Consider the following 189,553-nt stretch of genomic DNA (forward strand, 5'->3'; position numbering starts at 1 on the left):
GCGCGGCTTCTTTTGATTTGTGCGCGGCTTCTCCTCTTTTGCCGGGGCTGCCAGCTTTGCGCGTGCAATCGACCTGGTTTCGTGCGGATCCGCAAACTTTGTGCGCGAATATAACTCGTTTACGCGCGATTGTTCATCAGCACGCTCTTCATCCACATAAAAAAAGGCAAGCATCCGCTGCTTGCCTTTTTTCGTTATTGCCCTTTATATTGGCCGTTATTTTTTGGTGCTTTTTCTTTTTTGGCTTTATCTTTATGAATTTTGTTTGTTTCCGCGCTGCCGAATTCATGTGAGAATTCAGAATCGATAACAGCGGAATCGAAGCCTTTTTTATTTTTTTGCTGAGGATCGTTTTTCTTTGTTCTTTTAGCCACAAGCCTAACCCCCTTTTTCATCTTCTTTGTTATTTTGAAGTGAATGTGAGGGCTTTATGCATTAACTCCATTACCAATGATTTCTGGCTGCGTTACTTATTCCAATATTTATATAATGCTTGTGTGCCGCTGTTTTCTTCGCCTTCTTCAGCAAGCTGAGCATACATTTTTTTCGCAAGTGCGAGGCCTGGTGTCAACATGCCCATTGCTTCCGCTTCTTGCAGGGCAATGTTCATATCTTTGATAAAGTGTTTTATATAAAAGCCCGGTTCAAAGTTGCCATCTATCATTCTTGGCGCAAGGTTTGATAATGACCAGCTGCCAGCTGCTCCCGAAGATATGCTCTGCAGAACGTTTTTTGGATCTAAACCGGCTTTTTCAGCGTAAACGATCGCTTCACAGACTCCTATCATATTTGACGCAATCGCGATTTGGTTGCACATTTTTGTATGCTGCCCGGAGCCAGCTTTACCTTGATATACAATATTTGTTCCAAGGAGATTGAAAATTGGTTCGACTGCCAGGAAGGCTTCCCTGTCTCCGCCAACCATAACCGAAAGTTTGGCTTCTTTAGCTCCAATATCCCCGCCTGAAACAGGAGCGTCCAAAGCTTGCATACCTTTTTTGGCAGCTTCCTCAGATAATCTTTTAGCAAGCGTTGGTGTTGAGGTCGTCATGTCTATTACATATGTATTTTCTTTGCCATTCGTTATAATGCCATTTTCCCCAAGGTACACTTCCTCCACGTCAGCAGGATAACCGACAATGGTAATGATAACATTTGCTTTTTGCGCAACCTCCAGTGGTGTTTCTGCCCATTCAGCCCCGCTCTCTAATAGATCTGATGCCTTTTCTTTGGTTCTGGTATAAACAACTAATGGATATCCAGCCTTTAAAAGATGACCCGCCATGCTTTTGCCCATTACTCCTGTTCCAATAAAGCCGACAACTGTATTCTCTGGTGAAATCATTTATTGACCCCTCTCCTCTTTAAAGTATCTGAATTTTTACTATTAATTCTAGCACTTCTTCTGCCCTATTAAAATAAAAAAGGTCTCGACACGACAAAAGACCAGGCAAATGCCTGGTCCATCTCCAATTTTATGCGCGTACTTTATAATACCCAAAATTGGCCAAAATAAACGCTTTTTTATAAATATGCTATAGAAGTTTTTAAATTTTTTTATGATCAGCCCTCTATAACTGGGAAGAAAAGTTATTTAAGAATGCTCGTGCGATTACTTCATCATCATTAATGATTTCCACCGAAACGGCATCTTCATTAACAATCATGTCTTCTATTTCAAATACATGCAAGTCTTCATTCAGGGGAATTGGATTCATAAAAATAAAATTTCCCTTTTCATTGTTTACTTCAATGTATTCACCGTCAATGATGGTGTCTTCCCCATAAACGACTTCATCCGTGCCCAGTGCTGCTGCCAGTTTTTCATTATGTATCGATACTTTAACTTTGTATAACTCTTCTTCCGAAAGGATTTTATCATTAATTTTAAAACGGAATTGCAGCTCATTGTTTTTAGTCAGCAAGGCTTCAGCGTGGCTGTTGACTATCGACCGCTGTGAGTCCTGTATGCATCCTGCAAGCGTAAATGTCAACAAAGCGGTTAGAAGCAAAGTCAAACTCTTTTTTTTCATGTAAGATTCCTCCTTTTTTCATTACCTTTTCCTTTCGGCCCTGACAATAAACCCCAATTCCAAAAAACTATTTTAAGGCTTTGCAAAAAATAAATAAAAAAAGCCCTAGCTTGGGCTTTTTAATGAAGTACACGGCTTAAAAAGGACCTTTGTTTTTCATATAACTCATTAGTCTGCTTCTCCTTCATGCTTATATATCGATCATGAAACAGAAAGCTGATTATTATCGTAATCATTTTCCATCTCTCCTTTTACAAGTAATAACTTAATTATAGGGGAGTTTTAAAGGATGGATAACAATCATTAGAAGTGAATACTTTCATTCTTAAGTCTGGTCTTCTGCTTCATCCCGAGAACGATAAAAAATAAACCGGCCTTTGCCAGGCCGGCTTAAAAAGGGGGGAAAATGAGAATGATCAGCTTACTTAAGTCTTACCTAAGTGCTTACTTCTTATTTACCCGGGAAACCTTATTTAAAACTTATATTTTTATTTCAATTTGATGACAATTTTGTTGCTTCTTTTACAGCTTGTACTACTTCTTTGGCTGTATTCATGAGAAGCGCTTTTTCTGCTAGTGCTTCCATGTCCTTTTTGTTAAGGTGGCTGATTTGGGAACGAGCCTTCAATATTGAAGTAGCGCTCATTGAGAACTCATCAAGCCCCAATCCTAAAAGCAATGGGATCGCTGTTTCGTCCCCAGCCATTTCTCCGCACATGCCAGCCCATTTTCCTTCTTTATGAGCTGCGTCGATTACCATTTTAACCAATCGCAAAATCGCTGGGTTATACGGCTGGTAAAGGTAAGATACACGCTCATTCATCCGGTCTGCAGCCATTGTGTATTGAATCAAGTCATTTGTTCCTACACTGAAGAAATCGACTTCTTTTGCAAATTGCTCAGCCATAACTGCAGTTGAAGGAATTTCAACCATAATCCCAATTTCAATATGGTCTGCAACCTTTATTCCTTCGCTTACAAGCTTTTGCTTTTCTTCTTCTAGGATTGCTTTGCCTTGGCGGAATTCATCAAGTGTAGCAATCATCGGGAACATGATTTTCAGGTTTCCATAGGAACTGGCTCTTAACAAAGCTCTTAATTGAGTCCGGAAAATATTCTGTTCTTCAAGACATAAGCGGATTGCACGGAAACCAAGGAATGGGTTCATTTCCTTTGGAAGATTTAAATATGGAAGCTCTTTGTCCCCGCCAATGTCCAATGTGCGGACAACAACCGGTTTTCCTTCCATGCCTTCAAGGACAGCTTTATAGGATTCGAACTGCTCCTCTTCAGTCGGAAGCTGGTCTCTTCCCATATATAAAAATTCGGTACGGTAAAGGCCGATGCCTTCGCCGCCATTTTCAATTACACCTTTAAGATCTTTAGGAGTACCAATGTTTGCAGCCAATTCAACATGGTGGCCATCAGCAGAAACTGATTTTTCGTTAACAAGCTTGGCCCACTCAGCCTTTTGCTCCTCAAACTTGCGGTGTTCTTCTTCATACTCGGCTACTGCCTCTGGGGTAGGATTAATATGTACAAGGCCTTTTAATCCATCCACAATGACTAGGTCGCCATTTTTAATTTGCTTCGTTGATTCCTTTGTGCCCACAACAGCTGGGATTTCCATGGAACGAGCCATGATGGCAGAGTGCGAAGTTCTGCCGCCAATATCAGTTGTAAACCCTTTAACAAATTGGCGGTTTAACTGAGCCGTATCGGAAGGAGTCAAGTCTTCAGCAATGATGATCACTTCTTCAGCAATCATGCTTGGATTAGCAATTTGAACGCCAAGCAAATGGGAAAGTACACGTTTGGTTACGTCACGGATATCCGCAGCACGTTCTTTCATGTATTCATTGTCCATTTGTTCAAACATTGTAATGAACATATCTGCTGTTTCTTTTAAAGCAGATTCAGCATTGACTTTATCAGTCTTAATTTTATCTTCAATAGGCGAGATTAATTCCGGATCGCTTAGAACCAGCAGGTGAGCATCGAAAATAGCCGCTTTATCGGCGCCAAGCTCTTTATGGGCATTATCGCGGATTACTTCTAATTCACCTTTAGATGCAGTTAGGGCAGCCTGGAAGCGTTCAACCTCCTGTGCAGCATCTTCTACTGTCTTTTTGCCAAAAGAAAGATCCGGCTCAACCAAACGGTATGCTTTAGCTATTGCGATACCGCTTGATGCCGCAATTCCATTTAAAAAGCTCATTATTCAGCCAAACCTTCTTTTTTCAATGTTTCTTCAAGGCTATTAAGAGCATCCTGCTCATCGTTGCCTTCAGCAATGATCGTGATATCTGCACCTTGTCCAACGCCTAAAGACATAACACCCATGATTGATTTCAAGTTTACTTTCTTTTCTTTGTACTCCAGGTGGATTTCAGAATCGAACTTGCTTGCTGCTTGTACAAGCATTGTAGCTGGACGAGCGTGAATTCCTGTTTCTGCAGTTACTTTGAATTGTTTTTGAACCATATTGGATCAATCCCCTTCTTATAAAATAAATTTAAATTAAGTTAAGATGTGCAAGGCGTTGCCCCACTAACTTAAAAAAGCGCGGAACCAGAAAAAAATTTGCGATAACAGCAGCAGGAAGAAATTATTAAAATCATGCCGGGAGCTTTCTGTCCTATATGCTGTTTTATTTTTTCCAATGGCCATTTATTCATGTATTGTAATCGGGAAATTTTCCCGGCAAATATTTAAGTCATCAGACAACTTACATCTCAGACAAAAGAATAGCATTTCAGATACATTTAGACAATGAAAAAACCATAATTTTTCGGGTTTGTTCACACTTTTTTCAGTTAAACGCTTTCATTTTCCAATCATTTCATTTCTTTTAGCACATACCAGGATTCGTTAATTCCTATTCAGTTTTTTTCACTATAATGGGACGATACTTATTCCGCTTTCGCAAAGTTTTTGCTTTTTCTTTATAGTGCAAAATGTTGTAGCTTATTCTCATTTTTGAAATGGTGCCTTTCAGGGCTGTTGCATGGTCTTCTTCTTTGCCGGTATAAATATTAACAAGGTCGGCAACCGAGCGTGCCAGCATTTCGATTACATTCTTTAAGTCTTCCGGATTATAAGCAATATTATCTTCCATTAACTGCTCCAATATATCATCCGATAGGCATTTCACTCTGTTCGCTCTGTCTTTTTCCAAATTCATTTTTCATCCCGCCTTTATTTATTGATGCTTAAAATATATGCGGGGGAAAAGAGTGAAATGCTGCAAGTGAGGTGGTCCACCCCTTTAATGTTAATTTCCTTCAGGCAAAAATTGCGCATCTTTATTAAAGAAGGTTTTATAAGCCAAAAGAATAAAGATAATCACGGATAACCCAACACTTCCAAGAATGCCAAGCAAGATGACAATTTGATATTCAATAGCCAATAACGGACTCACCCCTGAAAGGATTTGCCCCGTCATCATTCCCGGCAAAAAGATAATGCCCATCCCAAGCATGTTATTGATTGTCGGCAAAATAGCTGAATCAAAGGCATGGTTAACATATGGCTTTACCGCTGCTTTCGGATCAGCACCGAGCATTAACGCACCTTCGATCATATCTCTTTGTGTTTTAAATGCTTGCAGTAGTTCCTTAACACTCAGTGTAATCCCGGTCATCGAATTTCCGATGATCATCCCGGCAATTGGAATAAAGTACCGGGGGTCATACCACGGTTCAAAGTTTATAACGACAAAATTAAAAAATAGCAGGCAAAACATTGTACCTGTAATCATGGAAATGGCGATTGTTTTTTTCAGGCTTCCTGGAAGCGGGATACCTGCCTGCTTAAAAATGGTATGGATCGCAAAGCTCTCCATAATAATGATAACAACCAAGGTTAATGCCGGATTTGAAAATTCGAACAGATAGGTTAAAACATAGCCTGCAATCGCAAGCTGCAGCGTCATTCTGAAGGTAGCAATCATGAGTTTTTTTTCGCGTGCTATCCCTCTCATTCTAAAAATAAAAATGAGCAAAAGGACGAAGACATAAGCTGATATAAGCCTCCAAAGTTCTATATCTATGATTCCGCTGTTCTCCATAGCTGCACCCCCTGGTTTAAAATTTCACATTCTCCTGCAGCTCGAGCAAATCGATTATTTCCTCCCCAAAATGATCGATTGCTTTTTTTGAATGAGTAATCATAATAATAGAAGCCTGCTTTTTTTTGGCTTCGGTAATGAAGTTATCCAAAACATTTAATTCTGTTTCTTCATCCAGTGCGGAAGTAGGCTCATCCAGCAGATAAACTTCAGTTTCCATCAGCAGAACCCTTGCCAATGCCAATCGCTGTCTCTCCCCGCCTGAAAGATTGCCGGAATCATCATTCAGTTCCTTTTCCAGTTGCATTTTATGTATAGCCTGCTCAAGAGCCATATCCTCCACGGGATCTTTTTTCGTCAGCTTAAATCCCATATGCAGATTTTCCTTGATCGTGCCGGGAAAAATTAATGGAGTTTGCGATAGCATGATTACCTTTCTTCTAAGCTGGATGGAATCTATATCTTCCAATGAGGTATCTTTGTAATAAATCTCACCTGTATCCGGGGAAAGCATTTTGTTCATCATTTTTAGCAATGTGGATTTTCCTGCACCGCTTTCTCCCATAATACAAGTTACCTTCCCTGCCTTAATCTCAATGTAAGGTACGTTAAGAATGTCTTTATAGCGAAGGTTCCTTATGGCAAATAAAGAAAGTCTATTCATAGGCATCTCCTTTTCAACTCCCCTTTACCCAGTATGATATCCACTTAATCACAAAAGCTATGTGTATGCTTCCTATCAATAGAAAAGCAAAACCCTTTCCCATGTTGGAAAAAGGCTTTACTACATACTATCTTTTTCAAATATTTTTTAAGAGAAGCTGCTTTTTTGTTTGGCACGCTCCTCTTTGACAACTTTTTTCTTTATTTCTTTGAGTTCATTTTTCTTTTTCTCGACTTCCTGCTTAAACTCATTGAAATTGCCGTTATCTTCAGGAGTGCTGTAACGGACCTTCTCATAAACAGTTATTATCTTGTCACAGTCCTTTAACCCAATTCGCCCCATCCATTCAGATAAGCTTTCAAACTCATACCGGCCAAGCTGAAGCTTCTCCGCAAACTTCTCCAAATGATAAATTTCCTTGCGAATCCGATTTTCCGGTAATCTATTTTTAAACCTGCGCAATGGCAAAATTCCTCCATCAGCAGCCTGCTTGCTCATGCTATAGGAGGTGGAATCTGTCTCCTTGCGTTCCGATCTGACAAGCTTATTTTTTTTATAAATATAAAAAAACAAATATACTAACACCGCAATAAAAAGACCCGTTAATAACATAACAGGATCAAAAAAGTGCTCACTTTCTCGAAGTTCAACAGCTTCCTCAGGTAGCTCTGTTTTTTCCTCGTTTTCATTTTCAGCAAAGAGTTTCATTTCTTCTGTCCAGTCTTGCTTTTCTGCCCAATTAAAGAATGGGGATGCAGTTAATGCAGCTGCTGAAGCAATTATTTTTAGAACACCAAAAAATAGCGTCTTAAAAAGATTCATGCCAGAAGCAAACAATAACCCGGCAGCTCCGATAAGGCAGGACAAGGAAATAAAATACAGTAAGAATTTTTTCTTTTCCTCTTTTTCAGCATCTGAATCAAGAAGACGCTTAATAAAACCGCCTGCAATAAGGAAAAACAGCTCAAGAAGCATCAACCCAACAATCTCGCCTGTATAAATCCCTGATAAGATTGCTGAAAAAATAAGCAGAAATGTGCCAGTGAAAATTGTTAGCAGGGTCCATTTACCCTCTAATTGCGTGTCATATTCATTAAAGTTAGCAAGCGTTCTCCAAAATACAAAAAAAACAAGCAGCAGATTAAATAGGACTGAAAAAGAGAGAAGGTTCCCCGTGACAAATATATATGGCATTACCATTACAAAAAATAGAATCCTTGCCTTTTCCTTATATCTGTTAAGAAGGAAAGTAAACATTAATGCTGCCGGGAAAACAAGAATAAAATACTTTAATAAAGGAACTTCTGTCTCTTTGGCCATATAAATAGGAAATAGAAGCAGCGCCCCAAAAATGATTTCTATCCCAAGAAGGTAGGTAACTTCAAACAGCTTTTTCATCGTCCTGCCACTTCTTTCATCTTAATTTGGAGCGGCTGGATCACGGCATCTTTGCCAGACAGGTGCAATTCATATAGTAATGTCCCATCTTGGCTAATCAAATTTAGCATATTAACAGTACTGGGTTTGCTGTACCCAGCATGCATAAAATAAGGCTGAGTGGCTAAATGCGTTTTATAATATGAAAGCATTTTTTCATATGGGTACAAAGAAGAATGGTTATCAACAAGCGCCAAGGTTTCAAGCACCTTTTGCAGATGCTTATTACCTGAACCTGCAGGAATAAAATAAAAAGGAGTACTGCCGGCAACACGAATATTTACACACAGTGAAATAGGAACTTCTTGCTTCATCCAGTAATAAGCCATATCTGCTGCACTGCTGATCAATTCTTCAAGCTGGCCGGAGATCGAATGCCCTGCCGAAACGTTCAAAGAGATATTCCAGCCTATCTCTGCAACCCTATCAAAAATTTTTGTCTGCAAAGTTTGTTTTCTTGCACTGGCCTTCCAATGAATCCTATTAAAGCTGTCAGTCGAAACATACTGCCTGGTTCCTGCGGGGGAAAGCCGGTCCTCAAAAAGTGAATAGGCGGTCTGGGAGGTACCCTGGCGATCTTTAAAGAATGACAGTTTATTATTAACAGGGAGTCGAACCGGGTACACCAGTGCTTCTTGCTTTATAGGTGTTCTGTATTCAAGAATTGTCTCACCAAATCCAAAAAAGTGGGGTACATGCAATTCCAGCTTTCTAATTTTGGCAACTCCCCTTTTTCTCGCAGCAAAGGGGATGGTCACTATTTTTTGTTCATTATAATTTAAGGAGAATGGTATATTTAATTCGTATCTTCCGAACCTTTCTGCCAATTCATAATTTAGCGGTGCGACACTATCATCAAAAAAGACCTTAAGCTCGCCACTTAAGATGGGCAGCCCTTTGTTTTCAAACTCCAAGGTCCAATTCCCCTCTTCATCCGGAAAAAATTTATGTCTTTTTTTAGGATTCTGCATAACAAGTTTTTTCCCCAAATTCTTCATATAAAATGAATTAGCAAATATCAGAAGAAGAAATATAACTGCAGCCAGGAAAACCTGCCAGGATTTAAAATAAAAGCTTGCAAGTAATAAAAAGATGCCTAATATACCTGTCAGAGACAATGAATTGTCTTCTACACTATATTTTTTCCACTCCATTCTAGAGAGCACCTGACTCTACGGGAACCGGAACAGACTCTAACACATCCTGGAGAATGGACTCTGAGGTTTTTGTCATGGATGCTTCGGTTGAGAGAAAAATCCTGTGGCCAAGCACATGCGGTACCATAAATTTAATATCATTTGGCACTACATAATTTCTGCCTTCCACAAACGCCTTCCCCTGAGAGGCTTTCATCAAAGCCAGCGTTCCTCTTGGACTTACGCCCAATTCAATATCGGCATGCTCACGCGTTTTTCGGACTAGTTCAAGCAGATAGGACTCGACCGTCTCATTCATTCCAACCTTGCCGGCAGCTTCTTTCAGTTTGTCTATTTCATCGGCCGTTAGAACTGCCTTGACCTCACGGGATGCTGTCCCTGTTTTATACATTTTCAGCATATTTCTTTCCTCAGTGAGACTAGGATAATCAATTGCCAGCTTCATAAAAAATCGATCAAGCTGTGCGATGGGAAGAGGAAATGTTCCCTGTTGAGATTCCACCGGGTTCTGGGTTGCAATTACCATAAATGGATTGCTAAGGAAGATAGTATGGCCATCAATGGTTACCTGGCGCTCCTCCATCACTTCGAGAAGACTAGACTGTGTTCTGGGGGTTGCACGATTGATTTCATCTGCCAAAACAATATTAGCAACAATCGGCCCCAGGTGGAATTCAAATTCCTGCTTTTTGGGATTAAAGAATTGGATGCCAGTCACATCACTTGGCAGAACGTCCGGTGTAAACTGGATGCGCGAATATTTTCCATTAATGGCCTGGGCAAAGGATTTGGCAAGCATCGTTTTGCCTGTTCCGGGAACGCTTTCCAATAAAATATGCCCATTAAAAAGCAATGAAATAGCCAGCAGCTCTGCCTCATGTTCCTTTCCTGCTATTACTTTATTAATTTCTGTTTTAAGCTTGTCCAAATATTCCATTTTAGCCCCCCTGTAATCTATCTTTACTAATTGTTTCAAAAGCTTTTTTTAATTGCATTTTTTCTCTCAAGTGGTATGATTTTACTAAATAATTACTCCTATTACAATAATTACATAATTTGAAACAAGGTGATACTAATGAGATATAAAAGGGAAGAAGCCTTCCGGTTTCAATTTCGGACTCCGCTGGAAGCTACAGTAAAAATTATCCATTTGAATAGAAAGAAACAAGAAACCCCTAGCTTTCCTGCAGCCATTATGGATATCAGCCCAAACGGAACCAAGTTTAAATCTCCTATGGACATTGCCATTGATGAAAACCAATACCTAATGGAAATTAGTTTCAACTTAGATGAAAAATCAATCAGAATGCTTGGTGAACCAGTCTGGAAAAAGTCTGTCGGCTCCCATTCTATTTATGGCTTTAACGGCCTTGAAGATGAACAAACCCGCTGTGAAATTATCCAGGCATTGAAAGAATACTCAAAAAAGTTATACCACGATTTAAAAACGAAACAGTAAAAAGCCCCCCGGACTGAATATCTTCTAAAACAAAGTCTCTGTTATACTTGCCTGCTGATTTCCGCTCCAGGGACTCAGCGAACCGCGGGCGGTCTGGGAGCCTCCTCGGCGCATTTGGGCCTGTGGGGTCTCCCTTCGACGCGCTCTTCCCGCTGGACGTTGATTAAACATCCCCGAATTAATACCGCACGAAGGAAATGCGAATGCATTTTCGAGGATCTCGCCTCTTCCACTCCAACCAACAGGGTGCCAAAGACATGCTTTAACACAGCCAGAACAAAAAATACGCCCGGCTTATCCGCCCGGGCATATTTTTTTATCTTCTATGGAGCTTTTAAATTCTTCAGGATGTTCCAAACAAATACGAAGATTCCAACAGCCGTAATTGTAGCTCCAATAGCAGTTCCCGGCAGAAATGTATTATTCTCTGTTACAAGGACCATTGCAAGTGAAAGCATCATAATTGGAAGCCCGATATTATGGAGCCAAAAATGCCATTTCCCTGCATTCTTTTCAGCCAAAGACGGAAACAAATAATAAAGGATCCCTGCTAGAGTCAGTGATGTCCAGCCAAGTAAATTAATATGGACATGGACAGGCGCTAATAAATATGAATGAGTACTCGACATATAATACCCCAGCAGGACACCAGCCGCGAAATACACAGTTGAAATCTTAATCATTGTAATCCCCATGCGACCCCTCCCTCATTTAAATGCTCTAAAGCAATAATAGAATATGAGCAAAAAGAACCATTTAGAACAGGGTGCTTGTTACTATTTTCATCATATTAATATTTATTCACGATATCTTTACACCAGATTTATAGCCTCTTAAAAAAGTTTGTTTACTCTTGTTAAAAAGGCAGGAGGAGAGCAGATGTTTTTTCAAATTCTTTTATGCATTCTTTTTATTGGTGCGGTTTTTCTACTAAATATTGTCTTGCTGCGCAAGTAACCCTGCTCAATGTTCATAAATCATTTTTTTCGTCATTCCCCCATCGACCGTAATATTTTCTCCTGTGATAAAATCATTTTCTGGATCAGCCAGAAATAAACAGGTTCTGGCTATGTCTGCTGGCTTCCCTACTCTATTGGCTAGATGCTGCTTATGGTCAATCTCCCTAAGCCCTTCATAATCCTCTGTTTCAATCCATCCGGGACTAATACAGTTTACCCGGATTCCTTTTTCTGCAAGCGTTCTTGCCAAAGCATGGGTAATCGCCAATATTCCACCTTTTGCTGCAGAATAGGCTTCTGTATTGCTTTCTGACATCTCTGCTCTTGTGGAAGAAATATTGATAATGCATGAGCCGGCTTTCATTGTTTTTGCCGCTTCCCTGCTGCACAGAAAGACGCTTCTAAGATTTGTATTGATTACTTCATCCCAAATCTCGACTGTCATATCAAAAAAAGAATAAAACTTCGAAATTCCAGCATTATTTATCAGGACATCAATCGAACCAAAAGCTTCATGCGATTTAGCCATCAACCTGGATATTTCGGTTTCCTCTTTTAAATCAGCTTTAATGAAAAGGCTGGAATACCCCTGCCGCTTCAAACTTGCCTCAAGCTGTTTTCCTTTCTCTTCATCGATATCTGCGATAACGACATTCGCCTCTTTAACAGCGAAGCCTTCGGCAATCCCTTTGCCGATTCCATTTGCAGCCCCAGTCACAATGACGGTTTTCCCTTTAAAGTTGCTCATTTTGCCACTTCCCCTTCATGTTCATTTATATTGCTTTTATACCCAAAACAAATAACCCTCTATTCCTTTATCAATGAAGGTATAAATTAAAGGCACTTGAGACGCTCAAGTGCCTTTTTAGTAAAGTTTTTATTTAGCAAACCTATGCTTGCCAATAACGGTCGTTACTTCTCGGGATAAAATCCATTTGCTTGTACTTGTTTGAGGATTGTAAAAAAATAAGGATCCTTTTCCTTTCCCTCTGAAAGCGAGCGCCTCATTCACAGCTTTCATGGCTTCACTGTCAGCTGGGCGGTTGATTTCTCCGTTAGCTACCGGTGTAAAAGCATAATAGCCATTTGAAATCTGGTAGATTACTTCTTTAATAGAGTTAGGAAAATCAGGTGAATCTACTCTGTTTAACACAACTGTTGCAACAGCCACCTTGCCTGCATACGGCTCTCCTTTTGCTTCAGCATGCACAAGCTGTGCCAGCAGATTTTTTTCAGCCTGTGTGATTGTTGCCGGAAGCTTAATAGACTGGCCGGGATAAATCAAATGGGAATTCAGCTTGTTAAGCATCATTACTTCAGAAATTGGCACACCATATTGGCTGCTTATTTTCCATAAAGTATCTCCTTTATTTACGTTATGTACACTTGCAAAAGCCTCTCCCTGGAATGCAAATAGACTTGTGCCCACCAACAATGCAGCGGCCGCTTTTTTTAACTGTGTCTTCATATGTAGTCCTCCTGATAGAATTCTATACTATCAGGCTACCAGCTAAAGAATCCTATATCATCAGGTAATTAATGGTCCAGTTTGCAGAACCTTCAAACATCTGGATAAATATATTCATTTCCCGATTTAAAACACAGCTAAACATAAAGTTAACTGCGAGGAGATTTCAAATAATGGTATATTGCGTGGCCGCCTCTTTGGGCTATTCCGCGGAAATGCTTGAAATCCTCGCGCTTTACAAGCACACTCCGAAATGGAAGAAAATCCTCTTTGGAAACATAGTACTCTGAAATGATCCCTTCTTTTAATTGATCTAAAACTTCCTGTATATGTTCCTCTTTCATGACATTAACTCCTTCTGTCTATCCCTATTTTTATATCATATATAATTTGCTTTCATTTTTAAAGGGTGGAACCATAGTAACTCGATGACTTATTTTTTCTGAATATTTAATAATTTTAATGTACAAAAATTATTAATCTGGTATAATATTACCAACCTGATACCTAAATTTTTTTATTCAGAAAATAATACACCAAATAAATTCAAAATTCTTTACGCTTTTTACGATATAGTGCAAACTGTTATTAAACAGCTAAAGAAATTGACAAAAAAAGGAGAGATGATTTTTGAAGAAAGCAGATGTTGGCAATATTATTGAATTTCGTGATGGATTACAGGGAATTGTGGAGAAAGTAAACGAAAATTCCGTTATAGTAGACTTAACTTATATGGACAACTACCGTGATCTGGAATTAGATCAAAGAACGGTTGTAAATCATAAGAACTATAGGGTAGTAAAGGAATCTGCAGTATAAAAAACAAAAAATGAAAGCGCATTCTTTAAGAAGCGCATTCAAAAAAAGCAGCTGGCTTTGCTGCTTTTTATTTTTGCATTGAACCTGATTCAAGTATATGTATTCCCTTTACCTCTTTTTGGGCAAGAGAAGCCATCACCTTGGCTACCTTCTGTGCTTCAATTGGTTTATATTTCAACATTTTCCCCCTTAGAAAAGGATTCAACGGCATAAAAATCAACTCTGCCATTTTTTCACCAAAACGAAATTCTTCCCGGTCACCTATTAATAAAGAAGGCCTAAATATGTATATTGAGGGAATAGGCAATGATTTAACGTCTTCCTCCAGGTTTCCCTTTACCCTATTGTAGAAAAAGGAAGAATCCTTATCAGCTCCCATAGCTGAAACAAGAAAGTATTTCTTCCCCCCTTCCCTGGCAGTCATTTGTGCTGCTGACAGGGGATACTCATAATCCACTCTTCGGAAAGCTTCTTTACTGCCGGCTTTCTTTCTGGTAGTGCCGAGACAGCAAAATACATCTTTGTCTTTAAATTCATTGAAATGATCTTCCATTCTGTTAAAGTCAATGATTTTTGTTTTAACTCTCGGATGATCATGATCTGTTTTTCTTCTTGCCAGCAGTATGATTTCCTTATATTCCCCGTTTTCAATTAACTGATTGACAAGATGTGAGCCAATTAGTCCAGTGGCGCCCAGTATTAATGCTTTCTTTTCCATATTGTTTCCCCTCCGCCTCTCTGTTACTTTCCATATTACCAAGGTGCAGCCTGACAGTTCTACTATTAAGGGGCGGAACTTCCAATCGGCAAAAGCCCCCCAATGCGGGAGGCCTTGAATGACTATTCCTTTTCCCCTGAAAGTTCTTTCAATGATTTCACTTTTCCATGCGGATGCTGATCCTGTTTTCTCACAGTCCAAGCACGCTCTTTCTCTCTTTTAGATTTCGTCATTTTGTGTTACCCCCTTTCTCATAACCATAGGATAAGCATTTCAAGGTCATTTTATATTTACATGTTCAAAGAAATCATTTCCTTACTTTTTATTAATTTTTTTTGTTAAAATAGGGTTTGGCTATTTTTTTTGAAAGGGGTTATAACATTGAAAAATATTGCCGCAGATGTTCGTTTTATAGGCGGGTTGTTTATAGCGCATCTGCTTATGTATTTTACATTTCAGGATAAATCTATATTTTGGTATATATTTTCTGCTGCCCTTTTATTTCTTATCAGCTATTCGATTATAATGGAAGAAGTGGAAGATAAGGCTTCATTTGGAACTTTTATTGCATATGGAGCTCTTTCAGGTGTTCTTTTGTACGGAGTTTTTTGGCTTGGTTACAGCTTAATTAATTTGCTTAATTTGCCCTTTTTAGATCAGGTTGACAAGCTCTATGGACGTTTTTCACCTTCACTTCTTTGGCATTATATTGTGCTGATATTGATCATTATTCCCGGTGAAGAAATTTTTTGGAGAGGGTTTGTACAAAAAAGATTAATGAAACATGCGAATGTTACACTCTCAATTGTTCTTTCCTCTATCCTCTATGCTTCCGTCCATTTATATTCGGGCTATTGGATGCTCGCTTTCGCCGCATTCATTGCAGGTCTATTTTGGGGATGGCTATTTGCCTGGAAGAGAAGCATTCCGCTTGTGATTGTATCCCATCTTATTTTTGACTTATTTATGTTTGTCATTTTGCCATTTAAATAAATATATTTCTCTTTTGGACAACCCATTTAGCGGGTTGTTTTTTAATGAATTAGCTCTTGTTAAGTCTTGTCGATACTTAGCAGAAATGGTAATGTACTAATTAATAGGAATATTTATGTAACCCTTTAATTCCCTTTACGTCTAATTATGTAGAAGTGCTTCAAGTGAACAATGGGAGGAACACAAAATGAAAATCATGGTTAAATTTATGTTAATTTTGGGATTTATTGCGGCTATTCTTGCTGGCTGCGGTACTAACCAAAATGCCAAGGATGAATCTGCCAATGGAGCTGAACCTGTTCAAAATGAGGAAAAAGCAACGGATGGGCAGGATCAAGCTGAAGAAGAGGATGCAACAGAAGAAGAAACCTCTGAAAAAGGGGATAGCGTAATTAGGATTCTCGAACAGAATATGAGCTATACAGTCAATGGTGAAACAAAGGAAGATACAGCCTTCCTTAAGCATAGCGACAATCAGAACTATTCTATGTATGTTCTTCCTGGATATGAACTGACAGCAGAGGAGCCAAATAAAGATGTCCTTTTCTTTACGGAAAATGATCAAGTGTTCATGCGTATTGAGCTCCTGCCTGAAGATGCTGACTGGAGCATGATTGAAGAAAATACTAAAGCACAATTAGATGCTGTTAGCGAAGACGTGCAAAGTGCTGAAGCGCCCGCCGATGATTTTTTTAAAGATGCAACTGTGATGAAGGCAGAACAAAATGGCGAAAAGGTTTCAGCTTATCTTGTTAAAAAGGATGACCTTTCCCTTAAGCTGACTCTTTTCACCAAGGAAGATGCTGACCATGAAGAAGCATTCCTTCAAATGGCAAAGACAATTTTGAAAGAAGAACCGATCAAATAATAAACAGACCTAGAGATCCGGGCAAAGCCGGATCTCTTTTTAGTTTAGCTGTGTTAAAGCTCATTGCTGATTTTGGCACCATGTTCGATTGGAGTGACAGGCGCGACTCCTAGAAAATACCTTCGCATTTCCTTCATGCGGTGTTTATTCAAGGATGCTGGTTCAATGTCCTCCGGGAAAAGCCGGCCAGAAGGAGCCACCGCAGGCGCAAGGCGCCCAGGAGCGTCGGACCGCCCTAGGGTTCACTGAGCTTCTTGTCGGACAAGTTTAGCAGAGCTTTAATTTAAACCTTTTTAGTATTTTCATCTCCATCAAAAGGCTTCATCCATAAAAGAATAATGAAGGTTAAGCTGACATAACCGAAAATAGGATATAAGTAAGAAAGCAATGTTCCATAATTAATCAGGCTTATAAAATAGCAAATAACAAAAATGGCGCTGACAATTACAATACTCGGCAAAGATATATACTTTTTGATCTGTCTCTCGATCCCGAAGACATTGCCAATAACGGATGTAAAAATTTCACCATAAATCACAAAAACAAATATCCAATAAATAGATGATGCCAATGTTTTTACAATAGCAGCCATCGGGATATCATAAGCTTCGATATTCGGGAGCATAACAAGAGTTAAATGGCTTGAAATAAGGATAATGGTTAACGCTGCTCCCCCTAGATATCCGCCCCATTTAATCGTTCGGTCATCATTTATTTCCGAAGCGACAGGTACTAAAACAGCCTGGGCCAATGTCAGGTTTAAAGCCGTATAAGAAAACGGAGCGACAACCGCTTTCCATCCATCTTCAGCAAAAGGAATAAACATGACCTGTTCCGAAAAATTGGGAAGACTTATACTGATAAACATCAAAATAAAACTAAATGCGATCATCATCGGAACAACAAATGTGTTCACAGCGAATAATCCGCGTATACCTACTATCATTGTAATGATCGTTAGCCCTATTGTAATGAAAAGGCCTGCCATTTTGCTGATCCCAATCTGCTCTTCAAAAACTGCTCCAGCTCCAGACAGCATCACTGCACAAACACCCAAAAGCATAAATAACATCAATATATTAATGGCAGAACCAAAAAACCTGCCAAAAAGGTATTCATTCAATTCCTGGTATGACGCAGCCTTTATACGGGCGGAGATTCGCATTAATTTTGATCCCAGAAAAATAAAAATATAGCCGCTCATTAAGATGCCTACTAAGCCGATAAAACCAAATCGGGAAAAAAACTCCACAATCTCTCTTCCAGTTGCAAAGCCCGCTCCCACCACGGTTCCCACATAAACGGCAGCGATCTGAAAAGCCGCCCCCCAGTTTGTTCTCACTCAATCTCCTCCTTCACTTCCAATATATGAAGGCCAGGACAAACAAAGACGAGCTTTTTCCAATAAATGCTGAAAACCTCGTTTAGGAAGGGAAAAATAAATTACAAACTACTAAAAAATACCAGTAAAAAATTCTTGAAAGTCAAAAAAGGTCAAACTATAATAAGTTTATAAGGTCAAAGATAGTCAAAGTCAGACCAATAAAAGATGGAGGTATGCTAAATGCTTTGTCAAAAATGTCAAACAAAAAAAGCTAATGTACAATTGAAACTTAACGTAAATGGAAATGAGCGCAATTTAAATCTTTGCCACAGCTGTTACCAAACCGAGAAGCAAAAAAGCCTTACTTCCTTTGGACCGGCTCTGAATGGCTTTTCAGGTTTTGGCCAAATGCCTTTAGAGGATTTCTTTAAAAAGATGTCTTCCGCTCAAGGAAATGAAAACTTTTCACCTTTTCCATTAAAAGAAGCACCTAACCAAACCCATGGAAATGGCGGATTCATAGACCAATTTGGAAGAAATCTAACTCAGCTTGCAAAAGCTGGCTTAATTGATCCAGTCATAGGAAGAGATGAAGAAGTTAATCGTGTTATTGAAATATTAAATAGAAGAAGCAAGAACAATCCTGTATTAATCGGGGAGCCCGGGGTGGGTAAAACTGCTATCGCTGAAGGACTTGCAACAAAAATTTCTGAAGGCAGCGCGCCAAAAAAGCTTCTTAATAAGGAAGTCTATTTGCTTGATGTTGCATCTCTTGTTGCAAACACAGGAATCCGCGGCCAATTTGAAGAACGCATGAAGCAATTAATCTCTGAACTGCAGACACGCAAGAATGTTATTCTCTTTATCGATGAAATTCATTTGCTTGTCGGGGCTGGCTCAGCGGAAGGATCAATGGATGCAGGCAATATTTTAAAACCCGCTCTTGCAAGAGGGGAGCTTCAAGTTGTCGGTGCTACCACTTTAAAAGAATACCGCCAAATTGAAAAAGACCCTGCACTAGAGCGCAGATTCCAGCCGGTTCATGTACAAGAGCCAACAACTGATGAAGCGATTGAAATCCTAATGGGACTTAAGAAAAAATATGAAGATTACCATGAAGTTTCTTTTACTGATGAAGCTATTAAGGCTTGTGTGCAATTATCAAGCCGCTATATTCAGGATCGATTCCTTCCTGACAAAGCAATCGATTTAATGGATGAAGCAGGTTCCAAAAGGAATCTTGAATCTGGCTATACGCCAGCTGAAGACATTGAAAAGCGCCTGGAAGAAATCAGCAAACAGAAACAGCTTGTCTTGAAAGAAGAAAAATATGAAGAGGCTGCAAAACTTCGTGAAGAAGAATTAAAACTTCAAAAGGCATTAAATGGAGATAATAAGGCTGAACGTCCAGCTATTGAAGTAAGCCATATTCAGGAGATCATCGAAAAGAAAACCGGCATTCCTGTCGGCAAGCTTGTAAAAGATGAGCAGGAAAAAATGCAAAACCTTGAAGCGAGCCTTGCTGAAAAGGTAATTGGCCAACAAGTAGCTGTGCAAAAAGTTTCTAAAGCCATTCGCCGAAGCCGTGCAGGACTGAAATCTAAGCATCGTCCAATTGGTTCTTTTCTCTTCGTAGGACCAACAGGGGTTGGCAAAACAGAATTAACCAAAACGCTTGCTGAGGAATTATTCGGTTCCAAAGAAAATATGATTAGGCTCGATATGAGTGAATATATGGAAAAACACAGCATAGCCAAGATCATCGGTTCACCTCCTGGATATGTCGGACATGACGAAGCAGGACAGCTGACAGAAAAGGTCCGGAGAAACCCATACAGCATTATTTTGCTGGATGAGATTGAAAAAGCCCACCCTGATGTCCAGCACATGTTCCTGCAGATCCTTGAAGATGGACGCCTGACAGACAGCCAGGGCAGAACTGTAAGCTTTAAGGATACCGTCATTATCATGACGAGCAACGCCGGAGTAGGCCATAAAGAAATACACGTAGGCTTCGGGACTACTGATGCAGTAAAAGAATCAAGCATTCTCGACTCACTTGGAAGTTTCTTCAAATCTGAATTCCTGAATCGTTTTGATAGCATTATTGAATTCAAAGCATTAGAAAAAGAACATCTATTGAAAATTGTCGACTTAATGCTAAATGACCTTCAGGAAACATTAGAAGAACAAGAAATTGAGCTGACTGTAACACCGGAAGCCAAGGAGAAATTGGCCGAAGATGGATACCACCCTGCTTTTGGTGCACGCCCATTAAGAAGGGTTATCCAGGATGAGCTTGAAGACAAAATAGCTGATTTCATCATTGACCATGGCGGCAGCAACAAACTTCAAGCTATGCTAGAAAACGAGAAAATCATCATTAAAACGATCAGCTAATTGTGAATTAGAAAGAGCCGGAATTAATTTCCGGCTCTTTTTTTAAGGCTGTTTTCTCATAGATTATTGTTTACCTTGTAAATGATGCCCGTTGATTTCCGTTGCGGGCACGCAGCGAACCCGCGGGGAGGAATGAGAGCCTCCTCGGCTTCGCCTGTGGGGTCTCTAACCCCCTCTCCTCCCGCAGGACATTGAATAAACATCCAAGAATATACACCGCACGAAGGAAATGCGAATGCATTTTCGAGGAGCTCTTTTCTAGTTATAAGCTCTTGTCATCCACTGAGTTCAGCCAATTTTCTATTTCCCCTATAACGGACTCGACACAGCCAGCTTCAAATGGGGAAATCAGGCTGGCTTCTTTTACAAGCCCTGTAAATGGCTTGCTTCCTCCAAGCTGGCATAGTTTTAAATAGTCATTCCATGCCTCTTCCTGATTCTCTCTGGAACGCTTCCAGAATTGGAATGCACAAATTTGTGCAATTGTATAATCGATATAATAAAACGGTGAATTATAGATATGGCCCTGGCGCTGCCAGAAACCGCCATTTTCCAAATACGCGTTGCCATCATAATCTTTGTGCGGCAGGTATTTCTTTTCGATTTCTCTCCAAGCCTGTTTTCTTTCCTGTGGTGTTGCTTCCGGATTTTCATAAACCCGATGCTGGAATTCGTCAACAGAGACTCCATATGGCAAAAATAATAAACCGCCGCTTAAATGAGAAAATTTATATTTCTCCGTATCTTCCTTAAAGAAACCATCCATCCATGGCCAAGTGAAAAACTCCATGCTCATTGAATGAATCTCGGCAGCTTCGTAGGTTGGCCAATTGTATTCAGGTATCTCAAAATGGCTGCTTGAATAAACCTGGAAAGCATGTCCTGCTTCATGCGTAAGAACATCAATATCTCCTGAAGTACCATTGAAGTTAGAAAAAATGAACGGAGATTTATAGTTTTCAATATAGGTGCAATAGCCGCCACCCGCTTTGCCCTTCTTGGCAACCAGGTCCATGAGATTATTTTCTCTCATATAGGTGAAAAATTCGCTTGTCTCCTTGGATAGCTCATCATACATTTTTTGTCCGTTTTCAATGATCCAATCAGGATCTCCCTTCGGTACAGCATTGCCTGTTTTGAATTCAAAACCTTCATCATAGTATTTAAGTTTATCAACACCGATGCGTTCCCTCTGGCGCTCTTTCAGCTTGGTGGCAATTGGAACAATAAATTCTTCCACCTGCTTGCGGAATTTGGCAACCATCTCAGCATTATAATCAGTACGGTACATACGGAAATAAGCTAGCTCAACAAAGTTTTTATAGCCAAGTTTAAGTGCGATTTCTGTTCTGACTTTAACCAGTTCGTCATAAATGCGATCCAGCTCGCTCTCGTTATCTGCTAAAAATCCAAAACGGGCCTCGCTGGCTTTTTTCCGCATTTCGCGATCAGTGGATTCAGTAAATGGCTCCAATTGGGCTAGAGTGCGCTCTTCACCCTCGAAATCGATTTTTGCTGAGGCAATTAATTTTGTATATTCGGATGAAAGCTTATTTTCCTTTTGCAAGAAAGGAACAATTTCAGGAGAGAAAACCTTTAGCTGCGCCTCAGCAAGCGCAAATAGCTGATTCCCCCATTTTGCTTCAAGCTCAGCCCGAAACTTGGAATTAACCAATGCTTGATAATACTTTGTAACAAACCCTTCCACTTCCGGCTGAATTTCATCCATATAATCCTGCTCAGCCTTATAAAACTCATCATTTGTATCGACAGAATGACGGATATAGCAAAGATTAAACATCGTGCCGATATCATTGCGAATATCATTAATTTCTTTCATTGCAGTGTTTTGCTCTTCTGCAGTAGCCGCACTTTCAAACTTCTCAAGCGCTGCTTCGAATTGTCCCTTAACTTTCTCTAAATCCGGCCGAACATATGTATATTCTTCGAACCTCATTTTTATTGCCCCCCTTGTATGTAATAACCATTTCAAAAACCACTAAACTATTTCGACAATATTTGGTTAATTCCTTCTGAAATTAAATATTCCGCGGTTATTAAAAATAAGGCTATGTTAAACTTCCCTGATGATTTCCGCACCAATCAACAATTGGCTTTAGCATAGCCAAAACAAAAAACAGCCAATTAAGGCTGTTTTGGTTATTCGCCGGCTTCTGTTTTTTTCTCATTGGAAATCGATAAGCCAAGTTTCTTTAATAATTCGATGGCAGTGTCTTTTTCCTTTTCAGTGAGCTCGGACATCAATGAATGGATATGTTTTTCGTGATCAGGAAAAATATCTTCAATAAACGCTTTTCCTTCTTCAGTTATTTGCGCAAAAGTAACCCTTCTATCATTCGGACAGGCTACCCTTTTCAAAAAACCTTTTTGTTCAAGCTTGTCCACTACATAAGTGATGCTTCCGCTTGCTAAGAGGATTTTCCCCCCAATTTGCTGTAAGGGCTGGTCTCCTTTATGGTACAGGAGCTCCAAAACAGCAAACTCAGTCGGGTTTAACCCGTAGGTTTGTATCAGTTTATTTACATTTTCATTTATTGCCCTGTAAGCTCTAGAGAGGACAATAAATAACTTCAACGATTGGTCAATCTTTTCAGAACCCATTATATCCAATCCCTTTACCATTAAATTAGTAGCGATTTCATCATTATAGTTCTAAATTATTATAGGTAACAGGAAGAAAGCTGTCAATTTGCCAGCTGCTATGTGTCACTCCCCCGCTAGCACTCTCCAGTTATGATTTAATGACGGTGTTATTTCTTTCTTTTCTAAAAAATAGTTGGCAAGCAGTTCTGCCATATCCGTTTGGATTTCTTTAACTACCGGTTTATCCTTGAACATCGTATAGCCACCTCCTCCGGCAGCCCGGTAATTATTCATGACTACCTCATACTGCGTATCTTCTTCAACTGGGCGGCCTTTATACTGAAGTTCTCTGACCCGGTCACCTGCCGTCCGTGTGACATCAATTACGTATTGAATTCCTTCCCACATATCGTAATTATAATGCTGTGGCTTAGGAAATGAAAAGTCAGGGTTCACGATAATTTGCCCGTCATCATCCAACTCAAAATAGGAAGCTGAACGCTCCAAAGCATCTTTAATGTCCTTTCCGGAAACTCTGAGGACACTCAAAGAGTTGGGATAAATATAGTTGGAAACAATCTCCCTCATCGTTACATGATGGCTGAGCCCAGGTGCACCTTCATGAAACAAAGCAGTACACGAAATATCCGCTCCTGCCGCTTCCATTTGCACCTTGTTAATAAACTCTATAAGCGGATGCTCCTTTAATCGGGCTTCGAATATATCATTAATAAGCATATCCCCATCAATTTCTCCGATTACTGTATCCAGCCATTTTTGCGTTTTGGATTCAAAGTAACCGGCTATATGGAGAATCTCCTCATCTGCCGCAGCCTCTTTTGCGGAAATCAAAGTTGAGCGTTTCTCATCAATAAGCCAGTCATTGTGTTTCTTTTTGAATTTAACGGTAACCTTTGCAAGCGCCTGGCCATTAAATCCAGGCTGGACAACTGCCACTCCGTTAATCTTTATCCCTTCAAGAAAACGGTGCTGATGCCCAGTGATCAGCACATCGATCCCCGGCACTTCTGTACAAATCCTGTACGCTTCATTTTCCCCTGTTTGCTCTTCCGTTTTTTCGCCAGTGCTTAGATCCCTTTCAAATCCTCCATGATAAGATACGATGATCAGGTCAGGCTTTTCTTCCTCTTGAACATATGGAATCCATCTTTTTAAACTGGACACAGCAGATTCAAAGGCTATATTTTCAATATGCTGCTTTTTCTCCCAATTTGGTATATATTGGGTTGTTACCCCAATAACTGCAGCTTTTAAGCCGTTCCCAAATGTTTTTATTTTATAAGGAAGTCCGAAATAGGTTTCCTTTGTGGAGCTAAATAAAATATTGGCTGCAAGCCAGGGAAAGTTGGATTCACTGACTGCTCTTGCTAGTATGCTCTTGCCATAATTAAATTCATGGTTGCCCACGACAGCTGCATCATATTCCAGCTTATTTAATATTTGAATCATAGGGTTTTTTTGGCTGCTTAAGTAGCGGGAATAATAATAAGTTAAAGGCGTGCCCTGGATTAGGTCTCCATTATCTATAAGGATTGAAATCTCCGCCTGTTCCCTTTCTTTCTTTATAAGTGCTGCAAGCTTGCCTAATCCATGCTCTGCATTCTCTCCCGTACCATACAAATAAGGGAAGATATGGCCATGAATATCGCTTGTAGCTAAAATGGACAGCATAATTTCAGCTTTCATTAAACCCCTCCTTACTTATTAAAATATCATTGCGGAGACAGAAATAAACCTCTATCGGCACAAAATGGTATAATATTGATATTGCAGGATAGATGCGGACAAATCAACCTTAAAACTTTGGAGTTAATAAAATGAACAGTCGATACGGAAATTTATTTTTATATGTAATTGTTGTTATTATCCCCACATTAATCGGCAGCTTTTTTTTCTATATGGACGCTGTGAAGCAAAATGATGAAGATAGGCTTGAAGAAGCAAAATGGATTGGCTCCATTCATCAGAGGAGCTGGGACCAGTTTATTTCCGAGACAGTCACTACACTTGAGATGTTATCGTTGACTGCAGGGACTGTAAATACTGAATTTGAAAAGCTGGAGCCTCTCTTGCGGCAGGCCCATCAAATGGATCCTCGCTATGGAGGGATCTACCTTTTAAATACCAACGGAAAAGTGTTAACAGGTTCAAATCAATTTTTGACGGACTCTTATTTATCTGATAAAGAATATATAAAAGAGGTTTCAAGAACGAAGGACATTATTATTTCAAACAGCCAGGAAACCTTAGCAAATGGACAAACAGTCATTGGCATCGGAAAGCCGGTAGTGAATGAAGACGGTGAGCTTTTATCTATTATTGTCGCACATATGAGGGTAGACTACGTCCAAAATATCATGAGGCTGCTTACACCTGATGCAAAATTATCGGTACTAAATTCTGATAGGAAAACCATTATGGATATCAATATGGATGGAGACTCCTCTTTTTCCGACCATAACAGTATTTCCATTCCAATAGATAGGCTTCCCTGGAGTGTAAATGTTGAATTGCCAGCTAGAGATGTTTGGGAAATTATTAAGGGTGCAGCCCAATTTATACTGGTTATGTTAATAATCAGCCATATCCTGTTTCTCTTTATAAAATATTTAAAGCTGAAAAAGCAGGCTCAGAATGAAAAAAAAGAAAATGAGCTTCAAAAGCTTGAGCTGGTAGGCACATTGGCAGCCAGCACAGCCCATGAAATCAGAAATCCGTTAACCGGCATAAAAGGGCTTATCCAGCTCTTAAGTGAGAAATACACGAACACGCAGGACCAGTATTATTTTTCAGTTATTAACGATGAAATCAGCAGAATCAATGAAATTGTCAGTGAATTTTTAATCCTCGGGAAACCGACAGCCCAAAAAACAGAAACACTTGACCTTAGGAATATCATTAAGGATTTAGTACCTTTGATCATCTCTGAAGCAAATTTACACAATGTTCATTTCCAATCTTCTTTGCCGGATGAGCCTGTGATGGTAAATTGTACGAAGGACCAAATGAAACAGGTCATACTGAATATAACAAAAAATGCTTTTGAATCAATGGAAAACGGCGGAGAATTGACCATAAAACTGAACAGGCTTCCAACCAAGTGCCAGCTGAAGATTATCGACACTGGTTCCGGAATACCGGAGAGTGAGATGGAAAAAATATTTAATCCGTTTTATACCTCGAAGGATACGGGAACCGGACTCGGGCTCGTTGTCTGCAGGCGAATCCTCCAGTCTTCTGGCGGGGAAATCTTTATAACAAGCAAGGAGAACAAGGGTACACAAGTGGATATCTTCTTGCCCCTCAACGGAAATAAAGGATAATATATAGGATTTTAGAAAAGGTGCCTTCACAAATGTGATTGGCACCTTTTTATATCTGACTTAATAGATTGATTCTTTCCTTTCAATCCTATTCTTTATTTGCTTAAGCATCAGCAAAAGATTTTGGTCTCTGTCTTCTGGTGCTATTTTCTTATAAAGAACTGAATAAAGTGTCACATCTCTTAATCTCAAAAATAAAGGCAGTTGGATTTCCCAATCCTTGGGAAGAGGGTTTTTCTCCTGATAGCCTTTTAAAAAAGAATCTAGAAACAACTTTCCAAAAGCTGACCTTTCATCCGCATTCGCTTCTTTGCAGCGGTATAAAAGGGCGTAATACAAAGGGATGGCAATATCAGAAGCGAGCCAATGATAACAGCAATCATCAAAATCAAAAATATGTATATCACTGCCATCATAAAAAAAGTTCCCTGAATGGATATCTGTGTGAATAAGGCCAAAGGTGTCCTTGTTTTTCGGAAGTGACTGCAGCTGCTTAAGGAGTTCCTTAGTATTTATTATAACCAATTTATCTGCTTCAGGGACATATTTTTCAACATTCAGAAGTTCCTCCTCATCCCATTGCATACGGTGGGCTAAACTAAACGGGGGCGTATAAGCTTTTGTTTCTTTATGCATTTTTCCTATAGCCCTTCCCCAGGCTTCAAAAAGTTTCTCATTAAATTCAGGTGCGGTGACTTTGATTGACTTACCTGGCGCTTTTGAAAAAACGCTGGCATAAAAAAAGGAACCATCCTCTGCAGATACCGACTCTACAATCTTTCCATGATCTGATTGAAAAACCTCCGGAACTTTTACGCCCTGCTGATTTAAGTAATTTACCCAGTCTACTTCTGCTAAAATCTCCTCATGCTTGCGGTGGGAAGAGTGGGTAATCCTCAAAATATATGATTCTTCATTTCTATAAACCTCGTACACATAGTTTTCAAAATCACCAAGTTTTTTGTAATCTTTTTTATCCATTGAATAGACTAGAAGAAACTCGCTAAGAATATTCACCGTCATTAAAGCCTCGACAGCTTTTTCCATCTATACCCCTGCTTTCTATTTTCAACTATAGAGATTTCTAAATAATCCCAATTATATATTATTAGAGATAAAATCAAAATAGCTATTTTTAAAGATTAAAGAATAAGGTACACTATATTTAGCTTCACGAAACTTTCTGCATTTATAAAAATATAGGCTCTGTTAAATTTGCCTGTTGATTTCCGCTCTAGTCACTCAGCGAACCACGGGCGGTCCGACGCTCCTCCCGCAGTACATTGAATAAGCATCCTTGAATAAACACCGCACGAAGAAAATGCGAATGCTTTTTGGGGGGTCTCGCGCCTTCCGCTACAATCAACAGAGTCAAAAAATCAACAATGAGCTTTAACACAGCCTAAATATAAAGGAGTCCTGTATTATGAGTACGACCGCTGTTTCAGCCCGTCCCTCTTCTCAGCCGCAGCAGGAAACGGCATATCGAATTCTTTTTATCATCGGGCTTTGCCACCTACTAAATGACTCGATCCAATCCGTTATTCCCGCCATGTTTCCAATACTGGAAAAATCAATGGGACTAACATTTTCCCAGCTGGGAATGATTGCCTTTTCCTTAAATATAGTATCCTCCATTATGCAGCCGGTTATAGGAATGGCTACAGACAAAAAACCTGTGCCCTTTGCTTTGCCGATCGGATTAACCTTTACTTTATTTGGAGTTTTAGGTTTGGCATTTGCACCTAAATATGAATGGGTTGTTGTTTCTGTCCTGTTCATTGGATTGGGATCAGCTGTCTTTCACCCTGAGGGATCAAGAGTAGCTTATATGGCAGCCGGTCCACGCAGAGGCCTTGCCCAATCCATCTATCAGGTCGGAGGAAACACCGGACAGGCTCTGGCACCTGTTATAACAGCGCTCATCCTTGTTCCTCTTGGCCAAGTGGGAGCTGCCTGGTTTACCGTCGTTGCAGCCATTGCGGTAGGATTATTAATTTATATTGCATTCTGGTATACTGGGCGCCTTCAGCTTGAGCTATCAACATTGAGCAAGAAAAACCAATCAGCTGCCAATTCAAACAAGAAGATCTCTAAAGCCGTATGGGGAGCGTTGGTCCTCATTCTCTTTTTGATATTTGCCCGATCCTGGTATATTTCCGGGATGACAAATTTCTATGCCTTTTATGCGATTGAAAAATATTCGTTTTCCATTGGGCAATCGCAGCTCTTTTTATTCGCATTTTTAGTTTCAGGAGCGCTGGGAACCTTTTTCGGAGGTCCGCTTGCAGATCGATTCGGCAAGAAGACAGTCATCTTTTTATCCATGATTCTCACTGTACCGCTCTCAATCCTGATTCCTTTTGTTCCATCTGCTGTTGCATTTATTTTACTGATACTCGGCGGATTCGTTTTAATGTCCAGCTTTTCTGTCACGGTAGTCTATGCACAGGAATTGATCCCCGGCAAAATAGGCACCATGGCAGGCTTGACAGTTGGCCTGGCATTTGGAATGGGTGCAATCGGCTCCATTGTTCTAGGATATATAGCAGACACTTTTGGGCTCACAAGTATGATCATATTCACCGGCTTTCTGCCTGTTCTGGGAATATTGACTTTATTGCTTCCTTCAGACAAAATCGTTTCTGAATGGAACTCATAAAATGTAAAAGGAGGGAACGTGTCCCTCCTTTTTATATTTCTTTTATTCTTTTGTATAACTCTTCTTTTTCCTCTTCTGATAGAAGATTTTCGGCCATAGGGAACAGAACATTTTCTTCCTTGGCAAAGTGCTGTGTCAGGGTATAGTATGCATTCTTAATCAGTCCTGCATTATAAGCCATTTCTTGTTCAGTCAGGTTTTCACATTTTTCTGCAGCTGCCATGTAAGCTTTTATATAACCTTTAGCCTGGTCATGCTCATATTCCATAACAGCTATAGGGCCAGTTCCTTTCCCGAGGTACTGCTCCATCATACGGAAGAGCACTCCTTCTTCCCTTTCTGAATGAGGTTCAAGCTCTTGTGTAAAAGTTTGTACTTTTACAATCAACTCTTTAAAAAGCCCCTTGTCAGGTACTTCTTCAATTTTTAAGGAGAGCTGAAGCAATTCCTCAAGCATATTTAGCAGTGGAGGATGCTCCTCTTTTAACTGTTTTAAACCTTTACTAAGAATAACAGGACCGTTTCCCATCATTGCGCTCATACAGCCTTCCATTCTAAAAACCCCTCCTAAGTTTGATACATACAGTATAAAAGGCAATGAAAGTTTATGTTGTGATAGCCATCACAGGGGACAAAACATCTGTTTGTTAGTTTTCAAAAAATTTTAACAATTTAGGTGCAATATTTTACTTTGATGCCATATAATAAAAATAAGATATTAATTGTAACAGGTCTCATACTTAGCTATAGACTTTCGTTGATCAAAGAGAAAATTACTTAAACGGAAGCTAAACACCCTTAAATAATTGATAAACAAATCGTTAGGAGGGATTTTATATGTATCAGCCAAACTATATTGATTTTTACCAAAAATCGCTTATTCCAGCCGAATCATCTGACCCATCCCTTTCTGCTGGCCATACCCATTGGCTTATCGCGCTTGAAGGTCAGCTGAAGGAACAAGAAAAAGAATTCTACTGCTGGAAGGTTTCAGTCTATCCATCCAATTCCGAAGGCAGTTTTTCCTGGAACCAGGAACTATATGCTTCACCGCTGTACGAATGCATCCATCAAGCATTCGATCATGCCAAAGAACTCGAGAATAATGTTAAAGACGCACAGCTAGGTTTTTTAAAAAGAAAAGAGAAAATTAGCTAACCTCTAAATTAACTCCCCTTATGTTTTACCTTTTTTACCTTCAAATGTGAAATAACATACATATAGGTATTAACTACCTCTTCAATAAAAATTTATCCGACTGACAAATAATATAATAATGACGATTGATTGATAATGTGGGCAGGAGTGCTAATCATTAGATTAACTGCAAATTTTCATGTGTAGCGGGCAGTGTTGGAGGCTATTCCCTTCGATTAACTACCATTCTTGAACTGTGTGAAAGGTTTGGGCGTTATTCTATTCGTTATTTTTTTAACAAAAAAGCTCTGTTAAACTTGTATGTTGATTTACGTTCCAATCAACAGAGTGCCAGAACCAACAATGAGCCTTAACATAGCCAACAAAAAAAGAGCCTAGATTGTCTCTAAGCTCTCAAGATTATAGGGGGTCAACTGTAAAAGTTCGACCATCTTTAGTTTAACAGGTTCTAATTAAAAAATTAAGATACTAAAGCACTATTACTTAAAAGCTTTAACGCGGTAACCCAAATCACACCCTTTTACGAAAGCATCGCCACTTCCATATAATCAGCGGCTGGACTCCCGAACTGCTCAGCTTCTTTAGCTAATCTGGCGCCATAGTGACTAAAACCCCATGCTGAAAGCTATTTCTTCATTCGTTTTCAACTAGCATTAGTACCCTTATATAAATTAAATAGTGAATTTCAAAGCTTTAATAGTTTAGATATAACTTGTTAACATTTTGTTAATAAATTTTGGCTACAATAAACATGTACCGAAAAAAAAGCCCTTTTCATTTACCCCCCTTTTCAAAACCGACCATTATGAATGGGTCGGTTTTTTATATTTCTTATAAAACAAACTATTCCATAGAGGAAAAAAGAAAAGACGATGCTTTTTAGAGCATCATCTTTAATCCGATTATACAATTATTTTAATGGATTACACTTTGTAAAAGTTTGAACCATAAACCTATGCAAGCCTAAACACAATTCCATGCCCGCCTTTTGGATATTCCCATTTGATATTCTGGTATGGGCATCCGATTCGGCAGCTTCCGCATTCATGGCAGCCTTCGTATCCGACCTGCATTCTTAGGCCTTCCCATTTGTAAACTTCTGCAGGACAGAATATTGTGCATATCTTGTCTGGGCATTTTGTCATGCAGATATCATGGTCTAATACAGTAAGATGTGATTTTGTATCTGCTTTAAAACGGATCAAATACTGTTTTTCTTCGATCGTTTTTGTTGACATTATTTCACCGCCTTCCAGGCTCTATACATGTCTTGCAGCACGCGGATGGTACCGCGTTCGCTTGTGATGCTCTTCATGATTTCTTTCTGCTTATCTCTCTTAGGTGTTCCATCTACTGTAAAGAACTTGCTGGCCGCCCTATTCATCATTGGGACGTATTCTTTGAAGTATTGTGGGTAGTGCTCAAAGGTGTGTGCAGCATCTTTGTATTTTTCCAGGTCTTTTATAATGAAACTTTGATAAAGTTTTTCCCTGTATTGATTTAAGCTGGCTTCGCTAAAGTCGTCTCGTTTATTTGCTTCAATAATCGTTTCAGCTGCCATTTTTCCTGAAGCCATTGCCATATTGGAGCCCTCTCTGTGTATCGCATTGACGAGTTGTGCAGCATCACCAACCAGGAGAACACCATCTCCAGCCACCTTTGGCACGGAATGGTAGCCACCTTCCGGAATTAAATGTGCGAGATACTCAGCCGATTCTCCCCCCTCAATCAATGGCCTCACCATTGGATGGGTCTTTAAATAATCAAGGAGATCGTAAGGCTTCAGCTTTGCCTTTATCATACTTGAAAGCGTTGTTCCCACACCAATATTGACACTTTCCTTATTGGTATAGATAAAAGCAGTTCCGAGGTTCCCTTTAGTAGAGTCACCGAAAATCTCTATCGTGCAGCCTTGGTTATCTTCAAGGTTAAAGCGATCATTAATTTTATCTTTCGAGAGATTGATTACTTCCATAACCGTCAGTGCTACTTCATCGGGACGGAATTCTTTATGATAGCCCAGTTGTTTGGCAAGCAGGGAATTTACGCCGTCAGCAAGCACAACGACATCTGCATAAACATCTCCACCAGGCCGGTCCGTTCTGACACCAACCACTTTTCCGTTTTCTGTAAGACATTCCAATACCACTGTTTCGTTTATTAACAGGACGCCTTGTTCGACACCTTTTTTGGCAAACCATTGGTCAAATGGTGCTCGAAGCACAGTGAAATTATTGTATGGCTCTTTCCCCCATTCAAGCCCCTTATACCCAAAGCTTACGGACGACTCTTTATCCATCATCCAGAAGCGTTGCTCAATGACAGGACGCTCTAACGGAGCCTCTTTCCAGAATTCAGGAATGATTTCTTCCATTTGCTTACGATATAAAACGCCGCCCATTACATTCTTGCTGCCAGGATATTCTCCTCTTTCAATCTGCAAAACTTTTAATCCATTTTTGGCACAAGTATATGCACACGAGGTCCCTGCAGGTCCTGCTCCGACTACTATTACATCAAATTTCTCAGACATAGCTTATTTCACCGCCTCTTTCGCGCGCTTCTTTAAATTGCTTTATTAATTTTGGCACGATTTCCATAGCATCACCAACGATGCCATATGTGGCCACATCGAAAATAGGAGCTTCCGGATCTTTGTTAATTGCTATGATAAACTCGGAATTCTTCATGCCTACTATATGCTGAATGGCTCCCGATATTCCGATGGCAAAATAAATTTTCGGTGTAATGGTTTCGCCTGTCTGTCCGATTTGCTGTTCATGCGGAAGCCACCCTGCCTCAACTACGTCCCTTGTTCCACCGACTGTAGCTCCTATAGTGTCTGCAAGCTCATGGATCAGCTGGAATCCCTGCAAATCGCCCATGCCTTTCCCGCCTGCAACAACTACATGCGCGTCAGCTAAATTCACTTTTTTTGTGACATCTTTCACAATTTTAAGTACTTTTGTGCGCATGTCTTCTTCTTTTAATGTGATGGGCTCTTCTATTACCTCACCCTGTCTGCGGGGATCAGGCTCTAGGGCTTTCATTACTTTTGGACGGACAGTGGCCATCTGCGGCCGGTGCTTCTTACAAAGAATGGTTGCCATAATGTTTCCACCGAAAGCAGGCCGGCTTGCCTCCAGCAATCTTTTCTCCAATTCGACATCCAGCATAGTAGTATCCGCAGTCAATCCAGTGCTTAAATCTGTTGCAACTGCACTTGCAAGATCTTTTCCATTTGCTGTAGCGCCATAAAGGAAAATTTCAGGTTTGTATTTTTCGGCAAGATTGATGACTGCCTGCATATAAGATTCTGTCCGGTAATCTTTCATAACTTCATGGTCTATAACATACACTTGGTCTGCTCCATATGAAATAACCTCCTGGCTTAATGGCTTTACTTTATAGCCTAAAAGAACGCCAGAAAGAGGCACTTCCAGTTTGTCTGCCAGCTTTCTTCCGGCACCGAGCAATTCCAGGGAAACACCTTCAATTTTCCCATCATTTTGTTCTATGAATACCCATACTCCCCGGTATTCCTCCATCATGAGGATCCCCCCTTATCTTTTCTGTTACTGTGGAGCAAATAATTCTTTTTTGTCGCTTAATAGTTCCATGAGCTGCTTAACCTGCTCATCTGCATTCCCTTCCAGCCTTTTTCCTCCTTCAGGTTTGGGAGGAGTAAACATTTTCCCGACAATCGTAGGAGAACCTTTAAGTCCAAGCTGTGTACGGTCCACATCTTCCAAATCATTTACAGACCAAATGACAGGTTCATATCTGGCAGCCTTAATCATATTTGGCATAGGGGAATATTCAATGCTATTAATCTCTTTTTCAACCGTCAGCAGGCACGGGACTTGGGCCTGTATCAATTCATATCCGCTGGTAATTTTCCTTTTTAGAAGGACTGTACTTTCACTTTCATTCAGTTCTGAGACTTCTATAACGTTCGTTACAGGGGGAATATCCAGCCTGCGTGCAATCCCAGGTCCTACCTGCCCGGTATCCCCGTCAATTGCATGTTTTCCACAAATAATTAGATCTACAGGATTTTCCTTCGAAATGCGCTCTAATGCTTTAGAAAGTGCATAGCTCGTTGCCAGTGTATCTGCACCGGCAAATGCGCGGTCTGAAATTAAAAATCCCCGGTCGGCGCCAATTTCAATGCTTTTTTTAATAACAGCAGTTGCCTGGGGAGGTCCCATGGATAATACAGAAATAATCCCTTTTCCCAGCATCTTTTTGATTTTCACAGCTTCCTGGACCGCATGGGCGTCATAAGGGTTTAAAATGGCAGGAGCGCTTCGGCGGTCAAGAGTGTTGGTTTTTGGGTTAATTTTAATGATCTTTGTATCAGGCACTTGCTTGACACAGACGACAATGTGCATTAACAACTTTCCCTCCTCATAACTTAAAGCTAGATAGAAAGCGCTTGCTTTAAGTTTTATATAAATTGCTATGTATTACGATATATGATTCGCAATACAGGCATAGTACTAACAATAAAAAGAATTCATGAGAATTGTGCCTCTTGCTGCGGAAAATTTTTGTTCGGCATGTTGAATTTTTTAGGCGGACTTCTCTTTAGCCTTGCAATAATGTGAATATGTTTGCAGATAACAAAGAAGTGGAAGTATGGAAGAATATATGAACTCTTGTATTTATAGAATTCATTAATTTATACTATAAGGAATATTCAGATTTGCACAATGACATAAATCACAGTTTCACATACAAGTGGATTTACTGTTTATTTTTTTAATCGGGCTTTTTTTAAGAGATAAGTGAGGGAATTAATTATGACAGAGGTATTTATCGGCAGTGTGCTATCCGCCTTATCAACAGGATTGGGCGCATTGCTTATTCTATTTATGAAAGGCTCGGTTACTCATAGATGGCGTGATACATTACTTGCTTTTACAGCGGGGATTATGATGGCTGCATCGACTATGGGGCTTATACCCGAGGCGCTTAGTATAGGAGGCTTTATTCCGCTTGCTACGGGAATTTTTTTGGGCGTTTTGGCTCTCACTATTTTAGAAGAAAACATCCCCCATCTTGATCTGCAGCATTCCAGTAAAGGAATTGAGTTTGATGAGAAAGCCATGCTAATCATTGCTGCAATTACCCTCAATAATATTCCGGAAGGGCTTTCAGTCGGTGTCAGTTATGCTTCCAGTTCACAGGATACAGGGAATTTAATTGCATTTGCAATCGGGCTCCAAAATGCCCCGGAAGGTCTTCTGGTAGCATTATTTTTAATTAACCAGAAAATCAGCAAGCTAAAGGCATTTATAATTGCCACATTAACAGGAGCAATTGAAATTGTTATGTCTCTCCTCGGCTTCTATTTGACTTCTTATATTGAGTTTCTTGTTCCCTACGGTTTGGCCTTCGCTGCAGGGGCTATGCTGTTTATTATTTATAAGGAGTTAATTCCGGAAAGCCATGGAGATGGGAATGAACGTACATCCACCTACTCGTTTATAATCGGACTTTTATTTATGATTTTCCTTATCGAGATATTCTAATTTTAAAAGGATCCTCACGGGATCCTTTTAAAATTGCTTTGCAATATTCCTATTAAAGTTCTTTGCCTTCCTTATTATATATATTTGCTGTTATCTTCAAACAACAGCCTTCTTCCATAAAAGAATCATTTGTCTGATTGAAATTTTCATTCTTTTCTTATGTTCTTCCTCTTTTTTAATGGCACATTGATATTCATAAATTAATTGATCAAGCTCCTGGCTGCAGCGTATTGTTTCTTCGCTGGCTAGTCCATTTTTCTTTGCCGTTTCTATCATTTTTTCTCTCTTTTGCTGAATTTCAGCCAGCATAACTGTTCTTTTATGGCGCAACTTCTTTTCCTCCTACTCCTATCCCTTTATCCATTTAAATAAATGAAAATATGGCTACTTGAAGCATTATTACAAGAATTTCTATAAATGTAAATAGATTCGCAATATTAGACAATCTTTTTCCAAAAGAATTTAAATCGACAGTAATTTTACCTTTTCCTTCTTGCTTTTCGACATAACAAGCCAACATTATCCAGTGTTTTCGACGATGTTTTAGTTGGAATTTCCGGATGTTTATTTGTAAAAAATAACCATTCGTTATTGTGGAAAAATGAAAGACAAAAATCCCTTTGCCGCTTGGCAAAGGGATTTCATTTTAATTATGAACCTCTTCCTTTTCATAGATTGGGACCCAGCCCTCTGTAGTCACAAAAATACGGATAGCAACAACCTTCCGATCTTCCTGCAAAGTAAAATAATGGCGGATGTTTTCAGGTACAGAAATTAAGTCTCCGGGATTCAGAAAAACCTCAAAGAATTCTTCATTTTTTCCTTGGATGATAAAAACTCCATGACCGCTGACAATAAATCTTACTTCATCATCTGTATGATGGTGTTCCTGCTGGAAATTCTGAAGAAGCTGATCCAAGTTTGGCGTATTCTCTGAAAGGGAAATAACGTCTTGGGCCTGATAGCCTCTTCTCTCGGAAATATCTTTAATTTCTTCAGAAAATGTATCCAGAATCACTTGCTTTTCTTCATCAGAAAGCAGATATTTCTCCTGAAGGTTTTCAGGAAGCTTATCAATTGCCCATTGTTCATAAATAACTTCCTGCTTTTCAAGGAAAGCTGCAACCTCTTCCTGGTTTCTGATTTCTTGTTTTGTGCTTTGTAATACGATGTGTGCCAAAGTCACCAATCCTTCCATTTGTAAATTATCATTTTCCAATCTGTTAAACTTGAGTGTTGATTTCCGCTGCAGGCACTCAGCGAACCGCGGGCTACCGGGAGCCTCCTCGGCGATATGCGCCTGTGGGGTCTCCCTGGGTACGCTTCTCCCGCAGGACTTTGAAAAAGCTTCTTCGATTTAACATCGCACAAAGGAAATGCGGATGCATTTTCGAGGATCTCGTGCCCTCCACTCCAATCAACACGGTGCTAAATAAGCGATTAGCAATATCACAACATACTTTAAATAATCCAACTAAAGGCAACATGCACTATTATTAAAGTTAATTACACGACTTTAAATAACTGATAAGGCTTATGTTCCAGCAGCCTTAACTGATAACGAAATAAAAACTCAGAAGCTTCGAGTACTTTTTTTGCTTCAAAAGATGTTTTTCCCCAAACGGTAATTCCATGGTTTCTAATTAAAACAGCACCTGCATCTTCACTTATATGGGAGGAAAAACATTTGGCGAGCGTAGGAATATGCGCATGATTCGGAATAATCGGAATCCGAAGAACAGCATCCTCCTCCCATTTATCAAATGCCTTAATGAGTTCTTGTCCTTTGAATGTGACTGCCTCCTGGTCGCCATAAATTTCCGATATGACATTATTGTCAATAGTATGGACGTGAAGGCTGCACCCTGCTTTCGTTTTCCGGTAAATCTCCACATGTAATAGCGTTTCCGCAGAAGGCTTTAGATGGGTCTCCTCAACAGGGCGCCCAATTTCATCAACAAGGAGGAAATCCTCCTTTGTCCGTTTCCTTTTATCCTTCCCGCTTGCTGTTACAAGGAATTGAAGGGGGCTGTCGGAGACCTTGATCGCCAAATTGCCGCTAGTCCCCATAAACCAGTCTCTTTCAGCCAATTCATCTTTTATATCAGCAAGCTCTTTCCATTTTTCTTCCGCTAAGCTCATAAGCTCACCCCATTTACATTTTTCAAAATATCAATGCATTCATAAAACGTTTCAAATTCGTGATAATTAAGATTCATTTCTTTGCTTTTCTCTATCAGCAAGTCTCTTGCAATAACTAAATCTGCCTGTTTTGCAGCCTCCAGATCGGTAACAGAATCCCCTATGACAATTTTATAGGTATCTCCAGCCTCAAGCTTTCTCATAATAGAAGGCTTGCAGCAGCCGCAACTGTTTTCACATTCATCATCACAGCTATGGGGCCATAAAATTTTGATTGTTTCGCCGCTAAAATCTGAACCATTGCAATAAACAGCTTCAAATGGGCCATATTTCTCTAAAACTGGCTGCACAAAAAAGTCAATTCCTCCACTGACAATATAAAGCGGTATATTTTCTTTTTTCAAATAATCCACAAATTCCTGAAAACCGGTTCTTATCTTGCCATTGTCCAATGTGAATTTTATAATGTCTTCCTTAAGGCTGCATGGAAGGAGGGAAAACATCTTCCCTACTCCTTCCTGAATTGAAATTTGCTGGGACAATATTTTATTCTTTATCTCTTCCCATTCAGGCGGGGCAAATTCTTTCATAATGTTAATGATGTTATCTTTTTCCGTAATGGTTCCGTCAAAATCACAAAAAACAGCTATATTAGGCATTCTTAGCTTTCACCTCTGTATGTCCCCATAAATCTATCGCCTTTTTTAGTTCTGGATAATCTGAAAGAGATTCAGATAATGAATTTCCATTTAAAGTTAAATCAATCGCTTGGCGGAAGGCTAAGCCGCCGCCTTTTGCTCCATCCGGATGCCCATGTACTCCCCCGCCCGCATTAATCACACTGTCTGTTCCAAAGTCATGGTAAAGCAGCGGCACTAGGCCTGGATGAATACCTGCTGATGGTACCGGAAACGTCTTTTTGCAGAAATCTTCGGATGTTAATGATTGCCCTATCGAAATCGCCTGCTCCTTTTCTAGTGCCACTGAACCATATGGTGAAGGGAAAAGCGATAAATCCGCTCCTGCATACCTGAGAAGCTTGCCCAGAAGCAGTGAGTAAGAAATTCCATAGATGCTTGAAGCAGACAGGGCACCGCTGACAGCAGGGTGTGCCATAATCGGCAGCCCAATCCCGTCATCTTCTCTTAACTCCTGCAGAACATCCAGTCCATATGCAAAGACATTAAACAGGAGAAGGTCCGCACCAAGGCTTGCTGCTTTTCTGGCTTTCGCTTTCAAATCAAAGGTCCTGCCTGTTAAATTCACTGCATAAAGTGTGCGGTGACCGGTTTCTTCAAAAACCTGGCCAAGCACCTTTTTACCTTCCGTAATCCTTTCTTCAAAAGGGGTGAGTTCATTTTCAAATAAAATTTCATCATCTTTCACAATGTCGATGCCGCCATGTGCTTGTTCCCTCAACTGTGAAGTTAAAAAATTCATATCCTTGCCGAGAACACCTTTAAAAATGCTCATCAGCAGCGGCCTGCTGCGGACATTCAACTTTTCTCTTAAACCTTCAATCCCAAACCGAGGGCCAGGGAAAAAGCTTTTGATCTCATTGGAAAACTGTAAATCTATTAACTTAATCTTCCCGTCCAGTGATAGCTTTCCAAAAACTGTTGTTAAAATAGCTGGCAAATCCGGACTGAAATTAGCAGTTGGATAGGCGATTTTAATGATGGCGGCCGTTTCCTTGCTGCCTTCTGCTGTTAAAAGGACTTCAACCGAAACAACTCTGCCTTTATGCTTACGAAGCTGATTTTTTTCCAGTACAGGTAAATGAGTCCATGAACCGACCGTTAGGCCTAATGCGATTTCCTCTGCTTTTTTCTCAGGATTATGTTTTGCATCATGAATTAGATATGTTGCGATAATTTCACTCATATATTTTCTTCCTTTCATTTCGGCAAGTCCGGGCAATAAAAAAACCTCTTCAAATAAGAAGAGGTTAGCAGATTAAACTAACATCTTCTTATCTATCAGCTTTAATAAGCTGCAAGAATTAGCACCGTGCTTACTGGTAAGTCGGTTGCCGGGCTTCATAGGGCTAGTCCCTCCGCCTGCTCTTGATAAGAAAACGAAAATTAGTATTTAGTTAATTTCGAATTAAAATTTAATTAGGATTATGACAGGGTTAAACCTGTTTGTCAATTGTTTATATGAAAAATTTTAAAATAAATTTAACTTCCTAATTCGCTCCACTGCTTCTTTAAGTCTCTCCTCTGAGGTGAGCAGGCCTACACGCACATATCCTTCCCCATATTTTCCAAACCCGATGCCAGGCGCAACGGCAATATGGGCTTTTTCGAGCAAATGATCAGCAAATTCTTCGGATGAACAACCTTCTGGTACCTTTAACCAAGCAAAGAAAGACCCTTCAGGTGCTTTGACATCCCATCCTATTTCCTGAAGGCCTGAAATGAATGCATTCCGCCTGCTTTCGTATAGGGCATTCAGTTCTTTGACACATTCCTGTGATTCAGTAAGTGCAGCTGCAGCAGCTTCCTGGACAGCCCCAAACAAGCTTACATATAGATGATCCTGCAAAAGGTTCAAGGCAGAAATAACACTCGCATTTCCAACCGCAAAACCGATTCTCCAGCCTGCCATATTATATGTTTTTGAAAGAGTATAAATTTCAATTCCTGCTTCTTTTGCTCCCTTTGCTTGTAGAAAGCTGACCGGCTTCTTGCCGTCAAAGCCAATGCCGCCATAAGCAAAGTCGTGAATAATGCAAATTCCATGTTTTTTGCCGAGCTCAACTGTTTCCTGGAAAAATTTTTCACTGGCCACGGCTCCAGTGGGATTGTTTGGATAATTGAGGAACATAAGTTTAGCAGCATTAAGCTGTTCATCTGTAAGCTGGCTGTAAAGAGGCAAAAAGCCGTTTTCCTCTTTTAACGGCATTGTCGCCATTTCTGCTTTTGCCAGCGCTACACCTGACCAATAATCTGGATAACCGGGATCTGGCACAAGAACAGTATCGCCAGGGTTTAACAAGCATTGAGGAATTTCAACCAGGCCAGCCTTTCCTCCAAACAATATGGCGACTTCGGTTTCCGGATCTACATCTACATCATATTCCCTTTTATAAAAATCAGCAGCCGCCTTTTTCAGATACGGAAATCCCTGAAACGGAGAGTATCTGTGATTTACTGGCTTTTCGGCTGCGCTTTGGAGCTTTTTAACAATATGGACGGGAGTGGGCTGATCGGGATTTCCTTGCCCAAGATTGATCACATCATGGCCTTGTTCAAGTTGTTTCCCAACCTTCGATACTAAAGATGCGAAAAATTGCTTCGGCAAACTTTTCAGCAAATCTGAATGTGGATAATTAATCAAAGTTTTTCACCTGCTTTAAATATTTAGTACGTGTTTAAAAAGGTGGACAAAAAGATCCAAGGAGGTAAAGGAGCGGAGCGCTAGCTTGCAGCTGCTTCAGCAAAAACCAGATTTGACCGTTATTTTTCCCGGACTTTTTGAACTTCATTTTAAAAAAAGATTGAAAATATAGTCACAAATGATATAACGTAAATGATAAGTTGTAAAGTTAAATTTTGAATATTGTTATCTATCGGACTAATTTTAACATAAGTAAAAGAGAATAGAATGAATGCGGGGGATTTTCATGAAATTAAAGATTACTTGTTTGCAGATGGATATTATGTTTGGCAAACCAAAAAAGAATTATGAAGCAGCCGATGCAATGATTGAAAAGGCGCTAACATCAAACCCTGATGTTATCGTACTTCCAGAGCTTTGGACGACAGGCTATGATTTAACCAGATTGGATGATATAGCAGATCAGGGTGCCGCTGCAGCCCTCGCCTTTTTAAAAGGGATTGCGAAAAACAATCATGTTCATCTGGTGGGTGGATCTGTTGCAAATAAAACTGCCGATGGCGTTTACAATACTCTTTTAGTCGTGGATAAAAATGGAGAACCTATCCACCAGTACAGCAAGCTGCATTTATTCAAGCTCATGAATGAGCATCTCTATTTAACTGGGGGTAAAGCGAAGGGTGCATTTTCATTGGAAAATAGACTGTTTGCAGGGATGATTTGCTATGATATCCGTTTTCCGGAGTGGATACGGGCCCATACAGCGGAAGGGGCAGAAGCCTTATTTGTTGTAGCTGAATGGCCATTGGCCAGACTGGCCCATTGGCGTGCACTTTTAATTGCACGAGCCATTGAAAACCAATGCTATGTGATTGCCTGCAATCGGGCAGGGTCTGACCCTGAGAATGTATTTGCCGGTCATTCCATGATCATTGATCCTTGGGGAGAAGTTCTAGCCGAAGGTTCAGAGGATAAAGAAATCGTGGAGGCTGAAATTGACCTTGACAAGGTGAAGGAAGTCCGTACAATGATTCCTATTTTCACGGACCGCAGGCCTGAATTTTATCAATAAAATACGCAGGGCCCTTGCTTTTAAAGGGGCCTGCCGTTTGCCGTTTACCCTTCAATCTTCGCCCACATTTCCGGCGGATTTAACTCGTAAATTCCATTTTCCCTGTACATATAATGATTGATGATGAATTCCCTGCGTATCGTGGCGTAATCTTCATGGAACTGTTTAATATATTCATTGAGTTCTTTTTCTTCGTATTTTTTCCCCATTTTCAGCCCTTTTATAAGATGCTCAAAAACCATTAGCTTCTTCTTTCTCTGGGCTGGAATATTTTTCAGCTTTCCGTCGCTTGTAAAGAAATTATCGATAACCTTCTGATTCTCGATATTCAATTCTTCCATCTTTTTCACTTCCTCCTTATCTGCCAGTTTGGCAAGTACACTTGACTGCTGTTTCAGCACAGATTCATTCAGATAAAAATAGACAGTATTTTTATCTCTGCGCTGGTAAACCAGGTTTATATCACGCAATTTGTTTAAATGATGTGTAATAGTTGGCGGTGTCAAGCCCAGTTTCCCCGCTATTGCCTGCCCATGCAAAGGTCCTTTAGCCAAGAGAAACACAATCCGGATTCTTGTGGGATCACCCATTGTTTTATAAAAAGATACTAAACGATTTAATTGCATTTAATGTAATTGCCTCCTTTTTTTCGATAAGCACCTAATTAGATATATATCAAATTCATTTGTTTTCGTCAACTTTACAAGCAGTGTTTAAAAATAAAAAATCACCCGAAAGGTGATTTTAAAGTAAATATATTTAACTCTTAAACCTTGCCCCTTCCAGGAATAGCAGCTTCTCTTTAATATCTGTCCGCGTTCCGGCATATCCTGTGAGAGACTTATTTTTGCCGATTACTCGATGGCATGGAATAATAATGGGCAAACGATTTGCTTTGTTTGCCTGACCAATGGCCCGGACCGCTTTTTCTTTTCCAATTTTCAAAGCTATATCCTGATAGCTTCTCGTTTCACCAAAAGGAATAAGAGAAAGCTCCTTCCACACAGATCTCTGAAAAATGGTACCCTGGGGGTCTACTGGGAGATTAAATTCCTTCCTCTCGCCTTTAAAATATTCATCAAGCTGAAGTTTGCATTTCTTAAGCAATGGGTTTGAAGGATCAAACTTCAATTGAAATTCTTCTTCCCCAACAAGAAAATCTTCTTCACCAATGTATACTGCCGAAAGCAGCTGCTCTTCAATGACAATATAAATCTCGCCTATTGGCGTTTCCGTTCTCGAATAAATTCTGCTGTTCATTGTTCTCCCGCCTTTTTAATATATGGCAAATAAATGTGAAACACGGTTCCTTTTCCGAGTTTGCTTTCCACTTCAATCGTTCCTTTGTGCTCCTCAATAATTTTATATGTAACCATTAGCCCCAGTCCAGTGCCTCTTTCCTTTGTGGTATAAAAAGGTTCACCCAGCTTTTTTATTTTATGGCCTGGTATTCCGGATCCTTCATCCCGGATGGATACCTTGACTTTATTATCTCCGCAGGCCTGAAGTGAAACCGTTATATATCCGCCTTTGGGCATGACCTCAATCGCATTTTTTATGATATTGATAAATACCTTTTTCATCTGATTGGGCTCACAGAAAACAAGTGGCAGTTCCTTTTCGTAATAAATCCTAAATTGGACATTATGCAGTACCGCCTGAGCACTTAGAAGTTCAACCGTCTCTTTCATGATTTGGGCGATATCTTTTTGGACAAACTTGACCGCCTGAGGTTTAGCAAGAATGAGGAATTCATTAATAATTGAATCAATTCTGCTCAGCTCTGTGGTTATCACATTAAAATACATGGAGTGGTCTTCCTCAATGCTATCTTCTAACAACTGGATAAACCCTTTCAGGGCTGTCATAGGGTTTCTGATTTCGTGGGCAATCCCTGCTGCGAGCTCCCCAATGACATTTAAAGTGTCTGATTTTCGAAGCTGTTCTTCCATTTCCAGCTTCTCTGTTATGTCTTTAAATGTAGTCATGCTTAAGTTTGAAAAAACGTTATGCTTATTTGAAAACTCAAAATATTTTTTTCTGCCTGACTTTAAGGTAATGGAGAGGCTGCCATCAGATTGCCCATCGTTTTTTATGCTATTAATCTGCTGGTTCAACTCATCATTTGTAATATTGCAATCATTCAAGATACTATGTAATGAAACTCCAATAAGTTCATCTTTTGACATCTGCAGCATTCTCTGGCCGGATTGGTTAATATCCACGATTTGAAATTGATCATTCCAGAGGAGAATGCCTTCCAGCGCTCCCTCAAAAATGCGGCGGAATTTCAGTTCACTTTCCCGCAATTCCTTTTCCATGCGGTGGCGTTCACTTACATTCCTGAAAATAGTCATATGGTAGCCTTCAACAGAGTTTAATTTAACTGTAAATTCCAGGGATTTTATTTGGCCGTTTGGCATGAGAAAGAAGAGTTCATCCCGAATGCCGCCCTTGTCGAACAGATTTTTGACTATACGCTTGTACCTTTCATTTTTTTCGTAAACAAAATCATCCAATCGTTTCTGAAGCAGCTCATCGTGGGTGCACTCAAAAATCCTGCATGCCGATTCATTGGCATCAATAATCTTCCCGCTGCCTCGCCAAAAGATGATGCCATCCAAGGCCTCGATAAAAAGGTCTGTATACAGCTCTTCATTTTTTTTTACTTTCTTTTCTAAGAGTCGCTTATCGGTTACATCTCTTAACACACTCATATAATACCCGCTCTTATTAAGCGTACTGGTCGTAAAATCAAATTCCACGATTTTTTTGCCGCTATGTATCGGAAGAATGCCTCTTACACTATCCTTCATCTTTAAAAGTTCCCTCTGTTTGTCCAGTTTGAATTGTTTATTCACCGGGACAATATCCGCCAGATGCCTGCCGATCAATTCAGTTCTATCAAGGTTTATAATCTCGCAAAACGAAGGATTTACATCAATTATTTTATCATTATCATCAAAAATGAGGATTCCGTCCTTTGAACGGGCAAATATATTTTTACTTGGGGCATCATCCCCAATACTTTCAGCCAGCGCTTTATTTTCCTTTTCCAGTGACTCAATCTTGGCATAGAGCTGCTTGATCTCCTGATTCATAATAACCACTCTATTTCCTCCTATTGGGATATCCGATTAATAGATATTTCTACAAAATTTGACGAAAACCCTTTAAATAGAAGTGAAAACTGAATGTTTATACTGAATGAGTCATATATCCTATTGGATAATTTTCATAACTCCCTAAAGAAGAAGCTCTGTTATACTTGCCTGTTGATTTCCGCTCAATAAGCTCAGGAAATAAGAAGGCATTTTCGAAGGAGCCCTCGCCTTCCGCTCCAATCAGCATCGTGCAAAATCAACATTATATTCTTTAATATAGCCAAAGAAGAAAAAGGCGTACCCATAAGGTACGCCTAAATGCTAAAGCTTAAACTTAGCAATCATACTGTTTAATTGTTCAGCCAGTTCCGATAAAGACTGGGCATTGTCGGATATTTCCTCCATTGAATGGTTGGTCTGGGCCATCGAGGCACTTGTCTGTTCAATGCCTGCGGCAGATTCTTCGGAAACTGCTGCAATGCTCCCAATTGATTGATTCATATGATAAGAACTTACTGAAACCTGTTCAAGGCTGTTTGAAATATTACTAACATTTTTAGACATTAAATTAACAGCTTCATAGATCTTCTGGAAGGTTTCTCCCGTCAATTGGATCTGCTCTGTTCCCTTTTCGACCTGTATATAGCCGGATTGCAAGGATCCAGTTACACGATTGGACTCGGTTTGAATGCCCTCCACAATTTTTGTGATATCAGAAACAGAAAATGATACTTGTTCTGCCAGCTTTCTTACTTCATCTGCAACCACCGCAAACCCTCTTCCATGTTCACCGGCCCTGGCGGCTTCTATGGCTGCATTTAAAGCAAGGAGATTGGTCTGGTCTGCAATTTCCTGAATGACCTTAACAAGCCTTGAAATTCGCTTCGTCTGTTCATCTAGTCCATTAACCTTGTCGACTGATGTTTTCATAATCTTATTAATTAATCCCATTTGGTGCTGTGACTCCTTCATGACCTTATCCCCATTTTTAGTGAGTGACAGTACCTCGTTGGAAGCATTCTTAATTTCCATTCCGCTATTTGCGGCTTCTTCCACTTTTTCCATATACTCATCCATCATGGCCGATAACCTGGCTGCTGAGCTTGCCTGATCCTCCGCCCCTCCGGAGAGCTCCTGCATTGTTGAAGCAACCTGCTGGCTTGCCGCTCTTACTTCATTTGCAGAAATATTGAGTTCCCCGCTTCTTTCTGTTACATAGCCTGAAACGGAATTTATCTCCTGAATCATTGTTTGGAGTTTTTCTTTCATGGAGTTAATGGCACGGCTAAGCTCAGCTACTTCATCATCTCCATCATACTCTACTGATTCCACATTCAAATTTCCAGATGCAATTTCATTGGAAACGTGGACAATCTGGTTTAGCTTTCTTGAAATAATACGCCCGATGAATAAGATACTCGCAATCCCAAGGATGCCAGAAATAATGATGGATATACCAAGGACAATTAAAGTTAGAACCAGTCCGGACTTAGCTGAAGAAACAGCTTTTTTCTGCTCCTCCTTCAACATGCTGCTTAGTGTATTTAATTTTTCTACAGTCTCTGAAATGATGTTGTCAGCCTGCAGCTTCGCAAGTCTGTATTCTCTTACATGCTGAAGCTTCACTTTAGGCTCAATAACATCATGGAATATGCTGGTTATTTTTTGATCATTTACGTCAATCTGTGTAAACAGCTCTTTCGTTTCAGAAGCAGTAAGTGCAGGATTGATTTCCTTTTTTAATGTGTTAAAATCCTCTGCTAGCTGGTCAAATGTTTTTAAATGCTTGGGATTGGAGTCGATGATAAAGTTTCCGATCGTACTGCCTTTATGATGAAAAATCGATGCAGATTCAGTAATCATAATCGCTTGATCTCCGGAATCCTTCACAGTATCCATTTTGGAATTGGCAATCATCAGCAGAAAAAAAGTAAGTACGGTAGATACAGTAAAAAGCCCGATTGTTACAAAAAGGGCTACACCATATTTTTGGCCAAGCTTAAGTTTTTTCCACCATCTTATGTTAGCCAATTTATCTAGTAATTTTGTTTGATACCGTGCACGATTTGCCTTTTTAATCCTTTTAAACTTAGTTGCCCCTTTCATCCTTTATCCTCCTTCGTGATTAAACAGGATGTGAACCATTAGAACTATCATCACGTCATTTATGTATATCCTTTTTACTATTCAATCACTTCATTATAATAGAATAAAAAATACATTTAAAGATTATTTTTCCATTTGGCCATTTTATAGGATAAAAAAAGGCAAAGTACACGCGGTACTTTGCCTTTTGCCATTATAGTGATGGGTGTTCGTGCTTGGCTTTGATTCGCTGCCATCGATACTCAATTTCTTCTTCCAATTCACTGAGAAGCATCTTGTTTTCATCCTTCAGCAAATGCTTTGTTTTGCCCATATATTTAAGCCACTCAGGTAGCTGAACTCTTTTATTTTTTTCTTCCGGATTATAAGTAATGGTTGTAATCCCTTCCTCTACTTCATAAAGAGGGAAAAAACAAGAGTTTACAGCAGCCTCAAGAATCTTTTCACCATATCGTTCTTCAGACTTCCAGTTCAGCGGGCAGGTTATTAAAATCTTTCCATATACAGTTCCTACGTTTTGCGCAAACCATTGCGCTTTTGCCGCCTTTTTAATTAGATCCTGCGGAAAAGCTTCACTGCCGGTAAATACGTAAGGTATATTCGTGGACGCCATAATTTGTGCTGTATCCTTATGGTGGAAGCTCTTCCCTTTTTGAGTGCGGCCAACATTGCTTGTACTTGTCATATGGCCTTTCGGTGTTGAATAGGACAACTGCGAACCTGTATTCATATAGCCTTCGTTGTCATATTCAAGCATAATTAACTTATGGTTGCGAAGAGCAGTGCCAATGGCTGAGCCCATTCCGATGTCCATGCCTCCATCACCGGTCACCATCACAAACGTGGCATCATCTGACACTTCTATTTCACCGCGCTCTTTTAATTCCAAAATGGCTTCCAGTGTTCCAGATAAGGTAGCTGCCCCGTTTTGGAAGAGATTATGAATCATCGTTTGCTTATGAGATGAATAAGGGTAGGATGTAGTCGTTACATAAGCACATCCCGTTTGGAACAAGACAACTATATCCCCTTCAATCCCTTTAAAGAACAATTCCAATCCTGTAAAAATTCCGCACCCTGGGCAAGCTCCATGTCCTGAAGCAATTCGCTTCGGTTTTGAAGCAAGCACACGGAGGGGTGGTATTTTAACTTTTAATTTATTGGTTTCAGGGTCTTTTTCCGTTTTAATCAATCCAGTATTATATACTTCTCCATGCTGCGGAGTGATTACTGGCAGCAGCATTTGCTCTTTCTTGCCGGGAATATGGCCATAATAATCAAATGCTTTTTCGGCATAGCCCTGTTCTTTGGCCTCAATTGCAGCTGAGAAAAACGCCTCTGCATCATCAGCATAGAAATCTTTTCCCCCAAGGCCAAAGACTCTGCTTAACACAATGGTTTGATTTTCAGGGTCTTCCTGCAAAGCTGATTTTACTTCGTGTGTAAGATTTGGTCCATGGCCGCCATATGAATCAGCACGCTCCCCAATCAAAAGGGCTTTTACATTCTTTAAAGCCTTGCGGATTTCCTCCGACGGGAATGGACGGATAATATTGGGGCTGATTACGCCTGCTTTAATACCTTGCTTGCCCAAGCTATCAACTGTATCCTTTGCTGTCTCTGCAGCTGAATTTAGCAGGAACAGGGCAACCTCTGCATCTTCCATCCCATATAAATCCAGTACAGGATAGTCACGCCCGGACAGTTTGGCGTATTCCTCCGACACTTCTTTAAACACTTCTCCAGCCGCATACATTGCTTCTGACTGCTGGTAATGATTGTTGATTAAATCGTCCCCATTCATGTGGGCACCGATTGTAACAGGCTTTTTAGGATCTCTGGCAAAGTTGTAATCTGTCGGGCATTCACCTACAAACTTCTGTACAATTTTGCGGTCTTTAAAATAATTTACTTTCCTTTTTTGATGGGAGGTGAAAAAGCCATCATAAGCAACAATTACAGGCAGGCGAACTTTTGAATGCTCAGCGATTTTAAGCGCCAATATGTTCATATCGTACACTGCCTGAGGGGTTTTGGCCGTTAAAATAACCCAGCCCGCATTCAGTGCGAAATACAAATCGGAATGATCCCCTCTAATGTCCAACGGACCGCTGATTGAACGGGTTACAAGGTTCATAACCATTGGAAAGCGGGTTCCTGATTGAACGGGAAGCTGTTCAAGCATGTACATTAAACCATTGGCACTTGTCGCATTAAAAACACGTGCACCTGTGACTGCAGCCCCATAGCAAATCCCTGCAGAGCCATGCTCGCCATCTGCGGGAATCAGTTTAATATCATGTTCCCCTCTTGCCTTCATCTGATCAAGGTATTGAGCAACTTCAGTTGAAGGAGTGATGGGAAAATAGCCCATAATGTGATAATTGATCTGTGCTGCTGCCATTGCAGCCATTTCATTTCCCGATTCAAAAGTCGTCAGCTGTTCAGCTGCTTTCATTGTTTTCAGGTTATCTTCTAAAATTGCCATTACAACATCCCCCCTGCTGCTAAAGAAAAGTTTTGCTTTACCCTATGGGCATCCGCAAATCCCATTGTTTCCCGCATGTCACTAAGAGCACTAGTTGGGCAAGCCTCGACACATTTCAAGCAGCCTTTACAGTACTGATAGTCGATACCCTGCAGGAACATTTGCTTCCTGCCTTTTTTGTCTTCCCCCTCCTTCCAAACAAAGCAAAAGTCCGGGCAAACTGTATCGCAGGCTGCACAGTTGATGCATTGCTCCTGCTCAAATTGCGGCAGAAACCCCTGTCTTGAACCGCTTAGATCTTTCAGAATACTATTTGCCTGTGCAGTGATCACTCCTCCGATTTCCTGGGTTTCAAAGCCCAGTTGAGGTGCTGCTCTATGAAACTCTTTCCCCTCTGCATTATCAGGAGTTTCATAGGTTTTGAACTTTACTTCATTAAATCCTCTATCGAAGGTACGGATATTGGGTTCCACAAGGTGCGGATATTTTTTCTCAAAGGTTTTGCGGATAACCATTTTCATTGACTCCGGATCAAGGAAATCGCAAATTCTGAAAAGTGCTCCGAGCATCGCAGTATTTACTTTTGTTTTTTCTTCTACTGCTATCTGCAGGGCATCCACAATGGCAAGTGTTCCATATTCCAGTTTCAAATCTTGCTTTATATCATCAAACTCCCTGGCAGAATTAACAAGCAGAATTCCTTCAGGCTCCATGCCACTGACAACATTCACCATTTTATATAATGCTTCGTGGAAAACGCCGATAACGTGAGGCTGCTCAATTGGGCTATGTGCCCGTATTTCGGTATCAGCTTCGCAAAATCTCACAAACCCTTTGACTGGAGAGCCTTTTTTTTCAGAGCCGTAAGACGAAAAATTGGATCCATTCAGTCCAAGCCCCAGAACACCAGCCTCCGCGAGCATTTTGCCTGCAAGATTGGCGCCAAGGCCGCCAATCGACTCCAGCCTTATTTCATAAAATCCCAATTCATTTGTTTTAGGTAAGATTGACATATTCTCCCTCCCTCATATGGTAAACGGCTTAAAACACCGTAAAATTTTCCCCTAAGGCAATTCTAAAAGAACTAATTCCATTTATCTGTGACAAATGTTATATTTCAGAGAAAAAAATTGAAACAGATTTAAGAAATTTAAATGGAGCGTTATAATATATGAGGTGATCCCGCTTACATAATTATATAACAGAGGAAATATTGTATTATAACACTTTAGATCACCCGTTTTTATTTTACTTTATATGTAAATTACACCTTCTATTTACACGAGAAAAGGAGTTTGCTTCATGTTAAAGTGGGTAAAGAAAGAGAGAGTTTTTGGGGGTCTTTAATAGAGGAGGATTTATGAAACAACGTGATTATTATTTCGACAATGCCAAGTTTATTTTAATCTTCTTTGTCGTATTCGGGCATTTGCTCCGCTCTTTTATTGAAGATAATGAAACGATTTACACCTTATACAAGGTTATTTACACCTTTCATATGCCGGCATTTATATTAGTATCTGGTTTTTTTGCAAAAGGCTTTTACAAAAAAGGCTATATAAAGAAAATCGCAAAAAAACTCATACTGCCGTATATCATATTTCAGGTCATTTATTCCGTTTTCTATTACTTTTTATATAATAAAGGAACGTTTGAAATGGATCCGTTTAACCCGCATTGGTCTTTATGGTTCCTGATCAGCATGTTCTGCTGGAATATTATGCTGCTTTTCTTTGCCAAGCATAAAGCAGTTTATTCATTGACAGCCGCACTGCTGATTGGCCTTGCCGTCGGGTATGCCGACTGGATCTCAAACTATTTAAGTTTATCAAGGACTTTTGTTTTCTTTCCTTTATTTTTATTGGGGTATTATTTAAAGAAAGAGCATTTTTATGCCCTATTTAAACCGAAGTTCAGAATTAGTGCATTAATTGTGTTTGCAGTTGTCTTTACCGGTTTCTACTTTTATCCGGATATAGATTATAAATGGCTCCTTGGTTCCAAGCCATATACAGATATGGGTGCAGCTTCTATTGGAGCAGTATTTACAAGACTGGGATTCTATATCCTTAGCTTAATCATGGTATTTAGCTTTTACTCAATCGTTCCCCAAAAGCAGTACTTCTTTACAAACCTGGGGAAAAATACGCTTTACGTCTACCTGCTGCACGGTTTCTTTGTCCGTGTATTCAGGGAAAGCGATGTGCAAAACTACTTTAACAAACCGGAAACCTTCCTGCTGCTTGCTGGTATTTCGTTATTGCTGACTCTGCTTTTATCAAGCAAACTGATTACATCATTTGCTCAGCCTATAATTGAACTTAAAACCTCACAACTAAAGAAGTTAAAAGATAGAACAAGGGCATATGTCCGGTTTTATCGTAAAAAGCTTACAAACTAAAAGACGAATCGGCCATTAAAAGTGGCCGGTTCTTTCTTTTGCATATCCATTGACCAAAACTGATAAAGGCATTATAATAAGTAACTGTGTCACATAAGTTCATTTAATTCAAGTCCCAGTAGTTCAGCTAAGCGTAGACATCTATGAGTTGCATCTGTGTAGCTTTGTTTCGACGCATTCACTCCCCTGATTAACTCGTAGAGGAAGAAACAGGATTAAAGCCATACTGAATGTAATTACAAACTGTATATTAATAATAACTTGTCTCAGTAGCTCAGCTGGATAGAGCGACAGCCTCCTAAGCTGTAGGTCGTGAGTTCGAATCTCGCCTGGGACGTCACCTGAAAAAGCGCCAATCTTAACAAAGTTTGGCGTTTTTAATATTGTCCTCCCTTTTTTACGAAAGTTAAATAATTCTTTACAAGCTTTTACTACTATTATAAAACTTGCATGCTATCTTGGAAGCAGTGGGGATAGCATGTGTGGCTATCATCGCACTTGGCGAAGGAGGAGCCAAGTGCTTTTGTTTTTTCTGATTATCCACTATGTTAAACCACCGAAATTATGCCAAATCGCAGATAATAAATCACTCCTTAGAAAAGATTATCCCTAGCTGCTGTTATCGAAACTAATTGCAGCAGAACCACCAAAACCGCATTTAAAAAGGGTGTGCTGATCCCTTTCTCAGCACACCCTTTCACCTTTTACAAATCTTCAATAACAATATATGCTGCTTTGACTGGTCCATGGACACCGACGACGAGGTTCATTTCAATATCGGCAGAGTTGCTTGGCCCTGTTATAAAATTGATGCAAGATGCTACCTGTTCTCCTAACTCTACTCTTTCACGGATCATCCTTGCCGCTTGTGTCATGCGGGGAACCAGTGAGCTTTTAGGGATAAGGATTACTGATGCAGCAGGCAGAAAGCTGACAGTGCGGCCTCGATTCTTGCCGCTGAACAGGACAGCTGTGCCAGATTCAGCCAGTGTAATATCGCTGATCGTGATTCCGATATTTGCATGCTCGGCATACCCTATATTTCTTTTTTCCAAGGAATAATCCCATTCGTGTATTTCCACATTTTCTTTCGGCCAGATTTCCTTGAACAGCGGTGTAAGCCCGAATTGTCCAAAGCGGTCGTCCTTCCAGGCTACGACTGGACCTCCGCCATATTCGGAAACAATTTCTTTCACTGTTTCCGGTAAATGGTTTGCGTCCGTTACAAGCAAATCCGTGTGTATTTTCGTACACTGGGTTTTTAAGGCTTCGAGCAATTCATCTGCATTCGCTTCTTTTAAAACCGCATCCTGGGGGTTATAACTCCACTTTGGCCGCTCGACTTCTGAGGCTCTTTTTTCTCTGCCTAAGCGGCTTGCAACTTTGCTGAGAAAAGTGTCTCTGTTCTGAATTGTTCCTCTCATTGCTGTCCGCCTCCTTTTGGCCGGTTTATGAACCAATCCCGGAATCTTTCTTTATTTGGTGCCGGAAAATCGCGGATCTCCGTCCAGGCTTTTAAAGGTCCTGGCCCCTTTGTTATTTTATCGCCTGCTGTAAACGGGTTCATCGCTGTTGGAGCTAGTTTTGACCCCAGCTTATAGAGCGATGGCGAAGCTGCTCCAAGTCCAAAAGCCTTCATAGCCATTTTTTCTGATATTGGAGCCCTTCCCTCTTTTTCCACAATAACCTGGCGGTGCTTATGAAGGAGTTCATGGAGCGGTATTTTAACCGGGCATGCTTCCGTGCAGGCTCCGCATAAAGTTGAGGCATACGGCAGTTCCTTATAATCATCATAGCCACCCAGCAATGGCGAAAGGACCGCTCCGATCGGACCGGAGTATATGGAACCGTATGAATGCCCGCCTACATGCCTGTATACCGGACATACATTGACACAGGCAGCACAGCGAATGCATTGCAGGATGGATTGGAACTCTCCTCCCAAAATACCTGATCGCCCATTATCAACAATGACCAAATGGAAGTCTTCCGGACCATCAACATCGAGCCTTTCTTTGGGTCCTGTCAGCACTGTAATATAGCTGGTAAGTTTTTGGCCGACTGCGCTTCTTGTCAGCATGCTGACTAGTATCTCCATTTCTTCATAGGTAGGAACAAGCCTTTCCATACCCATTACAGTAATTTGGGTCTTTGGCAAAGCCGTCACCAGATCTGCATTGCCTTCATTTGTTACCAGCGTTATGGAACCTGTTTCCGCAACGGCAAAATTGCAGCCTGTTATGCCAACGTCTGCGGTTAAATACTCCTGGCGAAGCATTTCTCTTGCATGCCAGGCCAGCTCTTCCGGCTTCTCAGTATTCTGATAATTCAACTTTTCCGCAAACACGTCACGAATCTGTTCTTTATTTTTATGAAGGGCCGGTGCTACGATATGGGATGGGGGATCATGGTCGTCCACCTGCAGGATGTATTCTCCCAAATCCGTTTCAATGACTTCACACCCTGCCTCTTCCAAACAGGCATTCAAATGGATTTCTTCCGTAACCATTGATTTTGACTTAACTACTTTTTTGGCCTTTTTCTTTTCAATAACTTCCCTTATATAACTTGATGCTTCTTCTGCAGTTTCAGCAAAATAAACGTGGCCGCCCCTTTCCGCCACATTTTCGCTTAATTGATATAAGTAGTAATCAAGATTCTCAAGGACATGCTTGCGTATTTCTTCAGCAAGAGACCGCCATTCTTCCCAATTCCCTAACTCGGCAGCAGCATCGAGCCTTCTTGTCTGAAGCCTTTCCTGCGCTCCTGAAACAGCCCCTCTCATAAAGCTGTTGTTTATGCCGGCATTTACACGCTCTTTAAAATCGTCCGTGCCGATTTTCATAGCCATCTCCTATTCCCCCCAACAAAAATCATGTATGTTCAGCGGCTATTTAATACTTCTGCGATATGCAGTACCTTAATCTGCTTGCCCTGCCGCCCAATTCTTCCGCCGATATTCATTAAACAACCTGCGTCAGCGCCTATCAGGAATTCCGATCCAGTCTCTTCAACATGATGGACCTTTTCATCTACCATTTGTTCAGATATCTGTGCCATTTTGACTGAGAACGTTCCGCCAAAACCACAGCATTGCTCTTTCCCTGGAAGCTCGGTAAATTCGAGGCCTTTAACATTCCCTAATAATTTTATTGGTGCTTCCTTTACCCCAAGAAGCCTGGTCATATGGCAGGACGTATGATAGGTGGCTTTCCCATCAAGTCTCGCGCCAACATCCTCTACCTTTAAAATATCCACGATAAATTGCGTGAGTTCATATGTTTTTTCTGCCAGTCTTTTGGCTTTCGGTTCCCAAACTGGATCGCCTTTAAAAATTTGCAGATACTCATGAAACATATAAGAGCATGAACCAGAAGGAGAAACAACATACTCTGAATGTTCAAATGCTTCGATCATCCTTTTCATTGCTTCCTTTGATTCTTTTACATAACCGCTATTAAATGCAGGCTGCCCGCAGCAAACCTGTGATTCCGGAAAATCTATTATACATCCAAGCCTTTCAAGCAATTCGACTGTTGCTTTGCCGGCGTTTCCCTGAAACATATCTACCAGGCATGTTGCAAAAAGGCTTACCTTCATTCTTTCCCTCTCCCTAAGCTATAAAATTTTTATATCTTACATTTTACTATATTTCTAACAAGCTTTGGCGTTGTTTTAATAATATTCAAATAATTATCAGCGATTGCTGCCTCTGAACTGACAATGTTTTACTTCATTTAATTCCGTTAAAAATATGATACAATTATATGATGTTTAAGTTGGCTAATAAAGGGAGTTTAAAATAGATGAAAGTAATTGCAAGTACGTTGAATGCCAAATATATTCATACAAATATAGCGATTCGCTATTTGAAGGCATATGCCGAGCCAGATTTCAATGTAGAAATAGCTGAATACACGATTAAAGACCCTGTAATGAATATTGTTACAGATCTTATCAGCAAAAAGCCATCTGTGATCGGCTTCAGCTGCTATATCTGGAATATTGAAGAAACGATTAAGGTTATTAAAATGATTAGAAAGATTGATCCCTCCATTCATATTGTAGCTGGAGGACCTGAGGTAACGTATGATGTTGCTGAATGGATGGAGAATGTTAAAGAGTTTGATTATATCGTTATTGGCGAGGGTGAAGAGACCTTTAAGCAGCTATTAACAGAATTGGATGGCGGCTTGAATATGGAGAACGTGCACGGCCTAGCTTTCAGAAAAAACGGCCAGGTGCATACGAACCCTCAGCGAAACAAACTTGACTTGCGCGAGCTGCCTTCTCCATTCCGATTTGAAGAAGATATTCCACATCTATCCAAGCGTGTTACCTATATAGAAACAAGCCGGGGCTGTCCCTTCAGCTGCCAGTTCTGCCTTTCGTCAATCGAAGTCGGCGTACGCTATTTTGACAGAGAAAAGATTAAGGAAGACATCAGATATTTAATGAAGAACGGTGCGAAAACCATTAAATTTGTAGACCGGACTTTCAATATCAGCCGTAGCTATGCTCTTGAAATGTTCCAATTTTTAATTGACGAGCATCTGCCTGGAACCGTATTTCAGTTTGAAATCACTGCTGATATCATGCGGCCGGAAGTGATAGAGTTTTTAAACAAGGAAGCGCCTTCAGGACTGTTCCGTTTTGAAATTGGCGTGCAGTCAACCAATGACTATACAAACGAACTAGTAATGAGGAAGCAGAACTTTGATAAGCTATGCCGTACTGTTACGATGGTTAAAGATGGAGGAAAAATTGACCAGCATCTTGATTTAATTGCAGGCTTGCCTGAGGAAGATTATCATTCATTCAAGAAAACGTTCAATGATGTTTTTGCGATGCGCCCGGAAGAACTGCAGCTTGGATTTTTAAAAATGCTCCGGGGCACAGGGTTAAGGCTAAGAGCCGAGGAACATCAATATATCTATATGGACCATTCACCATACGAAATACTAGGGAATAATGTTTTATCTTTTGATGACATTATCCGTATTAAACAGGTTGAGGATGTACTAGAGAAATACTGGAATGACCACAGGATGGATGCCACCATCGAATATTTGGTTACAAAAGTCTTCCCAACGCCATTCGATTTCTTCCAGGAGTTTGGCAGCTATTGGGAGCTAAAAGGCTGGTCCAGAATCGGACATCAGCTAGAGGATCTTTTCAGACGCCTGTTTGAATTCCTGCAGTCAAAAGATATAGCGGACCTGGATATGGTTGAAGGTCTAATGAAGTATGACTATATTTCCAAGCAAAAGTACAAGCCAAGAAAGCCATGGTGGCAGGCTAGCTTTGAAAGGGCGGAAAGGTCAAAGATTTATCAGCACCTGCTGGAACATCCAGCACAGCTTGGAGAAGATTTTTCCAGCCTTAAGCTGAATGAAAAGGAAATATATAAACACACATTGCTCGAAAGATTGTCTTTTAATTTAGAGAAATATTTAGTCGAAGGAAAACTTGAAAGGATGGAAACTGCCTTTCTTGCCTATTTTGATTCGAGTTCAGAAAAGGTATCCATCTTTTCTAGTTCTCTTAAATTATAGGTTCTGTTAACCTTGAGTGTTGACTTCCGCTGCAGGCACTCAGAGAACCGCGGGCTTCCGGGAGCCTCCTCGGCGTTTTACGCCTGCGGGGTCCCCCTTGGGTAGCTGCACCCGCAGGACTTTGGAAAAGCTTCTTTGAATAAACACCGCACGAAGGAAATGCGAATGGAATTTCGAGGATTCTCGCGCCTTTCGCTCCAATCAACACGTGCTAAATCAACATTTAGCTTTAAACATAGCCAAATTATAAGATCAGCAAAAAACCGGCCACTTTCGCCGGTTTTTTTTAGCACTTATCATCATTCTTCTTTTTATTTTTTTCACGGTTCATAAATGGAAGTTCATATAATTTATTTGCATTTATATCGCCAAACTCCATGCCAAATTCAACATTAGAAGAATTGCTTTGTTTGGCGTCATTTTGCTCCTTTTTTTCCACTAGGCTCTTCCCTCTGTCCCATGTTTGGAGTTGCGGTTTGCGTTTTTCATTGGGTTTTCACCCTGGCTGAATTCAGCCGAAAACTCTGATTCCTGTAAGTTTTTCTTAGGTGTTTTGCTATATTTCTCAACCGCATTATATTCAGCTTTGCGTTTAGCCATCCTAATCTCCTCCTGAAAAGAAAATTTACTTTTTTATTTTCCGTAAAAAAACGGGTTTCATTCCTGAATTCAGTTTCCTTATTTTACTGCTGAAAACAATCAATAAAATAACACACTCAGTAAAAAATAAGTAAAAAAGGAATGAGCCGCTTTGACAAATAAGAACAGTAAAAACAAGAAGAACTTCGGTATTGATGAGACACTTCCACACCAAATTGAGGCACCAAGCTTTAAGGATACTGGAATGGAGCTGCAGCCGCCGTTTGAGAATTCGTTCGGCGTTACGATTGGGGACAGTTTTTACTCCTCAGACAACTCACCCCTGGAAAAATGGAGCGATGAAACAGATCCTGCAGTAATGGCTGGCGATGAATGGGTTCATCCGACCAATGATATTGGCTGGAACACAACTGAAAACAAAGAATTGCTTGAAAGCAAGAAACCGCCTCAGGGGTATCCTTTCATGCACCCGACAAAGGATGTCAGCCGCGGAACTGATTAAGACAATAAATGTAAAAAAGCAGTCCGGAAGCTCTTCCGGGCTGCTCTTTTAGCCAATAATAACTCGTTCTTTTGGATAATGAAAATTAGGCTGCTTTTCTTTCCCGCCAATAATATATAAGAATGAAGTCAACCCAATCCTTCCAATAAACATTAATGCCATAATAATGCATTTTCCAATATTCGATAATTCTGGGGTTATCCCCATTGATAAGCCTGTTGTTCCGAAAGCAGAACAAACCTCAAATATTATCTCTATAATATGGTGTTCTTGTTCAGTAATGCTGAGAGTGACAACGGAGATAAAGCACATCCCTACCGCAAGCAAGGTGATTGCCAACGATTTCAGAATATCATCCTCGTGAATTTCTCTCTTAAAAACCTTAATATCACGATTCCCCTTGGCAAAATGGTAGATGAAGAGGATATTTACTGCAAATGTAGTCGTTCTTATTCCTCCTCCGACCGAACTTGGGGAAGCTCCGATAAACATCAAAATACTCATTACCAGAAGCGTAGGCATAGTAAATTCGCTCACATCCATAGTTGCTAGGCCTCCGCTTCTTGTCGTAGCTGATTGAAAAAACGCGTAAAAAAAACTTTCATGCCAGCTCATACCCTTAAAGTAATGGCCATATTCAAACAAAAGCAGGATAACAGTACCGATTACTAAAAGAACAGCATACGTAACAGTTGTCAGCTTAGCAAATAAGGAAAAACGGAACGGCTGTTCATTATCCCATTTATTTCTGAACAAATAAGCCTTTGTTTCAATAAGAACCGGGAATCCGATAGCCCCTAATGTAATTAGAATGATATGAATGAGCTGGACAAAGTAATCGCCAGCATAAGGCTGCAGAGATGCTCCTGTAATATCCATCCCTCCGTTAGTTGTAGCACTTACAGAGGCAAATAGAGCATGGAGAAAGGCTTCCTCCCATGTGGAATAATATTTTAGAAAATGAAAGCCAAGTATTAGCGCTCCCAAAGCCTCGATTACAAGGATGATTTTAATAATTTCCCTTATTAAGTTAACAAGTCCGGATAAAGCATACTGATTATGGTCCACCATAATCAGGCGGCGCCCCCTCAATCCGATTTTACGGCCAAGCAATAGCCAAAAGAAGGTGCCCAAGGCCATAATTCCTATTCCGCCAAACTGCAGAATAAACATGATAACAAAATAGCCGAAAACGCTGTATGTTTCAGAAATATTAACCACTGTCAGGCCCGTTACACTGACAGCACTGACTGCAGTAAAAATTGTGTCGATAAATGCGACCTCAACACCTGGTTTATGTACACCAGGTATTCTTAATAAAAGAACTGATACAGAAACTGCCAATAAATAATATCCTGATATTACTTGGGCAGGTGTTAGTTTATCCAGCCAGAGTCTTAAGTCTTTCCACATATTGTACCTGTCCCTTTCGAAATTTTTCCTAACCCTTATCATAATGAATATACCCTGTTTTTTAAAGTGATATAAGATAATTCGCAGGAAGTTTTTTATTTTTATATAATGAAAACAAAATAAATCAGGAGGTATTACATGTTATTGCCTGATCTTGCTGAGAAAATTATTGCTGAAGTACGCAAATTCCTTCATGAAGATATCATTGTTGCCAATACATCAGGGGTGATTATTGCAAGTACGGATCCAAGCAGAATCGGCACCTTTCACGAGGGTGCATTCATTACGGTGAAAAATAAAGATAAGATCATCATTACAAATGAAGACCAATTAAGGCTGCAGGGAGTAAAAGCAGGAATTAACCTGCCGATCTTTTTTAAAGGAGAAACTGCAGGAGTTATAGGAATTACTGGGGACCCTGTAAGGGTTTCTTCATTCGGGGAGATCATCCGTAAAATGACAGAGTTATTTATAAGCGAGAGCTATTATGCAGAACAGCTGGATTGGCAGGCCAGAGCACTGGAAGGTTTTATGTTTGACTGGCTGCAGACAAAAGAATGGGATCCTTCATTCAGAGAACGGGCTCATTTGCTTAAAATCAACCTTACGATAGACAGGCAAGTCTCCATTGCTGAATTTAAGCAAAATCATTTATTGATGCATAGGGATCTCTGGAATTCAATCCTTTCCTGGAAGGAAGCCAGGCAGCAGGATTTAATCATTCGCTGGGGAAATGACAGAATTGTATTATTATCTGGAATCTCTTCTTCAAATAATGATATATCTTCAAAAGATAAGGTGCTCCGATTCCATCGCTTTCTGGAGAGCCTGCTATCTGTACAGGTTTGCATAGGGACTGGTAAGCGGATGTCCCCTTCCAATTTGCCGGATGCATTCAGACAGGCAGAACGGGCTTTAAAAATAGCAAAAGAACGGGGCAAAGTAATATTCGACGAAGATTTGACTATGGAAATGATATTTGATGATCTTTCAGCAGAAACAAAAAATGATTTTATAGATCGAACGGTTGGCTCTATTATTCATGAACAGGATTTAATGTTAACACTTAAGGAATTATTTAAACAAAATCACTCTTTGAAAAATACAGCTGAGGCGCTTCATATACATATTAATACACTTCATTATAGACTTAAGAGAATCTATGAGTTATCCGGGTTACATACATCAAATATTGAGGATTTAATCAAATTGTTTTTAGCTATAAGACTTTTAGAGGAATATACAAAAAACAGCTGACTTCGTTATCATTTTTCATGCATTTATCCATAGCAGGGGTTCCCTGCTTTTTTTTATACTGAAATTATAAATAGGCTTGCTCTGTTAAACTTGCCTGTTGATTTCCACTTCAGGCACTCAGCAAACCGCGGGCGGTCCGGCGATCCTCGGCTACTTGCGCCTGTGGGGTCTCCCTTTGACTCGCTTCTCCCGCTGGACATTGAATAAGCATCCGTGAATAAACACTGCAGGAAGGGAGGTGCTCGCGCCTTCCGCCCCAATCAGCAGGGTGCCAATATCAACAATGAGCTTCAACAGAACCATAGGCTTAAGAAAAATAGTACCTCCGAACACAAAAAATTCTAAGGGAGAGATACATGAATGATTGAAAGTCAGATCAAAGATAGATTAACAGCCATTGTTGGCGCTGAAAACTATGATGACTCTAAAGCAGGGCGCCTTGTTTATTCATATGATGCCACCCCAAACTTTCAAGCAATGCCTGATGCAGTCGTCAGTCCCCGAGACGCACAGGAAATAGCTGGGATCATAAAAATCTGCAATAGCAGCAATATACCAATCGTGCCAAGGGGTTCAGGTACTAACCTTTGTGCAGGAACTTGTCCGACAGAAGGGGGAATTGTTCTCCTTTTCAGGCATATGAACAGAGTCCTTGAAATAGATGAAGAAAACCTTACAGTAACCGTGCAGCCAGGTGCTATTACACTGGATATGATTAACCAGGTTGAAGCAAGAGGGCTTTTTTACCCTCCTGACCCGAGCTCAATGAAAATAAGCACCATCGGCGGAAACATCAACGAAAATTCAGGCGGGCTGCGCGGCTTAAAATATGGTGTAACCAGGGATTATGTGATTGGGCTTGAGGCTGTCCTGGCTAACGGAGACATCATCAAAACTGGCGGAAAGCTTGCAAAGGATGTGGCAGGCTATGACTTTACCCGTTTATTTGTCGGGTCTGAAGGGACTCTGGGAATTATTACGGAAGCAACTTTAAAATTAATACCGCTGCCTGAAACAAAAAAGACCATGCTTGCACTCTACCAGGACTTAGAGGCTGCTGCCAAGTCAGTATCTAAAATCATTTCACAAAAAATCATTCCTGCAACACTGGAATTTTTAGATCAGCCTACATTAAAAGTAGTGGAGGACTTTGCTCAAATTGGATTGCCAACAGATGTTCAGGCAGTCCTCCTGATTGAACAGGATGGTCCCCTTGAAGTTGTAGAAAGAGATATGCAGAAAATGGCTGAAATCTGCAAAGTGAAAGGAGCCATTTCAGTTCAGGTGGCCCAATCCGAAGCGGAAGCGGAAGCGTTGAGAACTGCACGCCGTGCTGCTTTATCAGCCCTTGCCCGCTTAAAACCGACAACGATCCTCGAAGACGCAACAGTCCCAAGATCAGAAATCGCAAAAATGGTTAAAGCCATAAATGAAATATCACATAAATATGGCCTTTCTATTTGCACTTTCGGCCACGCAGGCGATGGGAACCTCCATCCTACATGCCCTGCAGATGCCAGAGACCATGATGAAATGGAACGAGTAGAAAAAGCATTTGAAGAGATTTTCATTAAGGCTATTGAACTTGGCGGTACGATCACTGGCGAACATGGAGTGGGCGTCATGAAAGCCCCTTATCTTGAGCTAAAGCTTGGCCAAGAAGGGATTGCGGCCATGAAGGCTGTAAAAAACGCCCTTGACCCAAATAATATTTTGAATCCCGGTAAGGTATTTGCCAAGGATAGCAGAAAACGAGTGGTGGTTACAAAATGACGACAAAAGAACAAAGAATTATTCAGGAAGAATTTAAGAACCGCATGAATGAGGATGAGTTATTAAATTGTATGCGCTGCGGTTTTTGCCTTCCTTCCTGCCCCACTTATGTCGAGTCGGGTTTTAAAGAAACGCATTCCCCGAGAGGCCGAATTGCCTTGATGAAGGCTGTAGCAGATGGACTTATTGAACCTGATGCAGATGTTGAGCGCTCACTGGACCTTTGTCTTGGCTGCCGTGCCTGTGAACCTGTATGTCCATCGGGTGTGAAATATGGCCACCTGCTGGAGGAAGCCAGAGATATTATTAATCAGAATAAAAAACATTCACTCTCCGCAAAAACTGTCCGAAATCTGGTTTTTAATGAGCTCTTCCCCCATCAGAAACGGATAAGGGCGGCAACCGGGCTTTTGGGCTTTTATCAGCGTTCAGGGCTCCAATCATTCGCTAGAAAAACGGGAATGCTAAAGTGGCTGCCGGAAAACCTGGTGACGATGGAAAAAGTGTTGCCTGAAGTTCCTACAATGAAAGAAATGAAAAATAGGCCTTCCTATTTTTCAGCTTCAGGTGTTCCAAAAAAGAAAGCCGCTTTTTTTACCGGCTGTTTGATGGATACTATGTTTTTGGAAACCAATAATGCAACATTGAGGCTTCTTCAGCTCGCAGGCTGTGAAATTCTTATCCCGGAAGATCAGGCGTGCTGCGGAGCGCTTCATGGACATAGCGGTGAGAAGCAATCAGCTAAAGAGCTCGCTAAACGGAATATCGAAGCTTTTGAAAATCTGGATGTGGATTATATTATAACCAATGCTGGCGGCTGCGGGGCTTTCCTTATTGACTATGGACATCTTCTCCAGGATGACCCCCAATGGGCTGACAGGGCTAGAGATTTTTCAGCAAAGCTAAAGGATATCAGCGAAGTTCTTTATGAACTTGACTTCCATAAAAATGTAAAGCTTGAACTTCCAAGCCAGGTGATTACCTATCAGGATTCTTGCCATCTGCGGAACGCTATGAAGACCGCCAATGCTCCCCGTACCCTGCTAAAAGCAATCAGCGGGATTGAGTTTACAGAGATGAAAGATGCCGACAGATGCTGCGGTTCTGCTGGCATTTATAATATTGTCGAATCTGAGATGTCTATGCAAATACTTGATCATAAAATGGTACATGCAAAATCAGCAAATGCTGCAGCCATTGTTACCGCTAATCCTGGCTGTCTTTTGCAAATGAAGCTTGGGATTGAACGTGAAGAGCTATCTGGCAAGGTTAATGCGGTCCATATAGCCGATCTGCTTCTGGAAGCGGCTGGCGAAAAATAGAAAAGCCGTTTATGCCGAAAATATTACCACTTATGAAACTCCCCTTTTTATTCATACTACAAATACAGAGGGAATAGAAAACTCTGTAGACCATTAAAAAGGAGTTGAATACGATGGCAAGAAGCAGCAATAAACTATTAGTTCCTGGAATCGAACAATACATGGACCAGGTAAAGTATGAAATTGCCCAGGAATTTGGTGTTCAATTAGGCTCTGATACAGTATCCCGGGCAAACGGATCTGTGGGCGGAGAAATTACAAAGAGACTTGTTCAGCAAGCTCAGGCTCAAATGTCCGGCCAAAACAATCAATAAAAACTTCATATAAATGGAAAAAAGTCCGGAGAATTCCGGACTTTACTTTTTATTACCATTATCTTTTTGATGTTTCTCAGGGTTATTCCCGTTCCCATTATTTCCATTAATATGTTTATCGTTTGATTGATTTCCGTTATTTTGGGACCACTCGTTTTGTTTATTTTTTTTTTCGTTATTTCCTTTTTCACTGTTTTCATTGGTTTTGTGCTCTATATCTTTCTTCTCATTATTCTTTTCGCTGGAATTCTGTTTGCCTTCCTGCTCATTTTTCTGTATCTGCCCAGGAGCAGCTGTCTTCTTTTCATTCAGCTTTCCCTGATTTACTGCAGGTTTTTCCTGCTTATTTAATTGTCCAGGCGGAATCACATCAGGTTTCTTACTATCATTAGAGATGCTGTCTGCCTCTTTTGGCTGACTTGCAGAAGCCGGTTTTTCTTTTTCTGATTGCTTCTTACTATCTGCCTTTAATTTATTTTCTTTATATAAGCCCGTTGTCAGTCCTTTTTCAATTGCCGATTTTCTTTCTTCTTCACTTGCTTCAAAGAGAGTAACTTCTAGCTGCTTTTTTTGTGCAGCCTCTTTTATTTCTGTTAACTCTGCCCGCAAGCGGTCATCCGCTTCTATTTTCTCTTCTGTATAAACGGCTGCAATAACAATCTCTTTATTGTCCCCCAAGTAGCCCTGTTCCTTTAATTGATAGAGGATCTTGTCTGTTACAGACTGGATGTCTTCCTTTTTCCAGTCTTGAATCTTTTGGACAATGCGCTCCCCATCTTCATTGTAAGGCACGAGCTCGATTACCTGATACTTCTCATTGACCCCTAATTCAATGCTCGGATTAACGTCAATCGACATGTAAGCATAAACTTCATTGCTTTGATAAAACGGCAGAAAAGAAATGACTGCTAACATGAGCGCAAAAGCTGCTGCAAACACGGCTTTACCTCTAAATACGTTCATAATAGATAGAGAAGATGACTTTTTTCCGCTTTTTTGTTCTATTGGGAAGAAATCAATTTCCTGTCCAAGTACGTATGCCCGATCCTGTTTACGAGCACGCAGAAATTCTCCTTCCGGGGTTAACAGCGTTAAAAAACGTTCATTAATTTCCATAATAATACCTGTTTTCACGTTTCCAACACCCCTTTGATATAATCCTTTAAATATACATAATCACCGGCCAGTATGAGTGAGATGGCAATTATGTACTTTCTGTTTCTCTCTATTGTTTTTCTACTAAGCGATACATAGCTTTCCAGCTGTTTAATCGGAAGCCTTTTCTTTTCAATAAGAATCGTTTTAAGCTCCTCATTTTCGACTAGAATCTTGGCGACAGCCATTGCATTCTTACGCGCATCCGCATGCTTCGGCGACTGCTCAATCAAATCGGTGAAAGTCAGATCAAATTGCTGTAGAATTTGTGTAAACTGGAGGATTTCTTCTCTTCTGAGCTCATCATCGTTTTTCTTCCTGAAGTCTTCAATTGACAATTCATCTTCAATCGATGATCCTGCTGATTCGTCTTCATCCAAATTTGCCCCTCCGTTAAAACTGAGGTTTTGATATTTGGATTGCTTGCGGATATAGTCAATCACACGCCTTTTTATCAGCACTTCCGAAAAACTGATCAGTGAACTGCCCTTATCCGGACTGTATTTTTGGATCGCCTCATTAAAAGCAATAAGGCCAATGCTAAATTCATCATCAGATTCATGAATATATCTTTTGCAAACCGATGAAACTGTTTTAGCAATAAACGGTTTATACGAATCAATTAGCTCATTATGTAATGCTGTATCCCCCTGCTGTATTAACTCTACCGTTTCTTCCAGCGTTCTTTTGCGCTTTTTCGCCATGAACAATAAACTTAGCATTAGCCTCACCTCTTTTCAAAACACATTATATCATACGATGTCCAGATTGTTTTTTTAAGGGTGGCTATAGGATAAGGAAAAGAAAGCCTTCATGTGCCTTCTTTTCCTTTTTGTTCATGTCTATTAGTTGTTTCCTTTGCTCTCTTTTCCTTGGCCCTTAGCTTCTTCTGCTGTTTCTTTCCCTTTGCTGCCATTGCTCTTTGCTTCATCTTGTTTTGCTTGAACTTTTTTAGCTTGCTGTTCTTTAGCCGCTTTTTTAGCTGCTTCGCGTGCTTCTATTTCTGCCTTTTTAGCTGCTTCGCGTGCTTGCTTGGCTGCTTCTCTCTTCGCAGCTTCTTCAGCTTTTGCAGCTTCATGAGCTTGTTTCTTTGCAGCTTTGGCAGCGTCTTTTTCTTCTTTTGTAACTTTCACTGGAGCAACAACTGCAGTTTCTTCCTCTTTAGTTACTGTCTCTTCTGTTTCAGTTTCAGCTGCAACATCATCTGTTGCTGGTTCTTCAACTGTTACCAGCTCTTCTTCTGTTACTTCTTCATCTGATTCGTCACTGCCTGCAGATTCTTCTTCCAATTTTGCTAACTTAGCTGCAAGTTTTGTACGGAACTTTTCAATATTTTTTTCCATTGCAGCAATTCGCGGATGAGTTTCACCTTCAGCCTGCTCGTTTTCGTCTCCAGCTTTTTCTTTGAATTTAGCTAGATTTTTTTCAAGTGATAAGATATTTTGAGCAAGAAGTTCTTTAACCTCTTCCACAGAATCTTCTTCTGCAACTACGTCATCATCTGAAGCCACGTCTTCTTCAACTGTTTCATCTTCATCAGCTGTTTCATCTTCATCAGCTGTTCCGTCTTCTTTATTTTCATCATCAGTATTTTCATCGTCTGATTTTGGTTCTTCTCTGTCTGACTCTTTCTCATCATCAACAATGTTATCTGCATTTTCTATATGTTCTAATGCTGTTTCAATTGCTTCAAGAGCTTCTTCTTCTTTGCCTTCAGCAAAAAGGGCTTCTGCTTCTGCAAGACGCTCTGCAGCATATGTAGCCAGTAACTTAGCTTCTTTTACTTCATCAAAAGTAAGGGCAAGCTTAATTTTTTCCAATGCAAGTTTCGCAAAGTAGAAGAAGCTGCCAGGCAATAGGGATGGAGTTTCAGCTTCAATCTCTTCCAGCTGCCCTTCTGCATTTTCAATTGTTTCAACTGCGTCAGTTTCAGTTTCAGTCGTAACCTCAGCTTCTACTGTAGTATCGCTATTTAATTCAACTGTCTCAAGATCAGTTTCATTATTATTTTCATTTGCAAATGCACTTGTAGTTGAGAATGTGAAGGTACCTGCAATTACTAATGCCAGTGTACTCTTAGCGATTTTATTCATTTCTTTATTGGATAAAAATTTCAATGTATTTCACCTCATGATTTTTTTAAGCGGCCCGCTTTATTCATTACAAGTGTACGGAAGTGTGAGGGGTGTTTGTGGGGGTGATAAAAATTTTTATTTAAAAAAAATAAAATGGCTTTAACAGCACCTCTTGTGATTGGTGTGTTAAAGCCCTAAATTATAATTGGCCTTGCAGCCCCAATTTTCTGTTCGAAAAGAAGTACCCGCCATCAATTCCGCCAATTGAAAACCAGCCGGCTGGAGTCAAAGTTACTGCTAACGCTACTGCCAGCAGGGAATCAATTGCAATGGCAATAGCGGCAGCTAATATGCCACAAGCCCGACGAGCACGAGCAGCACCCAGCCATATTCCAATTAAAACTGTTAAGTCCATTAAATTCGCCTCCGTATCTGCTTTCATGCAGAAAAGGCAGCAGGCTAATAACTGGCAATAGTTTCGCTAAAACCATATCTTTAATTTGCATGAAAAGCGTAGCCTTAATTTTGGACAGGATCCCTCCTCCATTTTAAAAGAATCCACCTAATGATAAACCCTATTAATAAACCTGGTATAACAAAAAGCATAGGCAGAAAGACTGGCCCAAATCGTATTCCAAAGATTGTAAGCTTGGTTGAGAACATTAGGCCTACAGTAACAAAATAAGCACCGAACACAAATGGAAGAAAAGATAATTGTTCTTTTTCAGGCATTGCACTTCGGTAAGCATCCCACATCGCAAACATATACAGACAAGGATAAAACATAAGCCATTGATAATTAAGTACATGTTCGGCCCTGTCAATTTCCCACATAAAACTGTACATAATGGCGGAATTAAAATGACTGAATACATTTATGATAAATTCAAGCGCGACAAATAAGGTTCCTTTCCAAAGCTGCCCAATTAATAATTGGCTAAAACCGGGCAATGCAATGCTCCATAAAACTGCTTCTAGTTTACTGAGTTTTTTCATTCATTTATCACCAGCTACAAGTCGATAGTATTATTGTACTCTGTTCATAAGCCAATTATCTGTTTTATTTCCAATTTTTTTCCTGAAGGGCGTGTTGACAAATATTATGCCATTATAATCATAAATCATTCATATAGATACTAGTATTAATGAGGATCATTTTACCGGCCGAATTCATAAAAAAAGCCCCTCTCAAATGAAAGGGGCCTTGTCATTTATCGGGATTCTTCATCACGATCATGATTTTTCTTTTCTTTTTCATCTTCTTTTACAATTTTTAATAAATCTTCCAGCATGGCTGCCATTTCGTTTCTGCTATATGGCCGGGTCTCTGCAGCAGGAAGCTGATTTCTCTCCTGTTCTGCATCTCTTTCTTGTCTTTCTTCCCGTTCTACTCTTTCTTCAAGCAGATAGGCCGGCACCAAATGGCCTTCAGGTGTCGCATACATTTTGTTTAAACGCCTTGTATCTTTGTCAAAGAAACTGTATACAACAGGTATGACGAACAAAGTAAGGAAGGTGCTGCTGATTAACCCTCCAATGACAGTGATTCCCATAGGCTGGTTGATTTCAGTTCCTTCACCAATTCCAAGTGCAAGAGGAACCAAGCCAAGAATGGTCGTTAATGCTGTCATGAGGATTGGCCGTGCCCGGTCTTTAACTGAAATAACAATGGCATCATAGGTCTTAAGTCCGTTTTCTTTCTTTTGATTAATATAGTCTACAATTACAATCGCATTATTGACAACAATACCTGCGAGTACAATAATCCCAATGATAGCCGTTAAGCTAATTGGTGTGCGAGTCGCCGTTAGAGCAATTGCCACCCCTATAATCATAAGAGGAACAGTAAACATAATCACAAACGGATACTTCAATGACTCAAACTGGGCTGCCATGACAAGGTAAATAAATACGATTGCCAGGATAAAGGCCAGAGCCATGTCATCAATAGAGGATTCAAGCAATTCCCGGTCACCGCTAAATACAACTTCTGTTTCCTCAGGCAATTCAAGATCGGCAATTTCTTTGTCCACCTCTTTTGAAATGGCCCCCATATTTGTCGAGGATTTGTATTTCAACGTGAATTGGACGGCATCCTGCTGATTGATCCGCTGGATATTGACAGGCCCTTCGCCCCGCTCGATATTCGTTACTTCATCTAAAGAAACATAATTGCCATCTGGTTTTTTAATGAGCAATGTCTTCAGGTTATCGATATCCTGTGTGATTTCTTTATCATATTCAACAAAAACACCATAAATATTGGATTCATCGTCTATCATTTGTGTTGCACGATTGCCGCGCGTGACATCATTTACGGCCATCGCGATTTGAGCAGGAGCCAACCCTTGCTCCAGTGCCTTTTCGCGATCCACCGTTATTTGGATTTCCTCAACGGTATCCATTAAATCAGTAGTCAGCTCTGTAACATCTTCAAGGTCTTTTAATCCATTATATATTTTGTCTACATTCTCATTTAAGCGATTTGGATCCGTATCCCGCACACTAAAGGTTAAAGTATTTGGTGCAGTGCCTGATGATGATTGCATATTGAATGAGAGAGCAGCACTTTTATTTACTTTGGATGCTGCTTTTTCCAAATCCTTTTTCACATCATCAACAAATTCAAATGTCGATCTTTCGCGCTCATCCAATTCTTTCATTTTAATATAAAGCTCCGCAATATTGGCATTTGCAGAGCCGCGGAAGGAACCTTCCTGTGTGGTTCCAATCAGGCTGACATACGTATCAACCTCATCTTCATCCTTTAGTTCTTCCTCTACCGCAGCAATGACTTTCTCTGTTTCGGATAGAGCTGTTCCGTTTTCAAGTTCCATACGGACAGTAAAAAATCCTTCATCCGTATTAGGAAGAAACTGCGTTCCGACAGTCGTTAATCCAAAGCTTCCTGCTGCCAAGAGCAACATTGTAATCGCAACAACCACAGCGCGGTTCCGCAATGACCATTTGATGGATCTTTCAAGTAAACGCATTAAGCCAGATTCCTGCCTTTTAGCTTCAAGATTCGTTTTAGGCGCTTTCAGTAAACGGCTGGCAAGCATTGGGACAACCGTGAGAGCCACTACTAAAGAAGCAAAGAGGCTAAAGGAAATGGTCAGCGCAAATTCTGTAAACAATTCACCAATGATTCCTGTTATAAAGACAACAGGAAGGAACACGGCGACAGTGGTCAAGGTGGAAGCCGTGATTGCAGACCCAACTTCTTTTGCACCATCGCTTGCGGCCGCCTTTGGATCTTTCCCCATTGATAAATGGCGGTAAATATTTTCGATAACCACTATGGCGTTATCGACCAGCATTCCAATTCCAAGCGCCAGACCGCCTAATGTCATAATGTTTAATGTGAAATCTGAAAAGTACATAAGGACAAACGTAAAAATAACTGAATAAGGAATAGAAATACCAATAATAAGCGGGCTCTTAACATTTTTTAAAAAGAAAAAGAGCACAATCATGGCAAAAACTCCGCCAAGAAGCAGCGAGTTAGAGATATTTCTTATTGCTAGATTGATGTAATCTCCCTGGTCAAAAAGAATTTCTGATTCAATTCCTTCATACTGTTCCTGTTCCAGAAGGTCATCCAGTTTTTTTATAAACTCTTCTGAAACTTCTGCTGTATTTGCATCAGACTGCTGAAGAACACTTAATAATACAGATGGAGACTGATTTGTACGTGTAATGGTTCTATCGTCCTGATTGGTTAATTGAACCTCCGCAATATCCTGCAGACTTACTTTTTCACCAGTTGCAGGATTCATCGTAACGGTAAGTTCCTTCAATATATCAAGTGAGTCCAAGCTGCTGATGATTCTTGTTGTTAGTTCTTTACCTTCTGTTAATACCGGATCACCTGGCATGGAAATATTATTTGACTGAATAACATCAACAACGTCAGCCTGGCTTAGTTTGTAATCCCTTAATTTTTCCTGGTCAAGTTCAACCCGGACTTCCTTTATGGCAGTACCTGACATATTGACGCTGGCTACACCTTCAACCTTCGTCAGTTCCAGGTTCAGCTCCTCAGCAAGTTTTCTTAAAGTCTGGGAATCCTCATCCGCACTCAAAGATAATTGAATAATAGGAAACTGTGATGGATCAAATTTCATAAAACGCGGATCATCTGCATCTTCCGGCAGCTGTGTTTGATCCAGCCGCTGGATAACCTCACCTTGAATTTCATCAATATCCGTTGTCCATGAAAACTGCATCAAGATAAAATTGGCGCTTTCCTGCGAGGTGGAGGTCAGCGTTTTAATTCCCGGAAGTGTAGCCAAATTTTCTTCCAATGGCTTGGTTACTTTTTCAACAACCTCATCAGGGCTTGCCCCCGGGTAGGAAGTAACAACAACACCCACTGGCGGATTGATATCAGGTATGAGTTTTAATGGGATATTTAAAAGGGAGACAACCCCTAAAATAAGGACTAAAAACATAGATACCAATGTAAATATTGGTCTTCTTATAGAAAAATCACTTATACGCACTCATGCTGCTCCTTTCAATGGCAGTAACTAAATGACAGTACCCGTTACCTGTACGGATCCCGCTTCTAAAATCGTGTTTATACGTTTTCATAATGGCAAACAAATTTACGAATAAACCCATTTTAACTATATAAAAGCTATCAGCACTATGCAAGCAATGAGTGTGCTCTGAAACGTGGCAAAAAAGTGACAGACCAAAAACCATAAAAAATGAAAAAAGCAGCTTTAAGCAGCTGCTTTTTTATTCGTTTTAGTAATTTTTATACCGGTTAAACCGTAAATTAAAGTTATGATGGGACTCAGCAAACAGAAGAACGCAAACGGAAGATAGGCTGCTGTCTCCACCCCTAATACGCCTGCAAGGAAAACACCGCAGACACTCCATGGAACCAAAGGGTTAACCACAGTACCGGCATCCTCAAGAATTCTGGATAGATTCTTTGTATGCAGGCCTGCTTTTTCAAACGGTTCGCGGAAGGCGTTGCCTGTCAGAAGAATGGAGAGGTATTGCTCACCAAGCAAGAAGTTGATTCCAATTGCTGTTCCGGCTGCAGAAGCAATCAGGGAAGGCACACGATTCAACACGCCTTTGATGCCTTCGAGCAAAGCAGGAAGAATGCCTAGCTTGAAAAATAATCCTCCCATAGAAAGAGCAAGCAATACAAGTGAAATAGAAAACATCATGCTTTCCATTCCGCCCCTTGACAATAATGAATCGACTTCTTCTGAACCGCTCTCAGATACATAGCCTGAAAAAAGCAATGACATTACTTCTTGGACCCCAAAGCTGTTCTGTACGAAAACTGCTATAAACAGTGATGAGATTATGCCGGCGGAAAGGGTGATGATTGCTGATATTCTTTTTATAGCCATCACAGTCAGGATAGCAAAAGGCAACAGAGAGTACCAGTGAACCAGCCCCTGATCTTGCAAGGTTTCTTTTAGCTGGGCAATTTTTGTAAAATCCGATGCAGCCTCACCTGGTGACAACACAGCAAAAAGCACGAGAGAAATAGCGAAAGCAGGCACTGTCGTCCAGGCCATGTTTTTTATATGTTCAAATAAATCTACCTTTACGGTTGATGAGGACAGGTTTGTTGTATCAGATAAAGGAGACATTTTATCCCCAAAAAACGCTCCGGAAATAACAGCACCCGCAGTAATAGCTTCTGAAAGGCCTAAAGCTGTGCTGACGCCCATAAAGGCAACGCCCAATGTTGCCGCTGTTGTCAGCGAGCTTCCGATGCTCATGCCAATCACAGATGCTACCACAAATACAATTGCATAAAAGAACTTTCCATTAACGGCTTCCAAGGCCATGTATATAAAAGTGGGAATAGTCCCGCCCGCCATCCAGCTGCTGATCAGCATTCCAATGAAGAAAAAAATAAAAATGGCGCCAAGACCGGACTTCGCTCCCTCAATTAGGCCGTTTTCCAGCTCTTTAACTGTTACCTTTTTTATTAAACCATAAGCAACTAATCCCATGATCGCAAAAACTACGGGAATATGCGGTACTGCCCCTGCAAAAATAATAGAATAACTGATACCGCCCAAAATAATTAAAGTAACAATTAGTGCCTCCAACGGCTTCAAACGCAATGCTGCTTGATCCTGGTGCATGATGTATTCCTCCTATGCGTAACTTGAAGTTTAAGCAAACAAAAAGAGCCCTCTCGCCTATAGGGACGAAGGAGCTCCGCGGTACCACCCTAATTGATAAGCCCAAATATACAGCTTATCCTCTTTAAAAAGCTTTGTCCTTTTTTAATGCAGTTGTAATTCAACCAATTGCTGCCTGGATTTTCAGCACACACCCAGTCTCTATTTGCTGCCGGCAATTAATCTACTGATCTGCGGACAAGATTTATTTTCATTTAATTCTTAAACGCTTTTTAGCGTTAAAGCATATGTGTTAATAATATATTATCTATTGGAGGAGATGTCAAGTGGATTGATAGAGGAATATACAGGAATTGATAAGGTTCCGGTTACGTGCGGGTTTCTTTCGTTGTGCGCAGCGCTTCTGGTCGGGAGCGGTTTTTATTTCCTTCTGCGCGGGTTCGACCTTTGTGTGTGCGGAACTGCTTCTTTTGTGCGCGGGTTTCTTTTAGTTACGCGCAGAGTGTCCGGTTGGGCGCAGATTCAACTTGTTTTACGTGCCAGTTCGACCTTTTTACGCGCGGAACTGCTCCTTTTGTGCGCGGGTTTCTTTTGGTTACGCGCAAGGGTTAACCTCCTTTACGCGCGGCTGCCTCCATTTTTCCGTATCAATTCAACTATTTATCTCTCTATTTCCTTTTTTATTCTCCCACTCACTCCCGACACAAAATTAAAAAACGGCCCCCCTTCAAGGGACCGCTTTCTTATTGTGAATCCATTGGATTATATAATTTGACATCCGGATTTTTTTCTTGGAACCATCTTAGTGCAAAGTCATTTTCAAATAGAAAGACTTTTTTGTCATAGCGGTCGTTGACGAGCAGGCTTCTTGCACTGGAGAGGTTTTCGTTGACGTCGTCCCCTTCTACCCAGCGTGCAATTTTTGAGCCGAGTCTTTCCATATACACTTCTGTGTTGTATTCATTTTTCATGCGGTGCTCGAATACTTCGAATTGCAGCTGCCCCACTGCTCCCAATAGGTATTCTTCCATCTTTACAGTTTTGAATAGCTGGATTGCGCCTTCTTGTACCAGCTGCTGAATGCCTTTGTGGAAGTGTTTTTGCTTCATTACATTCTTTGCAGTTACTTTTACAAAGAGTTCCGGTGTAAATTGCGGAAGGCGTTCATATTGGAAGTTATTTTTCCCAACTGTTAAGGTGTCTCCGATCTGGTATGTTCCCGGGTCGTAAATTCCGATAATATCTCCGCTTACCGCCGAATCAACGGTGCTTCTGTCATCCGCCATAAATTGTGTGGATTGTGCAAGCTTGATTGATTTTCCGATCCTTGGAATATTGACTGCCATACCGCGTTCAAATTGGCCGGAGCAAATTCTCAAGAATGCAATCCTGTCGCGATGTGCTGGGTTCATATTTGCCTGAATCTTAAATATGAAGCCGGAAAATTCTTCTGATAGCGGGTCAATTTCACCAGCAGTCGAGTTGCGCGGCTGCGGCGGCGGTGCAAATTGAAGGTAGGATTCCAGAAACGTCTGTACGCCAAAGTTTGTCAGGGCGCTTCCGAAAAATACAGGCGTCAATTCACCATTAGCAATACGCTCTCTGGAAAATTCATTGCCCGCCTCATTTAATAGCATAATTTCTTCAAGAGTTTGATCATATAGTCCTGAGTCCTTCAAGGAATGATCCCCCTCTATTTCACCTTCTTCGTTCAAGGTGACAAACCGGTCCTCTTCGTCAACACGGAATTGTTCAATTCGGTTGTTAAATCGGTCATAAATGCCAAGGAATTCTTTTCCCATCCCAATTGGCCAGTTCATAGGATACGATTCAATTCCCATTACTTCTTCCAATTCAGCGAGCAATTCCAAAGGCGGCTTTCCCTGGCGGTCCAACTTATTCATAAACGTAAAGATTGGAATACCTCTCATACGGCAGACTTTGAATAGCTTCAGCGTCTGCTCCTCAATTCCTTTAGCGGAGTCAATAATCATTACTGCACTGTCAACAGCAGTCAAAGTCCGGTACGTATCTTCACTGAAATCCTGGTGGCCAGGGGTATCAAGGATATTTACACGGGCACCTTCATATTCAAACTGCATCACACTGGAGGTAACGGAGATTCCACGCTGCTTCTCGATTTCCATCCAGTCGCTTGTCGCATATTTTCCTGTCTTTTTACCTTTTACTGTACCCGCATCCCGAATGGCGCCGCCGAATAACAGAAGTTTTTCTGTCAGTGTCGTTTTCCCGGCATCCGGGTGGGAGATAATCGCAAAAGTGCGACGGGATACAACTTCATCTTTAAAATTTTTAGACATAATAGTTCCTCTCTTACTTATATGAAAATTTGTTATAAAAGCAATGATTGGGTAAATCTATGTTAATTATTGCAATACCTTCAATTCTATCGCGCGAGAGAAAAGTTTGCAACGCATTTAAGAATAGCTTATTTCTTTTTATATTCCATTTTCAGGATTATAATAATTAAAACAAATATGTTAGCAAAGGAGGCGGAATCATGGATACGATTACACATACTTTATTCGGCCTGAGCCTCTACGGTGCAGTGGATAAAAGAGACATGAACAAAAATCATAAAAGGGCTTATTTGCTGACAGCTGTGGGTGCCAGCCAAATTCCTGATATAGATGTTATTTCACGCCTATGGGACACAGAAGGACTCTATCAAATGTGGCACAGGGGCATCACCCATTCCGTTTTTCTGACTCCCATTTGGGCTCTATTATTTTTCCTTTTATCCCTCCTGCTTTTCAAAGTAAAGGATAAGAAGCTTTTCCTGCTGGGATGGCTTGCCGTTTTCATACACAATACCAGTGATTTGTTCAATGCCTGGGGAACAGGCTATTTGGAGCCTTTTTCAAATATGCGAATTACGTTTGGCACGATCCCGATAGTTGATTTAGTATTTTGGATCATAATTGGAACAGCCTTTATTTTTTCAAAAAGAAATAAGCTGCACTCACCTTATTACTACAAAATGGCTTGGGCATTCATGCTTCTTCATGTGATAGTCCAAAGCACGCAAGGTTTCCTGCTTTATAAACAATACGATGGCCAGTACGATCAAGTTGCCTTGTCTGCTGGTTTTGTTCCATGGACCTATTCAGTGATTACCAAAAAAGAAGATGAGGTTATCATTTTTAATGATAATTTGTTTCAGGAAAAAGAAAAACAGTACGTGCTTCAATCAAATGAAACCGCCGATCTGGACAAATTGTTCTCGCAACGGCCTGAGGCTAAAACCCTTTATGAATGGTCCCCGTTTGTCGTTCTCGTTGATGATAATGAACGGCTTGGCATTTATGATCCCCGCTTTTACAGAAACGGGCAGTCCTTTTTATTTGAATATATAGAGAAAAACTCTAAGAGATGAGCCTTTGGGCTCATCTCTTTTTTGTAATAGAAAAACGATATAGGCATTATTTTATTTTTCATGATTTTTCCCCTTTTGCACATAATACAACTATTAAGCTTTAAGGCGGGTTTTTTGGGGAATATGAGTATCGCTGACTCAATCCGCCAGTCGGCTTGCAAGGAATACTACATAGTATAAGAGGTGTTAAGATGAACTTTCTTTGGGGAATATTCGGTATCATTGTCGTTTTGGGAATCGCGTTCCTTCTTTCGAACAATAAAAAGGCAATCAATTTGCGGACTGTAGCTGGAGGGCTTGCTATTCAGCTGATTTTTGCCTTCCTGGTATTAAAGTGGGAAGCCGGAAAAAATGCACTGAACTGGCTAACTATGAAAGTAAATGACGTTATAAATTATGCCAATCAGGGAATTAACTTCTTATTCGGCGGTCTGTTTACAGAAGAGTCAGGAATTGCATTTGTGTTTGCATTTCAGGTGCTGCCGGTTGTTATCTTTTTCTCATCATTAATCTCAGTCCTTTATTATTTAAGGATCATGCAGTTTTTTATTAAAATCTTAGGCGGCGCACTTTCGTGGCTCCTTGGGACCAGAAAGGCAGAATCCATGTCAGCTGCAGCGAACATTTTTGTTGGGCAAACGGAGGCCCCGCTCGTCGTTCGCCCTTATATCGCGAATATGACGAAATCAGAGTTATTCGCTGTCATGACGGGTGGTCTTGCATCTGTTGCCGGATCTGTTTTGATTGGATATTCCCTGCTGGGAGTGCCTCTTGAATATCTGCTTGCAGCAAGCTTTATGGCTGCTCCAGCAGGATTAATCTTGGCAAAGATAATGCTGCCGGAAACAGAAAAGAAAGAAGAACCAAAGGAGTTTGATATGGAAGTAGACAGCGACTCCGCCAATGTCATTGACGCAGCGGCAAAAGGAGCCAGTGTCGGCTTGGAACTTGCCTTGAATATTGGTGCAATGCTCCTGGCGTTTATCGCTCTGGTAGCCTTAATTAACGGGCTTCTTGGCTGGGTTGGCGGTTTGTTTGGATTTGGGGGATTAACCCTTGAAACCATTCTTGGTTACATTTTCTCTCCGCTTGCATTTGCAATCGGGGTTCCATGGGAGGAAGCGGTCCAGGCAGGCAACTTTATCGGCCAAAAATTAATTCTGAATGAGTTTGTTGCTTATTCAGCTTTTGCACCGGAAATTCCAAATTTATCAGACAAAACCGTAGCAATAATCAGCTTTGCCCTTTGCGGATTTGCCAATATATCTTCATTGGGAATCCTGCTCGGCGGACTTGGAGGATTGGCTCCTAATCGCAGACAAGACATTGCACGCCTTGGCCTCAAAGCTGTTGCAGCCGGTGCCCTTGCCTCCATGCTGAGTGCTGCGATTGCCGGAATGCTGTTTTAAGCTGGATGCCCTGCGCAACATTTTGCTAAAAAAAGCTTAATTCGTTGATATATTTAATTTTCCGTTGATTTATTGGAACTTTTCGTTGGTAAAAGCACCTTTTTCGTTGATATATTAAAAATTTCGTTGATAAATGCCTTTTGAAAACAAAAAATCCTCCTGGCAGACTAGGCTGCGGGAGGATTTTTTCTTATTTATTTTTTCAAATGGTAAATAACTGATTCATATGGACGCAATTTGATCTCTTTTGCTGCAGAAGGTGAACCCTCGTAATTGGACAGCAATAGTTCCGATTGGTATCCTTTTAAATCAACTGCAGAGGGCAATGTAAATGATGTTGCTTTACCGTAAAAGTTATTTACGACAAGAAGCTTTTCATTTTCTCCGTTACGTATATAGGCAAATACCTCCGGGTGTTCTTCGGAGATCAATTCATAATCACCGTAAGTGATTATGTCATATTGCTTGCGGAGCTGAATCAGCTTTTTATAATGATAAAAAACAGAATCCTGGTCTTTTAATGCATTTTCTGCATTGATTTCCGTGTAATTGGAAGCTACTTTTATCCACGGCGTTCCTTCAGTAAAACCAGCATTTTCCGTTGCATTCCATTGGACAGGCGTACGGGAGTTATCACGGGATTTACTTTTTAAAATCTCGATGATTTCGCGTTCGGACTCCCCTTTCTCCCTCAGGATTTTATAGATGTTCAGTGACTCAACATCCCGGTACTCATCAATGCTGTCAAAGCCAGGGTTGGTCATGCCAAACTCTTCTCCCTGAAAAATGTAAGGAGTTCCCTTCATCATGTGAATGGTTGCAGCAAGCATTTTTGCCGATTCACGATGATATTTTTGATCATCCCCATATCTTGAAACAACACGGGGCTGGTCATGGTTGCACCAGAAAAGCGCATTCCATCCGCCTCCTTTATGCATTTCAGTCTGCCACTTGGACAAAATCTGTTTCAATGCTCCGAAATCAAAGTCGGCCAAAGCCCATTTCTCGCCATTTGGATAATCTACTTTTAAATGATGGAAATTGAATGTCATACTTAATTCTTCTCGCTCAGGATTTGAATATTTGATGCAATGGTCGATTGTTGTAGAGGACATTTCGCCAACCGTCATACTGTCATACTTTGAGAATACTTTCTGGTTCATTTCGTGCATGAATTCATGGGCACGCGGTCCATCTGTATAATATCTTCTGCCATCGCCTGGCGGAATAGTCCCGTCATCATCAGGAAAACGCTGATCCTTGGAGACCAGGTTGATGACATCAAGCCTGAAACCATCCACCCCTTTTTCAAACCAAAACTTCATCATGTCATAGACTTTGCATCGCAGCTCCTCATTTTCCCAATTTAAATCAGCCTGGGTGACATCAAAGAGATGCAAGTAGTATTGCCCTGTTGTTTCATCATACTCCCATGCATTTCCGCCGAATTTGGATTCCCAATTTGTCGGTTCACGTCCATCCACGTTTGGATCCTTCCAAATATAAAAATCCCTGTATGGATTGTCCTTTGATTTTTTTGCTTCCTGGAACCATTCATGCTCTGTTGAAGTGTGGTTCACAACAATGTCCATAATTATTTTAATATCGCGGTTATGTGCCTCTTCCAGGAGCTTATCGAAGTCTTCCATCGTTCCATATTCTTCATGGATGTTGAAATAGTCGCTAATATCATAGCCATTATCACGCTGCGGAGACTTATAAATCGGTGTAAGCCAAACGACGTCAACACCCAATTCCTTTAAATAATCCAGTTTGGCAATAATGCCGGGAATATCCCCCACGCCATTGCCTGTCGTATCGTTAAAACTTTTCGGATAAATTTGATATACAACTGCTTTTTTCCACCATGGTTGTTTCATTTGAATCACACCTGTTTTAGTATTTTTTATCTCTTCTTATTTAAAAAGTAGTACCTGTGCTTCATATGGCCGCAGGCTAATCTTTCCGCTTCCCTGCAAACCTTCATAATTCCCAATCAGCACCGTATGCTCGCTTTCCAGAAATCCTGCTGGGATGTCAACTTCAGGTGTCCCATCATAGAAATTGCATAAAATAAGAAGTGTCTGTTCGCCAAGGGATCTTGTATATACATAAACTTCCGGATGGTCCTCCAGGATTAAGTTATATTTGCCGTACACAATGATGTCATATTGCTTTCTGAGTTCAATAAGTTTTTTGTAATAATAAAAAACAGAGTCTGGATCTTTCAGCGCCTGTGCTGCATTTATATTTTTATAATTTGGATTCACTTTTATCCAGGGAGTGCCTTCAGTAAATCCGCCATGCTCAGACGAATCCCATTGCATCGGTGTTCGAGCGTTGTCACGCCCTTTTGCATATATGCTTTCCAAGGCCTCCTGTTTAGACCAGCCATCATTGAGCGCTTCTTTATAAAAATTGAGAGTTTCAATATCTTTGTAATCATCAATGCTTTCAAACCGGACATTTGTCATGCCGATTTCCTCACCCTGATAAATATAGGGAGTCCCCTTCATCATATGAAGCACCGTTGCAAGCATCTTAGCAGACTTTTCACGGTACTTGCTGTCATTGCCGAATCTTGAAACGGAGCGCGGCTGATCATGGTTATTAAAATAAAGACTGTTCCAGCCAACCTCATCCAGTTCATTTTGCCATTTGGTAAGATTGGTCTTTAAATCCCTCAAATCAAGAGGCTTAAAATCCCATTTGCCATTTGGCCCGTTATCGAGGCTGACATGTTCAAATTGGAAGACCATATTTAATTCGTTCCGGTCTTCGCCTGTATACTGCCTGGCCAATTCGGGCGTAACACCCGGCATTTCACCCACAGTCATCACATCATAATTGGATAAAGCTTTTTCATTCATTTCCTGCAAATATTCGTGGATTCTTGGTCTATTACGGTAATACTTGCTGCCTGAAGCAAATTTCTTGCCAGGCTTTGGTTTATCATTAGGCAGGCCGTCCACTTTGGAAATGAAGTTGATGACATCCATTCTGAATCCATCAATGCCTTTTTCAAGCCACCATGTCATCATGTCATAGATTTCGTTCCTTAGTTTAGGATTTTCCCAATTCAAATCCGGCTGCTTTTTCGAAAATAGATGCAAATAGTATTCGCCGGTATTTTTATCAAGCTCCCAGGCCGAGCCGCCAAAATTGCTGCCCCAGTTATTCGGCTCTTCTCCGTTCTGGCCTTCGCGCCATATGTAGTAATCCCTGTATGGATTGTCTTTCGATTTCCTGGCTTCAGCAAACCATATATGCTCGTCAGAACTATGGTTTACAACCAAATCCATAATAAGCTTAATGCCCCTCTTATGCATCTGGTCAAGAAGTTCTTCCCAATCTTCCATTGTTCCAAACTCACTCATAATCCTCTGATAATCGCTAATATCATAGCCATTATCATCATTGGGTGATTTATAAACCGGCGAAAGCCAAACAACGTCAATCCCAAGCTCCTTTAAGTAATCAAGCCTGGAGATGATTCCCTGCAGATCTCCTATTCCATCGCCATTGCTATCCATGAAGCTCCGCGGATAGATTTGATAGATGACACTCTCTTTCCACCATTCCTTCTTCATCTGGCAACCTCCAATAAAAGATAAATTTTACGTTCACAAAAAAATGGAGATACCATGGAATCAAGCAATCCCATGGTATCAAAAGGTTATTCAGCTTTTTTAAATTTAGAAAAGATCATTGTCAAAACGAACGGTACGACCAGCGCAATTCCCATTCCAATGAAGAAAGCTCCCCAGTTTTCCGCAAAAATGGAGAAGAATGCCGGCAATCCGCCTACACCGATCGATGGTGCTTTAACGCCATTGATGGTGATAAAAATTCCGGCGATCGCAGAACCAATAATTGCTGCGAAGAACGGATATTTAAAGCGAAGGTTAACCCCGAACATTGCTGGTTCCGTTACACCCAAGTATGCTGAAATGGATGAAGTCAGTGCAAGACCCTTTAACTTTTCGTTTCCTTTGCTTAACAGCATCATTGCCAAAGCAGCTGATCCCTGTGCGATATTGGACAGGGCAACCATTGGCCATAAAAATGTACCGCCGATACTGCCAATTAACTGCAAGTCGACCGCAAGGAATGTATGGTGCATCCCAGTGATAACAAGCGGTGCGTATAATCCGCCGTATATAAGGCCGCCAAGAGCCGGTACGGCATCAAAGATTCCGACAACACCATTCGTAATCCAGCTTCCGATTGTAAAAGTAATTGGTCCAATAGCAATGAATGATAGGAAACCTGTAACCAATAAAGCGATTGGAGCAACAGTCAATAGCTGAAATCCATCCGGAATTCTTTTTCGTAAAAACACTTCAATCTTAGCGAGGACATATGAAGCAAATAACACTGGCAACACTTGGCCCTGATAGCCTACCTTTTCTACTTCAAGTCCAAATAGATTCCATTTTGGAATTTCTTCTGCTGCACCATAGCCCCATGCGTTTAAAAGATCCGGGTGGACAAGCATTAAACCTAATACCATACCTAAAAGCGGGCTTCCGCCAAATCGATTTACCGCACTCCAGCCAATCAAACCTGGCAGGAATACGAAAGCAGTATTGGCAATCAAATTAATGATGCTCGCCAAATCAGCCCAGTTCGTATAAACCTCAACAAACGATTCATCATCAAAGAAAATATCGGGCGCTGTCATAATATTGTTAATACCCATTAACAAACCTGCTGTTACGATAGCAGGCAAAATTGGGATAAAGATATCCGCCAGCGTTTTAATTCCGCGCTGCAATGGATTCAGGTTCTCGGCAGCTGCACTTTTTGTTTCTTCTTTTGAAGATTCCCCAATACCTGTTGCTTCTGTCATTTCTTTATAAACTTTATCAACAAGCCCCTGTCCTATAACAACCTGGAATTGTCCGTTGGAGGAAAATGAGCCTTTTACAACATCTATATTTTCCAGCTTTTCCTTATCAACTTTTCCTTCATCTTTTAACGCAAACCGTAACCGTGTAACACAATGAGTGGCAGCTGCGATATTCTCTTTGCCGCCAATTGCTTCTACTATTTCCTCAGCTGACTGTTTATTTGCACTCATTCTTCTCTCTCCTCCTGTTACCGTTTTCATTCTTTTGAAAAAACAGCTGTAAAGTTCTTCTATATTGTTCTCGAGCTTTACATATCTATCCATTTCTCTTGGATAATGCAAGTCGTTAACCTGTCTATTGAAAATCAACTTGTATATACATGAACTGTTTACGCTTTCATTCTATCTTGTATATACATGTTCGTCAACTTTTTTTTCTTTGCTGTTACCTTTCATCTGCTATATACCCATCCAGATCTAGAAAAACTCTTTAAAATAAGGCTTTGTTAAATCTCTGTGTGGATATGGGCACCTGTTTATTGGAGCGGAATGCGTGAGACTCCAGCAGGAGAAGGGAGTCAAAGGGAGACCGCGCCGACTTAATGCTTGAGAAGGCTCCCGGACCGCCCGCGGAAAGCGAACGCCAGGAGCGGAAATCAACAGCCAAGTTTAACAGAGCCTAAATAAAAAAAGCCGGCTTGCAGACCTAAATTGGTCAGCAAAGCCGGCTTTCAATCTTATTTAAGCTGCTCTTTCTTTTTATCATCGTCATCATCATTTGTTAATTCACGAGTAGATTTTTTAAATTCCTTTAAGGTCTCTCCGAAAGCTTTCCCTATTTCAGGCAGCTTCTTTGGCCCAAAGATAATAAGAGCCAGGACCAATATGAGGATTAAACCAGGAATACCAATATTTGTTAACATTCTATACACTCCTTATATATCGAATCACAAGAGGAATATTCGAAAAAAGACAATAGCCAAAATCAATGTTCACTGTCCATTATAGTAGAAAGAATGAAAAAAGCATAGCTGGAGTTTAACTTTTAGTTTCAGAAAACTCTATCAAGCTCTTCTAGCACCTCGCCAATCTTACGGTTATGGATAACTTCATCCGCATAAATATCAAAATCCGTAGGCTCCATATTAACGATTACAAGCTTTGCACCAATTTGTTTGGCTATTAGCGGGAACTGGTTGGCCGGGGTAACCGTCAAGGATGAACCAAGCACAATAAAGAGTTCAGCCTTCTCTGATTCTTCTGCAGCAAAATCCAGTGCCTGATCTGGAAGCATTTCGCCAAATAGGACGATTGAAGGGCGAAGTACACCCCCGCAAGTACACTCATAATGATCATGCAAATATTCCTCGCTCGGATATTCTTTTTTGCATACCTGGCAATGCAGTGTTTGCAGGTTGCCGTGCAGCTCTGCAATATTGCGGCTGCCGGCCAGCCCATGGAATCCATCTACATTCTGGGTAATGATACTTTGAAGAATGCCCCTTTTTTCCCAATTTGCGAGAATATAGTGCCCTTTATGAGGCTTACATTCTTTTAAGCCTGTGACCCTGTGCCGGTAAAATTCAATAAACTCATTTACATTATAATTTAAAGCTTCTGTACTGGCTATTTTCCCAGGATCCTTCTTATTCCACATTCCATTACCAGCAGACCTGAAATCAGGCAGCCCGCTCTCCGTAGACATACCTGCTCCAGTTAAAATAACGGTATACTTTGATTCTTTCAGCCATTTTCCAAGCATATATATATCAACTCCGATTTATAGTTTTTTCCACTCAAAGAACGATTTCCATTTCTTTTAAAGGATAAAATGTTTATGTCTTCCTATGTATGCGGTAAATAATAGATTATATCTGTTTACGCCATTTTTCAATATAGGAGTGAGTGCAATGCCAGAGACGGAAACAAAAGATTACCGGGAAGGCTATAAAAGGTTCTCTTCAAGGGCCAAGAGATATGCGGAAGATCCTGAAAAAACAAGTGGATTACTAAGAAAGGCGACAACAAAAGCAAATCAAAATAAATCTTCATTAAGCAATATATGGGGAAAATTCCAGCTTCTGATTGACTTGGTTAAAACCTGGTCAAAAGGAGATTACCGGCATATTTCAAAAAAATCAATCCTCTTTATTATTGCTTCGATTTTATACTTTGTTTCACCTATAGACCTTGTACCTGACTTTTTAGCAGGAATGGGGATCATTGATGATGCAGCTGTTCTTGGATTCGCTGTAAGCCAAATTACAGGGGAGCTAGAAAAATTTAAAATCTGGAAGGAAAGCCGAACTATTGAAATAGAATAAGGGAAAGCATTAGTTCCCTTCTGAACAAACATAAAGCGACGAAACTTACCTTCGAAACGGATATTCAACGTTTTTTTAATAACAGAAAAACCCCCTGCAAAGTGCTGGAGGTTTATTTTGCGAAACGGTGATTTCCAATTTAAGTCGTAACCGTTTTTGTGCGCAGCCTTTTGCTGCACCCGCAGATTTGAGAAATACCGGCCGTTTTGAGAAAATTACCGGCCAAACTGCTTGATTTACCGACCAGGATATTTTAGCACCATTATGATAAAGAGCAGATGGTGAATAACGGCGAATTTGAAGTATATATCGGCCGAACTGATTTGTTTATCGGCCATGCAAAAATAGCAGGCATAAGATGAATTTTCCCATCGCAACCTTTTTTGCTGTCCATTTTTATGCATTTTGTTATAATGATGAAGGAAAGTCATAGAAGCCTGAAATTAGGCCGCTTTATTTAGGTTTTTTTTCGGATTATATTGGCCCAAAATTGAATAGCAAGAAATGTAGGGGAACCGGTATAGGCGGTTGAGACTTCATCCACAAGATGTTGACCCTTAGAACCTGATCTGGCTCATACCAGCGTAGGGAACATATCTTTAAACATAAAAATGTTTGTTTATATGCGCTCTGGTATTTATGCCGGGGCGTTTTTATTTTTTCAGGGCAAGCTATAGTTATCTTTCCGGTTTTTTTAAAAAACACAACATAAAGACTTACAGGAGGTTTAATGATGAAAAAATGGATTGCAGCTGTTTGTTCTGTCATGATGCTCGCAGGCTGTGCCGGAAATGGGCAGGAAGCTAAGCAAGAAGGCGAAAATGCAGACAAGGAAGAACTAAAAAAAGTCACTGTCGTTCTGGACTGGACTCCAAATACCAATCATACAGGCTTATACGCAGCGAAGGACAAAGGCTATTTTGAAGAAGAAGGGCTTAACGTGGAAATTATTATGCCTGGAGAAGCAGGTGCAGACCAGCTGACCGCATCAGGTAAAGCGGATTTCGGCGTCAGCTATCAGGAAAGCATTACGGAAGCCCGGGTACAGGGTGTTCCGCTCGTATCAATCGCTGCTGTTATTCAGCATAATACATCCGGCTTTGCTTCCCCTGCAGATAAAAATATTAAATCACCAAAGGATTTTGAGGGGAAAACCTATGGCGGCTGGGGAGCGCCAGTTGAGAAATCAGTTATCGAGTCCCTGATGAAAACAGAAGATGCCGATGTTGAGAAAGTGTCTTTTGTCAACATGGGGGATGCCGACTTTTTTACAGCGGTTAAAAGAGATATAGACTTTGCATGGATTTATTATGGCTGGACAGGTGTAGAAGCAGAGCTTCGCGGGGAAAAAATTAATATGGTCTATCTGACTGACTACTCGGAAAAACTGGACTATTACACACCTGTATTGGCAACCAATGAGAAAATGATAAAAGATAATCCGGATACCGTAAAAGCTTTTGTCAAAGCGGCATCAAAAGGCTATGAATATGCGATCGAGAACCCTGGCGAAGCAGCTGATATCCTTCTCGAGAACGCTCCAGACCTTGACAGTGACCTGGTTAAAAAGAGCCAGGAATGGCTTTCCCCCCGTTATAAGGACGATGCAGCCAAATGGGGTGAGCAAAAGCTTGAAGTCTGGGAAAACTATGCAGAGTGGATGAATGAAAATGGCCTTTTAGATAAAGAATTAGATGCCGGCAAAGCTTTTACTAATGAGTTCCTGCCGGAATAAGGAGATTTAAAGAAATGGCAAACGCACTTGTAAGCATACAAATCATACCGAAAACAAAAAATGGGGAAAATGTTATCCCATATGTTGACGAAGCCATCAGCGTCATACAGGAAGCCGGGGTTAAATATGAAGTTCATCCCCTGGAAACCACGATGGAAGGCGATCTGGAGCATTTATTGAAAATCATCGCAGATATGAATACCAAAATGATTGAAATAGGAAGCAGGAATGTTATCTCACAGGTAAAGATCCTTTATCAGCCAACTGGAATTGAAATGAATGATTTAACGGAGAAATACCGTCCATGAAAAATGTTCTAATGAAAGGATGGAGACCGGCTGCGGTTCTCCTCCTTTTATTCATTGTGTGGGAGCTGGCAGTCATGCTGGCTGAAATCCCTGCATGGCTGCTGCCGCCGCCGACTGATATTTTTCAGGAAGGGATTGCCGGATGGGGCGGCTTTCACCTTCATCTTCAATCCACTGTCACGCTTTCTTTACTGGGGTTTGCGATTGGTACGGGAATCGGCTTGCTTACAGCCGTATTGCTGCACTTATTGCCTTTTTTAAGGGAGTCGATTTACCCGCTTCTCATCCTATCGCAAAATGTACCCATCATTGTTTTGGCCCCTTTGCTGGTTGTGTGGTTTGGATTTGGCATTCTTCCGAAACTGGTTGTCATCACATTGGTTTGCTTTTTCCCGATTACTGTTGCCGCTTTGGATGGTTTTAGGCAAACACCCCGAGAACTTAAGCACTATATGCTTATGGCAGGAGCAAGCAAGGGACAGCTGTTTTGGAAGTTGGAACTTCCATATTCACTTCCTTCTTTATTTTCCGGCCTGAAAATCTCTGCAACTTACAGTGTAATGGGAGCTGTTATATCTGAGTGGCTAGGCGCAAAGGCAGGTATAGGCGTGTATATGACACTCGCCTCCTCGTCTTTTCGGACGGACCGTGTATTCGTAGCCATCTTTGCCATCATGGTGCTTAGCTTGCTGTTTTTTGGAGCTATTCTATTGGCAGAGCGCTTGCTGGTAAAATGGAAAACACAGGAGAGTGTTAAAAAATGATACAGTTATCCCTCGAGCATTTAACGAAAAGCTTTGATTCAAACCTGGTTTTAAGCAATCTGAGCTTTCATATAAACGAAGGCGAATTTGTCTCGATCCTCGGTCCATCCGGCAGCGGGAAAAGCACTATATTTAACCTGATTGGCGGTTTGCTTCGGCCTGATGATGGCACCATTCAGCTGAGCGGAGAGAAAATCAACGGCAAACGGGGATCTATCAGCTATATGCCTCAAACACCTTCCTTAATGCCATGGAGAACGATTCTCCAGAACGTCCTGCTCGGCCAGGAGCTTAAAGGGAAGGCAGATCCTGAGACAGCCAGGGAAATGCTTCATATAGCAGGACTCACAGACTATGAAAATGCCTATCCACATGAGCTTTCAGGCGGGATGAAACAAAGGGCTGCTTTTATTCGGGCACTCTTAAGCCCGCAGCCAGTCATCCTGCTGGATGAACCTTTTTCTGCTTTGGATGAACTGACCCGCCATGATATGCAAAAATGGCTGCTTGACATATGGAGTGAACATAAGCCGACCATCCTATTTGTAACACATAATATAGAAGAAGCGATATATCTTTCTGACCGTATACTCATTCTCAGCAGCAAGCCCGCTAAAGTGGTTGAAGAATTTAAAGTGCCCTTTTCCCGGCCTAGAGAAGGAGAGCTCCTGCTCGAAGAAAAATTCCTGGCATGCAAAAAAGAAATACATACTGCCTTAAAAAATCAATAGAGGTGAATATTTTGGATAAATTAATTGATGCCCATATTCATCTTGATAAATATAGCGATGAAGAAATAAAAGAAATCTTTAAAGATTCCTCTTTTCAGCTATCAGTCATTACGGTTTCGTATGATTTGGAGTCCAGTAAACGGAATCTTGCGCTCTCTAACGAATACCCTAATATAAAGCCTGCCTATGGTTTTCATCCTGAACAAGATTTGCCAAACGATCAGGAGCTTTCAGAACTCTTTTCCTGGATGGAAGCTCATAAAGATCAGATGACGGCTGTGGGAGAAGTCGGGCTGCCATACTATTTAAGGAGAAAGCAAGCTGACAGTGCCTTTCAGATTGAAGGTTATATAGTTCTTCTCGAAGAATTTATTAAATTGGCTAAAAGATGGGAAAAGCCCATTGCCCTTCACGCTGTATATAATGATGCACCGATTGTATGCAATCTATTGGAAAAGCATTCTGTCCAAAAGGCGCACTTTCATTGGTTTAAGGGTGACCATGCAACTGTCAGAAGGCTAATTTCCAACGGGTATTTCATATCCTTTACTCCAGATATCGTCTATGAAAAGGAAATTCAGGATCTTGTCCGTTATTATCCACTGGATAAGATGATGGCAGAAACTGATGGGCCATGGCCCTTCAAAGGGCCATTCAAAGGCCAGCCTACCCATCCTGCGATGATGAATCATGCTATCAAAAACTTGGCTGATATAAAAAAAAAGCCATTAGAAAGTGTTTATAGACTGCTATACCAAAACACCAGAAGCTTCTATAATATATGATTTTATTAAACCGGCTTTTATTAGGAACTTTGAAGCTGCTTATTTTTGGACTAAACGGCCATTTGATACCCAAATGGCCGTTTTAATGTTCTTCATCCATATTTAATAGAGATCTTGCTTAAATCGCACTCTTTGAAACCGCTTCTTTCCCTTAACCGAGTTATTGTTCATTCGGCCTCATTAGCAGCATTTCTTTTTCCACTTGCGTTCTTACTGCCGATCATACTCTTGGCTCTCCAAATATCAGAATAGTCACAATACACTAAATGAATATAATCACTTCGCACCATTCCTAATATTGGAAATTTAGGTTAATCTTATATTGGACGATACTTTTAGGGGGTATGAATTTGAAAAAGTATATTTTCTTGCTATTGACTATTTTACTAGCTTTCTCTGGAAATGTATTTGCACAGCCTAAAAGCGGTGCTGGAGATTTGAGTGAAAAAGAATTCATTAAGGCAGTAAAGAAGGCTGATGAGTATAAGGAATTTAAATCTTACTTCCTAACGGATGCTCCCATGCAGCCAAAGCCTCTTATTGATGAGAGTGGAACCCAGTATGGGTGGGCTGTCCAATATGAAATGGAATATAATTCAAAAGAGTTTTTCCTGAATGAAGATGCAATAGTAAATTTCTCCTCCCTTTTATCCTTTTCATACGACTTCGATGGTAGCGGATTGAAAGCACGCCTTGTTGACTATAGCAGGCTTATAAGCGATCAGGCTTTCTATGTAAAAGACCTGCGGACAGGTGAGGAAAGCAAAATAGATGTTTCCGAAAATAGCAAGTTTCAAGAGTATCTCGCTAAAGTGGAAGTGAAAAAGAAACAGATGCTCGAGGAGGCATCAAAAACCAGAGAGGTCTCTTCTGATGAAATTAGAGCAGCAGGCGAACTCTGCTACTACTGTACAAAATATGAATGGCGCGGCGGTTATTCCTTTGCTCCAGCAGATATGGAATCTGAGGCTGCTGTCTCTTCCCAGGTGGCTGCAAGCGGTTTGAATGCAGATGTTTTTACGGCTGATTGCTATGTTCCACGCCACAAGGTTTGCGTTCAAGGAGAATGGAGGACTTACTGCCCAATACAATAAAAAAGTCGGCTAAGCAGCAGCTTAGCCGATTTTTTTAACCCTTGGTTCCTGATGCTATGTTCGAACCTTCAATAAAGTGCTTTTGGAAGAAAAAGAATAACAGCACTACAGGAAGCAGCACCATAACTGACATGGCCATCAAGTAATGCCATTGTGTCTGTACTGTACCTTTGAAAGTTTGAAGACCGATTTGCAGGGTGTATAAGCTTTCATCATTTAAATACAATAATGGTCCGAGCAGGTCATTCCATGCTCCGTTGAAAGAGAAAATAGCCACTGTTATGAGGGCAGGCTTCGTAAGCGGAAGCATGATATGCCACCAGATTTGAAGATGGTTTGCACCATCGAGTACAGCCGCTTCAATCAGTTCATTTGGAATAGTCATCATAAATTGGCGCAATAAGAAAATGAAAAAAGCGCTTCCCAAAAAGGCAGGTACGATTAGGGGCAAATACGTATTTACCCAGCCAAGCTTGGAAAATAAGATATACTGCGGAACCATCGTTACAAAACCGGGAATCAGCATCGTTGACAATACAACCATAAATAACGAATTTCTTCCTTTAAAACGGATTTTTGCAAACGCATAAGCAACTAATGAGTTAACAAGCACACTGCCAACCATTCCGAAAAAAGCAATAAAGAAAGTATTCATTGCCCAGCGTGTAAACGGAGCTGTCTTCCAGGCTTCCACATAATTAGAGAAATGAAATTCACTTGGTATAAAAGCAGGCGGATACTGGGCAATCTCGGCGGGAGATTTTAAGGATGTTGAAATCATCCACCATAGCGGCGATAGGATCAGAACACTTCCTGCTAATAATACGGTGAAAACAATAGTCTGCTTGACTTTCTCTTTAAACTTTTTCGTTTCATAAAACTTTGGTGCGGAAGCCGTTTTCATTTATTGTCTCCCCCCTCATAATGTACCCATTTTTTGCCCAGCTTCATATTGATTACGGTCAGAATCATGACTACTATAAAGAGAAGCCATGCCATCGCGGATGCATATCCCATGTCAAATACTTCAAATGCATTATTCCACATATGAAGATTATAAAATAATAATGAGTTCCCTGGTCCACCGCTTCCGTTTTCCGTCATAACGTAAGCTTCCTGAAAGATTTGGAACGAACCAATCGTACTTGTCAGCACATCAAAAAAGATGATTGGTGAAATCATTGGCAGTGTAATATAAAAGAATTTTTGCATGGCACCTGCCCCATCAAGTTCGGCAGCTTCATACATGGAGGAAGACACTCCCTGTAAACTTGCAAGGTAGAGTAGCATCCCTCCTCCAACACTCCACATTTTCATCAGGAGCAATGCAGGCTTCGTCCATTCCGGATCGAACAGCCAGGCTGGACCTTCAATGCCAAACCATCCAAGAAAAGTATTTACAAGTCCTGTCGAAGGGCTTAACAGCTGCATCCACAGAAAATAAACCGCTACACCTGAAAGGATTGCCGGCAAATAATAAAGCGTACGGAAAAATTTCATCCCTTTTATCTTCTGATTTAATAGAACTGACAGGAAGATGGCTCCAGCAGTTGTCAGCGGAACAGAAAATAACACGTAATAAAGAGTATTCCATAAAGAAGTTTTAAAAAGGTCATCAATGGTAAACATTCTTTTAAAATTATCAAGGCCGATAAAATTCATTTTTGAAGTAATATTATAGTCTGTAAAACTTGCAAATAAAGAAAATAAAAGCGGGCCAAGTGTAAGTCCCAAGAAACCAATAATCCACGGACTGATGAATAGATAGCCAAAAATATTCTCCCTTGTTTGGCGGGACAGCCGCTTGCCGGCAGTTTTCTTTTTCTCTTTTTCGCCTGCAATGTCCGTCCCGCGGCGTGCTATCGTTGTATCATAAGATTTCAACCCCATACACCCTCTTTTTGTTGTATTTTAAAGAGAGAAGGACGCTCCCTTCTCTCTTTCCTTTACTTTCTTTTCAGTTTTTCTACATCTTTTTCTGCTTCCTTAAGGGCTTTTTCAGGTGTTGTTTTCCCTAACAGCACATTGTCTATATGCGGATTGATCCGGCTTTGATAATCCGGATACTCAACCGGAACCGGGAACAATTGTGTTTGTTCAAGGTTTTTCACGGCAGCTTCATAAACATATTTATCATCACCTTGAAGCTCTTCCACCGCAGCTTCTGCCGCTTCTATGTTTGCGACGTTATCATAGTTTTCCATTGCCCAGTACTTCTGTGCTTCCGGACCTGTTAAATACTCAATAAATTTCATTGCTTCCTCAGGATGCTTGGCGCCTTTTGGAACTTCAGCCACGAAACCGCCGCCATCGCTCCAGTTGCCTGACCCTTCTTCATAAGCTGGAATCGGAGCAACGCCGAAATTCATATCTTTCCCATAATCACGGATTTGCGTATAGAAAGTACCGACATCGATCCACATCGCTACTTTGCCTGCGATGAACGGATTTGATTGTTCACTGCCAAACTCAGCTTCGAAGGATTGGACGTTTTTTTCACCAAGCCGTTCCTTCCAGCCTAGAAGCCATTCAAGAGCTTCTTTCTTTTCAGGAGTATTGATATATAATTCTCCATCTTTAATAAATCCTTTTCCGCCGTCCGCACTTGTCATCCAGCTTGCAGCACCAATGCTGCCCCAAAGGGGATAAAAGCCTACACGTTCATAGCGGCTGCCGTCTTTAATATCAAGCTTTTCAGCATATTCCTCAAGCTCTGCCCACGTTGCAGGCGGATTTTCAGGATCAAGCCCCGCTTCTTTAAATGCGTCTTTATTATAAAATAGCAATCTCGTATCTGTGTTAAATGGAACAGCGTAAGGCTTGTCCTCATACATGACTGTTTCCCATAAATGCGGATAGAACTGGTCTTTAAATGAGTCATCCATATAATTGCTTAAATCTTCAACCTGCTCGTTTTCTGCACGTTGTGCCACTGAATTAATGTCATTGATAATAACATCGGCCGGATTTCCTGCAGCAACGGATGCAAGGTTCTTTGTCCAAATATCGCCCCAAGGCAAATAAGTATGCTTAACAAAAACCTCATCCTGGGACTGGTTAAAATCCTCTATAATCTTTTCGATGATAGGCCTTCTTGTTTCTGAACCCCAAAATGTCCAAAAATCGACAACCACCTTGCCGTCTTTTGTTTTTTCGGCCTGTGCACTCTCTTCCCCAGAGCATCCTGCCAAAGTGCCTAAAAGCAGGATTGCAGAAATAATAAAGATAATTCCTTTTTTCATGATACTCCCCCTAAAGTAAATAATTTATCTTCTTTTTAATAGGTCTCTGTTAAGCTTGTCTGCTGATTTCTGCTCCAATCAGCATAGTGCTAAAATCAAGAAATAAGCTTTAACATAGCCTTAATTATAAGAAACTGCCTTAACCTTCGCGCAAAGGAGTAAATCTGGCCAGCAAAAAAATATTTATCAACTATGATAAGAAGTACCCTGGACATTTAGGTTTAAAACACTTTTTTGAAAATTTCCTCGGAAATTGTAAAGATATAGGATTTTGAGTAAAAAAAAGACTCCATTTTGGAGTCAGTTTAAGGAGTCTTTTGAATACTTTTAGATATGGCTTTTAAGTATTCCAGGAAAAGGGCGCTTTCTTCAGAAGAAACTTTGTACACCTCTTCGCTAGCCATTGGGCTGAAAAATACTTCGCCTTGCTCATCCCAGATTTTAAGTTTGATCGGTTCTTTGCCTTTTAACATGATTTGTACATCATAAAGCGGTTCAGATGAGAAAACTACATCTGCAGGCTGTCCAGAATCAATAGCATTTCGGGCTGCTTTTTCCCATTTTTCATCTTGTACGATCGCAGATTTGGCTGAATCATTCCGTTCTGCCGAAAAGGTCTTCTCAGATTCCGATAAAGAAATTGCAGTCTGGGTGATAATACTATTGCCTATTTCAATCATGTCTGCGCCATTGCTGCCGCGGTTCATATGATCCTCAGAATAAATGATGAATGCGAAAAGCACACAGGCAGCCAATGCAGCGGCGGCAGTTAGAAAGCGCGGGAAGATGTTTCTCTCCAGAACCGGTTTCCGTTCTATTTCATTGATAATTTTCCGAAAGCTCTCCTGTTTTTGTTTTTGCGGGCGTGGAATCCGGTTTAATTCATGGAAGGAATTATCGAGTCCGGATGAGTTCTTCATAGATCTCCCCCCTTTTCTCCAGTTCTTTTTTTAACGCGGCGAGTGCTCTTGAAGTGGTGATCTTTACTTTATTCTCATTCCAATTCAAAATTTCTGCCGTTTCCTTAATGGAAAACTCCTTTATTTTTCTTAAAATCAGCACTTCTTGATAGCTTAATTTCAAATGACGGATCGCTTCATATAAGAGACTTACTTTTTCTCCCTTAATAATAATTTCCGTGGGAGTATCTTCATCAGAAGGCAATTGGAATTTCTCAATGGAAAAAAATCTAAACCTGTTTTTCTTTCGCAAATAATCAATGGCAACATTTCTAGATATCCGTACAAGCCATGTAAAGATTTGAGATTCCCCATTAAATTGACTCATATATTTATAGGCTTTAATAAATGTGTCCTGGGTCAAATCTTCTGCAACCTCTTTATCGTTTACGAGAAGAAATATATATCCATAAATTCGATCGCTATATTCGTTGTACATATCTTCAAATGCTTCAGCAGATATTTTCTCCATTCGTGGCGCCCCCTCGCATATTATTAGACGAATCAGATGAAAAAAAGAAACACTATTTCGCTGCTTTTTAAAGAAGAAGCTCTTAGTTTATGTTTTCTCAGACAAAATTGCAGCAGTTGCTGCCCTATTGTATATTTGAATAAAAAGGCAAAAAGTAACCATTTGTCCTATTTCTTAATTTTGATCTGTTATTTCAAATTTGTCTAAATACACAAATAATGATGATTGGCCTGTAACATTCCAAATGTCATCTAAAATGAAAAAACACTGTGAAAGTCACACTGTAAATCTACCTATATTTTGGCATATAAATGGTTTTGCTCCAAAGCAGGAAGGTTGGCTGAACTGCCTGGATAACCCCTCTTTTTATTTATTTTACCATTCGATAAAAATACTGCCTCCCTCCTTTTCCTTATTTTTTCCAAGCATTTTCATCATTTCCTTCTGTTTTTTTTAATGGTCCTTTTCTCCCGGAGAAGGTCTGTTATAGTTGAAACTTTGAGACTGTAATTTTTTTCTGGTGCAGAAATTGAAGTGAAAGCAACCGATGATTACGGCAACGAAACACGAAAGATAGAGTATAGAAATATTTGGATAAACAAGAAAAAGAAACAATAACGGCAGTAAAGGAAAATAATTTTATTGAAAAAAAGCAGACCCGGCTTCATTTGGGTCTGCTTTTTCTTATTGTAATAGTTTTTTCTTTTCTTTTAATAATTCCTTGAACTCTTGATCCAATTCAGCATATTTTCTGTCCTCTGGTGAATGGAGACTCAGCTCTCCCAAAATGGCGGCGATTCGATTATCGATGACCATGATTTGTTGTTTCCTGGCATCTGCATTATTTCCCGATTGAGATTTCTTTGAATTTGCTCGAAATTCCTTTAGCCCCATTTCATACCTGATTATTTTATTTTTTTCAAAGACAAGCAATCCATTGCTTAGCTGTTCCAAAAAATATAAATCATGCGAAATAATGATTAGCGTACCTGTAAAATCTTTAAGCGTTTTCTCAAACTGTTCCCTGCTCGGCAAATCCAAATGATTGGTCGGTTCATCTAAAATGAGGACATCATAGTCTTTCAAAAGCATATCTGTGAGCTTGATTCTTATGCGCTCTCCCATGCTTAGCTGCTCAATCAGCTGCCTTAACTTCGCTCCATTCAATCCCAGATTAGCTAAAAGTGTCCTTGCCCTGAATATGGTTTCCCGATCTGTGAGATTAAGTGCTTCCATCGCATTCTTTTCTAAGGGCAGGTCGCTGACATCCTGGCTTAAATAGGCAATTTTCAAGGAGGCGCTTTTCCAAAGCTCTCCGCCAGATGCAGGTATATCATTTAGCAGCATACGGATAAAAGTGGTCTTGCCTGCCCCATTTCTTCCAAGAATGCCGATTTTTTCACCGTGCTTTATATAAAAATGGCTTTCCTTAAAGAGAACCCTGTCATCAAATATTTTTGAAAGGTCTTTGGCTTCAATAATTCTCTTCCCCCTTTTTCCAGAAGCATCAAACTGAAAATGTACTCTTGCCTCTTCATCCGGTTTTTCGACCTTATTTTTTTCCAGCTCCTGCTGAAGTCTTTTCATTTTTGACTTGACCTGCTGATCCATCTTTTTTGCTTTTACACGGTGATATTCTTTAAAGCCCATTTGCCTATTTTCAGAAGGACTGGCGCCTTTAGTGGATTCCCGATGGGCTTTTTCTGACCATTTTTTCAAATTGGCCATTTGGTTTTCGATCCGCTCGATATCCCTTTGTTGTACGTTATATTGATGGAGCTGAGCTTCATAGTTTTTTTCTTTTTGTTCCCGGTATGAAGTGTAATTTCCAATATAGATCGAAAGATTGCCATTCTGCAGTTCAAAGATTTTCTGAGCTGCCTCATCAAGAAAATGGCGGTCATGGGAAATCATCAGAACAGGCCCACTGAATTTGCTGATTTCGTTAATAAGCCATTCTATCCCCTGTAAATCCAGGTGGTTGGTCGGCTCATCCAAAATTAGCATATCCGGTTTGGAAGACCAAACCTTCGCAAGAGACAGCTTTAGTCTTTCCCCGCCGCTTAACGAACCCAGCCTTTCTTGCTTCCACTCCTGGATATTTGCCAATCCCAGTTTGCTTGCCTGATGAAGTATCTCTTCATCAAGGCTATTGTTAAAGTCCTGAAAATCACTGACATAATAATCCGCTGACTGATGAAGATATCCAATCCTGAACGGCTCCTTCATCCGCTCGATTATCCCTGTATCAGCCTGAATGCTCCCAAATAAAATATTTGCCAAGGTTGTTTTCCCGGTTCCATTCAATCCAACAAGACCGATGCGATCTTGTTGGAAGATATCAAATTGAAGATTGGAAAAAACCATTTTATCCGCAAACGATTTTTGTATCTCTCTAGCCTTAAGAACCGGCATATTTCTATTTTGCTGCTTGGTGCTTAAATGCTTATTTTTACCCATAAAAAAACCTCCCCGATTCCCGAAGAGGATCGTGCACCCATCTTTAGAATGGTACAAAACATAAAAAACCGCGCCTAAATAAACATTAATCCGCCAATAACCATAAATGGCTATCCCTTATAGATACCGATAAAAGGGTGATTAAAAAAGGGCACACTAATCCTATGTTCTCCGGGTAAAGCTTTTTAAAATATAAAAAGATACCAGAAAAAATAAGATTAGAACTTCATGCCCCTAAATCACCCTTTCAAACTTATTTGATTGTAGTATAGAATCCAGTGGCTATTTTTGTCAATAGACTTTTTGCAGATTGGGCCTCTGTGACCTCCAGCTGCCAGCTTGAATTAATCAATACGGATATGTTTGTTGGTCAGTTCTTTAAGCATATTTAAGATCGTTGTGCGGTCTTCCTGATTGAAACCGCTCACCCATTCAGAGACAAGCTTATACTCCTTTTGATGCATCTCCCGCTGGAGTCCGCCTTCCAATATAGAATAAATCTCTCGCATCGTATTTTCCCTATCCTGTGTTTTAAATTCAGCCATTTCAGCCAACCTCCCATTTGAATTTGATGTTATTCATTTCCCCAATTGGGGTGATTGGAAACACAGATGAATAGTTGGCAAGAATTTTTTAGAGGTACTTATACGCGGGGTCTCCCCATTTTGTGCGCAGGTTCATATATACATTTACCTGCAAACTGCTCCGTTCCCCACAGGCTTTCTACTATTATGCACCAGCCCCAAAATATGTAACCCTAAATAAAAGAAAAGCAGGACTCCCCCTGCTTTTCTTTTACTCTATTAAAACTTAAAGCAAGCAGCACCGACGATGATAAGCAAGATGAATAGAACAACGATTAGAGCAAAACCGCCGCCGTATCCAACCCCGCCTACAGGGTAGCCACATCCATATCCGTAGCCGTACATGATAGAATCCCCTCCTTTACTGGGAAGAACTTTCTGCTGTTATTTTTTAGTATCCGTAGCCACCGTAACCCCAAGAAGCACCGATGATGATTAGTAAAATAAACAATACAACTAGAAGGGCGAAACCTCCGCCGTATCCGCATCCGTCTGACATAGTCAATTACCTCCTTTGTTTGATTCAATATATCCTATTCAATTCACCCAATTTGTGCCATAGACGAATACACAGTTTTACCCGACAAAAAAAAGCCTCCCCAGGGAAGGCTTCTAATTTTTTCTTGATATAACAGCATTTTCATCCTATTTATTTAGAAAAAAATAGGCATTTTCATTATTTTCTTTGGCTGTTTTAGTTTCGGTTGTTTAGGGCTGACCCTTGTTTATTATCTTTTAATTCTTCTGTCAGTTGATCAAGGCTTTGGCGGACGTTCCCTTTGCCTGAAAAGTTCTGCAGGAGTTCCTTCACATCTATTCCTGATGAAGCTTTTAGGCTTTCCTGCATGGTGGACATCAGATTGGTGGCATAGCCGGTTACCTTATTGGCACCGCCATTTTTTCCGTCGCTGCCCGTATCAACGACCGTAATTTTATCAATATTAGATAATGGGCTCGCCAGCTGTTTCGCATATTCAGGAAGCATTTTGATGACCATGTCCATAATGGCCGCCTGTCCATACTGTTCGAATGCTTCTGCAATTTTCCGTTTGGCTTCCGCTTCCGCAAGACCTTTGAGGCGGATGATTTCTGCATCAGTTTCACCTTGTGCACGCTGGGAATCTGCTTTTGCCAAACCATCTGCCCTTACCCGTTCAGCTTCAGCACGGGCCTGCGACTCGATCCGATATTGGTTGGCATCTGCTTCTGCAATTTGTTTCTTCTTTTCTGCCTCGGCTGCCTGTTCAACTGCGTATCGGTCTGCATCAGCCTTTTTCTTTACTTCTGAATCATACTGTCTTTCTCTTCTTAAAATTTCTTTTTCTTCAAGCTCAATTTGCTTTTGGCGCTCAATGATGCGGATTTGCATTTCATGCTCAGTTACTTCCTGCTTGGCACGGGCAGTCTCCAGATCATACGCCTGGTCGGCACGAGCTTTGGCGATGTCCTGGTCCCTTCTATAGTCAGCCATTTTCATTTGATTTTCTTTCTCTGCTTCTGCTATTTCAGTTGCTCTTTCAAGCTCGGCCTTTTTGGCATCTTTATCCGCTTCAGCCCGTTTAATCCGGGTTTCTTTTTCTGCTTCTGCAGTTGCAATATCGGCATCCCGTTTTACCTGGGCAATTCTTGGCCTTCCAAGTGAATCCAGGTAGCCATTTTTATCGCGAACATCCTTAATAGTAAAAGAAACGATAATCAGACCCATTTTGGCCAAATCCTGTGAAGCAACCCTCTGGACCTCCTGGGAAAATTTATCGCGATTTTTGTATATTTCTTCTACTGTCATAGAACCAAGAATAGATCTTAAATGGCCTTCGAGGACTTCCTTTGCTTCATTCTCACGGTCTTCTTTTGACTTGCCGAGGAATTGTTCGGCGGCAGTGGCAATTTCTCCGATGCTTCCGCCTATTTTTATAATCGCAGTACCGTCAGCCATGACCGGAACCCCCTGCTCGGTATATACTTCCGGAGTAGTAACCTCCAGTTTGCTTGAAAGCAGACTTAATGGCTCTGCCTGCTGGAATACAGGCAGGACAAAGGCTCCTCCTCCTCTGATTATTTTTATTTTGTTACCTGATTCATCAATATGGACATTTTTGCTGCCCAAGTAGCTGCCCGTTACGATTAAAGCTTCATCCGGTCCAGCTGTCCGGTACTTTGTAATAAAAACACCCAACAATGCTATCAATAAAAAAGCTGCAATACCGACTACGATCCACACCATTAGCATTTTGTTTCCCCCTATTTATAATTGTTCATGTCCATAACTTGAATGACTCCATTATTCACATCGACAATCAGCACTTTTTTTCCTTCTGCAATGAAAGTATTTTCATAGCTTTCAGCCGGCTTCGATATCCTTCCGCTAATATTCTCAATCATCACTTCGCCAAAACCGTCTTGTGGTATGGGAATTAAAACAATCCCTATCCTTCCCCTTAATGATTCCTCCGTATAGACAAGGGATTCTTCAGCAGAAGACAAAGGAACCAGGACGAAAACATTAAGCAGTGTGTCCAAAATCAAAGCAACCGCGATTCCTATTAAAAGAATAACCAGGCTATTAAGGGGAGTCTGCAATTCCAAAATATAACCTGCAGCTGAAGTAAAAGTGATAAAAGCTAGGACCAGCACCGGATTTAAAAAGCTTGCTGCATCACCAAGCCCCTCTGCCAAATCGCCAAAAAAGATATACAAAATAATTAAAATTCCTGAAAAAATAAGTGTGTAGAGATAAATTGTTTGAATAGGCAATCCGAATAATTCCATAGGCAAGCATCCTTATCCATATGTTTTTTTGCTGGCAAACCGCCACTATACGCTATTTCTCTGCCTGTCTTTAAAGATGTTATCCCCCTTTTCCTGTTAATCCTATTACTGGAATAATTTATATACGGGCGATAGCCTAAAAATGTTTCGTTTTCCGCAAATAATTTCCAAATTTGAAAGCTAGTTTCAAAGTATCTTAAATAGCTTGTCTATCTTTCAGCCCATTTTTGTCATTTTCAAGCCTCCTTCTGCATACCTTATTCAGGGAGAAAAAACCATTTTTTTAGGATTAAGTGCCGAGAAATGGTGGAATAGAGAAATATACTTAGTTAGCGGAGGGATAGGAAATATGACAAGGACTGAACTACACTTGGAAAAACCAAAAAGCAAATTTATGCTGGTGTCAATTATCCTATTGGGCAGTTTAATCGCACTCTTTACAGCACTTTATTTTTATTCTCAAAGTCTTATAACCATTGAAGCGCCAAAGAAAGATCTTGGACAGAAAATCGTCATTCAGCTTCCTTCTGGAAAAAGCGTATTTACATATGAAAATCTGGTTGTAAAAGAAGAAGGAAAGCTTTTTTACAAAGGGGAAAGAAATACACTGGATTTGACGGGCGGAATTATCGTATATGAGGAATGGGAATAAATTCTCTTATTAAAAAAGCTCTGTCCCTTATATGGGACAGAGCTTTTTATACATTTTAATAGTAATATCCACCATAAGGATAGTAATACGGATACGGCGGATAGTAATACGGATATGGTGGATAGAAAAATGGGGTAGCCAAAGCACCAAGGGCTAACCCTCCTAACAACCCTCCAAAGAATGGTCCTCCAAAACCGAAACCAAATGGCCTGCCAAAACCGAATGGTCTACCAAAACCAAATGGCCTGCCAAAACCGAATGGCCTAATTCTTTGGTCGGTATGACCAAATTCTGATGGCATATTATTCATTTATTTTCCTCCTCATTTAATAGCTAATAGGAATACCTACTAAATCATATGCATTTTTAAAAAATGGGAATGGGTTTTTGTCCCGATTAAATAAAAAAGGAAGAAAGGATCTCCCTTCTTCCCATTTGGTTCATTAAATATGAACTCCTAAAGCAAGCTGCGCGTACCGGGACATTCTTTCTTTCGTCCAAGGCGGACTCCAAACAATATCCACATTAACAGTCTTGATTTCTTCTACATTTTCCAGGATACTTGCTTTTACCCCTGCCATGATTTGCCCAGCCAGCGGACAGCCCATGGAAGTCATCGTCATAACAATCTGCGCTTTATCTTCCTCAATGTTTACTTCATAGATCAAACCCAGGTTAACAATATCTATTCCAAGCTCAGGGTCGATGACCTCTTCCAATGCTTCGAAAACCTTATCTTTAAGCTGAGAGCTCATACTTTAATACCTCCATTTGTATTATTAATGAGATTTATTCTCATTATAGGAACTACAGAGGCGTTTCGTAGTGAGAGGCATCACACTGCTGGCGGAAAAGCTGCTTTTTCGCCTTTTTTGTGAGATTTTTTTTATTTTGCATTTCTAAGATACTTACGCATCATTTTGAGGTCCATTTCACCATTCTATTAAACTAATTTACAGTTTATGTGCGGTAAGCTTTGATTCGCTGATTTATTTGCGGGTAAAATTTTTTAATTACGTATTACTCTAATTTATATAAAAGCAAGATTTCAACAATTACAGGTTTCCGAATGTCGAAATCTCTCCCCAAGTAAAAAGCCAGCCAATCCCAATGGGTCGGCCAGCTTCCTTTTATACTTTTATTTTACTCTCGGGAAGCCAAATCCGGATGCATAGTCATCGCCTGTAGCGGCACCGCTGCCGCCTTTAATGTCGTTCAACTTTGCACGGCTTTGGAGTTCTGCACGAAGCTGGGTATTGCTCATATTGGTATTGGATGCCCAGATTTTTGCAGCAAGTCCCGAGACGTGTGGAGTGGCCATGGATGTTCCGCTGATCGTGTTATAGGATCCGTTGTACCAGGTTGATTCGATGGCGCGTCCCGGAGCAGAGACTTCCACGTCCCGTTCCTGGATGATATAGTCACCGTCTGTAAGAGGGTTGCCCCGTGAAGAGAAATCCGCCACACGGTATGTGCCGTTTTCCTGAACATTTTCCAGTGCCGCTACAGCAATGGCATTTGTCAGTGCTCCCGGATAGCCAATTGTATTGCTCCCAGGACCGCTGTTTCCTGCTGCCGCTATAACCAGAACACCTTTGCCGTAAGCATAATCGACCGCACTTGCAATCATGGAATCTTTACTGCTGGATCCCAGTGACATTGAAATGATTACGTTCGAACCTGTCCGTCCTGCTTCGTCAGCAGCATGCCTGATGGCACCGGCAATATCATCTGAATATCCTGATCCGCGGTCATTCAGCACTTTATATGCCCAAAGGTCTGCATCTGATGCAACGCCGTAAACACCCTGGCCATTCGCCCCGCCATGAGCAAGCACCGTACCTGCCACATGCGTTCCATGGCCGTTCTTATCATTGCAAGAGCCGTTTACAAGCGGGTTCTTTCTTTGTGTGAAATCCTTGCATTGCTCATCGCTTCCTGCCAAATCGGCATGCCCTGTATATACCCCTGTATCAAGGACAGCCACTTTTATACCGTTTCCACCCGAAGTCGCTTGGATGCTGCTGTCATTATAAATCGCTTCAATTCCCCATGGAGTGCCATCAGATGGGATTGCTTCAGTCCCTGTTCCAGGTTTGGCATCGATTGTGTGTTCCTGAACAAGCTGGATTTTTACATTTTTATTTTTAAGCAACGCCTGGTATTGTTTGCTGTTCACATTGGTTGTAAAGCCTTTATCGCCAAAGTCCCACCTTGCTTCATATTGGGTCTTCAGTTTGTTTTTTTCAGCGGAAGGGCCCTGAATCCAAACACGGTAATCCTCCTTTGCCTCCGGCGCCTGACCGAATGCACCAGCTGAAAACATTGATAATCCCATTGTCATACTGAGCAAGGCCGCTCCCAAAACTCTTTTTTTCTTCATTCCTTCTCTCCTCTCAATTTGTAAAATTTCCGTCTCACCTGTTGTATATTTAGTATATTTAAAATATTCTGAAACTATCAATAAGCCATTCTATTTATTTTATATCAATAGAACTACTTCCAAATAACTATCCACCCAAAAAGTATCAGGACTATTGATTCGATTACACAAAGAATCTATTTTAGAGAGACGAATATTTGACAAAATGTTTTCGTATCCTTTAAGATGAGCAAAAAATTGCGAGGAGAAATGACTGTGAAGGTAATGAAAAATGCTTTTTTTACAGCTTTGGCAACAGTTATCTCATTTTTCGGCATTAAAAAGATTGCCAATTCTACACATAAAATAAAAAAAATTGGCCATCGCGGTGCAGCCGGGTATTGTCCTGAAAATACATTCCCTTCTTATGACCGTGCACTTGAAATGGGTGCAGATTATCTTGAAATAGATGTCCAATTGAGCAAGGATGGAAAACTTGTGGTGATTCACGATACGTTGGTTGACCGTACGAGCGACCATAAAGGAAAGGTCTCTGATTATACCTTTGATGAGCTGAAGAAGATGGATGCAGGAAGCTGGTTTTCCCCAAAGTTCCGCGGTGCTCGCATTCCATCGTTTGAAGAGGTTTTGGATGCATATGCCGATCGTGTAGGGCTGTTAGTTGAATTGAAAAAGCCATCCTTATATCCTGGAATCGAGGATCTTATAGCAAAGGAACTAAAGAAACGGAACCTCCATCTTAAAGGAAAAGATCATATTATTGTTCAATCCTTTGAAACGGAGTCAATAAAAAAATTCCATGAACTGCTTCCGGAAGTGCCGGTCGGCATCTTAATTAATTATCCGCCTGACAAAATTGAAATTAAAGAGATAGCCAAATATGCGAGTTATGTAAACCCAAAATGGACAGTGGTTAATAAGCGTGTGATTAATCTCATCCATTCAAATGGCATGAAAGCAGTATCCTGGACTGTCAGATCGAAAAGAGAAGCTGAAAAATTGAAGCATTACCCTTTGGATGGGATAGTTGCTGACTATTTGGACCTTATTGAGTAATAAAAGGGAGCAGACCGCCTGAAGGTCTGCTCCCCTTTTTCAAATAACTCCTTGATGCCTTCCGGACTCCTGTAAAAACTTAAGAGTCTCCAAGTCGCTTTCCGCCGGAAGTTTAAATGGTTTTTTATAAGATTCAGGCCCTTTTCCTGTGATAAAGATCCAATCATTTTTTTTCGCTTGCTGCCATGCCTTCTGAATCGCCAACGTCCGGTCGGCAATGACCTGCCCCTTGCCGTTTCCGAATTGTTCATTCAGACTATGCAATTCACCAATCATCTTTTCTTCTGTTTCATCGTTTAAATCATCTGCAGTCAAATAAAATTGATTACTGTATCTTGCTGAAACCTTAATCATTTCTTCCCGCTTAGATTGATCCCTGCCCCCTCGGAAGCCGTAAATATGAAAAATCCTTTCAGCTCCCTGCTGCCTTGCTGTTTCCAGGCAGTACTCAAATGCATCCTTCGTATGGGCGTAATCCACAACAAATTTTGCCCCGGTTGGATGTGTAATCGTTTCAAACCGTCCAGGTATGCCTGGAAAAGACGCAAGGGATTTGATCATATTATCGGGGTCTAGCCCCATATCCATACCTGTTAAGAAAGCCATGGCGGCATTATAGACATTATGGTAGCCAGGAAGAGGAAATTTGATTTTATAACGTTTATCATTCATTTTTAAAATAAAAACTGTTTTGCCATTCAACTGTACGTCTTCTATAGAGCAGCAGTTTTCATCTCCAAGCATCATTAATGGGACGTTTTCTTTTTGCAGGTCTTCCGCCATTTTTTCTCCCCATGAATTATAAAGATTAACAACGGCCTTCCCTTCTTTTTTTAAAAGGGAAAAGATCTTCTTTTTATCAATAAAATAACTGTCCATATTTTTGTGATAATCAAGATGGTCATGTGCAAGATTCGTAAAAAGCCCATAGTCAATTTGCAGGCCTTCTGTTCTCGATTGTTCAAGTGCGTGAGAGGAAATTTCCATCACAACAAATTCATCCATGCTTTCACTTAGCATTTTTTGGATCTGCAAAGCGTCCGGCGTTGTATTGGTGGGCTTGTACACCTCATTATTAATCACATACGAAACAGTGCCTAGCAAAGAGCATGTCCGGCCGGCAGTCTCCAGTATGTGCTTTAGTATATATGAGGTAGTCGTTTTGCCATTTGTTCCTGTAATCCCTACTATTTTATGTTCTTTGGATGGGTGACTATAAAAACAGCTTGCAAGCTTACCCAAACTTGTCCTGCTGTCTGCCACTCTTATATATGGAATGTCCATTTGCAGATCCTCTTCACCTACTACAGCTGCCGCGCCATTTTTGACAGCTTGTTCGATAAAAGAATGGCCATCAGCCTGGAACCCTTTTATTGCTACGAACAAGCTCCCTTTCCCCACATGGCGTGAATCCATTTCAATCCCTGTAATTTCAGGATCATTTGTAAATAAATCCATCTCCCCGCTATCCTTTAGGCATTTCATAACCTGGGATAATCTCATATTTCTGTCTCCTTTTATGTTTAAACTTGAAATATTCTGTGTATATGTCTAGAATCGTTATCTTTTATTTTCCCTTTTTCACAGGAAATATGCCCTCTTAAAAGAGACAATTAACGGAGATGTGCAAAATCGGTAAATCATCCTAGGCTTGAGGATAAATTTGGGTGAATGGCATAAAAAAATAAGCGATTCACCCTATTGAATTATTTGTTTAACTATCTTTATGCAAAAGATAATGGCCGTTTTGCAAACTGGGATAGATATTTCACATTTAATCTGCTGTGCTGGGAAATCAGATAGGCATCTCGAGTAGCACCTTTTTTCCTTAATGTGTTAAGAGCTCTAATCATTCCAGCTTCCGTTTCCATTCCTATCCCCTGCCCAAAGAACATCCCCCCGCCCAAATAAACAGCATTCTCTCCTGTCCAAACAGGGTGGTCATAATCAGGGTTATAAAAATAAACCACATCACCAGGGATAAAGTTTCTTCCTTTCTTTGTGATGATGGACAAATCATAATCATAATTCCAATCCCATACAAGAAGGCCCTGGAAAAGCGTGTTGAAACGGCTGACAGAAATGGAATCCAATACAGCTTTATAAAAAATCAGCACAACAGCTGTCGTACACTCAAAAGCATATTCCCTGCTGTTGATAAAAACATCCCTAATGGCATCTGACGGCAGTACCGATGAATCAAGAAGGTATCCATATCTCGTTCTTCTCCAAATGCGCGGATTAAAGCGGGATGTGGCAAATGGTGCAAACTCAACAGCGCTTGTATGCAGCAGCCTTGCTGCTTTGATGATATTCTCCCTTAAGAGGATATCGAATAGTAATTCATGCATCGATTCATATTGATGAATTTCAGGGCTGTTCTCCAGGGCAATATATATTTCACGCTGAACTCCGAAAAAGCGGCCAATCCCAGGCTTACTCTGATTATTCGAAAGGACAATCATCGTTTTCCCCCCTTCAAAAGAACTTATAGTAGCTTATGGATTCTTTTAATGGAGGGTTCCACTTAAATGGTTTACCCATGAACAGAAGAATTTTATCTCCTTGTTTCTGTCTTTCATTCGAGGGGGTTCCTCCAGCCATCCATGCCTTCGGTCTCCCTTTCTTTCCTTTTCCTGTATCTTTTCCCAAATCCGGTTAGACATGTGCTAAGAACATTTTTAAATGAAAGCGGTTTTATTTTTGTAAAATATCTTTTTTTCTGAAAACACCTTGCTTTTTAATCTGTTTTGCTAGTACAATATTCCACATATTCATAAGTTTCAGATATTTAATTAGAAACACTTATACAACAGGAGGCATGTTAGCATGGTGACATTTTTAGGCTCTATTGTCCTGCTTTTGGCAGGGTACGCAGTTTACTCAAAGGTTGTAGAGCGCATTTTCGGGATAAATGACAGTAACCCCACACCGGCATATACAGAAAAAGACGGAATGGATTATGTTCCGATGAGCTGGTGGAAAGGGAGCTTAATTCAATTATTAAATATTGCAGGACTTGGTCCAATTTTTGGTGCAATTATGGGAGCTTTATACGGACCTGTAGCGTTTATCTGGATTGTGGCAGGTTCCATTTTTGCAGGTGCAGTTCATGATTATTTTTCAGGGATGCTTTCATTGAGGCACAAAGGTGAGCAATATCCAAGCCTTGTTGGCAGATATTTGGGCAAGGCTGCTAAAACGACAATTAATATTATTTCCCTAATATTAATGGTATTGGTTGCTGCTGCGTTTACAGCCGGTCCGGCACAGCTTATTTCCAGCATAACACCATTAAGCTTTATGGCCTCACTGCTTGCCATTTTTGCTTACTTTTTACTGGCTGCCGTTTTGCCTGTAAATCGAATTATTGGAAAGATCTATCCTCTTTTTGGAGCAATTTTAATCTTTATGGCTGTATCAATTGGTATTGCTTTGCTCTTTAGCGGAAAATCGATTCCAAATGTGACGCTGGCTAATTTCCATCCCGGGGAACTTCCGATCTGGCCACTATTAATGGTCACCATTTCATGTGGAGCCATTTCAGGTTTTCATTCAACACAAAGTCCAATTGTGGCCAGAACGTTAAAAAAGGAGAGCGATGGAAGAAAGGTCTTCTATGGCGCCATGATCGCGGAAGGCGTTATCGCACTCATTTGGGCCGCAGCGGGAATGACCTTTTTCGGAGGTACAGGAGGACTTCAGGAGGCACTCGCAGCCGGCGGTCCGGCTGGAGCGGTCAATGAAATTTCCAAAAGCCTGCTTGGCACACTAGGAGGAATCCTGGCAATATTAGGCGTTATCATTCTCCCGATTACAACAGGTGACACAGCTCTCCGTTCTTCTAGAATGATGCTGACAGACTTACTATCTTCCTTCATGAATATGGAGGGCAAGTGGAAAGTTACCTTAACTACCCTGCCTGTTGCAATTCCGACTTTATACCTTTCTACCATTGATTACTCTTTCTTATGGAGATATGTAGGATGGACAAACCAGGTTGTTGCTACGGTTATGCTCTGGACAGGTGCTATGTACCTTTTGAAAAACAAGAAGTTTCACTGGATTTGCGGCGTACCAGCTATGTTTATGACAGGCGTCGTATCTACTTACATCTTCTATGCGCCTGAGGGCTTTCAGATGGATTATCAGTTGTCCATGATCATCGGATCGGTTATTACACTAGCTATAGCAGGCTGGTATGTTTACCAAATTGTCAAACATAAACAAACAAGTAAAAATGAAGCGAATTTAAAAGCTGCTTAATCAAAATGAAAGTGCACCTGAAAAAAGGTGCACTTTTTCAATTCATACAATTGCAGACTTACTCTGTTTCCTCTTCAGTTCCTTCTTCTGTTCCCGCATCTTCATTTTCCTCTGTGTTTGTCTCGTCCATTTCTTCTTCATTGCTGCACCCTGTTGCCAGACCTGTAATCATTAGAGCTGCCATCAAAGCTAATAACCATTTTTTCATTTCTTTTCCTCCTTGGCTGCTTAAAATATATTACAGTGTTAATCATACAAAATCTGCATAGATTTGAAAGGACTAAATCCATTTTTTTACATTCTTTTACCTTCATTTTATAAAATTAATCAAAATGAAACATTTATTTTTCAAACTCCGGGACTAACAGCTCTTCCCATATTCCACGGAATCATTCGCCTACCCTATATTCAATTAAGCCCTGTCCCTTGAATGTTCAGCCTTTACTTTAACTTCAGTGAAGGCTTTGCTATATTTCTTGCCACATTTCCATTTAAACGTTAATACATCGTGTTTGCGAGCCGGTTACGTTTCACTTATCCTGCAGCGGGTAATGAATACTAACTACCAAAGGAGGTTTTATTCGATGGCCAAAAAAAGAGCTGGAGACAATGACTCTATTGAACAAGAAAAAAAGAAAGAAAACAACAAAGATATTGAGCCCCAAAGAGAGCCTGAAAAACCTCAGGAAGAGAACCGTAAATAAGGAGGATTACTGACATGGCAGATAAAAATCTTCAAAAAGGAAAAATGGACAATCCGGAACAATATAAAACTGAAAAGGAAAGCTTATTTGATAAATTTGAAAGTGAAAAAAATGTTGACCCACTGCCTGTAGAAGATTTAAACCTAGAAAAAGAAGAGGAAAAAAACGGCTCTAATATTAAAAGCAGTTCATCTACTGAGGAAAAGTATAAAGCGGATTTTGAAACCATAAAAAAGAAAAAGCTATTTGGCGATAAATACGATGATGGAACAGGAGAATAAATCAAAAGTCAGCACTGGCCGAAGTGCTGACTTTTCTATTTAACAACCCTAGTAAATTCACTATAATCATTTAAATAATAATTTGCTCCAGGTGTCTTATTTTGAAATAGGCAGGTCTTAATTCCAAGGAGCTTGGCCGGAAGTATATCTATTTCCCTATCCCCTACCACTAAATCAATCCGGTGCTTTTGATGCAGAAATTCATAGGAAGCGGGATGGGGCTTTCGGAGATATCCATCATCACCGGCAACCATCTCCGCGAAGTAATCGTCTAGCTTATGGTAAGCAAGAATGGCTGTAACATCCTCTCGTTCCTTATGTGTCATAATGACATTTTTATCTGCCAGCTTAAGCACATCCTCCAAATACGGAAAAGGCTTTAAATCCTTAGGCTTAAGGCTCCTTGCCTTTTTTCGGATCGTCTTAATTTGTTCCTCAGTAAGCTGGAAGTACTGGAAGGCATCTGTGAAAGAAATCTTTAATTGGGCAAAAATCTCTTTATCCGTAATATTCGTGTCACCTATTGCCTCTTTTACAATAGCCGTATAGGCCGGATACGTATTAAACAAAGTTCCATCAAAATCCCAGAGTATATTCATTGTGTACCACTCCCTTCCTTTTGCGTTACCTATTCTGCTCCTCTAAGTGGATTAATTATACCTTTTCTAACTCTATTAAACCTCATTTCCACTTTCAATAAATTACTTTGACAAAGCCCTAACCAAATGCTAATTTTATAGCTAAAGAGACTTAATTAATATAACAGAAGGCCCTCAAATAATGGGTACAATTTTTTAGAGGATGATTTGTGATGGATAAAGAAATTATTAAGCTCATCAGGAAAAGCTATAATATGACACAGCGTGACTTTGCAAGAATTGTCAGCTGCAGCTTTTCTTTAATCGCTCTAGTGGAGGTAGGCAAAAGAAGAGTCACAGCAGACCTTGAAAACAAGATCAAAACTGCCTTTGACCTGGATGACCAGCAGCTGCAATCCCTCTCCTCTCTTGTTTCAGAAATCAGCAAAGGTGTTCCTCCGTTTATGTAGAGGCTGGAGTGCTCCTTCCAAATTAGGCGCTAATAATATATAATTATGAATATGAAATTTAGGTAATAAGCTTCCGATTCCCTATTATTCCGCCCTTCGAAATTCACCACCTTTTCAGCTACTTACAGGAACACCTTCAAAAATTGGTTTAGGATATTTTAGCTATTAGCCGATACTCTTTTATTATAAGAATAGTATTCTTTTCCTTAAAATTCACCATAAAATAATATTTATATGGTTTTATAAAGAACTTTTCTATATAAAAAAATGTCCCAAAAGATTTGCTTTTGGGACATTTTTTCAACTAAAAATTTTTCGTAAATATCCATATGCCTTTTAGTACCTCTAGGATGGCTATTTTGTATGCTTCTAACTCTTTTCACTTTCATTTAAAAACAATAATGCTGCTGTCCGAAATATCTCTGTGGTCTTTGCAAGTTCCTCAATATCCACATACTCATCTATTTGATGGGGAACTTCTCGGTCACCAGCTCCAATAGTTACAATCGGAACCCCCGCAACATGGAGAAAAGTGCCATCTGTAGCACCTGGAACTCCATTATAAACAGGTTCTTTCCCGGTAACCTCGAATACTGCTTTTGCTGTTGCCTTTACTATCGCATTTTCCCTATCAGTTTCAGTCCATGGACGGTCTTCGATTACTTCAAATTCGGCCTTAAAATCCGGATCCTGCCCGGATAATCGATTAATTATATCTTGAATCTCTCTCTTCAGCTCACTGTGGTCCTGGCCGGGTACTGTCCTTATATCTAACGTTGTCATACACTGATCTGGTATAACATTAATTTGAGCATCGCCTCTGACTGGCGCCTGCAAAATGGTTGGAGTGATACTTGGCCAGCCCAGCATTGGATGATTCCCCAACCTTTCTTTCTCTTTCTGTTCCAGTCGGTCCAGCTCACAGATTAGTTTCGCCATTCCCGTGTTGGGATTAACGCCACTTAAAGGGATTGCTCCATGAGCCATTTTACCAAATACATTTACAACTACACGCATAGCACCTTTTTGTGTAACGCACACTTGATTTTCTTCTGGTTCACAAATGATTGCCCCATCTACATTATCCGCCCATCCACGCTTTATAAAATTCTTTATGCCGATCATCATACCTTCTTCATCACACGGAATACAAAGTATAATTTTTCCATTCCATTCTTCATTATCTCTTAGAAGTGAATGAACAGCAGTGATCATACAAGCCAGATTTCCCTTTGTATCATTTGTACCTCTTCCATACATTCTGCCATTAATTATTTCTGCGCTAAAGGGATCATGTGTCCAGGCATCACGGTCACCTTCTGTTACAACATCTGTATGCCCTTCAAACAATAATGTCTTTCCTGGTCTTCCAGAATCTACAATCCCAATGACATTTGGTCTTCCTGGCTCTACTTCTTCTATATGAACTTCGATTCCTAGCCCCTTCAAATAGTCAGCTGTAAATTGAGCTACCTTTTCTTCATTTCCTCCCTCAACCCCAGGTCGGTAAACACTCGGAATCTTTACCAAATTCTTTGTTAATTCCACGACTTCTTTTCCATCCCTTTCCAGTCGTGCTTGCCTTTCATTTGTTTGGATCATTTAAAAAACTCCTTCCTTGCCGTCAGTCTGCAATTTACCGTCCGAAGGCTTGTTAAAACTATGATTGGTAGCTAAACTAACTGTAATAAATCCTATTAAGGAAATAAGAATTGGCAAAACTACTGTATGCATTCCAAATGCGTTTGGATAATAAGTATGGAAAAGGATATAGGAACCTACACCCAGGATCATCGAAGTGATTGCACCAAACTTATTGCCGGTATTCCAATACAAACCGAGAACAACTGGCCAAATAAAAGCTGCTTCAAGACCGCCAAAAGAAAAGAGATTCAGCCATATTAATAGATCAGGAGGACTAAGGGCCATTAAAAAGACTAATACGCCCAAAACAGTCGTCACGGTAAGACTTATATTTTTTATGTTATTGTCGGTTGCATCTGGCTTTATGTAGTTAAGATAAACATCTTTAACTACTGCTGAACTTACAATCAATAAAAGGGAGTCGACCGTTGACATAATTGCTGCCATCGGTGCTGCCAAAACTATTCCAGCCAGCCATGCTGGCAGTACTTCCATCGCAATCATAGGCATCACTTTGTCACCGACATCAATTCCCGGCAGAATTGGCCTGGCAAAGACACCGATCAAATGCATTCCTAGCATAATGAACCCCACTACAATTGTTCCGATGATCAGAGCCTTATGCATCGCTTTTGAATCTTTATAGGACATTGCCCTTACTGTTACCTGTGGCAGCCCTACTACCCCAACACCTACTAAAATCCAGAAGGAAGAAACATATAGAGGCGTCAGACTTCCATCATGGCCAAAAGGTGTTATTAAATTTGGATTTTCAGCAGAAAGATCCGAAATGATATTGGATAGGCCTCCGCCCGCGATAACAGTTGCAACGAGCAGGATAAGTGTACCAAAGAACATTACAACTCCCTGTACTGTATCCGTAAGTGCTACAGCCCTAAATCCCCCAATAATTACGTAAACCATTACTGATGCTGCAAAAAGAAACAAGGCAGCAGTATATGATAGGCCTGTCAATGACTCAATTAATCTTGCTCCTCCTACCCATTGGGCAGCCATGGCAGAGAACAAAAATATGATTATGCTTAGGGCTGAAAGTAATACCACCCATTTGCTTTGATAGCGCTCTTTAAGAAAGTCAATTAATGTTACAGCGTTGTATTTCCTGGCAACAATCGCGAACTTTTTCCCTAAAACCATTAAAACAAAATAGCCTGTTGCCACTTGAGCCATTGAAAGCAATACCCAACCAAGTCCCTGATTATATGCAACCCCTGGTCCACCGATAAAGCTGCTGGCACTTCCATATGTGGCTATCATCGTCATTGCCAAGATAAACCCGCCAAGCTGCCTCCCTCCAAGAAAATATTCCTCGAGGAAGGTGTTGGTGTTTTTCAATTGTTTACTGGCCCAAAAGCCGATAAAGAAAATCACTATTAAAAAAATGATAAGCGGAATCATCACTTCCCAATTCATTTCGAATTGCCCCCTTCATCCTCAAAGGGTACCTCTTTGAATAAAAATTTTACAGCGAATACAACTAAAATAACCATTACTACAAATCCTGCAACACAACTATAGAAGAACCATGCTGGCAAACCCCAAACATAAGAATAACTCTCTACTGATTTCGATCCCATTCCGTATGCGAAGCCAAACCACCATATGAAATTAATTGTTACAAGGATAATACCAATCCAAGCTTCCCTATGCGAAATTTTAAACCGTGGATCTTTTTGATCAACTTCATACTTCATCCCTTTCCCCCCTTTTGTGTTTTACCCCTTGCACACTTCATTGATGGATTTTTTGACAACATCTGTCAAAAGTTGCAATTGATTGGTACTAATGGTTAATGGAGGAGCAATTGTGAGCACATTATTAAATCCTGCGACGGTGTCTCCATTTTTGCCAATGAGCACGCCGAAACTTTTACATGATGCAATGATTTGATTAACTTTCCCTGCATTAAGAGGCTCTCTAGTAATTTTATCTTCAACTAACTCAATTCCCATCAAAAGTCCTTTTTGACGAATATCACCAACGTTAGAATGAGACAACATCTCTTTCATTATATCCAATAGCTGCTCTCCCATTGACTTTGATCTTTCTATTAATCTCTCGTCTTCCATAACCTCCAGATTCCTTAATGCTAAAGCACAGGCAGCGGGATTACCGCCAAACGTATTAACATGGCGAAAATGGTCATACTCTTCACTTCCTTTAAAAGTGTCGAATATATCTTTTCGTACTGCAGTTGCAGCTAAAGGAAGGTAGCCGCTTGTAATGCCCTTTGCCATTGTAATTATATCCGGGCTGATTCCTTCATGCATAAATCCGAATTTTTTCCCTGTCCTGCCAAAACCGCAAATTACTTCATCCATAATCAGCAGGGCACCGCTTTTTTTGCAGGCTTTTTCAACCTTTTTCAGGTACCCGTCTTGCTGAATCAGCACTCCGCCTCCTGTGATATAAGGTTCCATGATTACCGCTGCCACTGTTTCGTTCATTTCCCAATTTATTGTTTTTTCTAAGAGTCCTGCACATTCTATATTGCAATTCTCAGGATTATTATTAACCGGGCAGTGATAACAATCTGGGGGGACAGTATGGACGAACCCTGCTGCAAGTGGTTCATATTTATATTTTCTTTGCGCCTGACCGGTTGCTGAAAGAGCTCCCATTGTGTTCCCGTGATAGGACCTGTAACGGGAAATGACTTTAAATCGTCCTGATTGACCATTCTGTTCGTGATATTGGCGGGCTATTTTAAAGGCAGTTTCATTAGCTTCAGATCCGCTATTCGAAAAGAAAATAATATACTCTCCTTCAAGCCAATCGTTTAATTTTTCCGCTAACTTTATAGCAGGCATGTGGCTTTGAGACATAGGAAAATAAGCCATCTTACTTAATTGTTCTGCTGCAGCATCTGCAAATTCAGTCCTCCCATAACCTGAGTTCACACACCAGAGTCCACTCATAGCGTCTAAATATCTTACACCCTCTATATCTTCGACAAAAACGCCATCAGCCCTTTCGATAATTAAAGGTTTCGAATCAGGTGAGTAACGATTCATGGCATGCCATATATAATTTCGATCCTTATCAAATGCACTCTTTATCTGATCCATATCTATACCTCCTTTATAATCATAGCTATCCCTTTCCCTCTTACCGTAATAACTTTTTTGTAGGAATTTACTTCATGAATTGTCCTTCCTTAACTACTTTTCTCTCACTCTTCCCTAAAAGTTTGCTAAAATAAAATACAGAATATTTATAATATTAATTTTAATATGAAATCCCTTCTGACTCATTAGACAACTTATGTATAATTAAGTTAATTGATTTTACAAAGTGTCCAAAGGAGGAGAACAACTTGCCATCAAATCACACCTTGACTATTTCAGAATTATTTAACTTTACTTGTTTTAATGGTTATAAAGTTCTTGCAGGAAAAAAAGGAATAAATCGCAAGGTGAAATGGGCACATATTTTGGAAGTAACTGAAGTTGGAACGTTGATAAATGGAGGAGAATTGATTTTGACAACCGGTATCGGCTGGTCACAGCATCCTGAAACAGGAGTAAAATTCGTAAAAGAATTGATTCTTAGGGGAGCAGCCGGTATTTGCATCGAACTACACACATACATAGATAACTTACCTGAGGCGATTATCCATATGGCAGAAGACGCTGATTTTCCAATTATCGTGTTTGAAAGACAAGTCCGATTTATAGATATAACTAGGAAAGTGTATGATTTACTGCATTTCCCAACTCCTGAAAAGCAATTCCTTTTTTGCCTGCAAAATTTATGGAATGGATCAGATTATGAACAATTGGAAGAAACAAAGAAAGAATTGTTCAAACACCATGTAGATTTACCTGTCTACTCTGCACTTGTTTTGGGTAATTTTAAAATGGATATGGCTTATTTATACTCAAAAGCAAAGAATAATCAGTTATCGTTTATTCAAAGTTATTTAAGTGATATCCCAGGTAAATTAATTCTCTGGTTTGATGAATCCCCAAACACATTAACCTTCAAAAACCGGGTTGTCAGTACTATACAGACACCATCTAATAATTATAAATTTATTTTGGGCGCACAGGTCCGAAGTATTGCATTAATCCAATCAAGTATCACTACATTAAAAAAAGCTCTTGATTATACTCGCAATTTTAAGAGCAGTGACTCTGTTATATACGAAGAACTCCATTCTGAAAAACTCCTGACCTCAATCGAGGAAAGCGATTTACTAAATTGGATTTACGAATATCTAATGCCCCTCATTGAGTATGATCGAAAAAATGATAGTAACTTGCTTTTTACTTTATATATCTATTTACAATGTTTAGGGAATAAGAAAGAAGCAGCTAGCCGGTTATTTATTGTTCGGCAAACTTTATACCATCGTCTTGAGAAACTAGAAGAGTTTCTAGGCAGAGACTTTATTAAAGATAATAGTAAAAGACTAATGCTAGAGATTGCATTAGCCGGTTATTTTACAAAATTAGCTAAAGGTGAACAAGGTACAACAGATATGCTGCACATTTTTTAAAGCCATCAATATAAAAAAATAAATGGGCAGCAAAATTCAGAATAGGCTTTTGCCGTGCCTCTCCGCCCATTTTTGCATAATTTATATGGAGCTTTAGCACTTTTGTGGAAAAGGAGAATGCCCACTATGTATCCATATGGTTATTATCAAGGTTACCTTCCCCAGCCCTCAGGCCACTTCACACCGGAATATCAGCAGATAGATCAATATGATTCTGACAGACAGCCACCTCAGCTCGAAAGAAGAGTAACGGCTTTGGAAAGGCAAAACCAGGACCAGTCAAGAGAAATTACACGTCTAAACAGACAGCTTACTAACCTATCCGATCAGGTGAGAATGCTAAATCAGACTGTTGACCGCCACACCCGCAGGCTTAACAGATTAAATCAAAGGCTAAGAGCTGTAGAAAATAGGCTTAATATACCTTTCACCCCATTCGATGGAGAGTTTTAATGCTAAAAAAAGAAGCATGGACCGCAATCCATGCTTTTTTTAAACAGCCATATCCTTAACTTTATAAAGTTTATAGGTTACGAATAAAAAAATAAAGATGAAAGAGGCAGATAAAATCAGGAAAACCACATCCAAGCCTTCGCCGAACATTACCTGCTTTGCTTCAAAGTATTTAAAAGGCGTCAGATATTTCAGGAAATCAATTGAAGAACTAATGTCAATAATAATAGACAACAGAAAGGTGCCCATAAGAATCGCCGTCGAAACCGATCCAGCAGCTTTCGGGTTCATGGTGGCAGATGCAATAGCCGTTCCCAGAAAAAGGAAAATAAGCTGAAGGATAAACATTCCTGCCAGCAAAAGGGCAATATCTCCATGCAGGCTTATTCCGTCGTTATAATATTCCACTACTGTTGCAGAGGAAATGAAAGTGACAATGTTAAATATTAAAACATTCACTAACGCAGCTATTAACTTCCAGGTGATTACCTTGTTTCTCGAAATAGGTTTGACAAGCAAAAATTCAACCGTTTTATCACGTTCTTCCTTTGAGACAATAGTCGACCCCAGCATACTGGCGTGGATTGCCCCCATCACCATCAAATACAAAAACAGAATCCCGTAATATCCCCCTGCGGTAGAAATATCAAGCGACCCAGTTCCCATAATCGCCTGCAGTGCCTTTGGCATAGCCTTCATTAATTCATTCATCGACTGACCGGACGAAGAAACTCCGCCAAATTTGCTCATACCGCTAGCAACCATCAACAAAATGCCGATACACCAAAGGATTAATGATTTACTGTTGGCTTTTAGTTCCCTGAAAAATAAATTCATAGCACGCACCTCCTTAGTATTAAATTGCGATGTCTCTTTTTGAATAAATATAGTACACAGCCAAAATTGCTGCCAGAATTATTCCTGCCCCCATAGTAAGAAATGCCGGTTCATAGGCTGAGTTTTTCACAATATAGGCCGGATCAAAATATTTAAAAGGAGTAATATAGCGCATTGCTTCATCACCTGCAGCCGAGCCGAAAATTCCAAGCATGAAAAAGGCAAAAACCGTGCCAAGCGAAACAGAAAGAACCGATTTTATACGTGGAATAATAACCGAAACAAGCACCCCTATCGCTAGAAATATAAGCTGCAGCAAGAATAATGAAATAGAAATCAGAATAAATGCAGATACACTATAACTTTCAGTCTTAACAATAGAAGCCATCAAGTTGGCAGCCGTTAAAAAAAAGATATTTGTCATGATTAATGAGACAACTGCAGCCAACAGTTTGGATGTTAGCACTTGTTTCCGGGTTACAGGTTTGGTTAATAAAAAATCTGCTGTTTTTTCACGTATTTCTTTTGTTAATAGCGAGGTTCCGAGGTTCATAGCCTGTATAGCCCCGCAAAGAGATACATACAAAAACATATAGGAATAGAATCCGAGAAAAGAAGCAATACTGTCTAATTCCAGTCCAACCGCTTTTCGGACGGGTTCCGGAAAACCTTCAAGCAGCCTCTTAAAATTCTCGGCATCTCTTGCAATAGCAGGAAACATCGAAAAGAGAAGAATGGTTAAACCAGCTAAAGAAAGTGACCAGATTAGCGTAGATTTTCTGTAAGACTTCCATTCATGTATAAATATATTCATAGCTTGTTAGTCCTCCTTTTCGTAATAATGCATAAAAATTTCCTCCAGATCCGGCTCCTCAACCCAAATATTCACGATATCAATGCCAGCAATCTTTTTCATCATGGAATTCACATTCCCTTTAAATAAGAAGCTTGCCGTCACCCCATCTTCCTCCAGGTCATTAACTCCTTCTATCTGAAAATATTCCTTGTCGATGGGGGCAGCTGTTTCAATTTTAAATTTTTTATAGGTACTTTCTTTCAAGGTGCTGATCTTCTCCAGCGTTACGATTTCGCCTTCCTTAATAATGGCAACCCGGTCACACAATCTTTGCACCTCAGTTAAGATGTGGGATGAAAAAAGGATGGTGGCGCCTTTTTTATTTTCTTCTTTTAACAAATCGAAGAATTTTTGCTGCATAAGGGGATCCAATCCGCTTGTCGGTTCATCCAGGATGATCAGTTTTGGTTCATGAAGGAGTCCCTGGATGATCCCTACCTTTTTCCGATTGCCCAGAGATAAATCATCAATCTTTTTGGAAAGGTCAAGATCCATGATATCTGCCAGTTCGCGAATTCGTTTGCTGCAGTCCTTTTTATAAAAGCTTGCAGAGTATTTCAACAGATCAAGAACCTTCATATTGTCGTAGTAAAAAACCTCAGACGGCAAATAGCCAATCTCTTTTTTTATCTTAGGTCCGTCTTTAATACAATCTTTTCCGAAAATTTTTGCACTGCCGCCAGTAGGATAAATGAGTCCCAGAAGCGTACGTATCGTGGTCGATTTCCCCGCCCCATTCGGACCGATAAAACCAAAAATTTCTCCTTCTTCCACTGTAAAGCTAATATTATTGATTCCCCTTGCTTTTCCATAGATTTTAGTCAGATTGCTGATTTCAATTACACTCATGGAACAGCCTCCTCATTTATAAAAATTAGGTAAAGCTCATTGTTGATTTTGGCACCCTGCTGATTGGAGCGGAAGGCGCTAATCCATCGAAAATGCATTCGCATTTCCTTCGTGCGGTGTTTATTCGGGGATGCTTCAACGTACCGCGGGAGGAGCGACGGACCGCCCGCGGTTCGCTAAGCTCCTGGAGCGGAATCAACAGGCAAGTTTAACAGCACCAAAATTAAAGTAACTGCTACTTATCTTTGTAAAGAGACTTTCTTAACAGCTCAAGATAAAGATCCATTTCGGCCATTATTTTATCAATATCAATTTGCTCCAAGTTCGCAGAAATCACCTGATCCTCTTGCTGATTGCCAAAACCTTCAATCGTCCAATAGATGATATTTACTGCTCTTTTAATATCAATACCTTCTTTAAATTGGGATGTGTCGATATCCGAAAAAAACTTTTCATAGCTTTTGGACAGCATTTCTTTATTTCTGCGTTCAAGTTCGCCTTTCACTTCCTCAGCCTCTTCCGTGTAGGCCGCTTTAAAAAACTTTAATATTTCAGGATAGATACCAAATAACTCAAATTTTATTAATGTGATTTGACGCAGCTTAATGAAAATATCTTTTTCTGACCAATCCAGTTTTTCGGATATTTTTTCAGAAAACACCTCCATCAAGTGATCATACAAAAATAAATACATATCTTTTTTATTATTAAAATAATGAAATAACAATCCCTTGGATATGTCAGCTTCTTTGACAATTTCGTTTGTAGAGGCATTACGGTAGCCTTTTTGTGCGAATACTTTTGTTGCTGCATTTATGATCCGATCCTGTTTCTCCGGATCCAAACTTAAAAACTTGGAAAACATTCTTTGTCTCCTTCACTTTAGTTTTGACCGAAGCGGTCAACTACAATTTCATTATATCTCCCTTGACCAAACTGGTCAATATAGTTTAAGAATTTTTTTAGCATTTTATGCCACATAAAAAAAGATCAGCCTGAACGTTAAGTTCAGAACTGACCTTTAAAGAATTCAACTAAGTTTTGCCAGACGCTCATAAACGTCCTTTAAATTTGTACAGCCTGAATTTTGCGCTTTTTCACTCAATATACACCATAGCTGCGCGGTAAGCTTCGCATCCCCCAGCGCATGATGGCGGCCAATCACGGGAATGCCATTATATTCGCACAGCTCTTCTAATTTAAAAAGATCCTTATCAGGTTCTGCCACCCTGTAAAGGAAGGACGTATCCAATATTTTATGCTTAAAGGGAGTGCGGAACAACTTCCAGCAGCTGTGGCGCATAAAGCTTTTTTCATGATTCGCATGATGGGCAACAAGCGGCATATCCTTAACAAATTCAAAGAAACTGATTATTACATCTGCGAGGGTCGGCGCTTTAACTAACTGCCCCTCTGATAACCCGGTTAGTTCCTTTATTTCCGGAGGAAGAGGTTTATCATATTGCACGAGGGAATAAAAACAGTCCTCATCGCAAATTTCCCCTTCAATTATTTTAACTGCTCCAATGGAAATGATTTGATCGCCTTTATCCGGATAAAAGCCGGTTGTTTCTATATCAAACACAACAACATTTAACTTTCTGATGGGTATGGCCATTGAATCGGCATTTTCCAGCTCCCTTTGCATTTGCCTGATAAACGCCATATGCTGGGCGTTCTGTCCATTCAAGCCCCCAAATATATTGGAATGAAGCTTCCCTTGAATTCCTCTGACAAATTGAACAAAAGGATCGAATCCCATTACACTACACCCTTTTCAACGGTCCTTATCACAAATTGATGAAGCTTTTTTCCATCCCTTAAAATACTTTTTAATTCATTTCTTTCCCTCTTCGTTAAGCTTTTTAAATGCAGGAAGTGGGTATCATCGTAGGTATCAGTTTGTTTGTATGTCAGAAGCCGCCATTTTAATAAAGTGGCAAAATTGTTTTTGTATCTGTTCATTTCTTCACCATAGTCTTTCATATCTTGAAGCTTTTCCAGCCTGGCAATTGTTGAAGTTTCGATGATCCCTTCTTTGATAGCGAGAAGCCGAATCGCATTTACATAAGGGATAAATGCGGTGTATTTGAGATCCAGCTCCCCTTGATGAGTTCCTTTTTCCTCTGGAAGAAGCTGGCCAAGTGGACCAACCGCATTTTTCATATGCATACTCGTTTCCATCAGCCGGCTCAGCAGATTGGGATTATTGTTAATACGATTATGAATGAGTGATTTTAATTCTCCTATATATTCTTTTTCACCAGCCAGCGCTCTGCTATCGTAGAAAATATGCAGATTTCTCATTGTTTGCCAGCTTTCTTCATCCATCCAATCTGAAATCTGTTCCTTCCACTCCACTAAAGGCCGGCACCATATCGGGTTGGAACTCATTACCTTTCCTTCGCAGTAGGGATATCCAACTGTCTCAAGTCCCTCTGCTATCTCCTCCCCTAGCTTCAAAAAGTATGTTGCAGCCTCAGGATCTTCCGCTTCATATACCAGCCCGTGGTCCTGGTCGCTTAAAAAGCCTTGTTCCTTTCTCCCCCCGCTTCCTGTAGCGAACCAGGCTAACTTCCATGAGGGCAATTTTTCATTATTCATTCGATCCAAGGCTATCTCAAAAACGGTTTTCATAACACGATCATGAAACTCATTCAACGCATAAGCATCAGACCGAAAATTCAAGATTTGTTCATCTTTCCATTTTTTCAGGGATTGATAAGTATTAATTCCGCAAGTCATCCGGACACTTCCTTTAAGGAAGCCCGTATTCTGGAGGTTTACGAGCTTAACCTTTTGTTTTCTTCAGCCATGAATACTTCCGGGTATCCGTAGCTGCCATGTTCACTTAAATCCAATCCCATAATTTCTTCTTCCTCTGTTACACGAAGTCCTCCCATTAACTTCTTGGCGACTGCCAGAATAATGAAAGATACAGCAAATGCATAAAGGCCGGAAACTGCTACACCCATAAATTGTACGCCCAGCTGTTCAAAACCGCCACCGTAAAATAACCCCGGCTTTCCAACTGTGGCCAGCTCTGGTGTTGCAAAGAATCCTGTCGATAAAGTTCCCCAAATTCCTGCTGCACCATGGACCGACAAAGCATAAATAGGATCGTCGATTTTTCTCTTTTCAAAGAACCTGACACTATAGAACACAAGGATACCAGCCACAAGCCCAATTACAACTGATGCCCACGTATCAACAAAAGCACAAGAAGCAGTAATAGCAACCAAGCCTGCCAAAGCACCATTAAGCATGGTCGGTACATCTGATTTGCCCATTACCATCCAAGAAATAATCAGTGCAGCTACAGCTCCAGCTCCAGCAGCCAGGTTTGTGTTCAATGCTACAAATCCAAAGAAGCCATCTTCAACTGATAATGTGCTGCCGGCGTTAAATCCGAACCAGCCGACCCAAAGAATCAGTACGCCCAATGCAGTATATACTTGATTATGACCATATATGTTGTTTGCTGAACCATCTTTATTGAATTTTCCAATACGCGGTTTTAGCAAAATAGTAGCAGCCAGCGCTGCCATAGCACCTGTTAAGTGAACAACTGTAGAACCGGCGAAATCCTGCTTGCCATGCTCTGCAAGCCAGCCGCCGCCCCAGATCCAGTGTGCAACAACCGGGTAAACAATTGCGGAAAACAATATAGTAAAAATGAGGTATACGGATAATTTTGCACGTTCGGCAAATCCGCCTAGCGCGATCGTGATGGCAATGCCGGCAAATGCCAGCTGAAAAACGAAGAATACAGGAGAAGATAAGCTCAGCCCTTCAAGCTCGGCACCCGAGTAGAAGAAGTTTGAAAGTCCGACTAAAAAGTTGGCATTATCACCAAATATGAATCCAAAACCTACAGCCCAAAACACAAGTGATGCAAGCCCGAAAGTAAAAATGGTTTTGCCTGCAATATGACCGGCATTCTTCATTCTTGTCGAACCAGCCTCAAGCATAATAAATCCACCTAACATGAAGATAACTAAAATGGCTCCTAACATTACCCATAAACTGTTCATTAAAAATGTGGCATCCAATTTTATTTCCTCCCTTGGTTTATGATGTAATAAATATTTATTAATTCATGTTATATTTCCTTACATCACTTTATTTAACTTTATTTTATCCTAATTTCCCAATAAGTCAATGTGTTTTTTATAATTTTCTAAATTTTATGTTATAAAACCTTACATCAAAATCATCTTTGATGCAAAATTATTGGCAAATTTAAAGTGGTATCTGCCTTTCATTATTCGGTTAAGTTAAAAACGAGCATATATTTGCTCAAAAAATCGTCGGGAGTGATGTATCATGGCAAGAAACAAACTTTTGGTGCCCGGTGCAGAAAATGTATTGGATCAAATGAAGCAAGAGATTGCCAATGAGTTTGGTGTTCAGCTTGGTGCTGATACGACCGCACGAGCAAACGGTTCTGTCGGGGGAGAAATGACAAAACGTCTTGTCGCCATGGCAGAACAACAGCTAAAAAACCAGCAAAATCTTTAAAAGACGGCTTCTTTAGCTTGGCCGGCCCTATACTGGGGCCGGTTTTTAGAATTGCGCAGTTTTTTCGGATAAAGTTTTCTTGCTAGATCTCTTTTAGCAGGCGATTCCGTTGAAACAATGATTTTATTCGCTAAAATTAGTGCTTTATTCGCTAATTTACAAGTTTGTTCGCTAATTCCCCTGTTTTATTCGTTAGTTTTTGTGATTTGTTCGCTGGTTTCAAAGACTTATTCGCTAAGTTCTTAACTTTGTATATTTTCCAACTAATTAAAAACTGTGAATAAACCGTTCCCCCTCGCTGCAAAATAAATCAAAAGGAGGTTTTGTCCATGACAAACAAAAATGACAATCGAGAAAGGAAAAACAAATATCCAAATAACAAAAAGCAGGATACTGAATTCTCAAAGAATGTTGATATTCGCAGTGAAATAACAAAAAGGGATATGCAAAAGTAACCTGCATTCTATATTTAAGCAATAAAAAAAGGCTCGTCATTCGACGGCCTTTTTAAGTAAAAAGCTTATATAATAAATAAATAGCCCCTACCAGGAGCCACACGTAGGTGCCTGGTCATATTGGAGGCAGTGATTTTGCTTTCCCCTCTACCTGAGAGGATGGGTTACGAATGCCTCAGGATCCTTTTTTGCAATCTTCAGCATTCTTCTTTTTTTCTCCAAGCATGTTCAGTCCCCCTGCAGCAGAGTCCTGTTAAAAGGCTCAGTTCACACTCCATTTTATACCTGCATAGGTATTAAGTAAAGGATTAAATCTTTTTTAGCCAGCCTTTAATCACAGCTATTTAATTGTCTCCTTACAAAGCTCAACAACTCTTCGATCTCTTTAGGAGGCAATTTTTCAGAAAGTCTGCCTGCTGCAACGGGCAGCAGCCACTGTTGGAAGGATTCCCTCTTAAAAGGCAAATGTTTTTTATACAAGTAAATATAATATCGTGCTATCATCCTTCGCTTTATCCGTTCGGCGAAATACATACGCTTAGTAACTTTTTCAGGGAAACCTCCGTATTGCAAGATCAATAAGCTTCTCGCAAGGTCAGCAAGAGGAGAACCTGCGGTTGAGTCAGCCCAATCAATCACAAACTTCCCGTGCATGGATATTAAAATATTGTCTGGATGGTAGTCCCCGTGGCAAACCTGTTTCCCATCCGGCAACGTTTGCAGGTAATCAATGATCCTTTCTTTTTCCCTTCCGGATAAGCTCTCTGCTCTCTTGATTCTATTTTCCAGCGAAAATTTTAGCGGCGGCAAATCTCCTGCTTCTTTGGAATGGATATATATTTGAAGACTAACCATTGTGTTCACTGACCGGATTGCGGATAACAAACCCTTTTCTAAAAGCTTGGTAATAGGAAAGCCATCGATTTTTTCATAAATGATTGCTTTCTTTCCTTCAATGTCTCCCTCTCCATAGATAGCAGGAACATTTAAGCCCAAACTCGCTATTTTGGCGCTAATATTCATTTCACCTTTTATTTGCGACTCTTGGATGTGTTCGTAAAAAACCTTCGCTACTTTATCATGAGCTATGGAAAATACTTCGGCCGTGCTCCCTTCGCCAATCTTATTTCCTTTAACCATTTTGGCCACTTCCAATCGCATAATGAGGTTTCATTCTATATTAGTACGATAAAAAATCCCTCTGAAGAAACAGAGGGACACTTAACTAATCCAAGTAATGCTGTTGTGGCTTGCTTTTTATTGCTTTCAGGGTTGTTTCCATACTTTTCACAGAAGACGCATATATCCTCGTTTCAAAAACAAAAGCAAAAAGTGCAGTGCCTAGCGCCAGGTGAAGGACGGCCCATGAAATTTCAATGTAACTGATGATAGTGAGTATACCGATGAGTATTTGGCCTATCACAATCAAAGAAGCTGCCATTAGCCTATTTTGCAAACCAGCATTCCATTTTTTCTTAAAAGATACATATGTAAGAAAAAATATGTAAAATGCTAAAGCACCAGCTAGCAGCCTGTGGCCTGTTTGGAACATCCCCGGTATGGATGCAGGGATATACCCATTACCGCAATCGAGCCAGCCGCATGCCAATCCATATGCTTGGTGCTTTATGTAAGCTCCCAGAAATAAGGTCAGCATCAATAGAAATAAAACAACATTTAGATGGAAAAAAACTGCTATATTCTTCCTGTTTTTCCTCAGCGAAAGCTGATGACCATTCCTGAGATCGACTTTTCGCCAAATCCATATAAGATTTACCAGGAAAAGCATAGCAATCATCAGGTGAATGGAAACTACAATGGCCGGTAAATCGAGTAAAACCACAACTGCACCTAATAGAATCTGAAGAATGAGAAGAATCATTAATCCCCAGGAAGCCGATTTTAAATCCTGCTCTGGCCTTGATTTATTAATTTTAAGAAATAGCGCAACAGAAATAATCCCGAGTATTGCGCCAATTACCCGATGAGCAAATTCAATTAAAGTATCACCCTCAAGAATTGGTATTACCAGCCCATTACATAAAGGCCACTCTGGCCCGCAGCCCATACCGGATTCCGAAGATGCCACATAGCCGCCAAATACGATTAAGATGTATGTCAAAATAATTGTTATGAAAGCCAAGCCCTTTATCCTCAATCCACGCACCCCTTTTGCAAATGTTTTCAAATTTGTCACCATATTAACAAAAATTGGACAAACTTTCGGTGACATGGGTCACAAAGAGGATGAGGAAATAAAAGTAAGACGAGTCATTTGAGCAGTTATTATCTCAACCCACAAAAAACAGTCCACCAAAACGATGAACTGTCTCTTTCCCTTATTGCTGTCTAGTTAAGCTTTTTATTGGTTTAAAAATGTCCTGCTAAAAAGAGTTACATCTTCTATTCTAGTGCGATTCGGTTCAAAGCCGATTCCCGGTTTTTCAGGAACGATAATATAACCGTTTTCCATGGTGACTTCAGGATCGATGATATCCTGTTTCCAATAGTGCGAGGAGGGTGCTGTGTCACCTGGAAGCGTGAAGTTGGACAGTGTAGTAATAGCGATGTTATGGGCACGCCCTATTCCCGCTTCGAGCATTCCGCCGCACCACATGGGAATATTGTGTTTCTCGCAAAGATCGTGGATTCTCTTCGATTCTGTTAAACCGCCAACCCGGCCGATCTTAAGGTTAATAATCTTGCAGCTCCCAAGCTCAATGGCTTTTCTTGCATCTTCGAAAGTATGAATGCTTTCATCAAGGCAGATTGGTGTCTTTATCTGTGGCTGCAGCTTGGCATGATCAATAATATCGTCATGGTCCAGCGGCTGTTCAATCATGGTCAGATTAAACTCTTCCAGCTTTTGCAGGTGTTCAATATCATTAAGCGTGTAAGCACAATTGGCATCAGCCATAAGCTGTATATCCGGAAATTGGGCCCGGATTGCTTTTAATATATGTACATCCCAGCCTGGCTTAATTTTTACCTTGATCCGCTTATAACCCTCAATTACATATTCTTCAATTTGCTTGAGCATCATAGCTTCAGATTCCTGGATCCCCACACTTACGCCCACTTCAATTTTATCCTTCACTCCGCCCAGGGCTTTGGCTAATGGTATCCCCTTTTCCCGAGCATAAAGGTCCCAAACTGCACCTTCCAATGCTGCTTTGGCATTAAAATTCCCCCTAATAGGCCTGAAAGCTTCTGAAACATCATCCGGATGCCGAATATCTGCTGCGAATAGGATGGGAATCAAGTGATCGCTCATTATATGCCAATTCGTTTTAACTGTTTCCTCATTATAGATAGGTTCTACAATAGAAACAGATTCTGCCCAGCCTGAAAGCCCGCTTTTCGACTTTACTTCTACAAGAATAAAGTCTTTATCCACTTCAGTTCCAACACTTGTTGTAAAAGGATTCAGAAGCTCCATCTTTACATGCCTTAAAATGATGCTTTTAATTTCCATTCTATCATTCTCCTAGCGGAATACATGTTCTTTTTCCAAGAGATATAAGTATTGATTTTCCCTGTTTGGATCTTTGACTAAATCAGTTACAATCCAGCCTTCGTTTAAATAATGGATAAAAACGTCTTTTGTACTTTCTCTCCATTTTAATGCAAGTGAAAAATTCTGTTTCTTGATGTCCTGAAAATTCCCTGGTACGGGCACGAGAAGCTTTTCGCTGCCATGATTCAAATCTGCTTTTATCGGAACAGAATAACCGTTTTCTGTACGGGTTTCTATCACGATCGGCAGCTCAAAAGTTTTTTTGCTCCGTTTTGCTGCTTGCTCTTTAATCCGCCACTCCACTAAAAAGCGGTCAGTTGAAATACCCGAATTCATATGATCTGACATTTCTCCATAAGCATTTTCAATATATCGCGTACACACCGCGCCAAGTTTATGAAGATTTAAATTGGCATTTACTGTTTCCAGTGGATCGTACGTCCAGGAAATGAGATCATACCCTTTTTCCAGGGCCGTTTCTTTTTGGGCTATTTTCAGCTTTTCTCCGATTCCAAAAGCGCGGTAGTCGGCATGAATCCCAAGGCTATGAGAACATAAGTAAACTTTATTTCCATCAAAGCCAGGAAAGCTGTACTGAAACCCGATTAATGCTTCTTTAAAATAGGCCCCTAATACAAAGCCTCCATTTTTGACTGTAGCCACAGTATGATTTACAGGCACTGCATCTTCCACGCTCCAAATGCGTGTTTCCAGCTGATATACAGCTTCCAATTCTTCCACCGCATGAAGGCTTCTGATTGACAGTGATGATAACACTTCTTGCTTCATATCCTCTCCTCCTTCACAAATACCGGCTGAAATCTACCATTCTTTCTGATCTGCTTCCATGATTACTTTCGCTAATATTTGAGTTCCATATATCAATGCTTCTTTATTGAAAGCCATGTTTGGATGATGAAGGCCAGGCTTTAAATCACAGCCAAGTCCGATCATCGTTGCAGCCAAGTCCGGGTTCTTTAATGTATAAAAGTGAAAATCCTCCGCCCCCGGCGAGAGGCAGGCTGGTTCAAGGTTTTCTTCCCCAAGTACTGTGTGGATTGCTTCCCTGGCAAGAGCCATAGCACGTTCATTTTTTACAGCTGCCGGCGAATACTCTTCAACACTGTATGTAATTTCCGTCTCAGTAAGCGCTGCCGTTTTTTCTATGATATGCTTGGCTTTTTTCAGCAAGTTTTCCATTGTGTCATTGGCTTCCGCCCTTAAGTCAAAGGTAAACCGCGTATTTTCAGGAATTAGATTGGAAGCTTCCCCGCCATGCAATTCTGTTATTTTAATAGAATATTTTCCTGTTTCCTGCAAACGAATTTGCCACATAGCCTGAATCAGCAGTGCGGCAGCCTCAATGGGGTTATTCCCTTCCTCCGGCCTTGCAGCATGTGAAGGCATACCTTTGATTATTCCCTTAAGGCTGGCCGTTGAGCCGTGCTGGATCACTGGGGCCGCTTTATTAAATGGAACTTCATAGCTTGGGCGCAAATGAATGCCACATAGAAACATAACATTTTCCAAAGCTCCATCCTCAATCATTCTCAGCGCGCCCTCAGCTTTTTCTTCGGCAGGCTGAAAAATAAAGCGGACAGTATGCGTTAATAAAAGCTTATTTTTAGCTAGAGCAAGCGCAGCACTTAATACCATCGTGCTATGTGCATCATGGCCGCAGGAGTGGTTTGCTTGAACAGTGCCATCCACTTCCTGCAGAAGGGCATCCATATCAGCGCGTAAGGCAATAACCTCTTGCTTTTGCCCTTTCAATTCAGCAGTAAATCCATAATGTCCACTATATGTTTTAATCTTAAAGCCTGCTTGCGAAAGCTTTTCACGAAGATAAAGGGAGGTATTTTCTTCCTTCCAGCTAGGCTCAGCCAGCAGATGAAGTTCTTCATAGGTCTGCAGGATTTTTCCCCTTTGTTTGGAAATAAAATCTATTGGATCCACCATTGCAAAAACACTCCCATTTCTTCATTAAAATATAATATGTGCAATAACTACTACGATAGGCAGCGTAATGATTGTACGCAGCAAGAAAATAAGAATTAAGTCTTTAATGCTGACTGGAAGCTTTGAACCAAGCAGCAGTCCACCCATTTCAGACATATAAACAAGCTGTGTGACAGATACACAGGCAATCACAAACCTTGTCATTTCACTTTCAATTCCGCTTCCAATAACCGCTGGCAGGAACATATCCGCAAAACCGACAACCATTGTTTGGGCTGCTTCTCCCGCTTCCGGAATTTGCATCAGCGCAAGGATTGGCTCAAATGGCTTTCCAAGAATCATGAAAGCCGGTGTATATTCAGCAATTACCAATGCCACCGTACCAATTGCCATAACAATCGGTAGTACACCCAGCCACATATCAAGGACATTTTGGAAGCCTTCCTTGACCACTGCAGCAGCGCTTTTATTGGTCTGCGCTTTTTTAACTGCATTATTAATACCCCAATTTACCGCAGATACATTCGCAGGAATGGAGGTTTCCTCTTTAAGTTCTGTGCCTTCATATCCAGTGTTCGCTTTTCTTGATAGCGGTGGAATGCGGGGCATGATAATGGCAGCAGCAAGTCCCGCAAGGATAATCGTAAAATAATAATGAAGGAAATATTGCTCAAGATTCAGATATTGGATGATAACAATTGTAAAAGTAATGGATACTACTGAGAAAGTAGTAGCAACGACTGCTGCTTCACGCTTCGTATAATAACCATCTTCGTATTGCTTGGTTGTCAGAAGGACACCAATTGTACCGTCTCCTACCCAGGAAGCCAGGCAATCAAGGGAAGAACGGCCTGGAAGCGTAAAAATAGGCCTCATCACTTTAATAAGTAATGCACCAAAAAATTCAAGCAATCCAAAGTTTAAAAGCAAAGGCAATAATAAACCGGCTAAAAGAAAGGTTGTAAATAAAATCGGTATTAAATCATAGATTAATAATCCGCCGGTATTTTCAGAATAAATCGGTTCAAATCCTAATTCAAACAAAGTTATAATAGCAAAAACCATTCCAAGGAATCGTGCTGCCAGCCAAAACTTGCTGACATTAAATAGTTTATTCAGAAATGGACTATTTAAAATAATGCCAGGTTTAAATACTTTTGCAATAAAAGATCCAATGACGGATAGAGAGATCACAATGACAGTAACCGGATAGACGGAATCACCCAATAAAGCGCCTATTTTCCCGGCCAAAAATGCTACCGGAATTGTAATTCCTTCCCCTTCGCTAATCGGCACCATAAATAAGAGGATTCCCACCAGAGACGGGATTAAAAATTTTAAATAATCTCCTGAAGCAAACGCTTTCAATTGTTCTTGTTCACTTTCAGGCATTTTTTTTGAAAGACTACTCATTCGTATGTACCCCCTTTTATTTTTCCTTGTTAACTCGTTGTTCATCATTACTCAAGAAATAACTCTTTTTCAGCATACAGAATTTCAAGTTTTTGCTGCCTTTTGGTAATTTTTTCGTGATCCCGTTCTTGTATCCCCGCAATTAACACTTCCAGCAAGCTGACAACCGATGCAATGGAGTGATGGCCTGAATCCATATGTTCATCAGTAGTAAGTGTAACTGAAGCCATTTGCCCCACTGGCGAAAGCTGGCGGTCTGTAATAGCAATGATCCGGGAACCTTGTTTCTCAGCATAAGACGCCAGCTTAAAAGTTTCCCTTCGATAACGCGGAAAAGAAAAAATTACGGCGGCGGAACGCTCTGTTAAATCACACAAATCTTCAGGCAAAAAACCATTTGGACCTGAGATAAATACATTTCCCCTTAATTGCTTAAGCGTGTAATAAAACCAGTATGCGGCCGCAAAAGAGCTGCCAAAACCTCCTACATAAACCCTGTCTGCCTGAATTACAGCATCAATTGCTTTCCAGATTTCATCATCATTAACCTGATCAAGCAATTGCCGAAGTATTTTCCTCTCTTGATCAATTACTCTCCTAAACAAATTTTCTTCGTCAGCATTCTCTGATGAAGGATATTCTTCTCCCGCTGCCTGCTGTTTGCCGGCAAGCCAGTCTTTTCTGACCAGATCCTGCATTTGGGAATAGCCACTGAATCCCAGGGCATATGCAAGCCGGATCACGGTTGTTTCACTGATTCCCACTTTCCTTCCGACCTGAAATGCTGTTAAAAGCACCGCTTCATCCGCATGCTCCATAAAAAATTCAGCTGCTTTTTTCTGTCCAGGAGAGAGTGAGGAATAGCTTGCTTTAATCATTTGGCTTAATGTTTTTGTATTCATGCTATCTCCTCTTGAATAGTGCAGGAAAAACTTCTTATGCAAAGTATAAAGCATTAAATACTTCTTCGACAAGAAGATTTTCTACTATTCTAAATTATATTTTTATTGCCAATTACTTTCCATAGGCCTATTTAACATAGAAGGAAATCCTTCTCTACAAAAATTTTAAAGGATGAAATACTTCTTTTGCAAGAAAAAGTTGTATTTTTAATGAAATAAATTCATTTTTATGCAAAAAAGTATTCATTAAAAAACGCACCTTTAAACCTTAAGAATAAAAAAATGATATATTAAATAAAAAAGCTGGAGGTTTTAAATGATTGCCAGATGGCTGAGTATTAATATGCTAACTGTTCTTTTGATTCTTTTATGGAGCTGGTATCAGGGTTATGATTCAAATGAAATCCTGGCCGGAAAAGTTCTTGCACAAGCTGCTTTTATTTTATTTTTGATAAACCTGAATATGTATTTCATATTTCTTCTAATTCGAAAAAGCAAGATACGGAAAGTAAAAATAACACTTGCGAAGATATCCAAAAGAATGATGAAATATCACGTTGCTATTGCTGTTACAGCTTCACTGCTTATAATCGTACACGCTGTGATTATGATAACTGCCTTATTTGAAGATCTTTGGAAAGCCAAAACAGCAAGCGGAATGATTACATGGATCATTTTGGCTGTTCTCTTATTTAGCGGTTTATTGCGGAGAAGGAAGTCAACGGGAATGCGAAGAAAATTTCATTATATGATGGCCTTCGTGTTTTTTGCGTTTGTGTTTTTGCATATTTTTGTATAAAGGAATAGACTTCTTATTTATTTTGGCTTCTTAGCGTTCTCCCCGGGATTAATTGCGTCGTTTTCAATGAGTTATGCGTCCTGTTCCTTTTATGCTCCCTACTCCAGCTCTTTTGCCGTCGAGCTGGGATTTTTTCGCCCCTACTTTCGAATTAATTACGTCCTTTTCATCTAGTTATACGTCAATCTCCCCTTTCGCAACAGGGTCCCAATTAAACCAAAGCATCTATTAATCTTATTTTTTACGCAAACGGTTGCATAAAATGGATTCTCTGTGTTACTTTAATGTAATAATAAAACTAAACAGTATTTTCATAGAAGTTTTTACGTTAATATCGAAATATTTTTCGTTTTAATTCGAAAATACTTTTTTAGTGAATTTAATGAAAGCCCATACAATAAGGGAGAGGTAAACAATGAAAAAATTATTTTCTTTTGATTTTTGGCAAAAGTTTGGAAAGGCACTGCTAGTAGTAGTTGCCGTCATGCCTGCTGCCGGTATCATGATTTCACTTGGAAAGTTAGTTGGAATGACAGGCACAGATATAGCTTTTGTGCAAGCGATTGCACGTGTGATGGAAGATATCGGATGGGCCATTATAACGAATCTACATATTTTATTTGCTGTTGCAATTGGCGGCTCATGGGCCAAGGAACGGGCTGGCGGAGCCTTTGCAGCTCTTATCGCATTTATCCTGATTAACAGGATCACAGGTGCTATTTTCGGCGTAAAGCCAGATATGTTAACAAATTCTGATGCCACTGTACAATCTTTATTTGGACAAGATCTAGTTGTCCAGGATTATTTCACATCCGTTCTTGGCGCCCCTGCTTTAAATATGGGCGTATTCGTAGGAATTATCTCCGGTTTCCTTGGAGCGAACCTATTTAATAAATTCTATAACTATGACAAACTTCCAAATTCTCTTTCATTCTTCAACGGGAAGCGCTTTGTCCCATTCACTGTAATTGGCGGTTCTGTTGTAGCTGCCTTGATTTTATCGATCGTTTGGCCGTTTATTCAAGGATTGCTAAATGATTTCGGCCAATGGATTGCAACATCCAGAAATACAGCTCCAATTATTGCGCCATTTGTTTTTGGTGCATTGGAACGGCTATTGCTTCCGTTTGGACTTCACCATATGCTGACTGTACCAATCAATTATACAGAATTGGGTGGAACCTATAAAATTCTAACAGGCTCTAATGCCGGTTCAATTGTAGCTGGACAAGATCCGCTCTGGCTGGCTTGGATTGCCGATTTGAACAACTTCCTTGCTGCTGGCGATACAGAAAGCTACAAGCAATTACTGAATGATGTAACTCCTGCCCGCTTCAAAGTCGGACAAATGATTTTATCTGCGGCAGCCTTGCTTGGTATCGCACTAGCCATGTACCGCAATGTGGACCCAGAGAAAAAGAAGAAGTATAAATCTATGTTCCTTTCTGCAGGATTAGCAGTATTTTTAACAGGTGTTACAGAACCGATTGAGTTCATGTTCATGTTTGCTGCACCGCTTTTATATGTGGTATACGCAGTTATGACAGGTCTCGCATTTGCGGTTGTCGATATTATTAATATTCGTGTCCACTCTTTTGGCATTATTGAGTTAATTACAAGAACGCCGATGATTTTAAAAGCAGGTTTATGGCTGGATCTTGTGAACTTTGTTATCGCAAGTCTTGTTTTCTTCGGATTAAACTTTGGTGTGGCCAATTTTATGATTAAAAAGTTTAACTTCCCTACTCCAGGACGAAATGGCAACTATATTGAAGAAGAAAATGCTGGTTCAAGTTCAGATAGGGCAGTCAAGAAAGATTCACTTGCTCCTGCACTCATTGCACTATTGGGCGGAAAAGAAAATATTGAAGATGTTGATGCTTGCATGACTCGCTTACGTGTAACAGTAAAGGATACAGCTGCTGTGGCGAGTGAACAGGAATGGAAAAAGAATGGTGCTCTGGGACTTATCGTCAAAGATAAAGGTGTTCAGGCGATTTATGGTCCGAAAGCTGACGTGCTTAAATCAGATATCCAGGATTTATTGGGGGCTTAAAATGAAGTTATTGACGCTTAACTGCCACTCCTGGCAGGAGGATCAACAACTTGAAAAAATAAAAATCCTTGCCGAAACCATTAAAGATAATCAATATGATGTAATTGCCCTGCAGGAAGTCAGCCAGCATAAACTTTCCCCATTAGTGGACCGCCATATCCGCAGAGGTAATTATGGACTTGTGTTAATAGAAGAATTAAAAAAACTAGGCGTGAAAGATTTTCAATTCACTTGGGATTTTTCACATATTGGTTATGATGTATATGAAGAAGGCCTTGCTATTTTAACAAGGCATGAAATAAAAGAAGAATACTCATTTTTTATAACCAAGAGCCATGACCAGAATTATTGGAAGACGAGAAAAATAGCTGGCGCCAAAATACTTTATCAAAACAGGCACATTTCTTTCTATTCATGCCATCTTGGCTGGTGGCATGATGAGGAAGAGCCCTTTAAACACCAGGCAGAGTCTCTTCTTGCTCAGGTTCAAAGCAATGATGCATTCTTTTTGCTGGGTGACTTTAACAGCTCTGCTTTTTCCAGGGACGAAGGCTATGATTATATGATAAGCCATGGATTATATGACACTTATGAGCTTGCTGATGAAAAAGATTCCGGTGTTACTGTAAAAGGCAAAATTGCCGGCTGGGATGAAAATAAACAGGATTTGCGGATCGATTTGATCCTGTCGAACAAACTCTTCCAGCCAAAGTATTCAAAGGTTATCTTTAACGGCTTAAATAAACCTGTCATTTCTGACCATTATGGTGTAGAAGTAGAAGTCGAAATTTAAAACTAAAATAAAGCCCTGACATTCAAGTCAGGGTTTTGTTATACTTTCATCCTGTAGACAGGTTCAGGATGAAACGCCTGAAAAACCTCCCTTTTCAACTGCAAAGAGAGGTTTAATAAATTATTTATTTTTACGCTGCTTTGTCAATCTTCCCAATAAGAACGCACCTGCTGCGACACCCAGCATTGTATTCGTTTTCTTGTTGAATACTTGCTTGGCAACGAGGTTCAGATTTTGCGGCCTTTCTGCAAGGCGGCGCATAAAATAGCCATACCAGTCGTTTCCAAACGGCACATACGTACAGAAATTATAGCCTTCGCTCGCAAGCTTTAACTGCAGATCCTTTCGGAATCCATATAGCATTTGAAATTCAAATTTTTCTTTCGGAATATTGTTAGCCCTTACAAATTCCTTTACATGATTAATAACTTTATGGTCATGTGTTGCAATGGATGTAAACTTTCCATTCAACAAATGCCATTCTATAAGTTTAATAAAATTTATGTCAATTTCACTTTTTTCCTGATAAGCAATTTCTACAGGCTCTTTGTAGGCACCTTTTACGATCCGCAGACGGAAGTTTTGATATTTTTTGATATCATCCTCTGCACCAAAAAAGTATGCCTGGATAACCGTGCCGACGTTATCAAACTCCTTCGACAGTTCATCCAGTATATCAAAGGAAGGCTGGAGACGTTTGGAGTCTTCCATATCCATATTCACAAAAATGCCATAACGGCTAGCTCTATCCACGATCTGTCTCACGTTTTCAAGACAGAAAGCGTAATCAATATCAAGTCCTAATTGTGAAGGCTTTAGAGAAATATGTGCATCTACTTGATTTTCATGAATAGCTTCAATCACTTCAAGTATTTGATTTTTAGCTTCTGTCGCCTCTTCTTTTTTAAAGACAAATTCTCCGAGGTTATCAACAGTACAAGAGATTCCATGTGCGTTAAGCTCTTTAATGCTTTGGATCGCTTCTTCTAAATTTGTTCCCGCAACGACATTCTGCGCCCCTAATTTCAGTCCATATTTCTTTGCCGCAGTATTCAGTAATTCGTTTTGGGAGAGGCCTATAAATAGATCTTTCAACATAGAAATATCCCCTAACTCTTGTAATTTCACTATAATTATAGCATAGTTTTTTAATAAATTTTTTTTTGTGAATTTTCCTATTTCAACGTTTCCCTATCACCTATTAGGTAAAACATTCGTGTGAATTTTTGCAGCTAATTTGACTAAAAAGATTAAATTATAGTATTATAATGATACAGTTGATAAATTTCAGCTGTGCTCATGAATGAGCCAATAGTACTCCAAAGGGGAGTAGCTAACAGTTATGTCGTCATTACGTGATGGGAACATCACCGGCCTGACTGGCAACTTTATGTTGTTTGCGAGACCTTTGCCATTTTGGTAAAGGGATAAGAATAGATCTTTCAAGACCTTTACCAGACTTTTGGTAAAGGTCTTTTTGTTTTCTGTAAAAGGAGGAGAATTACATTTTAAAAGCTTAAGGATTCACAGCCAGGGTAAATTAGATTCATTCAAAACAATAAACTATTACGGAGGATAATAATGAAAAAGATACTTGCAGCATTACTTTCAGCAGCACTTATTTTCTCACCAGTTGGAAATATAGTCTTCCAGGATCATACACCAACAGTCGAAGCTAAAGGATACAAGTCAGGCAAGAAGAGCTTTAAAATGGATAACAATAATATAAACACCAACTCTTCCTTTTTCCAAAAGAAAAAAGAAAACACTGAAACCACAAGTAAATCAGCAAATCCTAAAGGCGGATTTACTTCCGGCAAATTGATGAAAGGCCTCATGGTCGGCGGACTTGCCGGATTGCTCTTTGGCAGCCTATTCGCAAAAATGGGGATGTTGGGATCGATACTCGGCTTGATGGTTAACTTGTTAGCGATTTATTTCCTATTTTCTATTATTCGAACACTCTTCGCATACTACAAGAATAAAAAGCGAAAAGAGGAAGCTTCATCATGGAGAAATTAATCATTTCCGAACAGGATATTATAAATGCCGTATGCATTTATATCTCCCGCAAAAAACAAATACAGCCCGAAGAGGTAGAAGTTGAATTGATGTATGACGATAATTATGGTTTCTCTGCAGAAGCTTATACCTACGAGAGGAAGCAAGTCCTTATTACAGCGAACCTGATTGAAGCTCTTCGCTTATGGCTCGATGAATATACAAACAAAGACCCTTTAGCAGGAATCAAGCTGTTGCTTGATGATGAAATGGGGATTATAGCGGAAGTCAACTGAGAAATAATAATTTTAAGGAAGCCTAAACCCAACAATTAAAAGGGTTCAGGCTTTCCATCATGATTTACATATCCGCCGTTATGCCCTTTCATTCTCCTCTTTAAACAAAGATAATTTCTTCTGTGGCTCTGTACTCCCTAGGAGATAGCCCAACATATTTCTTAAAAGTACCGCTAAAATAATTTGGTGTATTGAACCCAAGTTCTTCAGCGATCCACTCAACTGTATGGTTGGTATGGCGTAAAAGCCAAACTGCACGCTGCATACGGACAAAGGTCACATATTCAACAAAGTTTCTTCCTGTTTCTTGTTTAAATATACGACTGAAATACGGTACACTAAGATTAATTTGATCGGCTACCCGCTTAATTGAAAGATCTTCTGTACAATACTGGGCAATATAGTCAGTACATTTCTGGATCTGTTCATCCTTTGTAATCTCTTCAAAATAACGCAGCGAAAGCCTTTCATAAGGTGAAGTACGCCTGGCTTTACATGCCTCCCGATATGATTGATGGAGGAACAGCGGTTCACGGTAGATGGTTCCTGCACCTATATAAAGGTGGATTCCATACTCTTTCTCCAAGGCTTCCACAGCATCCAAAATCTTGTTCTCTGCTTCATTCCAATGCTTTAAGGAAACATACTCGAAAGGAACCTGGATAAGCATGAGGAGATGCTTACGGTATGGGAGGAATGAGATTCGCCGTTTATGAAAACGCTTTCTAAAATACTTTTGAATTAACCCCGATGCATGCCATTCGTCCTTTTCCCTTCTGGCAGGGCAGCGGACAAATCCCTGAATGAAACAGACCACGTTTGGTATTGCCTCTCCTGGAAGAAAGTAGCGGGATTGAATTAACTCCTCTTCATTCTTTACATCACCAGACAACAGACGGCGTAAAAATGCCTCTTGGAACGGTAAATGATTGTGTTCTTTTTTATGTACATTATGAATCTGGTTATATGATTCATCGTATTCAATGAATTTTGTGCCGGCATTTGAGAGATCCACAATGGCTCGTTTCAGCGTACGTATAAAAATATGTTTCTTAACAGATTTCACTAAAAGATGTCTTAGCTTGAACTCAATAGCAAGCGGCGAAGTATATAATAAAGACGGATCAAGCAGTGGTATTATCCTGCATTGTGTATTCCGTTTACGAAATCGGTGAATTTTTACCCAGTCGTGCCATTTTCGAACTTCGATAACTGCGATATTTACATCAAGGTTTTTAATCTCCTTTTCAATCAGTACGCAGCTCTCCATAAACTCCTCTAAAATCCAGTCTGCAAGCTTTTCATACTCATGCTGGTCTTCTACTGCCAGACTAATAGAATACATTCTCTCTTCCCTCTTCCCTATCTTTGATGGGGACTTCAAAGTTATTTGCTTATACAAATTATAGTATAAAAATTAGACTATATTAAATATTTGTATATTTCTGATATTTTATTGTAAGGTATACGCCCTCTTAATAAAGTAAAATCAGTTTTATTATAGAATCTTTGCCGAACTAAGGAGGGATAAAGAGACGGCAAAAGCTTATAAAATAAGGAGGAGTATCAAATGGCTGGGGAATATACTGAGTACAATTATGTAGCGGCAGATACAATAGACGTTAGTGAACTTGAGCCGCTTGATCCAGAAACAAGGCAAATCATGAGGAGTGAATTTAGTACAGGGCTTAAACTTACGGTCTTTTATTATATTTTTATCCTTTCAATTCCGATATTAAATTGGTTTGCAGGTGGCTTCATGTTCTCGCGCATGTGGGGCGGCATGACATATAGCTGGTTTTTAACTAGTATTGTCGCAATGGCGATGGCTTTTATCATTGCATACGTCCATACATCTCTTTACGAAAAGCGTTTAAAGAACAATCAAAGTAATTCAAGCAATCCAGAAGCTTCTTCTAGAGAGAGGAGAATCATGTGACAGCCATGCTATTTGAACCTAAATTTCTATTAACCATACTCCTAATGGGAACGATTGTATATATCACATATTTATCAAAAAGAAACACAACTGCTTCTGATTATTTTGTTGGGGGACGAAGCTTCAGCTGGTTTACAAACGGCTCAGCAATTGGCGGAGACTATTTAAGTGCTGCAACCTTTCTTGGAATTGCCGGCCTGACATATCAGCTGGGCTATGATGGTGCCTACTATGCCTTTTGCTTTTCAATTGGCCTGACTCTCCTTGCCATTTTCGTTGCTGGTCCGCTTCGCCGTTTTGGGGCCTATACAGTCGCAGACTTTTTAGCCTATCGTTTTCACAGTAAACGTGCCCGTCTCGCAGCAGTGGCTGTGGTTCTTGCAATTTCAGGCTTCTATGCAGCACCCCAGCTGCTTGGTGCTGCACAAATTTTAAGTATGTTTTTTGGGACAAGCTATGAATTTGGAATTATATTTACTTGTTCGGTCATGATTTTTTATGTGGGTGTTGGCGGTATGAAGGGTACCACTCTTAACCAGGCTTTGGAGTTATGGATCCGCCTTGGAGCTTTTCTTCTTATGGTAGGCGCTGCCATATATGGCGGACTTCATTATCAGGAGATACTTGCTTCTATTAATGAATTTAAAGGTGTTATTACAGGTACTTCAGATTTTACTGCTGATGGTAAAGATATTCCTTTTGATGGGGCCGGCTGGACAGGTACCGGCAATTACTTCCCATCTTTCTGGCAGACAATATCAATGACTATTGGCCTTTCACTCGGAACGATTGGGCTTCCTCACATCCTGCTTCGCTTTTATACAAATCCAAGTGCCAGAGCAGCCCGCAAATCCGCTCTTATGGCAATTGGCATTGCAAGCGTATTCTTTTTCTTTGCCGTATATCTTGGAGTTGTTGGCCGCTCTATTTTCCTTAGCGGCAATGCTGACCCAGGAGTAATGAAGGATCTGATCGCTGGCGGAAATAATATGGTAGTACCTTCTACCGCTCAGGCACTTGGCGGGGAATGGCTGCTTGGCCTTGTCATCGCCGGAGCATTTGCGGCCGTCTTCTCAAATCTTTCTGGTTTATTTATCGCGAGTTCAGGTGCCTTAGCCCATGATTTATATGCAACATTCTTCCGGAAGAACATTACAGAGAAAGAGCGCGTAATTGCTGGTAAAGTTTCAATTGTAATCCTGGGTATTTTATACGGCGTTCTCGGACTGATGGTAAAAGAAGCTTCCATTGGCCATCTGGTTGCACTTGCATTCACAGTTGCAGCCAGTACATTTACTCCAATATTTATATTGGGCATTTGGTGGAGAGGGATGACAGAAAAAGGAGCAATTGCAGGTCTCGTTATCGGCTTAATTGCCTCCATGTACATGATATTCTTTAAATCTGCCCTTCCTGAATTCCTGCAGTTTAATGTACCAGGATTAATTACAGTCCCAATTGGATTCCTATCTGTTTATATCGTCTCAAAACTTGATCGCAGAGTACCTGCAGATGTTAACGAGTTTATGAAAAAAGTTCACTCTAAAGAATCCGAAGCAGCCTAGAAATTTAGTATTTTAAAAAGGGTGCCGCAAAAGCATAGCTTTTGGTCACCCTTTTTGAACGAGAATCTCTTGTGCTCCCTTTTAATCAAATATAAGAAACCCCTTGATAATAGATTATCAAGGGGTTATTGTATGATTCCGACTGGGTTCGAACCAGCGACCTCTACCCTGTCAAGGTCATTATATAAGTCTGATTATAACAGTTTTAATGCAAACGCATTGATATAAATGGAATGCATTTATCAAAAATCTATTCAAATTGTTTTAGTTGGGGACAATATGCCCGGTTTTGTCCCCAATATGTCCCCAATTATAATTGCCTTATTAATTTAAGCGTCACCCTTTAGGTTTTAAAAAAACACCCCGTTTATGCTAGCTTGATACCAAAGTAAAGCACCCGATCGTTCAAGAAGATATTTATTGGCGAGGTGCAAATAACAAAATTAAAACACCAATTAAACATATACCTGCACCTAACCAATCGTATAAATCAGGTGTTTTTTTATCGATTCCCCATCCCCATAATACGGAAAGAACAATAAATACGCCTCCATATGAAGCCTATACTCTACCGAATGAAGGGAATGTTTGAAATGTACCAATAACCCCCTATAATGCCAAGGCTAGTCCTCCAATAACACCTCAATAAAAAGGTTTATCATCTCTGAGCCAAAGCCAAATAAGATAACCTCCCCCAACTTCATTAATTCCTGCAAAGGTGGATTAAAGATTTTCTGTTTCCCGAGAAGTCATTGGAAGGTTCGGGAAGGCAGCCTCTTGATTTTGAGTACATCCACAAAGAATTGGCTAAACCTAACGTTACTCTTTCTCTTTTACATCATGAATACGAATCACAAAGTCGGGTGAATAACACAATCCCATACTCCTATCCGAGTTTCGTTCGCCATTACAGCGATTACGCCCAGAAACACAAAGCTACTATACGTATTCGCAGGAAACCAGGCTAAATAATGGAAGTGGATAGGGCAGGATCCACACTATTCATCATCGACTGGGATAAGTGAAAGCCTATGTTTTCGTGGCAACCTTGCCGTGCAGGCAACTTTCCTATGCGGAAGCGCCCCTGTCAATGGACTTACACCCTTGGATTGAGGCTCATATTCAAGCGTATGAATACTTTGGCGCGCCCCTCAGATCGTTGTTTCAGATAATCTCAAGACAGGCGTGACAAAACATACTTCAAAGGAACGGGAATTGAATCCCACCTACAGAGAAATGGCCAGCCACTACAATACGATAGTCATGCCAGCACGCGTACGAGTCCTAAAGATAAAGACAGTGTCGAAGGCTCTGTTGAGGTTGGAATATAGCCGCATTAAGGAATACTCACTGTTTTAGTATTGAGGAATTGAGGAAAAAATTAGAGGAATTCAATCATCGACCTTTTACCCGAAATGAAGGATTGCGATATTCTGAATTCTAATAAGAGGAGAAATTTGCGCTTTCCCCTCTTCCGGCCATGCTATATAAGATATCAGAGTGGAACACGGCAAAAGTTCGCCCTGATTACCACATATCTGTGGAAAGCATGTTTTATTCAGTTCCATACGAGTACATCAATCGGCAAATGGATGTGAAGCTTTCCGATGATATGGTAGCTGTATACTTCAATATATCAACAGTCCGTGAACCAGTCCGTGAACACATGCCTGACAATCATAAGCAGTTTTTGGATCAAACGCCCGAAGTGGCGGTTGGATGGGCAGAGAGCATTGGATCTTCAACATTAAAGGTTGTGCAATACCTATTAGATTCCTACCAATCTGAAAAACAGGCATTGCAATCTATCTTTTTCCCTGAAGAAGATGGAACATCGTTATACCAAACACGAAATAGAATTGGCATGTAAAACAGTGCTCTCCATGACAAAAAGACCTACGGTCAAGGGCATTCAGACGATACTGAAAAACAACACGAAAAAAGATGCAGAACAGGAACTAAAGCAATACACATTGGAAACCACCGCAACCTCATTCTTTTTAATAGTATAATATAGACTTTCGTTTTATCATGTAAGATTTCCAGGCAATGCTCAGATACACCAGGAGAATAAGCCAAACTCAATCTCTTTCATTTTCGATTAATACCTTCGAATTAATCTCCAGTTTCCCTTTGAAATATTTAGGCAGGGCTTAGGATTCTTCTCTTAGGCTAATCTTGTTCATGGCATCTCCTTTTGAATGATGGTCTTACTGTTCATCTTTGGCCAGGACATTCGTCGATTTTAATCGATTAGTCGGATGAAACAACGACTTTTAAGGGATTAAGGCAACTTAACCCCTTGAAAAGTCAACCTAGCTAGCTATCATTTGCTTTTCCTGCTTCACCTTCCGCTTTCTGATGAATTGGCTCGCAATCACGATGACGGCACCGATCACACCAATTATATCCGTCAGCGTACCCGGCTTAATCAAGAGCAAGGCAACAACGAGTGCAATCCCCTGTTCAAACCAATTTAAATGGGTTAAGAAATACTTCTGCAGCGCTACACCTAACGCGATAATCCCGATTGTAGCCGTCAACACGGCTAAGATGACATTTCCAAATTGCAAGGAATCACCGGAAAGAAGTAAAATCGGAGAGAACGCAAACATCATCGGTACCAGATATCCCGCTGCCCCTAATTTTAATCCTGTCATTGATACTTCATTCGGCGAGGCATCGGCAATCCCAGCCGCCGTGAACGAGGCCAAGGCTACCGGCGGAGTCAAATTCGATAGGACAGCATAGTAAAGAACGAACATATGGGCGGCAATCGGGAGAACTCCCAATTCGGTTAAGGCCGGAGCAACTACCGTGGCCGCGGTAATATAACAAGCGGCGGTAGGCAATCCCATTCCTAAAATGATGCAGGCGATCATACCCAACAGCAGGGTAAAGAATAGGTTTCCGCCAGCGATTTTAACGATGTTGGAAGCGAGCATTGTCCCTACTCCCGTCATGGAAGAGACTCCTACGATAATCCCTACAATGGCGCAAGCAATCGCAGAGGAAAGCGACATGATGGCACCATTTCGGAGAGCGACAATTATTTTGGCGATGGACAGTCGTGTTTCTTTTCGGAGAGAACTGACGACGATAGTGGCCACGATTCCCCAGAATCCGGCAAACAAAGGCGTGCGTCCGGTCACCAATAAATAGATGACAAAGACGATCGGAAAGATGAGATGCCCTTTCTCTTTGATAATGGTTTTAAATTTGGGGAGCTCTTCCTTCGGAAGTCCCTTCAGACCCGTTTTCCTTGCTTCCAAATCCAGCATCACCCAGAGGGCAAGATAATATAAAAGAGCAGGTATTAAGGCTGCTGTAATAATCTTTAAATAAGGAATTCCCAAAATTTCCGACATAATGAAGGCTGAAGAAGCCATAATCGGCGGCATAATCGAACCGCCGCTGGAGGCTACGGCTTCTACAGCACCTGCAAAACGAGGCTTATAGCCTATTCGCTTCATTAAGGGAATCGTGATCGTACCCGTAGTAGCCACATTGGCGACTGCGCTTCCACTGATGGAGCCCATCAAGGCGCTTCCCAGTACCGCCACTTTACCTGGTCCTCCTACTCGGTGGCCGGCAGCTGCTAGCGATAGGTCATTAAAGAATTCGGAAGATTTATTTTCTCCCAAAAAAGCGCCGAATAGGATGAAGACAAAGATGAACGTGGCGGAAACGCCCAGTACAATACCAAAGATTCCGGTTTCTGTAAAGTACATTTGATAGATAATTCTTTCCGTTGAAAAAGGAACAATCTTAAATCCGCCTGGAAACAAATTGCCGAACTTGGCATAAACCAAGAAAATGATCGATAAAATGACGAGAGGAATGCCTACCGTTCGCCGGCAAGCTTCGAATAATAAGAGGATGCCGAGTCCAGCGATGGATAGGTCGACTGCTGTTGCTGTTCTCCCGGTTGTCGCGAAATCGTTGTAAGAGACAAACATATACATGGCCACAAAGCTGCCTAATAAGGCAAGTATAACGTCCAGTATACTTGGCCTCTCTTTGTTGGTCCCTTTTTGATAAGGGAATAAGATAAAAATCAATAAAAACACAAAGGCTAAGTGGGCTGCTCTCAGCTGTATCGATAACATCGTTCCGTAGCTGTTGTAATAAATATGGAAAAGGCCCATAAATACGCAAATCAAAGTGACCGCTGCGGCCCATCGACCCTTGATGATGGAGCCTGGGACTTCAATTCGATCCATATTGTCATAGATGTCTTTCATGATTTTTTTCATATTGTCCACCACCATTTCTTCTATGCTTATACTAAGTAATCAGACACAATCAGGAAGATGCAGGTTCGATTGTGCCTGGGTACTAAACTGATTACTTCTTCCAGAGTCCCTTTTCTTCCAGATACTGTTTCGTTCCTTCGTGGAATTCAATCTGGATCCCTTTTGTTGCCGTTTCCGCTCGAATATGTTGCGCTGCTTTGTGGGCATTTTCTAGAGTTGCAACATTTTCAAAGATTGTTTTAGTCAAATCATAGATTACTTCTTTATCCATATCGCTAGAAGTAACCAAGACAGCCGGATAACCAGGAGCGACAACTTCTTCATTCAGGTTAGGATAAATTCCTGGCTCGATCGTATAAGCCGTAAACAGGGGGTATTCCTTCGAAAGCTTGACCATTTCTTCTTCCGTAAAGGATAGAATATGGAAATCGCCTGTCGCCATTAAGTCGGCGATCGCGGATCCAGGAGGTGCGGAGTTAAACAAGCCGCCGGCCACTTGCTTGTTTTTCATTGCTTCTGCAGCCTCTTCATAATTGACATATACCGGTTCCATGTTCTTCTTTGTTCCGTATTCATCTCGGTAGAATAATCCCATGGAAGCCAAAATCGCATGCGCATCCAGTTCCGTTCCGCTCCGAGCCGCACCCACGACAAACTTTTTGCCTTTTAAATCTTCAAAGCTTTTGATGTCTTTTTGCACGACGATGTGCTGCAAGCTTGGCCACATGCTCGTAATAGCACGAACATTTTCGTACTTATTCTCCTTAAACTCCCCTTCGCCAAAGAAAGCATCATTCGTTACCGCCGCAGTCAGGATTCCCACCTGCGCTTCATTTGACCTTAAAAGTCCGATATTATCGACAGATCCCCCGGTAGACATTGCCGAAGAAGTCACATAATCCAGCTTATCACTAAGCAGTTGTCCCATCGCCACGCCAACAGGATAGTATGTCCCTCCAGTATTTCCTGTCGCTATTTTGATGAATGCCTCAGGCTTGCTGTCGCCTTGCGCCACTCCATTCTGATTGGTTTCGTTGCTTGCGCATGCACTAAGTATTCCTGTAACTAAAGAAAAAGTTAATAACAAAGATATACCTTTTTTTAGCACCCTATTGACCTCCTGTTTTTTATTTGATAATTTTTCGGCAAAGGAAACGATTCTTCACTACCTCTTCCCGCTTTGAATGCGCTTACAGTTAAGATCTAACTTCTTTGTGTCTTAACTTTAACAAAACTAAACCGAAGATTTGATAGAATATCTTCTACAAGTGTTGTGATTTTTTATTATAAATAATTAATTCCAATTTTTTGAAATAGTATGTTTCTTTACCACGTCCCAATCAATCTCCAAGCCTAAGCCCGGAGCTTCAGGGACTTCTACATATCCATCGACCACTTGGTGAACGCAATGCGGACCCACAAACAGCTCGGATAAAAACGTCTGCAGATAATGATCTCTGGAGAAGTACTCCATAAACGGTGCATTGGAAACGGCAGCTATCAGCGAAACATGAATCTCCTGTACGGCGTGATTCACACAAGGCATATTCCACGCTCGGGCCATGGAAGCGACTTTCATCCACTCCGAGATACCGCCGACCCGAGTCACATCCGGCTGGACCACATGAACTGCCTTATGGGTGATCAGATCCTTAAATCCAAATTTGGTATATTCATTTTCACCCGCAGCAATCGGAATCGGGCTGCGTTGGGTCAGCTGGATGAAGCCATCGATATCATCTGGAGCCACAGGCTCTTCCAACCAGTAAATATCATAATCTTGCACTCTATTGGCAAAATTCAAGGCTGAGCTGAAATCCCATGCCTCATTGGCATCCACTAATAGGCAAACCTCATTTCCGATCGCTTTTCGGACGGACTCCACCCTTTTGGCATCCTTGTAGACATCTCTTCCTACCTTCATCTTCACAACCTTAAACCCTTGATCTACATAACTCATCATCTCATCGATCAGACGGTTGGTATCATTTTTATCGTCAGTATAAAAGCCGCCGCTGGCATAGACCTTGACTTTATTGGAATATCCGCCAAGCAACTTGTATAACGGAATGTCGGCCTTTTTGCCCAATAGATCCCACATGGCGATGTCCATCCCGCTGATGGCTCTAATGGCCGCGCCTTTGCGCCCAAACCTTGTCGTCCCTTTATACATCTTTTCCCAAAGTCGTTCAATCCGCAAGGGATCCTGTTGGAGTACGATCGGCTTTAAACTTTTGTCAATGATATCTTTAATGATGACGGCTTCACTGCCAGAAGCCACGCCTAAACCCGTTAGGAATCCGACGCCGGTGATTCCTTCATCGGTTTGAATTTCAATCAGAATGACATCTCTGCCTGCAATTTTTCTCGCCGCGTCATTAATTTTTTCTTTAAAAGGGCTGTACAGCAAGGTCGTTTTTACATCGGTAATTTTCATGTGTCCGTCTCCTTCACTTTACTATATAGCTTTTCGAATCAATTCCTCCAGGTTCTTTGCTGTTGGAATCCTTGGGTTATTGCGAATCAAGCGGTCTATTTTCAGCGTTTTCTCCACGATTTCCGGGATATTCTCTTCTTTAATACCAATCTGCGACAGTTTAGTAGGCAATCCGATTGCCGCAAGCAGCCCAAACACGGCATCCCGAGCAGCCATTGCAGCTTCGCTCTCCGACAGGCCATTTGTATCAACGCCAAAGGCTTGAGCAATTCTTTTCATTTTTTTCTTTTCTACCTGGGCATTAAACTCCATCACGTATGGCAATAGCAGCCCCGTCACTTCCCCATGGGGTGACTTGACTAGCCCGCCTATCGGATAAGCTAAGGCATGCGCAGTCGCGGTACCCGCATTGGAGAAGGCCATCCCCGCCATTAAACTGCCCAATAGCATTTTGGATCGTGCTTCTACATTGCTTCCTTGCTGAACTGCAAGGGTCAGATTCTCAGCAATCAGCTTAATTGCTTCATGAGCGAGCGTATCGCTGATCGGAATTGAGCCTTGAAACAAAAGCTTTCCTTTCGTTTGAATATAGGCGGATGGCTTGGCCGTATACGCCTCGATTGCATGGGATAAGGCATCAATGCCCGAACAAGCGGTAACATAAGCGGGCAAGCCTACGGTTAGTTCCGGATCAAGGAGCGCTACGGTCGCTCTCAAGTAATTATCAGAAATGCCCACCTTCAGGTTGTTTTTCACATCAGTCAATACGGCTACCGATGTGACTTCCGATCCAGTTCCGGCTGTCGTTGGAATCGCTATCAATGGAGCGATTGGACCAGGGACCTGGTTTTCTCCACCGTAATAGTCTAAGGGGTGCCCTCCATGCGCCACCAATAAGGCGACAATCTTCGCCATGTCAATGCTGCTTCCCCCACCCAGGCCAATGACAATATCCGTATCCATTTGCGATTTGGCAAATCCGCAGCAATCCATTGCTGATTCCACAGGCGGCTCAGGCACCACTTGATCATAGACAACTACTTTGTAGTCCTTCAGCATCGAAAGTACACGATCCAAAATGCCTGCATTCTTGATTCCCGGATCGGTGATTAGCAAGATATTCTTCGCATTGAATTTTTGCAGAATCCCATCCAGCTTCTCAATGGCTCCATTACCAAAATCAATTTGCTGCGTAGAAAAAAATTCCCATACCTTCCTCATATTCAGCCGCTCCTATGCTTATAGATTGATGACAACCAATTTTTCATCAGTCATTTCCTGAACCGTAAAGTGAGGCCCTTCTTTCCCGATTCCGCTGTCCTTTACTCCTCCGTAAGGCATAACATCCGCACGGTACGTAGACACATCGTTGATGATAACCCCGCCGAAATGTAATTCCTGTGCAGCACGCATGGCCAATGAAAGGTTCGAAGTGAATAATCCTGCTTGCAATCCCATATTGGAATCGTTGGCCTTTCGGAATACTTCTTCGATATCATCAAATGCAAAAATGCTAATGACCGGAGCAAAGACTTCCTGGCAAACAACCTTCATGTCGTCCGTCACACTTGCCAGAATGGTAGGATAAAGGAGGGAGCCGTTCCGCTGGCCTCCAGACACGACCTTAGCCCCTTGTGCAACCGCCTCCATAATCCATTCCTCTGCTCTTTTCGCTTCCTCCTCCGAGATCATCGGCCCAATATCCGTCGTTGGCTCTTCCGGATTTCCCACCTTCAGGGATTGGGCAATCTTCACCGCTTGCTCCATAAATCGATCATAGACTTCACGATGAACATAAACACGCTGGACGGAAATGCACGCTTGACCCGCATTGGAGAAACCTCGCGTGACGCATAGCTCGGCTGCCTTATCGAAATCCGGGGCATCATTGTGGACGATGTTAGGGGAATTGTTCCCCAATTCCAATGCCACTTTGCGAATGCCCGTTTTGCTTTTGATATGTCTGCCTATGCCCGGACTTCCAGTAAAGGTGAACATGGCAATCCGCTCATCTTCCAATAAGTATTCGCCTGTCTCTCTTCCCGAACCATTGACTAAGTTAAGGAAACCTGGAGGCAAACCGGCTTCTTGAAAGATGTCCACCATTTTGCAGGCAATAATCGGCGTAACCTGAGTCGGCTTCAGTACCACCGTATTTCCAGCAGCAATTGCCGGTCCGACTTTGTGGGCCGTTAGGTTGAAAGGGAAGTTGAAAGGAGTGATGGCACCAATCACCCCTACGGGAACTCGAAGCGTAAAGGCCATCCGATTTTCCTTGCCTCCAAGCCCTAAGGGGATGCCCCTACCAGCAATCCGCTTGGCCTCCTCTGCGGAGGCGATGAAGGTCTGAATTCCACGATTGATTTCTGCACGGGCGTCCTTGAGCACTTTGCCTGCTTCGCAGACTAGAATATGAGCCAGTTCTTCTTTCCGCTGCTTCACGATTTCCGCTACCTTCATTAAGATGTCATAACGTTCAGTCTCACTCAGCTTTTTGGTTTGAAAGGTGGATTGGGAATTGGCTACGGCCTGCGAAACGACTTCTTTGGAGGCTTTCCCAATGCTTGCTATCTGCTTACCTGTATACTTGTGGAATACGGGAATCGCATCCTCACTTTGGATCCATTCTCCATTGATAAAATGTCCATATGTTTCCATTTTGTTCCTCCTTGAATAGGGTGATTATGAATTGCTGCACTCCCCGCTGCTATGTGGCAAATGGATCATAGTTATGATACCTATCATGATGAATAATGTCGGAAATCAGATAATTGTAGATCTCATCTACGATTTCAATCCCATGCTGCTCGCTTTCCAGCTCCCTGGCTTGACTTCCCTGCCCCGGGTACAGAACCTGATCAAATCCGGGAGCCGGCTTCATATTGTTGAGATCTCCCATGGTCTGCGAGATATTTTGCTCAAACGTTTCCAAATCCGTAAAGAAAGCGGGATTGATCACGATATGAAGCTGACCCAGGTCTCGCCCTTGAGTGAGATCTCCATATAAAGGGGTAACCCGGCTGCCAAATGGCAGACCCAACAGAACTCCGGATAACACGTCCACCATCATGGCCAACCCGAATCCTTTGGCTCCTGCAATCGGATTTAGCCCAGTGACCTTAAAGGGATCGGCCGTTGAATTGCCGTGCTGATCCACTGCCCAAGTTTCTGGAATCGACTCAAGCTTGGAGCGTGCATCCAGGATTTTTCCCCACGGCTTCACCGTCGTCGCCATATCAAACGTGATCATTTTCCCGTCTTTTCCAGGTGCGGCAAAAGCGATCGGATTGGTTCCATAATAAGGCTCCGTACCACCGTATGGAACTGCCATAGGATCGGCTTGGCAAACTGAGATGCCGATCATTTCCACTTCCGCCGCTTGCTGGACGAAGTAGGAAAGCGCCCCGCTGTGCGATATCTTTTTTACTCCGACCACGGCAATTCCCGTTTCTTTCGCTATCCGAATGGCTTCATCCATCGCTTTTTTGGCGGCGACTTGACCTGGACCGTTATCGCCATGAAAAACGGCAGCGCTTGGCCCTATCTTTTCAATCGCATATTGGGGATGGGCATTGATACCGCCGCGGCAAATCCTTTCGCAATAATATTCCACCCGAATGGCCCCATGGGAATGGACGCCTCTGGCATCGGCAAACACTAGCACATCGGCTACGATTCCCGCTTGATCGAAAGGAAGGCCGGCTTGGGTCAGTTTGTTTTCGATTAAATGCTTTAATTTCTCTTTAGTGACCTTCAAAAGGATCCCCCTCTAAACAAATTTCACTTCTTGTTCACAACTCTACCAAACTCAAATCAAAATTTTGATAGAATTTCTTCCATGAATCTTATGATTTTTCATAATAAAAACAAAATTTAGAATATTTTAATGATTGCACGCTTTAGCTGTCAAAAAAAAACCTCCTATGAATGGTCATAGGAGGTGGTGGCATTACTTTCCAAAAGGATAAAAAAGAACTTGGTTCTCTTCCGTATTTATATTATCCTTGGTAACCAAGGTGAATTCCGTATAAATGTATTTTTCTAATTCCTCACCATTGACCGCATCTACGGCCTTCTTTACGCCAAGGTATCCCATTTTGAAATAATTCTGCACGACAAGTCCCTTGATAATTCCTTGTTCGAGGAACGTGATATGCTCTTTGGAACTGCCAAAACCAACCACCATAACTTGATTCTGGAGTCCTTTCTCATGTACGGCCACCGCCGCTAATGTGGTCGACATATCATTAATCGCTAAAATCCCTTTCATTTCCCTATTTGGCGAGAGGAGACCTTGCAGGGCATCCAGTCGATTTCGGTCACTCGGATTCCTTATTTCCAAACCAGGGTATTTTGCGATTTCCTCGCGAAATCCCTTTTCCCGGCTCGATTCATATGTTTTCCCAGTATCGAAGTCGAAGAGCGCCACCTTCCCGCTCTTTCCTATCCAGTCCGCCATGTAATTCGCTGCTGCAGCCCCAGCCCGCCCATTATCACTTCCGATATGACTGTAGGGTTTGTCCGAATCGACTCTAGAATTGATCGTCACGACAGGGATTCCCGCATCGACAGCTTTCTCGACCACCTCAGTTAATGCGGTTTGATTAACTGGAGCCAAGATGATAGCCGCTACCTTCTTATTGATGGCTTCTTCTACCATGGCGATTTGCTCAGATATATCGTTTTCCCCGCTCGGGGTCATGAACTCTACATTCAACCATAATTCCTCCGCTGCTTTGCCTGCACCCAATTGAAGCATTTTGACAAAATCATAGTTATTGGAACAAACGATAAATGAAATCGTCTCATTATAGGATAAATTCCGGTCCCTTCCGCTGGATCCGTTTTCATTAAATGTGCATCCACCTAAAAGCAGGGCAATCAGCAGCATCCAAATATATCTTTTGTAGGAATTCCCCATACCCTCATCCTTATCCTTGGTCAGACATAAAATTGGTCACTGGAATCGCAATGGTGACAACCGTTCCTTGATTTGGAGTGCTGTCAAACGAAATGTCATAATCATCTCCATAGTAGAGGTCCAGACGCTCTTTGACATTCCGGACGCCTACGCCGCTTCCACGCTTGGATGTACCCTCTTTTTCCAAAAAAATATTCCTAAGCTGCTGTTCATCCATTCCTACTCCATTGTCGATTACCTGAAGGATCACCTGGCCCTGATCCTGTTTTCCGACAATGTGTATAAACCCTTTTCCATCTTTATTCTTGATGCCATGATAGATCGCATTCTCTACGAGAGGCTGCAAAATAAGCTTGATAATCTTCACATTAATCATTTCGGAGTCAATCTCGATCATATAATCCAGCTTGCTTTTGTATCTCATTTTTTGAATCACGAGGTAATTCCTCACATGTTCAATCTCATCTTGAATGGGAATCGCATCTTTTCCTTTATTCAAGCTGATTCGGAACAGCTTTGCCAATGAAGAGGTCATTTCGACCACTTCATCATTCTTCTTGAATTCAGCCATCCATATTATGGACTCCAGCGTATTATATAGAAAATGCGGATTGATTTGTGCTTGCAGGGCTTTTAATTCACTTTTTCTGATTCTTCTTTGTTCATCCAAAATTTGGTTCATTAATTCTTTTATTTTTCTCGTCATTAAGTTAAAAGATAGGCTAAGTCGCCCGACTTCATTTTTGGACCGAGTATCCACCTTGATATCAAAGTTGCCATTCTCCACTTGCTTCATCGATTTTTCAAGCTGCTTGATCGGATTGGAGATCCAGGTTGAAAGGGCAATCGCAACCAGACCTGCAAGGAAGATGCTGATTAAAATCATGGTGAAAATGAAATCTTGGATTTCCCTTTCATCTATAATTATGTCTTTCATATCGTTAACGCTTACAATTTTCCATCCCGTGAGTTCCGAGTTGGCAACGGTATAGATTTTTCTTTCTCCCTTTTCCTTGATTATGAAGCTTCTTCCCGGCATTTGCAGAATTTGCTTCATCTTTTCCTTTTTCAATTGACTGTAGATACTTTGCTGTTCCGGATGAAACACAATTTTTCCATTATGATCTACAATAAATACATACCCTTTATCACCTAATTTCACCCGGCTGCAGATTTCCTCCAATATCTGATAATTCAGGTCAATCAGCAAAACGCCTTTTTTCTCCCGGCCGTCCATGCTTTGCAGTTCCCTGCTTAAGGATACCACCCAGCGAGGATTTTCCACGATCGTATTGACATGGGACGGTGTGAAAACCACTTTCCCATCGGCATGCTGCGCTTTCCTATACCATTCGAAGTCCTGAGGCTTGATGTACGATTTTATTTTTTGGTCGGGATTGCTGCTGACTATTTTTCCGTCGTATCCAAAAATGAAGATCGAAACAATATCATTCCTTATGGTGCCAAGGGATTGGAAAAGCTCCTTCATGCCTTCTTCTTCGTCCATGCCCCTTTTAGGTTGTTCATCGGAAGAAAAATAGGATTGAACCTTGCCGTTGGACTGGATGACATACGAAATATCATCCATCTGGCGAATATAATAATCGATATTCTCCTTGACCTGTTTGGTCAGCTGAAAATTATATTCTTCCACATTTTCTTTTAAAGTGTTTGTATATTTCTGGTAGGAAACCAATCCTATGATCAGAATGATGCACAGAATGAGCAAGCTAAAGGATAAAGCAATATGAAACTGAATGCTATTCAAATAATAACTTATACGAACCTTCCATACCCTGTAAATGTTTAATCCCCTCCAGGCTTCGATACAGATTCCGTTACAATCGAACGAAATTCTGTCGGAGACAAGCCAATTTGCTTCTTGAATACAGTGCTGAAGTAGTACTGGTCATTATACCCTACCATCTCTGCAATTTCATAGGCTTTGTAATCGGATATTTTCAGCAGTTTCTTTGCTTCTTCCATCCGGACCTTCGATAAATACTCTCCGAAGGTCATGTTCATTTCCTTCTTGAATAGGATGCTGAAATAGCTGGTGCTTACATGCAGATAATTACAAATGGAAGTGAGGGTCAAATTCTTGTCCGAAAAGTGTTCGAGTATATAATTTTTGGTCTGTTCCATATACTGCTTGCTCGTGTGGTCCCTTCTTTGGGAGATACACTCATTCACCTTCCAACTGATCTCCTTCAGCCAGTCTTTTATCTGAGCCAGGGTGCGGTGGTTGAGCAATTCATCAATGGTCAAAAAAGATTCATCCCAGATTTGCTTTGGCTTCATTCCCAGTTCATAGAGGGTCTTATTCAATATCACAATCAATTCCATAATGTATAGCTTGCTGCGGTCTATGTCAGCTTGCTGCAATTCAAAAAATATTTTCTCTATTAATTGGTGGGTTTCCTCTATCTTTCCTACTTTTAAGCTTGTCATTAGCTTCTTTTCCAGTTCAACCGGTTGGTTAAAGGAATCTGTCCTGTTTTCCAAATCGGAGATAAAAAGGATTTGGCCGTTTCCCAGCAAAAAGCGATAGTCAAGGGCCGATAAGGCCTCTTCATAGGAAGCAGGCAAGTCTTGCAATTGAGCAACCGGATTGCCTGCTCCAATGGAAACGGGAGCCTTTAATTTTTCGCTGATGATCTGTTTAAGCGGTTCCGTCGCCCGGAACACTTCCTCTTGAAAGCTCTCTTTGCTCCTGCACGCCATAATCATAACGGTTTCGCCATGCGTATTGGCAAAAACGATTTTCCCCTTGTCTTCGTTATAATGGCGGGAGCAGACATCCGTTAGCGCGTACTGATACAACTGAATCTCGTCCGGATGTAGCCCTTCTCGGTTTAATTTAATCAGGAGAGCCGCATATGGCGGTTCAGCCAAGCTCAGGGAAAAGTTGTCACACTTGTTGCGGATCTGATCCTCGGGCATGGAAAAATAGATTAGTTCATTCAAAAACCGTTCTCTTAAAATGGGCAGATTCTCTTGGACTTGCTTTTTCAAGCTGTCTAAATACTTCGTTTCCCTCTCTTCTTGATCGAGTTTCTCTTTCACTTTGGAAAGAAGAGACTTCAGTTCATTAGGGGTAATCGGCTTCAATATATAATCAAGCACGCCCATTTTCAGGGCACTTTGCGCATATTCAAATTCATCATAGCCACTCAAAATTATCACCTTGGTAGGGGAGGAAATTCTCTTGATCTCCTGGGTCAACTCAATCCCATCCATGATGGGCATGCATATATCCGTAATCATGACATCAACCGTGCCTCTTTTGAAAAGCTCCAAAGCTTCCTTGCCATTCCCAGCTACTCCGACTAATTCAAACCCTAATTCATCCCATGGCATAAAGGTGCTGATGCCTTCGCTGATAATATCTTCGTCATCCACAATGATCACTTTATACACTTTTTCAACCTCCTCACCAATCGAAAATTTCCTTATCATACCTCTCTGCAATGCTTCCTTCATGGGCTAATTATTAGAAAATCAAAAGGAGGGGGGGGATTCCCCCTCACATTATCCTAGCTTTTTCTATGAATCATTAATAGTTCTTTTCCTTCTTGCACAATCTCTTCGTGCTGATTATACACCTTGTGGCTTCGTACAATGATCCCTCGGTCCGGCTTGCTAGTCTCTTTCTTTTCAATAATTTCCATTTTGACATGGACGGTATCTCCTATAAATACCGGCTTTTTGAACGACCAGTCTTGAACCCCCATGAAAGCCATAATCGCAAGATCCGGTTGGGGAAGATAGAATCCTAACCCTTGCTGGATGGACATAATGAGCAGCCCATGCGCAATTCTTTGGCCAAATGCACTATTTTTCATAAATTCGGCATCCATATGCAATTGATTGAAATCACCCGTCAAGCAGGCAAAATTGACCACATCTCCTTCAGTTATCGTTCTTCCCTCGGAAACCGTGATTTCTCCAAGTTCAATTTCATCAAAATACCTTTGCTCCACTTGAATCGCCATCCGTATTTCCCTCCTATGGGTTTATCTCATCACATTCGCCTTGCCCACTACGACTCTTTCCTCCTCACGAAGAATAGAAACCTCTACCTCTTCTTTGGAAACCGTTTTTTCCAAGCGTATTTGAAACGTTTCGTTAACCTTGACAGGCTTGAGGAAGGTCAGCTCCAAATCTCCGGATTGGTTCCATTGCTCAAATTGATTTGACAATTCCTGTTCGATGAATGCCTGTAGAAACAACCCATGAACTAACGGCTTTTCGAAAGGAGTGGTACTGGCATATTCGGGATCGGTATGAATTTTCCCCGTTCCGGAACTGGCCTCTGCAAATAAATTTAAATGCTCTTGATTGATTTGATACACATCACTTTCATAACAGTCAGCCTTCACCTTTCTCACCCACTCCCTTTTTTTGAGCAAACGCCCATAATTGCGTTGTTGTTTGCCTGCAGTATAAATGATATCCTTTAAAGAAAGAAGTTTCATGGACCAAATAGTCTCTGCCCTTTTTCTCATACTTTGCCTTGACAACTACCTTTACATCAAAAGCATCACCGGCAGCCACTTCATGAAAGTATTGCATCTTTTGCTTCAGATGTATGGTGCCCTGAGCGACCCTGCCGCCGAAGGCATCATACCAAGGCTTGTAAATCGCCAAGATAGATGATGGGACAGGTTGGCTTTGGCCAGCCCCAAGCCCTAGGGATTTGCAGTAATTTTCTACTAGATTTTCAGTCACAATAAATTTGGAAGTAAAGACATCACCGACGGATAGCGCATCATAGCTAAACTCTTTCATCATGCCATCAACCTCCTAACCTATTTTAATAAGATTCAACTCTTTTAATTTGAATAAAGCGTCTACGATACGGACTCCTTGTCCTTCTTCCATAACCATGACCGGGTTCATATCCACTTCTTCCAGCTGATCCCCTGACTCTTGAATCATTTGCGAGAAGGAGATAATCGTCCGGCATAAGGCGTCTACATCCAGCTTGGCTTTACCTCTTACCCCATTTAGCAGCGGGGCCATCGCTAAGGAATCGACCGCTTGCTTCGCCATATCATAAGTAACCGGAGGCACGAGCAATCGGAAATCTTTTATCACTTCTATATAAATCCCGCCAGAAGCCACCATGATCACCGGTCCAAAAATCGGATCTTTCTTCAAACCTAACGAGATTTCAAAACCCTCTTGCACCATTTCCTGCACGAGAATGCCTTCGATCTGGTCTCTGTCTACCACTTGCAGACTGTTCTGGAGAATGCTTTCGTAAGCCTCTCTTAATTCATCAGCATTTTGAATGTTTAGCCTGACACCCCCGCTTTCCGTTTTATGTTGGATAAACTCGGATGATACTTTCATCACAACAGGATACCCGAAGGCGTTGGCCAGCTCCGCTGCTTCGTCCGCACTGTTGGCTAACCCCTCTTTTGTAACGGGCAGCGACCACTTCTTTAGAATTCGCTTGCTGTTATACTCGCTCAAAAAGCCATTGGACGAATCGCGGGCATATGAGTCTAAGGAAATCGGTTTCGCTGTTTCATTAACCGTACTATTTTCAATATCCCGTCGGCTGCGGAGTTGGTAGTCGGCAAATTTTGCAACACCTTTGATCATCAAGGTTGGATCGGGAAACGCCGGAATCCCTTTTTCTCCGAAGGCCTCAATGACCCCTTTCTCTGAAGCCACCCAGGAAACCGCCAGCATTTTATCCCCTTCTTTACTCGCTTTGGCGATATCGTTAATCATTCCCGCAATATCATATCCTTTTCCGATCCCGCTAAAAGCGACGAGGATGATATCGATCTGGCTGTCTTCCATTAAGATCGGGAAAGCATTGGAAAGCAATTGTTTGTCGTTCAACAGCTGGGCCGTTAAATCGATCGGATTTTCCGTAGCGGCAAATTCAGGGAGGATCGTATCCAGCTTAGATAGCGTCTCTTCCGAAAACTGGGCAATTTCCAACCCCAGTTCTTTGCATTTATCAACCATCATGACGCCTAATCCGCCCGAATTGGTTAGAATGGCGACTTTTTTCCCTTGGATTTTTTTATCCAGTTCAAAAATTTGCGGAAACGTACTCAACTCCATTATGTCATCCACTCGAACGATCCCATACTGCTGACAGATGGCATCAAACACGATATCTTCGCCAGCAAGCGCTCCGGTATGGGAACTTGCTGCTTTTTTGGCTTCATCTGACTTCCCCGGCTTTAAGGCCAAGATCGGCTTTTTCAATTGACGGGCTTTTTTGGCAGCTTCTATTAAGAGCTCGCCATCTTTTACATCTTCAAAATAAGCTTGAACTACCTTTATATCGGGATCATCCACAATATAGTGAACGAGCTCCTGCACATTCACATCAGATTCATTGCCTGTGGCAATCCAGTATTTCACGCCCCTGCCGTAATCCTTTTGGATATTGTAAGCCATAGCAGCTACAGCGCCGCTTTGGCTTATGGTCGCCGTGGATCCGTAGGCCAGCTTTTCATCGGCAAAAGAAGTAGAAAAAGAAGTCGTGCTTCTTGTCTTCAAGTTAGAAATCCCCTGGCAGTTCGGTCCGACGATTCGCATGGTTGAAGTCTTTGCTATCTCGCTGATCTGTTCCTGAATCTTCCTTCCTTCTTCTCCAAGTTCGGCAAAACCTGAACTAAAAATAATGCAAGCCTTCACTTTCTTTTGCACGCACTCATTCAATGTTTTGATCACATGCTTGGCAGAAATGGCAATTAATACGAGATCCACTTCACCTGGAATATCAAAAAGGGAGCTATAGCTGCGATGCCCCTGTACCTCTTCATACTTAGGGTTGATCGGGTAAACCTTTCCGGAATAACCATACGTATTGAGGTAATGGATGGACCTACCGCTGATTTTGTTCGGATCCGTGGAGGCCCCAATGATGGCAATGCTGTTGGGATTTAACAAGGCATCTAAACCAGGATTTTGCATATTTACGTCTCCTTCAAATGTTTTTGCAGCTCATTCCGAATAGGCTCCGGAATCGCCGCTGATTTCTGAGCCTGATAGTCCATGTAGACATAGGTAACCGTCCCTTTTGCACATAAGATTTCTCCCTGAAACATCTCCTCATATAACATGAAGCTTTTGTTTCCAAACCGGTGGACCCAGGTGCGGACCTCTACTTCCGTTCCAAAATGAATTTGATTCGTGAAATCGACATTCATATTCACAACGGCTAAATGCCAATTTTTAAAGGATAAGTCCGGAGTGAGAATCCGAAAGATTTCTTCCCTTCCGGCTTCAAACCAGACAGGAACAAATGTATTGTTGATGTGGCCGACACCATCAGTTTCTGAAACACGCGGTCTAATTTTAGTAACAAACATTTTCTGTTCCCTCTCCTTACGAAGTCGCAACCGCGCTCTTTCCATATCTTCTGACTCGCAGCTTTGCTTGTTCCGCGTGACCTGCAAAGTTCTCCAATTCGCATAACCGCGCGCAGTACTCACCAATCAAGACTGTTGCTTCTGGCTTCACTTTCTGATACGAACAGGTTTTGATGAATTTCCCAACCCAAAGTCCTCCGGTATAGCGGGCAGCCCCTTTTGTCGGAAGCGTATGGTTCGTTCCAATCACCTTGTCCCCATAAGCGACGTTCGTTTCCGGGCCCAGGAACAGCGCACCGAAGTTGGTCATGTTGTCCAAGAAATACTGTGGATCTTCGGTCAGGATTTCTACATGCTCATAAGCTAATTTATCGGCTTCAGCTACAGCCTCTTCCAAGCTGTCAACTAGGATGATAATACCATTGTCTTCCCATGCTACGCGTGCAACATCACCTGTCGGTAGAACCTTCAATTGACGTTTGATTTCTGCTAGCGTGTCTTTCGCCAATTGTTCAGAGGTCGTAATGAGCGCACTTGGAGAAGTGGGGCCGTGCTCAGCTTGTCCCAGCAAATCGGTTGCGATGATCTCTGCATCTGATGTCTCATCGGCGATGACTAGGGTTTCCGTTGGACCCGCCAACAAATCAATGCCTACCTTCCCGAATAATTGCCGCTTGGCTTCCGCTACATACGCGTTGCCAGGACCGACAATCATATCGACAGAAGAGATCGTTTCCGTACCCAAAGCCATGGCAGCCATAGCTTGGACGCCGCCCATAATATAGATTTCATCCGCTCCCGCCATGACCATAGCCGTAACTGTGGCCGCTGGAATTTGCCCATTGATCGGAGGCGTGCAGGCAATGACCCGTTTTACGCCTGCCACCTTGGCGGTAAGAACACTCATATGAGCCGATGCCACCATGGGATATCGACCGCCGGGGATATAGCAGCCGACGCTGTTTACCGCAATATTTTTATGTCCCAAAACAACCCCTGGCAGAGTTTCCACTTCAAGGTCCTGAAGGGAGGCTTTCTGCGCTTCAGCAAATCTTCTGACATTCGCTTGGGCAAAGGTAATGTCTTCAATGACTTGCTCCGGCATGCTTTGGATGATTTCTTCGATTTGCTCTTTAGTTAATCGAAAGCTCTCCGGAGACCATTTATCCAATTTAGCGGACAAATCGCGTACCGCGGCATCCCCTCTTGTTTGTACATCCTGAAGAATATTTTGCACCGTCTCTCTTACTTGGGTCTCCGCCTGGGCCATCTCCTCTACACTTTTTCCTGCTTTCAAAAATCTCGCCATAATCTGCTCCTCCTTGAAATGTTGTCATTCTTTCAGCTGAATACGTATACATCATTTTTTCAATCTTATTTGACCACTGGTTTTCCTAATCACAAGCTTCGGCGGCAGAATAATCTGTCTGTCTTGGTGAGGCCTACACCCTGATTCAATCAGATCAATCAGAATTCCAGCGGCGAGCTGCCCCATCCTGAACCCATGGTGACCTACGCTTGTAAGCTGAATTGCTTGATGGGAGGAAAGCTTCGTATCATCAATCCCCACTAAACTCACATCCCCCGGCACATCCAACCCGTGTGACATCAAGGTATCCATGCACGAGAGCGCCAGCGCGTCGGTTGCGCATAAGATCGCTGTGGGTGGGGCTTGAAGACTCATGAGTCTTCCGGTGATTTCGCCAATGACTCCCTCATCCGGGTTAACAAAATGCACCAAGCCGTCCAAGATCCTTTTTCCGGCCATTCTCATCGCTTTTTCAAATCCGATTTTGCGTTCATGAAAAGTCGAAATGTCCAGCTTTCCGGAAATATAAGCAATTCTTTCGTGACCTAAATTCAGCAAATGCGATGTGGCCATTTGGCCGGCCAATTCGTTATCGAGGACGACATAATTGCCTTCTTCCCCAGGACGGCGGTTAAAAAAGACATAAGGAATCCCGCATCGCTTAATCCCCTCAAAGATCGGATCATTTAGCTTAATCGAGGAAAGCAGAATTCCATCCACTTTTTGACTAATGAGAGAATCCACAATATCTTTGAGTTTCACTTCTTCCTTTTCGAAATAAATGATCGTTTTATACCCCTGACCCTTGACGTAGTTCTCAATCGAATCCGTTGTTTCCACGAAAAACACATTCGTCAAGTTGCCGGAAATCAAGCCAATCGTACGGGTACTGTTCATCACCAAACTGCGTGCGATTAGATTCGGCTGATAGTGCAGCCTTTCCATCGCCTGCATAACCCTTATGCGCGTCTCTTCCTTGACGCAATCCGGCCTGTTCATGACCCTTGAAACGGTCGCCTGGGAAACCCCCGCCATGCTGGCCACATCCCGGGATGAAAACCCTTTTTTCTTAACCTCTGTATACTTATTCATCTCAGGTAAACATCTAAAACTCCTTTCCAATCAGATTTCATCCCCTATAATCAGAATATAAATACTTGTCTAACTATTTTGAATTTAAAATCTTACACAGAAGTTATAAGATTTTATTCTTCCAAAAACGGCCTAGACATGGATAGAGTTTGATGATAACCTCATCAAAAAACGCCTTGAGGTGATCAGGTTGAAACGAATAACCCGCTTTTGCGAACATACTGTCCAAGTGAAGGAAGCCATAGAGATCTTAAGACAGTTGTGAAATGGCCTATAATAATCGTTTGAAAAAGGAAAAAAAGCTAGCACAAAAAGGAGATAAATAACATGGCAGGAAGAGGGAGCATTGAAAAACGCGGAAAAGATTCTTATCGAATAACGGTAAGCATGGGATTTGACCAAAACGGAAAGCGGGTAAAAAAGCAAAAGACAGTAAAAGCAAAAAACAAAACAGAAGCAAATAAATTGTTAGCAGCCTTTATTACAGAAATAGAAGCAGGAGAATACATTGATCCCTCTAAAATGAAGTTTGGGGATTTTGTAGAAGAATGGAGAGAAAAATATGCAAAAGAGCATTTATCTCCAACTACGTTAGATACTTATAATGGCCATTTAAGAACCCGAATTCTTACCACTTTCGGCAACATGCGCATTGATGAAATAAAAACATTGCACATTATGGACTTTATGGAATCTCTAAAGAAAGAGCCATTAAAAGGAAGCTACAAAAATGGATATTTATCCTCAGCAACAATCCATTATATACAACGGGTTTTAAATAATGTTTTCAGCCGTGCTGTTGAATGGGAAGTTATCAAGCAAAATCCAGTAGCTAAAGTAAAAAAACCAAAAATAACTCAAAAAGATACGGATGTTTATGATGAAGAGGAGGTTTTTCAATTATTGACAGCTTTAAAAGCAGAGGAACAACGGTGGAGGGTATTAATTACCTTGGCTGTTTTAACAGGAATGAGAAAAGGAGAACTTCTAGGATTGGAATGGGATGCAGTAAATCTGGATTCTGGTACAATCAATGTAAAACAAAATTTAGTATATGCTAATGGGAAGCAAATAGTAAAGGAAACAAAAACAAAGCATTCCCAGCGGTTAATATCCCTTCCACCAGAGATACTCCCCGAATTAAAGGCCTTTAAGAAGGAATGGAACAAAAACCGTTTGCTAATGGCCGAACAATGGGAAGGTGGCGAACATAACTTTGTTTTCTCCGCTTATCATGGAAAGCCCCTACATCAACACAGCATAAAAAATTGGTGGTCTCGCTTTATTAAGCGTCATGGCCTTCGTTATATTCGCTTTCACGATTTGCGACATACTTCAGCAACATTTCTTTTAAATAAAGGTGAAAATGTAAAGGTAATTTCAAGTCGACTTGGTCACGCTAACGTTCTAACAACTCTGAATATATACAGTCATACCTTAAGAAAAGCAGATGAATTGGCAGCCGATCATTTTATCTCTTTTTTTACAAATAAGGAAGAAAAAGAGAGAAAAGTCTAAACGTAAAAAAATTGGTATCTTCTAAAAATATCTTTCTTAAAAGACCATTTTTTCGTCAGGAAATGATAATATATGAAATCGATTTTAAAACTCTAAAAAAAGTTTGTCCCCAAATTGTCCCCAGAGAATCTGTTATAATAAAAACCTAACTAAACTGTTATATTCAAAAAAAGAGCGCAATCCTTAGTAAATAAGGTTTGCGCTCTTTCTGTATTAATGATTCCGACTGGGTTCGAACCAGCGACCTCTACCCTGTCAAGACTCTCGGACGAGTTTCCTTTCATTCTCTATAATGTCCGAAACCTTACTCATATCAATGAATGCGGGCTTTTCATTTTATCACAGTGTCCAATAATTATTTGTGGTTATTTAAAATGTGTGACCAATTGTGTGACCAGTTCTTATTTATAAATTCGATCTAACAGATATCCCTCACATTTGTTACAATTAAAGTATCTCACAAATCTCTTGTTATATGACCTTTAACTTGCCAGGTATCCAGATGGTAACTTATCATCTTCTCGATCATAAGCATCTTCATTTTTGTATTCTCTGATAGTGCCTTTTCCCAAACATATGTTACACCAATTTTTTGAAATCTTTTATTATTTGCTTAACCAGTTTTATCCCCCTCATAATATCAACTTTTATGAGAATGGCATGACTAACCTTCTTTCTTTATTACTATAAAAGGAAAATAGAAATAGCAGGAGAAATATATCGTCTCAAGACCTATTGAGCTAGAATGTAATTTATCCGATTTGACATTTAATTACGGTTCACTGTAACGTTGGATAGGGTAAAATAAGTATATAAAAGATCAGGATCAAGCTAAAATCTTTAGCATTTTCCTGATCTTCTTTACTTATTATTCTTCATCATCTTCTTCTGGTATATCAAATAAATCTAGAGGCTCTACTCCATCGTCTTCACCATTATTCTCATCTATTTCAGCCTCATCTTGTAAACGAGTTAATTCGGCCTCTACCTGATCTTTTATTTCATTTCCTAGCCTTTGTAAAAATTCGACTTTTAATTGAGGAGACCAGCTTCTCCGAGTGACATTATCCCTGTAACAGTCGATTAAAGTTGGTAAGAGCTTAACATAAGTATATATAGCAATATTATTCGTTAATCTTTCTGAATCAAGATTCAACCAAATACCTTGGTATTCCTCTTCCCAAATTCTACATGTACCAGTAAGACTAACCTCTACCAAGAATACTTCTCCATTATATTGAAGTTGCGGACGGACAGCTTTTAAATTTTCATTATTAAATAAAAATGCAAGCGTTCCTAAGATTGTAGAAATCCTTTTGCCATTGCCTCTCATAGCATTAATATTATCTCTAGTTTTACCAGTATAGCTTCTAAGTGCTGTAACAAACAAATTGTGAACTGGAGATAGTGGTGATTCTCTTAAATCTATAAATTTCCTAAATAACCAGTACAGTAAATCTTCTGTTATTCCCATATCTACTGGATCAACATTTCCCCACGCTGCTTCTGGAAGACAGTCCCTAATAATGGTTCTCGCTCGGCTTGTTCCCGTAAAGACTATACCTCGAACCTCATTGTTATATTCAAAAAGCAAAAATTTTGTTTGATAGACATTTATTCTATCTTCTCGAGGTTTAAGTTGACCTTGCGCATTATACCAAAATTCAGAATTCCTTGAGCGTTCGGTAAAACACTCAAAAATTACATAGTTGATCTGGTTATCCTCTATTTCGAGATTTTCAGGGGTATTGATATCAAAGCCGTCAACTTGTTGAATACTTGCAATTAAGGGCTGGTCATCCCAATTTTCTTCAGTAGCAAGTGGTTGATAGTCTCTAATTAGGTTAATTGCTTGATTTAGATCTTCGATACCTGGAAACTCCCACATTGAAAAGCTTTTCATTTATTAATTCACTCCCTATTTATGATCTTGTAGAAATAATATTGTGTCGATTTTCTCCTATTTCAAATAACAGAAGGATTAAAATATATGTAATTAGCCTCAAATACCATTTATCAGAAGCAGGTTTAATTTCTGATATTAAATCTCCTTCTACAAAGGATGTTGCATTCGAAAACATTTCAGCACTTATATAAATATTTGAACTAGTAGATCTTGTTTGAGTTCCTTTGTCCAAGGAAAATGAAATAAATTCAAAATTAGAAAAATCAAAAGAATCTGGATGAAAGTTTTCTTTGTTTCTTACTTCTAGCGATACCCAATGCGGGATGTAAATAAATAAATTTAATCCCCCTAATGACTTGAAAATATGCTTTATTATTAAACTTCTAAAATCCACCTTCAAATCAATATCAATCTTCTTTCGGCGCTGATCTTGTCCCAATGGTAAATATGTTGTGTCCTTCCTATCTTTGTTTTTTACACTTATTGAGAAAATGCCAAAGTGCCGATACATTTCCAATATTAAGTTAATTAAAAAAACTATAATTGCTTGATTAATTATAAAAGCTGTTAAGTCCTTGGTGATAGCATCAAAGAATTTATCATTGAGCAAGGATTTTAGTAGATTCAGAGGTTCTACCTGAAATAAATAAACAAGCCCTATAGCTATTATAGGGCTACCTATCGTTAAAAACTTTATTAACTTCTTCCTTAAATTGAATATATTAATCACTAGTGCACCTACTCGATACTTTTAATCAAATTTATTACTTGACTTTTTATGCTTTCATTATCGAATAGAAGTACTCCATTGTTATAAATGTCAACTTCTACATGAACAGGTGTTGTATCTGATTTAATTCTAAGACTTAAATCTTTGATATCAATACTTTCATCGGTAATTATCCAATCTAATTCATTGAAAAACTTATTTGCTATCAACTGCTTCTTGCTTATATCTGTCTCAGCATTAATTTGCTGTTTATAATGGGAAATTATTTCTTGATGTTCTGGGGGAACAGATTCTAAAAAATTTAGAGAGTTAACATGATATCCTAATTCAATACTATAGTTAAGTACCTTGAAAAATTTTTCTGGTGTCATAATATATTGTTTAATTGGGAGATCTTTTACAGATTCAAGAACTTTTCTATACCCATTTATTCCATAATCATAAGGGATGCCAATTACATTATTACTAAAACGAATCATATTGGAAAACTTTCCGTCTAACTTGTCTAGTGTTGACTCTCCATTATACACTTTGAACAATTTAAACTGTAACATAGCACCCCTCCTAATCATAATTATAATCTCATTCTACATTGGAAATGTATGTTAAAGCAATAAATACAATAAAATATATCTATTTAAGCATTTTATTAAGAATTATTTCTAAACATCAAATTTATATACTTCTTAATCCTCATTTATTTACATTTAGCTGTTTTCCCTCTCGGGAGTATACACCTAAAATTTTATTTGGATCTATAATACCCTTATATTTACATGCTCCCATAAAGCTCATTGAATTATATAACAATTCTTCATCTTTAAGAGGACTGTTTGAATTACTATTAAAGGAAATTAAATTCTCATCAGCCTCTAATAGATGTTTTTCAACTTCTACCATGATTATTATACCTTCTCCACCAAATTCTTTAATTGTCCGCTTTAAGTAGCTACTATCATATATGGCTGATAAATAAACAGAATTTGGATCTGTGCTTAAATTGTCTTCAATTTTCCTTCCACTTATAGAATTAGGAAGTAAGCCTTTTTCTAATATACTTTTTAATAATATTGATGATGTAAAATGAGCTAAGTGAAAGTAATTTGCTCTCTTAAATTTATCTTTAGAAGTTACCCCACTTCTTCTTTCAAAAGTACTTTGCACCTTTAAGTCCTTGGGGTCAAAACATTCGTATATATAATCAATACTCTTCATTTTATTCTCCTCTTTAAACCTATAGAACTTCTCAAATTAACGATTCTAGTTTTAAAGTGTCAAAACCCTAGCTAACATATTTTCTATAAACATGATTAACAAGGGCTCTCTTGAAGAATGGTGCCTGCCCCCACACTCTTTAAAGCTTTAATAACCTTTATTTGTAAATTTAACTTTTATTTATAAGATCAAACTATTCAGGAACATACATCTTTTGAAGTGGTAATATAGACCTTACTTCGTTTGGCATATTTTCGTACCATTTCACAACTAAATCGACTAATTCCTCTAAATCTATTAACCTAACAGAATTATGTTTCGCCACGGCTTCTGCATGCGAAGTAAATCCCCCTGTTGAAACAAATAAACTATTAGCATCAATAGGATTTGCTCCTAGTAATTGCTGAATTTCTGGTGCACCTGCTGAAGACTTTCGATGTTTAACTTGAACCTTAATGATTGGTTTTTCAAAACCAAAAGCGTCTTTATAGGCCAATACATCTACTCCTCCATCTGGCCCTTTTGGGCTTACATGAACGTTATACTCCATTGCTTGCAAGAGACCACCAACCAACTCTTGCATTTGCCACGGATCAAGCATATCTACTTTGTCTTGCACCATTACTAAGGCCTTACTGACAAGGTCTTCTATGATTTCTTTCTCTTCTGCCTCGTCTGTAGGTTCAGGGTCTGTAAATGGATGTTCTATTAAATTTGCAATTTCATTTCCCCATTCATCTACACGAAATACCGTTAAAACTGATCCTAGGCTATTCTTGGCAGCTTGTGATAAAGAATCCCTTTCAACCGTAATTTCTCCCCATTCAACTTTAATGTTATTTGGATAAGCAGGATCTCCTACAGATTCATCATAAAAATGCGGTTCTAAAACTGTTCCAACCATGTAATCCCGTTTTTCCTTATTGTAAGTAATTATTCGATCACCTTTTTTAACTTCTCTACTGAAACGCCATACTTGGTTAACCCAACTTCTCCTAGAGTTAGGCTTACTTTCAGCAAAAACAGTATTTGCATTGGCAATCATCTCATCCTTAGTTCTATAGTGTTTGGGATTTCCTAGTTTAGGCCATCCAATAGATGCAATACCTTGTTCTTTCCATACTGGTATTAACTCATTATTATCACCAGCACGTATCATCCACCATCTCTTCATTGTTAACCCCCCTCATTAAACAAACATCAAACCTTGATCTAATTGATGTTCTATTATTTGATTTTCTCTTACTTCATACACAAATACGCGATCCTTGATAGCATTATAATCTTCCTCTTTCAACTGCTGCTTAAATTGATGTATGTCCTTCGTAACCACTATAAGTCGACTCTGACCATCCGCTTCTTCACTGATAAAATCTATTAGCCCAAAGGCTTGTTGTGCTCTTACGTTTATTCTTCCTTGCCTTAATTCATAATCTTCAATCATTGACAAATAGTCTTCTAGTATTACACGACCATTTTTTGTACCATTTGGTTTAATTCTAAATTGAGCTATCCTTTTCACCGGCTTTAATTGAATGGAACGCTCACGATCAATTTCAGATAAACGTTCTTTACTCCGATCTTCCATTTCATCTATTTGTGCATAAGTTTGATTAATTAGAGCACTGTTTTTGCCCTCTACATTTTCTTCCTGATACTTCTTCAATCGTTCTTGTAAAGTTTCCATTTGATCCTCGAAAGATTTTCTCAAAAAGACCCTTTTTTTATTTGCATAATCTTCACGCTTGCGTTGAATAGTCTTTAAAAGTTTCCTAGCATGTTTAATCACATATCGTTTGATTTCCTGCTCTTCACTGTCATACGTACTTGTTACATCCAATGATTGATTAAACAGAATATAAGGTGATATTTGTAAAAATTCACCATTAGCTCGTTTACCAGTTAGCGTTAATTTTTGTTCAAGCTCTCGGCCATTACCGTCCACAATTGTTATTTGATTCAATTCCATTGTCATAGCTTCTGGAATTGATGCTTTCACTTCATAAAGTGGTATTATTGCTTGCTGCATTTCTTTCGCTGTCAGTTTCATCACTAAGTTAAACAAAGGATTATCATTTTCAATCATCTGTATTGAATCTGAGACTTTCGATGAAGATAAAGCAAAACGAATGGAATCATCAAAGTTGAACATCAATTTATGATCACGTGCAAAATCACGAATCCGCTTTTGGAAACGATCAATACGGGCAGTTTTTTGATCTGCAGAAATATTCAACCTTGTTCTTGTGTTTTTTAATCCATCAATCACAAAGTGTCCGTAAAACCGATTAGGAATACTGTTTATTGAAACTTCATCAAAGGAACGCTTTGCACCAGGTAAATCAAAATTATCATCTAATCGTTCATTTTGAGCGAGTTCTAATAAATGTTTGTGTTCCTCGGATAATGTTTTTTCCATGTTTGCAATAATTTCATCTAAATCTTCCCGACCTGAAATTGCTTTCTCCATCACAAAAGATAAATCGGCTTGGCGATCCTCTAGAACTTCACCTATAAAATCATAAACAAGATCTTGTCCAAGGTCTTCACGCATTTGCTCCATCTTGGTAAGTAGCCGAATTAATACGTCACCTTCACGTGTATTGGTGGCAACAAGGTTAAATACAAATACCTCATTTTTTTGTCCGATACGGTGAATACGCCCCATACGTTGCTCTAATCGATTAGGATTCCATGGGATATCATAATTGACCATTTGGTTACAGAATTGTAGGTTAATAGATTCTCCACCAGCATCTGTTGCAATCATAATTTGCACTTCATTCCGAAACTTCTCTACTTCTTCTTGACGTCTATCCATAGAAAAGTCACCAACAATTTTGGCTATCTCTAGAACGTATGCTTTCAATTTCTTCTCTAGATAATTAAGTGTGTCCTTTGATTCAGTAAAGATTAAAATCTTCTCATCTTGTGCCAACAAACCATTAGCACCAAATAATGTCTTTTCAAGTTCTAGAAACTTACGCTCATTTTGATTCTGTCTGATGACATTCGCCTTACGAATTAGTTGATCCAGCATTTCAATCTCAACTTGTAATTCATCAAAATCAAGTTCTTCATATTCGCCTTCAGCGTAAGCTTCAATCAATTCCTGTTCCTCGAGTGAACTGTCTTCGTAATCTTCATAATCCAACATCATCTGTTGGACTTTTTGCCCTGTTTCCAACACCATCTGCAAACGTTCTTTCCGACGGAGAAGTGATAAATATATTGCTTCAACGGATGAGCTTAAACGTCGTTGCAAGACCATCATCGCAAAAGCAACATTTGGTTTATTGTTCTGCTTTGCCCTATTAAAGTAATGTCTTACATATTCCGTGACAGCTTCATATAAATTGATTTCTGCTTGACTCAGGTCGAATCCTAAGGTTTTTGTTGTTCGTTTTGGGAATAAAGGTGTTCCATCAAAGTTAACCATCTTTTCTTTTAAACGACGGATCACATATGGGTTACTTTTTTCGAAAATAGAGTCTCCACGATTCAATTGAGAAAAGATATCATGGTCAATTAAGCTCATTAAGTGACGAAAATTCTCCTTATCTCCTTTATGTGGTGTTGCTGTCAATAAAAGAGTATGCTCAGTATGCCTCAATAAATTTTCACCAAGTTGAAACATCTTAGTCCGCTTCACTTTACGTTTCTTTTGCCCGATAGTATAGGCAGCCATTTTATGCGCTTCATCGACTATGACTAAATCAAATTGTGAATTAATAATCATATTTTTAATATCTTCTCTAGATGCCCAGTACATCGATGCAATGACTTGCTGATGCATATCAAAAGGATTCAGTTCACCTGAAGCATCCAAATAAGAACGTGTAATGATTAAAAAGTCTTCATCGAACTTTTCCTTTAATTCCGTTTGCCACTGCTTTAATACGAGAGGCGGTACTAAAATTAATGTTTTTCGAATCATGTTTCGTGCCTTCAATTCACGGATAAGCATACCAGACATAATCGTTTTACCTGCACCTGGATCATCTGCTAATAAATAACGTACTTGGGGAGCTTGTAGCATTTTGCTATAAACAGCTTCGATTTGGTGTGGTAGCGGAATCATGTTCTTATTGCCACGAGCCCGTGACTGTGAGTATTCTTTCTCTGTTCGCAATACATGATATTGCAGATAATGTTGAAATCTGTCTCTCAATTGATCTGAAGCATCTTCATCGGAAAAACGTTCAACTTCTTGTAATTGATGTTTCTCAAGATAATTTTCGAAGAATTGATTTGACTCTCGCCCGACAGCTTCGACTAAATACAGATCATCATCAATGTTTTCAATATGTTTGATTTGAACGGCTTCTGGCCAAAATGATGCACCTACAATTTCACCTTTTCTTAGCAAGATAACACCCCCAATTCCTTTTAAAATTAATACATTGCTTCATATAAGCGTAAAGTAAATTCTTCTTCTAAATATGGTTCTTTACCTTTCTTGGTTACAGTCTCGATTCTTAATTTACATGTTTCACCAATCTTATAATACTTTTCAACCAAATTAAACGTTACTTGTCTATTCCGGTCACGATTTTCACCTTTTAAGTCAAATACGAGTTCCACTTCATTAGAAATCCGTTCATCACCTTGATAAAACGCAATAAGAACTTTGCGTGAAGTATAGATATCTGTAATACTCTGCTCCTGATAAAAAGAAACCGGAATACGGTAATTTGTAATAACCTTATTGATCATTGCTACCGCAATATCTACAGGTTGACCTTTTTCAATACGTCGATAATCTATTAATGGGACAACCGCTTCTTGTGGTAATGCTCCTCCATGAATAAATTGAAGACCTCCACCCGTTTTGAATCGGTTTAAACTTTTCGCCAAAACAACCTCAACATTTTGTAACGGCGTTTGTCGTTGAGTTAATTTAATCGAACCTTCAGAAACGGATAGATTGTGTCCTATAGCAAAACGCCGATTATTATCCATAACTTGTCCTTCAACAGCTGGAATTTTTCCATAGTTTTCAATTTGTTTGAATTGAAATAAGAAACCATGATCCGCTGTTATAAAAATGCGTTTCGCTTGAAGACGTGATAATCTGTCCACCGCATATTGTAAATCTTGTATCGCCTGATGAACTGCTCCATAGGTTTCACGTTCTGACTTTGCTGAATCCCCAAGCGCATCGATGTGGTCATGATATAAATAAACAAGACGTTTTCCTTTCATTAAATGATCTACTTCACTTGCTTTCATATCCAGAAGTTCCTTTAATTTTAGAACTTCTGTTTGTGGCTCAACTGACTGTAAAATGTGACGTCGATTGTCCATTCCTTTCGTTGATTGTTCATCAACTAAGATACCTTTCTTTTCATCTGCTGAAAGTTTACGATGTGGTAACAAAGATGCCATCCCTAATTGTGTGTACGTTGGATAGCTTGCTGCCATAGGATTAATGTTTGATTTCCCATTTTCTCGTTCCTTTAATTTTTCATGAAGTTCATAAGCCGCTTCAAATCGTAAAGCATCTGAAATAATTACGAAAACCCTTGTTTGTTCCTTCTCTAAAATAGGGCGAATCACCTTAGAAAAGAATGTTCGTTGTGGCATTAGTTTGGATACATACCCCTCTTCCAGTCTAAAATTCATTTCGTCTGAAAGTCGACGTAAGTATTCATTTTCATACCAATTTGTCAATCGGCTAGCGATTTCTTCAAGCATTTCTTTCGCAGTAAGGCGTGTAAAATGATACATAAAATTGCGGTAGGCTTGGTCGACTTCATACAAGGATTTCGTATAACTTTCATAAAAATCTTCTTGTAGATGCATACGATTAATAACAGGTTTTAGCTTTTCGAGTCGGATTGCTTCAAATAACGTGTCATAAATGGCTTTTATTTTATCTTTTGATCCCCAATATTTATGTAAACGTTGTTTAATTAAGGATAATCGTTCATCCATATGAATTGTTTGGTGAGTTAACTCATCCATGCATTTCTCAATGATGAGAACATCAACGACCGGGAAAGTATCTACTAGCTGGTAGTTTTCTATATCCTGCTTAGATAACACATCTCTTACTTGATGCACTATTTCCCATTCTTTGATATGTTCTTCAAGTACACTCCCATCGCTATGTTGTAACCACTCTTCAACAAATAACGCACAAACGTTAGGTGATGACGATGCCCATTGAACCTCCCAATCCTCGGCAGTAAAACCTGCAATCTGCCGGAAATGTTGATAGATGAGAACATTTAAAAGCTGCACCAATGGTTCATTATCTTTTTCTAACGACACGCCAAAATAGCGACCAATGATCTCTAATGTACGTTCTAAAGAAAAGTTACGTTTTATTTGCTTTAATAGCTCACTGTCTTCCATATGTAACCCTTCCATTAGAAGTTGACGTACAATCACACGTATATCAGGTACCGATGCTTTTACTAAAACAGCCATCATACTAAGTTCAAAATGATAGTCATCAGCTTGTTTAGGCAATATTTTACTTAATCTTCTTTTCCGTTCTTTACTATCAAAGAACAAAGGATATTGTTCCATCTTAGGACGTAACACATTATCCGATACTTTTAATGTTTCAGTTAACATAGCAGTTTCATCTGCTTTGAACTCCGTACTGTATAACAATATATCCAATAACATGTTTTCTTTGTCGGCTGGCTTCGCTACATCGGAATATATTAAAAACGACTCTGTTGTTCGTTGAATTTCAATCTCAACTTTTAACTGAAAAAAATTATGATTAGTTAATTTTCTTACCTCAATATCATCCAACTGTTTCTTTAGTTCATCCACACTTACTTGTGCTTGAGAATCATACCAAAAAACAATCGCTCTTTTTTTCGTATCTCTATCTTGTTGTATTTTCTCTTGTAACTTCTCAATGACATCCACGAAATTCACCTCATTATGTAAAGAGAAAGAGGAGAATCTCCCCTCTTTCAGCTATTTAATCTTTGCAAGAACATTTTCAAATTGAGCATAGTTCACTTTAACACCGTCATCTAAATCAATGTCAATTTGTTCATTGGCATACGTCGCTAATTTCTTATCAAACTCTTGTAGTTCCTCTATCTTCTTCTGATAGGCTGATTTAGATTTTTCAAGGCTCCGCTTATCACTTGCCGATAAGCTTGGATTTGCTAAACGTTTATCACTCATATCTATTTCATTTTGATATTTAGATTGAATCTCTTGTAAATGTTCAAAACGAATCGTTGCCATCGTATCAGGCTGATAACGATGCATATAAATAAGTGTCCGTAACCCTTTTTGTTTACCGGATTCCACTAACCAATAAATTGGTCGCTTTTGATATGTTTTACAATGGTCATTGAAAAATTCATCTAAGAAATAACGCCGTAAACGTTCTTCTGGAGATTCATTTTTCTTCATATTCAGCGATTCTGCTAACCATTTTATATTGTCGTCTATAGTATCTGGACTAAACGCCACAGACAAGAACTCACGCAAACGAATAATGATATCATTATCAAAATAATGGGCATCGGTTAACTGAATAAGACCATCCTTATTTGGTTTGAATGTATTGTATTTTGACTCATCAAATTCACCGCCAGCGTAAGCAAGGCCCACAAAATCTAAAGAATAGCGCCCCATAACACAACCTATAAAGTATGACAGGAAAGATCTTGAATCTCTTTCAACATCTGCAACTCTAACTGTCACGTCTTTATCTAACACTTCTGGTGTTAAGATCTCTTGAAAGCCATACAGTTTAATAAACTTTTCATTTAATTGTTCTTCATTTTCTTTTAATATATTAAATTGACTTATTGTCTCATTTTTCCACTCTTTAAAAGCTTCCTCTAACTTATTTGTAACATTAGTGTATTCCAAGAATGGCATTTTTCTAAAGTCCCATGACGTTTCAAATGAATCCCAGTCTTTCTTAGAAATTAGAATATTTTTGTTGGTAATGTTATTAACTGATGAAAATAGGTTTTCATCAGTTAATATTGGATAGTTAATTAACTCGCCAACGTTATAATGTAGAGTTGGACTTAATATTTTTGCAAATACATCGACTACCTTTGAATTAAGAAGTGCAAAAACATACTCCTGATAATCTTTTGATCCCCTAAAATAAATTAAAGGGCCTGATTGGTCAAAAATAGCATTTCTTGGATGGAGTCTTAAACTAAACTTACCAGTACTAACATTAGAAAAAGTTAAACCTTCTTTAAAATAATAATTCTCATTTCTAATAACTGAACTTTTATGTAATTTTATTTCCTCTCCTTGTTTCTCATAGTTAATAACAAATTCTTGGTTTCCATACCACTTTCTATATGATCCACCTTTTGTACAGATTATCCACTTTTTCTTATTGTGATTTAAGTCTTCTAATGAAAAACATTGTTTATCAAGATTTTGACTACTAACTTCATGCCAAAGTTTTAAAAATTTATCATTATCTCCAGTTTGCAATCCAACCTTGACATCAGCAATTTCACCTAATCGGTTTGCGCTCGCAAAAATCTGATGAACATTTTGAGATACCCAGTATGCTATTGGTGAAGTGGGAATATCATTGAAAACTAGGCTGTTTATAGTGTATCTGTAATTAACATTAGGATTATTTACTGATTCTCTTACTTTTAATGGTTGGATAGCTTCTCCATTAAATCCACTAAGATCAATGAATTCCCCTAGAATATTTGGTGAATCATGTTTAATAACAAAACTACAAATAGGAACAGTCGCCTCTTTAAATGCAGAGTATTCTAGTTGAATCAAACTACTTATACTATTATTTTCAATAATGAATTTCCTTAATAAATAATGTGTAGTAATAAACATCCATGTTAAAGGAGTCATTAATGCTGCATATCCATTCTTCTTTGACATCTGTATCGCTCTATAAATAAATGCGGAATATAAATCTGATTTATAGTTTTTATAATTCTGGTTCATAAATTTTTTAAGTAATGGATTATATTTATTATGATATGGTGGATTTGTTACAACGACATCATATTTTTGTTTTAACAAAAGACCTTGTTTTAAAACAGGTAATAACTTTGTTTGTAATTCTTTGTAAAAAGACTCATCTATTAAATCACTATTTTTATTTTCTAATTGATATAAACGATTAATCCACTCTCGGTATGGAATTTCTATCGGGTCAATTAATGAACCAAATTGTTTTCCGTTCTCAAACTGGTTTAATAACTCTTTAATTAATGATTTTTCTGTATCACTATCAGCAAAATAATTGATTGCTTCTTCAGATAAAGGTTGGTAAGCATCTACAATTTGAAAAACATTCAACTTTGGACTTTGACCTTTACGACCTAATCTTGAGATAAAACGTGGTTGTTTTTCGGCGGCCTTCATTAACAATGCAAAGTTCGCAATTTGTTGAGCACGTTTATCTATGTCTAACCCATATAAATTATTTTCTAAAATTAACTGTGGTATTTCTTTTGATGGATATCCAGCTTCTTCATACATGTCATATAACATTTCAAAAGCGTATATAAGGATATGACCTGATCCACACGCGGGATCTATAATTTTTAAATCTTCTAATGACTCAAACCGCGGATACAGGTGGTGGTTCTCTTCATGTTTCAAATAGTATTCCCAATGCTGAGCTAATTGATTGTCTTCATACTTTTCATCATATAATTTCCCTAAAGAGTTTTGTACCATATACTGCACAATCCATTTTGGTGTAAATAACTGTGTAACAACAGGAAGATCTTCTTTCTTAACTGCATTGTTTCTTAGTCCACCAACCTGCTCCTTCTTTTCAGACATATAGTATTGATAAAGCCAACCCAGCACTTCAACATTATCTGAACGAGAACCATATTCATCAAGATGAAAAAAGTTTTCATCAGATAAGTCATTTACAATTTTCCGTATGATAGATTCCTGATCTAATAAATAGTCGGGTAATAATAGTTCTGTAAAATCATCAATTTTTTCAAATAAGAAAGGTAATAGTTTATTCAAACTATTGCATTGAGCAACAAACAATTTACGATAAGCTTTTTCATTTTCACCTTTTTTTAACCATTCATTTATTTGTTGATAATCCACATCTAGGTTCATCGTTTCATATTGAAGTAAAATATCTGGTTCGTTTTTACCTGTACTGCTCGATAATACATTTACTCGGTCTGGTAAATAGTTGTTCACTTCCATATAACGAATCGCAATTATTCGGTTAAACCAGGTATATGCCACTTCTTCAATAAGCTGATCATATCCAGAAGTTTTTAAGCGTTGTTGTAATGTATGAAAAGCATGTTTTCTTTCAATTGGAAAAGGATTATCGTTTATAAATAATTGTCCATACTTTTCTTCAATCTTTAAATCCTGACTATCTTTGGTAATACCGTATTGCTCCGCTTTTAATGAAACTTTGGCCATTAAGTCTCGTCTAGCTTCTACAGCAAATTTCTTTAATTCTGCCTTATTCATTGTTTCACTCCTATATGTAGAGGAGCGGATTGTTCATCCGCCCCATGATTTATGATTTACGAAATAGTGTGTTTGTAATTCTTTTATTAGACTTTTCTTCAATGACTCAATAGCACGTTCTAAGTCTTCTTCAGACTCAATTGTATCTAACTGACCAAAGAAGCAGGCATACAATTCTTGCTCTGTAATTTTCTTCGGTTGTCTCTTAACTGTATCTGGGTCATCTATTAAATCATTAAGCATCTGGCGTGCTGTTGCTTTTGTTGCTTCAACAAGCTCACTAAGCTGCTGTTGATTGATTCGAGCGCTAGATATACGTTCACTCTTCTTAATTTTCTCATAAAGCTGAGTCGCTTGATTTTTTCGTGATTGAATATATTCTAAAATGCTTTCAGATTGGCGATATTGATCTATTAAGTTTTCAAGTTGCTTCAATGATTTTTCTGATTGAACCATTACTGCCTGTTTTTGTTTATTGGTTTCTACCTGAATTAGATTCTTCAGAACATCTGTCAACTTGGGTAATTGACTAATTTCTTTTGTTGGTTCTTCCTGTAGTAAAATGTGTTTCATTCGTTGAGCTGTTTCTTCTAACTTTTCATTATGGATGATTTCTAAGTCTTGCTTATGGTCTTTCAGAGCTTGAACCGCTTCGTCAAATTTTACGATAGGATTTCCTTCATAGAATCCTTGGAGTGTCTCTAAAATGTCATACCAGTTTTCTATATCGTCTTCATATTGAATAAACGTACGGCAGAACTGTTCGGGATCACGGATAGCAAGTAATTTTTGAGTACCATTTACAACTGTTCGTATATCACTTTCACCTGGGTATGGATACTCACTTGTTGGATCTTGTTGACGTCTTCTCCCTCTAATCTTGTCAATCGGTTGTACAAATTCTTCGGCAATCTTTTCTCGTATAACTTCTTCATAAGCGTCATATGTGTCATACGTTTGTGTATTCGAAAAGAAATCACGGACTAATGCAATAAGCTCCTGTTTAACTTGATAATCCATTTCAACGATTGGTAAAACAACAATACGATCACGTTCTGAAACCTTTTCTAATCGATCATAGAATTGATTGGAGTTAGGGTTAAAGGCTTCACCCGCATAAGTGAAACGAACTTTTCCAGCATTCATTAACCCCATTAGAATACCAATGGTATCTTGTTCCTCCCATCCATATGGAACAGCCTTATATTTTTGTACAACTTGTTTTAATGTTCGCTGGTCATGTGAACGTTCAAGTTCCTCTATGAAGTGCTTCACTTCGTCAATTGCATTTTTGTTTAAGTCACTAAATAATCTTTGTTGACCTAGATTCTCCGCAACTTGCATCCATTCCTTTTTACTACTTTTAAATGAAATAGGCTCCTCAATATAATGAAATTTTGTATATGTGTTGCGTATTAGCATATCCATAGCTTGGTTAACTTTACTTTCAAAAGCCCCATTAAAATCACGACGTTGACCTTGGATATAAAATTCTGCTTTCTCACAAGCTTTGTTTAATAATTCTTCTGCCTTATCTGCATATTCATCAACTTCAGCAATTTTCGCATCAAAAATTCTCTTCTGCTGCTGACTAGTCGTGCTTGACTGTTTCCGACGAACATAACTATCCACTTGTTGAATATAGGCTAAAGCACTTTCTGCTTCAGCGACAAGGTCTTTGTCTAAAAGAATAATTAAGTGACCAGAGTTAGCTTGTAACGCTGCTTCTGAATCTGTCATGCCTTCAGAGAATACCTGCATCGTTAATTCATGATTCATCTGACCTTTCACGTAATTATCAAATCGTTTATTGTAATCAAAGTGTTTGGTTTGTTCTTTATGCTTATATTCATACTTGGTATGGCGATACATCACATTGAAAAAGAGGTTACCTAATCGTTCTTTAACAGAAGCAGTATTATATTCTTCTACACGTATTTCGCGATTAATTTCTTGTTCTTCATCTGATAAGAATGAGTATGACCCATCTGCATGTTGTTCAATGAACATTGCCATTTGAAGTCGGTTCAATGATTCCTTTATACGATATTCTAAAGGCTGACGTTCATCATAAACTGTCTCAACCATAAGGGTTGCGATATTATTAGGTGTGCATTTTATATCATCAATCCCTTTGATTAGATAAAGCACTTGTAAAACCTTCACGTCATATTCTTCTAAACCTTCATTATTTCTCGCTCGATCCTGAGCCCTTGTTATTGTACTTGTAATTGAGGATTCTAAATAATCACGAATAGAAGGATAAAATTCTGCCATGGTCACCATATTATCGATAGTTTCCTCAGCATTTAATTGTGCTGCTTCCTGAAATGCTTTAAGTAATGAACGTTCACCACGTGAAGTGTGCTGACCACCTTCCCCTAAATTACGGATTTTCGTGAAGATCTTTTGTAATAACTCAATTTGATAAGGAACAAACGGATAGAATGAGACAAATTCATCAATTGAACGATACCCTGAACGTAACTGTGTATTCTGCTTATCAAATGCTAAACGATTATGAATTAATTTTCCTTCTTGATCATGTATCGTTTTTAATGTATCTGCACCAACATCTTCTTTTTCTAATAGACGTTTTTTGATAACTTCATCTGTATTAGCACTGGATAAGTTAATTTTGGTTTCAAATCGTCCTTGGATTTTTGAAAAGTCTTTCGTACTATCAAGATCTGAAACAGTAGCTTCTAGTTTTTCTTGTGATGTTACAATCACCCATGCTTGACCTTGACATAAGTCACCTAGTTTTTCCGTTATAGTTTGCAAGTTAAGCATTAAGCTCGTATTATTCCCGATATATTGTCCTACCTCATCCGCAAGAAATGCGATTCGATAATCTGGGCCTTGTTTTTTACAATAACTTGCTACTAATTCAGCTACTCGCTGTGCGTCAATAGAGAACCATTCTCTACTCATATCAAAGAAAGTCTCTGCAGTATCTTGATCATAGCCGACTGATTCTAGTGCTTGTATAACTTTTCTCTTACGCAGTAATATTTTTAATCGAAATTCTTCCCATGGTTTACCATTTTGATCGTAAATTGTTTGTTTGAACAATTCATATTTACCGTCATCATCTAATTGACGTTCCATTTCAGCAACCCACAGTGTATCTGAATAACCTAAATGATTATTAAATACTCGTAAGAAAACTTCGATAATACGTTCTTTCTCGGAATCCTTAGATGATGATGTTGATCGCGAATCAATATTAAACAATAAGGCATCTGTTCTTTTTGCAGATACTTCTTCCATCATGTTAAGCAATTCTGGATTTTTTGTTTTTTCTTTAAAATAATCCGCAGGCGTTCTGCCTGAAATCGTTTGGTTATGTAACAAGTAAGATAAAATTTTTAAAAAGTGAGACTTACCGGATCCAAAGAAACCTGATATCCAAACCCCTACTTTAGTTGATGGTTGATTATAAACGGCAAGATAATTACGATAAAAACGTTCTAAGTAATGTTCACTTTCTTCTGTTAATACATACTCATCCAATTCATTTTCAATTGTTTTTTCATCCATTTGCTCAGCTTGAACAACATTATTAATTGAACGGAATATATCTTTTAAAAATAAATCTTTAATTTGCATGTCCCTACCCCCTAAGAAATACGTGATAATTGATAGTCATCTTCATAGTCAAGAATGCCAAATAATTTTAATCGCAATCCTGTAAATTCACCCGGATAGAATAATACGATTGGTTTTTTATAACCTTTACTAGAGATGGCTTTTAGTAATTGACTCGACCGCAAAAATGGATGAGCAGAACCAACCCCAGTAATAAAAATAAGATCTGCCTCTTTTGTAATGTCTTTAAATTGCTGAATCATCGTATTGCTTTCATTTAATATCGGTTCAAATACATCAATTAAACCTTTCAATCCTTCTTCCTCTTCCATTTCAAATAATTCTTCCAACTCATCTTCATCAAAAAACGAAAGAAGAAATTCAAATAAATTCACTTCTTTGATATCTAGTTTGGTTCTCTTCAACATGTTCTTTATATACACACGAACTTGTAATTCATCTTCTGGAGGATAGTCCAATACAAAATGAGGGATGTCACTTCCAATCCCTCTTGGATTCTTAAAGCTATCTTGTATAATCCGCTTTTCCATTTGTTCTAATCGTTCATACGTGGATTTCATTCTTCATTCACCTTTTCTAAAACTGTAAAAGAATATAATAGAGTGGCATTCTTCTCAGCATATGTTTTTAACAATTGGCTCATATGTATCGGATTTACGGTGTACTTCGTCCGATCAATCTTTTCAATCATCCTTGCTTCTCTAAAAAATAAAACTAAGGATCTTATAAGACGTTTAATGGTTTCAGGTCTCCAATTACTTACTTTTTCGCTTATATTCGCTTTTCCTTCAAAAAAGTAATAAAAGTCACTACTATATAGTGGTTCTTGATGTTCATATTTATAAATAATAACTTCCAAGTAAAACTCTAATGGTATTCGATATACTTGTAAAAATGAATATAATGTCAATGCCTTCCGATCATAATCGCTTACGTTTAAAAAGTGTTTCTTCATTTCACCGTCAAGGACAGCTGCACGATTGTAGACCATATTAAAGCGATTTTTAATACTTACTGGGCTTCTTAACTGAAATAAATTTTGCTCCATAATTTCATCTAGTATTTCTTTTTTCAATTTTCCTTGTGACATGTGCTTTAGAACAACTTCAATCTCATTTTCAGACCATTTTTCTTTCGTAAATCCCGCGGAATATTCCATATTATATTCCTTCACCTTACCTTCTTAAATAACGTTAGTTTGATTAAAAACTTGATCAACGACTTCAAGCCTCCGTTTTCCACATTGTTGACGAATAATGGTTGTATACTTACCGTTTTTAACAAATTTGTTTGTATTAGTTATATACAACTTTTGAATCAATTCAATCATTTTCTTTTCATCTATCTCGTCATTCCAATATTTATCTATTACTAAATTAATAGATACCGCTAAATCTCTCTGTGTTTTCTGAAATAGTTTAACTTCCACGTTGAAGCCACCTCAATACTCTTACTTTTTTTATACTTTATCTTTATTTTATCTCTAGTACATTAGTAACACAATAGGGATGGAAAAATATACAAAATTTTTCTGGCAGCTCCACGATCTAAAAATGTAAAGGGGGTACCCACTCGTTTCATGCCCCACCCCTTTATGTATCAACCGTTGTTTATCCATTTGGATAGACGGCGGTTTTTTTGTTTTACAGAGAAGACATGCGTGGTGAGAAGAGCGCATACGAAAGGAGGATAGCGAAATGAATAAGTCATTAGTAAAAATTCTGGTAAAGGCAAAGGAACTAAACAAATGGGTTCCCGCTAGGTTTCTAGCAAAGTATGGCATCCAAAATGTAAATCTACTAAAACTTGAAGATGCTGACTTAATTCTCACCAAGAGAAGCAAATCAGAAGGCTTACTATTAAAGCTGACCTTAAAGGGTTATTACTATTTCAATAAATAATAGGAGTAACCTTATAAAAACATTAACTAGGAGGAAATCGATTATGAAGGAAAATGTATGGCAAGAACAGCAACACAAATTAGGATTATTTACGGAGAAGAGTGTTTCCCTTTTTGAGATTAAAGAAATTCACCAGAATCTATTAATCCAACAAGCTGCTATCTCAGAAGAGATAGCAGTTGCAATCATACGTAATGAATATGTAAAGCTATCTCATTTACTTGTTAATAGGAGCAAAATCCAATCAGCTATAAAAGAGATTGAATTTCTGCATGAGGATGAACTTAATAGTCATGTTTCAATGAATGATCGTATAAGCAAAGCACTAAGGGATGCAGCAATTACAATGGAATCTAAAGGTGAAGACATATTGCTAAATGTAATCAGCAATCTTGATAAATTAAACAAATCAGCACACAGCATGATATCGAAGGCAACATCAATTTCTAACAAAACTTTTAGCAGAGGGAATCAGCTTAGTCATCAAGCAGGCAAATTCCTAGTTCATAAAACATCGGAAGGTTTAGCAAAACTATCAGATGTAATTCAAAAAAGATCTTAATTCATTGAAAGGAGGTGAAAATCATATGAAGACAGGTAAACATTCAAAAATAAATAACATCATACCATTCGCTAGTATTAGTAACCCTAATGTATCTTCATTACCTAATGTTGTTGTATCATCTTCAGAATCCAAGCATCGAATTGAGGAGCTTCAAACATTTGTTGAAGAGGTTATGGTAAAAGGCGTTGACTATGGTGTGGTAGATGGATTCTCTAAACCGACACTGTTAAAGCCTGGGGCAGAAAAGCTTTGTGATGTATTCGGATTTTCAAAGACAGTAAAAGTTGTAAACCGTATTGAACAGTGGGAAGCTGGTATATTCGCTTATGAAGTGAAGATGATACTAACCCGCAAAGACAACGGGGTCATTGAGGCTGAAGGACTTGGTTCCTGCAACAGCAAAGAAGCAGCATTTCAACAGCAAGATGCCTATACGATTGTGAACACTGTATTGAAAATGGCCAAAAAGCGAGCATTGATTGATGCTGTACTATCTGCAACACGTTCTAGTGGTATCTTCACACAAGACATTGAAAATTTTCCTACAAACTCTAGCATTAAAGGAGGTGATGAACCTGTAACCAAACGTCAGCTACTTAAGATTCATCAAATTGTTGCTGAGCTTAAAATGCGCCATGAAGTTGCAAAAGAATTGATGCAGATGAAGTATCAAGTTGATCACAGCACAAAACTAAGTAAGAAACAGGCATCTGATTTCATCCAAGATCTACTGCATTTAAAAGATGTATTTTATGAGGAGGAGAATTTGAATATGCAAAATGATAAAGAATAAATTGCTCATGGAATATCGTTATATTCGATGAGTTTTTTTATGCACAAAAAAAGATGAGCTCATCCGCCAATGAACTCATCTTAAACCAAAATATACCAATGACAGTATATCGCATTAAATACATTCACTCAATCGGAGGGACGATCATCGTCTCTCCTTTTTTAATTCTATCTAACAAAAATGGAGGAATATATAATGAACAATACATTCGATAAAATGACTTTTAAGGTATTATTAGCAACAACAATGCGTGAAAAAGAAGATGGCTATGTCGTCAGCGAAATCTTCAACCGCTACCCATCAATACAAGAATTGCTAGAAGTAACTCAAGAGGAATTATTGACGATTAAAGGCATTGGTAATGTTAAGGCCAAACAAATCGTAGCTGCTCTGAAGTTAGCAAGAATGCAACCTACTCCTGTAGAAGATCGTTTTACCATTCGTTCACCTGAAGATGCATATTCATTCTTAAAGGATATGCAGTACCTAACGCAAGAACATTTTGTCGTACTAGGACTGAACACAAAAAATGAGGTTCTCTTTAGAGAAACTGTTTTTATAGGATCATTGAATGCGTCCATCGTACATCCACGCGAGACGTTTAAACATTTAATCCGTCGTAGTTGTGCAAGTGCTATTGTAGCCCATAATCATCCATCCGGGAATCCACAACCAAGCCGAGAAGATATTGAAGTTACAAAACGGCTTAATGAAACAGGAAAGATAATCGGAATTGAAGTGCTCGATCATGTAATTGTCGGACAGGAATCTTATATTAGCCTTAAAGAAAAGGGTTATATTTAAATTAATGAAAGGAAGTCAGTATACTGACTTCCTTTCATTAATTACTATTATCAATACTTATGCATATCCTGACTCCGGTATATTACTTAATACAGTCTAATCATAAAATTTGTAACATTGGATTTAATATTTTTATAACTTATTAAAAATAATGATTACTACAGATCACATCTGCATGAATCGGGATATTATAGTATATTAAAAATTTTAAAATAATGTATTGGGCTAACTATAAGATTTTTCTTAAGCTTCTCCCGATGTGTATTTGGCAAGCAAAAAATGCATGAAACGGCAGTTAATAATGTAGCCACCTGCCAACAGTATATCTAGTTCTGTAATATAGACTCTTTATAACGATGACTATCGCCGTTGAAGACTACCAGATGAGAATGATGGATCAGTCGGTCAATGACTGCTTCCGTCAAGATTGGGTCGCCAAAGACATGGTTCCACTGACCGAACTGAAGATTAGTGGTAATAATAATGCTTTTTGCCTCATAACACATTGAAATAACCTGGAATAATAATTCTCCACCTTGTTTATGTAGAGGAATGTAACCCAGCTCATCGAGAATTAATAAATCCAGCTTTTCAAGTTGCTTAAATAATTTCGGCAGAGTAC

173 protein-coding genes, 1 tRNA gene, 3 pseudogenes and 2 riboswitches are annotated in these 189,553 nt (G+C 40.0%); of the genes and pseudogenes, 50 read left to right on the top strand and 127 right to left on the bottom strand.

Annotated elements, in window-relative coordinates; all coding sequences use genetic code 11:
- Positions 1-194 precede the first annotated feature (194 nt).
- The 11 genes from IQ19_RS14505 to IQ19_RS14555 form a co-directional block, all read right to left on the bottom strand.
- Positions 195-374 carry a hypothetical protein gene (locus IQ19_RS14505; RefSeq protein WP_144543099.1) on the bottom strand — a complete coding sequence of 60 codons (180 nt, stop codon included), beginning with the start codon at positions 372-374 and terminating at the stop codon, positions 195-197.
- Between the two features lie 92 nt (positions 375-466).
- On the bottom strand, positions 467-1,345 hold the full coding sequence (locus IQ19_RS14510; protein WP_144543100.1) for an NAD(P)-dependent oxidoreductase: 879 nt from the start codon (positions 1,343-1,345) through the stop codon (positions 467-469).
- A 226-nt stretch (positions 1,346-1,571) separates the two neighbouring features.
- Complete coding sequence (locus tag IQ19_RS14515) at positions 1,572-2,033, bottom strand: hypothetical protein (protein ID WP_144543101.1); 462 nt, start codon at positions 2,031-2,033, stop codon at positions 1,572-1,574.
- Positions 2,034-2,526: 493 nt separating this feature from the next.
- Positions 2,527-4,251, bottom strand: coding sequence for a phosphoenolpyruvate--protein phosphotransferase (gene ptsP, locus IQ19_RS14520; protein WP_144543102.1), 1,725 nt, complete (start codon positions 4,249-4,251; stop codon positions 2,527-2,529).
- Positions 4,251-4,517, bottom strand: coding sequence for a phosphocarrier protein HPr (locus tag IQ19_RS14525; protein ID WP_026583099.1), 267 nt, complete (start codon positions 4,515-4,517; stop codon positions 4,251-4,253). The genes ptsP and IQ19_RS14525 overlap by 1 nt, the downstream gene beginning before the upstream one ends.
- Positions 4,518-4,911: 394 nt before the next feature.
- Positions 4,912-5,217 carry a hypothetical protein gene (locus IQ19_RS14530; RefSeq protein ID WP_144543103.1) on the bottom strand — a complete coding sequence of 102 codons (306 nt, stop codon included), beginning with the start codon at positions 5,215-5,217 and terminating at the stop codon, positions 4,912-4,914.
- Positions 5,218-5,307: 90 nt separating this feature from the next.
- Positions 5,308-6,102 (bottom strand): ABC transporter permease, encoded by a 795-nt coding sequence (locus tag IQ19_RS14535; RefSeq protein ID WP_144543104.1) that lies wholly within the window; start codon positions 6,100-6,102, stop codon positions 5,308-5,310.
- Positions 6,103-6,118: 16 nt separating this feature from the next.
- Positions 6,119-6,766 (bottom strand): ABC transporter ATP-binding protein, encoded by a 648-nt coding sequence (locus IQ19_RS14540; RefSeq protein WP_144543105.1) that lies wholly within the window; start codon positions 6,764-6,766, stop codon positions 6,119-6,121.
- Between the two features lie 147 nt (positions 6,767-6,913).
- Complete coding sequence (locus IQ19_RS14545; RefSeq protein ID WP_144543106.1) at positions 6,914-8,164, bottom strand: hypothetical protein; 1,251 nt, start codon at positions 8,162-8,164, stop codon at positions 6,914-6,916.
- Positions 8,161-9,357, bottom strand: a complete 1,197-nt coding sequence (locus tag IQ19_RS14550; protein WP_144543107.1) for a DUF58 domain-containing protein — start codon at positions 9,355-9,357, stop codon at positions 8,161-8,163. The genes IQ19_RS14545 and IQ19_RS14550 overlap by 4 nt, the downstream gene beginning before the upstream one ends.
- A gap of 1 nt (position 9,358) precedes the next feature.
- Positions 9,359-10,297, bottom strand: coding sequence for an AAA family ATPase (locus IQ19_RS14555; RefSeq protein WP_144543108.1), 939 nt, complete (start codon positions 10,295-10,297; stop codon positions 9,359-9,361).
- A 138-nt stretch (positions 10,298-10,435) separates the two neighbouring features.
- On the opposite strand from IQ19_RS14555, the gene IQ19_RS14560 reads away from it, so the two are divergent.
- Positions 10,436-10,819, top strand: coding sequence for a PilZ domain-containing protein (locus tag IQ19_RS14560; protein WP_144543109.1), 384 nt, complete (start codon positions 10,436-10,438; stop codon positions 10,817-10,819).
- A 323-nt stretch (positions 10,820-11,142) separates the two neighbouring features.
- Here the strand turns inward: IQ19_RS14560 and IQ19_RS14565 are convergent, their stop codons facing one another.
- The 4 genes from IQ19_RS14565 to IQ19_RS14580 form a co-directional block, all read right to left on the bottom strand.
- Positions 11,143-11,514: a cbb3-type cytochrome c oxidase subunit I gene (locus IQ19_RS14565; protein ID WP_144543110.1), complete on the bottom strand. Its 372-nt coding sequence runs from the start codon at positions 11,512-11,514 to the stop codon at positions 11,143-11,145.
- Positions 11,515-11,782: 268 nt separating this feature from the next.
- Entirely contained in the window at positions 11,783-12,526 is a 744-nt protein-coding gene (locus IQ19_RS14570) for an SDR family oxidoreductase (protein ID WP_144543111.1), read from the bottom strand.
- A 129-nt stretch (positions 12,527-12,655) separates the two neighbouring features.
- On the bottom strand, positions 12,656-13,246 hold the full coding sequence (locus IQ19_RS14575) for a cell wall hydrolase (protein ID WP_144543112.1): 591 nt from the start codon (positions 13,244-13,246) through the stop codon (positions 12,656-12,658).
- Between the two features lie 149 nt (positions 13,247-13,395).
- On the bottom strand, positions 13,396-13,590 hold the full coding sequence (locus tag IQ19_RS14580) for a hypothetical protein (RefSeq protein ID WP_144543113.1): 195 nt from the start codon (positions 13,588-13,590) through the stop codon (positions 13,396-13,398).
- A 286-nt stretch (positions 13,591-13,876) separates the two neighbouring features.
- On the opposite strand from IQ19_RS14580, the gene IQ19_RS14585 reads away from it, so the two are divergent.
- A complete protein-coding gene (locus IQ19_RS14585; protein ID WP_144543114.1) occupies positions 13,877-14,065 on the top strand; it encodes a YkvS family protein in 189 nt (62 codons plus the stop codon).
- Positions 14,066-14,132: 67 nt separating this feature from the next.
- On the opposite strand, the gene IQ19_RS14590 is transcribed toward IQ19_RS14585, so the two are convergent.
- A complete protein-coding gene (locus IQ19_RS14590) occupies positions 14,133-14,783 on the bottom strand; it encodes an oxidoreductase (protein WP_144543115.1) in 651 nt (216 codons plus the stop codon).
- A gap of 122 nt (positions 14,784-14,905) precedes the next feature.
- Positions 14,906-15,016 (bottom strand): DUF6254 family protein, encoded by a 111-nt coding sequence (locus IQ19_RS28550; RefSeq protein WP_019381647.1) that lies wholly within the window; start codon positions 15,014-15,016, stop codon positions 14,906-14,908.
- A gap of 148 nt (positions 15,017-15,164) precedes the next feature.
- Between IQ19_RS28550 and IQ19_RS14595 the strand changes: the two genes are divergently transcribed.
- Together IQ19_RS14595 and IQ19_RS14600 are read left to right on the top strand one after the other, a co-directional pair.
- Positions 15,165-15,776 carry a CPBP family intramembrane glutamic endopeptidase gene (locus IQ19_RS14595; protein WP_144543116.1) on the top strand — a complete coding sequence of 204 codons (612 nt, stop codon included), beginning with the start codon at positions 15,165-15,167 and terminating at the stop codon, positions 15,774-15,776.
- A 187-nt stretch (positions 15,777-15,963) separates the two neighbouring features.
- Complete coding sequence (locus IQ19_RS14600; RefSeq protein WP_144543117.1) at positions 15,964-16,644, top strand: hypothetical protein; 681 nt, start codon at positions 15,964-15,966, stop codon at positions 16,642-16,644.
- A 283-nt stretch (positions 16,645-16,927) separates the two neighbouring features.
- Here IQ19_RS14600 and IQ19_RS14605 read toward each other — a convergent pair whose 3' ends face one another.
- On the bottom strand, positions 16,928-17,986 hold the full coding sequence (locus IQ19_RS14605; RefSeq protein WP_144543118.1) for a YkvI family membrane protein: 1,059 nt from the start codon (positions 17,984-17,986) through the stop codon (positions 16,928-16,930).
- A 222-nt stretch (positions 17,987-18,208) separates the two neighbouring features.
- Between IQ19_RS14605 and IQ19_RS14610 the strand changes: the two genes are divergently transcribed.
- Positions 18,209-20,368, top strand: a complete 2,160-nt coding sequence (locus IQ19_RS14610) for an ATP-dependent Clp protease ATP-binding subunit (protein WP_144543119.1) — start codon at positions 18,209-18,211, stop codon at positions 20,366-20,368.
- A gap of 262 nt (positions 20,369-20,630) precedes the next feature.
- Here the strand turns inward: IQ19_RS14610 and IQ19_RS14615 are convergent, their stop codons facing one another.
- From IQ19_RS14615 to IQ19_RS14625, 3 genes are all read right to left on the bottom strand, one after another.
- Positions 20,631-22,325, bottom strand: a complete 1,695-nt coding sequence (locus IQ19_RS14615) for a M3 family oligoendopeptidase (protein ID WP_144543120.1) — start codon at positions 22,323-22,325, stop codon at positions 20,631-20,633.
- 203 nt (positions 22,326-22,528) lie between these two features.
- The gene (locus tag IQ19_RS14620) at positions 22,529-22,990 is read right to left on the bottom strand and encodes a MarR family winged helix-turn-helix transcriptional regulator (RefSeq protein ID WP_144543121.1); all 462 of its coding nucleotides are present in this window, start codon (positions 22,988-22,990) and stop codon (positions 22,529-22,531) included.
- Between the two features lie 105 nt (positions 22,991-23,095).
- A complete protein-coding gene (locus IQ19_RS14625) occupies positions 23,096-24,679 on the bottom strand; it encodes a bifunctional metallophosphatase/5'-nucleotidase (protein WP_144543122.1) in 1,584 nt (527 codons plus the stop codon).
- A gap of 131 nt (positions 24,680-24,810) precedes the next feature.
- Here IQ19_RS14625 and IQ19_RS14630 point away from each other — a divergent pair, with 131 nt between their 5' ends.
- Positions 24,811-26,316: an ATP-binding protein gene (locus IQ19_RS14630; RefSeq protein ID WP_144543123.1), complete on the top strand. Its 1,506-nt coding sequence runs from the start codon at positions 24,811-24,813 to the stop codon at positions 26,314-26,316.
- A gap of 60 nt (positions 26,317-26,376) precedes the next feature.
- Here the strand turns inward: IQ19_RS14630 and IQ19_RS14635 are convergent, their stop codons facing one another.
- Positions 26,377-27,363 (bottom strand): phosphotransferase enzyme family protein, encoded by a 987-nt coding sequence (locus IQ19_RS14635; RefSeq protein ID WP_144543124.1) that lies wholly within the window; start codon positions 27,361-27,363, stop codon positions 26,377-26,379.
- A 379-nt stretch (positions 27,364-27,742) separates the two neighbouring features.
- Between IQ19_RS14635 and IQ19_RS14640 the strand changes: the two genes are divergently transcribed.
- Entirely contained in the window at positions 27,743-28,978 is a 1,236-nt protein-coding gene (locus IQ19_RS14640; RefSeq protein ID WP_144543125.1) for an MFS transporter, read from the top strand.
- A 31-nt stretch (positions 28,979-29,009) separates the two neighbouring features.
- Here the strand turns inward: IQ19_RS14640 and IQ19_RS14645 are convergent, their stop codons facing one another.
- Entirely contained in the window at positions 29,010-29,531 is a 522-nt protein-coding gene (locus IQ19_RS14645) for a hemerythrin domain-containing protein (protein ID WP_144543126.1), read from the bottom strand.
- Between the two features lie 284 nt (positions 29,532-29,815).
- On the opposite strand from IQ19_RS14645, the gene IQ19_RS14650 reads away from it, so the two are divergent.
- A complete protein-coding gene (locus IQ19_RS14650; RefSeq protein WP_144543127.1) occupies positions 29,816-30,136 on the top strand; it encodes a hypothetical protein in 321 nt (106 codons plus the stop codon).
- Between the two features lie 953 nt (positions 30,137-31,089).
- On the opposite strand, the gene IQ19_RS14655 is transcribed toward IQ19_RS14650, so the two are convergent.
- Genes IQ19_RS14655 through IQ19_RS14670 form a run of 4 tightly spaced genes read right to left on the bottom strand, consistent with a single transcriptional unit; the run spans position 31,090 to position 34,530 of the window.
- Positions 31,090-31,374, bottom strand: a complete 285-nt coding sequence (locus tag IQ19_RS14655; protein WP_110067514.1) for a ferredoxin family protein — start codon at positions 31,372-31,374, stop codon at positions 31,090-31,092.
- A complete protein-coding gene (locus IQ19_RS14660) occupies positions 31,374-32,669 on the bottom strand; it encodes an FAD-dependent oxidoreductase (protein ID WP_144543128.1) in 1,296 nt (431 codons plus the stop codon). Before IQ19_RS14660 ends, IQ19_RS14655 begins: the two co-directional genes overlap by 1 nt.
- On the bottom strand, positions 32,662-33,687 hold the full coding sequence (locus IQ19_RS14665) for an electron transfer flavoprotein subunit alpha/FixB family protein (protein WP_144543129.1): 1,026 nt from the start codon (positions 33,685-33,687) through the stop codon (positions 32,662-32,664). Before IQ19_RS14665 ends, IQ19_RS14660 begins: the two co-directional genes overlap by 8 nt.
- Positions 33,688-33,711: 24 nt before the next feature.
- Positions 33,712-34,530: an electron transfer flavoprotein subunit beta/FixA family protein gene (locus tag IQ19_RS14670; protein ID WP_144543257.1), complete on the bottom strand. Its 819-nt coding sequence runs from the start codon at positions 34,528-34,530 to the stop codon at positions 33,712-33,714.
- A 411-nt stretch (positions 34,531-34,941) separates the two neighbouring features.
- On the opposite strand from IQ19_RS14670, the gene IQ19_RS14675 reads away from it, so the two are divergent.
- Complete coding sequence (locus tag IQ19_RS14675) at positions 34,942-35,673, top strand: ZIP family metal transporter (protein WP_144543130.1); 732 nt, start codon at positions 34,942-34,944, stop codon at positions 35,671-35,673.
- Between the two features lie 96 nt (positions 35,674-35,769).
- On the opposite strand, the gene IQ19_RS14680 is transcribed toward IQ19_RS14675, so the two are convergent.
- The 6 genes from IQ19_RS14680 to IQ19_RS14705 form a co-directional block, all read right to left on the bottom strand.
- The gene (locus IQ19_RS14680) at positions 35,770-36,003 is read right to left on the bottom strand and encodes an aspartyl-phosphate phosphatase Spo0E family protein (protein WP_144543131.1); all 234 of its coding nucleotides are present in this window, start codon (positions 36,001-36,003) and stop codon (positions 35,770-35,772) included.
- 316 nt (positions 36,004-36,319) lie between these two features.
- Positions 36,320-36,871 (bottom strand): 1,2-dihydroxy-3-keto-5-methylthiopentene dioxygenase, encoded by a 552-nt coding sequence (locus IQ19_RS14685; RefSeq protein WP_144543132.1) that lies wholly within the window; start codon positions 36,869-36,871, stop codon positions 36,320-36,322.
- A 308-nt stretch (positions 36,872-37,179) separates the two neighbouring features.
- Positions 37,180-37,815, bottom strand: a complete 636-nt coding sequence (locus tag IQ19_RS14690; protein WP_144543133.1) for a methylthioribulose 1-phosphate dehydratase — start codon at positions 37,813-37,815, stop codon at positions 37,180-37,182.
- On the bottom strand, positions 37,812-38,474 hold the full coding sequence (locus IQ19_RS14695) for a 2-hydroxy-3-keto-5-methylthiopentenyl-1-phosphate phosphatase (protein ID WP_144543134.1): 663 nt from the start codon (positions 38,472-38,474) through the stop codon (positions 37,812-37,814). The genes IQ19_RS14690 and IQ19_RS14695 overlap by 4 nt, the downstream gene beginning before the upstream one ends.
- Positions 38,467-39,699: a 2,3-diketo-5-methylthiopentyl-1-phosphate enolase gene (locus IQ19_RS14700; protein ID WP_144543135.1), complete on the bottom strand. Its 1,233-nt coding sequence runs from the start codon at positions 39,697-39,699 to the stop codon at positions 38,467-38,469. Before IQ19_RS14700 ends, IQ19_RS14695 begins: the two co-directional genes overlap by 8 nt.
- An 85-nt stretch (positions 39,700-39,784) precedes the next feature.
- Positions 39,785-39,891: riboswitch (SAM riboswitch) on the bottom strand.
- Positions 39,892-39,984: 93 nt separating this feature from the next.
- On the bottom strand, positions 39,985-41,157 hold the full coding sequence (locus IQ19_RS14705; protein ID WP_144543136.1) for a pyridoxal phosphate-dependent aminotransferase: 1,173 nt from the start codon (positions 41,155-41,157) through the stop codon (positions 39,985-39,987).
- 286 nt (positions 41,158-41,443) lie between these two features.
- On the opposite strand from IQ19_RS14705, the gene IQ19_RS14710 reads away from it, so the two are divergent.
- Complete coding sequence (locus IQ19_RS14710; RefSeq protein ID WP_144543137.1) at positions 41,444-42,229, top strand: carbon-nitrogen family hydrolase; 786 nt, start codon at positions 41,444-41,446, stop codon at positions 42,227-42,229.
- Between the two features lie 44 nt (positions 42,230-42,273).
- Here IQ19_RS14710 and IQ19_RS14715 read toward each other — a convergent pair whose 3' ends face one another.
- From IQ19_RS14715 to IQ19_RS14740, 6 genes are all read right to left on the bottom strand, one after another.
- A complete protein-coding gene (locus IQ19_RS14715; RefSeq protein WP_144543138.1) occupies positions 42,274-42,855 on the bottom strand; it encodes a DUF2087 domain-containing protein in 582 nt (193 codons plus the stop codon).
- 133 nt (positions 42,856-42,988) lie between these two features.
- Positions 42,989-43,489: a methylated-DNA--[protein]-cysteine S-methyltransferase gene (locus tag IQ19_RS14720; protein ID WP_144543139.1), complete on the bottom strand. Its 501-nt coding sequence runs from the start codon at positions 43,487-43,489 to the stop codon at positions 42,989-42,991.
- A complete protein-coding gene (locus IQ19_RS14725) occupies positions 43,486-45,330 on the bottom strand; it encodes a PAS domain-containing sensor histidine kinase (RefSeq protein ID WP_242021019.1) in 1,845 nt (614 codons plus the stop codon). The genes IQ19_RS14720 and IQ19_RS14725 overlap by 4 nt, the downstream gene beginning before the upstream one ends.
- Positions 45,331-45,654: 324 nt before the next feature.
- Entirely contained in the window at positions 45,655-47,439 is a 1,785-nt protein-coding gene (locus IQ19_RS14730; RefSeq protein WP_144543141.1) for a methyl-accepting chemotaxis protein, read from the bottom strand.
- Between the two features lie 193 nt (positions 47,440-47,632).
- Positions 47,633-49,927, bottom strand: coding sequence for a thiamine pyrophosphate-dependent enzyme (locus tag IQ19_RS14735; protein ID WP_144543142.1), 2,295 nt, complete (start codon positions 49,925-49,927; stop codon positions 47,633-47,635).
- The gene (locus tag IQ19_RS14740; RefSeq protein WP_144543143.1) at positions 49,927-50,940 is read right to left on the bottom strand and encodes a 2-oxoacid:acceptor oxidoreductase family protein; all 1,014 of its coding nucleotides are present in this window, start codon (positions 50,938-50,940) and stop codon (positions 49,927-49,929) included. Before IQ19_RS14740 ends, IQ19_RS14735 begins: the two co-directional genes overlap by 1 nt.
- 347 nt (positions 50,941-51,287) lie before the next feature.
- Here IQ19_RS14740 and IQ19_RS14745 point away from each other — a divergent pair, with 347 nt between their 5' ends.
- Together IQ19_RS14745 and IQ19_RS14750 are read left to right on the top strand one after the other, a co-directional pair.
- Positions 51,288-52,328: an acyltransferase family protein gene (locus IQ19_RS14745; RefSeq protein ID WP_144543144.1), complete on the top strand. Its 1,041-nt coding sequence runs from the start codon at positions 51,288-51,290 to the stop codon at positions 52,326-52,328.
- A gap of 263 nt (positions 52,329-52,591) precedes the next feature.
- Positions 52,592-52,665, top strand: a tRNA-Arg gene (locus IQ19_RS14750).
- 367 nt (positions 52,666-53,032) lie between these two features.
- Here IQ19_RS14750 and IQ19_RS14755 read toward each other — a convergent pair.
- Genes IQ19_RS14755 through IQ19_RS14765 form a run of 3 tightly spaced genes read right to left on the bottom strand, consistent with a single transcriptional unit; the run spans position 53,033 to position 55,928 of the window.
- A complete protein-coding gene (locus tag IQ19_RS14755; protein ID WP_144543145.1) occupies positions 53,033-53,752 on the bottom strand; it encodes a LutC/YkgG family protein in 720 nt (239 codons plus the stop codon).
- Complete coding sequence (locus IQ19_RS14760; RefSeq protein WP_144543146.1) at positions 53,749-55,179, bottom strand: LutB/LldF family L-lactate oxidation iron-sulfur protein; 1,431 nt, start codon at positions 55,177-55,179, stop codon at positions 53,749-53,751. The genes IQ19_RS14755 and IQ19_RS14760 overlap by 4 nt, the downstream gene beginning before the upstream one ends.
- A 32-nt stretch (positions 55,180-55,211) precedes the next feature.
- Positions 55,212-55,928, bottom strand: coding sequence for a (Fe-S)-binding protein (locus tag IQ19_RS14765; RefSeq protein WP_144543147.1), 717 nt, complete (start codon positions 55,926-55,928; stop codon positions 55,212-55,214).
- Positions 55,929-56,134: 206 nt separating this feature from the next.
- On the opposite strand from IQ19_RS14765, the gene IQ19_RS14770 reads away from it, so the two are divergent.
- Positions 56,135-57,883: a B12-binding domain-containing radical SAM protein gene (locus tag IQ19_RS14770; protein ID WP_144543148.1), complete on the top strand. Its 1,749-nt coding sequence runs from the start codon at positions 56,135-56,137 to the stop codon at positions 57,881-57,883.
- Between the two features lie 286 nt (positions 57,884-58,169).
- Here the strand turns inward: IQ19_RS14770 and IQ19_RS28120 are convergent, their stop codons facing one another.
- Positions 58,170-58,322, bottom strand: a complete 153-nt coding sequence (locus IQ19_RS28120; protein WP_199749477.1) for a hypothetical protein — start codon at positions 58,320-58,322, stop codon at positions 58,170-58,172.
- Positions 58,322-58,483 (bottom strand): hypothetical protein, encoded by a 162-nt coding sequence (locus IQ19_RS28125; protein WP_199749478.1) that lies wholly within the window; start codon positions 58,481-58,483, stop codon positions 58,322-58,324. The genes IQ19_RS28120 and IQ19_RS28125 overlap by 1 nt, the downstream gene beginning before the upstream one ends.
- Before the next feature lie 151 nt (positions 58,484-58,634).
- Here IQ19_RS28125 and IQ19_RS14775 point away from each other — a divergent pair, with 151 nt between their 5' ends.
- Complete coding sequence (locus tag IQ19_RS14775; protein WP_144543149.1) at positions 58,635-58,985, top strand: DUF3905 domain-containing protein; 351 nt, start codon at positions 58,635-58,637, stop codon at positions 58,983-58,985.
- A gap of 48 nt (positions 58,986-59,033) precedes the next feature.
- On the opposite strand, the gene IQ19_RS14780 is transcribed toward IQ19_RS14775, so the two are convergent.
- On the bottom strand, positions 59,034-60,398 hold the full coding sequence (locus tag IQ19_RS14780; protein ID WP_144543150.1) for a TrkH family potassium uptake protein: 1,365 nt from the start codon (positions 60,396-60,398) through the stop codon (positions 59,034-59,036).
- A 138-nt stretch (positions 60,399-60,536) separates the two neighbouring features.
- Between IQ19_RS14780 and IQ19_RS14785 the strand changes: the two genes are divergently transcribed.
- From IQ19_RS14785 to IQ19_RS14800, 4 genes are all read left to right on the top strand, one after another.
- Complete coding sequence (locus tag IQ19_RS14785; protein ID WP_144543151.1) at positions 60,537-61,655, top strand: CdaR family transcriptional regulator; 1,119 nt, start codon at positions 60,537-60,539, stop codon at positions 61,653-61,655.
- Between the two features lie 360 nt (positions 61,656-62,015).
- A complete protein-coding gene (gene glcD, locus IQ19_RS14790) occupies positions 62,016-63,428 on the top strand; it encodes a glycolate oxidase subunit GlcD (protein ID WP_144543152.1) in 1,413 nt (470 codons plus the stop codon).
- Entirely contained in the window at positions 63,425-64,750 is a 1,326-nt protein-coding gene (locus IQ19_RS14795; protein ID WP_144543153.1) for a (Fe-S)-binding protein, read from the top strand. The genes glcD and IQ19_RS14795 overlap by 4 nt, the downstream gene beginning before the upstream one ends.
- A 113-nt stretch (positions 64,751-64,863) precedes the next feature.
- Positions 64,864-65,064: an alpha/beta-type small acid-soluble spore protein gene (locus IQ19_RS14800; protein ID WP_009331086.1), complete on the top strand. Its 201-nt coding sequence runs from the start codon at positions 64,864-64,866 to the stop codon at positions 65,062-65,064.
- Positions 65,065-65,106: 42 nt separating this feature from the next.
- Here the strand turns inward: IQ19_RS14800 and IQ19_RS14805 are convergent, their stop codons facing one another.
- From IQ19_RS14805 to IQ19_RS14840, 8 genes and pseudogenes are all read right to left on the bottom strand, one after another.
- Entirely contained in the window at positions 65,107-66,198 is a 1,092-nt protein-coding gene (locus IQ19_RS14805) for an anti-sigma factor domain-containing protein (RefSeq protein ID WP_144543154.1), read from the bottom strand.
- Positions 66,195-66,941 carry an RNA polymerase sigma factor SigI gene (gene sigI / locus IQ19_RS14810; protein ID WP_144543155.1) on the bottom strand — a complete coding sequence of 249 codons (747 nt, stop codon included), beginning with the start codon at positions 66,939-66,941 and terminating at the stop codon, positions 66,195-66,197. Before sigI ends, IQ19_RS14805 begins: the two co-directional genes overlap by 4 nt.
- Positions 66,942-67,064: 123 nt before the next feature.
- Positions 67,065-68,336, bottom strand: a complete 1,272-nt coding sequence (locus IQ19_RS14815; protein WP_144543156.1) for a DUF5667 domain-containing protein — start codon at positions 68,334-68,336, stop codon at positions 67,065-67,067.
- A gap of 196 nt (positions 68,337-68,532) precedes the next feature.
- Positions 68,533-68,637: pseudogene (locus tag IQ19_RS29430) on the bottom strand (TerC family protein); the annotation flags it as partial.
- 176 nt (positions 68,638-68,813) lie between these two features.
- Positions 68,814-69,290, bottom strand: coding sequence for a hypothetical protein (locus IQ19_RS14825; RefSeq protein WP_144543158.1), 477 nt, complete (start codon positions 69,288-69,290; stop codon positions 68,814-68,816).
- Positions 69,291-69,505: 215 nt separating this feature from the next.
- The gene (locus IQ19_RS14830) at positions 69,506-72,799 is read right to left on the bottom strand and encodes an efflux RND transporter permease subunit (protein ID WP_144543159.1); all 3,294 of its coding nucleotides are present in this window, start codon (positions 72,797-72,799) and stop codon (positions 69,506-69,508) included.
- Positions 72,800-73,024: 225 nt separating this feature from the next.
- The gene (gene nhaC / locus IQ19_RS14835) at positions 73,025-74,422 is read right to left on the bottom strand and encodes a Na+/H+ antiporter NhaC (RefSeq protein WP_144543160.1); all 1,398 of its coding nucleotides are present in this window, start codon (positions 74,420-74,422) and stop codon (positions 73,025-73,027) included.
- 743 nt (positions 74,423-75,165) lie between these two features.
- Entirely contained in the window at positions 75,166-76,743 is a 1,578-nt protein-coding gene (locus tag IQ19_RS14840) for a peptide chain release factor 3 (protein WP_144543161.1), read from the bottom strand.
- A gap of 200 nt (positions 76,744-76,943) precedes the next feature.
- Between IQ19_RS14840 and IQ19_RS14845 the strand changes: the two genes are divergently transcribed.
- Together IQ19_RS14845 and IQ19_RS14850 are read left to right on the top strand one after the other, a co-directional pair.
- Positions 76,944-77,819 (top strand): metal-dependent hydrolase, encoded by an 876-nt coding sequence (locus IQ19_RS14845; RefSeq protein WP_144543162.1) that lies wholly within the window; start codon positions 76,944-76,946, stop codon positions 77,817-77,819.
- 191 nt (positions 77,820-78,010) lie between these two features.
- A complete protein-coding gene (locus IQ19_RS14850) occupies positions 78,011-79,228 on the top strand; it encodes a NupC/NupG family nucleoside CNT transporter (RefSeq protein WP_144543163.1) in 1,218 nt (405 codons plus the stop codon).
- 194 nt (positions 79,229-79,422) lie between these two features.
- Here the strand turns inward: IQ19_RS14850 and treC are convergent, their stop codons facing one another.
- The 5 genes from treC to IQ19_RS14875 form a co-directional block, all read right to left on the bottom strand.
- Positions 79,423-81,108 (bottom strand): alpha,alpha-phosphotrehalase, encoded by a 1,686-nt coding sequence (gene treC / locus IQ19_RS14855; RefSeq protein WP_144543164.1) that lies wholly within the window; start codon positions 81,106-81,108, stop codon positions 79,423-79,425.
- 36 nt (positions 81,109-81,144) lie between these two features.
- The gene (locus tag IQ19_RS14860; protein ID WP_144543165.1) at positions 81,145-82,818 is read right to left on the bottom strand and encodes a glycoside hydrolase family 13 protein; all 1,674 of its coding nucleotides are present in this window, start codon (positions 82,816-82,818) and stop codon (positions 81,145-81,147) included.
- An 86-nt stretch (positions 82,819-82,904) separates the two neighbouring features.
- The gene (gene treP, locus IQ19_RS14865; protein WP_144543166.1) at positions 82,905-84,311 is read right to left on the bottom strand and encodes a PTS system trehalose-specific EIIBC component; all 1,407 of its coding nucleotides are present in this window, start codon (positions 84,309-84,311) and stop codon (positions 82,905-82,907) included.
- A gap of 506 nt (positions 84,312-84,817) precedes the next feature.
- On the bottom strand, positions 84,818-85,003 hold the full coding sequence (tatA, locus tag IQ19_RS14870; RefSeq protein ID WP_026582264.1) for a twin-arginine translocase TatA/TatE family subunit: 186 nt from the start codon (positions 85,001-85,003) through the stop codon (positions 84,818-84,820).
- Positions 85,004-85,131: 128 nt separating this feature from the next.
- Positions 85,132-85,842 carry an NAD-dependent deacylase gene (locus IQ19_RS14875; protein ID WP_144543167.1) on the bottom strand — a complete coding sequence of 237 codons (711 nt, stop codon included), beginning with the start codon at positions 85,840-85,842 and terminating at the stop codon, positions 85,132-85,134.
- 148 nt (positions 85,843-85,990) lie between these two features.
- Between IQ19_RS14875 and IQ19_RS14880 the strand changes: the two genes are divergently transcribed.
- The 7 genes from IQ19_RS14880 to IQ19_RS14910 all read left to right on the top strand — a co-directional run bounded on the left by IQ19_RS14880 (position 85,991) and on the right by IQ19_RS14910 (position 91,821).
- Positions 85,991-86,404 (top strand): YkvA family protein, encoded by a 414-nt coding sequence (locus IQ19_RS14880; protein ID WP_144543168.1) that lies wholly within the window; start codon positions 85,991-85,993, stop codon positions 86,402-86,404.
- Between the two features lie 498 nt (positions 86,405-86,902).
- A riboswitch (TPP riboswitch) is annotated at positions 86,903-87,012 on the top strand.
- Between the two features lie 125 nt (positions 87,013-87,137).
- A complete protein-coding gene (locus IQ19_RS14885; protein WP_144543258.1) occupies positions 87,138-88,139 on the top strand; it encodes an ABC transporter substrate-binding protein in 1,002 nt (333 codons plus the stop codon).
- Between the two features lie 14 nt (positions 88,140-88,153).
- Complete coding sequence (locus IQ19_RS14890; RefSeq protein ID WP_144543169.1) at positions 88,154-88,447, top strand: thiamine-binding protein; 294 nt, start codon at positions 88,154-88,156, stop codon at positions 88,445-88,447.
- Positions 88,444-89,211 (top strand): ABC transporter permease, encoded by a 768-nt coding sequence (locus IQ19_RS14895; protein ID WP_144543170.1) that lies wholly within the window; start codon positions 88,444-88,446, stop codon positions 89,209-89,211. Before IQ19_RS14890 ends, IQ19_RS14895 begins: the two co-directional genes overlap by 4 nt.
- Positions 89,208-89,942 carry an ABC transporter ATP-binding protein gene (locus IQ19_RS14900; protein WP_144543171.1) on the top strand — a complete coding sequence of 245 codons (735 nt, stop codon included), beginning with the start codon at positions 89,208-89,210 and terminating at the stop codon, positions 89,940-89,942. Before IQ19_RS14895 ends, IQ19_RS14900 begins: the two co-directional genes overlap by 4 nt.
- Before the next feature lie 11 nt (positions 89,943-89,953).
- Positions 89,954-90,727, top strand: a complete 774-nt coding sequence (locus IQ19_RS14905; RefSeq protein WP_144543172.1) for a TatD family hydrolase — start codon at positions 89,954-89,956, stop codon at positions 90,725-90,727.
- A gap of 344 nt (positions 90,728-91,071) precedes the next feature.
- Entirely contained in the window at positions 91,072-91,821 is a 750-nt protein-coding gene (locus IQ19_RS14910; RefSeq protein ID WP_242021012.1) for a hypothetical protein, read from the top strand.
- 34 nt (positions 91,822-91,855) lie between these two features.
- Here IQ19_RS14910 and IQ19_RS14915 read toward each other — a convergent pair whose 3' ends face one another.
- The 11 genes from IQ19_RS14915 to IQ19_RS14965 form a co-directional block, all read right to left on the bottom strand.
- Entirely contained in the window at positions 91,856-92,725 is an 870-nt protein-coding gene (locus IQ19_RS14915; protein WP_144543174.1) for a carbohydrate ABC transporter permease, read from the bottom strand.
- Complete coding sequence (locus IQ19_RS14920) at positions 92,722-93,705, bottom strand: carbohydrate ABC transporter permease (RefSeq protein ID WP_144543175.1); 984 nt, start codon at positions 93,703-93,705, stop codon at positions 92,722-92,724. Before IQ19_RS14920 ends, IQ19_RS14915 begins: the two co-directional genes overlap by 4 nt.
- Positions 93,706-93,767: 62 nt before the next feature.
- A complete protein-coding gene (locus IQ19_RS14925; RefSeq protein WP_144543176.1) occupies positions 93,768-95,063 on the bottom strand; it encodes an ABC transporter substrate-binding protein in 1,296 nt (431 codons plus the stop codon).
- A gap of 305 nt (positions 95,064-95,368) precedes the next feature.
- Positions 95,369-95,983 carry a hypothetical protein gene (locus IQ19_RS14930; protein ID WP_144543177.1) on the bottom strand — a complete coding sequence of 205 codons (615 nt, stop codon included), beginning with the start codon at positions 95,981-95,983 and terminating at the stop codon, positions 95,369-95,371.
- Positions 95,958-96,494: an RNA polymerase sigma factor gene (locus tag IQ19_RS14935; RefSeq protein WP_144543178.1), complete on the bottom strand. Its 537-nt coding sequence runs from the start codon at positions 96,492-96,494 to the stop codon at positions 95,958-95,960. The genes IQ19_RS14930 and IQ19_RS14935 overlap by 26 nt, the downstream gene beginning before the upstream one ends.
- A 684-nt stretch (positions 96,495-97,178) precedes the next feature.
- Positions 97,179-98,954, bottom strand: a complete 1,776-nt coding sequence (gene abc-f, locus IQ19_RS14940) for a ribosomal protection-like ABC-F family protein (protein WP_144543179.1) — start codon at positions 98,952-98,954, stop codon at positions 97,179-97,181.
- A gap of 344 nt (positions 98,955-99,298) precedes the next feature.
- Positions 99,299-99,499 (bottom strand): hypothetical protein, encoded by a 201-nt coding sequence (locus tag IQ19_RS14945; RefSeq protein ID WP_144543180.1) that lies wholly within the window; start codon positions 99,497-99,499, stop codon positions 99,299-99,301.
- A 258-nt stretch (positions 99,500-99,757) separates the two neighbouring features.
- Positions 99,758-99,883, bottom strand: coding sequence for a YjcZ family sporulation protein (locus IQ19_RS14950; RefSeq protein WP_144543181.1), 126 nt, complete (start codon positions 99,881-99,883; stop codon positions 99,758-99,760).
- 46 nt (positions 99,884-99,929) lie between these two features.
- Positions 99,930-100,037 carry a YjcZ family sporulation protein gene (locus tag IQ19_RS14955; protein WP_110067459.1) on the bottom strand — a complete coding sequence of 36 codons (108 nt, stop codon included), beginning with the start codon at positions 100,035-100,037 and terminating at the stop codon, positions 99,930-99,932.
- A gap of 195 nt (positions 100,038-100,232) precedes the next feature.
- On the bottom strand, positions 100,233-101,768 hold the full coding sequence (locus IQ19_RS14960) for a flotillin family protein (RefSeq protein ID WP_144543182.1): 1,536 nt from the start codon (positions 101,766-101,768) through the stop codon (positions 100,233-100,235).
- Between the two features lie 11 nt (positions 101,769-101,779).
- The gene (locus IQ19_RS14965) at positions 101,780-102,307 is read right to left on the bottom strand and encodes an NfeD family protein (RefSeq protein WP_144543183.1); all 528 of its coding nucleotides are present in this window, start codon (positions 102,305-102,307) and stop codon (positions 101,780-101,782) included.
- Positions 102,308-102,656: 349 nt separating this feature from the next.
- On the opposite strand from IQ19_RS14965, the gene IQ19_RS14970 reads away from it, so the two are divergent.
- Positions 102,657-102,959 carry a hypothetical protein gene (locus IQ19_RS14970; RefSeq protein WP_144543184.1) on the top strand — a complete coding sequence of 101 codons (303 nt, stop codon included), beginning with the start codon at positions 102,657-102,659 and terminating at the stop codon, positions 102,957-102,959.
- A 55-nt stretch (positions 102,960-103,014) separates the two neighbouring features.
- Here the strand turns inward: IQ19_RS14970 and IQ19_RS14975 are convergent, their stop codons facing one another.
- From IQ19_RS14975 to IQ19_RS14985, 3 genes are all read right to left on the bottom strand, one after another.
- Positions 103,015-103,269 (bottom strand): hypothetical protein, encoded by a 255-nt coding sequence (locus IQ19_RS14975; protein ID WP_144543185.1) that lies wholly within the window; start codon positions 103,267-103,269, stop codon positions 103,015-103,017.
- A 133-nt stretch (positions 103,270-103,402) separates the two neighbouring features.
- Positions 103,403-103,714, bottom strand: a complete 312-nt coding sequence (locus tag IQ19_RS14980) for a metal-sulfur cluster assembly factor (protein ID WP_144543186.1) — start codon at positions 103,712-103,714, stop codon at positions 103,403-103,405.
- Between the two features lie 383 nt (positions 103,715-104,097).
- Positions 104,098-105,342: a S8 family peptidase gene (locus IQ19_RS14985; protein WP_144543187.1), complete on the bottom strand. Its 1,245-nt coding sequence runs from the start codon at positions 105,340-105,342 to the stop codon at positions 104,098-104,100.
- A gap of 249 nt (positions 105,343-105,591) precedes the next feature.
- Between IQ19_RS14985 and IQ19_RS14990 the strand changes: the two genes are divergently transcribed.
- Positions 105,592-106,398 (top strand): glycerophosphodiester phosphodiesterase, encoded by an 807-nt coding sequence (locus tag IQ19_RS14990; protein WP_242021013.1) that lies wholly within the window; start codon positions 105,592-105,594, stop codon positions 106,396-106,398.
- Between the two features lie 39 nt (positions 106,399-106,437).
- Here the strand turns inward: IQ19_RS14990 and IQ19_RS14995 are convergent, their stop codons facing one another.
- On the bottom strand, positions 106,438-107,901 hold the full coding sequence (locus tag IQ19_RS14995; protein WP_144543189.1) for a UDP-N-acetylmuramoyl-L-alanyl-D-glutamate--2,6-diaminopimelate ligase: 1,464 nt from the start codon (positions 107,899-107,901) through the stop codon (positions 106,438-106,440).
- Between the two features lie 221 nt (positions 107,902-108,122).
- A complete protein-coding gene (locus IQ19_RS15000; protein WP_144543190.1) occupies positions 108,123-108,863 on the bottom strand; it encodes a protein-glutamine gamma-glutamyltransferase in 741 nt (246 codons plus the stop codon).
- A 364-nt stretch (positions 108,864-109,227) separates the two neighbouring features.
- Here IQ19_RS15000 and IQ19_RS15005 point away from each other — a divergent pair, with 364 nt between their 5' ends.
- On the top strand, positions 109,228-110,664 hold the full coding sequence (locus tag IQ19_RS15005; protein ID WP_144543191.1) for a carbon starvation CstA family protein: 1,437 nt from the start codon (positions 109,228-109,230) through the stop codon (positions 110,662-110,664).
- Positions 110,665-110,722: 58 nt separating this feature from the next.
- On the opposite strand, the gene IQ19_RS15010 is transcribed toward IQ19_RS15005, so the two are convergent.
- Entirely contained in the window at positions 110,723-110,872 is a 150-nt protein-coding gene (locus IQ19_RS15010; protein WP_214725219.1) for a hypothetical protein, read from the bottom strand.
- A 376-nt stretch (positions 110,873-111,248) separates the two neighbouring features.
- On the opposite strand from IQ19_RS15010, the gene IQ19_RS15015 reads away from it, so the two are divergent.
- Positions 111,249-111,368, top strand: coding sequence for a 3-methyladenine DNA glycosylase (locus IQ19_RS15015; protein ID WP_144543192.1), 120 nt, complete (start codon positions 111,249-111,251; stop codon positions 111,366-111,368).
- A 14-nt stretch (positions 111,369-111,382) separates the two neighbouring features.
- Positions 111,383-111,649 (top strand): hypothetical protein, encoded by a 267-nt coding sequence (locus IQ19_RS15020; RefSeq protein WP_144543193.1) that lies wholly within the window; start codon positions 111,383-111,385, stop codon positions 111,647-111,649.
- Positions 111,650-111,684: 35 nt separating this feature from the next.
- Here IQ19_RS15020 and IQ19_RS15025 read toward each other — a convergent pair whose 3' ends face one another.
- A complete protein-coding gene (locus IQ19_RS15025; RefSeq protein WP_144543194.1) occupies positions 111,685-112,248 on the bottom strand; it encodes an HAD-IA family hydrolase in 564 nt (187 codons plus the stop codon).
- Between the two features lie 212 nt (positions 112,249-112,460).
- Here IQ19_RS15025 and IQ19_RS15030 point away from each other — a divergent pair, with 212 nt between their 5' ends.
- Positions 112,461-112,697, top strand: a complete 237-nt coding sequence (locus IQ19_RS15030; RefSeq protein ID WP_026583460.1) for a helix-turn-helix domain-containing protein — start codon at positions 112,461-112,463, stop codon at positions 112,695-112,697.
- A 369-nt stretch (positions 112,698-113,066) separates the two neighbouring features.
- Here IQ19_RS15030 and IQ19_RS15035 read toward each other — a convergent pair whose 3' ends face one another.
- From IQ19_RS15035 to IQ19_RS15050, 4 genes are read right to left on the bottom strand one after another with little or no spacing between them, the layout of a single operon-like run.
- Complete coding sequence (locus IQ19_RS15035) at positions 113,067-114,299, bottom strand: M20 family metallopeptidase (RefSeq protein WP_144543195.1); 1,233 nt, start codon at positions 114,297-114,299, stop codon at positions 113,067-113,069.
- Positions 114,300-115,775 (bottom strand): sodium/pantothenate symporter, encoded by a 1,476-nt coding sequence (gene panF, locus IQ19_RS15040; protein WP_144543196.1) that lies wholly within the window; start codon positions 115,773-115,775, stop codon positions 114,300-114,302.
- Complete coding sequence (locus tag IQ19_RS15045; protein WP_144543197.1) at positions 115,772-116,056, bottom strand: YhdT family protein; 285 nt, start codon at positions 116,054-116,056, stop codon at positions 115,772-115,774. Before IQ19_RS15045 ends, panF begins: the two co-directional genes overlap by 4 nt.
- A gap of 21 nt (positions 116,057-116,077) precedes the next feature.
- Positions 116,078-117,430, bottom strand: coding sequence for an aspartate aminotransferase family protein (locus IQ19_RS15050; RefSeq protein ID WP_144543198.1), 1,353 nt, complete (start codon positions 117,428-117,430; stop codon positions 116,078-116,080).
- Between the two features lie 248 nt (positions 117,431-117,678).
- Between IQ19_RS15050 and IQ19_RS15055 the strand changes: the two genes are divergently transcribed.
- Both IQ19_RS15055 and IQ19_RS15060 read left to right on the top strand, forming a co-directional pair.
- Complete coding sequence (locus IQ19_RS15055) at positions 117,679-118,863, top strand: PucR family transcriptional regulator (protein ID WP_144543199.1); 1,185 nt, start codon at positions 117,679-117,681, stop codon at positions 118,861-118,863.
- A gap of 126 nt (positions 118,864-118,989) precedes the next feature.
- Positions 118,990-119,316, top strand: coding sequence for a hypothetical protein (locus IQ19_RS15060; RefSeq protein ID WP_144543200.1), 327 nt, complete (start codon positions 118,990-118,992; stop codon positions 119,314-119,316).
- Between the two features lie 39 nt (positions 119,317-119,355).
- Here the strand turns inward: IQ19_RS15060 and IQ19_RS15065 are convergent, their stop codons facing one another.
- The 7 genes from IQ19_RS15065 to IQ19_RS15095 form a co-directional block, all read right to left on the bottom strand.
- A complete protein-coding gene (locus IQ19_RS15065) occupies positions 119,356-120,153 on the bottom strand; it encodes an ABC transporter permease subunit (RefSeq protein ID WP_144543201.1) in 798 nt (265 codons plus the stop codon).
- Between the two features lie 19 nt (positions 120,154-120,172).
- On the bottom strand, positions 120,173-120,967 hold the full coding sequence (locus IQ19_RS15070; RefSeq protein ID WP_144543202.1) for an ABC transporter permease subunit: 795 nt from the start codon (positions 120,965-120,967) through the stop codon (positions 120,173-120,175).
- Between the two features lie 6 nt (positions 120,968-120,973).
- Entirely contained in the window at positions 120,974-121,858 is an 885-nt protein-coding gene (locus IQ19_RS15075) for an ABC transporter ATP-binding protein (protein ID WP_144543203.1), read from the bottom strand.
- Between the two features lie 235 nt (positions 121,859-122,093).
- On the bottom strand, positions 122,094-122,723 hold the full coding sequence (locus IQ19_RS15080) for a TetR/AcrR family transcriptional regulator (protein WP_144543204.1): 630 nt from the start codon (positions 122,721-122,723) through the stop codon (positions 122,094-122,096).
- A gap of 165 nt (positions 122,724-122,888) precedes the next feature.
- The gene (locus tag IQ19_RS15085; protein WP_144543205.1) at positions 122,889-123,620 is read right to left on the bottom strand and encodes an exonuclease domain-containing protein; all 732 of its coding nucleotides are present in this window, start codon (positions 123,618-123,620) and stop codon (positions 122,889-122,891) included.
- Positions 123,620-124,603 carry a DUF294 nucleotidyltransferase-like domain-containing protein gene (locus IQ19_RS15090; protein ID WP_144543206.1) on the bottom strand — a complete coding sequence of 328 codons (984 nt, stop codon included), beginning with the start codon at positions 124,601-124,603 and terminating at the stop codon, positions 123,620-123,622. The genes IQ19_RS15085 and IQ19_RS15090 overlap by 1 nt, the downstream gene beginning before the upstream one ends.
- A gap of 38 nt (positions 124,604-124,641) precedes the next feature.
- The gene (locus IQ19_RS15095; protein ID WP_144543207.1) at positions 124,642-125,910 is read right to left on the bottom strand and encodes an ammonium transporter; all 1,269 of its coding nucleotides are present in this window, start codon (positions 125,908-125,910) and stop codon (positions 124,642-124,644) included.
- Between the two features lie 274 nt (positions 125,911-126,184).
- Here IQ19_RS15095 and IQ19_RS15100 point away from each other — a divergent pair, with 274 nt between their 5' ends.
- Both IQ19_RS15100 and IQ19_RS29015 read left to right on the top strand, forming a co-directional pair.
- Positions 126,185-126,379, top strand: a complete 195-nt coding sequence (locus tag IQ19_RS15100; RefSeq protein ID WP_144543208.1) for an alpha/beta-type small acid-soluble spore protein — start codon at positions 126,185-126,187, stop codon at positions 126,377-126,379.
- A gap of 329 nt (positions 126,380-126,708) precedes the next feature.
- Entirely contained in the window at positions 126,709-126,834 is a 126-nt protein-coding gene (locus IQ19_RS29015) for a hypothetical protein (protein WP_277875347.1), read from the top strand.
- A gap of 330 nt (positions 126,835-127,164) precedes the next feature.
- On the opposite strand, the gene IQ19_RS15105 is transcribed toward IQ19_RS29015, so the two are convergent.
- The 7 genes from IQ19_RS15105 to IQ19_RS15135 all read right to left on the bottom strand — a co-directional run bounded on the left by IQ19_RS15105 (position 127,165) and on the right by IQ19_RS15135 (position 134,625).
- On the bottom strand, positions 127,165-127,974 hold the full coding sequence (locus IQ19_RS15105) for an aminoglycoside phosphotransferase family protein (RefSeq protein WP_158638815.1): 810 nt from the start codon (positions 127,972-127,974) through the stop codon (positions 127,165-127,167).
- A gap of 85 nt (positions 127,975-128,059) precedes the next feature.
- Complete coding sequence (locus IQ19_RS15110) at positions 128,060-128,992, bottom strand: COX15/CtaA family protein (RefSeq protein WP_144543210.1); 933 nt, start codon at positions 128,990-128,992, stop codon at positions 128,060-128,062.
- A gap of 204 nt (positions 128,993-129,196) precedes the next feature.
- Positions 129,197-130,309, bottom strand: a complete 1,113-nt coding sequence (gene menC, locus IQ19_RS15115) for an o-succinylbenzoate synthase (protein ID WP_144543211.1) — start codon at positions 130,307-130,309, stop codon at positions 129,197-129,199.
- A gap of 12 nt (positions 130,310-130,321) precedes the next feature.
- Entirely contained in the window at positions 130,322-131,140 is an 819-nt protein-coding gene (locus tag IQ19_RS15120) for a GNAT family N-acetyltransferase (RefSeq protein WP_144543212.1), read from the bottom strand.
- Positions 131,141-131,173: 33 nt separating this feature from the next.
- Positions 131,174-132,310, bottom strand: a complete 1,137-nt coding sequence (locus tag IQ19_RS15125; protein ID WP_199749479.1) for an amidohydrolase — start codon at positions 132,308-132,310, stop codon at positions 131,174-131,176.
- 24 nt (positions 132,311-132,334) lie between these two features.
- The gene (locus IQ19_RS15130) at positions 132,335-133,723 is read right to left on the bottom strand and encodes a YjiH family protein (RefSeq protein WP_144543213.1); all 1,389 of its coding nucleotides are present in this window, start codon (positions 133,721-133,723) and stop codon (positions 132,335-132,337) included.
- Between the two features lie 47 nt (positions 133,724-133,770).
- The gene (locus IQ19_RS15135) at positions 133,771-134,625 is read right to left on the bottom strand and encodes a MurR/RpiR family transcriptional regulator (RefSeq protein ID WP_144543214.1); all 855 of its coding nucleotides are present in this window, start codon (positions 134,623-134,625) and stop codon (positions 133,771-133,773) included.
- Positions 134,626-134,941: 316 nt separating this feature from the next.
- On the opposite strand from IQ19_RS15135, the gene IQ19_RS15140 reads away from it, so the two are divergent.
- The 3 genes from IQ19_RS15140 to IQ19_RS15150 all read left to right on the top strand — a co-directional run bounded on the left by IQ19_RS15140 (position 134,942) and on the right by IQ19_RS15150 (position 138,273).
- Positions 134,942-135,424, top strand: coding sequence for a hypothetical protein (locus tag IQ19_RS15140; RefSeq protein WP_242021014.1), 483 nt, complete (start codon positions 134,942-134,944; stop codon positions 135,422-135,424).
- 415 nt (positions 135,425-135,839) lie between these two features.
- Positions 135,840-137,480, top strand: a complete 1,641-nt coding sequence (locus tag IQ19_RS15145) for a PTS transporter subunit IIBC (RefSeq protein ID WP_144543215.1) — start codon at positions 135,840-135,842, stop codon at positions 137,478-137,480.
- 1 nt (position 137,481) lies between these two features.
- Entirely contained in the window at positions 137,482-138,273 is a 792-nt protein-coding gene (locus IQ19_RS15150; protein ID WP_144543216.1) for an endonuclease/exonuclease/phosphatase family protein, read from the top strand.
- A 120-nt stretch (positions 138,274-138,393) separates the two neighbouring features.
- Here the strand turns inward: IQ19_RS15150 and IQ19_RS15155 are convergent, their stop codons facing one another.
- Positions 138,394-139,371, bottom strand: coding sequence for a proline dehydrogenase family protein (locus tag IQ19_RS15155; protein ID WP_144543217.1), 978 nt, complete (start codon positions 139,369-139,371; stop codon positions 138,394-138,396).
- A gap of 483 nt (positions 139,372-139,854) precedes the next feature.
- On the opposite strand from IQ19_RS15155, the gene IQ19_RS15160 reads away from it, so the two are divergent.
- Positions 139,855-140,295 (top strand): hypothetical protein, encoded by a 441-nt coding sequence (locus tag IQ19_RS15160; protein WP_144543218.1) that lies wholly within the window; start codon positions 139,855-139,857, stop codon positions 140,293-140,295.
- A complete protein-coding gene (locus IQ19_RS15165; RefSeq protein WP_144543219.1) occupies positions 140,283-140,570 on the top strand; it encodes a YxcD family protein in 288 nt (95 codons plus the stop codon). The genes IQ19_RS15160 and IQ19_RS15165 overlap by 13 nt, the downstream gene beginning before the upstream one ends.
- A gap of 100 nt (positions 140,571-140,670) precedes the next feature.
- Here the strand turns inward: IQ19_RS15165 and IQ19_RS15170 are convergent, their stop codons facing one another.
- Entirely contained in the window at positions 140,671-141,915 is a 1,245-nt protein-coding gene (locus IQ19_RS15170) for a helix-turn-helix transcriptional regulator (protein ID WP_144543220.1), read from the bottom strand.
- A 225-nt stretch (positions 141,916-142,140) separates the two neighbouring features.
- Between IQ19_RS15170 and IQ19_RS15175 the strand changes: the two genes are divergently transcribed.
- A complete protein-coding gene (locus IQ19_RS15175; RefSeq protein ID WP_144543221.1) occupies positions 142,141-142,509 on the top strand; it encodes a hypothetical protein in 369 nt (122 codons plus the stop codon).
- 5 nt (positions 142,510-142,514) lie between these two features.
- The gene (locus IQ19_RS15180; RefSeq protein ID WP_144543261.1) at positions 142,515-144,074 is read left to right on the top strand and encodes a sodium/solute symporter; all 1,560 of its coding nucleotides are present in this window, start codon (positions 142,515-142,517) and stop codon (positions 144,072-144,074) included.
- 417 nt (positions 144,075-144,491) lie between these two features.
- Here IQ19_RS15180 and IQ19_RS15185 read toward each other — a convergent pair.
- Positions 144,492-144,782: pseudogene (locus IQ19_RS15185) on the bottom strand (YnfA family protein).
- A gap of 772 nt (positions 144,783-145,554) precedes the next feature.
- Between IQ19_RS15185 and IQ19_RS28555 the strand changes: the two are divergent.
- Complete coding sequence (locus IQ19_RS28555; RefSeq protein ID WP_415802133.1) at positions 145,555-145,944, top strand: Mu transposase domain-containing protein; 390 nt, start codon at positions 145,555-145,557, stop codon at positions 145,942-145,944.
- Between the two features lie 102 nt (positions 145,945-146,046).
- Here the strand turns inward: IQ19_RS28555 and IQ19_RS28560 are convergent.
- The 17 genes and pseudogenes from IQ19_RS28560 to IQ19_RS15265 form a co-directional block, all read right to left on the bottom strand.
- Positions 146,047-146,224, bottom strand: a pseudogene (locus tag IQ19_RS28560) (NAD-dependent malic enzyme); the annotation flags it as partial.
- Positions 146,225-146,389: 165 nt separating this feature from the next.
- The gene (locus IQ19_RS15195; RefSeq protein WP_158638817.1) at positions 146,390-148,330 is read right to left on the bottom strand and encodes a TRAP transporter permease; all 1,941 of its coding nucleotides are present in this window, start codon (positions 148,328-148,330) and stop codon (positions 146,390-146,392) included.
- A 91-nt stretch (positions 148,331-148,421) separates the two neighbouring features.
- Positions 148,422-149,438, bottom strand: coding sequence for a TAXI family TRAP transporter solute-binding subunit (locus IQ19_RS15200; protein ID WP_158638818.1), 1,017 nt, complete (start codon positions 149,436-149,438; stop codon positions 148,422-148,424).
- A 186-nt stretch (positions 149,439-149,624) separates the two neighbouring features.
- On the bottom strand, positions 149,625-150,767 hold the full coding sequence (locus IQ19_RS15205) for a mandelate racemase/muconate lactonizing enzyme family protein (RefSeq protein WP_144543224.1): 1,143 nt from the start codon (positions 150,765-150,767) through the stop codon (positions 149,625-149,627).
- A gap of 21 nt (positions 150,768-150,788) precedes the next feature.
- The gene (locus IQ19_RS15210; protein ID WP_144543225.1) at positions 150,789-151,988 is read right to left on the bottom strand and encodes a hydroxyacid-oxoacid transhydrogenase; all 1,200 of its coding nucleotides are present in this window, start codon (positions 151,986-151,988) and stop codon (positions 150,789-150,791) included.
- An 18-nt stretch (positions 151,989-152,006) separates the two neighbouring features.
- Positions 152,007-153,425 (bottom strand): aldehyde dehydrogenase family protein, encoded by a 1,419-nt coding sequence (locus IQ19_RS15215; RefSeq protein ID WP_144543226.1) that lies wholly within the window; start codon positions 153,423-153,425, stop codon positions 152,007-152,009.
- Between the two features lie 49 nt (positions 153,426-153,474).
- Positions 153,475-154,524: an ureidoglycolate dehydrogenase gene (gene allD, locus IQ19_RS15220; protein WP_144543227.1), complete on the bottom strand. Its 1,050-nt coding sequence runs from the start codon at positions 154,522-154,524 to the stop codon at positions 153,475-153,477.
- A 192-nt stretch (positions 154,525-154,716) separates the two neighbouring features.
- Positions 154,717-155,688 (bottom strand): substrate-binding domain-containing protein, encoded by a 972-nt coding sequence (locus IQ19_RS15225; protein ID WP_144543228.1) that lies wholly within the window; start codon positions 155,686-155,688, stop codon positions 154,717-154,719.
- Between the two features lie 10 nt (positions 155,689-155,698).
- On the bottom strand, positions 155,699-157,456 hold the full coding sequence (locus IQ19_RS15230; protein WP_144543229.1) for a cache domain-containing sensor histidine kinase: 1,758 nt from the start codon (positions 157,454-157,456) through the stop codon (positions 155,699-155,701).
- A 38-nt stretch (positions 157,457-157,494) separates the two neighbouring features.
- Positions 157,495-159,108, bottom strand: a complete 1,614-nt coding sequence (locus IQ19_RS15235) for a response regulator transcription factor (RefSeq protein WP_158638820.1) — start codon at positions 159,106-159,108, stop codon at positions 157,495-157,497.
- Positions 159,109-159,224: 116 nt separating this feature from the next.
- Positions 159,225-159,683, bottom strand: coding sequence for a MaoC/PaaZ C-terminal domain-containing protein (locus tag IQ19_RS15240; protein ID WP_144543231.1), 459 nt, complete (start codon positions 159,681-159,683; stop codon positions 159,225-159,227).
- Between the two features lie 21 nt (positions 159,684-159,704).
- Positions 159,705-160,070, bottom strand: a complete 366-nt coding sequence (locus tag IQ19_RS15245; RefSeq protein ID WP_158638822.1) for a MaoC family dehydratase — start codon at positions 160,068-160,070, stop codon at positions 159,705-159,707.
- Positions 160,060-160,482 carry a hypothetical protein gene (locus IQ19_RS27785; protein ID WP_158638824.1) on the bottom strand — a complete coding sequence of 141 codons (423 nt, stop codon included), beginning with the start codon at positions 160,480-160,482 and terminating at the stop codon, positions 160,060-160,062. Before IQ19_RS27785 ends, IQ19_RS15245 begins: the two co-directional genes overlap by 11 nt.
- Before the next feature lie 12 nt (positions 160,483-160,494).
- Positions 160,495-162,636 carry an acetate--CoA ligase family protein gene (locus tag IQ19_RS15250; RefSeq protein ID WP_144543233.1) on the bottom strand — a complete coding sequence of 714 codons (2,142 nt, stop codon included), beginning with the start codon at positions 162,634-162,636 and terminating at the stop codon, positions 160,495-160,497.
- Positions 162,637-162,638: 2 nt separating this feature from the next.
- The gene (locus IQ19_RS15255; RefSeq protein ID WP_144543234.1) at positions 162,639-163,034 is read right to left on the bottom strand and encodes an acyl-CoA thioesterase; all 396 of its coding nucleotides are present in this window, start codon (positions 163,032-163,034) and stop codon (positions 162,639-162,641) included.
- Between the two features lie 16 nt (positions 163,035-163,050).
- A complete protein-coding gene (gene hisD, locus IQ19_RS15260; protein WP_144543235.1) occupies positions 163,051-164,343 on the bottom strand; it encodes a histidinol dehydrogenase in 1,293 nt (430 codons plus the stop codon).
- A 51-nt stretch (positions 164,344-164,394) separates the two neighbouring features.
- Positions 164,395-165,435, bottom strand: a complete 1,041-nt coding sequence (locus tag IQ19_RS15265; protein WP_144543236.1) for a LacI family DNA-binding transcriptional regulator — start codon at positions 165,433-165,435, stop codon at positions 164,395-164,397.
- Between the two features lie 387 nt (positions 165,436-165,822).
- Here IQ19_RS15265 and IQ19_RS15270 point away from each other — a divergent pair, with 387 nt between their 5' ends.
- Entirely contained in the window at positions 165,823-166,953 is a 1,131-nt protein-coding gene (locus IQ19_RS15270; protein WP_242021016.1) for a tyrosine-type recombinase/integrase, read from the top strand.
- Positions 166,954-167,821: 868 nt separating this feature from the next.
- Here IQ19_RS15270 and IQ19_RS15275 read toward each other — a convergent pair.
- The 12 genes from IQ19_RS15275 to IQ19_RS15330 form a co-directional block, all read right to left on the bottom strand.
- Positions 167,822-168,856, bottom strand: a complete 1,035-nt coding sequence (locus IQ19_RS15275; protein WP_144543238.1) for a hypothetical protein — start codon at positions 168,854-168,856, stop codon at positions 167,822-167,824.
- A gap of 19 nt (positions 168,857-168,875) precedes the next feature.
- The gene (locus IQ19_RS15280) at positions 168,876-169,589 is read right to left on the bottom strand and encodes a hypothetical protein (protein WP_144543239.1); all 714 of its coding nucleotides are present in this window, start codon (positions 169,587-169,589) and stop codon (positions 168,876-168,878) included.
- Between the two features lie 8 nt (positions 169,590-169,597).
- Entirely contained in the window at positions 169,598-170,143 is a 546-nt protein-coding gene (locus tag IQ19_RS15285) for a hypothetical protein (RefSeq protein ID WP_144543240.1), read from the bottom strand.
- A gap of 139 nt (positions 170,144-170,282) precedes the next feature.
- On the bottom strand, positions 170,283-170,804 hold the full coding sequence (locus IQ19_RS15290; RefSeq protein WP_144543241.1) for a hypothetical protein: 522 nt from the start codon (positions 170,802-170,804) through the stop codon (positions 170,283-170,285).
- A gap of 193 nt (positions 170,805-170,997) precedes the next feature.
- Complete coding sequence (locus IQ19_RS15295) at positions 170,998-171,978, bottom strand: restriction endonuclease (RefSeq protein ID WP_144543242.1); 981 nt, start codon at positions 171,976-171,978, stop codon at positions 170,998-171,000.
- A gap of 15 nt (positions 171,979-171,993) precedes the next feature.
- Positions 171,994-175,173 carry a DEAD/DEAH box helicase gene (locus IQ19_RS15300; RefSeq protein WP_144543243.1) on the bottom strand — a complete coding sequence of 1,060 codons (3,180 nt, stop codon included), beginning with the start codon at positions 175,171-175,173 and terminating at the stop codon, positions 171,994-171,996.
- A gap of 26 nt (positions 175,174-175,199) precedes the next feature.
- Positions 175,200-177,695 (bottom strand): BREX-1 system phosphatase PglZ type A, encoded by a 2,496-nt coding sequence (gene pglZ / locus IQ19_RS15305; protein WP_144543244.1) that lies wholly within the window; start codon positions 177,693-177,695, stop codon positions 175,200-175,202.
- 51 nt (positions 177,696-177,746) lie between these two features.
- The gene (gene pglX / locus IQ19_RS15310; RefSeq protein WP_144543245.1) at positions 177,747-181,256 is read right to left on the bottom strand and encodes a BREX-1 system adenine-specific DNA-methyltransferase PglX; all 3,510 of its coding nucleotides are present in this window, start codon (positions 181,254-181,256) and stop codon (positions 177,747-177,749) included.
- Between the two features lie 33 nt (positions 181,257-181,289).
- Complete coding sequence (gene brxC, locus IQ19_RS15315) at positions 181,290-184,868, bottom strand: BREX system P-loop protein BrxC (protein ID WP_144543246.1); 3,579 nt, start codon at positions 184,866-184,868, stop codon at positions 181,290-181,292.
- A gap of 11 nt (positions 184,869-184,879) precedes the next feature.
- Positions 184,880-185,428 carry a BREX protein BrxB domain-containing protein gene (locus IQ19_RS15320; protein WP_144543247.1) on the bottom strand — a complete coding sequence of 183 codons (549 nt, stop codon included), beginning with the start codon at positions 185,426-185,428 and terminating at the stop codon, positions 184,880-184,882.
- The gene (locus IQ19_RS15325; protein ID WP_242021017.1) at positions 185,425-186,042 is read right to left on the bottom strand and encodes a DUF1819 family protein; all 618 of its coding nucleotides are present in this window, start codon (positions 186,040-186,042) and stop codon (positions 185,425-185,427) included. Before IQ19_RS15325 ends, IQ19_RS15320 begins: the two co-directional genes overlap by 4 nt.
- A gap of 9 nt (positions 186,043-186,051) precedes the next feature.
- Positions 186,052-186,297 (bottom strand): TIGR04540 family protein, encoded by a 246-nt coding sequence (locus IQ19_RS15330; RefSeq protein ID WP_144543248.1) that lies wholly within the window; start codon positions 186,295-186,297, stop codon positions 186,052-186,054.
- Between the two features lie 268 nt (positions 186,298-186,565).
- Here IQ19_RS15330 and IQ19_RS15335 point away from each other — a divergent pair, with 268 nt between their 5' ends.
- The 4 genes from IQ19_RS15335 to radC all read left to right on the top strand — a co-directional run bounded on the left by IQ19_RS15335 (position 186,566) and on the right by radC (position 188,931).
- Positions 186,566-186,769 carry a hypothetical protein gene (locus tag IQ19_RS15335; protein WP_144543249.1) on the top strand — a complete coding sequence of 68 codons (204 nt, stop codon included), beginning with the start codon at positions 186,566-186,568 and terminating at the stop codon, positions 186,767-186,769.
- A gap of 43 nt (positions 186,770-186,812) precedes the next feature.
- A complete protein-coding gene (locus tag IQ19_RS15340) occupies positions 186,813-187,331 on the top strand; it encodes a hypothetical protein (RefSeq protein ID WP_144543250.1) in 519 nt (172 codons plus the stop codon).
- A gap of 25 nt (positions 187,332-187,356) precedes the next feature.
- The gene (locus IQ19_RS15345) at positions 187,357-188,127 is read left to right on the top strand and encodes a hypothetical protein (protein ID WP_144543251.1); all 771 of its coding nucleotides are present in this window, start codon (positions 187,357-187,359) and stop codon (positions 188,125-188,127) included.
- Positions 188,128-188,322: 195 nt separating this feature from the next.
- The gene (gene radC, locus IQ19_RS15350) at positions 188,323-188,931 is read left to right on the top strand and encodes a RadC family protein (RefSeq protein ID WP_277875348.1); all 609 of its coding nucleotides are present in this window, start codon (positions 188,323-188,325) and stop codon (positions 188,929-188,931) included.
- A 326-nt stretch (positions 188,932-189,257) separates the two neighbouring features.
- Here the strand turns inward: radC and IQ19_RS15355 are convergent.
- Positions 189,258-189,553 (bottom strand): ATP-binding protein (locus tag IQ19_RS15355; protein ID WP_144543253.1); only part of this gene is annotated, 296 nt, incomplete at its 5' end.

Origin of the sequence: Cytobacillus oceanisediminis (assembly GCF_007830235.1) — a bacterium.
GTDB classification, from domain to species: domain Bacteria; phylum Bacillota; class Bacilli; order Bacillales; family Cytobacillaceae; genus Cytobacillus; species Cytobacillus oceanisediminis.

What these genes read in the sequence shown, in the direction of transcription:
- IQ19_RS14510 (WP_144543100.1), bottom strand. Translation starts at nt 1,345, where the DNA reads ATGATTTCACCAGAGAATACAGTTGTCGGCTTTATTGGAACAGGAGTA.
- IQ19_RS14515 (WP_144543101.1), bottom strand. Translation starts at nt 2,033, where the DNA reads ATGAAAAAAAAGAGTTTGACTTTGCTTCTAACCGCTTTGTTGACATTT.
- ptsP (WP_144543102.1), bottom strand. Translation starts at nt 4,251, where the DNA reads ATGAGCTTTTTAAATGGAATTGCGGCATCAAGCGGTATCGCAATAGCT.
- IQ19_RS14525 (WP_026583099.1), bottom strand. Translation starts at nt 4,517, where the DNA reads ATGGTTCAAAAACAATTCAAAGTAACTGCAGAAACAGGAATTCACGCT.
- IQ19_RS14530 (WP_144543103.1), bottom strand. Translation starts at nt 5,217, where the DNA reads ATGAATTTGGAAAAAGACAGAGCGAACAGAGTGAAATGCCTATCGGAT.
- IQ19_RS14535 (WP_144543104.1), bottom strand. Translation starts at nt 6,102, where the DNA reads ATGGAGAACAGCGGAATCATAGATATAGAACTTTGGAGGCTTATATCA.
- IQ19_RS14540 (WP_144543105.1), bottom strand. Translation starts at nt 6,766, where the DNA reads ATGAATAGACTTTCTTTATTTGCCATAAGGAACCTTCGCTATAAAGAC.
- IQ19_RS14545 (WP_144543106.1), bottom strand. Translation starts at nt 8,164, where the DNA reads ATGAAAAAGCTGTTTGAAGTTACCTACCTTCTTGGGATAGAAATCATT.
- IQ19_RS14550 (WP_144543107.1), bottom strand. Translation starts at nt 9,357, where the DNA reads ATGGAGTGGAAAAAATATAGTGTAGAAGACAATTCATTGTCTCTGACA.
- IQ19_RS14555 (WP_144543108.1), bottom strand. Translation starts at nt 10,297, where the DNA reads ATGGAATATTTGGACAAGCTTAAAACAGAAATTAATAAAGTAATAGCA.
- IQ19_RS14560 (WP_144543109.1), top strand. Translation starts at nt 10,436, where the DNA reads ATGAGATATAAAAGGGAAGAAGCCTTCCGGTTTCAATTTCGGACTCCG.
- IQ19_RS14565 (WP_144543110.1), bottom strand. Translation starts at nt 11,514, where the DNA reads ATGGGGATTACAATGATTAAGATTTCAACTGTGTATTTCGCGGCTGGT.
- IQ19_RS14570 (WP_144543111.1), bottom strand. Translation starts at nt 12,526, where the DNA reads ATGAGCAACTTTAAAGGGAAAACCGTCATTGTGACTGGGGCTGCAAAT.
- IQ19_RS14575 (WP_144543112.1), bottom strand. Translation starts at nt 13,246, where the DNA reads ATGAAGACACAGTTAAAAAAAGCGGCCGCTGCATTGTTGGTGGGCACA.
- IQ19_RS14580 (WP_144543113.1), bottom strand. Translation starts at nt 13,590, where the DNA reads ATGAAAGAGGAACATATACAGGAAGTTTTAGATCAATTAAAAGAAGGG.
- IQ19_RS14590 (WP_144543115.1), bottom strand. Translation starts at nt 14,783, where the DNA reads ATGGAAAAGAAAGCATTAATACTGGGCGCCACTGGACTAATTGGCTCA.
- IQ19_RS28550 (WP_019381647.1), bottom strand. Translation starts at nt 15,016, where the DNA reads ATGACGAAATCTAAAAGAGAGAAAGAGCGTGCTTGGACTGTGAGAAAA.
- IQ19_RS14600 (WP_144543117.1), top strand. Translation starts at nt 15,964, where the DNA reads ATGAAAATCATGGTTAAATTTATGTTAATTTTGGGATTTATTGCGGCT.
- IQ19_RS14610 (WP_144543119.1), top strand. Translation starts at nt 18,209, where the DNA reads ATGCTTTGTCAAAAATGTCAAACAAAAAAAGCTAATGTACAATTGAAA.
- IQ19_RS14615 (WP_144543120.1), bottom strand. Translation starts at nt 22,325, where the DNA reads ATGAGGTTCGAAGAATATACATATGTTCGGCCGGATTTAGAGAAAGTT.
- IQ19_RS14620 (WP_144543121.1), bottom strand. Translation starts at nt 22,990, where the DNA reads ATGGGTTCTGAAAAGATTGACCAATCGTTGAAGTTATTTATTGTCCTC.
- IQ19_RS14625 (WP_144543122.1), bottom strand. Translation starts at nt 24,679, where the DNA reads ATGAAAGCTGAAATTATGCTGTCCATTTTAGCTACAAGCGATATTCAT.
- IQ19_RS14630 (WP_144543123.1), top strand. Translation starts at nt 24,811, where the DNA reads ATGAACAGTCGATACGGAAATTTATTTTTATATGTAATTGTTGTTATT.
- IQ19_RS14635 (WP_144543124.1), bottom strand. Translation starts at nt 27,363, where the DNA reads ATGGAAAAAGCTGTCGAGGCTTTAATGACGGTGAATATTCTTAGCGAG.
- IQ19_RS14640 (WP_144543125.1), top strand. Translation starts at nt 27,743, where the DNA reads ATGAGTACGACCGCTGTTTCAGCCCGTCCCTCTTCTCAGCCGCAGCAG.
- IQ19_RS14645 (WP_144543126.1), bottom strand. Translation starts at nt 29,531, where the DNA reads ATGGAAGGCTGTATGAGCGCAATGATGGGAAACGGTCCTGTTATTCTT.
- IQ19_RS14650 (WP_144543127.1), top strand. Translation starts at nt 29,816, where the DNA reads ATGTATCAGCCAAACTATATTGATTTTTACCAAAAATCGCTTATTCCA.
- IQ19_RS14655 (WP_110067514.1), bottom strand. Translation starts at nt 31,374, where the DNA reads ATGTCAACAAAAACGATCGAAGAAAAACAGTATTTGATCCGTTTTAAA.
- IQ19_RS14660 (WP_144543128.1), bottom strand. Translation starts at nt 32,669, where the DNA reads ATGTCTGAGAAATTTGATGTAATAGTAGTCGGAGCAGGACCTGCAGGG.
- IQ19_RS14665 (WP_144543129.1), bottom strand. Translation starts at nt 33,687, where the DNA reads ATGATGGAGGAATACCGGGGAGTATGGGTATTCATAGAACAAAATGAT.
- IQ19_RS14670 (WP_144543257.1), bottom strand. Translation starts at nt 34,530, where the DNA reads ATGCACATTGTCGTCTGTGTCAAGCAAGTGCCTGATACAAAGATCATT.
- IQ19_RS14675 (WP_144543130.1), top strand. Translation starts at nt 34,942, where the DNA reads ATGACAGAGGTATTTATCGGCAGTGTGCTATCCGCCTTATCAACAGGA.
- IQ19_RS14685 (WP_144543132.1), bottom strand. Translation starts at nt 36,871, where the DNA reads ATGGAAGGATTGGTGACTTTGGCACACATCGTATTACAAAGCACAAAA.
- IQ19_RS14690 (WP_144543133.1), bottom strand. Translation starts at nt 37,815, where the DNA reads ATGAGCTTAGCGGAAGAAAAATGGAAAGAGCTTGCTGATATAAAAGAT.
- IQ19_RS14695 (WP_144543134.1), bottom strand. Translation starts at nt 38,474, where the DNA reads ATGCCTAATATAGCTGTTTTTTGTGATTTTGACGGAACCATTACGGAA.
- IQ19_RS14700 (WP_144543135.1), bottom strand. Translation starts at nt 39,699, where the DNA reads ATGAGTGAAATTATCGCAACATATCTAATTCATGATGCAAAACATAAT.
- IQ19_RS14710 (WP_144543137.1), top strand. Translation starts at nt 41,444, where the DNA reads ATGAAATTAAAGATTACTTGTTTGCAGATGGATATTATGTTTGGCAAA.
- IQ19_RS14715 (WP_144543138.1), bottom strand. Translation starts at nt 42,855, where the DNA reads ATGCAATTAAATCGTTTAGTATCTTTTTATAAAACAATGGGTGATCCC.
- IQ19_RS14720 (WP_144543139.1), bottom strand. Translation starts at nt 43,489, where the DNA reads ATGAACAGCAGAATTTATTCGAGAACGGAAACGCCAATAGGCGAGATT.
- IQ19_RS14725 (WP_242021019.1), bottom strand. Translation starts at nt 45,330, where the DNA reads ATGAATCAGGAGATCAAGCAGCTCTATGCCAAGATTGAGTCACTGGAA.
- IQ19_RS14730 (WP_144543141.1), bottom strand. Translation starts at nt 47,439, where the DNA reads ATGAAAGGGGCAACTAAGTTTAAAAGGATTAAAAAGGCAAATCGTGCA.
- IQ19_RS14735 (WP_144543142.1), bottom strand. Translation starts at nt 49,927, where the DNA reads ATGGCAATTTTAGAAGATAACCTGAAAACAATGAAAGCAGCTGAACAG.
- IQ19_RS14740 (WP_144543143.1), bottom strand. Translation starts at nt 50,940, where the DNA reads ATGTCAATCTTACCTAAAACAAATGAATTGGGATTTTATGAAATAAGG.
- IQ19_RS14745 (WP_144543144.1), top strand. Translation starts at nt 51,288, where the DNA reads ATGAAACAACGTGATTATTATTTCGACAATGCCAAGTTTATTTTAATC.
- IQ19_RS14755 (WP_144543145.1), bottom strand. Translation starts at nt 53,752, where the DNA reads ATGAGAGGAACAATTCAGAACAGAGACACTTTTCTCAGCAAAGTTGCA.
- IQ19_RS14760 (WP_144543146.1), bottom strand. Translation starts at nt 55,179, where the DNA reads ATGGCTATGAAAATCGGCACGGACGATTTTAAAGAGCGTGTAAATGCC.
- IQ19_RS14765 (WP_144543147.1), bottom strand. Translation starts at nt 55,928, where the DNA reads ATGAAGGTAAGCCTTTTTGCAACATGCCTGGTAGATATGTTTCAGGGA.
- IQ19_RS14770 (WP_144543148.1), top strand. Translation starts at nt 56,135, where the DNA reads ATGAAAGTAATTGCAAGTACGTTGAATGCCAAATATATTCATACAAAT.
- IQ19_RS28125 (WP_199749478.1), bottom strand. Translation starts at nt 58,483, where the DNA reads ATGGCTAAACGCAAAGCTGAATATAATGCGGTTGAGAAATATAGCAAA.
- IQ19_RS14780 (WP_144543150.1), bottom strand. Translation starts at nt 60,398, where the DNA reads ATGTGGAAAGACTTAAGACTCTGGCTGGATAAACTAACACCTGCCCAA.
- IQ19_RS14785 (WP_144543151.1), top strand. Translation starts at nt 60,537, where the DNA reads ATGTTATTGCCTGATCTTGCTGAGAAAATTATTGCTGAAGTACGCAAA.
- glcD (WP_144543152.1), top strand. Translation starts at nt 62,016, where the DNA reads ATGATTGAAAGTCAGATCAAAGATAGATTAACAGCCATTGTTGGCGCT.
- IQ19_RS14795 (WP_144543153.1), top strand. Translation starts at nt 63,425, where the DNA reads ATGACGACAAAAGAACAAAGAATTATTCAGGAAGAATTTAAGAACCGC.
- IQ19_RS14800 (WP_009331086.1), top strand. Translation starts at nt 64,864, where the DNA reads ATGGCAAGAAGCAGCAATAAACTATTAGTTCCTGGAATCGAACAATAC.
- sigI (WP_144543155.1), bottom strand. Translation starts at nt 66,941, where the DNA reads ATGCTAAGTTTATTGTTCATGGCGAAAAAGCGCAAAAGAACGCTGGAA.
- IQ19_RS14825 (WP_144543158.1), bottom strand. Translation starts at nt 69,290, where the DNA reads ATGAAAAAACTCAGTAAACTAGAAGCAGTTTTATGGAGCATTGCATTG.
- nhaC (WP_144543160.1), bottom strand. Translation starts at nt 74,422, where the DNA reads ATGCACCAGGATCAAGCAGCATTGCGTTTGAAGCCGTTGGAGGCACTA.
- IQ19_RS14840 (WP_144543161.1), bottom strand. Translation starts at nt 76,743, where the DNA reads ATGTCTAAAAATTTTAAAGATGAAGTTGTATCCCGTCGCACTTTTGCG.
- IQ19_RS14845 (WP_144543162.1), top strand. Translation starts at nt 76,944, where the DNA reads ATGGATACGATTACACATACTTTATTCGGCCTGAGCCTCTACGGTGCA.
- IQ19_RS14850 (WP_144543163.1), top strand. Translation starts at nt 78,011, where the DNA reads ATGAACTTTCTTTGGGGAATATTCGGTATCATTGTCGTTTTGGGAATC.
- treC (WP_144543164.1), bottom strand. Translation starts at nt 81,108, where the DNA reads ATGAAACAACCATGGTGGAAAAAAGCAGTTGTATATCAAATTTATCCG.
- IQ19_RS14860 (WP_144543165.1), bottom strand. Translation starts at nt 82,818, where the DNA reads ATGAAGAAGGAATGGTGGAAAGAGAGTGTCATCTATCAAATCTATCCG.
- treP (WP_144543166.1), bottom strand. Translation starts at nt 84,311, where the DNA reads ATGAGTGCAAATAAACAGTCAGCTGAGGAAATAGTAGAAGCAATTGGC.
- tatA (WP_026582264.1), bottom strand. Translation starts at nt 85,003, where the DNA reads ATGTTAACAAATATTGGTATTCCTGGTTTAATCCTCATATTGGTCCTG.
- IQ19_RS14875 (WP_144543167.1), bottom strand. Translation starts at nt 85,842, where the DNA reads ATGCTTGGAAAATGGCTGAAAGAATCAAAGTATACCGTTATTTTAACT.
- IQ19_RS14880 (WP_144543168.1), top strand. Translation starts at nt 85,991, where the DNA reads ATGCCAGAGACGGAAACAAAAGATTACCGGGAAGGCTATAAAAGGTTC.
- IQ19_RS14885 (WP_144543258.1), top strand. Translation starts at nt 87,138, where the DNA reads ATGAAAAAATGGATTGCAGCTGTTTGTTCTGTCATGATGCTCGCAGGC.
- IQ19_RS14890 (WP_144543169.1), top strand. Translation starts at nt 88,154, where the DNA reads ATGGCAAACGCACTTGTAAGCATACAAATCATACCGAAAACAAAAAAT.
- IQ19_RS14895 (WP_144543170.1), top strand. Translation starts at nt 88,444, where the DNA reads ATGAAAAATGTTCTAATGAAAGGATGGAGACCGGCTGCGGTTCTCCTC.
- IQ19_RS14900 (WP_144543171.1), top strand. Translation starts at nt 89,208, where the DNA reads ATGATACAGTTATCCCTCGAGCATTTAACGAAAAGCTTTGATTCAAAC.
- IQ19_RS14910 (WP_242021012.1), top strand. Translation starts at nt 91,072, where the DNA reads ATGAATTTGAAAAAGTATATTTTCTTGCTATTGACTATTTTACTAGCT.
- IQ19_RS14915 (WP_144543174.1), bottom strand. Translation starts at nt 92,725, where the DNA reads ATGAAAACGGCTTCCGCACCAAAGTTTTATGAAACGAAAAAGTTTAAA.
- IQ19_RS14925 (WP_144543176.1), bottom strand. Translation starts at nt 95,063, where the DNA reads ATGAAAAAAGGAATTATCTTTATTATTTCTGCAATCCTGCTTTTAGGC.
- IQ19_RS14930 (WP_144543177.1), bottom strand. Translation starts at nt 95,983, where the DNA reads ATGAAGAACTCATCCGGACTCGATAATTCCTTCCATGAATTAAACCGG.
- IQ19_RS14935 (WP_144543178.1), bottom strand. Translation starts at nt 96,494, where the DNA reads ATGGAGAAAATATCTGCTGAAGCATTTGAAGATATGTACAACGAATAT.
- abc-f (WP_144543179.1), bottom strand. Translation starts at nt 98,954, where the DNA reads ATGGGTAAAAATAAGCATTTAAGCACCAAGCAGCAAAATAGAAATATG.
- IQ19_RS14945 (WP_144543180.1), bottom strand. Translation starts at nt 99,499, where the DNA reads ATGGCTGAATTTAAAACACAGGATAGGGAAAATACGATGCGAGAGATT.
- IQ19_RS14950 (WP_144543181.1), bottom strand. Translation starts at nt 99,883, where the DNA reads ATGTACGGCTACGGATATGGATGTGGCTACCCTGTAGGCGGGGTTGGA.
- IQ19_RS14955 (WP_110067459.1), bottom strand. Translation starts at nt 100,037, where the DNA reads ATGTCAGACGGATGCGGATACGGCGGAGGTTTCGCCCTTCTAGTTGTA.
- IQ19_RS14960 (WP_144543182.1), bottom strand. Translation starts at nt 101,768, where the DNA reads ATGCTAATGGTGTGGATCGTAGTCGGTATTGCAGCTTTTTTATTGATA.
- IQ19_RS14965 (WP_144543183.1), bottom strand. Translation starts at nt 102,307, where the DNA reads ATGGAATTATTCGGATTGCCTATTCAAACAATTTATCTCTACACACTT.
- IQ19_RS14970 (WP_144543184.1), top strand. Translation starts at nt 102,657, where the DNA reads ATGACAAGGACTGAACTACACTTGGAAAAACCAAAAAGCAAATTTATG.
- IQ19_RS14975 (WP_144543185.1), bottom strand. Translation starts at nt 103,269, where the DNA reads ATGAATAATATGCCATCAGAATTTGGTCATACCGACCAAAGAATTAGG.
- IQ19_RS14980 (WP_144543186.1), bottom strand. Translation starts at nt 103,714, where the DNA reads ATGAGCTCTCAGCTTAAAGATAAGGTTTTCGAAGCATTGGAAGAGGTC.
- IQ19_RS14985 (WP_144543187.1), bottom strand. Translation starts at nt 105,342, where the DNA reads ATGAAGAAAAAAAGAGTTTTGGGAGCGGCCTTGCTCAGTATGACAATG.
- IQ19_RS14990 (WP_242021013.1), top strand. Translation starts at nt 105,592, where the DNA reads ATGACTGTGAAGGTAATGAAAAATGCTTTTTTTACAGCTTTGGCAACA.
- IQ19_RS14995 (WP_144543189.1), bottom strand. Translation starts at nt 107,901, where the DNA reads ATGAGATTATCCCAGGTTATGAAATGCCTAAAGGATAGCGGGGAGATG.
- IQ19_RS15000 (WP_144543190.1), bottom strand. Translation starts at nt 108,863, where the DNA reads ATGATTGTCCTTTCGAATAATCAGAGTAAGCCTGGGATTGGCCGCTTT.
- IQ19_RS15005 (WP_144543191.1), top strand. Translation starts at nt 109,228, where the DNA reads ATGGTGACATTTTTAGGCTCTATTGTCCTGCTTTTGGCAGGGTACGCA.
- IQ19_RS15010 (WP_214725219.1), bottom strand. Translation starts at nt 110,872, where the DNA reads ATGAAAAAATGGTTATTAGCTTTGATGGCAGCTCTAATGATTACAGGT.
- IQ19_RS15015 (WP_144543192.1), top strand. Translation starts at nt 111,249, where the DNA reads ATGGCCAAAAAAAGAGCTGGAGACAATGACTCTATTGAACAAGAAAAA.
- IQ19_RS15020 (WP_144543193.1), top strand. Translation starts at nt 111,383, where the DNA reads ATGGCAGATAAAAATCTTCAAAAAGGAAAAATGGACAATCCGGAACAA.
- IQ19_RS15025 (WP_144543194.1), bottom strand. Translation starts at nt 112,248, where the DNA reads ATGAATATACTCTGGGATTTTGATGGAACTTTGTTTAATACGTATCCG.
- IQ19_RS15030 (WP_026583460.1), top strand. Translation starts at nt 112,461, where the DNA reads ATGGATAAAGAAATTATTAAGCTCATCAGGAAAAGCTATAATATGACA.
- IQ19_RS15035 (WP_144543195.1), bottom strand. Translation starts at nt 114,299, where the DNA reads ATGATCCAAACAAATGAAAGGCAAGCACGACTGGAAAGGGATGGAAAA.
- panF (WP_144543196.1), bottom strand. Translation starts at nt 115,775, where the DNA reads ATGAATTGGGAAGTGATGATTCCGCTTATCATTTTTTTAATAGTGATT.
- IQ19_RS15045 (WP_144543197.1), bottom strand. Translation starts at nt 116,056, where the DNA reads ATGAAGTATGAAGTTGATCAAAAAGATCCACGGTTTAAAATTTCGCAT.
- IQ19_RS15050 (WP_144543198.1), bottom strand. Translation starts at nt 117,430, where the DNA reads ATGGATCAGATAAAGAGTGCATTTGATAAGGATCGAAATTATATATGG.
- IQ19_RS15060 (WP_144543200.1), top strand. Translation starts at nt 118,990, where the DNA reads ATGTATCCATATGGTTATTATCAAGGTTACCTTCCCCAGCCCTCAGGC.
- IQ19_RS15065 (WP_144543201.1), bottom strand. Translation starts at nt 120,153, where the DNA reads ATGAATTTATTTTTCAGGGAACTAAAAGCCAACAGTAAATCATTAATC.
- IQ19_RS15070 (WP_144543202.1), bottom strand. Translation starts at nt 120,967, where the DNA reads ATGAATATATTTATACATGAATGGAAGTCTTACAGAAAATCTACGCTA.
- IQ19_RS15075 (WP_144543203.1), bottom strand. Translation starts at nt 121,858, where the DNA reads ATGAGTGTAATTGAAATCAGCAATCTGACTAAAATCTATGGAAAAGCA.
- IQ19_RS15080 (WP_144543204.1), bottom strand. Translation starts at nt 122,723, where the DNA reads ATGTTTTCCAAGTTTTTAAGTTTGGATCCGGAGAAACAGGATCGGATC.
- IQ19_RS15085 (WP_144543205.1), bottom strand. Translation starts at nt 123,620, where the DNA reads ATGGGATTCGATCCTTTTGTTCAATTTGTCAGAGGAATTCAAGGGAAG.
- IQ19_RS15090 (WP_144543206.1), bottom strand. Translation starts at nt 124,603, where the DNA reads ATGACTTGCGGAATTAATACTTATCAATCCCTGAAAAAATGGAAAGAT.
- IQ19_RS15100 (WP_144543208.1), top strand. Translation starts at nt 126,185, where the DNA reads ATGGCAAGAAACAAACTTTTGGTGCCCGGTGCAGAAAATGTATTGGAT.
- IQ19_RS29015 (WP_277875347.1), top strand. Translation starts at nt 126,709, where the DNA reads ATGACAAACAAAAATGACAATCGAGAAAGGAAAAACAAATATCCAAAT.
- IQ19_RS15105 (WP_158638815.1), bottom strand. Translation starts at nt 127,974, where the DNA reads ATGGTTAAAGGAAATAAGATTGGCGAAGGGAGCACGGCCGAAGTATTT.
- menC (WP_144543211.1), bottom strand. Translation starts at nt 130,309, where the DNA reads ATGGAAATTAAAAGCATCATTTTAAGGCATGTAAAGATGGAGCTTCTG.
- IQ19_RS15120 (WP_144543212.1), bottom strand. Translation starts at nt 131,140, where the DNA reads ATGAAGCAAGAAGTGTTATCATCACTGTCAATCAGAAGCCTTCATGCG.
- IQ19_RS15125 (WP_199749479.1), bottom strand. Translation starts at nt 132,310, where the DNA reads ATGGTGGATCCAATAGATTTTATTTCCAAACAAAGGGGAAAAATCCTG.
- IQ19_RS15130 (WP_144543213.1), bottom strand. Translation starts at nt 133,723, where the DNA reads ATGAGTAGTCTTTCAAAAAAAATGCCTGAAAGTGAACAAGAACAATTG.
- IQ19_RS15135 (WP_144543214.1), bottom strand. Translation starts at nt 134,625, where the DNA reads ATGAATACAAAAACATTAAGCCAAATGATTAAAGCAAGCTATTCCTCA.
- IQ19_RS15140 (WP_242021014.1), top strand. Translation starts at nt 134,942, where the DNA reads ATGATTGCCAGATGGCTGAGTATTAATATGCTAACTGTTCTTTTGATT.
- IQ19_RS15145 (WP_144543215.1), top strand. Translation starts at nt 135,840, where the DNA reads ATGAAAAAATTATTTTCTTTTGATTTTTGGCAAAAGTTTGGAAAGGCA.
- IQ19_RS15150 (WP_144543216.1), top strand. Translation starts at nt 137,482, where the DNA reads ATGAAGTTATTGACGCTTAACTGCCACTCCTGGCAGGAGGATCAACAA.
- IQ19_RS15155 (WP_144543217.1), bottom strand. Translation starts at nt 139,371, where the DNA reads ATGTTGAAAGATCTATTTATAGGCCTCTCCCAAAACGAATTACTGAAT.
- IQ19_RS15160 (WP_144543218.1), top strand. Translation starts at nt 139,855, where the DNA reads ATGAAAAAGATACTTGCAGCATTACTTTCAGCAGCACTTATTTTCTCA.
- IQ19_RS15165 (WP_144543219.1), top strand. Translation starts at nt 140,283, where the DNA reads ATGGAGAAATTAATCATTTCCGAACAGGATATTATAAATGCCGTATGC.
- IQ19_RS15170 (WP_144543220.1), bottom strand. Translation starts at nt 141,915, where the DNA reads ATGTATTCTATTAGTCTGGCAGTAGAAGACCAGCATGAGTATGAAAAG.
- IQ19_RS15175 (WP_144543221.1), top strand. Translation starts at nt 142,141, where the DNA reads ATGGCTGGGGAATATACTGAGTACAATTATGTAGCGGCAGATACAATA.
- IQ19_RS15180 (WP_144543261.1), top strand. Translation starts at nt 142,515, where the DNA reads ATGCTATTTGAACCTAAATTTCTATTAACCATACTCCTAATGGGAACG.
- IQ19_RS28555 (WP_415802133.1), top strand. Translation starts at nt 145,555, where the DNA reads ATGCTATATAAGATATCAGAGTGGAACACGGCAAAAGTTCGCCCTGAT.
- IQ19_RS15195 (WP_158638817.1), bottom strand. Translation starts at nt 148,330, where the DNA reads ATGAAAAAAATCATGAAAGACATCTATGACAATATGGATCGAATTGAA.
- IQ19_RS15205 (WP_144543224.1), bottom strand. Translation starts at nt 150,767, where the DNA reads ATGAAAATTACCGATGTAAAAACGACCTTGCTGTACAGCCCTTTTAAA.
- IQ19_RS15210 (WP_144543225.1), bottom strand. Translation starts at nt 151,988, where the DNA reads ATGAGGAAGGTATGGGAATTTTTTTCTACGCAGCAAATTGATTTTGGT.
- IQ19_RS15215 (WP_144543226.1), bottom strand. Translation starts at nt 153,425, where the DNA reads ATGGAAACATATGGACATTTTATCAATGGAGAATGGATCCAAAGTGAG.
- IQ19_RS15225 (WP_144543228.1), bottom strand. Translation starts at nt 155,688, where the DNA reads ATGGGGAATTCCTACAAAAGATATATTTGGATGCTGCTGATTGCCCTG.
- IQ19_RS15240 (WP_144543231.1), bottom strand. Translation starts at nt 159,683, where the DNA reads ATGGCGATTCAAGTGGAGCAAAGGTATTTTGATGAAATTGAACTTGGA.
- IQ19_RS27785 (WP_158638824.1), bottom strand. Translation starts at nt 160,482, where the DNA reads ATGATGAAAGAGTTTAGCTATGATGCGCTATCCGTCGGTGATGTCTTT.
- IQ19_RS15250 (WP_144543233.1), bottom strand. Translation starts at nt 162,636, where the DNA reads ATGCAAAATCCTGGTTTAGATGCCTTGTTAAATCCCAACAGCATTGCC.
- IQ19_RS15255 (WP_144543234.1), bottom strand. Translation starts at nt 163,034, where the DNA reads ATGTTTGTTACTAAAATTAGACCGCGTGTTTCAGAAACTGATGGTGTC.
- hisD (WP_144543235.1), bottom strand. Translation starts at nt 164,343, where the DNA reads ATGGCGAGATTTTTGAAAGCAGGAAAAAGTGTAGAGGAGATGGCCCAG.
- IQ19_RS15265 (WP_144543236.1), bottom strand. Translation starts at nt 165,435, where the DNA reads ATGAATAAGTATACAGAGGTTAAGAAAAAAGGGTTTTCATCCCGGGAT.
- IQ19_RS15270 (WP_242021016.1), top strand. Translation starts at nt 165,823, where the DNA reads ATGGGATTTGACCAAAACGGAAAGCGGGTAAAAAAGCAAAAGACAGTA.
- IQ19_RS15275 (WP_144543238.1), bottom strand. Translation starts at nt 168,856, where the DNA reads ATGAAAAGCTTTTCAATGTGGGAGTTTCCAGGTATCGAAGATCTAAAT.
- IQ19_RS15285 (WP_144543240.1), bottom strand. Translation starts at nt 170,143, where the DNA reads ATGTTACAGTTTAAATTGTTCAAAGTGTATAATGGAGAGTCAACACTA.
- IQ19_RS15290 (WP_144543241.1), bottom strand. Translation starts at nt 170,804, where the DNA reads ATGAAGAGTATTGATTATATATACGAATGTTTTGACCCCAAGGACTTA.
- IQ19_RS15295 (WP_144543242.1), bottom strand. Translation starts at nt 171,978, where the DNA reads ATGAAGAGATGGTGGATGATACGTGCTGGTGATAATAATGAGTTAATA.
- pglX (WP_144543245.1), bottom strand. Translation starts at nt 181,256, where the DNA reads ATGAATAAGGCAGAATTAAAGAAATTTGCTGTAGAAGCTAGACGAGAC.
- brxC (WP_144543246.1), bottom strand. Translation starts at nt 184,868, where the DNA reads ATGCAAATTAAAGATTTATTTTTAAAAGATATATTCCGTTCAATTAAT.
- IQ19_RS15320 (WP_144543247.1), bottom strand. Translation starts at nt 185,428, where the DNA reads ATGAAATCCACGTATGAACGATTAGAACAAATGGAAAAGCGGATTATA.
- IQ19_RS15335 (WP_144543249.1), top strand. Translation starts at nt 186,566, where the DNA reads ATGAATAAGTCATTAGTAAAAATTCTGGTAAAGGCAAAGGAACTAAAC.
- IQ19_RS15340 (WP_144543250.1), top strand. Translation starts at nt 186,813, where the DNA reads ATGAAGGAAAATGTATGGCAAGAACAGCAACACAAATTAGGATTATTT.
- IQ19_RS15345 (WP_144543251.1), top strand. Translation starts at nt 187,357, where the DNA reads ATGAAGACAGGTAAACATTCAAAAATAAATAACATCATACCATTCGCT.
- radC (WP_277875348.1), top strand. Translation starts at nt 188,323, where the DNA reads ATGAACAATACATTCGATAAAATGACTTTTAAGGTATTATTAGCAACA.